Annotated in this window: 198 protein-coding genes, 9 tRNA genes, 3 rRNA genes and 1 pseudogene (2 of these 211 cut by a window edge); 122 read left to right on the top strand and 89 right to left on the bottom strand. The window is 59.4% G+C overall.

Going from position 1 to position 230,686, the window contains the following annotated elements; all coding sequences use genetic code 11:
- Positions 1-1,337, top strand: the end of a protein-coding gene (locus KCG45_RS03230) for an amidohydrolase family protein (RefSeq protein WP_218315667.1). Its footprint begins 1,900 nt before the window's first position; only the last 1,337 of its 3,237 coding nucleotides appear in the window; its start codon lies off the left edge, out of view; it ends in the stop codon at positions 1,335-1,337.
- 1 nt (position 1,338) lies between these two features.
- Here the strand turns inward: KCG45_RS03230 and KCG45_RS03225 are convergent, their stop codons facing one another.
- Both KCG45_RS03225 and nhaA read right to left on the bottom strand, forming a co-directional pair.
- Entirely contained in the window at positions 1,339-2,205 is an 867-nt protein-coding gene (locus KCG45_RS03225) for an alpha/beta fold hydrolase (protein ID WP_218315666.1), read from the bottom strand.
- A gap of 3 nt (positions 2,206-2,208) precedes the next feature.
- Positions 2,209-3,417: a Na+/H+ antiporter NhaA gene (nhaA, locus tag KCG45_RS03220; RefSeq protein WP_218315665.1), complete on the bottom strand. Its 1,209-nt coding sequence runs from the start codon at positions 3,415-3,417 to the stop codon at positions 2,209-2,211.
- A 228-nt stretch (positions 3,418-3,645) separates the two neighbouring features.
- On the opposite strand from nhaA, the gene KCG45_RS03215 reads away from it, so the two are divergent.
- Positions 3,646-4,167 (top strand): flavin reductase family protein, encoded by a 522-nt coding sequence (locus KCG45_RS03215; RefSeq protein WP_218315664.1) that lies wholly within the window; start codon positions 3,646-3,648, stop codon positions 4,165-4,167.
- A gap of 7 nt (positions 4,168-4,174) precedes the next feature.
- On the opposite strand, the gene KCG45_RS03210 is transcribed toward KCG45_RS03215, so the two are convergent.
- From KCG45_RS03210 to KCG45_RS03200, 3 genes are read right to left on the bottom strand one after another with little or no spacing between them, the layout of a single operon-like run.
- Positions 4,175-4,819 carry a TetR/AcrR family transcriptional regulator gene (locus KCG45_RS03210; RefSeq protein ID WP_218315663.1) on the bottom strand — a complete coding sequence of 215 codons (645 nt, stop codon included), beginning with the start codon at positions 4,817-4,819 and terminating at the stop codon, positions 4,175-4,177.
- Between the two features lie 46 nt (positions 4,820-4,865).
- On the bottom strand, positions 4,866-5,918 hold the full coding sequence (locus tag KCG45_RS03205) for a VOC family protein (RefSeq protein WP_218315662.1): 1,053 nt from the start codon (positions 5,916-5,918) through the stop codon (positions 4,866-4,868).
- Complete coding sequence (locus tag KCG45_RS03200; protein WP_218315661.1) at positions 5,915-7,765, bottom strand: outer membrane protein assembly factor BamB family protein; 1,851 nt, start codon at positions 7,763-7,765, stop codon at positions 5,915-5,917. Before KCG45_RS03200 ends, KCG45_RS03205 begins: the two co-directional genes overlap by 4 nt.
- Positions 7,766-7,817: 52 nt before the next feature.
- On the opposite strand from KCG45_RS03200, the gene KCG45_RS03195 reads away from it, so the two are divergent.
- A complete protein-coding gene (locus KCG45_RS03195) occupies positions 7,818-8,876 on the top strand; it encodes an alpha/beta fold hydrolase (protein WP_218315660.1) in 1,059 nt (352 codons plus the stop codon).
- Here the strand turns inward: KCG45_RS03195 and KCG45_RS03190 are convergent.
- Positions 8,873-10,270 (bottom strand): DHA2 family efflux MFS transporter permease subunit, encoded by a 1,398-nt coding sequence (locus tag KCG45_RS03190; protein WP_218316393.1) that lies wholly within the window; start codon positions 10,268-10,270, stop codon positions 8,873-8,875. The two genes, KCG45_RS03195 and KCG45_RS03190, sit on opposite strands and share 4 nt — an antisense overlap.
- Before the next feature lie 207 nt (positions 10,271-10,477).
- On the opposite strand from KCG45_RS03190, the gene KCG45_RS03185 reads away from it, so the two are divergent.
- From KCG45_RS03185 to KCG45_RS03170, 4 genes are all read left to right on the top strand, one after another.
- Positions 10,478-11,683, top strand: coding sequence for an efflux RND transporter periplasmic adaptor subunit (locus tag KCG45_RS03185; RefSeq protein WP_218315659.1), 1,206 nt, complete (start codon positions 10,478-10,480; stop codon positions 11,681-11,683).
- Positions 11,680-14,985: an efflux RND transporter permease subunit gene (locus KCG45_RS03180; RefSeq protein WP_218315658.1), complete on the top strand. Its 3,306-nt coding sequence runs from the start codon at positions 11,680-11,682 to the stop codon at positions 14,983-14,985. Before KCG45_RS03185 ends, KCG45_RS03180 begins: the two co-directional genes overlap by 4 nt.
- Complete coding sequence (locus KCG45_RS03175; protein ID WP_218315657.1) at positions 14,982-16,475, top strand: efflux transporter outer membrane subunit; 1,494 nt, start codon at positions 14,982-14,984, stop codon at positions 16,473-16,475. Before KCG45_RS03180 ends, KCG45_RS03175 begins: the two co-directional genes overlap by 4 nt.
- A 444-nt stretch (positions 16,476-16,919) precedes the next feature.
- Positions 16,920-17,054 (top strand): VirB3 family type IV secretion system protein, encoded by a 135-nt coding sequence (locus KCG45_RS03170; protein WP_255547926.1) that lies wholly within the window; start codon positions 16,920-16,922, stop codon positions 17,052-17,054.
- Positions 17,055-17,069: 15 nt separating this feature from the next.
- Here the strand turns inward: KCG45_RS03170 and rtcR are convergent, their stop codons facing one another.
- Positions 17,070-18,677, bottom strand: coding sequence for an RNA repair transcriptional activator RtcR (gene rtcR, locus KCG45_RS03165; protein WP_218315656.1), 1,608 nt, complete (start codon positions 18,675-18,677; stop codon positions 17,070-17,072).
- 268 nt (positions 18,678-18,945) lie between these two features.
- Between rtcR and KCG45_RS03160 the strand changes: the two genes are divergently transcribed.
- From KCG45_RS03160 to KCG45_RS03125, 8 genes are all read left to right on the top strand, one after another.
- Positions 18,946-20,517, top strand: coding sequence for a vWA domain-containing protein (locus KCG45_RS03160; protein ID WP_218315655.1), 1,572 nt, complete (start codon positions 18,946-18,948; stop codon positions 20,515-20,517).
- Positions 20,518-20,894: 377 nt separating this feature from the next.
- A tRNA-OTHER gene (locus KCG45_RS03155) sits at positions 20,895-21,043 on the top strand.
- Positions 21,044-21,325: 282 nt separating this feature from the next.
- Positions 21,326-22,552: an RtcB family protein gene (locus KCG45_RS03150; RefSeq protein ID WP_218315654.1), complete on the top strand. Its 1,227-nt coding sequence runs from the start codon at positions 21,326-21,328 to the stop codon at positions 22,550-22,552.
- Positions 22,553-22,582: 30 nt separating this feature from the next.
- Positions 22,583-23,005 (top strand): hypothetical protein, encoded by a 423-nt coding sequence (locus KCG45_RS03145; RefSeq protein ID WP_218315653.1) that lies wholly within the window; start codon positions 22,583-22,585, stop codon positions 23,003-23,005.
- Positions 23,002-23,787, top strand: a complete 786-nt coding sequence (locus KCG45_RS03140; RefSeq protein ID WP_218315652.1) for a nucleotidyltransferase domain-containing protein — start codon at positions 23,002-23,004, stop codon at positions 23,785-23,787. Before KCG45_RS03145 ends, KCG45_RS03140 begins: the two co-directional genes overlap by 4 nt.
- Positions 23,784-24,800 carry an RNA 3'-terminal phosphate cyclase gene (gene rtcA, locus KCG45_RS03135; RefSeq protein WP_218315651.1) on the top strand — a complete coding sequence of 339 codons (1,017 nt, stop codon included), beginning with the start codon at positions 23,784-23,786 and terminating at the stop codon, positions 24,798-24,800. Before KCG45_RS03140 ends, rtcA begins: the two co-directional genes overlap by 4 nt.
- Positions 24,800-25,129 carry a P-loop NTPase family protein gene (locus tag KCG45_RS03130; RefSeq protein ID WP_218315650.1) on the top strand — a complete coding sequence of 110 codons (330 nt, stop codon included), beginning with the start codon at positions 24,800-24,802 and terminating at the stop codon, positions 25,127-25,129. Before rtcA ends, KCG45_RS03130 begins: the two co-directional genes overlap by 1 nt.
- 8 nt (positions 25,130-25,137) lie before the next feature.
- Entirely contained in the window at positions 25,138-25,509 is a 372-nt protein-coding gene (locus KCG45_RS03125; protein ID WP_218315649.1) for a TrbC/VirB2 family protein, read from the top strand.
- Positions 25,510-25,739: 230 nt separating this feature from the next.
- Here KCG45_RS03125 and KCG45_RS03120 read toward each other — a convergent pair.
- From KCG45_RS03120 to KCG45_RS03090, 7 genes and pseudogenes are all read right to left on the bottom strand, one after another.
- Positions 25,740-25,910: pseudogene (locus KCG45_RS03120) on the bottom strand (IS6 family transposase); the annotation flags it as partial.
- Between the two features lie 788 nt (positions 25,911-26,698).
- A complete protein-coding gene (locus KCG45_RS03115; RefSeq protein WP_255547924.1) occupies positions 26,699-27,190 on the bottom strand; it encodes an RHS repeat-associated core domain-containing protein in 492 nt (163 codons plus the stop codon).
- Positions 27,191-27,775: 585 nt separating this feature from the next.
- On the bottom strand, positions 27,776-28,135 hold the full coding sequence (locus KCG45_RS03110) for a hypothetical protein (RefSeq protein ID WP_218315648.1): 360 nt from the start codon (positions 28,133-28,135) through the stop codon (positions 27,776-27,778).
- On the bottom strand, positions 28,132-29,013 hold the full coding sequence (locus tag KCG45_RS03105) for an RHS repeat-associated core domain-containing protein (RefSeq protein WP_255547923.1): 882 nt from the start codon (positions 29,011-29,013) through the stop codon (positions 28,132-28,134). Before KCG45_RS03105 ends, KCG45_RS03110 begins: the two co-directional genes overlap by 4 nt.
- Before the next feature lie 463 nt (positions 29,014-29,476).
- Positions 29,477-29,878, bottom strand: coding sequence for a hypothetical protein (locus KCG45_RS03100; protein WP_218315647.1), 402 nt, complete (start codon positions 29,876-29,878; stop codon positions 29,477-29,479).
- A 233-nt stretch (positions 29,879-30,111) separates the two neighbouring features.
- The gene (locus KCG45_RS03095; protein WP_369410720.1) at positions 30,112-30,810 is read right to left on the bottom strand and encodes an RHS repeat-associated core domain-containing protein; all 699 of its coding nucleotides are present in this window, start codon (positions 30,808-30,810) and stop codon (positions 30,112-30,114) included.
- Positions 30,811-31,180: 370 nt separating this feature from the next.
- Positions 31,181-34,261, bottom strand: coding sequence for an autotransporter outer membrane beta-barrel domain-containing protein (locus KCG45_RS03090; protein WP_218315646.1), 3,081 nt, complete (start codon positions 34,259-34,261; stop codon positions 31,181-31,183).
- 316 nt (positions 34,262-34,577) lie between these two features.
- Between KCG45_RS03090 and KCG45_RS03085 the strand changes: the two genes are divergently transcribed.
- The 16 genes from KCG45_RS03085 to KCG45_RS03010 all read left to right on the top strand — a co-directional run bounded on the left by KCG45_RS03085 (position 34,578) and on the right by KCG45_RS03010 (position 49,454).
- Positions 34,578-35,636: a sensor histidine kinase gene (locus KCG45_RS03085; RefSeq protein ID WP_218315645.1), complete on the top strand. Its 1,059-nt coding sequence runs from the start codon at positions 34,578-34,580 to the stop codon at positions 35,634-35,636.
- Positions 35,629-36,390 carry a LytR/AlgR family response regulator transcription factor gene (locus KCG45_RS03080; protein WP_218315644.1) on the top strand — a complete coding sequence of 254 codons (762 nt, stop codon included), beginning with the start codon at positions 35,629-35,631 and terminating at the stop codon, positions 36,388-36,390. The genes KCG45_RS03085 and KCG45_RS03080 overlap by 8 nt, the downstream gene beginning before the upstream one ends.
- 1,521 nt (positions 36,391-37,911) lie before the next feature.
- Positions 37,912-41,868, top strand: coding sequence for an RHS repeat-associated core domain-containing protein (locus KCG45_RS03075; RefSeq protein WP_218315643.1), 3,957 nt, complete (start codon positions 37,912-37,914; stop codon positions 41,866-41,868).
- A 9-nt stretch (positions 41,869-41,877) separates the two neighbouring features.
- Positions 41,878-42,423, top strand: coding sequence for a hypothetical protein (locus KCG45_RS03070; RefSeq protein WP_218315642.1), 546 nt, complete (start codon positions 41,878-41,880; stop codon positions 42,421-42,423).
- A gap of 142 nt (positions 42,424-42,565) precedes the next feature.
- Positions 42,566-43,090, top strand: coding sequence for an RHS repeat-associated core domain-containing protein (locus KCG45_RS15420; protein WP_369410719.1), 525 nt, complete (start codon positions 42,566-42,568; stop codon positions 43,088-43,090).
- A 24-nt stretch (positions 43,091-43,114) separates the two neighbouring features.
- The gene (locus KCG45_RS15585; RefSeq protein ID WP_369410718.1) at positions 43,115-43,399 is read left to right on the top strand and encodes a polymorphic toxin type 8 domain-containing protein; all 285 of its coding nucleotides are present in this window, start codon (positions 43,115-43,117) and stop codon (positions 43,397-43,399) included.
- A 74-nt stretch (positions 43,400-43,473) separates the two neighbouring features.
- Positions 43,474-43,863: a DUF2750 domain-containing protein gene (locus tag KCG45_RS15580; RefSeq protein ID WP_218315640.1), complete on the top strand. Its 390-nt coding sequence runs from the start codon at positions 43,474-43,476 to the stop codon at positions 43,861-43,863.
- A gap of 134 nt (positions 43,864-43,997) precedes the next feature.
- A complete protein-coding gene (locus tag KCG45_RS03050) occupies positions 43,998-44,138 on the top strand; it encodes a hypothetical protein (RefSeq protein WP_218315639.1) in 141 nt (46 codons plus the stop codon).
- Positions 44,139-44,672: 534 nt separating this feature from the next.
- Positions 44,673-45,242, top strand: coding sequence for a hypothetical protein (locus KCG45_RS03045; RefSeq protein ID WP_218315638.1), 570 nt, complete (start codon positions 44,673-44,675; stop codon positions 45,240-45,242).
- A gap of 111 nt (positions 45,243-45,353) precedes the next feature.
- A complete protein-coding gene (locus KCG45_RS03040; protein ID WP_369410717.1) occupies positions 45,354-46,319 on the top strand; it encodes an RHS repeat-associated core domain-containing protein in 966 nt (321 codons plus the stop codon).
- A 2-nt stretch (positions 46,320-46,321) separates the two neighbouring features.
- On the top strand, positions 46,322-46,750 hold the full coding sequence (locus KCG45_RS03035) for a hypothetical protein (RefSeq protein ID WP_218315637.1): 429 nt from the start codon (positions 46,322-46,324) through the stop codon (positions 46,748-46,750).
- Positions 46,744-46,950 (top strand): hypothetical protein, encoded by a 207-nt coding sequence (locus tag KCG45_RS03030; protein WP_218315636.1) that lies wholly within the window; start codon positions 46,744-46,746, stop codon positions 46,948-46,950. The genes KCG45_RS03035 and KCG45_RS03030 overlap by 7 nt, the downstream gene beginning before the upstream one ends.
- On the top strand, positions 46,947-47,387 hold the full coding sequence (locus tag KCG45_RS03025) for an Imm39 family immunity protein (protein ID WP_218315635.1): 441 nt from the start codon (positions 46,947-46,949) through the stop codon (positions 47,385-47,387). Before KCG45_RS03030 ends, KCG45_RS03025 begins: the two co-directional genes overlap by 4 nt.
- Positions 47,388-47,393: 6 nt before the next feature.
- Positions 47,394-47,654 carry a hypothetical protein gene (locus tag KCG45_RS03020; protein ID WP_218315634.1) on the top strand — a complete coding sequence of 87 codons (261 nt, stop codon included), beginning with the start codon at positions 47,394-47,396 and terminating at the stop codon, positions 47,652-47,654.
- A complete protein-coding gene (locus tag KCG45_RS03015) occupies positions 47,645-48,658 on the top strand; it encodes a hypothetical protein (RefSeq protein WP_218315633.1) in 1,014 nt (337 codons plus the stop codon). The genes KCG45_RS03020 and KCG45_RS03015 overlap by 10 nt, the downstream gene beginning before the upstream one ends.
- Before the next feature lie 469 nt (positions 48,659-49,127).
- A complete protein-coding gene (locus KCG45_RS03010) occupies positions 49,128-49,454 on the top strand; it encodes a TrbC/VirB2 family protein (RefSeq protein ID WP_218315632.1) in 327 nt (108 codons plus the stop codon).
- 336 nt (positions 49,455-49,790) lie between these two features.
- On the opposite strand, the gene KCG45_RS03005 is transcribed toward KCG45_RS03010, so the two are convergent.
- Both KCG45_RS03005 and KCG45_RS03000 read right to left on the bottom strand, forming a co-directional pair.
- Positions 49,791-49,877: transfer RNA gene (locus KCG45_RS03005), tRNA-Leu, on the bottom strand.
- A 147-nt stretch (positions 49,878-50,024) separates the two neighbouring features.
- Positions 50,025-50,984, bottom strand: coding sequence for an MJ0042-type zinc finger domain-containing protein (locus KCG45_RS03000; protein ID WP_439648898.1), 960 nt, complete (start codon positions 50,982-50,984; stop codon positions 50,025-50,027).
- A 217-nt stretch (positions 50,985-51,201) separates the two neighbouring features.
- Here KCG45_RS03000 and ftsE point away from each other — a divergent pair, with 217 nt between their 5' ends.
- From ftsE to KCG45_RS02980, 4 genes are read left to right on the top strand one after another with little or no spacing between them, the layout of a single operon-like run.
- A complete protein-coding gene (ftsE, locus tag KCG45_RS02995; protein WP_218315630.1) occupies positions 51,202-51,954 on the top strand; it encodes a cell division ATP-binding protein FtsE in 753 nt (250 codons plus the stop codon).
- Positions 51,951-52,907, top strand: a complete 957-nt coding sequence (locus KCG45_RS02990; RefSeq protein ID WP_369410716.1) for a cell division protein FtsX — start codon at positions 51,951-51,953, stop codon at positions 52,905-52,907. Before ftsE ends, KCG45_RS02990 begins: the two co-directional genes overlap by 4 nt.
- A gap of 12 nt (positions 52,908-52,919) precedes the next feature.
- Positions 52,920-53,450: a YdcF family protein gene (locus KCG45_RS02985; protein ID WP_218316384.1), complete on the top strand. Its 531-nt coding sequence runs from the start codon at positions 52,920-52,922 to the stop codon at positions 53,448-53,450.
- Positions 53,447-54,136, top strand: a complete 690-nt coding sequence (locus tag KCG45_RS02980; protein WP_218315629.1) for a lysophospholipid acyltransferase family protein — start codon at positions 53,447-53,449, stop codon at positions 54,134-54,136. The genes KCG45_RS02985 and KCG45_RS02980 overlap by 4 nt, the downstream gene beginning before the upstream one ends.
- Before the next feature lie 12 nt (positions 54,137-54,148).
- Here the strand turns inward: KCG45_RS02980 and KCG45_RS02975 are convergent, their stop codons facing one another.
- Both KCG45_RS02975 and hisC read right to left on the bottom strand, forming a co-directional pair.
- Positions 54,149-55,054, bottom strand: coding sequence for a prephenate/arogenate dehydrogenase family protein (locus tag KCG45_RS02975; RefSeq protein WP_218315628.1), 906 nt, complete (start codon positions 55,052-55,054; stop codon positions 54,149-54,151).
- Positions 55,051-56,154 (bottom strand): histidinol-phosphate transaminase, encoded by a 1,104-nt coding sequence (hisC, locus tag KCG45_RS02970; protein WP_218315627.1) that lies wholly within the window; start codon positions 56,152-56,154, stop codon positions 55,051-55,053. Before hisC ends, KCG45_RS02975 begins: the two co-directional genes overlap by 4 nt.
- 83 nt (positions 56,155-56,237) lie before the next feature.
- On the opposite strand from hisC, the gene metX reads away from it, so the two are divergent.
- Together metX and metW are read left to right on the top strand one after the other, a co-directional pair.
- On the top strand, positions 56,238-57,350 hold the full coding sequence (gene metX / locus KCG45_RS02965; protein ID WP_218315626.1) for a homoserine O-acetyltransferase MetX: 1,113 nt from the start codon (positions 56,238-56,240) through the stop codon (positions 57,348-57,350).
- Positions 57,347-57,934 carry a methionine biosynthesis protein MetW gene (metW, locus tag KCG45_RS02960; protein WP_218315625.1) on the top strand — a complete coding sequence of 196 codons (588 nt, stop codon included), beginning with the start codon at positions 57,347-57,349 and terminating at the stop codon, positions 57,932-57,934. The genes metX and metW overlap by 4 nt, the downstream gene beginning before the upstream one ends.
- Before the next feature lie 3 nt (positions 57,935-57,937).
- Here metW and KCG45_RS02955 read toward each other — a convergent pair whose 3' ends face one another.
- Positions 57,938-58,327: a VOC family protein gene (locus KCG45_RS02955; RefSeq protein ID WP_218315624.1), complete on the bottom strand. Its 390-nt coding sequence runs from the start codon at positions 58,325-58,327 to the stop codon at positions 57,938-57,940.
- A gap of 113 nt (positions 58,328-58,440) precedes the next feature.
- Here KCG45_RS02955 and KCG45_RS02950 point away from each other — a divergent pair, with 113 nt between their 5' ends.
- The 4 genes from KCG45_RS02950 (at position 58,441) to KCG45_RS02935 (ending at position 62,447) form a co-directional block, all read left to right on the top strand.
- Positions 58,441-58,851, top strand: coding sequence for a hypothetical protein (locus tag KCG45_RS02950; RefSeq protein WP_218315623.1), 411 nt, complete (start codon positions 58,441-58,443; stop codon positions 58,849-58,851).
- A 67-nt stretch (positions 58,852-58,918) separates the two neighbouring features.
- Positions 58,919-59,590 (top strand): glutathione S-transferase family protein, encoded by a 672-nt coding sequence (locus tag KCG45_RS02945; RefSeq protein ID WP_218315622.1) that lies wholly within the window; start codon positions 58,919-58,921, stop codon positions 59,588-59,590.
- A gap of 51 nt (positions 59,591-59,641) precedes the next feature.
- The gene (msrB, locus tag KCG45_RS02940; RefSeq protein WP_218315621.1) at positions 59,642-60,046 is read left to right on the top strand and encodes a peptide-methionine (R)-S-oxide reductase MsrB; all 405 of its coding nucleotides are present in this window, start codon (positions 59,642-59,644) and stop codon (positions 60,044-60,046) included.
- A gap of 115 nt (positions 60,047-60,161) precedes the next feature.
- Entirely contained in the window at positions 60,162-62,447 is a 2,286-nt protein-coding gene (locus tag KCG45_RS02935; RefSeq protein WP_218315620.1) for a transglycosylase domain-containing protein, read from the top strand.
- A gap of 88 nt (positions 62,448-62,535) precedes the next feature.
- On the opposite strand, the gene KCG45_RS02930 is transcribed toward KCG45_RS02935, so the two are convergent.
- From KCG45_RS02930 to hflK, 3 genes are all read right to left on the bottom strand, one after another.
- The gene (locus tag KCG45_RS02930) at positions 62,536-64,077 is read right to left on the bottom strand and encodes a Do family serine endopeptidase (protein WP_369410715.1); all 1,542 of its coding nucleotides are present in this window, start codon (positions 64,075-64,077) and stop codon (positions 62,536-62,538) included.
- A 205-nt stretch (positions 64,078-64,282) separates the two neighbouring features.
- Positions 64,283-65,119, bottom strand: a complete 837-nt coding sequence (hflC, locus tag KCG45_RS02925) for a protease modulator HflC (RefSeq protein WP_218315619.1) — start codon at positions 65,117-65,119, stop codon at positions 64,283-64,285.
- Positions 65,120-65,121: 2 nt separating this feature from the next.
- On the bottom strand, positions 65,122-66,255 hold the full coding sequence (hflK, locus tag KCG45_RS02920; RefSeq protein WP_218315618.1) for a protease modulator HflK: 1,134 nt from the start codon (positions 66,253-66,255) through the stop codon (positions 65,122-65,124).
- Between the two features lie 132 nt (positions 66,256-66,387).
- On the opposite strand from hflK, the gene KCG45_RS02915 reads away from it, so the two are divergent.
- The 4 genes from KCG45_RS02915 (at position 66,388) to KCG45_RS02900 (ending at position 72,241) form a co-directional block, all read left to right on the top strand.
- The gene (locus tag KCG45_RS02915) at positions 66,388-67,377 is read left to right on the top strand and encodes an Mrp/NBP35 family ATP-binding protein (protein ID WP_218315617.1); all 990 of its coding nucleotides are present in this window, start codon (positions 66,388-66,390) and stop codon (positions 67,375-67,377) included.
- Positions 67,378-67,380: 3 nt separating this feature from the next.
- Positions 67,381-69,654, top strand: coding sequence for a molybdopterin cofactor-binding domain-containing protein (locus KCG45_RS02910; protein WP_218315616.1), 2,274 nt, complete (start codon positions 67,381-67,383; stop codon positions 69,652-69,654).
- Positions 69,655-69,733: 79 nt separating this feature from the next.
- Complete coding sequence (gene hemH, locus KCG45_RS02905; RefSeq protein ID WP_218315615.1) at positions 69,734-70,768, top strand: ferrochelatase; 1,035 nt, start codon at positions 69,734-69,736, stop codon at positions 70,766-70,768.
- Positions 70,769-70,846: 78 nt separating this feature from the next.
- A complete protein-coding gene (locus KCG45_RS02900) occupies positions 70,847-72,241 on the top strand; it encodes a cytochrome P450 (protein ID WP_218315614.1) in 1,395 nt (464 codons plus the stop codon).
- Here KCG45_RS02900 and KCG45_RS02895 read toward each other — a convergent pair.
- Complete coding sequence (locus tag KCG45_RS02895) at positions 72,238-72,408, bottom strand: DUF1674 domain-containing protein (protein WP_218315613.1); 171 nt, start codon at positions 72,406-72,408, stop codon at positions 72,238-72,240. The two genes, KCG45_RS02900 and KCG45_RS02895, sit on opposite strands and share 4 nt — an antisense overlap.
- Before the next feature lie 59 nt (positions 72,409-72,467).
- Between KCG45_RS02895 and KCG45_RS02890 the strand changes: the two genes are divergently transcribed.
- Positions 72,468-73,715, top strand: coding sequence for an RsmB/NOP family class I SAM-dependent RNA methyltransferase (locus KCG45_RS02890; RefSeq protein ID WP_218315612.1), 1,248 nt, complete (start codon positions 72,468-72,470; stop codon positions 73,713-73,715).
- A gap of 27 nt (positions 73,716-73,742) precedes the next feature.
- Here KCG45_RS02890 and msrA read toward each other — a convergent pair whose 3' ends face one another.
- Entirely contained in the window at positions 73,743-74,288 is a 546-nt protein-coding gene (msrA, locus tag KCG45_RS02885; protein WP_218315611.1) for a peptide-methionine (S)-S-oxide reductase MsrA, read from the bottom strand.
- Positions 74,289-74,425: 137 nt separating this feature from the next.
- Between msrA and KCG45_RS02880 the strand changes: the two genes are divergently transcribed.
- The 5 genes from KCG45_RS02880 (at position 74,426) to KCG45_RS02860 (ending at position 77,677) form a co-directional block, all read left to right on the top strand.
- Entirely contained in the window at positions 74,426-75,286 is an 861-nt protein-coding gene (locus KCG45_RS02880) for a class I SAM-dependent methyltransferase (RefSeq protein WP_218315610.1), read from the top strand.
- 124 nt (positions 75,287-75,410) lie between these two features.
- A complete protein-coding gene (locus KCG45_RS02875) occupies positions 75,411-76,187 on the top strand; it encodes an SIMPL domain-containing protein (RefSeq protein ID WP_218315609.1) in 777 nt (258 codons plus the stop codon).
- Positions 76,188-76,197: 10 nt separating this feature from the next.
- Positions 76,198-77,073 (top strand): N-carbamoylputrescine amidase, encoded by an 876-nt coding sequence (gene aguB, locus KCG45_RS02870; RefSeq protein WP_218315608.1) that lies wholly within the window; start codon positions 76,198-76,200, stop codon positions 77,071-77,073.
- Positions 77,070-77,558, top strand: coding sequence for a 2-amino-4-hydroxy-6-hydroxymethyldihydropteridine diphosphokinase (gene folK / locus KCG45_RS02865; RefSeq protein WP_218315607.1), 489 nt, complete (start codon positions 77,070-77,072; stop codon positions 77,556-77,558). Before aguB ends, folK begins: the two co-directional genes overlap by 4 nt.
- A gap of 43 nt (positions 77,559-77,601) precedes the next feature.
- Positions 77,602-77,677: transfer RNA gene (locus KCG45_RS02860), tRNA-Lys, on the top strand.
- 56 nt (positions 77,678-77,733) lie between these two features.
- On the opposite strand, the gene KCG45_RS02855 is transcribed toward KCG45_RS02860, so the two are convergent.
- The gene (locus tag KCG45_RS02855; protein ID WP_218315606.1) at positions 77,734-78,459 is read right to left on the bottom strand and encodes a queuosine precursor transporter; all 726 of its coding nucleotides are present in this window, start codon (positions 78,457-78,459) and stop codon (positions 77,734-77,736) included.
- 209 nt (positions 78,460-78,668) lie between these two features.
- Here KCG45_RS02855 and KCG45_RS02850 point away from each other — a divergent pair, with 209 nt between their 5' ends.
- The 3 genes from KCG45_RS02850 to KCG45_RS02840 all read left to right on the top strand — a co-directional run bounded on the left by KCG45_RS02850 (position 78,669) and on the right by KCG45_RS02840 (position 84,760).
- Complete coding sequence (locus tag KCG45_RS02850; RefSeq protein ID WP_369410714.1) at positions 78,669-79,991, top strand: NupC/NupG family nucleoside CNT transporter; 1,323 nt, start codon at positions 78,669-78,671, stop codon at positions 79,989-79,991.
- A 58-nt stretch (positions 79,992-80,049) separates the two neighbouring features.
- Positions 80,050-81,015 (top strand): isopenicillin N synthase family dioxygenase, encoded by a 966-nt coding sequence (locus tag KCG45_RS02845; protein WP_218315605.1) that lies wholly within the window; start codon positions 80,050-80,052, stop codon positions 81,013-81,015.
- Positions 81,016-81,298: 283 nt separating this feature from the next.
- On the top strand, positions 81,299-84,760 hold the full coding sequence (locus tag KCG45_RS02840) for a TonB-dependent receptor (protein ID WP_218315604.1): 3,462 nt from the start codon (positions 81,299-81,301) through the stop codon (positions 84,758-84,760).
- 107 nt (positions 84,761-84,867) lie between these two features.
- Here KCG45_RS02840 and KCG45_RS02835 read toward each other — a convergent pair whose 3' ends face one another.
- Complete coding sequence (locus tag KCG45_RS02835) at positions 84,868-87,843, bottom strand: ATP-binding protein (protein ID WP_218315603.1); 2,976 nt, start codon at positions 87,841-87,843, stop codon at positions 84,868-84,870.
- Positions 87,844-87,933: 90 nt separating this feature from the next.
- Between KCG45_RS02835 and KCG45_RS02830 the strand changes: the two genes are divergently transcribed.
- The 3 genes from KCG45_RS02830 to KCG45_RS02820 all read left to right on the top strand — a co-directional run bounded on the left by KCG45_RS02830 (position 87,934) and on the right by KCG45_RS02820 (position 90,656).
- A complete protein-coding gene (locus KCG45_RS02830; RefSeq protein ID WP_218315602.1) occupies positions 87,934-88,662 on the top strand; it encodes an energy transducer TonB in 729 nt (242 codons plus the stop codon).
- A gap of 114 nt (positions 88,663-88,776) precedes the next feature.
- A complete protein-coding gene (locus tag KCG45_RS02825) occupies positions 88,777-89,829 on the top strand; it encodes a mannose-1-phosphate guanylyltransferase (protein WP_218315601.1) in 1,053 nt (350 codons plus the stop codon).
- Complete coding sequence (locus tag KCG45_RS02820; protein ID WP_218315600.1) at positions 89,826-90,656, top strand: class I mannose-6-phosphate isomerase; 831 nt, start codon at positions 89,826-89,828, stop codon at positions 90,654-90,656. Before KCG45_RS02825 ends, KCG45_RS02820 begins: the two co-directional genes overlap by 4 nt.
- Here KCG45_RS02820 and KCG45_RS02815 read toward each other — a convergent pair.
- From KCG45_RS02815 to KCG45_RS02795, 5 genes are all read right to left on the bottom strand, one after another.
- Positions 90,634-93,234, bottom strand: a complete 2,601-nt coding sequence (locus KCG45_RS02815; protein ID WP_218315599.1) for an HWE histidine kinase domain-containing protein — start codon at positions 93,232-93,234, stop codon at positions 90,634-90,636. The genes KCG45_RS02820 and KCG45_RS02815 overlap by 23 nt on opposite strands.
- Complete coding sequence (locus KCG45_RS02810; protein ID WP_218315598.1) at positions 93,231-93,878, bottom strand: biliverdin-producing heme oxygenase; 648 nt, start codon at positions 93,876-93,878, stop codon at positions 93,231-93,233. The genes KCG45_RS02815 and KCG45_RS02810 overlap by 4 nt, the downstream gene beginning before the upstream one ends.
- 135 nt (positions 93,879-94,013) lie before the next feature.
- Positions 94,014-94,310 (bottom strand): polyhydroxyalkanoic acid system family protein, encoded by a 297-nt coding sequence (locus KCG45_RS02805; RefSeq protein ID WP_218315597.1) that lies wholly within the window; start codon positions 94,308-94,310, stop codon positions 94,014-94,016.
- 10 nt (positions 94,311-94,320) lie between these two features.
- The gene (locus tag KCG45_RS02800) at positions 94,321-95,079 is read right to left on the bottom strand and encodes a hypothetical protein (protein WP_218315596.1); all 759 of its coding nucleotides are present in this window, start codon (positions 95,077-95,079) and stop codon (positions 94,321-94,323) included.
- Entirely contained in the window at positions 95,079-96,311 is a 1,233-nt protein-coding gene (locus tag KCG45_RS02795; RefSeq protein WP_439648897.1) for a toxic anion resistance protein, read from the bottom strand. Before KCG45_RS02795 ends, KCG45_RS02800 begins: the two co-directional genes overlap by 1 nt.
- A 220-nt stretch (positions 96,312-96,531) precedes the next feature.
- Between KCG45_RS02795 and KCG45_RS02790 the strand changes: the two genes are divergently transcribed.
- Positions 96,532-98,088 (top strand): DUF389 domain-containing protein, encoded by a 1,557-nt coding sequence (locus tag KCG45_RS02790; protein WP_369410713.1) that lies wholly within the window; start codon positions 96,532-96,534, stop codon positions 98,086-98,088.
- Between the two features lie 27 nt (positions 98,089-98,115).
- Here KCG45_RS02790 and KCG45_RS02785 read toward each other — a convergent pair whose 3' ends face one another.
- Positions 98,116-99,849: a fatty acyl-AMP ligase gene (locus KCG45_RS02785; protein WP_218315595.1), complete on the bottom strand. Its 1,734-nt coding sequence runs from the start codon at positions 99,847-99,849 to the stop codon at positions 98,116-98,118.
- 142 nt (positions 99,850-99,991) lie between these two features.
- Between KCG45_RS02785 and KCG45_RS02780 the strand changes: the two genes are divergently transcribed.
- Genes KCG45_RS02780 through KCG45_RS02765 form a run of 4 tightly spaced genes read left to right on the top strand, consistent with a single transcriptional unit; the run spans position 99,992 to position 102,161 of the window.
- Positions 99,992-100,666: a regulatory protein RecX gene (locus KCG45_RS02780; protein ID WP_218315594.1), complete on the top strand. Its 675-nt coding sequence runs from the start codon at positions 99,992-99,994 to the stop codon at positions 100,664-100,666.
- Complete coding sequence (locus tag KCG45_RS02775) at positions 100,635-101,183, top strand: DUF192 domain-containing protein (protein ID WP_255547921.1); 549 nt, start codon at positions 100,635-100,637, stop codon at positions 101,181-101,183. Before KCG45_RS02780 ends, KCG45_RS02775 begins: the two co-directional genes overlap by 32 nt.
- A 44-nt stretch (positions 101,184-101,227) precedes the next feature.
- Positions 101,228-101,650, top strand: a complete 423-nt coding sequence (locus tag KCG45_RS02770) for an NADH:ubiquinone oxidoreductase subunit NDUFA12 (RefSeq protein WP_218315593.1) — start codon at positions 101,228-101,230, stop codon at positions 101,648-101,650.
- Positions 101,616-102,161, top strand: coding sequence for a DUF2155 domain-containing protein (locus KCG45_RS02765; RefSeq protein WP_255547920.1), 546 nt, complete (start codon positions 101,616-101,618; stop codon positions 102,159-102,161). Before KCG45_RS02770 ends, KCG45_RS02765 begins: the two co-directional genes overlap by 35 nt.
- Here the strand turns inward: KCG45_RS02765 and aat are convergent.
- A complete protein-coding gene (aat, locus tag KCG45_RS02760) occupies positions 102,110-102,823 on the bottom strand; it encodes a leucyl/phenylalanyl-tRNA--protein transferase (protein ID WP_218315592.1) in 714 nt (237 codons plus the stop codon). The genes KCG45_RS02765 and aat overlap by 52 nt on opposite strands.
- Positions 102,824-102,952: 129 nt before the next feature.
- On the opposite strand from aat, the gene KCG45_RS02755 reads away from it, so the two are divergent.
- Positions 102,953-103,028: transfer RNA gene (locus tag KCG45_RS02755), tRNA-Trp, on the top strand.
- 154 nt (positions 103,029-103,182) lie between these two features.
- Positions 103,183-103,332, top strand: coding sequence for a hypothetical protein (locus KCG45_RS02750; protein WP_218315591.1), 150 nt, complete (start codon positions 103,183-103,185; stop codon positions 103,330-103,332).
- Positions 103,333-103,439: 107 nt separating this feature from the next.
- Here the strand turns inward: KCG45_RS02750 and KCG45_RS02745 are convergent, their stop codons facing one another.
- The gene (locus tag KCG45_RS02745; protein ID WP_218315590.1) at positions 103,440-104,957 is read right to left on the bottom strand and encodes an alanine/glycine:cation symporter family protein; all 1,518 of its coding nucleotides are present in this window, start codon (positions 104,955-104,957) and stop codon (positions 103,440-103,442) included.
- A gap of 330 nt (positions 104,958-105,287) precedes the next feature.
- Here KCG45_RS02745 and secE point away from each other — a divergent pair, with 330 nt between their 5' ends.
- From secE to KCG45_RS02725, 4 genes are all read left to right on the top strand, one after another.
- Positions 105,288-105,497: a preprotein translocase subunit SecE gene (gene secE / locus KCG45_RS02740; RefSeq protein ID WP_218315589.1), complete on the top strand. Its 210-nt coding sequence runs from the start codon at positions 105,288-105,290 to the stop codon at positions 105,495-105,497.
- A gap of 41 nt (positions 105,498-105,538) precedes the next feature.
- The gene (gene nusG, locus KCG45_RS02735; protein ID WP_190788256.1) at positions 105,539-106,075 is read left to right on the top strand and encodes a transcription termination/antitermination protein NusG; all 537 of its coding nucleotides are present in this window, start codon (positions 105,539-105,541) and stop codon (positions 106,073-106,075) included.
- 301 nt (positions 106,076-106,376) lie between these two features.
- Positions 106,377-107,297, top strand: a complete 921-nt coding sequence (locus KCG45_RS02730) for a hypothetical protein (RefSeq protein WP_218315588.1) — start codon at positions 106,377-106,379, stop codon at positions 107,295-107,297.
- A gap of 10 nt (positions 107,298-107,307) precedes the next feature.
- Positions 107,308-108,348, top strand: coding sequence for a GSCFA domain-containing protein (locus KCG45_RS02725; protein WP_218315587.1), 1,041 nt, complete (start codon positions 107,308-107,310; stop codon positions 108,346-108,348).
- A 192-nt stretch (positions 108,349-108,540) separates the two neighbouring features.
- Here the strand turns inward: KCG45_RS02725 and KCG45_RS02720 are convergent, their stop codons facing one another.
- Positions 108,541-109,668 carry a serine hydrolase domain-containing protein gene (locus KCG45_RS02720; protein ID WP_218315586.1) on the bottom strand — a complete coding sequence of 376 codons (1,128 nt, stop codon included), beginning with the start codon at positions 109,666-109,668 and terminating at the stop codon, positions 108,541-108,543.
- Positions 109,669-110,133: 465 nt separating this feature from the next.
- On the opposite strand from KCG45_RS02720, the gene rplK reads away from it, so the two are divergent.
- From rplK to KCG45_RS02700, 4 genes are all read left to right on the top strand, one after another.
- Positions 110,134-110,562 carry a 50S ribosomal protein L11 gene (rplK, locus tag KCG45_RS02715; protein WP_218315585.1) on the top strand — a complete coding sequence of 143 codons (429 nt, stop codon included), beginning with the start codon at positions 110,134-110,136 and terminating at the stop codon, positions 110,560-110,562.
- A 4-nt stretch (positions 110,563-110,566) separates the two neighbouring features.
- Positions 110,567-111,259: a 50S ribosomal protein L1 gene (gene rplA / locus KCG45_RS02710; protein ID WP_218315584.1), complete on the top strand. Its 693-nt coding sequence runs from the start codon at positions 110,567-110,569 to the stop codon at positions 111,257-111,259.
- A gap of 164 nt (positions 111,260-111,423) precedes the next feature.
- On the top strand, positions 111,424-111,633 hold the full coding sequence (locus tag KCG45_RS02705) for a hypothetical protein (RefSeq protein ID WP_218315583.1): 210 nt from the start codon (positions 111,424-111,426) through the stop codon (positions 111,631-111,633).
- A 130-nt stretch (positions 111,634-111,763) separates the two neighbouring features.
- Positions 111,764-112,078 carry a hypothetical protein gene (locus KCG45_RS02700; protein ID WP_218315582.1) on the top strand — a complete coding sequence of 105 codons (315 nt, stop codon included), beginning with the start codon at positions 111,764-111,766 and terminating at the stop codon, positions 112,076-112,078.
- Between the two features lie 21 nt (positions 112,079-112,099).
- On the opposite strand, the gene KCG45_RS02695 is transcribed toward KCG45_RS02700, so the two are convergent.
- Positions 112,100-112,861 (bottom strand): competence/damage-inducible protein A, encoded by a 762-nt coding sequence (locus KCG45_RS02695; protein WP_218315581.1) that lies wholly within the window; start codon positions 112,859-112,861, stop codon positions 112,100-112,102.
- A 53-nt stretch (positions 112,862-112,914) separates the two neighbouring features.
- Positions 112,915-114,423 carry a flavin-containing monooxygenase gene (locus KCG45_RS02690; protein WP_218315580.1) on the bottom strand — a complete coding sequence of 503 codons (1,509 nt, stop codon included), beginning with the start codon at positions 114,421-114,423 and terminating at the stop codon, positions 112,915-112,917.
- Positions 114,424-114,537: 114 nt separating this feature from the next.
- On the opposite strand from KCG45_RS02690, the gene KCG45_RS02685 reads away from it, so the two are divergent.
- Entirely contained in the window at positions 114,538-116,568 is a 2,031-nt protein-coding gene (locus KCG45_RS02685; protein WP_218315579.1) for a TonB-dependent receptor plug domain-containing protein, read from the top strand.
- A 208-nt stretch (positions 116,569-116,776) separates the two neighbouring features.
- Entirely contained in the window at positions 116,777-119,359 is a 2,583-nt protein-coding gene (locus KCG45_RS02680; protein WP_255547918.1) for a TonB-dependent receptor, read from the top strand.
- 82 nt (positions 119,360-119,441) lie between these two features.
- On the opposite strand, the gene KCG45_RS02675 is transcribed toward KCG45_RS02680, so the two are convergent.
- Positions 119,442-120,605: an acyl-CoA dehydrogenase family protein gene (locus KCG45_RS02675; protein ID WP_218315578.1), complete on the bottom strand. Its 1,164-nt coding sequence runs from the start codon at positions 120,603-120,605 to the stop codon at positions 119,442-119,444.
- Positions 120,605-121,378: a crotonase/enoyl-CoA hydratase family protein gene (locus tag KCG45_RS02670; RefSeq protein ID WP_255547917.1), complete on the bottom strand. Its 774-nt coding sequence runs from the start codon at positions 121,376-121,378 to the stop codon at positions 120,605-120,607. The genes KCG45_RS02675 and KCG45_RS02670 overlap by 1 nt, the downstream gene beginning before the upstream one ends.
- Positions 121,379-121,517: 139 nt before the next feature.
- On the opposite strand from KCG45_RS02670, the gene KCG45_RS02665 reads away from it, so the two are divergent.
- Positions 121,518-122,786: an acetyl-CoA C-acetyltransferase gene (locus KCG45_RS02665; protein ID WP_218315577.1), complete on the top strand. Its 1,269-nt coding sequence runs from the start codon at positions 121,518-121,520 to the stop codon at positions 122,784-122,786.
- Positions 122,779-124,311 (top strand): acetyl-CoA acetyltransferase, encoded by a 1,533-nt coding sequence (locus tag KCG45_RS02660; protein WP_255547916.1) that lies wholly within the window; start codon positions 122,779-122,781, stop codon positions 124,309-124,311. The genes KCG45_RS02665 and KCG45_RS02660 overlap by 8 nt, the downstream gene beginning before the upstream one ends.
- On the opposite strand, the gene KCG45_RS02655 is transcribed toward KCG45_RS02660, so the two are convergent.
- Positions 124,308-124,952 (bottom strand): carboxymuconolactone decarboxylase family protein, encoded by a 645-nt coding sequence (locus tag KCG45_RS02655; RefSeq protein WP_218315576.1) that lies wholly within the window; start codon positions 124,950-124,952, stop codon positions 124,308-124,310. The two genes, KCG45_RS02660 and KCG45_RS02655, sit on opposite strands and share 4 nt — an antisense overlap.
- Positions 124,953-124,956: 4 nt before the next feature.
- On the bottom strand, positions 124,957-125,490 hold the full coding sequence (locus KCG45_RS02650; protein WP_218315575.1) for a VOC family protein: 534 nt from the start codon (positions 125,488-125,490) through the stop codon (positions 124,957-124,959).
- A 139-nt stretch (positions 125,491-125,629) separates the two neighbouring features.
- On the opposite strand from KCG45_RS02650, the gene hppD reads away from it, so the two are divergent.
- Positions 125,630-126,748: a 4-hydroxyphenylpyruvate dioxygenase gene (hppD, locus tag KCG45_RS02645; RefSeq protein WP_218315574.1), complete on the top strand. Its 1,119-nt coding sequence runs from the start codon at positions 125,630-125,632 to the stop codon at positions 126,746-126,748.
- Positions 126,745-127,302: a VOC family protein gene (locus tag KCG45_RS02640; protein ID WP_218315573.1), complete on the top strand. Its 558-nt coding sequence runs from the start codon at positions 126,745-126,747 to the stop codon at positions 127,300-127,302. Before hppD ends, KCG45_RS02640 begins: the two co-directional genes overlap by 4 nt.
- An 82-nt stretch (positions 127,303-127,384) precedes the next feature.
- Here the strand turns inward: KCG45_RS02640 and KCG45_RS02635 are convergent.
- Positions 127,385-127,476: transfer RNA gene (locus KCG45_RS02635), tRNA-Ser, on the bottom strand.
- A 275-nt stretch (positions 127,477-127,751) separates the two neighbouring features.
- Here KCG45_RS02635 and KCG45_RS02630 point away from each other — a divergent pair.
- On the top strand, positions 127,752-128,651 hold the full coding sequence (locus KCG45_RS02630; RefSeq protein WP_218315572.1) for a DUF1134 domain-containing protein: 900 nt from the start codon (positions 127,752-127,754) through the stop codon (positions 128,649-128,651).
- 105 nt (positions 128,652-128,756) lie between these two features.
- Positions 128,757-129,932 carry an amino acid aminotransferase gene (locus KCG45_RS02625; protein ID WP_218315571.1) on the top strand — a complete coding sequence of 392 codons (1,176 nt, stop codon included), beginning with the start codon at positions 128,757-128,759 and terminating at the stop codon, positions 129,930-129,932.
- Between the two features lie 70 nt (positions 129,933-130,002).
- On the opposite strand, the gene KCG45_RS02620 is transcribed toward KCG45_RS02625, so the two are convergent.
- The 6 genes from KCG45_RS02620 to KCG45_RS02595 are packed head-to-tail and all read right to left on the bottom strand — an operon-like array spanning position 130,003 to position 134,000.
- Positions 130,003-130,626 (bottom strand): riboflavin synthase, encoded by a 624-nt coding sequence (locus tag KCG45_RS02620; protein WP_218315570.1) that lies wholly within the window; start codon positions 130,624-130,626, stop codon positions 130,003-130,005.
- 16 nt (positions 130,627-130,642) lie between these two features.
- Complete coding sequence (gene ribD, locus KCG45_RS02615) at positions 130,643-131,587, bottom strand: bifunctional diaminohydroxyphosphoribosylaminopyrimidine deaminase/5-amino-6-(5-phosphoribosylamino)uracil reductase RibD (RefSeq protein ID WP_218315569.1); 945 nt, start codon at positions 131,585-131,587, stop codon at positions 130,643-130,645.
- 29 nt (positions 131,588-131,616) lie between these two features.
- The gene (locus tag KCG45_RS02610) at positions 131,617-132,114 is read right to left on the bottom strand and encodes a hypothetical protein (protein ID WP_218315568.1); all 498 of its coding nucleotides are present in this window, start codon (positions 132,112-132,114) and stop codon (positions 131,617-131,619) included.
- Between the two features lie 46 nt (positions 132,115-132,160).
- On the bottom strand, positions 132,161-132,925 hold the full coding sequence (locus KCG45_RS02605) for a M48 family metallopeptidase (RefSeq protein WP_255547915.1): 765 nt from the start codon (positions 132,923-132,925) through the stop codon (positions 132,161-132,163).
- Complete coding sequence (locus KCG45_RS02600; protein WP_218315567.1) at positions 132,907-133,386, bottom strand: YcgN family cysteine cluster protein; 480 nt, start codon at positions 133,384-133,386, stop codon at positions 132,907-132,909. The genes KCG45_RS02605 and KCG45_RS02600 overlap by 19 nt, the downstream gene beginning before the upstream one ends.
- Positions 133,374-134,000: an SCO family protein gene (locus KCG45_RS02595; RefSeq protein ID WP_218315566.1), complete on the bottom strand. Its 627-nt coding sequence runs from the start codon at positions 133,998-134,000 to the stop codon at positions 133,374-133,376. The genes KCG45_RS02600 and KCG45_RS02595 overlap by 13 nt, the downstream gene beginning before the upstream one ends.
- Positions 134,001-134,090: 90 nt before the next feature.
- Between KCG45_RS02595 and KCG45_RS02590 the strand changes: the two genes are divergently transcribed.
- From KCG45_RS02590 to ssb, 3 genes are all read left to right on the top strand, one after another.
- Entirely contained in the window at positions 134,091-134,744 is a 654-nt protein-coding gene (locus KCG45_RS02590; protein ID WP_255547914.1) for an ankyrin repeat domain-containing protein, read from the top strand.
- A 1-nt stretch (position 134,745) separates the two neighbouring features.
- The gene (locus KCG45_RS02585; protein WP_218315564.1) at positions 134,746-135,432 is read left to right on the top strand and encodes a COQ9 family protein; all 687 of its coding nucleotides are present in this window, start codon (positions 134,746-134,748) and stop codon (positions 135,430-135,432) included.
- 125 nt (positions 135,433-135,557) lie between these two features.
- A complete protein-coding gene (gene ssb, locus KCG45_RS02580) occupies positions 135,558-136,079 on the top strand; it encodes a single-stranded DNA-binding protein (RefSeq protein ID WP_218315563.1) in 522 nt (173 codons plus the stop codon).
- A 77-nt stretch (positions 136,080-136,156) separates the two neighbouring features.
- On the opposite strand, the gene KCG45_RS02575 is transcribed toward ssb, so the two are convergent.
- The gene (locus KCG45_RS02575) at positions 136,157-136,675 is read right to left on the bottom strand and encodes a YceD family protein (RefSeq protein ID WP_218316368.1); all 519 of its coding nucleotides are present in this window, start codon (positions 136,673-136,675) and stop codon (positions 136,157-136,159) included.
- Positions 136,675-137,202, bottom strand: a complete 528-nt coding sequence (locus KCG45_RS02570; protein WP_218315562.1) for a ubiquinol-cytochrome C chaperone family protein — start codon at positions 137,200-137,202, stop codon at positions 136,675-136,677. The genes KCG45_RS02575 and KCG45_RS02570 overlap by 1 nt, the downstream gene beginning before the upstream one ends.
- Positions 137,203-137,479: 277 nt before the next feature.
- On the opposite strand from KCG45_RS02570, the gene KCG45_RS02565 reads away from it, so the two are divergent.
- From KCG45_RS02565 to KCG45_RS02545, 5 genes are all read left to right on the top strand, one after another.
- The gene (locus KCG45_RS02565; RefSeq protein ID WP_439648896.1) at positions 137,480-137,974 is read left to right on the top strand and encodes an outer membrane protein assembly factor BamE; all 495 of its coding nucleotides are present in this window, start codon (positions 137,480-137,482) and stop codon (positions 137,972-137,974) included.
- 47 nt (positions 137,975-138,021) lie between these two features.
- The gene (hslV, locus tag KCG45_RS02560; protein WP_218315561.1) at positions 138,022-138,582 is read left to right on the top strand and encodes an ATP-dependent protease subunit HslV; all 561 of its coding nucleotides are present in this window, start codon (positions 138,022-138,024) and stop codon (positions 138,580-138,582) included.
- Between the two features lie 28 nt (positions 138,583-138,610).
- On the top strand, positions 138,611-139,912 hold the full coding sequence (hslU, locus tag KCG45_RS02555; protein ID WP_218315560.1) for an ATP-dependent protease ATPase subunit HslU: 1,302 nt from the start codon (positions 138,611-138,613) through the stop codon (positions 139,910-139,912).
- Entirely contained in the window at positions 139,912-140,304 is a 393-nt protein-coding gene (locus KCG45_RS02550) for an ACT domain-containing protein (protein ID WP_218315559.1), read from the top strand. The genes hslU and KCG45_RS02550 overlap by 1 nt, the downstream gene beginning before the upstream one ends.
- Before the next feature lie 113 nt (positions 140,305-140,417).
- Positions 140,418-143,282 (top strand): M16 family metallopeptidase, encoded by a 2,865-nt coding sequence (locus KCG45_RS02545; RefSeq protein WP_255547913.1) that lies wholly within the window; start codon positions 140,418-140,420, stop codon positions 143,280-143,282.
- 27 nt (positions 143,283-143,309) lie between these two features.
- Here KCG45_RS02545 and KCG45_RS02540 read toward each other — a convergent pair whose 3' ends face one another.
- On the bottom strand, positions 143,310-145,145 hold the full coding sequence (locus tag KCG45_RS02540) for an ABCB family ABC transporter ATP-binding protein/permease (protein ID WP_218315557.1): 1,836 nt from the start codon (positions 145,143-145,145) through the stop codon (positions 143,310-143,312).
- Positions 145,146-145,241: 96 nt separating this feature from the next.
- Positions 145,242-146,234 (bottom strand): aspartyl protease family protein, encoded by a 993-nt coding sequence (locus KCG45_RS02535; protein WP_218315556.1) that lies wholly within the window; start codon positions 146,232-146,234, stop codon positions 145,242-145,244.
- Positions 146,235-146,942: 708 nt separating this feature from the next.
- On the opposite strand from KCG45_RS02535, the gene KCG45_RS02530 reads away from it, so the two are divergent.
- The 7 genes from KCG45_RS02530 to KCG45_RS02500 all read left to right on the top strand — a co-directional run bounded on the left by KCG45_RS02530 (position 146,943) and on the right by KCG45_RS02500 (position 153,828).
- Positions 146,943-148,428, top strand: a 16S ribosomal RNA gene (locus tag KCG45_RS02530).
- A 190-nt stretch (positions 148,429-148,618) separates the two neighbouring features.
- Positions 148,619-148,695, top strand: a tRNA-Ile gene (locus KCG45_RS02525).
- A gap of 18 nt (positions 148,696-148,713) precedes the next feature.
- A tRNA-Ala gene (locus KCG45_RS02520) sits at positions 148,714-148,789 on the top strand.
- Between the two features lie 270 nt (positions 148,790-149,059).
- Positions 149,060-151,850: ribosomal RNA gene (locus tag KCG45_RS02515) — 23S ribosomal RNA — on the top strand.
- A 137-nt stretch (positions 151,851-151,987) separates the two neighbouring features.
- Positions 151,988-152,102: ribosomal RNA gene (rrf, locus tag KCG45_RS02510) — 5S ribosomal RNA — on the top strand.
- Together the 16S, 23S and 5S rRNA genes with 3 tRNA genes alongside form the textbook arrangement of a ribosomal RNA operon.
- Positions 152,103-152,299: 197 nt before the next feature.
- Positions 152,300-152,376: transfer RNA gene (locus KCG45_RS02505), tRNA-Met, on the top strand.
- A gap of 675 nt (positions 152,377-153,051) precedes the next feature.
- The gene (locus tag KCG45_RS02500) at positions 153,052-153,828 is read left to right on the top strand and encodes a DUF2279 domain-containing protein (RefSeq protein WP_218315555.1); all 777 of its coding nucleotides are present in this window, start codon (positions 153,052-153,054) and stop codon (positions 153,826-153,828) included.
- Between the two features lie 17 nt (positions 153,829-153,845).
- Here KCG45_RS02500 and KCG45_RS02495 read toward each other — a convergent pair whose 3' ends face one another.
- The 10 genes from KCG45_RS02495 to KCG45_RS02450 all read right to left on the bottom strand — a co-directional run bounded on the left by KCG45_RS02495 (position 153,846) and on the right by KCG45_RS02450 (position 167,271).
- The gene (locus tag KCG45_RS02495) at positions 153,846-155,240 is read right to left on the bottom strand and encodes a hypothetical protein (protein WP_218315554.1); all 1,395 of its coding nucleotides are present in this window, start codon (positions 155,238-155,240) and stop codon (positions 153,846-153,848) included.
- Positions 155,241-155,412: 172 nt separating this feature from the next.
- Positions 155,413-157,371: a methyl-accepting chemotaxis protein gene (locus tag KCG45_RS15575; RefSeq protein ID WP_369410712.1), complete on the bottom strand. Its 1,959-nt coding sequence runs from the start codon at positions 157,369-157,371 to the stop codon at positions 155,413-155,415.
- Positions 157,371-158,825: a methyl-accepting chemotaxis protein gene (locus KCG45_RS02485; RefSeq protein ID WP_255547912.1), complete on the bottom strand. Its 1,455-nt coding sequence runs from the start codon at positions 158,823-158,825 to the stop codon at positions 157,371-157,373. Before KCG45_RS02485 ends, KCG45_RS15575 begins: the two co-directional genes overlap by 1 nt.
- A complete protein-coding gene (locus tag KCG45_RS02480) occupies positions 158,822-160,339 on the bottom strand; it encodes a putative bifunctional diguanylate cyclase/phosphodiesterase (RefSeq protein ID WP_369410711.1) in 1,518 nt (505 codons plus the stop codon). Before KCG45_RS02480 ends, KCG45_RS02485 begins: the two co-directional genes overlap by 4 nt.
- Before the next feature lie 168 nt (positions 160,340-160,507).
- A complete protein-coding gene (locus tag KCG45_RS02475) occupies positions 160,508-161,371 on the bottom strand; it encodes a CheR family methyltransferase (RefSeq protein ID WP_218315553.1) in 864 nt (287 codons plus the stop codon).
- A 19-nt stretch (positions 161,372-161,390) separates the two neighbouring features.
- A complete protein-coding gene (gene cheB / locus KCG45_RS02470; protein ID WP_218315552.1) occupies positions 161,391-162,428 on the bottom strand; it encodes a chemotaxis-specific protein-glutamate methyltransferase CheB in 1,038 nt (345 codons plus the stop codon).
- Positions 162,429-162,526: 98 nt separating this feature from the next.
- Positions 162,527-162,892, bottom strand: coding sequence for a response regulator (locus tag KCG45_RS02465; protein ID WP_218315551.1), 366 nt, complete (start codon positions 162,890-162,892; stop codon positions 162,527-162,529).
- Positions 162,893-162,946: 54 nt separating this feature from the next.
- Entirely contained in the window at positions 162,947-163,402 is a 456-nt protein-coding gene (locus KCG45_RS02460; protein ID WP_218315550.1) for a chemotaxis protein CheW, read from the bottom strand.
- Complete coding sequence (locus tag KCG45_RS02455; RefSeq protein ID WP_218315549.1) at positions 163,399-165,834, bottom strand: chemotaxis protein CheA; 2,436 nt, start codon at positions 165,832-165,834, stop codon at positions 163,399-163,401. The genes KCG45_RS02460 and KCG45_RS02455 overlap by 4 nt, the downstream gene beginning before the upstream one ends.
- Positions 165,835-165,894: 60 nt before the next feature.
- Positions 165,895-167,271, bottom strand: a complete 1,377-nt coding sequence (locus KCG45_RS02450) for an MATE family efflux transporter (protein ID WP_218315548.1) — start codon at positions 167,269-167,271, stop codon at positions 165,895-165,897.
- 111 nt (positions 167,272-167,382) lie between these two features.
- Here KCG45_RS02450 and KCG45_RS02445 point away from each other — a divergent pair, with 111 nt between their 5' ends.
- Both KCG45_RS02445 and KCG45_RS02440 read left to right on the top strand, forming a co-directional pair.
- Positions 167,383-168,147, top strand: coding sequence for a class II aldolase/adducin family protein (locus tag KCG45_RS02445; protein WP_218315547.1), 765 nt, complete (start codon positions 167,383-167,385; stop codon positions 168,145-168,147).
- Positions 168,148-168,236: 89 nt separating this feature from the next.
- Complete coding sequence (locus KCG45_RS02440; RefSeq protein WP_218315546.1) at positions 168,237-168,794, top strand: (2Fe-2S)-binding protein; 558 nt, start codon at positions 168,237-168,239, stop codon at positions 168,792-168,794.
- 4 nt (positions 168,795-168,798) lie between these two features.
- Here the strand turns inward: KCG45_RS02440 and KCG45_RS02435 are convergent, their stop codons facing one another.
- Positions 168,799-170,940 (bottom strand): TonB-dependent receptor, encoded by a 2,142-nt coding sequence (locus tag KCG45_RS02435; RefSeq protein ID WP_218315545.1) that lies wholly within the window; start codon positions 170,938-170,940, stop codon positions 168,799-168,801.
- A gap of 154 nt (positions 170,941-171,094) precedes the next feature.
- Between KCG45_RS02435 and arsC the strand changes: the two genes are divergently transcribed.
- Positions 171,095-171,439 carry an arsenate reductase (glutaredoxin) gene (arsC, locus tag KCG45_RS02430; RefSeq protein ID WP_218315544.1) on the top strand — a complete coding sequence of 115 codons (345 nt, stop codon included), beginning with the start codon at positions 171,095-171,097 and terminating at the stop codon, positions 171,437-171,439.
- Here the strand turns inward: arsC and KCG45_RS02425 are convergent.
- Positions 171,436-172,755, bottom strand: a complete 1,320-nt coding sequence (locus KCG45_RS02425) for an MFS transporter (RefSeq protein ID WP_255547910.1) — start codon at positions 172,753-172,755, stop codon at positions 171,436-171,438. The genes arsC and KCG45_RS02425 overlap by 4 nt on opposite strands.
- A 171-nt stretch (positions 172,756-172,926) precedes the next feature.
- Here KCG45_RS02425 and KCG45_RS02420 point away from each other — a divergent pair, with 171 nt between their 5' ends.
- Positions 172,927-173,562 (top strand): class I SAM-dependent methyltransferase, encoded by a 636-nt coding sequence (locus tag KCG45_RS02420; protein WP_218315542.1) that lies wholly within the window; start codon positions 172,927-172,929, stop codon positions 173,560-173,562.
- Positions 173,563-173,568: 6 nt separating this feature from the next.
- On the opposite strand, the gene KCG45_RS02415 is transcribed toward KCG45_RS02420, so the two are convergent.
- A complete protein-coding gene (locus KCG45_RS02415; protein WP_218315541.1) occupies positions 173,569-174,399 on the bottom strand; it encodes a hypothetical protein in 831 nt (276 codons plus the stop codon).
- Positions 174,400-174,466: 67 nt separating this feature from the next.
- Here KCG45_RS02415 and lipB point away from each other — a divergent pair, with 67 nt between their 5' ends.
- Both lipB and KCG45_RS02405 read left to right on the top strand, forming a co-directional pair.
- Complete coding sequence (gene lipB / locus KCG45_RS02410) at positions 174,467-175,159, top strand: lipoyl(octanoyl) transferase LipB (protein WP_218315540.1); 693 nt, start codon at positions 174,467-174,469, stop codon at positions 175,157-175,159.
- Positions 175,156-175,500, top strand: coding sequence for a hypothetical protein (locus KCG45_RS02405; RefSeq protein ID WP_218315539.1), 345 nt, complete (start codon positions 175,156-175,158; stop codon positions 175,498-175,500). Before lipB ends, KCG45_RS02405 begins: the two co-directional genes overlap by 4 nt.
- A gap of 2 nt (positions 175,501-175,502) precedes the next feature.
- Here the strand turns inward: KCG45_RS02405 and KCG45_RS02400 are convergent, their stop codons facing one another.
- The gene (locus tag KCG45_RS02400; RefSeq protein WP_218315538.1) at positions 175,503-176,615 is read right to left on the bottom strand and encodes an alkene reductase; all 1,113 of its coding nucleotides are present in this window, start codon (positions 176,613-176,615) and stop codon (positions 175,503-175,505) included.
- 66 nt (positions 176,616-176,681) lie between these two features.
- Between KCG45_RS02400 and KCG45_RS02395 the strand changes: the two genes are divergently transcribed.
- Positions 176,682-177,599, top strand: coding sequence for a DMT family transporter (locus KCG45_RS02395; protein ID WP_218315537.1), 918 nt, complete (start codon positions 176,682-176,684; stop codon positions 177,597-177,599).
- Here KCG45_RS02395 and KCG45_RS02390 read toward each other — a convergent pair.
- From KCG45_RS02390 to KCG45_RS02380, 3 genes are all read right to left on the bottom strand, one after another.
- On the bottom strand, positions 177,596-178,921 hold the full coding sequence (locus KCG45_RS02390) for a DUF2254 domain-containing protein (protein WP_218315536.1): 1,326 nt from the start codon (positions 178,919-178,921) through the stop codon (positions 177,596-177,598). The two genes, KCG45_RS02395 and KCG45_RS02390, sit on opposite strands and share 4 nt — an antisense overlap.
- A gap of 40 nt (positions 178,922-178,961) precedes the next feature.
- The gene (gene nadA, locus KCG45_RS02385) at positions 178,962-179,990 is read right to left on the bottom strand and encodes a quinolinate synthase NadA (RefSeq protein ID WP_218315535.1); all 1,029 of its coding nucleotides are present in this window, start codon (positions 179,988-179,990) and stop codon (positions 178,962-178,964) included.
- A 71-nt stretch (positions 179,991-180,061) separates the two neighbouring features.
- Positions 180,062-180,946, bottom strand: coding sequence for an MBL fold metallo-hydrolase (locus tag KCG45_RS02380; RefSeq protein WP_218315534.1), 885 nt, complete (start codon positions 180,944-180,946; stop codon positions 180,062-180,064).
- Positions 180,947-181,044: 98 nt separating this feature from the next.
- Here KCG45_RS02380 and glpK point away from each other — a divergent pair, with 98 nt between their 5' ends.
- A complete protein-coding gene (glpK, locus tag KCG45_RS02375; protein ID WP_218315533.1) occupies positions 181,045-182,514 on the top strand; it encodes a glycerol kinase GlpK in 1,470 nt (489 codons plus the stop codon).
- 24 nt (positions 182,515-182,538) lie between these two features.
- Here the strand turns inward: glpK and KCG45_RS02370 are convergent, their stop codons facing one another.
- On the bottom strand, positions 182,539-183,027 hold the full coding sequence (locus KCG45_RS02370) for a DUF1465 family protein (RefSeq protein ID WP_218315532.1): 489 nt from the start codon (positions 183,025-183,027) through the stop codon (positions 182,539-182,541).
- Between the two features lie 160 nt (positions 183,028-183,187).
- Positions 183,188-183,385 carry a YdcH family protein gene (locus KCG45_RS02365; protein WP_218315531.1) on the bottom strand — a complete coding sequence of 66 codons (198 nt, stop codon included), beginning with the start codon at positions 183,383-183,385 and terminating at the stop codon, positions 183,188-183,190.
- A 191-nt stretch (positions 183,386-183,576) separates the two neighbouring features.
- Here KCG45_RS02365 and KCG45_RS02360 point away from each other — a divergent pair, with 191 nt between their 5' ends.
- The 5 genes from KCG45_RS02360 to tilS all read left to right on the top strand — a co-directional run bounded on the left by KCG45_RS02360 (position 183,577) and on the right by tilS (position 189,396).
- Positions 183,577-183,732: a YdcH family protein gene (locus tag KCG45_RS02360; RefSeq protein ID WP_218315530.1), complete on the top strand. Its 156-nt coding sequence runs from the start codon at positions 183,577-183,579 to the stop codon at positions 183,730-183,732.
- Positions 183,733-183,907: 175 nt separating this feature from the next.
- Complete coding sequence (gene ptsP, locus KCG45_RS02355) at positions 183,908-186,178, top strand: phosphoenolpyruvate--protein phosphotransferase (protein ID WP_218315529.1); 2,271 nt, start codon at positions 183,908-183,910, stop codon at positions 186,176-186,178.
- 133 nt (positions 186,179-186,311) lie between these two features.
- Positions 186,312-187,172: a helix-turn-helix domain-containing protein gene (locus KCG45_RS02350; RefSeq protein ID WP_218315528.1), complete on the top strand. Its 861-nt coding sequence runs from the start codon at positions 186,312-186,314 to the stop codon at positions 187,170-187,172.
- A gap of 211 nt (positions 187,173-187,383) precedes the next feature.
- Complete coding sequence (locus tag KCG45_RS02345) at positions 187,384-188,373, top strand: tetratricopeptide repeat protein (RefSeq protein WP_255547909.1); 990 nt, start codon at positions 187,384-187,386, stop codon at positions 188,371-188,373.
- Positions 188,374-188,397: 24 nt separating this feature from the next.
- Positions 188,398-189,396, top strand: coding sequence for a tRNA lysidine(34) synthetase TilS (gene tilS, locus KCG45_RS02340; RefSeq protein WP_369410749.1), 999 nt, complete (start codon positions 188,398-188,400; stop codon positions 189,394-189,396).
- A 32-nt stretch (positions 189,397-189,428) separates the two neighbouring features.
- Here tilS and KCG45_RS02335 read toward each other — a convergent pair whose 3' ends face one another.
- The 6 genes from KCG45_RS02335 to rimO form a co-directional block, all read right to left on the bottom strand.
- On the bottom strand, positions 189,429-192,218 hold the full coding sequence (locus KCG45_RS02335; protein ID WP_218315527.1) for a phosphoenolpyruvate carboxylase: 2,790 nt from the start codon (positions 192,216-192,218) through the stop codon (positions 189,429-189,431).
- Positions 192,215-193,210, bottom strand: a complete 996-nt coding sequence (locus KCG45_RS02330) for a glucokinase (protein WP_439648895.1) — start codon at positions 193,208-193,210, stop codon at positions 192,215-192,217. The genes KCG45_RS02335 and KCG45_RS02330 overlap by 4 nt, the downstream gene beginning before the upstream one ends.
- Before the next feature lie 4 nt (positions 193,211-193,214).
- Positions 193,215-195,023, bottom strand: coding sequence for a phosphogluconate dehydratase (gene edd / locus KCG45_RS02325; RefSeq protein WP_218315525.1), 1,809 nt, complete (start codon positions 195,021-195,023; stop codon positions 193,215-193,217).
- Positions 195,016-196,479 (bottom strand): glucose-6-phosphate dehydrogenase, encoded by a 1,464-nt coding sequence (gene zwf / locus KCG45_RS02320; protein ID WP_218315524.1) that lies wholly within the window; start codon positions 196,477-196,479, stop codon positions 195,016-195,018. Before zwf ends, edd begins: the two co-directional genes overlap by 8 nt.
- Before the next feature lie 112 nt (positions 196,480-196,591).
- A complete protein-coding gene (locus KCG45_RS02315) occupies positions 196,592-197,398 on the bottom strand; it encodes a transglutaminase-like domain-containing protein (protein ID WP_218315523.1) in 807 nt (268 codons plus the stop codon).
- 76 nt (positions 197,399-197,474) lie between these two features.
- Positions 197,475-198,851, bottom strand: coding sequence for a 30S ribosomal protein S12 methylthiotransferase RimO (gene rimO / locus KCG45_RS02310; protein ID WP_218315522.1), 1,377 nt, complete (start codon positions 198,849-198,851; stop codon positions 197,475-197,477).
- A gap of 67 nt (positions 198,852-198,918) precedes the next feature.
- Between rimO and KCG45_RS02305 the strand changes: the two genes are divergently transcribed.
- On the top strand, positions 198,919-199,317 hold the full coding sequence (locus KCG45_RS02305) for a DUF1761 domain-containing protein (RefSeq protein ID WP_218315521.1): 399 nt from the start codon (positions 198,919-198,921) through the stop codon (positions 199,315-199,317).
- Positions 199,318-199,344: 27 nt separating this feature from the next.
- On the opposite strand, the gene KCG45_RS02300 is transcribed toward KCG45_RS02305, so the two are convergent.
- The 4 genes from KCG45_RS02300 to KCG45_RS02285 all read right to left on the bottom strand — a co-directional run bounded on the left by KCG45_RS02300 (position 199,345) and on the right by KCG45_RS02285 (position 204,972).
- Entirely contained in the window at positions 199,345-200,436 is a 1,092-nt protein-coding gene (locus KCG45_RS02300; protein WP_218315520.1) for a potassium channel family protein, read from the bottom strand.
- 20 nt (positions 200,437-200,456) lie between these two features.
- A complete protein-coding gene (gene surE / locus KCG45_RS02295; RefSeq protein ID WP_218315519.1) occupies positions 200,457-201,218 on the bottom strand; it encodes a 5'/3'-nucleotidase SurE in 762 nt (253 codons plus the stop codon).
- Positions 201,218-202,498, bottom strand: coding sequence for a serine--tRNA ligase (gene serS / locus KCG45_RS02290; RefSeq protein ID WP_218315518.1), 1,281 nt, complete (start codon positions 202,496-202,498; stop codon positions 201,218-201,220). Before serS ends, surE begins: the two co-directional genes overlap by 1 nt.
- Before the next feature lie 104 nt (positions 202,499-202,602).
- Positions 202,603-204,972, bottom strand: coding sequence for a TonB-dependent receptor (locus KCG45_RS02285; protein ID WP_218315517.1), 2,370 nt, complete (start codon positions 204,970-204,972; stop codon positions 202,603-202,605).
- Positions 204,973-205,092: 120 nt separating this feature from the next.
- Between KCG45_RS02285 and KCG45_RS02280 the strand changes: the two genes are divergently transcribed.
- Positions 205,093-205,743, top strand: coding sequence for a TetR/AcrR family transcriptional regulator (locus KCG45_RS02280; RefSeq protein WP_218315516.1), 651 nt, complete (start codon positions 205,093-205,095; stop codon positions 205,741-205,743).
- A 901-nt stretch (positions 205,744-206,644) separates the two neighbouring features.
- Here KCG45_RS02280 and KCG45_RS15650 read toward each other — a convergent pair.
- Positions 206,645-206,839 (bottom strand): hypothetical protein, encoded by a 195-nt coding sequence (locus KCG45_RS15650; protein ID WP_439648894.1) that lies wholly within the window; start codon positions 206,837-206,839, stop codon positions 206,645-206,647.
- Positions 206,840-207,443: 604 nt separating this feature from the next.
- On the opposite strand from KCG45_RS15650, the gene KCG45_RS02270 reads away from it, so the two are divergent.
- The 6 genes from KCG45_RS02270 to KCG45_RS02245 all read left to right on the top strand — a co-directional run bounded on the left by KCG45_RS02270 (position 207,444) and on the right by KCG45_RS02245 (position 219,156).
- Positions 207,444-208,826, top strand: coding sequence for a DUF11 domain-containing protein (locus tag KCG45_RS02270; protein ID WP_218315515.1), 1,383 nt, complete (start codon positions 207,444-207,446; stop codon positions 208,824-208,826).
- 1 nt (position 208,827) lies between these two features.
- The gene (locus KCG45_RS02265) at positions 208,828-210,624 is read left to right on the top strand and encodes a beta strand repeat-containing protein (RefSeq protein ID WP_218315514.1); all 1,797 of its coding nucleotides are present in this window, start codon (positions 208,828-208,830) and stop codon (positions 210,622-210,624) included.
- Positions 210,625-210,696: 72 nt separating this feature from the next.
- The gene (locus KCG45_RS02260) at positions 210,697-212,883 is read left to right on the top strand and encodes a DUF11 domain-containing protein (RefSeq protein WP_218315513.1); all 2,187 of its coding nucleotides are present in this window, start codon (positions 210,697-210,699) and stop codon (positions 212,881-212,883) included.
- Positions 212,884-212,888: 5 nt separating this feature from the next.
- Positions 212,889-216,446: a hypothetical protein gene (locus KCG45_RS02255; protein WP_218315512.1), complete on the top strand. Its 3,558-nt coding sequence runs from the start codon at positions 212,889-212,891 to the stop codon at positions 216,444-216,446.
- Positions 216,447-217,126: 680 nt separating this feature from the next.
- Positions 217,127-217,888 carry an AAC(3) family N-acetyltransferase gene (locus KCG45_RS02250; RefSeq protein ID WP_218315511.1) on the top strand — a complete coding sequence of 254 codons (762 nt, stop codon included), beginning with the start codon at positions 217,127-217,129 and terminating at the stop codon, positions 217,886-217,888.
- Complete coding sequence (locus tag KCG45_RS02245; RefSeq protein WP_218315510.1) at positions 217,879-219,156, top strand: DUF4910 domain-containing protein; 1,278 nt, start codon at positions 217,879-217,881, stop codon at positions 219,154-219,156. The genes KCG45_RS02250 and KCG45_RS02245 overlap by 10 nt, the downstream gene beginning before the upstream one ends.
- 178 nt (positions 219,157-219,334) lie before the next feature.
- Here the strand turns inward: KCG45_RS02245 and KCG45_RS02240 are convergent.
- Together KCG45_RS02240 and sppA are read right to left on the bottom strand one after the other, a co-directional pair.
- Positions 219,335-219,409 (bottom strand) — tRNA-Val (locus KCG45_RS02240).
- Positions 219,410-219,492: 83 nt separating this feature from the next.
- Complete coding sequence (gene sppA / locus KCG45_RS02235) at positions 219,493-221,379, bottom strand: signal peptide peptidase SppA (RefSeq protein WP_218315509.1); 1,887 nt, start codon at positions 221,377-221,379, stop codon at positions 219,493-219,495.
- A 143-nt stretch (positions 221,380-221,522) separates the two neighbouring features.
- Between sppA and KCG45_RS02230 the strand changes: the two genes are divergently transcribed.
- Positions 221,523-222,539 (top strand): aspartate carbamoyltransferase catalytic subunit, encoded by a 1,017-nt coding sequence (locus tag KCG45_RS02230; RefSeq protein WP_218315508.1) that lies wholly within the window; start codon positions 221,523-221,525, stop codon positions 222,537-222,539.
- Positions 222,536-223,765 carry a dihydroorotase gene (locus KCG45_RS02225; RefSeq protein ID WP_218315507.1) on the top strand — a complete coding sequence of 410 codons (1,230 nt, stop codon included), beginning with the start codon at positions 222,536-222,538 and terminating at the stop codon, positions 223,763-223,765. Before KCG45_RS02230 ends, KCG45_RS02225 begins: the two co-directional genes overlap by 4 nt.
- A gap of 65 nt (positions 223,766-223,830) precedes the next feature.
- Here the strand turns inward: KCG45_RS02225 and KCG45_RS02220 are convergent, their stop codons facing one another.
- The 3 genes from KCG45_RS02220 to KCG45_RS02210 are packed head-to-tail and all read right to left on the bottom strand — an operon-like array spanning position 223,831 to position 226,559.
- Complete coding sequence (locus KCG45_RS02220; protein ID WP_218315506.1) at positions 223,831-225,177, bottom strand: SPOR domain-containing protein; 1,347 nt, start codon at positions 225,175-225,177, stop codon at positions 223,831-223,833.
- Between the two features lie 47 nt (positions 225,178-225,224).
- Positions 225,225-225,821, bottom strand: coding sequence for a type II toxin-antitoxin system HicB family antitoxin (locus tag KCG45_RS02215; RefSeq protein ID WP_218315505.1), 597 nt, complete (start codon positions 225,819-225,821; stop codon positions 225,225-225,227).
- Positions 225,822-225,836: 15 nt separating this feature from the next.
- Positions 225,837-226,559 (bottom strand): AAA family ATPase, encoded by a 723-nt coding sequence (locus tag KCG45_RS02210; RefSeq protein WP_218315504.1) that lies wholly within the window; start codon positions 226,557-226,559, stop codon positions 225,837-225,839.
- Between the two features lie 303 nt (positions 226,560-226,862).
- Here KCG45_RS02210 and KCG45_RS02205 point away from each other — a divergent pair, with 303 nt between their 5' ends.
- The 4 genes from KCG45_RS02205 to KCG45_RS02195 all read left to right on the top strand — a co-directional run bounded on the left by KCG45_RS02205 (position 226,863) and on the right by KCG45_RS02195 (position 229,825).
- On the top strand, positions 226,863-228,173 hold the full coding sequence (locus KCG45_RS02205; RefSeq protein WP_255547908.1) for a DUF418 domain-containing protein: 1,311 nt from the start codon (positions 226,863-226,865) through the stop codon (positions 228,171-228,173).
- A 90-nt stretch (positions 228,174-228,263) separates the two neighbouring features.
- Positions 228,264-228,455 (top strand): (2Fe-2S)-binding protein, encoded by a 192-nt coding sequence (locus KCG45_RS15665; protein ID WP_255547907.1) that lies wholly within the window; start codon positions 228,264-228,266, stop codon positions 228,453-228,455.
- Positions 228,456-228,616: 161 nt separating this feature from the next.
- Positions 228,617-229,120, top strand: coding sequence for a bacterioferritin (gene bfr, locus KCG45_RS02200; RefSeq protein ID WP_218315503.1), 504 nt, complete (start codon positions 228,617-228,619; stop codon positions 229,118-229,120).
- A gap of 240 nt (positions 229,121-229,360) precedes the next feature.
- Positions 229,361-229,825, top strand: a complete 465-nt coding sequence (locus KCG45_RS02195) for a hypothetical protein (protein WP_218315502.1) — start codon at positions 229,361-229,363, stop codon at positions 229,823-229,825.
- A 66-nt stretch (positions 229,826-229,891) separates the two neighbouring features.
- Here the strand turns inward: KCG45_RS02195 and KCG45_RS02190 are convergent, their stop codons facing one another.
- Together KCG45_RS02190 and der are read right to left on the bottom strand one after the other, a co-directional pair.
- Positions 229,892-230,368 carry a DUF2721 domain-containing protein gene (locus KCG45_RS02190; protein WP_218315501.1) on the bottom strand — a complete coding sequence of 159 codons (477 nt, stop codon included), beginning with the start codon at positions 230,366-230,368 and terminating at the stop codon, positions 229,892-229,894.
- On the bottom strand, positions 230,365-230,686 hold the final stretch of the coding sequence (der, locus tag KCG45_RS02185; protein WP_218315500.1) for a ribosome biogenesis GTPase Der. It continues 1,103 nt past the right edge of the window; 322 of the gene's 1,425 nt are visible here — the last part of the coding sequence; the start codon falls outside the window, past its right edge — the gene reads right to left on this strand; the stop codon is at positions 230,365-230,367. The genes KCG45_RS02190 and der overlap by 4 nt, the downstream gene beginning before the upstream one ends.

Here is a 230,686-nt window from a genome sequence, read left to right as displayed (position 1 = left end):
AAGGCAACGGAAATGACGGCGCTGCTTATTCGCCGCCTGGATCCGGCATCCAGATGGCGATCACAGTCGCCGCAGACAAGCCAAGCAGCACTGTGGCCATCACCGGAGCGCGTCTGCTGACGATGGCTGCTGGTCTTGATGCCCAAGACCCCGGTGTCATCGAAAACGGTTTCATCGTGATACAGGGCGACCGGATCACCGCGATCGGATCCGCAAGCGAAGTGACCGTCCCGGACGGAGCGATTACGGTCGATGCGAGCGGCAAGACCATCATGCCCGGCCTCGTCGATGCCCACGCGCACGGGCCGCAGGGTACCGGCGATCTCATCCCGCAGCAGAACTGGCGGCTGGTCCAGGACCTGGCGCTGGGAGTGACGACGATCCACGATCCGTCGAACAGCGCGAGCCACATCTTCGCCTCTGCCGAACGGCAGCAAGCGGGCAAGCTGCTTGCCCCGCGCATTTTCTCGACGGGCGAGATTATCTACGGTGCCAAGGCACCAAGCATCTATGCGCGGGTCGACACCTACGACGATGCCCTTGCACATGTCCGCCGGATCAAGGCGCAGGGCGGCATCTCGGTCAAGAACTACAACCAGCCTCGGCGCGAACAGCGCCAGATGGTCGCCCGCGCAGCAGCCGAGGAGAACATGCTCGTCGTGGCTGAGGGTGGATCGTTGTTCGGGATGGACATGAACCTCGTGGCGGATGGCAATTCGACCATCGAACACAATGTACCCGGAGAAGTGTTTTACGAAGACGTGCTGCAATTCTTCGGCCAGTCGAACTCGAACTACACGCCGACCCTCACCGTGACCTTTGGGGGGCTGGCTGGTGATCCGTACTGGCGGCAGGAAACCGACGTGTTCGATCATCCGCTGCTGGTTCACACCAGTCCGAAGCACCTGCTCGCTTCCAGCGCGCGCCGGACGAAGGCACCGGACTGGGCCTTCGTCGATGACGATGCCGCGCGCGAGGCGCACAAGCTCGCGCAGCGCGGCGTTAAGGTGTCCATCGGTGCGCATGGCCAGCAGGCCGGGATCGCCGCGCATTGGGAAATGTGGAGCTTCGCACGCGGCGGCATGACCGCTATCGAGGCCCTGAAGGCAGGGACAATCGCGCCCGCGCAATCACTTGGTATGGACAAGGATATCGGCAGCCTCGAAGTCGGCAAGCTCGCCGATCTGCTCGTCCTGTCTGAAGATCCGAGCCAGGACATCCGCAATTCCGACACGATCGAACAGGTGATGCTGGGCGGGCGTCTGTATGATGCCGCAACAATGAACGAGGTAGCCACGGGCGATGCCCAGAGGCGTGCCTATTGGTGGGAAGATTGAGCTATTCGCTAATCGCCCGTTCGATGATTGCAGCCGCATCGGCGGGGTCTTCAAACGGGTGAAAATGGGTGCGGTCTGGCCGGTAAAGGTCGGTGCCTTTCGGCATGGTGGAGGCAAGCTCAGGCCAGGTCGGCGACGATTTGAAGTCTTGCAAATCGGTCTGTTTCGCGCGCACGATCAGGGTGGGGATGTCCACCTGCCTCGCGGCCTCGTGAATGCCGGTATTGCTGCGGCTTGAGGCGTAGACGCTCGCTTCCATTTCCGGCAGGCACGCAAGCTCGCATTTGGCTCCGTCCGACGTCGGGAGAAGACCATAGCGGCAGTAATCCTCGAACACCCTCGGCTCGAACAGATCATAGGGATCGCGCGAACCAAATCGCTCGATCATGGACTCTACGCTGTCGAAGTCTCGCTTTCGGCGGATCGCCGGATGCGGCGCGTCTGATGTGAAAAGCGGGGCACCCGCGGCATAGAATTCGGGCGCGAGGATGACCGGATCAAACAGGACCAGGCGGCTGAACGCGTCTGGCATATCGGCGGCGCATTGGAGCAGGGTATGGGCGCCCATCGAATGCCCGATGCCGATCGCGCGGCGAATGCGGAGTTGCTTCAGGAACGCTCCGACATCGCGCGACATGGTTTGCCAGTGATCGATGGGGTCGCCGGTCGAACGGCCATGCCCGCGCAGGTCGAGGGAGAGAACTCGCCGGTCCGGAAAATGCTCGATTATCGCGTCCCAGACCCGCGCGTGAAACCCGGTCGCGTGGGCGAAGACGAGCGCGGGTTCCTGATTACCTGGCTTTGCACGCCATTCGAAATAGGCGAGCTTGATCCCGTTGACCTCGATGGTTCGCGCAGCCGGCTTCATCGATCAGGTGACGGGTACCGGCTCGCCTGCCGGTTCTTCGGCAGGGGCATCGGGCAGCGCGACCTTGAGCAGGAAGAAACCGGACACCGCTGCGACCAGCGATCCAGCCAGCACTCCCAGCTTCACCGCGTCGATCTGAGCCGGATCGGCAAAGGCCAGGTTGCCGATAAACAGGCTCATGGTGAAACCGATGGCGGCTAGTAGTGACAGGCCGTGAATTTGCCTCCAGTTCACTTTTTCCGGAAGGGTTGCGATGCCCATCTTCACACCGACATAGGCAAACCCGAAGATGCCGATCTGCTTGCCAATGAGCAGGCCGAGCGCAATGCCCAGCGGCAGCGGTTCAAGCAGGTCCGATGGCGACAGGCCGATCAGCGTTACGCCGGCATTCGCGAACCCGAAAATTGGGATGATGAGGAATGCGACCCAGCTGTGCAGGCCGTGCTCCATTTTCTCCAGCAGCCGCTCTCCATTGCGGGCGACCATCGGGACCGTCATCGCGGCGGCGACACCGGCCAGCGTTGCGTGGACCCCGGATTTGAGCACGAATACCCACATCAGTACGGTGAGCAGCGTATACGGAATGCGCGAGCCGAATTTCAGTCGCCCGATAATTGCCAGTGCCGCGAGCGTGATGCCCGCGCCGATGAGCATATCGATCTTGAGCTCGCCAGAATAAAAGAGCGCGATGATGGTGATCGCGCCGATATCGTCGATCACCGCGACAGCCAGCAGCAAAGCTTTGAGTGCGACGGGAACGCGCGGACCGAGCAGCGACAGGATCCCCAGTGCAAAGGCGATATCGGTCGCGGCGGGGATAGCCCAGCCATCGATTGTCTCGGGCGAGTTCCAGTTGAATGCGACGAAGATCAGCGCCGGGATTGCCATGCCTCCAATCGCGGCGACCAGTGGCAACGAAGCCTTGTTCCAGCTGGAAAGCTGGCCTTCCAGCACTTCGCGTTTCACCTCGAGCCCGATGAGGAAGAAGAAGATCGCCATCAGACCGTCATTGATCCACAGGAGCAGCGGCTTGTCGATTTCGAAGCTGCCGTAAGACAGGTTCAGCTTTGTCTCGAGCGTGCCGAAATATGCGCTTGCGGCAGGCGAATTGGCGATCACCAGCGCAAGCAGCGCAGCGACGATGAGGACTATGCCTCCGGCGCTCTCCTGCTTGAGGAAGTCTTTCAGCGCAGCGCCCACCCGATCAATCATGGTTCCCGGTCCTCTAGGAAAGATGCAATTGTCCTTGGGTCTGCAACGTGCGACAGCGCCATTGGTGCCCGCAAATCGGGCCCATTGACACGATTTTCGCGGTCTAATTCTCCACGGCAAGTGGAAATGCGCCCGCACTGCAATTTTGACTGGCAAACGTACTGCTGTAGGGGAACGCGCGGTGCCAGACGCCGTTTGCACAAGATGTTCCGACGCGGAGATCCATTTTTGTCCGAAATCCTACCCGCAGACCCGGTCGGCGAGACCGAGTTCCGCAAGCTCATGGGCTTGTTTGCGACAGGCGTTTGCGTGGTGTCGTTTGGGGAAAACGACGGGAGCGAGCACCCGCCGATTTCCGGGATGACGATCAATTCACTTGTATCGGTATCGCTTGAACCGATGCTAGTGAGTTGGAGCCTGCAAAATGCGTCCAGTCAGTTTGCCGATTATGCAGGCGCCGAGGAATTCGCGTTCAGCATACTCTGTGAAGGCCAGCAGGTCATTGCCCGCCGCTACGCCGCGCGGGGCGATTCAGCGCTCAATCATGGCGATTTCGAATGGACTGGGCGTGGAATCCCTGTCCTGCGCGGCGCGTTGGCGACGATCGAATGTCGCCGCTGGAAGACATATCCTGCGGGAGATCACACTATCGTTCTAGGCGAAGTGCAGGCCATGAACGCAAGCTTTGCGGATCGCCATGCGCGGGCGCTCGGCTTTTTCAACGGGCGGTTTTGCAGCATCGGTAATTGAGTGCGCATCAGTCTGCGCGGAGCGACTGCCGGTTTAGGACATAATCGTCCTTCAGCGCCATGATCGCGCCGACGATCATCGTCACCGTGATATCCTCGACCTGCTGCCATGTCATCGAATGGCGGCTCTTGTCGCGCAGCAGGTACATGCCTGCCGATGCGGGAAGGCCGAAACTGATATCGATGGCGGCCTGCGCGATATCGGGCGGAAGGCCGAAGTGCTTGCCGATGATGTCCGCGAGATAATCGACCGCGGCATCGCGCCCATATTCGGTCGGGTCGTGTACCGCACTGACACTGGGTTCCGCCTGCAAACGGTCGATGATCAGACCGCGCTCATCGATATATTTGATGTAGGCGTGCGTGATCCCGCGAACGAGCCCTTCGAACGTATCGGCACCTTGGGCGGCCTTGCTCTGCTCACGCCGGAGCATCCGCAGTTCTCGCTCGAGCAGCTCGCTGAGTAGCTCGTTGAGATTGGGGAAGTAATTGTACACCAGCGATTTGCTGACTCCTGCGGCCTGCCCGATCGATTCCATGGAGATCGCCGCGACGCCGTCGCGGCCGACCACTTCGGCGGCGTGATCGAGGATCAGCTTGCGGCGCTCTGCAGGATCGAGCCTGGTGCGGGGTTTGCGGGGCCTGGATGCCATCATCGAAGCATTAGCAAAGGTTGGCGCAGAATCTAGGGCCGCTGTGTCACAGTGGGGGAAGCGGATAGGATGACGGATCGTGCCAGCGTTTGTCATGGATCGAGCGATCCCGGCCAGCGCCGACATTTTGCTGGAATGCGAGCAGGTTGCCCTCGGGGTCGCGTGCAAACTGCATTTGCCATCCGCCAAGCGTGAAAGTGGGCCCGGCGAGTTCGATGCCTTCGGGTTCGAGACGGGCGAGGGTTCCGGCAAGGTCCGTCACCTCGAATGACAGGCTGTTGTATCCGATCCGCTCCAGTGTCCAGTCGGTGCGCGTGACTGGTGTCGCAGGCTTCTTGTAATTCCAGAATTCGAGCTCGAAATTCCAGGTTGCAAACCAGCTTGCGGTGACCACGGTGCCGTCGATGTCGACCACGTCATCGATGGTTTCCATGCGGGTTTCCTCGATTTCGCGGTGTGGGCCGTAACCGAGCACCTTGGTATAGAAATCGACCATCGCGGCCTTGTTGCCGGGGACATTGGCGATGTGGGTCAGCCACGCGTCGTCCTGCCTGCGTGGACGTTCGAGCTGTTCCATTTCGATCATCGTCCCGTCGGGATCGAAACCGTAAGCGTAGGTGACGCCGTAACCGCCCAGATCGACCGCGTCGTCCCCGCGCGAGAGGATATCGAGACCGGCCTCGCGAAACCGCCGGTAGCCGGAATTGTCCGCATGCGTTTGCCAGCAGATATGCGTGTAGCCCGGCCCTATGACGGCACGCCTTTCAGGCTCTGCATCGACCCCCGGTTCAATGTCCGTGAGGACCAGGAACACGGTGGGCGTTTCGATCAGGGCCATCTCGATCTGACCCTCGCGCTTGGCAAGGATTTCGGCCGGCAAAGCCGAGGCGTCCACCATCTTGCGTTCGACCACTTCGAAATCGACTGCTGCGCTGTAAAACGCGATGGTGTCGTCAATGTCGGAGACGGTTATGCCGACATGATGGACGCCGAGTATCGCATCGGGATTGGCGGGTTCGGTCGCAGATTGCGCCAGCTGGGTGGTAGAACAACCCGCCAGCGCGAGGCCGATCATCGCCATGCCGGTCAAACGCTTCATCTGGCTTCTCCCGCAGGGCGATAGGCCAGCAGCACGTTGCCGCCGATCTCGCCGAATTTGTCGTATCCCGAGTTCACGAAGACCATTCCGCCCGCGACGACTACGCCCGCCCCGTCGATCGAGCCGCCTTTCGCCTCGGCGCCGTTGACGGTCTCGAAACTGCGATTGGTCTCATCCATCCACAACACGCGGCCATCGCGCGCCGAATAGGCAAGTATGCGTCCGTTGTGGGCCCCTGCAAAAATGACACCGGGGATAGCAGTCAGCGGGGCGGATAATGCAGTCTGGCAGGCATAGCCCGGCTCCTCGCAGGTCGGCTTTTCAATCCGGGACCATAGTTTCTGCCCGGTTGCGGCATCGAAAGCGTGAATGCCGGGCTGCGGCGGACCAACGGTGAAGCGATTTCCGGGAGTGTCGGCGATCGGCACCCAGAGCGTCTCGCCGTCGCTGGCCATGCCCCAGTGGATGCCGCCGTTGAAGCCGCCCATTCCGGCCCGCGACCGCCACAGGATGCGGCCTCCATCATCGGGATCCATCCCGAAGACTTCGCCCGATTTCTGGCCTGCGAGGATGATGTCTTCGCCTGATGGCAGCTCGACCAGAATAGGCGCGGCACCGAAATCGAAATCGGGGCCGTCCTCTTCCGGACAGTTTGCCTTGGGATCGCGCCCGCACGAAGCGTTCCAGGCATCCCCCGCGACGGTCTGAGAAACCCAGCGGAGCCGCCCGGTTGCGAGCGACAGCGCGACAATGGCGTCGCTGTTGCCATTGGCAGGAGAGGTGTAGTTCTCGCCGGTGCCGACATAGAGCAAGCCGCGCTTCGCATCGACGGTCGGCGTCGACCAGACCGGCGCGCCGCTCGGCGCAAGAATGTCGACCCCGACGCTGGTTTCCCCGACCTTCTTCGGTTCATCGACCGAATACCACCGCCATTTCGGCTCGCCGGTTCCGGCATCGAGCGCGGTGATCCCGCCCCGGAACGTGCAGCAGATGTATTGATCGTCATAGGCGGAGACGACTTCGAGCGACGACATGGGCACGAACAGCGTGCCGTCATGCATCGCAATACTGCCGGTCATGGTTCCGTCGGGATGGTCCTTGACCGATTTGGACCAGCGCTGGCGACCGGTTTGCGGATCGACGGCATGGACCACTGCATCGACATCGCCGAAATAGAGCGTTTCCGGGTGGCCATCGCTGCCGGTCGCGATCAGCGGGGCGTTGCGCACCTCCGCGCCGGCATCATAGCTCCACCAGATGCACCCGGTCTGGGGGTCGAGAGCATAGACGTGCCCGGACTGGCTGCCGGTGAACAGCGCCTCGCGCGTGACCGCGGGCTGGGACCGGGCTCGCTGCGCGCCGGGAAATCCGAACGCCCATGCAAGCTCAAGCTGCGGTATGTCTTTTGCGACGAGGCCTGCCGCATCGTTGTCCTGGAACCGGGTGTTGGCGAGATCGCCTCCCCACCTGTTCCACAGAGGTGGGCCAGAAAATTGCAGCGCCCCTTTGCAGCGCGCGCCGGTTGCCTCGCGCGCCGCTTCGCCTTTGCCAAGATATTCAGACAGAACGACCCGGTCGATGGCCGAGAGGGCCGCAGATTGGGCCTGCATGATCCCGGTATTCATCGAAGCGAGAATTTGCGCCTGGCTGCGCTGCTCCAGCGCGGCGCGGGTCGGCGCGCCATTGATGGCCCGGTCATGGCAGGATGCGCAATTATTAGCGTAAAGGCGCTCCGCCAAGGCGGCCTTCCCGCTCTCGGGGAGTTCGATTATGGCCTCTTCCGCGGGGGATGAACAGGCGGCGAGCGCCACAGCCACGGGGCCGAGTATCGCAAAGCCGCTTTTCATTTCTCATCCCATCCGTTATTGACTAATCATACAATAGAAGGGTTGGCTGTCAATGCGAATGCTCGGACTGATACTGATGGGAAGCGCGCTTGCGTCGTGCTCATACTCCCCTGCGAAAGACTTGAACGCGGCCTCGGCCCCGAGCGTTACGGAGGCCATCCCGACAGACCCCGCAGCGGAATACGCAAACGCACTTGCCGAATCCGGCGCTCCCTATCGGCAAGGTTTCAGCGGCGAGGGCGAAGACCGCATTCACTACGTCGAGGCAGGCGCAGGCCCGGCAGTGATATTCATCCACGGCTTTCCCAGTTTCTGGTATGTCTGGCGCGACCAGATGGAAGCGTTCCGGCATTGCCGCCGCGTCATCGCCATCGACGCGCCCGGTGCAGGGCTTTCCGCCAAACCCGAGCCCAATCAGGCATACCGTGTAGAGGCACTCGCAAAGCGCCTTGATGCCCTCATCGCCGAGCTTGCACCGGGTGAAAAAGTGACGCTGGTCGGACACGATTGGGGCGGCGCACTGGCGTGGAGTTATGCGCAGTGGCAATCTGAGAAGCTGGACCGGCTGGCCGTGTTTAGCGCCCCGCCATACAACGTCCTGCTCGACCTGCTCGCCACCGATCCGCAGCAGCGCGAGGTTTCAAGCTATATGCCGACATTGCTGGCTATAGACCGCGAAACCGCATCTACGGATGCCTTTGCCCGGTCTTTCTATGATCTCGCGTATAAACGAATGGTGGACACGCAGGTGCTCGACGAGCGCGAGGGCGCGATCTTTCGTGATGGTCTCGCCAGGGACGGAGCCCTCTATGCCGGTATTCAGTGGTACAAGGCCAACATTCCCGCGTTCGAGCAGCTGAACCCAGCCGCTTCGTACTGGCCCGGCCCGGGCACAACGACAAAAATTCCGGTCTTGCTGGTCAGGGGAAAGCAGGATCGCACTTTCGTAAAACGAATGGCAGAGCTGGCGGCGGCCGATACACCTGACCTCACGATTGCGGAATTCGAGGACGTAGGTCACTGGACGCAGTTCCAGAATCCCGAAGCGGCCAACGCAGCGCTCGGCGGTTTCATCCTCGGCGACGGCGAAGAGTGCGCGCCGGCGCGCTAGCTCTCGGTACTCTCCACGCGGATCATTACAAAGGAGGCGGCTGCGCTGGCGGCAGCCAGCACCGCTCCGACCCATGAGGCGCTTTCAAATCCGGAAATCAGATCGGCATCCGCTCCGTTCTCGCCGATGAGTACGAATCCCAGAAGCGCTGTCGCGATGAGGCCCGCAATCCGGGAAATAGCATTGTTCACGCCCGATGCGACGCCGACATAGCGGTTTTCGACTGCGTTCATCACCGCCGTAGTCAGCGGCGCGACGCACAGGGCCATGCCGATCGCGATCGCGATCAGCCCGGGCAGGATGTCGGTCCAGTAATCAAGATCGGCATTGGCCGAAAAAGCGAACAGCGCAAATCCAAAAGCAACCAGAAGCGGACCGATGGTGAGCGTCGTGCGTATTCCGATCCGGGTCGCGAGCCCGCCCATTGTGCGGGACAAGATACCCATGATCAGAGGAAATGGCAGCAGCGCAGCGCCAGCCGCCGTGGCCGAATATCCGAGGCTTTCAATCAGCATGTAAGGCAGCAGCACCATCAACCCGCCTAGCGCGGCGTACAGCATCAGGGTCAGGATGGAGATGCCGGAGAAGCTGGCCGAGCCGAAAATTCCGAGCGGCATCATCGCTCCGCGTCCTTTGCGAATCTCAACGGCGAGGAATGCTGTTCCGAGCGCGAGACCGGCGATGGTCGATGACACTACACCGAGATCTGCCCAGCCTCTTTCCGGCAGGCTGATCAGAGCGAACACCAGCGCGCCCAATGCAGATGTCGCCAATATCGCTCCGGTCAGGTCTAGCGGGACGCGATCCTCTTCGCTTTCCCGCGACTCGCAAATGCTGCGCTGGCCCACCATCCACGCCGCAGCCGCTGGAGGTATGACGATGGCGAAGGCCCAACGCCAATCCAGATTGTCGATCACGAACCCTCCGATCACCGGGGCGGCGGCACCCGCGATTGCGCCCGCTGCCGCCCATGTTCCCACCGCTTTTCCGCGTTTTTCGCCGCTGAATCCGTCGGCGATGATGGCAAGGCTGTTGGGCGCAAGGAGGGCAGCGCCGATGCCTTGCGCGAACCGCAATCCCAGGAGGGTTTCGAGGTTGGGAGCGAGAGCGCAGGCGACAGTTGCGACCGTGAAGATAGCGAGGCCCAGCATGAATAGCCGCTTGCGCCCATAGTGATCGCCCAGAGATCCGCCGACCAGGACCAGAGCCGATAGCGGCAGGAGATAGGCGTTTACGATCCACTGCACCCCGGCTGCATCAGTCCCGAAATCAGCCTGCATCGATGGCAGTGCGACATTGATGATCGAACCGACAACGAAGGCGAGAGACGAGCCGAGAACAGTCGCGACAAGAGTGCCGGCTTCCGAAACGCATCGACCGTCACTTTCCGAGATCGAAGCCGCTTCGTCGCATGGAGTTGGTAATGCAGTGGCGATCGGTTGAGCCTTCCTACTGCGAGATCAGGTACGCGGTGCAAGCACCGAAAATTGCGAAAGTGCGAGTGAGCTTGAAATGGGCGTTCGCAAGAATTCGGTAGAAATGCCGAAAGTTGTTCTGTTATGGATTCAAACTGTTGTGTCAGGGAATCGGGGTCAGTTTCAATGCCGAAGTTTTTTGTGAAGAGAAAAACCGGCCTGGCAGCCGCGATTTCGGCGACCCTTTTGTTGGTCGGATGCTCGGGAAGCGGTGAGGATCCCGCGCCCCCGCCTCCAGAAGTAACCGTGTCGACCCCTGAGATCCGCTCAATCAACGATTGGGACGAATATACCGGCCAGTTCGATGCAGTCGAAGGCGTGGAAGTGCGCGCCCGTGTCAGCGGGTATTTGCGTCAGGCCCATTTCCGCGAAGGCACGCTGGTTCGCAGGGGCCAGTTGCTGTTTACCATCGATCCTCGCCCTTTCGAAGCTGAAGTCGCACGCGCGCAGGCCGATCTGCAGGCGACGCTTACACGCAGGGACCTGGCAATCGCTGATCTTGGCCGTGCTGAATTTCTTCTCAAAGAGGAAGCCATCAGCAAGGAGGAGTACGATTCGCGGGTTCAGGCGCGCCAGGAAAGTCGCGCCTCGGTCGCGGCGGCGGAGGCCACCTTGCGGCAGGCCCAGCTCGATCTCGAATTCACCCGGGTTACGTCGCCTATTTCCGGTCGTGTCGGCTCCCGCGAAGTGACACGCGGCAATCTCGTTTCGGGCAGCGGCGCTCAGGCGACGCTTTTGACAACAGTATTCTCGCTCGACCCCATCGAGTTCATTTTCACCGCAGACGAAGCGGCCTACCTGAAGTATCGCCGGCAGGCACGCGAAGGCACGAGGCCATCGTCCCGGGATATTGCAAACCCGGTTATGCTGCGCCTGCAGGATGAAACGGAGTTCGTGCACAGCGGCGAGATGAGCTTCGTCGACAACGCAATCGACACGCAGACCGGCACGGTCGAAGGCCGCGCGATCTTTTCCAACCCGGATGGAATTTTCATTCCGGGAATGTTCGGCCGCCTGCGATTGCTCGGCTCCGGCGAATACGATGCGGTGTTGGTGCCTGATACGGCAATCCTGTCGGACCAGTCCGATAAGATCGTGCTGATCGTCGACGACGAAAACCTTGTTCAGCAGCGGGTCGTGGAGCTCGGCCCGGTCCTAGATGACGGAATGCGCGTCATTCGGTCTGGGCTTGCCAAGGATGACCGGTTGGTGACCGGCGGATTGATGCGGGCACGGCCCGGGAATCCCGTCACGATCGCTGGGGAGGAACCCCCGCCTGAAGAAACAGCAAAAAGGAGCGCGGACACCGCTGAACTGGCAGCGGCACGATGAAGTTTCCGCACTTTTTCATCGAGCGCCCGATCTTCGCGGCTGTCGTTTCGATCCTTATCGTCCTCTTTGGCGCTGTCAGCTATTTCAGCCTGCCGGTGGCACAATACCCCGAGATCGCTCCGCCGACGATTACAGTCACCGCTACCTATCCGGGCGCGGGTGCGGACGTCGTGGCAGACACTGTAGCGACACCAATCGAGCAGGAGCTCAACGGTGTCGAGAACATGCTGTATCTGTCCAGCCAGGCAACAGATGATGGACGTCTCACGATAACAATCACCTTTGCTTTGGGCACCGATCTGGATGGGGCTCAGGTTCTTGTGCAGAACCGCGTGGCGATCGCAGAGCCGCGATTGCCCGAGCCGGTCAGAAGGCTGGGCGTAATCACTCAGAAAAGCTCGCCCGACCTCCTTACGGTAGTCCATCTGTTCTCGCCTGACGAAAGCCGTGACCAGCTCTATATCTCGAATTACGCACTGCTGCAGATCCGCGACACGCTGGCCCGGCTCGACGGCGTGGGATCGATCACGATCTTTGGCGCGCGCGAATACTCCATGCGCATCTGGCTGGACCCGGAGCGTATGGCCGCGCTCAGAATTACACCTCAGGATGTCGTTGGCGCTCTGCGGGCCCAGAACGTTCAGGTCGCCTCGGGCACGTTGGGACAGCCGCCGCTGGAGGGTACGTCCGCTCGCCAGATCGCGGTGCGGACGCTTGGCAGGCTGGAAAGCCCTGACCAGTTCGAAGACGTTGTCGTACGAACAGCTCAGGACGGACGCCAGGTCCGGGTGAGCGATATAGGCCGCGTGGAACTGGGCGCTCAGGATTACTCCACCAATGCGTATCTCGACGATAGCCCTGCGGTGGCCATCGCGATCTTCCAGCGCCCAGGCTCCAACGCTCTGGATACTGCCGCCGGCATCGAGGAAACGATCGAGCAGCTGAGCGAGCAATTTCCGCCCGGGCTCGAATACGACATCATCTACAATCCGACCGAGTTCATCGCGGAGGGCGTGAACGAAGTTTATGTCACGATTATCGAGGCTGTCATCCTCGTGTCGATCGTGGTGTTCATCTTCCTCCAGAGCTGGCGTGCGGCGGTCATTCCGATACTCGCGATTCCGGTATCGCTGATCGGGACTTTCTCGGTGATGGCGGGGCTCGGCTTTTCCATCAACAACCTCACGCTTTTCGGGATGGTGCTGGCGATCGGCATCGTGGTCGATGACGCGATCGTGGTGGTCGAGAACGTCGAGCGCGAGCTGAGGGCTGGCAAGTCGCCGAAGGAGGCCGCCCATGCGACAATGGACGAGGTTGGCGGCGCGCTGATTGCCATCGCTCTCGTGCTGTCTGCCGTCTTCATTCCGACCGCTTTTATCAGCGGCATCCAGGGACAATTCTATCAGCAGTTCGCGCTGACCATCGCGACCGCGACGATTTTCTCTGCGTTCAATTCCCTCACGCTGTCGCCGGCTCTTGCTGCAATCCTGCTCAGGCACGAGGAGGAGGACGCCGATGAACTCGCGCGCGAGGCCGAAATGGCGAGCGCTAAGGATGTAGACAATGCAGGCAGCGGAGCGAAGGGGCGCCTCGCGTCTATCGGATTGAGATTCAAGGCGCTGCTGCAAAGGTTTTTCGACTGGTTCAACCGGAACTTCGACCGCCTCAGCGAACGCTTCGGCGTTGTAACGGGGAAACTGACCAAGAGGATCGGTATCGTAATGGTGGTCTATGCGCTGCTGATCGGCGCGACCGTCTGGCGCTTCAACGATACCCCCACCGGTTTCATACCGGAACAGGACCAGGGATATCTTATCGTTGCGATCCAATTGCCGCCGGGCTCTTCGCTCGATCGTACCGATGCCGTGTTGCAAGAGGCAACGGATGTCATCCTGTCGACGCCGGGTTTCGCCAATACGGCTGGCTTTGCCGGGTTTAACGGTGCCACTTTCACAAACTCTCCCAATGCAGGCGCGATCTTCTCTGTAATGGAGCCATTCGCCGACAGGCCGCCGGCGCCGGAAATGCTTGCGACGCTCAACCAGCGATTGGCGGCGATCGACGAGGCGTTCATCATTGTGATCGCACCGCCGCCTGTTCGCGGAATCGGCAATGCGGGTGGTTTCCGCATGATGGTGCAGGATCGCGGAGGGCGCGGAGCAGATGCGCTCGTTGGCGCGACGCAGGACATGATCGCGGCCGCCAACGCCGACCCGCGGCTCGCGAACGTTTTCACCGTTTACGAAACCGGGACGCCGCAGCTTTATCTCGATATCGACCGGGTCAAGGCACAGCAATTGGGCGTTCCCGTGTCCGATCTTTTCGGGACGCTCGAAGTGTATCTCGGGTCGTCATTCGTCAACGATTTCAACCTGCTCGGGCGCACATACCGCGTGACGGCGCAGGCCGATGCACCGTACCGGATGGACGAAAGCGACATCTCCCGATTGTACACGCGGAATGCGTCGACCGGAGAGATGGTACCCATCGGCAGCGTCGTGAATTTCCGGGATATCACGGGACCTTCGCGCCAGCCGCGCTACAACCTCTTCGCGGCGGCGGAAATCGACGGAAGTCCCGCGCCAGGATACAGTTCGGGTGAAGCTTTGGCTGCGATGGAAGAGATTGCAGCAGAGACGTTGCCGGACGGGTTCGATTTCGAATGGACCGGGCTCGCATTTCAGGAAACGAATGCCGGTTCGACAGCCAGCCTGGTCTTCGTGTTCGCGGTGATCGTGATTTTCCTGTTGCTCGCCGCGCAATACGAGAGCTGGCTGCTGCCCCTATCGATCATCCTGATTGTTCCGATGTGTCTGCTATCGGCGATAATCGGCGTGAACTTGCGCGGTATCGACAACAACATCCTCACTCAGATCGGTCTGGTGGTGCTCATCGGACTTGCCTCGAAAAACGCAATCCTGATCGTCGAATTCGCGCGCCAGCGGGAGGATGCGGGGATGGACCGATACCAAGCGACCGTCGAGGCAGCGCGCCTGAGGCTCCGTCCGATCCTGATGACGAGCTTCGCGTTCATTCTGGGGGTCGTACCCCTGGTCATTGCAAGCGGCGCCGGTTTTGAAATGCGCCAATCGCTAGGCACGGCAGTGTTTGCGGGAATGATCGGGGTCACCATCTTCGGGCTGTTCTTTACGCCAGCCTTCTACATCCTCACTCGGAACATGAGCGACTGGTTTGCAGCACGCCGGGACGACAAGGCCGAGCTCGAAGCCGATCCTCGGAGCGAGGACGACGACGCCGGTGTCGATGGTGGCGATGAAGAACCGCAGGGAGAGCCGGCATGAACTGGCGTATCCTGGCCGTCGCCGCATTGAGCGCAGCATCTTCGGCCTGCATCTCGCTGCGCGATTACGATGGGCCTCCCGCCGATCCTATCGACGATGGGACGACTTTCGTCCGCGCCGATGCGGATCGTTACGCTGCCGAAGAGCCGGTGATCGAATGGTGGCGGGAACTGGGCGAGGAGGATCTGAACGCGCTGATCGCCGAAACATTCGCCAATAATTTCAACCGGGCCGAAGCCGAGGCGAATTTGCGTGCTTCGCGCGCAGTCCTCAGGCTCCAAAGGCGCAATTTCCTCCCGAACGGAAATTTTTCCGCGTCGGCCCAGCGGCAGGGTACTTCGGAAAATGCAGTGGCGTTTCCAGGGTTCGTGAGCATCCCCGATATCGATCTCTATGATGTGGGTTTCGACGCGGCTTGGGAGATCGACCTATTCGGCCGGCTGGCCGGACAACGCGATGCAGCTGCGGCCGACCTGCAGGCCGATATCGCTACTCGCGATGACCTCCTCGTATCGCTCGCCGCGGAAACGGCATCGACCTATGTCACCTTGCGCGGCGCGCAGGAACAGCTGGCTGTCGCGGAACGAAATGCGGAAAACCAGCGCGCCACCTATGACCTTACAGAGGTGCTGCGCGAAGGCGGAAGGGGTACGCGGCTCGACACGGAGCGAGCGCGGGCGCAGCTCGACCTGACACTGGCCACAATCCCCCCGCTGCGCGCACTGATAGACCAGAGCGTATTCCGCCTCTCCGTGCTGACCGGGAGGCCACCCGCCGCGCTGCTTGCCCAACTGACTGAGAACGAGGACCTGCCCTCAATGCCCACGCTGGTCGCGGTAGGTGACGCGTCCGAGCTGCTGCGCCGTCGTCCGGATATCCGCCGTGCGGAGCGTGAACTTGCATCGGCAAGCGAGCTTGTGGGCGTTGCCGCTGCGGACTTCTTCCCTACGGTCAGCATTGGCGGATCGGTAGACCTTCAGGCGCAGTCGATCGGCGATTTGCCGGAGTCGAGTTCGCTGGCATTCGCAGTCGGCCCCCAGCTCATCTGGAACATCCTGGACTTCGGCAGGATCCGCGCACGGGTCGATCAGGCTGACGAACTATCGGTGGCCGCCGCCGCACGCTATCAGCAGACGGTTTTGCTCGCGCTCGAAGAGACAGAGACCGCGCTGTCCGCCTACAACAATGAACTCGAACGCGAGGTGTTGCTGCGCGACTCTGCGGAAGCATCGCAGGAAGCGGCGCGCCTGGCGCGGCTGCGATATCAGAACGGGGTGGACGATTTCCTGCAGGTGCTCGATTCCGAGCGTGTGGCGCTGGAAAATGAAACGCTGCACGTCGTGAGCCGGACACAGACCTTCATTTCGCTCATCGCCATCTACAAGTCGCTGGGCGGTGGCTGGCAAACCGCCGGTCCGATGGATGAGAGCGCGACACCAGCCGGAATGCGCACGACGAGCGAGAGCGAGGCCGACCAGCCGGACGAGTGACCGCCGGAACAGTTTAAATGGAACAGAGCAGGCTCGAGAACATCGGCGATCGTTCATGTCATGTGGGAAAGACGGATGGCGTCCGCTGGCTGCTGCAAGACTCCGTGAAAGGTAGCGAACACTCTGCAAAAGCTCATCAAGTGCGCTTGAACGGAGGTTATCGAACCAGTCCCTGTAACGCGCAAAACCTATGCGGTGAAACCGTGGGTGGTCGCAAGGAGATAGCCGAACGAATTTAGAGACGTGCGAGCGCGCGAGGTGTGTCCGAAAAGATTGCAACCCTGATCACAGTCTCGATCTAATCGCTTGTAGATCCGTCAAAAAGGATACCGCTGGCAGTTAGCCCGGCCCGAGAGGTTTTCTCAAGCGGTCACTGACCGGAAAAAACCTCGTCTCAAGACGCTAAGGCGTAGGGTTCGTGTTTGAGGAGATTCGTCGAGACACTTGTTCGTTGCTCTCACGCGGCCGCAGATGTTTGCGGGTGTCACTTACCCGTTCTTCGTGATCAACGTGATCATCGCCGTCGAGCTGTTCCTGATCGTCCGCCTCTGGTGGGTGCTCCTGGTCGCGGTAGGGTAGCCGCAGTCTCGACAGCTATCTCCGAGCTTCTCGATCAACTTCCTTGATTAACGACCATTCCAATTCAAATCTCGCCAGATATTTCCGCAGGCGATCGGAATCATTGGTCGATGTGCGCTGTTCGCGTGAGGCGGCAAAGAGGGTGCGTCCTGCGTCAGAAAGGCTGGCTGAGCGTCGACACACCTGAACCACATATTCCAGTTGGACCCGGTCGAACGGGTCAATCGCTGTCATTCGATCCTGTCCGAGTAGGCCGGTCAGGCTGTCGTTCTCTACCGTGCCTCCTGACCAGAGCCGTGCAAGTCGGCCCGTTTCGAAATCCACAGCCTCGCGGTCGATCCTGCCGGTCGGGCAAAGTGTCGCCATGCGGGTTACGCTGGCGGCGAGGTCGCGGAAATTACCCTGCCACCGCGCAGACGGGCTCTCGGAGAAAGCGAGATAGCGGTCCCGCGCTTCTTTATTGAATGTGACGCGCGTGCCCTCGCGTTCTGCGAAACGCTCGAGTTCGTAATCGAGGTTAGGTTCGATGTCTTCGCGCCGCTCGGCCAGGCCGGGAAGAGTAAAAGTCCATAGGTTAAGTCGTGCGAACAGGTCTTCGCGGAAATTGCCAGCGGCGACTTCATCCATAAGAGTGCGGTTGGTTCCGGCGATCAGCTGGAACTCGCTCTTTGCCTCGGTGTCCGCGCCAACCGGAAGGAAGCGCCCCTCCTCGATCGCGCGCAGGATCATGGCCTGCTCGTCCAGCCCTAGCTCTCCAATCTCGTCCAGGAACAGGAGGCCCTTGTCGGCACTCTTGAGCAAGCCGGGCCGGTCCTGCACCGCACCGGTAAAGGCACCTTTCTTGTGGCCGAACAGCGCGGACATGGCGCTGTCCCCTTTGAGCGTTGCGCAGTTGACCTCCACGAAAGGTCCGTTGACCTGGTGACGCAGCCTTTTGAGTTCGTAGACCTTGCGCGCGAGCTGGCTCTTGCCTGCGCCGGTCGGGCCCATGAGCAAAATCGGCGCGCGGCTGCGAACCGCGACCTGTTCGATCTCCTCGATCATGCGGTTGAAGGTCGCGTTGCGGGTTTCGATCCCGCTCTTGAGGAAACTGGTGCTTTCCGCGCTGGCCTCGGCGAAGCGGCTAGCGATGGAATCGTAGCGGGAAAGGTCGAGATCGATCGAGGTCCAGGTGCCGATAGGCTGCGGCGCTCCCTTTTGGGGCTGTGTCTGCAAGAGCCTGCCGGGAAGATAGCGCGCCTCCGTCAACAGGAAGAGGCAGATCTGCGCCACATGCGTGCCGGTGGTGATGTGGATCAGGTAATCCTGCGCGTCCGGATCGAACGAGAAGTCGCGCGCGAAATCGAGCAGTTTTCCATAAACCTCCTCGAAGTCCCATGCGTCTTCGAAATCCATGACGTGGGGGACGACCTCGGTCTCGGGTGAGACGTCGCGGATATCCTGCATCACGAATTCTGCGAGGCGGCGATGATAGCTGCCGTGGATCAACACAAACCGATCCACCCGCAGGTCCTCCTGCATGCAGATGCTGACCGTGGGCCGCCACTTGTTCCAGCGTGACGGACCAAACTTTGCGGCATCGAGCGTTGAGCCGAGAAAACCAATGACAGTGGTGGGCTTCATGCTCTTGATGATAAATTTTTATCACAAGCGATACAAGAGAATAGATTTCTCGCAACTTCACGATGTGTTGTTGAGAAGATCGAGTCTAACGAATTGTATATATTTCAGCGCACTATGCGAAATTTGCAGCAAGCGGCTGAAAACTGGCACGCCTCATGCTTTATCCAAACCGTCGGGTAAGTCGAACACCCGGCGAGACGCGGGAAATGGGTGGCCGGAATGGGCCGGCCGCCCAAAGCCCGATAAAGTTTCATGATGGAGTTGGACTATGGCCAACAAGACGCTTTTTTCCTCGGCGCTTGCGAAGTTCCTGCCGCGCACTGACACGGTCAACCAGGCAGGCGGCAACGCCTATGCCTATGGCCCCAAAGCCCTGCTCGCGCAGCTTGCCGCAACCGGCACGTTGTCGGACGGCTTCTACGCAGACGCGCAGGACCAGCTTGCCAAAGCGCTCGAAGCTGCCTGGGCAGTGGACGCTGAATGGGTTGCCAAGTGTGCGATCTATGCTCGCCAGTCGGGCGCGATGAAGGATATGCCGGCATTGCTAACTGCAGTGCTGTCGATGTCCGATCCGGACCTGATGATCCCGGTATTCAAGCGCGTGATCGATAACGGCCGCATGCTGCGCAACTTTGTGCAGATCATGCGGTCGGGCCAGACCGGGCGGACCTCGCTCGGTTCGCGGCCGAAGCGGCTGGTGCGTGAATGGCTGGAAAATGCCTCGACCCGCCAGCTGATGCAGGCGGCGACGGGCAATGATCCGAGCCTGGCCGATATCGTCAAGATGGTTCACCCGGCTCCGGCTTCGGCCGAACGGCGTGCCTTCTACGGCTGGCTGATCGGCAAGCCCTACGATGTAGCGGCGCTGCCGAAGGAGATCGCCGATTTCGAAGCATGGAAGGCGGACAGTTCGCGGCCCCTGCCCGATGCGCCCTTTGAATGGCTGACCGCCTTCGAGCTGACCGCAAAGCAGTGGGCTGTGCTGGCAGAGCGCATCGGGTGGCAGGCGTTGCGGATGAACCTCAACACGCTGGCGCGTAAGGGAGTGTTCCAGATCGACGGAGTGACCGAGATGGTTGCTGCGCGGCTGGCCGATCCCGATGCCATCGCCCGCGTGAAGCCGATGCCCTACCAGTTGATGACGGCGCTGACTCAAGTCGGTGACGGTGTCCCGCTGGCGGTGCAGGCTGCGCTTGAGAAGGCTCTGGACCTGTCGCTTGCGAAGGTCCCGGTGCTGGAAGGCAATGTCGTGGTGTGTCCGGACGTGTCGGGCTCGATGAGCTCGACTGCGACCGGATATCGCAGGGGTGCGACTTCGGTCGTGCGCTGCATCGATATCGCCGCGCTAGTATCGGCCGTGATGCTGCGGAGCAATCCGCAGACCCGCGTGCTGCCGTTCGAAGTGGACGTGGTGAAGCTCAAGCTCGATCCCAAGGCCCGCGTGGCGGTGAATGCCGCCAAGCTGGCAGGGGTCGGCGGTGGCGGAACGAATGTCTCGGCCCCGCTTGCTTTGCTGAACCGCGAGAAGGCGATGGTCGATTGCGTAATCATCGTCTCGGATAACGAGTCCTGGTTCGATGCGCCGCGGCCCCGAGGAGTTTGGGGGTCCTATGGCGATGCTTCGGCGACGATGAAGGAGTGGAACAAGCTGAAGGCCCGCAACCCGGGTGCGAAGCTGATCTGCATCGACATCCAGCCTTACGGTTCGACGCAGGCGCAGACGCGCAAGGACATCATGAATGTCGGTGGTTTCACCGACCCGGTGTTCGACGCAATGGCACGCTTCGCCAATGGCGATGCGAAGGATTGGGTCGAGATCGTCAACGAAGTGGAGGTTTGAAATATCAAAGGTCGCGGCGAATGCCGGGAAGGACTACATCCTGTCACGATGGTGGTCTCTGAAAAGGGGCGCCAGTCTTTCCCAAGCCTCGTCGCCGCGACCTTTGAATAGATTGATTTTGGAAAGGGCCGGGGCAAATGCAGGTGGGATTACATCTCCCACATGATAGGTCCGAAGAGTGAAGCGCCCCACGGGAGCAACTCTGCGGGGAGATGTGGGTTCGAATCCCACCGCTGGAACGTAGCTTAAGTGCCGATTGTCTCACCAACATTCGTTGCCCCAGCCTTTTCCAAATTCACGGCGAATGCCGGAAGGACTACATCGACTTGTAATCGCCTTGTCGCGGGTTCGAATCCCGCCAGGTCCACCAATTATGGGCCTGTAGCTCAGCGGTAGAGCAGGAACGTCTTTCCAAAACTTCGTCGCCGTGAACCTGAATACAAATCGCTGGCGGATGCCGGTGGGACTACATGGTTAGAGCGCCTGCCAAAACAGGAGGTCGGCGGTCCGAGTCCGCCCCCGGGCAACCGGAGTAGCTCAGTAAAACGTCTCATCAATCACTCGCCGCCAGCACCCTGCGCTCAAGCAGCAAAGCGGTAGCGCAAGAATATACATCAGCGCTGGCGAATGCCGGTTGGGACTACATTGGGAACCAGGCGGTTCGAACCCGCCCCCGCATGGCAACATGCGGAGAAGTCTCGCCAAAACTTGTCGCCAGCACCTTGTGCTCAAGCAGCGAAGCGATAGCACAGAGAAAAACGTGCTCAAGCAGCGAAGCGGTAGCACGCTATACTATGAGGAGGTCGCGATGACCCAGACGACGTATGAATATCAGGACGTGGAAGGCGGGTCGCCGATCAAAATGTGGACCCGCGGCGTTCCCGTTGACGACAAGGCGCGTGAGCAGCTGACCAAGGCGGCGAAGATGCCGTTCATCTTCAAGCATGTTGCGGCCATGCCCGACGTGCATGTGGGGATCGGCGCGACCGTCGGCTCAGTAATACCGACCAAAGGCGCGGTAATCCCGGCTGCGGTCGGCGTTGACATTGGCTGCGGCATGATGGCCGCGCGTACCTCGCTCGTCGCGAGCGACCTGCCTGACAACCTTGGCGGTATTCGCTCCGCGATCGAGGCGGCGGTTCCGCATGGCCGATCCAGTGGCCGCGGCGGGCGCGATAAGGGTTCGTGGGGCGATCCGCCTCCGGCCGTGGTCGATGCCTGGGCGAAGCTCGCCGAACGCTTCGGACGGATCGTCGCCAAATACCCGCGGCTCAAGAACACGAACAACCTCGTGCATCTAGGGACGCTGGGAACCGGCAACCACTTCATCGAGCTGTGCCTCGATACCGAGCAGCGAGTGTGGGTCATGCTCCACTCGGGCTCGCGCGGGGTGGGCAACGCGATCGGCACGTTCTTCATCGAGCTGGCCAAGCAAGACATGCGCAAGTGGCATATCAACCTGCCTGACCAGGACCTCGCCTATTTCCCCGAAGGGACCGACCATTTCGACGATTACGTCGAAGCGGTCGAATGGGCGCAGGACTTTGCGGCGCTTAACCGGCGCGTGATGATGACGCACGTCCTCGACGCGCTGCGTAGCCAGATCGCCAAGCCGTTCGATGCCGAATGCGAAGCGGTGAACTGCCATCACAACTATGTGACGCGCGAGAACCACTTCGGCGAAAACGTGCTCGTTACCCGGAAGGGTGCGGTGCGGGCGGCGAAGGGCACGATGGGCATCATCCCCGGATCGATGGGGGCGAAGAGCTTTATCGTGCGCGGGCTCGGCAATGCCGAGAGCTTTGACAGCTGCTCGCACGGCGCGGGGCGCGTGATGTCCCGGACCCAGGCGAAAAAGCTGGTGACGCTCGACGAGCATATCGCCGATACCGCCGGTGTCGAATGCCGGAAGGACGAGGGCGTGATCGACGAAACGCCCAAGGCCTACAAGCCGATCGAAGCCGTGATGGCCGCGCAGGCGGATCTGGTTGAGATCGTCCATACCTTGAAACAGGTGGTGTGCGTGAAGGGGTAGCGCCCTTCACGCAGCCAGTAGGAGGTTCGCATGAAGGGCAAATTCCATTGTCGCGGTTGTGGCCGTGCGCTGACCGGTGAAGTTAGTGTTCAATCGCTGAAAGATCCGGGCATTCAGACTCCCGATCTCATCGATCAGCGGCCTGTGTGCGCTGGGGGAAGTGGCTTCAAATCTTACGAACCTCTCCAGCGTTCGCATGATCCGAGCAACCCGGCTGCTTTGGAGTTTGTGCCGCAGTATTGGCTCAACCCAGCAGATTTCGAAGCGACTGGGAAAGTTACCAGCAAGCGAGGCCGCACAAATGGTTGTTGCGGAATGGCCGGCTGCGACGGTCCCAATATCGAATGCCGCGAGTGCGGAGCCGAAATTGGAACCAAGCAGTCCGATTGTTGGACGCCGCTCATATTTGTACCGCACCCAAATAATACCGAATTCCGAAAGACTGATACATGACCAACATCCCATCTGAAGTGCGCGCCGATATCGAAGCTCGTCTCGCCCGTGTGGCGAGCGAGGATGGCGTGCGCCTGCTGATGGCAGTGGAATCCGGTTCCCGCGGATGGGGTTTTCCTTCGCCTGACAGCGATTACGACGTGCGCTTTCTTTATATACGGCCTCGACGTGACTATCTCGCGCTCAAGCCGGTCCGCGATGTGGTCGAACGGCCCATTGTCGATGAGATCGATCTGAACGGCTGGGATCTTCGCAAGGCGCTTGGCCTCATGCTCAAGCACAACGCGGTGGTGTCGGAGTGGATCGAAAGCCCGATCCGATACATTGCCGATGATCCGGTGGTGGAGCAGCTTGCAGCCTTTGCAAACCGCCACTTTAACCCTCGTGGGTACGCGTTGCATTACGCGAGCCTTGGCAAGGGTACAGTGGGACGCTGGCTTGGCCCGGACGGCGAGATCGCCGTGAAGCGCTATTTCTATGCGCTGCGACCGGCGCTGTCTGTTCGTGCGCTGCGCCTCGATCCGTCGAGGCGCCCGCCGATGAGCATGGTGCCGCTGATGCAGGCGGCTGACTTGGATCGGGTTCTGGTGGATCAGGTCGATGAACTGATCGTCCGAAAGGCGATAACCAGGGAAGCGGGAAACACCATCGGGCTGCCCGATATCGAGCGACTGGTAGTAAGTGAGCTCGAACGCGCTGGCGAAGTGCCAGAGCGCAAGGAGAACACGAACTTTGCGGAAGAGGCGGAAGCGCTCTTCATTGAATTGGTAGAGAAAGAATGATCACAATTGACGGCTCTGAAGGCGAAGGCGGTGGGCAGGTCTTGCGGTATTCCGCAGCCCTGTCGCTGCTGACCGGCGAGCCATTCACCATCCAGAACATCCGCGGGGGCAGGGTCAAGCCCGGCCTGATGCGCCAGCATGTTACCGCGCTGGAAGCGGCCTGCGCCATCGGCGGAGCGGAATGCTCCGGGCTGACTCTTGGTGCCAGCGAGCTAATCTTTCGGCCCGGCAGCGTTACGCCCGGCGAATACCATTTCGCGGTCGGCACCGCCGGGTCGACCGGGCTGGTGCTCCAGACCGTAATGGTGCCGCTGATGCTGGCCGATGCGCCGTCACGGCTTGTGGTCGAGGGAGGGACGCATGCGATGGCCGCGCCGCCGTTCGAGTTCCTGCAAAAGACGCTGCTGCCGGTCTTGGAGCGGATGGGACCAAAGATTTCCATCACTCTTGAGCGTCACGGCTTCTACCCGCGCGGCGGCGGGCGCATTGTCGTGGACATCGATCCAGCGCCGCTGCGCCCGATCGAATGCGTGACGCGCGGCGCGTTCAAGGCTGGCAAGGTAGAAGCACTAGTTGCCGGAATTCCGTTCGACATCGCTGACCGCGAACTGAAGGCGGCGCGCAAGGTGCTGGCCGAATGGCCCGACGAAGCCTTCGCGCCCGTGCAACTCCCGGCTGAGAATGGCCCGGGGAATGCCCTGCTCATGGAAGCCGAATTCGAACATGTCACCGAAGTCATGTCTGGCTTCGGCAAGCTTGGCATACCTGCGGAGCGCCTGGCAAAGACAGCGGCCAAGCGTATGGCGGGCTATCTGGCGTCGCAGGCCTTTGCCGGACCTTACCTCCAAGACCAGTTGCTGCTGCCGTTCGCAATGGCGGGCCGTGGAGCGTTCACCACGGTCAAGCTCAGTGAGCACACCCGCACTGCCGTGAATTTGATCAAACGATTTTCAGGGAGGGGTTTTCGCTTCTCGGAAACCGCCGACGGAGCACATTTGACAGAGGTTTGCTGATGGCGCGAGTTGGGCCGATAACGCGCCATAATGGCAGGCTTGGACAGTGGACGTTGAGCGGGCTCACATTTTGGCTAGAGCTGCGCGGGGTCGAGGCGTTCACGTTTCTAAGGGCGGTCAACACCGGGCATCCCGGTTCTATGACGACCATCCATGCCGACACACCGCAGCGCGCAATCGAGCAGCTCGCGCTGCTGGTTCTGCAGGCGGGTTCGAAGCTCGGACGCGACGATGTGCGGCATTACGTGCGTGAGAGCGTCGACGTGTTCGTGCAACTCGAGCGGCGGAATGGCCGCAGGCAAGTTTCGCAGATATTGGTCGCGCAGTGAGCTTGGTAATGGCAATCATGGTCCAGCCCAGCCTGATCGACCCCTACCAGGGCTCGTCGCTCGGCAAATCGGTCGCGTGGATGCACGCCACGCTTTTCGGAGATATCGCGATCGGCCTTTGCGTGCTTGCCGTCGCCTTTCTCGGCTTGATGCTGCTGACGGGCCGAGTGCCGATCCGGCACGGAATGCGCGTTGTTATCGGGTGCTTTGTCCTGCTTGGAGCGCCGACCATTGCTGCGGGGTTGATGGGAGCAAAGCCCGCGGCTGAAGCCGCGCGTCAGCCTTCGCCTATTGCCGATACGACGAGCGCCTCGCCACGCGGTAATCTGAAGCCGGCTCAGTACGACCCATATGCAGGGGCTTCGCTTAGGCGCGATTAGAGGAGTGCTGACATGCAACCTTGAGATCGCACCGCCGCGATCGCAGCTTGTTCCGACCGATGCTAAGGGTCAAAGTGGCGCAGTCGGCGAGCTGGAGATTTTCAAGAATCGCAACGGCTTGGAACGGGACTGAGCTACTACTTGCACAAAAAAGGATACGCCTGGTTTTTGGCAGAATACCACCATCTTCTAGTAGCTACCGCTGCGAACATTGGCCCAAACCGGTGCTACCAGAACCGCACCGTCTCGTGGCAGATGTCGATCCCGCGCTCGAACAGCAAATCCTCGACATGCCGCAAGCTCAGCGGAAACCGGACGTACATCATCACCACAAGACGAATAACCTCCGGTGATGAGTTGAAGTGCTTGAACGGGCTGGCTGGTTTGCGGCGTCGGGGCATGCGTGCGCCGTACCCTCACGTAACCTCTCGTCAACCAGGGACTGTTAGTCTGACAAGGCCAACACAGGCATCAATTAACTCCAAGCCCCCCGCTTCACCTCCGGAACCAAGAACTTGGAGAGTGGGCTGTAAGGGAATGCGGACAGAATCTCTCCCCGATTGGATAGCCGGAAAACAATCCAATTATCAATGGAATGTTCGACTTCAAAGAATGCATATATGTAGCCGTCGCTACCCGTGCGCACACTTTCGAATTCTATTGAGTTTCCCGATTCAGAATAATTTAGGGCAGGAAAGCAGTGCTCGATTTTTGATATTGATTCAGAAATTGCAAGCGACCATTTAGCCTCGATAACTAGTTCAGGCCCTTCACTTTCAGCATTATCGAACCTTTTTGGGAAATTCGCACATCGCTCATTTTGAGCGCATGAGATGAGGATCGCACATCCGGGAAAGAACAGTAGGGTAAGTGCGAAAATTCGGAGATTCACTCGTTTTTTCAAAGCCATGAGCTTATTTCCATTTCGGGATCACGTTCAATCAACACTTAAGTCGAGTTGCAGCGTTTGGGCAACTTCCACCACTTTTCACTCCTTTCGTGATGGCTCTCGGGGGTAATTTCCTTCCGGCATATTCGGTCCGCTGCGGCAATCCATTAGCGTCGCGAAATTGATTTTCTACCCGAGAAGCCTCGATCTCCCGGTTTCGTATACCCGTTTGAGTATCAAACTCGTCGTCAAGGTGGCCTTGACCAATGTCCAATGCGTGACCAAGAACTTCGTGCGCAATCAGGCTTGCAAGTGTATTTCGAGTTCCATCGCTCGCTTTGTCGTGGTCATAATCGTCAACACGCGAACTTTTTCGATCCTGTTCGAATTCCAGCACGTGCAAATTTTAGATTCCACCAGTGCATTGTGACGGTGGTTGAGCTCTTTGGTTTTCGATTCTGCTTTTTTCAATGCAGCTAATGACATAGCTCTTTGGACCTCGGAGCCTTTTACTACAATTTCCCCCGTCGGATCGACCCCATTTATCGGATCGTTTCCGACATAGGCGTAGAGGTTGAACTGGTCTTCGTATCCGATGGGGTCGGTTTGGAGGAACCTGCCGAGGGTGGGCGAGTAGAACCGGGCCTTGTAGTAATACATGCCAACGCCGGGCAGCCACATCTGCCCGGTATACTGGAACCGGCCGCCATTGCTTATGCTGGGAATGCCGTATTCGTCCGACTTCCCTAAAAGCAGAATTCTATATCTTGAAGTATTGTGCGTAATATTCAATAGTATTCATTGGATTTCTATTTGCCTTTTCTATCCTCAGGTCGATAATCCAAAGCATTCTAGATTCATCACAGAAGTGATTGGCCGTACCTTCAATGCTAAACACCGCAACTGCGTCAACCACCCTCACACGCACCGACCGGTTGCAACCCGTTGCAACGACCCACGGTTCTACCGTGTAGGGTGTGCTTCTAAAGGGACTGGCTCGCTGACCGCGATCCGGGCCGGTCGGGCCGCTGAGATATGGGCTGGTTTTCCGCCGCAAACAGGCCGCTGAAGAGCGGAACTGACACCAGCACACCGCCTCGATCACATCTCGCAACCGGCGATCCTTCGGGTCAAAGTGTGCCAGTCAAAGCGTAAGAGATTTATCAGCGATCACAACAACTTGAAGCGCGACTGACCCACTCTGTGCCGCTAAATTACCACTGACCCACTACTGGCACAGAAAAGGACGTTGCCGTTTTCCGCATACACCTCAATAACTTACCCACCAGCTTCGCTGCGTACGGTGTGCGCCCTAAGGCTTCCCTACTGCGAAAGGTGATCCGGTAATTGGGCCGGAACGTTCAATGAGATAGCAAATCAAGCAGGCCGAGGTAAAGAATAGCGACGAGCCAGTGAACCGATCTTGCGCCATTCCTCTTGATACTTCGGATTACCGAACTCCCAGAAATCGTCAGTGCCTAAACCCGAATTAACCGCAAAAATCTGATCAATCGACGTGATTGTCTCAAACTCGTGTTTGCTAAGCGTATCGGCACAATCCCGATTGGTCTTGATAATGGTGATAAGCCGTTGCAACTCCTCAGCCAAATCGTCCTTATTCTGAGCAGGGAACCCCCATGAGTCTAAGGCAATTTTCTGATCGCACTCTTCCATGGCCAAGATTGACATAAGTCTAGCGACTTGAGCACGCAAATCTGCTCGCTGAACCTCATTCATTGTCCAACCAATCTAACAGTTTGGCCTGCCCTATTGATTACCACCCAATACCCCTTTCCGCCAAATTCCGGGTGATGGTTTGACGTTGGATTATATCGAATTTGTGCACCAGTAATCCGGCCTCCGGGTAGAACTTCCATTATTTTGAGACCTTGTCCAGCATTTGATCCGCGGGATAAAGTCGTAATCTGCCAGTTTTCCGGATTGCGAATCTGCGACAGATAATTCGGTCCTCTCCCAGCAAGATGCGAGGGATCCTGAATGGTTCGTTCGATCATCTCGGTTTGCTGCCCCGGTGTGGGTGGAGGCACTAAGTCGCTCCCTTTACCCGCCGGTTCCGACCAGAGTAGCGAACCAGCTGCGCCACCGAGCCGACCAGCTAATCGGGCAAGCCATTTCAAAATGCCCTTGCTTACGTCGTCTTCATCAAGCGGCGGGCCACCGTTGTGTCCTTGTCCAGGTGATCCTTGCGAACCGCTGCTACCATCGGGTGCGGCCTTGGCCGTATTTTGATCCTGACTCCCACTATCCTTACGTCCGTTAGGATAAGAACTCTTACAGAATGGATTTGGACCTCCAATGCCTTTGAAGAACTTTGTCCCACATTTGCCAGTCGGATCGACCCCATTTATCGGATCGTTTCCGACATAGGCGTAGAGGTTGAACTGGTCTTCGTATCCGATGGGGTCGGTTTGGAGGAACCTGCCGAGGGTGGGCGAGTAGAACCGGGCCTTGTAGTAATACATGCCAACGCCGGGCAGCCACATCTGCCCGGTATACTGGAACCGGCCGCCATTGCTTATGCTGGGAATGCCGTATTCGTCCGACTTCCCTAAAAGCAGAATTCTATATCTTGAAGTATTGTGCGTAATATTCAATAGTATTCATTGGATTTCTATTTGCTTTTTCTATCCTCAGGTCGATAATCCAAAGCATTCTAGATTCATCACAGAAATGATTGGCCGTACCTTCAATGCTAAACACCGCAACTGCGTCAACCACCCTCACACGCACCGACCGGTTGCAACCCATTGCAACGCCAACCCTCTGACATCGCACCACAACCGCGCTCTGGTGCGACGTTGCAACCCGTTGCAACTTTTTCGAGCACCCCCTCCGCGCCCGCAAGTCTCTAAAATCGCTCGGCTATCTCGTTGCAACGACCCACGGTTCTACCGTGTAGGGTGTGCTTCTGAGAGGGACTGGACCGCTGATCTCGATCCGGGACCGGTCGGGCCGCTAAGAGGTGGGATGGTTTTCCGCCTGGAACACGCCGCTGAAGGCGGAACCTGGCAGCAGCATATGTGGGCTGTTTTTACTCATCGTATCCAAATCATTGGACTAGGGGGCGATACTCGGAATGACCTCCGACCTGATGAAGTTTATGCGCGATTCCAACATCTCTGCATTCGCAGCGCTTGGCTGCGCTTCAACAGGATATACTTGCGAAAAATCTCCATTGGAACGAACGCATTCGACCCATGCTTCCATCAAATCACAATAGACTGCCAGAGCTCGAGAGGCAGTTTTAGCTTGGTCTTTTACAAAATATGCGTCGGGAAGATCGCCAGAAACAACCCATAGTTCTCTGTCGACCTCATTTGAAACTGCACTTATTTCTACCGACAAAAGCGCAACAACGCCGGGCAGACAAAAGTCAACGCGATATCTATCTAAACTATCAACCCATTCAAATGACTTCAAATAATCCAGACCTTCATGTACTATTTTCTCATTATCCATTTGCCGACCTCATAATAATCCATCTTATACCTGAGATGCATATTTGTGCTATAAATTTTTCATTTCTAATGAATAATTATAAAAACATAGTGCAGTGGAGAAAGTGGTGAATCTAATTGTCTTTACCCTCTAAATCTTCCCACTCGCTACTAATGAAGCTACAGGCGCTATCACTAATGAGGCAAGCGATGCTCAAACCCATAGGCAGGGCAATTGCAGACTGCATGTTGCCTCTACCTGCCGACCGAGCCCCCCCACCTTCTGAAGTCTCCACGTCTTCTGTGATGATTTGTATGATCCTTTCGAGTTTTGGGTTCGACATTCTTGGCATCATCAGAACCGCCATCGGCCAACGGTTTTTTGTGATGCACATCTTGATTGAAGCCTGTGTCGGGATCTTTTGGCCACTTTTTGCCGTGCAACTTTTCCCATTGTTTCCGTAAGGATCTAGACGACTTTCTTTTGGGTTTGTCATCTTCTGTAAGAAAGACGGTCCCATTCCCAACATTGCCTGAGGTGTGGCTTTGACTTTGTGCTGCTCGTGCAGCAGCAAACTGCATTCCCTGAGCCGCACCCTGAACTCCCGTCGTAAACCCTCCGGTACTGGCGCAAGTCCCATCATCGTTTGTGATGCGCGAGCCGGTGCACATACCGGTGAAGTCAACGAGATTCACCGGATCATTTCCGATATAGGCGTAGAGGTTGAACTGGTCTTCGTATCCGATGGGGTCGGTTTGGAGGAACCTGCCGAGGGTGGGCGAGTAGAACCGCGCCTTGTAGTAATAAAGGCCGACCTCGGGGATCCACATCTGCCCGGTATACTGGAACCGCCCGGCATTGGTCTCACCGTTAATGCCGTACTCATCGTAGGTGTTCAGCGCGATCTTGGCCGCGTCGTCAATTGCAGCAAATCGCCGAAGAAACAGATTCACGACACCTGCTTGACAACACGCCGTTCTCGCGAAGAACGCTTGTTGAAACAGTCGGAGGATTTGAAGGGGTCAAAGACGACCTTGGGCCAGGAGGCGAGCCCCGGTTGCTGCCGTATGAATGGGAGATTCTCTTCGACTTGACGGCGGGGATGGACGTTACCGACATTGAAACGCTGGCGGTTGGTCGAGCCACCGGCTTTCGTATTTTGCGCGAAATTTGCGATCCGCACCGTGTTGGCTGCGCCCCTGAGAACGTGAGAGCGCTCCCGGAGGCTGCCGGGAGCGCTTTCATCGTTTGCTCAGGAAGGCGCGATTCCGGTTTGAATGCGCCGTCGCCGAGCGAGGGGGGTAATTGCAGAACCGCTGCCTGTCAGAACCTCCAGCTCACGGTCATGCGGCCTTGATGCTGGGTCAGCTCACCGCGGTCCATGTCGGTCGATAGGTTCACGCCAGCTCTAAGGTCGTCGGACACCTTCAATTCGGCCCCGGCGGTCACGGCCACCCAGTCCGACTGGAGCTGACGGGCAATCGAAAAGGGCAGGCTCTCTGCGCCGATGAAGTTGGCAGTGACTGCATCCTCGCGGTCGCCCAGTTCACGGGCATAGGCGAGCGAGCCAAAGGCCGAAAGTTTGCCCGTCCGGCCGACATCGATATCTAGCGTGCCCGTTAAACCGAGCTTTGCTCCGACCGAGGTGAAGCTGCGATCATGCACGTCGAGCGCGGCTCCGCCGCCGAGAATTTGGCTATAACCGGCGAGGTTCGAACGGGCATAGTCGAGCGAGGCGACCGGGCCGATCGTCAGCCCCTTGGTCGGTTCGATCGCCAAGCCGAGACGGACACCGGCAAGAGCCTGGTTGCCGTCAGCGCGGCCCGCTGCCGACCGTAGCTGATTGTCGCGAAGCCCTGCCGCGCTGTCTTGCAGTCCGAAAGTCTGGTCTGCGAAGCCAACATACATGTCCGCAAAGCCCTTGCCGAAGCTGGCTGCGGCATAGACCGCTGCCGATGTGCTCTCGTTTCTGCTCTGCTGACTGCCGCCAAGCCTCCCCGGAGCGCTGTCGTGCATATTGCTCACCGCGAGGCCCACGCTCACCGTATCGCTGATCATCAGGTCGGCACCGATTGTCACCTCGCCCATCTGGCTGAAGGCGGCTTCTTCTAGCGCGTGCTGGCCGGTCGCGCGTTCGGATGCGGGTCTCAGGAACGAGCCAGTGACCGAGCCGAATACGCCTAGCTTGCCCGCTTCATCGGCCGGATCGCCGACCTGGACAAAGGAAGAAGTGCCTGGGTTTGAGAAGCCCGCTGGCGGATTGCCGAACGCGCGCAGGGTAAGCGTGCGCTCCGCGATCTGCCCGGTAAAGCGTCTCGCGAAGTTGTTCGACCTGTCTACTTGCAGGAAGCCGCTGGTCGGGGTCAGACCGATCAGGGTCGCGCCGAAATTGTCGAACCCAGCGCCGTCGACCATGCCGAACAGGCCTGCGAAATTGGCGTAGTCGCCGCCGAAGCGCAAGGCATCCAGCGTCTCGCCGATCGAGGCGAATATGCTGTCCGCCCCAACCAGCTCTGCGATCGAACGAGCCTTCACTTCCAAGGCAACGCTGGTCTCGTCGATGACCTGATCGAAATAGAGCACTGGCGAGTTGGATCGGGTTACCACCTCGCTGAATGCACCGGTCACTAGGCCCGCTTCGACCACAGTGAACTGGTCTCCATAGGAAAGGCGTCCGCGCGCGGTCGGGAAAACGAACAGTGTGCCGTCAAGATTCGCCGTGCCCGCCACGGAGAGCAAATCAGATGACAGCCTTCCCCTGCGCTTGCGGATATCGATCGCCAGGAGACCCTCGGACGATTGGGTAAAGTCCCCGCCGATGGAAAGCTGTCCAACCTTGTTGCGTCCGCCCGGAACGATTTTCCCTGCGGAAATTACGTCACCGCTGAATGCGCCGGAGCCGTTGAGCACTGAGCCGGACTCGAAATTGGCCATGCCGGTGACGTCGATGTTCAGCCGATTGTTCAAGAACAGCGCATTGCCGCCGGTGACGAGCAAAGTCTCGAATGTGCCGAAATCGCCCGACAGACGCTGCCTTGCGCCACCAGTGAGCGTAAGGCTCTCAAAGTCGGTCTGGCCTGCACCATTGAACGCACCCCTGCCGGAAAGTATCAGCGTGTCGTTGCCTTCGCCGCCATCGATCACGCCTTTCACCCTGCCGGTGCCAAGCATCAGCGTGAAGCTGTCGTCACCGCCTGCCAGCATAACATCGCCGATGATGGTGCCAGCATTGCTGACCTGTTCGATCAGGTCGCTGCCCTCGATCGCGAGTGTCGCTCCTTTGATGAGGCCGTGCTTTTCGTTGGAAATGGTGACGGGCAGTGCCGCATCGCCGGCTCCGAAAGCTGCATTCGTCACGGCGGCGAATTCGGCACTGGTGAAGATCGCGGGTCCGCTGCGGGCAATGATCGCACCGCTGTTGATAACGTCCACACCGCCATTTGCGACGAAGATCGCCGCGGAGGGAACGGTCGTCGGCGTGGTTCCGCTGCCGGCGGCTGCCAGCCCGACGAGTTCTTCGATATTGGCATCGAAGGTGGTGCCGGAAGTGATGATCTTGCCCGTGTTGGTAATCGTGTGATTGCTCTGAACCGCAAAAACGCCGGGCGCGCCGTCTCCGGTTGACGCGACAGTTCCGCTATTTGTCAGGCTCGCGCCCGGTGTTGCGAGGACCACTCCGGGCCCGACATTGCCAAAACTCTGGATCAGCCCGGCATTGTTGAACCGGATATCGCTCTGGAACGGGTTCACCAGAGTAGACAGAGCTGGTGCAAAATCCCCTTCGGCGAGAACCTGACCGGTCGATTGAACGTCGACCGAAATATTCGTGCCGAGGCCAACCAGTATTCCCGACGCCTCTATACCCTGGGTTTGTACTCGCCCGGCGACATTGATGGTCTGCCCGCTTCCGAAGGCTGTAACACCGACGCTTTGAAAGCCCGATGTGAATACGACACCCGTCTCTGCGATGTTGACGGTGTTGTCGTCAGCGAAAAATACCGAGATCGCTCCGCCGAAATCCCCGTTGGAAATCACATCTCCGGCGATATCGATCGTGTTGTCGGCTGCGAACAAGGACACGATGCCAAAACTGGCAAAGGTGGGGGCAGCGACCTGCGCCCCATTGGCAACCGAAATGCTGCTCGATCCCGCTTCGAGAATAAGGCCGACTTCGAAATTGGGGTCGAGGGAGTATATGTTGGGACTGGCCAAAACGAGCGTGCCCGCATCCACCACTATATCGGTATCGGGTTCGGTGCTGCCGATGCCGTTAATGGTTCCATCGGGGGAGATAGGTGCGGGAGCATCAGGCGCCTCGCCAAGTACTGCCTGCGCCTGCGCCGCTGGAGTGTAAAATGCCAGGCTGGCGGTGAGCGCAGTCGAGAAAAGAATAGTTTTGTCCATCGTGTTCCCCCTTCTTGTATTGCACGATCCACTGGCCGCTGAGGCCACTGGAGTAAATGGACTTGCAAGAAAGAGCGGATCGCATGGCCGCGCCAGCATCGACGCGACCAAGCCGCATAGCCACGCGATGAAAGCTGTAAGAGGCCGTTTGTGCGACGACGAAATCGCACTGCAGCGCGACGAATGAGGCGTCATCGTAAGTTGAAGCGTCAGGCGCCGTGCGACGAAACCCTGAAAATCTGCGACCTAGACATTGGAAAAACAGGAATGTGTAGGGCAATACGGCCCCGGTGATAGAACATCCGAGCATTACTCGATGATCGAGAGAACTCTTTACAAGCCTCTGCTGATGGTGAGCCTTGCCGTGTGGTTCGGCTTTCTTGCCATCTATGTCGGCATTTCAATGATCGAGGGATCGCTGCCGCAGGACCTCCCGCAGCGCCTGGTAACCTACTCGTTTTCGGCGGCGCTCTGTTTCCTGGCGGGGGTCCTTTGCTTTACCGTGCTGGGAAATGCACCGCGCTTTCGCTGGGTATGGGTTTCGCTGATCGCCCTGGTGACTTTGTTGATCCATGCCGCTTTCGGCGTCGCGTTCTTTCTCTGGTTCCCACCATTCGCCTATCTCGAGAACGCCGAATTTCTCCCGCTCTTCCGAGGGGGCATCATATATGACAGCCCGATCGTAAGCTCAGTGTTCATGAGCTTCATCGCCATCCATTTCGGGCGTGAACTCGCCGAACAGCAGCGTCTGACGATGGAGCGCGAGGCGGCGGCGCGCGAAGCTCAACTTGCGACCCTGCGGCATCAGTTGAGCCCGCACTTCCTCTTCAATACGCTCAATTCGATTTCCGCGCTGATCTCGGAAGGTAATAAGGCGAATGCAGAGCGCACCATTCTGATGCTCAGCGATTTTCTGCGCTTTTCTTTGGAGAGCGAAGCGGGTGAGCTGGTGCCGCTGGAGGAAGAGCTGGCATCGATGCGGGCCTATCTCGCAATCGAGCACGTCCGATACGAGGACCGTCTGCAAGTCAGTGAAGAGATCGACGATGCTGCAAAATCGGCGGCTGTTCCGCCGTTTCTGTTGCAGCCCATTGTCGAAAACATCGTCAAGCATGCCGTTTCGAAGCAAAGCCGTCCCGTCAATGTGATGGTCAAGTGCAGTCTGGAAAGCGGCGAGCTCAGCGTAGTCGTGGAAGATAACGGACCTGGGCTGAGCGGTTTGACCGCTTCCACTACCGGAACCGGCCTGCGCAATCTGCGCCAACGACTGCGGCTGCTCTACGGCAGGCATGCGAAATTTGCCGTATCCGAGCGAGCGCCTCACGGCGTCCGGGTCGAAATCGCTCTGAAGACGAGGCCCGCCAAACATGCTTAGAGTTGCTATCGTCGATGATGAAAGACTTGCGCGCAGCCGTCTTGCAGGGGCGATCGGGACGATCCCGGAAGCTGAAGTGGTTTGTGAAGCCGCCAACGGCACCGAAGCTATCGCCAATATCGAGCGCGAAAACCCGTCAGTTGTCCTGCTCGATATCGAAATGCCCCATGGCGACGGCTTCCACGTGGCGGCAAAAATCCTGGAACTGCCCGAGCTGCCAGAGATCATATTTGTGACCGCATTCAGCAATTATGCGGCGCGCGCATTCGAGCACGGGGTGACCGATTACCTTCTCAAGCCGTTCTCCCGTCAAAGGCTCGTTCACGCCCTCGATCGGGCTCGTGAGCACATTCGGCTCAAGTCGCTCGACGAACGATCTACACGGCTGCAACAGCTCGTCGACAGGCTTCGGATCGAGCATGATCAGGCCGCTCCGGCGAAGGCGTTGTGGTTTCGCTCCGGAGCCGATCAAATCAGGGTTTTTCCCGATGAAATCCGGTTCGCTCGTGCTGACCGCGACTATGTTGAGATCGTCACGGATCGCCAGACCTTGCATCTCAGACACACGATTTCGGCGCTGGCTCGTGAACTGGGCGACGAGAAATTCGCCCGTATCCACCGCTCGCACATCGTAAAACGATCGGCTGTCAGGAAACTCATCTCGCTCGGGCATGGAAAATACGAGATCCAATTGGAAACCGGTGAAACGGTGCCGGTCGGTGCGGCGTTCAGGAAATCGCTTGATCGGGGATGACAGATCGGCGGGAATGCCGATGGAAGAAGAGTGACAAGCGCCGAGGTGAACCCAGGGTCAGCTCGTTGAAGTTTCTAGGAGTGTCATCATATCAGATGCTCGGATACCTTGGCATTTGAAGTAACAAGAAGCGGTCGCGAATCGCGCTGGTCTCGCGACTAGACTGAGCTGCATTTCGAGCCATCATCAATTGGCAGATTCAGAAAGATATTTTCGGCCCCTTCATATTTTCTGTAGGCGTATATCAATAATTGGCAGAACTCTGCCGCAAGCTAAAGTCACGCTGGTTTCTGACCCGAATAAATATTTGACGAAGAATCGTATCCTTGGTGAGTTCGGTTGCGAATTCGGGGAAAAGGGATGGGTTTTATGAAGCCTAGTGTCGTGCGAGCCGGGATATTCTGCGGACTAGTCCTTTCGAGCGCATCACCTTCGAGCGCCACTCCATTCGCATCGTACCTACCGATGGCCGCGTCGATCGTGGCTGTCTCGAGTCAGGCCTCATCTTCATGCTTGCTCATGACGTATGACGCGAACGGCAATCGTTTAACCCGCTCAAGCCAGACAATTCCGGTGTCCGCGTCCCAATGGGGCTCCACCGTCTTTGGTTGCAGCCACTGGAACTGACCGAGACGACCGGCTGCTTGTTTCAATGGTACCTGTCTCACACTTGGAGGATTCCCTCGTATGATCGCCGCATCGGCCATCTTCCGAAACTGCCGAGTATTGTGGTTCGCGACTTTGGCGCTGCTGTGCGGGTCTGTCCTGAGTGCTTCTGCGAAAGCGCAATCGGAGCCAGACGATGATGCCGTCCCTACGGCGTGGGTATCACCTGCTGGTCCGAGCGGATATTTCGGTAGCGCTGATGAGGCTTGTGAAGCACACCACGAGCACTGGATGAGCAACTTCCCCTCATCGCGCCACGTAGGCGCGCGCATGATTGATGACGATTGGCGCCGCATGGATTGCGTGTGGACGCAGTTTCAATGGATGTGCCCTGATCCCGGAGATCCTAGCGGGATAAGTTCCTGTGGAACGATCTGGCCTGCCTACGTCGAACTAAGGTGTCCGGAAGATTACACTGCAGTCAATCCGGAACTGTGCCGCCTCAATCCTGCTCGAGAGCAAAGTTGTGATGATGCGTGCGGGGATGGTGGGAAACCGAACCCGAAGACCGACAACCCAATCATTCTCTCAACTGGTTCGAAGTACTTGGAAGCGGTCGATTATGCCTCTGCCGATGGTCAGTTCCGCATAGGCCGCAAATATCGGAGCGCAAGAGGCGGTGCTCCCATAATAATTGGAGTTCTGCCAAGGTCCGGTATCCGCGGTGGATTAAGAGGGCCTTGGAGGTTTGAGTTTGTTCGGGAAATCCAACTAGGGATATTCGACGGAACACCAAGCGCTCCAAACGCCACGGCGGCGATCCTGTTACCTGATGGAACCATCTATGGATTTGCGCTCCAGACTGATGGCACGTGGGCGGAGGTGCATAGCTCCTACTCTGGCTCGTCAGGAAAGTTGCGGCTGGAACACATCGGAACTCTGCCAGACGATCTCGGCACGATGCGGGATATGCCGACCGTGTGGCGATTGACTGACGAACACGACACGGTGTGGACTTTGGAAACACGAGGCGGGCCAAACGGCGGACCGTTTGTGTTCGGCTTCCCCGTGCTCATGAAACAGCGTTCGGGATATTCGCAGACATTCGCATACGCGGACGACGGCACCCTCGCTTCGCTCGCGGATAGCTTTGGGCGTGTGGCAACGTTCGAATGGGGCGAGAACATTTTGACCTTCCGCGATCCTGTCCCTGCTGGGCTCAAGGCAATTCCGACTGCGGTCGAGCGCATTGGACTGCCGGACGGAACTTCGCTGGAATACGATTACGAAAACTTACCGCTACCAGGTCCGACGGCTTATAGTGGTTCAAGATGGGTGCGCGTCGGAAAAGGTGGACGTTCGCCAATCGGCGGAGCGACTTATCCTCCTGTCGTCAGATTCATGCCCAAGAACAAACGTCTTAAAGAGGTTAGACGGCTTGCTGCCAATGGCGACGTTCTCGATTCCGTGCGATATCTGTATGAGAATGACGTTTTTCGATATCACGTTACAGGCATAATCGACCATCGTGACCAGCGTGTCGCCACCTACCGTTATGATACCGGGGGCCGCGTCCTCTCGAGCGAACTGGGCGAAGGTGCCGAGCGGACCGAAGTCGCCTATTCGAATGACGGCTCCACACGCGTCCGGAATGTTACCAACGCGCTTGGCAAGGCGACTGAGTATCGGTTTGCCAAAAGGTCGTCAGGCAGCAACGAATATCAATTGGCCTCGATCGACGGGCGGGCGACAGCCGCCACTCAAGCGAGCTTGACGACGTTGGATTTCAACAGCGGAACGTTTCTCAAGAATACAACCGATGCGGAAGGCCGTGTTGTCACGACAAACCGCGACAGCCGCGGTCGGCCGCTCACGGTGATCGAAGGCGTGGGCACCATGGAGGAACGCGAAACCACGATCGCGTGGCACCCTACTTTCAACCTGCCTGCTACGGTCACTTCCCAAGGTTTGACGGAAAGCTACTCTTACGATGCACAGGGGCGGCTTGAGACACTGGTGTTGACCGACACCACCAGCCATTCGCTTCCATATTCGACCAATGGATCATCGCGCGCCTATGCATTCAGCTGGGATGCAAACGGGCGCATGCTTTCCGAAAACGGTCCGCTACCCGACAGCGGCCCGAACGATGATCTGACGAGTTACACATACGATACGGCTGGCAATATGCTGACCATGACCAACGCGCTTGGACATGTCACGAGCTATGCCGGGCATGATGCCAATGGCCGTCCTGCGATCATGACCGATCCAAATGGTGTGGTTACCCAGTTCGCGTATGATCTGCTCGGGCGTGTGCGCATCGTCACGGTAAAGCATCCCAGCAACCCTGCGCTCGATGCGGCAACTTCGATGGACTATGATGCCGCCGGCAATCTCACCGCGCTCACCATGCCGGGCGTGGCTGCGCTGACCATGGAATATGACACGGCCAACCGGCTGACCGCGATGATTGGCGCCGGAGGCGAACGGATCGAATACGCCTATGATGCGATGGGCAATGTTGAGCGTGAGACCGTGAAGCGCATCGATGGCTCGACCGCGCGCCTGATACGGCGGCAGTTCGACGAACTCGGCCGATTGATGAGCGAAAGCCTTGGCGTGCGCTCGCCCGCGAGGCTCGGCTATGACCGGGTGAGCAACCTTACGAGCCTAACCGATGCTAACGGTTTTACGACCGCCTCCTCCTTCGACGCGCTCGACCGGGTGGTTTCGACCGTTGCTCCCGATGGAGGGGCGCTTGGCTCGACCTACGATGAGCAGGACAATACGCTCACGTTCAGCGACCCGATCTCCGTCACGACGCAATTCACCTATAACGGATTTGGCGAAGTCATTCAGGAGGTGTCGCCCGACCGCGGCACCAACACGTACGAATATGACGACGCTGGTCGGATGACCCGATCCACGGACGGGCGCGGCCAGGTGATCGAATACACGCATGATGCTCTCGGGCGGATTACGCGGAAGCAGCCGCTGGGTCGCCCCGCATCGGAGGTGATCGAATATCACTACGACGCCGGCGGGCTCACCGGGTCTCACGAGATTGGAAGACTTACCAGGGTCGTGGACGGCTCTGGCACGACGCTGCTCGGATACGACCATCGCGGCAACCTCACGGCGAAGCAGCAGAGCATCGGCTCAAGTACGACCGCACAGCTAACCTACCAATATGATGTCGCGGACCGTATCATGCAGATCACCTATCCTTCGGGACGGTTGGTGCGGTACGGATACGATGCGCATGGGCGGGTCGGTTCGGTCGAGACGAAGGCGTCGGCGAGTGCTCCGGCGTGGACGACAATCGCCAACGGGCATACTTACGAGGCATTCGGTCCCGTCAAGACGATGGCTTTAGGCAATGGCCTCGCTGTCGCGAACGATTGGGGCAGCGATGGCTGGCTGGCCGCGCGCCGGCTGTATAACGTTCAAGGCGCAAACGATCTTTCCCACCTCGTCTATCGCCGCGATGCCGTGGGCCGGATCGGCACGATCGCCGACCTCGTCAACCCGCAAGGATCGCAGATTTACGGCTACGACGAGGTGGGCCGCCTGACCATGGCGGTCGCAAGCGGCTCGGCCAGCGGAGGGTCTGAGACCTACAGCTACTCGCCTGGAACCAATCAGCTCGCGAGCTTCACCGATGATAGCGGCACGCGCACTGTCGCCTACGACGGACGCGGAAACACCGTGAGCGAGAGCCGCCCGGACGGGATAGCGGTTGCCGCAGGCTATGATGGATACGGCCGCCTCGAAAGCTACGACCGCTCCAATATCGGGGCGCAGAGCTACACCTATAATGGGCTTGGCGACCGGGTGCGGGTGGATAAGCCGACGGGCACGCGGCACTTCGTCTACGACGGGTGGGGCCGGGTGATAGCGGAATATGGTTCGTCGGTGAGCGATGTGAAGGCCGAGTTCATCTGGGCGCTCCCGCCTGCTGCGAATGACAATTCCCCCTTCGGCGGCGGGGATCATATTGCGGGCTATGCTCCGCTGGCGCTGGTGGCGGAGAATTCATCGAGCCAGCTCGAGCTGTACTGGGTGCATGGCAACCATCTGGGCGTGCCGACCGTCACCAGCAATGCACAGGGTCAGGTGGTCACTCCCGGCAACGACTTCCTGCGCCCCGGCTTCCCGGGCCAGTCGCAGGTACTGTCGGACCTCTACTACAACCGCGCGCGGGACTACGACCCGCTGACGGGGCGCTACATCCAGGCGGACCCGATCGGGCTGGGGGGAGGAGCTAACCCTTACCTCTATGCCAACGGCGATCCGGTCAATTTGATTGATCCTGCCGGAGAGGCTTGGTTCATCATCATACCAGCGGTCCTCGGAGGCGCAAATCTCGCCTATCAGCTCTATTGGAACGGCGGACAATTTGAGTGCGTCGACTGGTGGGAAGTGGGCGATTTCGCACTCATGGGAACCGGCTTGGGAGGGCTGGTTCGTGGCCTAGCCAAACGCGGAGGTCGGCAGGCCTTACGCAACCTTTGGCAGGATCAAAGTGGAGCTATTCCCGGTCCGCGCAACCCCTTCGGACGTCGTGGTAAACCGTCGACAAGAGACCATATCGACAGGGTCGCTGATGCACTGGAGAACCGTGGCTGGGAAATCAAAAATGGTGCTCGCGGATTTCCGGAAGAATACATCAGAGGGCCTGGAGGAGGCCGAAGAGGTTCGTCTTATGCAGACACTACTGCGACAAAAAACGGACGAATACTGAGGATTAATACGGTCGATACGCTTTCCGACGGCGTAACACCGACCGCGCGGGAGTTACGAAATGCGTCTAGAATTAGAGGGCAGAGGCCCCGTGATCACCTTCTCATTATTCCAAAGCCGAAATAGGTGATTGCCATGGCAAACAGATCGAAGTCCATCGCGGTTTTCGCGACAAATTCTGATTGGTTGAAGGTTTTTGAGGATGTGCAGCATAAAATGCCAACAAAAGTCGTTTTGGCAGGACGTCAAGATGGCCCATTGCAGATTTTCGAGGATCTCGAAGAAATTCAAGGTTTTGGCTCGGCAAAGTCGGGAGCTGAGGTAACTGAAAGTTCTTATCTCTGGCTCAAAAAGAAACAAAGGCCGAAAACTCGCCTTGTTGAACAGAGAAAAGGAGATGCTGTCGAGATAATAGACCAATTATCCGTGCCAAACTCAGTCACTGTTTGCTTTGGAGGTATATTTAGTGAAAGAACACTGATTTCTGGAAGTGTCGGAACCGCCTCCGCAGCCATGGAGGCTCTTGATCTATATGCGCTCATAAAGAAAAAAATTCGCGCAAACTTCGCGATAGTCAACTCTAACTATGTGGGGCCGACTGCGAGCAAACTTCTCAATGATGGCTGGCGGTTGACCGCTGATGATCGCGCACCTCAAGAATATGATCTTAAGCCTCAGTGAAGCTCGCTCAGGTTCCTCGTCGCACCAATATCGGGGCGCAGAGCTACACCTATAACGGGCTTGGCGACCGTGTGCGGGTGAATAAGCCGACGGGCACGCCGCACTTCGTCTACGACGCGTCTCTGGTATTGGTTGGGGCCGGGTGATTGCGGAATATGGTTCCTCGGCGAGCGATGTGAAGGCCGAGTTCATCTGGGCGCTCCCGCCTGCTGCGAACGACAATTCCCCCTTCGGCGGCGGGGATCATATTGCGGGCTACGCTCCGCTGGCGATGGTGGCGGAGAATGCATCAAGCCAGCTCGAGCTCTACTGGGTCCACGGCAACCATCTGGGCGTGCCGACCGTCACCAGCAATGCACAGGGACAGGTGGTCACTCCCGGCAACGCCTTCCTGCGCCCCGGCTTCCCGGGCCAGAGCCAGGTGCTGAGCGACCTCTACTACAACCGCGCGCGGGATTACGACCCGGTGACGGGCCGGTACATCCAGGCGGACCCGATTGGGCTGGGGGGAGGGGCTAACCCTTACCTCTATGCGAACGGCGATCCGGTAAATTTGATCGATCCAGCCGGCGAAGCGTGGGTTGTGATAGTGCCAGTTGTCGTGGGTGGCGCAAACTTGGCTTACCAACTCTACTCGAACGAAGGCCAACTTGAGTGCGTTGACTGATGGGAGGTAGCCGACTGGACTCTCATGGGAACCGGTTATGGTGGCTTGGCGCGTGGGCTGACTACACGCGGCGGGCGGCAGATCGTTCGCAGTCTTTGGAGAGATGAGCGTGGTGTGGTTCCAATTGGACGCAACGGGAAGCAACCTCGTCTGCGAGAGCTAGTGAATGATCCGAAGCTCTCTTCTAGGATCAGAGGAGAGTTAAGGCGGGACCTAAACGAGATTGCTCGCGGTCAACGAGAAAGAATGAGAGTTCCCGAAGGCATGGATCTCGCACATAGGCGTGGCTTCGAAGCGAGACGGGGGTAAGGATATGAGTACAGCGATCTTCAAGATGTGCAATTGCACAAGATTCAGCACCGAATTGAACGTAAGAGGCGTAAATGAGTTGGAATCTCAACAAGCGTGAGCAGGAAGCTCTACTCGCTGCAGCCGGATCTGAAAGATATGAGTATTTCGTAAAGAAGACGTGCGATGGGGAGAAATTATTCTCGCTTTGGGGGAATGGCTGGGTCCTCGCAACAGACGCAGTTGGGCATCAGTTAGTTCCAGTCTGGCCGCATTCAGCGTTTGCTGAGAAATGCGCAGTTGAGGCTTGGGATTGCTGCACCGCGCAAGAGATTTCGATCTCAGACTGGCTCCACAGCTGGACTCCTGAATTAGTGGTAAAGGGTCGTGGTGTAGCCGTTTTCCCAAAGACCGGTGACGTAGGTGTCTCGGTAGACCCTCAACGTCTCGCGGAAGATCTCAGGGCTGAGTTGGCAAAATACTAATGCGAACCAACCTGCTCAATTACCTTAGGCGGCATCAAGGGCCAGACGTAAATCGTGCGAACTACAGAATACCCTCTGGAAAGTTTGGGTTGAGGCATAATACTTCGCGCCAATTGTCGAAAAGCATTGGACATTTGGAGGACGAACTTTTCTGGCGCGGAAACACCGTGAGCGAGAGCCGCCCGGACGGGATAGCGGTTGCCGCAGGCTATGATGGATACGGGCGGCTCGAAAGCTACGACCGCACCAATATCGGGGCGCAGAGCTATACCTAATAACGGGCTTGGCGACCGGGTGCGGGTGGATAAGCCGACGGGCGCGCGGCACTTCGTCTACGACGCGTCTTCGGTTTTGGCTGGGGTCCGGGTGATTGCCGAGCACCGCGCATCGGCGAGCGACATTCTGATTGCAGGCGCTATGGGCGGCGGTTTTGGAGGCTTTATTGGCCGAAAAGGAGTGATCAACGCGCTGAAACCTCTCTCGAACAAGACTAAGGGAAGGATCGGCGAGGGACTGTCCTATTTGAAACATCGCGCCTTAGGCCGGCGTCCAATGGGAGATCACAAGAAGCGCATTAGGGGGTACACGGCACGCTCAGATTGGAGGTTCGAGATTGGCGGGCGCACTCGCTATATCGAATCAAAGTTTGGAACGAGTGATCTGACAAAGGCGCAGCGGCGCGCGAGAGATGGCTTGGGAGACGATTATTTAGTCGAGCGTCGGACTTACGACTGGTTTGGCAACTTGGGCTCGCGGATTGGTGGCGCCATAGGTATTGCCGATTGCAGAGGGAGGCATAGAGATTGTGCATGCCAATGATCTGGCTTTCCAAACTCCTCATTCCCGAGGGCCGGTCTGAACGTCTCTACAGAGATTTGAGAGACACAGTGAAGGCCGAGATAATTCCGGCTCTAGAACAAGCAGGATTCGCTCAGGGCGAAAATCCGATGTGTCCCAAACCATCAGCCAGGACAAAGGTCTACAATCCGCACGGGCTCTTTCGTCGAGGCCGAGCAGGGCATGATGATTTGATAGAGATCGTTTACGATGATTGGAGCTATCCAGAATTCTATCTTATTCTCGGAGTTGCTCCATACGAGGGCGTGATCGTCTGGGGCAAGCCGTTTCCCTACGAGCGAATGGGCACCTCCGAGAGCCCCGAACTCTTCTCGCTCTCGTCGTCAGTACGCTCCTTTCGTCCGTTTCTTTTGCTTTGGCCCTTCCAAGATGAGCGCAACATTCCGAGAGTGGTCGACCACGCAGTCAAATTGCTGCCTCAAGTATTTGATTGGTTTGACAACGGCGTCGTGGGCCCAAATCTGTTTGGAGGTAGGAACGATGACTCAGTGGACAGGGCGCTAGATGATACCAAGAGCTAATCATCATCGGCCGTCGTTCGACATAAGTCTGAGTGACCGTGTGCGGGTGAATAAGCCGACGGGCACGCCGCACTTCGTCTACGACGCGTCTCTGGTATTGGTTGGGGCCGGGTGATTGCGGAATATGGTTCCTCGGCGAGCGATGTGAAGGCCGAGTTCATCTGGGCGCTCCCGCCTGCTGCGAACGACAATTCCCCCTTCGGCGGCGGGGATCATATTGCGGGCTACGCTCCGCTGGCGATGGTGGCGGAGAATGCATCAAGCCAGCTCGAGCTGTACTGGGTGCACGGCAATCATCTCGGCGTGCCGACCGTCACGACCAACGCGCAGGGACAGGTGGTCACTCCCGGCAACGCCTTCCTGCGCCCCGGCTTCCCGGGCCAGAGCCAGGTGCTGAGCGACCTCTACTACAACCGCGCGCGGGATTACGACCCGGTGACGGGCCGGTACATCCAGGCGGACCCGATTGGGCTGGGGGGAGGGGCTAACCCTTACCTCTATGCGAACGGCGATCCGGTAAATTTGATCGATCCGCTTGGCTTGTTCGATCTCCGCGGTGCAGCTGGTTATGTGCCTGTCCTGGGCTCCGGTCTTGATGCATATGAAGCTTACAATTGTGGAAACTACGGTTGGGCGGCATTTCACGCCGGATTGGCTTTAGTCGACGCGACTGGAGGCGGAGCGCTGGTTAAGGGGGCTCTTGTTGGTGGTTTTAAGTTGAGCCAGCGCGCGGCGGTCAAGGCCGCTTACAAGAATGTGCCGAACTGGGATGCCATGAGGAAGCGACTTCAGAGACGTGGAGTGATACCAGTCAATTCCCGCCCCCTAAATCGTAATTCCCACACGGTGGACCACGTGATATTCAAGCAAGAAGGCAACTGGCCAAGCTGGCTTTTGAACCATCCGGCAAACCTGCAACCCGGAGTTCCTCTTGGTGAAAACTCCAGGCGTCGCAATATGAGTCGGCTACAGCAAGCGCGCTACTACCCTCGCTGGATGAAGGCTGGTACAGCCGGGATTGTCAGTTACGCTGTCGGCTCGACTTCCAGCGGTGGTACTAAATGTGATTGCCGCTAAGCATGTTTGATGAACCGTTCATCACTGCTCTTGGAGATCAGCTAGTTCCTGATGATAACAGGACGTTTTTTTTAGTCGCAAAAGTCTCACGAGAAGGCGAGCTTCTTGTCAACGTGAATGAAAATGGAACTGCAGATCTGCGTTGGGTGATCGATAGAAACGGTCAGTTTTTCGAAATGAACTCTTTGGGCATTTTGCCCAAGACTATACCGCAAAGATTAGGCATCACCCGTCAGAAAGAGCGCTTCAGAATTGGCGCTCCGCGAGCGATCAAAGTGAGAGAGCTGAAGTCGCTTTTTGCGAATACAAGAGACCGCTTCGCGGAGGCCCCTTTCGCCGCTCAGGCCAAGCGTTTTCTCCGCGACTTTCCTGAGGAGCGCGTAATTGATGCGGATGTCATGAATGTCTTGCTTGGCGAGGAAGAATGGTGACCCCAGACTTTAAACGCAAAACCATATTGTCACAGTGGCATTGGGACGCACCCGCTATCGAGACCCATTACGGACGGGGCCGCCTTGCGACCTACGACCGGACCAATATCGGGGCGCAGAGCTACACCTATAACGGGCTTGGCGACTGGGTGCGGATTCATGGCGACGATAAGCTTCCGAGCAACAAGAAAGACAGATGACGCCTCCCGCCAAGCCCCCACATGATCGTAAACTCGGATTGGTTAGCTCCTCGGGCGTTACGGCCTCGGGCGCTCCAATTCGTCACCCTATTGGTAGCTTTGAGGCGCTAGGGGTAATCCGAGGCGAGATCGAAGAAGTAATGATAAAATCTGGTTTTCTTGACTGTGCTCCTTTTTCATGGGTGACCCTCGCGATTCTTTTTGAGAACCAAGAAGGTCGAGGGACAGAGTTCTATCGTGTAAATCGTAAATACGGTGATTTGCCATTGACTGTTAAACTAAATATTGAAAGATTTAGTGGTCTGGATGGCGAGGACGTGAAGGCAGCACTTCGATCAATTGTGATAAAAGCGCTGATCGAAGCGGGGGAGAAATTTCAGCGACCTACAGACGCGCTTAAGCGGCTCCAGGAGTTACCACAGACAGGCAAGGCTTGAAAGCACATGAGTATCGGGGCGCAGAGCTACACCTATAATGGGCTTGGCGACCGGGTGCGGGTGGATAAGCCGACGGGCACCCGGCCCTTCGTTTACGATGCGTCTCTGGTGTTGGCTGGGGGCCGGGTGATAGCGGAATATGGTTCGTCGGCACGCGACGTGAAGGCGGAGTTCATCCGGGCGCTGCCGCCTGCCCGCCAGAGTTCAACCAGCACAAATCTCAACCGTTCATACTTTGAGGGAAGGACGTTTCAGCAATGCGCTTAATTTCAGGATCGCTTTTGGTCGCTTCGTCGCTGCTCGCTGTGAGCCAGGCACAGGCTCAGCAGTGCGTCGTCCCGCACACCCTCGTGAACGGGCAGGTTGCCGACGCGACCGAGGTGATGGACAATTTCAACGCTGTGGCCGCATGCGTCGAAAATACAACCACTCATGAAGGCACGCCCAATGCCGGCGAGATCGCCGTCTTCGATAGCGCAACCGGCATCACTGGCGGAAATTTGACCGGAGATGTGACGACATCCGGATCGACCGCCACTACGCTAACGGATACGGGGGTCGTTCCGGGCAGCTACGCCAGCCCCAACATCATCGTCGACAGCAAGGGGCGCATCACATCGGCGACCAATAGCAGCGGCGGGGGTGGCGGCGGAGGCGGCTCGTTTTATGAGGCCCCTCCGAGAGACATTCCTTCACTTGCGAATTTCACCTGGCTCAATCAGGGCAGCAGCGTGGCGGCCGATACCGGCAACGGCCTGGTGATGACGGCCGATGTTGACGGTGAGATCCACGGTCTGATGCAAGCTGCGCCGACGTCGTCGACCTACGATGTCTTTATGCGAGTAGATCAGACTGCTGGATACACTAACATCTCGACATCCTATTATTCCTATCCGCTCATTCTTCTCAGGAATTCTCAATCCGGTAGACTGCTGAATGTCTATCTGGGGCATTACCGATCCTCCAGAGACCGCACATGGGTTACCGGAATACGGCGTTGGGCCACCCCGACCTCTTATTCGGCGGAAGGCGTCCCAGCAAGGTACCTCGCGGGCAACACGCGATGGGTCAGAGTTAATGTCAGCGGCGATACAGTGACCCTTTTCGTGAGTCCAAACGGATACCACTGGATCGAGATTGGGGCCGAGAGCATATCGGCTTTCTTAACCGCCTCCGGCGGAAGTCTTGATGAAATCGGGTTTGGTCTGATGGCTGGCTCCGCGTCTTTCTCTACCGCTGTCTTCCAGCAGTTCGGAACCAATCCGCCCTGATATTCAGCGTCGAGATCATGTCATCCACTTGCTGGGAGAACACCATTTTTCAGTGCTACAAGGCATTGCCATAAGCGAGAGGGAGTTTGCTGATGCGAGTATTCGTTTTCCCGGTCTTGATATTCAGCTCCTTGCCCGTGATGAGCTCAGCGTCGCCACAGCAATGCATGCTTCCTCACACGCTGACCAACTTAAGCGCCGAAGCATGTAGCACTACAAGCTGGACGAAGATTGGATGCTGTTTTACCGCAGTCGGGGCTAACCCGCCTTTGCCCACAGCAGGATACGCATCGTGCTGTCGGCAAAGCGCACCGACGGCACGAACAACATAGTGGCCCTCGATGAAGTAAGAGCATTCATTCGCGGTTTCTAGGGACAGTGATGGTGAGCCTCGAAAACACAATGACTGGCAAGCCCACGCTATCTTTTCCGCATCCGTATGGGCCGTTCATCGGCCACAAAGTGCCAAATGACATCTCTTGAATCCGCACTGGGCTGGATTGTTGGGGTAGTCACCGGTCCGTTGGTGACAGCTTTCCTGACGCTTGGAATTGCGTTCGCGGCATTTCGGATGTTGAATGGAGAAATCTCGTTCAAGCGCGCAGGCTTGGTGGTCGCCGGCAGTTTCCTGCTCATTGCCTCAGGTGAGATTGCTCAGTCATTCATGGAGTTTGTTCCGCGAGGAGAGGCGGCCTTGCCAGCGCCAGCGCAAGCAATTGAGCATAGCCCCTTGCCTGAGCGCAATGTTGAAACCAATCAGAACAGCAATCCCTTTGATCCGTATTCGGGCACTTAGCATCGGAACGCGATCAATCCGGTGATCATCCAACCGGGTCGGCACAAATCCAGGTCAATCAAATGTCATAGATAACAAGTCGCGGCATACTGCACGCAGCGCTGTGGTCGCGTTCCATGAGCGATCGGGCATAACCATCGGCTTGAGTGTCATAGGCTAGGTTCTTCGCCTTGACCTATGTGAGTACGCCAAACCTCATGTGCTGCTCTTCTACCCACCCCGGTATGTAATAAAATGGTTCCATTTGATGGTCTGGTATACGTCAATGCGCCGATCCAAAGGCCCAGAATTACTGAGGCCCTCGTGGTAATATCTTCAGCTCTGGGAAAAGAGTAATGGTGCGGTCGAGAAGACTCGAACTTCCACGGGCGTTAGCCCACAACGACCTCAACGTTGCGCGTCTACCAGTTCCGCCACGACCGCACTCAGGTATTCAGGGCCGCGAAGAATACGCTGCCCCTGGTAGGAGCGCGCCCGTAGCAAGGGGTGTCGCGGGGCGCAAGAGCTTTGCTGCGTGGTTACGCAGAACTTGCCCGAATTTACCTGAACTGGCTGGCGCTTGCCGAGCGTTTAGTTGGGCGCCCAGCCGATCTCTACGACCTTTGCCGCCGCTGGAACGTCCGAGATCGCTTCCGTGACGTTCAGGCTCTCGCCAGGCGTGAGCTCCCGTTTGGCTGGGACGATCGGCCAGGTGCCGACTTGCCGGTCGCGCTCGTCGCTGAACACGACCAATAACGACGGGACCGAGACGGTGTCGCGGCCTGCATTTGTGATCGTGCCCCGTACGCGAAAGATCTCGGTCCCTGTCTCGAGCTCTTCGGTCCGTTGCTGGTCCGCCGGAAATTCGAGTGTCAGATCGGGTTTTCCGATGCCGAAGGTCGGCTGGTTGACGGGAAGCCAACTGGGCAGACCGTAATAATTCACCGCGAAAACCGTTCCCGTGGCGAGCAGGGCGAATATAGCCGCAGCGATCGTCCACATTTTGAGCGGGTTGCGACGCGCGCTGAATGGCGGCGCATAATCGAATTGCGAGGAGTCATCATCGTAATCGTGATCGTCGAACGCTTCTTCGACCGGGTCGTCGTGAGTGTACTCTTCCTCGTAAGATTCGGCCTCGGACGCAGCTTCGGCCTCTTCGTAGTGATCTTGTGCGCTCTCTTCGCGTTTGAGAGCGCTTGCCGCGATGCCGCCTGCAACCGGGTCGGCAGGATGCACGCCCTGCGCGGCGCGATCGTCGGTCCGCCAGAAACTGATCGATGGTGCAGGTTCGGTGCCATCGGTCGCGGCCGGTGTCTCGGGCTCAGGCTCCGGTGGCTCTTGCTCGTGAACGGGCGGCGGGGGTGGAGCTGGGGGCGGCGCAGCAGGTGCAGGGTCTTCCGATGCGCTGCGTTCGGGCCTTATGCTCGATCGATCCTCGGCTTCGGCAGGGCGATCAGGCAGATCGATCGGCTCGCCATCCTGAAACCAGCTGTGCTTGCACTTGGCGCAGCGAACCGTGCGACCCTCGATACCGATAGCGGTATCCGGCACGACGTACCGCGTTGAGCAGGCAGGGCAGGATATAATCATCGCCCGCTTGGCATTAATGATGGGCCGTAACTCTACAAGGGTCCGGACGCGCTCAGCCCGCAATTGAGCGCCTTTTTCCACATTGATGCATCAAAATTGCGCTTTCAGGTGCGCAAACCCACATGTTAGTTGCCATGAACCGCTTCCACCTGCCGAACGCCACTGTTAAGCCCGCGCGATGAGCGACAGCCCGAACGAGATCGTGAAATTCGACAATGTCGGGCTGCGCTATGGCACCGATCCGGAGGTGCTCAGCGACTTGAGCTTCACTCTCCATCCGGGCAGTTTCTATTTCCTGACGGGTGCCAGCGGGGCTGGCAAGACGAGCCTGCTCAAGCTGCTTTACCTGATGCAGCGACCATCGCGCGGGGCCATTCGAATGTTCGGCCGGGACATGATTACCTTGCCGCGCGAGCGACTGCCCGATTTCCGGCGTCGGCTGGGCGTCGTGTTCCAGGATTTCCGGCTGGTGCAGCATCTCTCCGCATTCGACAATGTCGCGCTCCCGCTGAGGCTTTCGGGCGCAACTGAGGGCAAGGTGATGAAGGCCGTGTCGGATATGCTCGAATGGGTCGGCCTGACGCACCGTGCGCAGGCCGTGCCGGCGACCATGTCCGGAGGAGAGCAGCAAAGGGTGGCCATCGCGCGCGCTGTTATCGCGCGCCCGCGCATGCTGATCGCCGACGAGCCGACCGGCAATGTGGATCCGGACATGGCGCTCAAGCTGCTGCGTTTGTTCGAGGCGCTGAACAACCGGGTGGGAACGACAGTCGTGGTCGCCACGCACGATGTCCACCTGCTGAAGAAAGTGCCGGAATCGCTCATCATGCGGCTGCAGAAGGGCCGGCTGTCCGACCCTACCGGCGCATTGCGGTTTCCCCCGCGGACAGAACCGGGCAGGGTGCATCAACCCCGGAAGAGCGCCCCGTGAGCCTCCCCCCGCTTCCCGAGCAGTCGAAATCCCAGATCGCGAAGCCACCAGCCCGCGATGGCGAAACCAGCATTTCGGGCGCGCTTGCTGCAAAGCTGCTACCCCAGACGCGTTTCGGCGGCCCGATCCCGTGGGTCATCGCGATCCTGATCGCGCTCGTCGTGGTCTCCGCAGCAGGGGGTCTGTCGCTGCGAAACCTTGCCGATAGCGCGCGCGCCGACCTGTCCGATGCGGTCACGATCCAGATCACGGAGGCAGATGCTGCGCGCCGAGCGCGCCTCACCCGCGCTGCGGCCGATGTGATGACAGAGCAGCCGCTGGTCACATCCGTACGAGTGGTACCCGAAGAAGAATTGATCGCGCTCATCGAGCCGTGGCTGGGGTCAGCGGCGCAAAGTGACGAAGTGCCGATCCCGGCCCTGATCGATGTCGAGTTGAGCCGCAGTGTCACGGGGGCCGATATTGCCGAGCTCGAGAGCGCGCTGGAAGCGGTCGTTCCCGAAGCGCGGATCGATGCGCAGTCCGACTGGCTTCGCCCGGTCTACGATGCGCTTTCCGCCCTGCAATATCTTGCTCTGGCGCTCATCGCGCTCGTCGCCCTCGCCACGGCCGCGGCGGTTTGGCTTGCCGCGCGCAGTGCTTTTTCAAATCACGAGGACACCGTCGAGATACTTCACTTGCTCGGCGCGACGGATGCGCAGGTGACGCGCATCTTTCAGCGATCCGTCCTGAGGGATGCCGCTTTTGGGGCGACAATCGGCCTCTTCGTAGGCGTCGGCGCCGTTTGGCTGCTGAGCCAGCAGTTCTCGGCCCTGAACAGCGGGATGATCGGCGGAGGTGCACTCGGATGGCAAGACTGGGTTGTAATCGCCCTGGTCCCGGTCGCCGGCGTCCTGCTCGCGCTTGTGACCGGACGGATCACAATTAAGCTTGCTCTCAGGTCGATGTTATAAGACTGGACCATGGTGTTTCGAAGAGCGATTTCTGCGGTTGTCTTGGTGTGGGCGCTGGGCTTCGTCTGGTTTGCTTTCGCGCTGCCCGAGCCTGCGGACGGGATTGCGACCGATGCTGTGGTCGTTCCGACCGGCGGGGAGGGCCGCATCGCCCAAGGTCTTGCCGTTCTCAATGACGGGCTGGCCGAACGCATGCTGGTAAGCGGGGTCGACCGTGAGGTGACGCCGGGCGAATTCGCGGCCGAGTTCGAAGTCGATGAAAGGCAGCTGGAGTGCTGCATCACCCTTGGATTTTCGGCCGTCGATACGCGCAGCAATGCAGCGGAAACGGCGCAATGGGTCGAGGATAACGGAGTGCGCACGCTTAGGCTCGTCACGACCGACTGGCACATGCGCCGCGCCGCGGGCGAATTGTCGCGCGCATTGCCGTCCAGCGTCGAAGTCGTCCGCGATGCCGTGCCCTCGGAGCCAAGCTTCGCCAGTCTTTTCCTTGAATATCATAAGCTGCTCGCAAGCTGGGTGGCCGGGCTTATCGGGTTTTGAAAACTCTTCTCGCAATCCTGCGCAGCCTGCTGTTCTACCCGCTGTTCTACGGGTTCTCTGCGATCCTGGTCGTGGCGTCCGTCCTTGCGATCCCATTTGGACGCGAGCGGCTGAAAGGCGTCGTGGCGCTTTGGGGCGTGTGGCATCGATGGTGCGTTTGCAGTCTGCTTGGCATCACGATCAGGCAAGAGGGCGAGATCCCCGACGAGCCGGTGTTGATCGCGGTCAAGCATGAAAGCTTTTTCGAAGCGATCGACATGCCGCGCCTGTTCAGCTTCCCCACTGTGTTCGCCAAGCGCGAGCTCTTCATGATCCCCGGTTGGGGGTATTCCGCGAAGGTTTATGGCCTCGTGCCCGTAGCACGCGATGGCGGGGCGCGTTCCCTCCGGCAAATGATTGCCAATGCACGCCAGCGCGTCAGCGAAGGGCGTCCGCTGGTGATTTTTCCCGAAGGTACACGCGTGCCTCACGGCGAGAAACCGCCGCTCCAATCGGGCTTTGCGGGGATTTACAAATTGCTTGGTCTGCCGGTCGTGCCGATCGCCGTGAACAGTGGGCCGCTCTATCACCGCTTCGACAAGCGGCCGGGCACAATCACCTACCGCGTCGGCGAAACCATACCTTCGGGGCTGTCACGCGGCGAAATCGAAGAGCGCGTGCATACGGCAATCAACGCACTGAATTAGCGCTCTTTCGCCTCAGCTATGGTCCTCGCGCCCGAAATCTGGGCGGTCGTCATCCTGCCCCTCTTCGATTACCTGCCGGCGGATTGCGCGGGTCCGGCTGAAAAGGTCGTGCAGTGTATCACCATCGCCAGAGCGGATGGCGCGTTGCAGCGCCGTCAGGTCTTCGCTGAACCGCCCGAGCATTTCCAGCACGGCGGATTTGTTTGACAGGAAGACATCGCGCCACATCACCGGATCGGATGCGGCGATGCGGGTGAAGTCGCGGAAGCCGCCGGCAGAATACTTGATGACCTCGCTGCGCGTTACCTCTTCCAGATCGCTGGCTGTCCCGACGATCGTGAAAGCAATGAGGTGCGGGATGTGGCTCGTCACGGCCAGTACGAGGTCGTGATGCTCGGCATCCATGATTTCGACATTCGCGCCGAGTTTTGTCCAGAACGCGCTGACTGCCTCGACCGCATGGGGATCGGCGTCAGCGCCCGGCGTGAGGATACACCAACGGTTGGTGAAGAGGCTGGAAAACCCTGCTTCCGGCCCACTCTGCTCGGTGCCCGCAACCGGGTGGGCAGGGATGATTGTACGCCCGGGAAGAGCGGCGGCCAATGCATTGCCGACGCTCTGCTTCGACGAACCGACATCGCTTACGATCGCACCGCCTGGAAGAGCATCGGCGAAGGATCGGGCGGCCTCCTCCATCGCGCCGACCGGTACGCAGAGAATGACCAAATCGGCCGCGCGCACAGCTTCATCGGCGGTCTCGCACACATTGGCCACAAGGCCGCGCGCCTTCGCCGCATCGCGGACGCCTGCGTCGGAATCGTATCCTGCCGTGCTTATGCCAGCAGCATGTTCCCGAATGGCGAGACCAATCGAACCGCCGAGCAGACCGAGTCCGATAATGGCGACTTTGCGGATCACGCAGGTTCTCCGCACAGCTCGCGAAGAACCGCAATCACGCGGTCCATGTCGTCGCTTTTCCCGATGGTGATCCTGAGCGCGTGGTTGAGACCGGGTTCGGGCAGGTGCCTTACAGCGTAACCTGCGTCTGCAATGGCTTGCAGGGCGGTTTCGGCAGACACCTCACCCTTGAATTCGACGAGCAGGAAATTCGCCTCGCTCGGCACCGATGAAAGCCCGTGATTGCCGAGCGCAGCGACCGCGTCTTTTAGGCGCGATCTTTCCGCGCGGTTGTGCGCGCGGCTGCGCTCGACGAAAGCTTGGTCACCCAGTGCGGCCAGCGCCGCTTTCTGGCCGCTTGCAGTCACGTTGAAAGGCCCGCGAATGCGGTTCAGTGTTTCGATTAGACGGGGCGCGCCGGTCGCCCAGCCAACACGCTCTGCAGCGAGGCCGTAAATCTTCGAGAACGTGCGCGTCACGAGAACATTCTCGTTGGCGGCAGCGAGCTCGAAACCGACCTGTTGCATCGCCGGGTCCAGATACTCGCAATACGCCTCGTCGATCACCAGCAATACATCTGTCGGTAGACCCGCGTGCAGACGCCGAACCGCCTCGGGCGCAATCCAGGTGCCGGTCGGGTTGTTGGGGTTGGCCAGGAACACCACCCTTGTCCGATCCGTGACCGCACCGAGAAGCGCATCGACATCGGCTGCGAATTCCCGGTCGGTGGCTTCTACGGGCGTCGCCCCGCAGCGCCTGGCCGCGATATCGTAGACCGAGAACGAATGGCGGCTGAACAGCACCTCGTCACCCTGACCGGCGAACCCCTGCGCGGCGAGGTTCAGCAGTTCGTCCGATCCCGTGCCGCAGACGATCCGGTCCGCATCTAGACTGTAGAGCTCGGCGATCCTTTCGCGCAGCGCAGCCGAGGCAGGGTCGGGATAGGTTGCCGCTTCGGTCCGAGCTCTCGCGAGCGCCTCAAGCGCAGCCGGGCTGGTCCCGAGCGGGTTCTCGTTCGCCGATAGCTTGACCAGCGCGCGGCCGTCGCTCGCGGTGGACTTGCCCGGCACGTAGGCGTGTATTCCGAGGATCCAGGGTTTGGGCGTGGGAAGTGTCGACATGAGGGCCGCGGCGATAACCGCTTCACCCGGATTAGAACAGTGTAATTGACACAGACCGACCTCTCGCCCAATTCGCACGGCCAATGAATAGCGGTGCTGCCTCGAACATATACGCAATCCCGGACGACCTGCCACTCGACAGCGGGCAGGTCCTTTCGGGGGCGCAGATCGCTTACGAAACCTACGGCGACCTTGCGGCGGACAGGTCGAACGCCATTCTCATTTGCCACGCGCTGACGGGCGATCAATACGTCGCGAGCGAGCATCCGATAACGGGCAAGTCCGGTTGGTGGGAACGCATGGTTGGACCGGGTAAGCCGATCGACACGAACCGCCATCACGTGATTTGCGCCAACGTGATCGGCAGCTGCATGGGCTCGACCGGTCCGGCAAGCGAGGCTGCCGATGGCACGGCTTACGCGATGCGGTTTCCGGTCATTACCATCCGCGACATGGTGCGCGGATTGGTCGCATTGCTCGATGGACTGGGCATTGAAAAACTGCACGCGGTTGTCGGCGGTTCGATGGGCGGGATGCAGGCGTTGAGCCTGGCTGCCAATTGGCCGAGCCGCGCCAAGCGGGTGCTCGTCATCGCATCGACTGCAAGACATTCAGCGCAGAATATCGCGTTCCACGAGGTCGGGCGGCAGGCGATCATGGCCGATCCCGCGTGGGCCGATGGTGATTATTATTCGACCCGGGCATCGCCCGACAACGGTCTTGCCGTCGCGCGCATGGCGGCGCACATCACGTATCTGTCCGAGGAAGGACTGACCGAGAAATTCGGTCGGCGGCTGCAGGACCGGCCCGACGGGACGAGGGGTGCAAAGAGCTTCGGCTTCGATGCCGATTTCCAGGTCGAGAGTTACCTGAGATATCAGGGCAGCGGCTTCACGCAGCGCTTCGATGCCAATTCCTATCTCTATATCACCCGGGCGATGGATTATTTCGATCTGGCAGAGGAGCATGGCGGGAAGCTCGCGAACGCCTTCCACGGAACGAGCGCGCGGTTCTGTCTCGTCAGTTTCGATACGGACTGGCTCTATCCGACAGCAGAAAGCCGCCACATCGTCCATGCACTCAATGCCGCCGGGGCAAAGGTCAGCTTCGTCGAGCTGAGCGCGCCCAACGGACATGATAGCTTCCTGCTTGAACACGAGCAGCTTGACCGCGTTGTTCAGGGCTTCATTGAATGAGCCTGCGCCCAGACCTTGCTGCCATCGCGGCGCATGTCACGCCCGGTACGCGGGTGCTTGATATCGGCTGCGGCGACGGCGCGCTAATGGCGGAGCTCGAACGCGTGAGCGATGTCGATGCGCGCGGCATGGAACTCGATGCAGCGCTGGTGGAACGCTGCGTCGCTCGCGGGCTTTCGGTGGTACAGGGCGATGCGAACACCGACCTTGCGAACTATCCGGACAAGGCGTTCGATTACGCGATCCTCAGCCAGACCCTGCAGACTGCAACGCGGCCCGACCTGATCCTCGATGAGCTGCTCCGTGTGGGCGAGAAGGCGTTCGTCAGCTTTCCGAACTTTGCGCATTGGCGCACCCGCGCCGCGCTGATGTTCGGCGGCCGGATGCCGGTGACGCGGGCACTCCCGGTGAGCTGGTTCGAAACGACCAACATCCACCACGTCACGATCGACGATTTTCGCGAACTGGCCCGCGCGAAGGGGGCCCGTATCGAATGCGCTTGGTATTTCGCGCATGAAAACGAAATCGGCGCGCTAGCTGCAAACTTGCGCGCCGAATTCGCCGTTTTTCAATTGTCGCGCTAGAACCTAGCCGCGGTTGATGCCGCACACCTTGTGGCCGTCGGGGTCGAGGAAGTAGCACAGATTCATCGTACCCATCGTGCTCTCACGCGGACCGGGAGGATCTTCCACGCTCGTCCCGCCATTGGCGATAGCCACGTCGTGAAGCTTCGTGACCTGCTCAAGACTGTCGCACTGGAAACCGATGGTAAAACCATTTGCGCAGTTCGCCTCTTCGCCATTGATCGGCTCGCTGATCGAAAAGGTGTGGCCGCCGTGCATGTAGAACAGCCGGGTGTGCCCGGTATCGTTCACATGCACCATCGGTTCGCCTGCGCCGAGTACACCGAGAACGGCGTTATAGAAAGCTTTGGAGCGTTCGATGTTGTTGCTGCCGATCATCACGTGGCTAATCATGGGCGGGTTTCTCCTCGTTTGAATGAAGCGCCTGCGTAAGCGAGGTGTACCTTTGCGGCAAGGGCGGTGATCGGTAGTGGGCCGTTCACTTTCGCTGTGATAGGACCTGCACCATGCTCACTCACGTTCTTGGCGCAGCGCTCCTCGCCGTCAGCATTCAACATTCATCGCCCGCAGCTTCGGCGGCCGCGCCCAGGCTTTCCCAGGACAGCCCCAGCCTTTCCCAGGGCAGCCCCAGCCTTTCCCAGGACAGCAAGGCGCTGCTGAGATGCTCCGCCGCATTCGCGGTTGTTTCGCACGGTCAATCGATCGGCAACGAAGCCGCGCTCAAATGGCCCAAGCTCGATGCGCGAGGGCGCGAATTCTTCGTCCGCTCGCTGGCTCAGCTGATGGATGAAACCGGGCTAGACCGCGATGGCATCTCGCAATTGGTCAGCGCCGAAGCCCAGCAATTGTGGGACGATGGCGAGATCAAGGCGGTCATGCCGGCCTGCCTTGTCATGCTGGAAGCATCGGGCGTCTGAAAACTTCTCCCGCCCCACTGCACGGCGATGGATTTCCGCTGCGTTTTCATGCATTGGGTTAACCGTAATGTGGAAGCTCTACCAATTCCCCCTTTGCCCATTCAGCCGCAAGATCAGATTGCTGATGGGCGAGAAGAACATTGCCTATGAATTGGTGCGCGAGGATCCGTGGACGGCTTCGGATTTTTTCTTCAACCTCAATCCCGCAGGCCGCACGCCAGTTCTCGTGAACGATGACAAAGGAGTGGTCATCGCAGACAGCCGCGCGATCGGTGAATATCTCGAAGAGACCGTTGACCGCGCGCCAATGATCAACGGCACTGCGACAGGTCGCGCCGAAATCCGGCGGCTGACCGCATTGTTCGACGAGAATTTCTACACCGACGTCACCGCGCCGCTGTTGTCCGAGCGCATGAAAAAGCGGATCGTCCTGCGCCAGCCGCCCGATAGCCGCGCATTGCGCGAGGCGATGAAGATGGCGCACGGTCATCTCGACTACATGGACTGGCTCATTGACAACCGCCCATGGCTCGCCGGGTCGACGATGAGCATGGCAGACCTTGCCGCAGCCGCGCAGATCAGCGTTGCCGACTATCTTGGCGGGATCGATTGGACCGGACACGAGCAAACGCGGGGCTGGTACGCGGTTTTCAAGAGCCGCCCGAGCTTCCGCCCGCTGCTGACCGAGCGCATGGACGTCATCAAGCCGCCGGCGCATTATGCGCTGGTCGATGGCTAGGGTTGGAACCACCAATCCGCCGCACCATTTAAGGGTGCGATGGAGAACGATATGAGTGATGATCCAAAAGCCCTGACCGATGCCGAATGGCGCGAAAAGCTGACGCCCGAGCAGTATCGTGTCCTGCGAGAAGCCGGGACGGAGCGCGCATTCACCGGCGAGTACGACAAGCATTACGAAGAAGGCGAATACACCTGCGCCGGATGTGGCACCGTCCTTTTCGAAAGTAATGCCAAATACAACAGCGGATGCGGCTGGCCTGCCTTCACGAAACCTGCCGAGGACGAAACGGTCGAGGAGAAACGCGACGTTTCGTTCGGGATGATCCGCACGGAGGTTCTCTGCGCCAAATGTGGCGGGCACCTCGGCCATGTGTTCCCCGACGGCCCGCCCGCCGAGGGCGGCATGCGCTATTGCATTAACTCTGCTGCGCTCAATTTCGACAAGGATGATTGAAGCCGGACTGTCCTGAAACCGGGGTTTAACTGGGCGGACGGTGTTCACGGGCGGTTACAACTTGCCTAAGCAAAGCGGGCAAGGCGGTTTTCATTGCATGGACAGATAATTCAGCATGTCGAAACGGGGTGACCGATTGCAGAACAAGGGCAAGCGCGGCTCCCGCCGTGCGGCAGCCGAGCGCGCGTCGTCGGGATCGCCTGCAAAAAAGCGCAAAAGCAGCCGCAAGGCTGGTGAGCAATCCTGGTTCTGGCGCTGGACGAAGCGGGCCGTCTTGTGGGGAGGCGCCGCTGCTGTTCTCGGCGCGATCTTCCTCGCGTTCGCTGTGGGTTTTGCGGCGCGCTCCATTCCCAGCTTTTATCAGCTGAAATCGACGCAGAACGCGCAAACGATCCTCGTCAGGGCACGCGACGGGAGCGAAATCGTCGAACTCGGCCCGAGCTTTGGCGAGTGGCTCGACTTCGACGAAATTCCGTCGAACATGAAAAACGCGATGATCGCGGTTGAGGACAAGCGATATTATTCGCATTTCGGGATCGATCCATACCGGCTTACCGGAGCGATCGTCGAAGGTTTTACAGGCGATGACCGGATCGGCGGCACCTCCACCATCAGTCAGCAGCTCGCGCGCAATATCTTCTTGAATTCGAACCGCACGTTCGACCGCAAGGCGCGCGAGGCCGTGCTTGCCATGGCGCTGGAATGGAAGTTCTCGAAGGAGCAGATCCTCGAACTCTACCTCAACAAGGTGTATTTCGGCGGCGGAGCGTACGGTGTCGACAGCGCGAGCCGCACATTCTTCAGCCACCCGGCGACCGACCTGAGCGTGGCCGAGGCCTCGATCATCGCAGGCCTGGTCAAGGCCCCGAGCCGATATTCGCCCACTGCCAACGTCGATGCTGCCGTCGCGCGCGCGCGAACGGTCCTGCGGCTGATGCAGGAACAGGGATACATCACCGCGCGCCAAGCGTCGGTCAATGTCGATACGGTGGAGCTGAAACAGCAATCCGGCCAGAACTCCGTGCGCTACTTCACCGACTGGGCGCTGCCGCAGCTCGACATCCTGCTTCCCGAAACCTTTGCACCAATCGAGGTGTGGACCACCCTGGATGTGGGGATGCAGCGGGCAGCAACGGCCTCGATCGAATCCAATACCCCGGATGGCGCCCAAGGGGCGATGGTAAGCATGGATCGGGACGGCGCGATCCTGGCTCTCGTGGGCGGTACCGATTACGTCGAGACGAACTTCAACCGGGCGACCGCTGCAATGCGGCAGCCGGGATCATCGTGGAAGCTGTTCGTCTATCTCGCTGCGCTGGAGGCCGGCTACACCCCGGATGACCGGGTGGTCGATACGCCGGTGACGATCGACGGCTGGAGCCCGCGCAATTCCAATGGGCGCAATGTCGGTGAGACCAACCTGCGTTCGGCCTTTGCCTATTCGATTAACACTATTGCCGCCCAGCTGGGCAACGAAGTCGGTTTCGGCACCGTCGCGTCGATGGCTCGCCGATTTGGCGTGAGTTCGCCGGTATCCACCTTCCCGTCGATGGTGCTGGGGTCGTCGGAGGTTCGCCTGATCGAAATGACCCGCGCATTCGCGACTGTTTCCGCGAGGGGAGAAGGCATCGAACCCTATGGCATAACCAAGGTGGCGACCGCTGACGGAGAGTTGATTTACGAACGTGAAAAGCCGCGCACGAACATCATCGTCGCCGACTATGTCGTGGCGGGCATCACAGACCTCCTGCAATCGGCGGTCCAGACCGGCACGGGACGAGCAGCGCAAATCGGAAGGCCCGTGGCGGGCAAGACCGGTACGACCAGTTCGAACAAGGATGGCTGGTTTGTCGGCTTTTCTTCTGGAATTACCACCGGCGTCTGGATGGGCCGGGACGATGCGCAGCCCGTTTCAGGGCTGCAAGGTGGGCGGGCTCCGGCGCGCGCGTTCGCTGCCTATATGCGATATGCGGTAAAAGACCGGGCAGTCGAGCAGTTCGACACCGATTTGAACCTGCCTGAATGGCGGTTGGAGCCGGATGATGAATATTTGTTTGGCGATCCCGACGACTATTACTTCATCGACGAGGACGGCAATCTTATCGAGCCGGGCCAGCGCGACCCGTCGAACAATCCGTTCGGCGTCGATGGCGAACTGCGCGACCCTCGGTTGGACCAGGGTGAAATCGAGACTCCCACGATCGATCCGCCGCCAGCGGTGAGCGAGGATTTCCTTGAGCGTGCCACCGGCGGCGCACTGCCCGGAGGCGATGCGGAACCCGCGCAGCCGGATCGCGAACGCTCCCCATCGCCGCAGCAGCGATCATCGGCCACCGTTTCGGAAGGGGTGCGGATCATCAGACCGCGTCGAGCCGCCGAAGAACGCGCATCGTCCGACTGAGTGCAAACGATAAGGGGCACCGCAACATCGCATCGCAGCGCCCCTTATCCGGTTAAAACAGATCGCTCCCGCTCAGCGGGCGATTATATTATCGCAGACGAATAGGCAGGAAGCGTGGCGGCTGGCCGCGGCGCTGGACCCGCAGTAGTACCGCATCGCGTCCTTCGCTCTCCGCAGAGGCGATAGCAGCGCGCAGGTCATCGACTGTCGCAACGCCGTTATATTGCGCGGACAAGATGATGTCGCCGCGGCGAAGCCCCTTGCGTCCGGCATCCGAATTCTGATCGACCTGGCCGATCACCAGCCCGACAGTGTCCTCTTCCACGCCCAGGGAGCGCGCGATCTGCGGCGTAATGGCTAGCACCTGCAACCCAAGCTTCTCGGCAATTTCGGTATCCATATCCTCAGGTGCCATTGGCTCCTCGGATTCGGGATCGAAGGTCTGCTGGCGCTCCTGGATTTCCTGTTCGGTGGGCCGGCGACCCAAAGTCGCGTTGACCGTCAATTCGCGGCCATCGCGCAGGACGGAAATCGGGATGCTGGCACCCGGTTCCAGATTGGCGACGAGGAAAGAAACCGTCTGTTGCGAAGTGACTTCATTGCCGTCGATGGCGGTCACAATATCGCCCGGGCGGAGGCCCGCGAGATCGGCGGCGCTATCATCCTGGACGTTCTGGATGATCTCGCCGCGATTGCGCGGAAGGCCGAGCGAGTCGGCAAAGTCATCGCTGATCGGCTCGAGACCGACACCCAGGAACCCGCGCTCGATCTCCAGCCCTTCCTTGAGCTGGTCGACGATTGGAGCCGCGATTTCCGCAGGGATGGCAAAGCCGATGCCGACGCTGCCGCCCGATGGCGAGAAGATCGCATTGTTGATGCCGATTACATTGCCCTGCATGTCGAACAGCGGGCCGCCCGAATTGCCGCGATTGATGCTCGCATCGGTCTGGATGTAACGGTCATACGCGCCGCCCTGTCCGGTATTGCGATAAACCGCAGAGACGATGCCGCTGGTGACCGTGCCGCCGAGGCCGAATGGGTTGCCGATTGCGACCACCCATTCGCCAACACGCGTTTGCGCGGAATCGCCGAAGCGAACGAACGGAAAGGTTCGGTCGGCATTGATCTTCAGCACCGCCAGATCGGATGCGGCATCGGCGCCGACGAGCTCGGCTTCGTATTCCGTACCGTCGGGGAAGGTGACGGTGATCTCTTCCAGTGTCGCGCGATTGTTCGGTGCCACGACGTGGTTGTTGGTCACGACGAATCCGTCAGCGGAAATGATAAAGCCGCTGCCCAGCGACTGGGCTTCACGGGTCTGGGGCTGCTGTTGCTGCTGTGCCTGTCCCCGGCGTCGATTAAACAATTCGGCAAAGGGCGTCCCGGCAAAGGGATTGCGGGTCACTTCGACCCGCTGGCGGGTGGCGATGTTCACGACCGCTGGCTGAAGCTGCGCCGTCAGGTCGGCGAAGCTGGCAGGCGCACCGGCTTGCGGCACGACATTTCTCATCACGCTGGAATCGTTTTGTGCCACCTGCGCGCCAGCGGGTTGTCCGGTCATCAGCGAAACCGCTGCGCCTCCAACCAGAAGAGCGCTCGTCAATCCATAAACATACCGCACGTTGTTCACGTCCTCTTTTTCCTCTTTTCAGGACCGGTAACGAGCGAACTTTCCCGCGTGTCCCGGCCTCAGGCCTGTCTAGTCTTACGTGTCCACAATGCGCCTGGACGCACTTAACCGCGATTGAACACGGCTGTAGCCGGTAGTCCCATGTCAACGGTTCGTCGGACGCCGCAATAAAGTTACGTCGAGCGCGCGATCCGCCGCACCGAAATTAGCGCTGCCCCCTGAACTGACGCAGATATTCGTTTTCCGGAGAAAGGATAATCGAGCTCTCGCCGCGTCCTTCGCCTCTGGCAAAGCTCTGTTCGTAGCTCTGCATGGCGCGGTAAAAATCGTAGAAATTCCCGTCCTTGCCGAAAGCCTCAGCGTATATCCGGGCGGCTTCGGCGTCGGCTTCGGCGCGGATGATCCGCGCGTCGCGCGTGCCCTGCGCCCGGATCGTACGGGCTTCGCGCTCGCGGTCCGATTCCATTCGCTGGAATGCCGATTCAAGCGGGCGTCCTTCGGGAAGGTCGGTACGCTTGATCTGCACATCGATCACTTCGGCACCGTATTGGCGGGCCTCGCGGTCGAGGTTTTCGCGGACATTGGCCAGCGCGCTTCCGCGCTCTGCCGTCAGCATTGCGGCGAAAGTCCGGCGCCCGAGCTCCTGGCGCAGCGCTGAGTTGAGGATCGGCTCGAGCGCGACGCGGACACCTTCTGTCGTGCCGGCGCGTTCCACCATGCGGATCGGATCGACGATGCGGAACCGCGCATAGGCGTTGACGAGCAGGCGCTGCTGATCGTTCGAAAGGACTTCTTCATCGGTCATCTCGAGATCGAGCACGCGCTTTTCGATCGTGCGAACAGATTCGATGATGGGTACGCGGAAATACAATCCCGCTTCGCTCTGTCCGCTCGGCGTATTGACCGTGCGCACAGGCTCACCGGTGCGCACCACAACGATCTGCTCTTCTTCGTTCACGACATAGGCGCTCATCAAGAAGCCTATGACTGCGAGCGCGACGAGAATGACCGCCCAGCGATAATTGGTCCAGAGAGCTTCCATGATTATTGCCCCTGCTGAGTTTGGTTTGGCTGCGCGGTGATTTGCGCTGGCTGCGCGCGGCGGCGCAGTTCAGGCAGCGGCAGATACGGTGTCACGCCTTCGGCCTCGACTATGGTCTTGTCGGTCTGCGCCAGAACGCGCTCCATCGTCTCGTAATAGAGACGCTGACGGGTTACCCCCGGCGCGAGGCGGTACTGTTCGTAAACTTTGTCGAACGCTTCGGCTTCACCCTCTGCGCCTGCGATTGTCTGCTGCGCATAGCCGCGCGCCTGGTTGCGCGCCGCATCGGCATTCTGCTCTGCCACCGACACGTCGCGGAAAGCATCGACCACTTCGCTTGGCGGGTCGGCCTTGGCGATTTCGACACCGACCACCTGGATGCCGGCGCGATACGCATCGAGCGTGGCTTGCATGCGCTCGCGTACCGACTGCTGAATCTCTGCGCGTCCGGCACCGGTGAAGGTCTCATCGAGCGTTTTTTCGGCCACGGATGCGCGCATGGCAGCCTCCGCCACTTCGCTGACGGTTTCGATCGGTTCGGCAAGCTGGAATTTGAAGTCCGCCAGATCGTTGATGCGCCAACGCACGATATAGCTCAGATCGACGAGATTCTGGTCGCCGGTGAGGATGAGCTTGGCACGCTCTCCCGAGGTCGGGATATTCACTGCACGGACACCCTCGACGTCTTCGATGTCGACGGTTTCGATCGGATATGGCCATGTGAAATTAAGGCCCGAATCCAGTGTGCGGCTGTAATTGCCAAGCGTTTTTACAACGCCTTTTTCCTTCGGCTCGATCAGATGGGTGCTCGAAAGAAAGAGGCCGATCAGCACGATTCCGACGATGATGACGGGGACGAGGCTGCGACCGCCTGGTCCTTCAGGAAGGCGAAAGCTGGGTCCGCCAGTGCCGCCACCGCGGCGCGGTCCTTCGGGGCCGCGATTCTTGAAAATGTCCTCGATGCTTGCAGAGCGGCGTTTCCCGCTCCCCGAGCCACCGCCCGGAAGCCACGGATTGCGCGGCCCGTCTGAGCCGCCTTCGCCGCCGGGTTTGTCCCCACTGGGACCGTCGCTGCCCCCGCCTCCCTGGTTTGCGCCGCCCGTGTCACTCCCCCACGGGTTTTTCTTTCCAGCCATGGCAAGACCTTGTGCGGCTGTGCCAAAGCGTGCTCTGAAACGATCAAAAATCTGCATACAACCCTTATAGGTATGCAATCTGGCGAAAAACAGGGGTTCGCTCAGCGATTTTGATGTTAGAGGCTCCGCGTCATGAATGAGGGCGAAAATCCAGCAGCGATAGAAGCGCGATTGCGAGCCGCGATGCCTGAGCAAATCGAGCGCCGTGTGCAATCGGTGCGGTTGGCAAACGGGCGCGCCATCATCGTTGCGGATGCGGGTGATCTACGGCCTCAAGAACGCGAAGTTCTCGAAGTGGCTTACAAGCAGGCGCTGGCCGATCTGGAGGGCGTGGAGGAAGTCCGCGTCGCCCTTACGGCAGATCGCAAGCGCATCCGGATCATCGCCATCGGATCTGGCAAAGGCGGCGTCGGCAAATCTACTTTGACAAGCAACATTGCGGTCGCCCTGGCAAAGTCCGGGCACAAGGTCGGCGTGATCGACGGCGATATCTATGGCCCCTCGCAGCCCAAATTGCTCGCGACGGAAAACCGGAAGCCCGAAGCGCAAGGTGACAAGCTGATCCCGCTCGAAAGCCCGCACGGGGTCAAGGTGCTGTCGATGGGACATCTGGTCGCACCGGGCAAAGCGCTCGCATGGCGCGGCCCGATGGCAGGGAAGGCTCTCGGGCAGCTGGTAGACGCCGATTGGGGCGACACTGACTTGCTGCTGATCGATTTGCCGCCGGGGACTGGTGACGTACAGATATCCATGATGGCCGACAGCAAGCCCGATGGCGCGGTGCTGGTTTCCACTCCGCAGGATCTTGCACTGATCGATGCGGCGCGGGCCGGTCAATTGTTCGAGCAGGGCGAGGTTCCGATTATTGGCCTTGTCGAAAACATGGCCGGTTACGAATGCCCGCATTGCGGGGAGGTCAGCGATCCGTTCGGGCACGGCGGTGTCGAAAAGTTCGCAAAAGCGCTCGAAATCCCGTTCCTGGGCCGTGTGCCGCTGACGCTCGATATCCGCCAGAGCGGGGATGCAGGAAAACCGCCCGCAGCATCTGACGGCGAAAGCGCGGAGCCTTTCAATGCGATTGCCAAACGATTGGCCGCCTGGCTGCGCGGCGAGGAATTTTAGGCGGTGCAGGTTTCGCGGCGGGGCATCCTTGCAGGGTCGGCTGTCGGCGGCGGCCTGCTGGTCGCATGGTACCTGCTCCCGCGCACCTATCCCGATCCGCTCGAACCGGCGAGTGGAGAGCATGTTTACGGCGCGTGGCTCAAGATCGCGGAAGACGGCGTCGTCACCGTCGCAGTTCCGCAGCTGGAAATGGGGCAAGGCATCACGACCTTGTTACCGCAGATTGTCGCACAGGAGCTCGGCGCCGACTGGCGGCAGATCGCTGTCGAGCCCGCACCGATCTCGGCGGCCTATGCCAACATCCCCCTTGCTAAGCAGTGGATGCCTTTATGGGATCCACTCGCGGGAGGCATAAGCGAGACGACCGACACCATCATCGCCGAACGGTTTGCCCACGAAACGCGTTTCAATGCCACCGCTGGCGGGACTTCTATCGAGGCATTCGAAGGTCTGTGCCGCGAAGCTGCCGCAGCAGCGCGCGCGATGCTGGCGCAAGAAGCAGCGGACAGATGGGACGTATCGTGGGAAGAGTGCCAGGTTTCCGGCGGCATCGTCTCGCAAGGCGAAAACCGTGCGACCTTCGGCGAACTGGCTGCCGCTGCTGCGGAAAGGGATGTGCCCGATCCCGCGCCTCTTCGCCCCGAATTGCCACGTTCGGAAGACACACCGGAAATCGCAGACGCGCCGCCTTTCTACCCTAGGATCGATCTGCCCTCCAAAGTCGATGGCAGCTATCAGTTCGCCAGCGACGTGCGGCTGCCCGGAATGGTCTTTGCCGCCATTCGCCATGGCCCCAATGATGGTGCGGAGCTGACAGGCTTCGATGAGGAAGCCGCAGGACGGATCGCCGGTGTCGTAGGTGCCGTGAAATCGCGAAGCTGGATCGCGGCTGCCGCCAATACATGGTGGACCGCCGAAAAGGCGATCATCGCCATGAAACCGCAATTCCGCGCCGCATTTCCGGTCGACAGTGCGGAGATCGCCGGCCGGCTTGACACGACGGTCGATGGCGGCGCTTCGTTTCGGATCGCCGAGACCGGTTCCGGCGAAGAGGCCATGACCCGCGTCGACATGGCCCGGCGCTACGATGTCGATCCCGCCCCTGCTGCTCCACTTGAAACAGCGAGCGCGGCTGCGCGGTATAGTGATGGACGTCTCGAGCTGTGGATCGCCAGCCAGGCCCCGGAGCAGGCGCGCAAGGCGGCCGCGAAGGCGGTTGGCCTACGCGCCGAGGACGTGGCACTTTATCCCATGCCCGCCGGCGGAAGCTTCGACGCCCGGCTGGAGCACGACCACGCCATCGAAATCGCTGTCATTGCAAAGGAGTTGGGCCGTCCGGTCCAGCTGACATGGCCGCGCCGAGACGAGATGATCCGGGGCAGACCGCGGACGCCCGCCTACACGCTGATCGGCGCGCAGCTGTCGCAATCGGGCACAGCTTCTGTCGATGCGCTGCGGATCCGGATCGCCTGCCCGCCTGCCGCCCATGAATTCGGCGAGCGCTTCTTCAGAAACAGGACTTCGTCGGCGGCGATCCGTGAGAGCGAAGGAAAGAAAGATCCGCTCGCATGCGAAGGAGCAATCCCGGTCTATCGTTTGCCGAGTGTGGTCGTGGATCACATTCCTGTCGAAATCGGACTGCCGGTTGGCCGGGTCCGGGGCAATTCGCACAGCTACACGGCTTTTGCGATCGAGAGCTTCGTCGACGAGATCGTGCAGGAAAACGGCCGCGAACCGTTGTCATACAGGATGACGATGCTGGGCGACGATGTGCGGCTGGCGGCCTGTCTGCAACGTGCGGCTCAGATGGCTGAATGGGATGGTGGGCGCGATCAAAGCGGACAGGGTATTGCGTGCTACCGGATCGGAGACGCCGAAACAGGCGGGCGGATCGCGTGCGTTGCCACGGCGCGGCAGGGCGAAGGCGGGGTCCGTGTCACGCGGCTGAGCGCCGCGGTCGATATCGGCCGCATCGTCAATCGAGACATCGCGCGGCAGCAAATCGAAGGCGGGCTGATCTTCGGCATCGGCATTGCGCTTGGCAACACTATCAAATTCCGCGCAGGGCTGCCGGAAAGTTACGAATACGCCGATCTTCGGCTGCCCACGCTTGAAGATTGTCCGGAAATCGAGACCGACTTCATGCCCAGCACCGCCGCGCCCACAGATCCCGGCGAACTCGGCACGGTCATCGCCCCTCCGGCGATTGCAAATGCTCTGTTTTCTGCGACAGGCTTGAGACTGCGCCGCCTGCCCCTACTTTCGGGTGGCATATAATCCGGATCGGAGGCTGCCGCCCCAGGTTCGACGATACCGAGCGAAGGATATAGATCGCCCACCGGGCGTTACCAACACCATGACCTGGCAAAAGCAGCGCCTCCCCAATGACCACCCGTCTGTGAAAAGCGGGTCGATCGGCGTGCTGCTGGTCAATCTGGGGACGCCGGACGGCCCCGACCCGGTTTCGGTCAAGCGCTATCTGAAACAATTCCTGTCCGATCCGCGCGTGATCGAGATCCCGAAACTCGCATGGCAACCGATACTGCGGGGCATCATTCTCAACACGCGTCCGCAAAGGAGCGCGCAGGCCTATGCCAAGATATGGACCGATCGCGGATCCCCGCTCGCCGATATCACTGCGCGTCAGGCCGAAGCGATCGCCGAAGATCTCGGTGAGAATGTGGTGGTCGATTACGCGATGCGATACGGTTCGCCCTCGATCGAGCAGCGGCTTGGCGAACTCACCGAAAAGGGCTGCGATCGCATCCTGATCGCGCCGATGTACCCGCAATACTGCGCGGCGACGACCGCCACGGTATTCGACGAAGTCGCGCGCGTGCTCGGCCAGATGCGATGGCAGCCAGCGCTGCGCTTCGTCCCGCCTTACCACGACGATCCGGCTTATCTTGATGCCTTGTCCGATGATCTGACGCGGCAGGTGGGCGCACTGACATTCCGGCCTGAGGTCATGTTGATCTCCTTCCACGGGATGCCGCAGCGCACGCTCGAGCAGGGCGATCCGTATCATTGCCACTGCCACAAGACCGCGCGGCTGCTGCGCGAACGGTTGATGATGCGTCCCGAATTCGAAGGTCTGCGTTTCGAAACGACGTTCCAGTCCCGCTTCGGCCCGGCACAGTGGCTCGAGCCGGCGACCGACACCACTCTGATTGCCGAGGGCGAAAAAGGCACGCAGCGGCTGGTCGTGGCCGCGCCCGGTTTTGCCGCCGATTGCGTGGAGACACTGGAAGAGCTTGCGCTCGAGGGCCGCGACGAATTCCTTGAGGCGGGAGGGCGCGAATATGCTGTTCTCGACTGTCTCAATGTCAGTGCGAGCGGCGTCAAAATGATCGACAGCCTGATCCGGCGGGAGCTTTCCGGCTGGATTTGAGCATTCCCGCTGGATTTGCGCGGCTGGCTTATTTACATTGAAGTTAGTTGTTAATCCGAACCTGATACGGACCCCGCCATGGCCACTTTAGCGCAGCACAATCCATCCATGCCCAAACACTGGTCCGAAGGTGTACCTTCCGACGATGAGCTCGCGCACATTCCGGGCGAGGGTGGTTGGCCGATTGTCGGCAACACGTTCAAACAGCTTGCCGACCCCCACGGCTTTACGGAGCGGATGGTCGAAACTTACGGCAAGGTCTACAAAACGCACGCATTTGGCGGCTGGAACATCGCCCTGATCGGTGCCGAAGCCAACGAACTGGTTCTGTTCAACCGGGACAAGATCTTTTCGAGCGAGCAGGGTTGGGGGCCGGTCCTCGACCAGCTTTTCCCGCGCGGGCTCATGCTGATGGATTTCGATCACCACCGGATCGATCGCCGCGCTCTTTCGATCGCTTTCAAGCCTGAACCCATGCGCCATTATTCCGGCGCGCTCAATCGCGGCATCGCGAAAGACGTGGCGAATTGGCAAGGGTCGATGGAATTCTACCCGGCGATCAAGAAGCTGACGCTCGACCTCGCGGCAGACAGCTTCATCGGCATCCCGTGGGGACCGGAAGCGGACAAGATCAATGTTGCGTTTGTCGACATGGTGCAGGCCTCGGTCGCGCCGATACGCAAACCGTTACCCTTTACCAAGATGAAGCGCGGTGTCGATGGCCGCAAATATCTGGTCGATTACTTCACCGAAGAAACGCACAAGCGCCGCGAGCAGGGCGGCGGGCAGGACATGTTCAGCCAGTTCGCCACGGCCACGCGCGAAGACGGGTCATTGCTGCCAGTCGATGAAGTGGTCGATCACATGAACTTCCTGATGATGGCCGCGCACGACACCATTACCTCAAGCGCGACATCGCTGATTTACCACCTCGCCAAGAATCCGCAGTGGCAGGAAAAGGTGCGGGAAGAGATCATCGCGGTGACGGGCGGCCCCGATGGGTCGGGCAATCCGCGCGCACTCGATTACGACGACCTGGGCAAGCTCGAACTGACCGAAATGGCGTTCAAGGAAGCGCTGCGGATGGTCCCGCCGGTGCCATCGATGCCGCGGCGCGCGCTCAAGAGCTTCGAATATGAGGGGTATCACATCCCCGCCGGCGCACATGTCGGGATCAACATTTACTGGACGCATCATTCGGAAGAATACTGGGACAATCCCTATGCTTTCGACCCGATGCGCTTCACGCCTGACAAGGTGAAGGAGCGCCACAAATATGCATGGGTGCCCTTCGGCGGCGGCGCGCATATGTGCCTGGGCCTGCACTTCGCCTATATGCAGGTGAAGGTGCTGCTAGCGCAATTGCTGCAGCGCTATCGGATCGAAGTGCCCGAAGGCTACGATCCCGACTGGCAGGAATGGCCGATCCCGCAGCCCAAGGATGGGTTGCACGTGACTTTCAAACCGCTCTAAAAATCCCAGGCGATGCCGTCCTTTTCCCAATCACCGTAACGGGTGGGAGAAATCTCGCGCGGCTCGTCCTTCAAAGGATCGACGGCCTTCGGCTTGGGCGGAGGCTCATTGGTCCAGTGCGAAGGCTTTTCGAAATTCTTCGCGGCAAGTGATTTCTGTTTTGTCATGACGGGCTATCAACGCACGTACTGGCGCTTGGTTTCAATGCTGGTATGGGCATGCTCATATGGCCACAGCTCCAGGATTTCCCGCACGCCGCGCTGCGCTGCAACTGCTCGACGCGGTCATGCGCCGGGGAGAGACGCTCGAACAGACCGAAAAAGCCGCGATGAATGGCGTCGATGGCCCCGCCGACAGGGCGCTTGCCCGCGCGATCGCGGGCGAGACACTGCGGTGGCTGACCGATCTCGATACACTGATCGATAGCGCCACCAAGAAACGCCTGCCCGATGACGCGAAACCGCGCATGGTGCTGCGGATGATGCTGTCGCAGGCTTTGCGGCTCGATACGCCTCCGCACGCTATCATCGCGACCTGCCTGCCGCTGTTGAGCGGCGGCCCGCGCCGGCTGGCACACGGGGTGTTTTCGGCGCTGATGAAGCGCGAGGTCTCTCTGCCCGAGGTGCCCACCCTCACCGATGCGGTGCTCGCGCGGTGGGGCGAGCGCGCAATGGATATCGCGCCGGGTCTCATCGACCCGCCCGAGGTGGATCTGGCACTCAAGGGTGCAGGCGAGACGGCGGTTCGCGCCACGGATATGGGCGGAGTCAGCCTGATGCCCGGTCACATTCGCCTGCCGCGCGGCACCCCGATCGAGCAGATGCCGGGCTATGATGAAGGTGCGTGGTGGGTGCAGGATCTGGCCGCTCAGCTTCCTGCGCGCCTGCTGGGTCCAGGTGAGGGCAAGCGTGCGCTCGATCTGTGCGCTGCGCCTGGTGGCAAGACCTTGGCGTTGGCAGCGGCAGGCTGGACCGTCACCGCGCTCGACATCAGCGGCAAGCGGCTGGAGATGCTGCGCGACAATCTCAAGCGGACCCAGCTAGAAGCCGAAGTGGTGAAAGCCAACGCTTTGACCTACCACCCTGCCAAGCAATTCGATGCGATCCTTCTGGATGCGCCATGCACCGCGACGGGCACATGCCGCCGCCATCCCGATGTGCTTCACCGCGTCGGCCCGCGCCAGATCGGCGAGATGACCGAAATCCAGCAATCGCTGATCCATCAGGCGGTTGAATGGCTGCCGAGCGGCGCGCAGTTTGTTTACGCGGTCTGTTCGTTGGAAAGCGAAGAGGGTGAAGCCCAGGCGGAATGGGTCAATGCGACGTTCGACCTGGAGCCCGTGCCTGTGACAGCGGAAGAGCTGCCGGCAGGCATCGCGCCAACTTCCGAGGGCTGGGTCCGCACCCACCCCGGCATGCTACCGGACGCGGGTGGGCTCGATGGGTTCTTTATAGCGCGCTGGCGCAAGCTCTAGCGCGGACTCTGGCGCAAGCCTTGGCGCCTACGCCTTCGCGTATTTCTGAAAGCTCTTGCGCAGCTTCATGATCTTGGGCGGGATCACAGCCAGGCAGTAGGGGTTCCGCTGCCCTTCGCCTTCCCAATATTCCTGATGGTAATCTTCTGCGGGATACCACTCCTGCGACTGCGCGCCGCCATCGAGTCCCTCGATGGTCGTCACGGCCATTTTCCCGTTCTCGGCGTTCCAGCGTCCGATCGCGGCTTCGGCCTCTTTTGCCTGTTCGTCGGAGAGTGGGAAAATTGCCGAACGGTACTGCGTTCCAATATCGCCGCCCTGACGGTTAAGCTGGGTCGGATCGTGCGTGCCGAGAAACACGTCGTAGATTTCGGGCAGCGAAATCGTGTCGGGATCAAATGTCACCCGGATCGCCTCTGCGTGGCCAGTCTTTCCGGTGCAAACTTGCTTGTAGGTCGGGTTTGCGGTCTCGCCGCCGATATAGCCGCTTTCGACTTCACTCACGCCCACGACATCGCGGAAAACCGCTTCGGTGCACCAGAAGCACCCGCCCGCTACAATCGCCTGTTCCATTGGTATCGATCTCCTTTATTCGACGAAGGACATAGGTGGGCGGACCAGCATTGCCAGTGCTGGCGGCACGGACCTTGTCATAAAGCGCTCACCGCGTAAGGACGTTTTACAGAGTTTTGAAGAAGAGAGGACTTCGCATGAAACCGATTTATCTTGCTCCGCTCGCCGCTTTTGCAGCGGCTGCGACCTTTTCCATGGGTTCACCGCTCATCGCTCAGGACGACGCGGCTGCCGCTCCGACACTGGACGCAGTGCTTGCCCACGAACGGCGCGACGATGACCGGGCACGCGATCAATATCGCAATCCGGCAGAGACACTCGCCTTTTTCCAGGTGGAGCCGACGATGACGGTTGCCGAATATGGTCCGGGCGGCGGCTGGTATACGCGCGTGCTTGCGCCATACGTGATGGGCTCTGGCCAATACATCGCCTTCAACCAGGACAGCGACGGACGCACCTACAACACGCGCGCGCAGGAAGCCCGGTCGAAAGGCTGGACCGAGAGCTTCAAGTCCTCGCTCGCCGAAGGCATGGGCGTCGAGGCCGATGAGATCATGGCGTTCGAAACGGACGAAATGCCTGAAGACGTCGCTGGCACTGTCGACCGCGTGTTGATCTTCCGTTCGATGCACGGGCTCAACATCGGGAATACCGCCGATACCGTGCTGAAAGCAGCGCGCATGATGCTGAAGGATGACGGAATGGTCGGCGTGGTTCAGCACCGCGCACCTGATGGCGCCAGCTATGACGATTACGGCGCACGCCAGCGCGGTTACATGCGCAAGCAGGACGTCATCAACATCTTCGAGGCAAACGGTTTCGAACTCGCTGCAGAGAGCGAGATCAACGCAAACCCGAACGATCCGGCAGATTGGGAACGCGGCGTGTGGACCTTGCCTCCGGTGCTTGGCACGGGCGAAGAGGATCCGCGTCGCAGCGAATATCTCGCGATCGGAGAGAGCGACCGGATGACGCTGCTGTTCAGAAAAGCGAACTAATTTTTTCTTAAATATGAATGTGATGCGGGGTGAGTGATACAGTGTATCATTCACCCCGCATTCATTGTGTGGCGAAAATAAGGCGGCTTGGGCGCGCGATCCTGCGCGCATTCGGAGGACCGCCATGAAAGCCCAATTGACCATCCTGACTGTTTCCTCGCTCGCTCTCGCTGCCTGTAGCGGCGGAGCCGACGCCGCGCGCGGCGTCGATCGCAACGAAACTCTCCTTTCAGTCAGCGCTACCGGCGACGCCGACATGCGCCCCGATGAGGCCCGCTTTCAGGCTGGGGTCCAGAACTGGAACCGCGACGCCCAGGCCGCCTCCAGCGATACCGCCGAGGATATCGCCGAGATCGTTGCGGCCTTGCAAGAGCTCGGCATTTCCGACGATGACATCCAGACCAGCACAGTGCGCGTGCAGCGCATCGACTGGGGCGATCGGCGGGGACAGTTCCAGGCCTTTAATACCGTAAATGTTCGTGTCCGAGATATCGAGCAAGCGGGGCCGGCGGTGACCGCCGCCACCAGCGTCGGTGCGAATATCGTTTCCGGCCCGGACCTTCGTCTCTCCGATCCCGAGGGCGCGGCCAACACCGCTTATGCGGCGGCCTATCAGAACGCGCTGAAACGCGCCGAGGCCTATGCCCAAGCGGCCGGAATGGAAGTGAGCCGTGTGCTTTACATCCGCGATGCCGGCGGATCGCAGGGCGGACGCTATTTCGCCGGTGCTGAGGCGACCGCGATCGATGCGGCAGTACGCATGACGCCGCCTCCGCCTCCGGTTGCGCCGCCAGCGATCTCCATCAGACCTGAATCCGCAGAGCAGGCTGCAAACATCATGCCGGGCCAGACGACCAGTTCTGTCACTGTGCAAGTGGACTTCGCGCTGCGGGAGAAGTAACGCCCGGTGAATGAGCACGATCACCGTCGCCGCGCTGCAATTGCCGCTCGCCCGCGAAGACGAAGCCGATAACATCGCCGCTGTCGCGGCACTGGTCGAAGACGCGGCTGCGCGCGGTGCGAAGCTGATCCTGCCGCCCGAATTATTCTCAGGCCCGTATTTCTGCCGCGAGGAAGACGAAGCGCTGTTTGCGCTTGCGCGCCCTGTCGCCGAACATCCCAGCGTCATCGCGATGCAGAAGCTTGCGCGTCGGCTGGATGTCACCATACCGACCAGTTTTTTCGAGCGTGACGGTCATCACTATTACAACACGCTCGCCATGATCGGTCCCGATGGCGAGATCATGGGCACTTATCGCAAGAGCCACATTCCCGATGGTCCCGGTTACGAGGAAAAGTTCTATTTCCGCCCCGGCAATGACGGGTTCAAAGTGTGGAACGTGCATGGCGACGAAGGCGCGAAAATACCCGTCGGCGTGGGGATATGCTGGGACCAATGGTATCCCGAATGCGCCCGGGTCATGGCGCTCAAGGGGGCGGAGGTGCTGCTGTACCCGACAGCGATCGGCTCCGAGCCATACGACGCCGATCTCGATACCAGCCGAATGTGGAGGCGTGCGATGATCGGGCATGCGGTGTCAAACTGCATGCCGGTGGTGGCCAGCAACCGCATCGGCGCCGAAGGATCGGCGGGCGAGCAGCGGTTTTACGGTCACTCTTTCATCTGTGACGAGTGGGGTGACATGGCCGAGGAGTTCGGCGCAGCCGAAGCCGGTGTTCTCGTGACCACGCTCGACCTTGCCCGGGCGGCAAAGCATCGCGCGGGCATGGGCTTTTTCCGCGACCGTCGCCCGCAGCTTTACGGCCGGATCGCAGAAGACATTTGAGCAGCGCGTACCTCATCGCTGTGGGGTCGAATCGGCGGCACCATCTGTACGGGCGTCCGCGCCACGTGGTTCGCGCCGCGCTCGAAGAATTGGCCGCGCTCGGCACAGTCAGCGCTCGCTCGCCGATCATCGCCAGCGCGCCCATGGGTGCAGCGCAGCGCCGGTTCGCGAACGCGGCCGCGGTGATGGATAGCGAATACGATCCACCGGCATTGCTTGCAGCGCTTAAACGGATGGAGCGGCAGTTCGGACGGCGACCCGGACGCCGCTGGGGCGACCGCGTTCTCGATCTCGACATCGTCCTCTGGGATGGAGGGTACTGGAAAGGCAGCGCCCTGTCGGTGCCGCATCCGGATTTCCGTGACCGTGCGTTCGTGCTTGGCCCGGCATGCGCAATCGCGCCGGGCTGGCGCGATCCGATTTCCAATTTGTCGCTCTCCCACCTCAATGCACGCTTGACCAGTCCGCGCGCGCTCCTTAGGTGAGCGCTCCGTTCGGCACGCTTTACGCATCGCCGAATGCCCGTGGGGGCCCTTAGCTCAGTCGGTAGAGCAACTGACTTTTAATCAGTAGGTCGCTGGTTCGAACCCAGCAGGGCTCACCACCTTTTTCAAAGCTTGGTTGAGTATCCTGACGCGCGTTCTCGCGCCTGCTGCGCGGTCAGCTTCGTCGTGCCGAGACAACTGCGCCGCGTTGGTCCAACCACTCCGCCAGTTTCACTCCGCCGGTAATCAGGAACGGGACCAGCAACAGGCTGAGCGTAACCTTGGCCAGCACCTGACCGATCAGCAGGTTCGTGATGTCGAACTCGCCGTAGAAAGCCAGCGTCACGAAAATGATCGAATCGATCGCCTGGCTCAGTGCAGAGGCGATCGCGCCGCGGATCATCAATCCGACGGTCGTGGCCTCGCCCGATCCGCGCAGGCGTGAGAAAATCCAGACATTGAGCAGCAACGATGTGATGTAGGCCGCCGGGCCTGCCATCAGAATGCGCGGCGTTTGGCCGAGCACGGTTTCGAACGCGGACAGATCAGCTGCGCGGAACTCCAGCATTTCGGAGGATGCTGGCAAAGACAGCACGAGATAGATCAGCGCCGCCGACAGTGCGAGCGGGATGAACCCGATCCAGATCAGCCGATTGGCGAGTTTCTGACCATACAATTGCGCGATCGTGCTGGTGATGACGACGAGGAGCAGGAACGGGAATATCCCTGCCTCCACCGCGAGCTGCGATGGCCATAATTGCACCTGCTTGAACGCGACGACCCCGGCGAGGACGGTCATTCCGCCATACAGTATGATATACACAAACAGGCCCATGGGCGCGGCGAGCGCGCGCTCGGCATTCGGTCCCGTGTCGGATCTATCGCTTTGGATGTCGCTCATTCGCGAGGGCGTAAGGCGATCGCGGCGAAAAAGGAAGCCAGCAGGCGAGCGCTTTCACCCGCTTGGATCGCTTACCGCAAATCACGTGTTTAGGGACAGTGCGGGTTTCCCAGTTGCGCTCGCAGCGTCAAAATGCCACGCCCAAGCGGTCGCACCGGATTCACGGTGCATGGGATCGAATCAGAAATATATCCGGGGGCCAGCCAGCCGTGAGCGATAGTATCACGTCCAACCTGTTCAGCTTGATTGGGATCATCGCCATACTCGGCGTCGCCTTCCTGCTCTCCTCAGGCAAGAGCCGCATAAAGCTGCGCGTTGTGGGCGCGGCCTTCGCCCTTCAGGCGTTCATGGCCTTGCTCGTCCTGCGTACCGATTTCGGTGTCGCAACGATTCAGTTCCTCTCGGACGGCGTGATCGCGCTGCTCGATTTCTCGAAAGTCGGTATTACCAGCGTGTTCGGGCCGATGGAGAGCAATCCGTTTGCGAACACATTCGTGATCGCAGCGCTGCCCGTGATCGTGTTTTTCGCGGCAATCGTCTCGATCCTTTATCATCTCGGCATCATGCAGCGGCTCGTCCGGTGGGTCGGCGGCGTTATCGGTTGGATCACCGGGATCAGCAAGGTCGAAGCGCTTGGCAGCGCAGCCAACATATTCGTGGGCCAATCGGAAAGCCCGCTTGTCGTGCGCCCTTACCTCGCGGCGCTTCCGCCTGCGCGGCTCTTCACGCTCATGACGGTTGGCATGGCCGGTGTCGCGGGCACCATCCTCGCCGCTTATGCGAGCTTTATCGGGTCAGAGGCGGTGCCATTCCTGCTCGCGGCGGCGTTCATGTCGGCACCGGGCGGCATCCTGATGGCCAAGATCATCATGCCGGACGATGCTGAAGAAGCGCGCGAGCATGACGCCGCGATGGAGAATGTCACCGTTTCGGAAACCTTCGAAGAAGGCGAGCGTCCCGCCAACATTATCGAGGCGGCGGCGCAGGGCACCCAAACGGGCGTGAAGCTCGCGGTAGCGGTCGGCGCGATGGTGATGGTCTTTGTCGCGCTGGTGGCGTTGGCCAATGGAATGCTCGGCGGAGTGGGGGCCGGTCTTGTATCGCTCGCCGCTGGCGCAGGAGTGCCATTTGGCGAGGGAACCGCCGTCTGGCTCAGCACAATCAGTTTTCAGAAGCTGCTCGGTTATCTGTTCGCCCCCGTCATGTTCCTGATTGGCATTTCGGACTGGGATCAGGCGCAGATTGCCGGCGGGCTGTTCGGCACGAAGATCGTGCTCAACGAATTCGTCGCATTCATCGATCTCGGCGCGATGACGGGCGGTGAGCTGACCGATCGCAGCCGGGCCATCGTCACCTTTGCACTGTGCGGGTTTGCCAACTTCTCTTCTATCGCGATCCAGATGGCGGTGACGGGCGGGCTCGCTCCCAATCAGCGGCCTGTGATCGCGCGCCTGGGTCTGAAAGCACTTGCGGCGGGCAGTCTCGCCAATCTGATGAGTGCGGCTTTGGCGAGCATCTTCCTGCCACTTTGACAATCGCGATCGATCATCCTCTTGGCAGCATCGCGCTGCCGGGTGTAAAGCCGCGCGCATGACTGATGTGACCAACCAGAAGACGACCCGCTCCACTGCGGGTATCGCCAGTGTTTCGCTGGCACAGCCGCCCGAAGATATCGCAGACGAGCTGGGCCGCAGCTTTGCCGAATACGGCTTTGCCATTGTGCGCGATCACGGCATCCCACGCGATCTCATTTCCCGGGCCGAAGCGAAGTCGAAAGAGTTCTTCGCTTTGCCCGACGACGTGAAGCGCGGCTACAAGATCGAAGGCGGCGGCGGCGCGCGCGGGTACACCCCGTTCGGCACGGAAAAGGCGAAAGACGCCGAAATTTTCGATCTCAAGGAATTCTGGCATGTTGGCCGCTCGCTCGGCGAGGGGCACGAGCTGGCGCAATACATGGCGCCAAACGTTTGGCCCAAGGAAGTCGACAGCTTCAAGGACACGTTCACCGAGCTCTTCGGTGCATTCGATGAGGCGGGCCTTCGCGTGCTCGAGGCGATCGCGCTTCACCTGGGGCTGGCGCGGACCTTCTTCGCGCCGACTGTCGAGGATGGTAATTCGGTCATGCGTTTGCTGCATTACCCACCGCTTGGTCCCGAAGCGCCCGAAGGCGCGATCCGCGCGGCTGCGCATGGCGATATCAACACCATCACATTGCTCTTGGGCGCAGAAGAGGCCGGACTGGAACTGCTGAGCAAGTCGGGCGAATGGCTTTCGGTCGAAGTGCCGGAGGGCGCGCTGGTGATCAATGTCGGCGACATGCTCGAACGTCTGACCAATGGCGCTCTGCGATCAACAACGCACCGGGTGGTCAATCCGAGCGGAGAGGCTGCCCGGCGGTCGCGGTATTCCATGCCGTTCTTCCTGCATTTTCGTCCGGACTATCTCATCGAACCGCTAGCGGCCTGTGTCGATGAGAATGCAGATCAGCCGCCGCCCGAGCCGATCACGTCGCATGATTTCCTTCTCCAGCGTCTGCGCGAGATCAATCTGGCCTGAGCTGACCGGATTCGGCTGACCCGATCGACCGTCGCAAGAGCGATTCAGGCGAATTGGCAGCGGCCGCAAAATACAATATTTTCGTGGCCTGACTGCAACACCTATGGGCGAATCCGCTGGATTCCGTGCGTTACGACTGCGCCCGCTCAGGTGTTTCGCGAAATCGGATTGCGCGTGCCGAACCGTTTCATCGAATTGTCACAAAACCGTCGCTTTTGTGCAGCGCAACGCGCCTAGTCAGAGCGCCGTTCAACGTCATTCCACTATGGCCAGGGGCTAATTCATGAAACTCAAATATCTTTTGGCAGCGAGCGTCGTCAGTCTCACTGCCGCCACCACCATTGCAGCGCCGGCAGCTGCACAGCAGATTACATCTGGTATCGAAGGTCAGGTGACCGACGCATCCGGCGCGGCACTGCCCGGCGCGGTTGTTACCATCACCGACGAGCGCACCAATGCGACCCGCACGACCACCACAGGTAACGACGGAAACTTCCGCGTTGTCAGCCTGCAGCCGGGCGGGCCCTACACGGTGACTATCACGGCCTCGGGCTTCGAAGGTCAGACCGTTGAGGACGTCTTCACGACGATTTCCGGCAACACCGGTTTCGACTTCGCGCTTACCGCGACCGCAGCTGGCGGCACCGATAACACGATCATCGTCACCGGCGCCCGCGCACAGGTCACGCAGCTGGCTGTCGGCCCAGGCACGGCATTCGGCACCGAAACGCTCGAAGCGTTCCCGTCGATCACCCGCGACATTCGCGACATCATCCGCATCGACCCGCGTGTCAGCCTCGAAGGCAGCAACGACGTCGACCGTATTTCCTGCCTCGGCGGTAACGACCGTTCGAACACCTTCACCGTTGACGGTATCGTCCAGGCCGACGTTTTCGGCCTTAACGGCACGCCGTTTGCAGCGCGTAACGCCCTTCCGCTGCCGTTCGACGTTGTCGACCAGGTTTCGGTCGAATTCGCTCCGTTCGATGTCGAGTATTCGGAATTCACCGGCTGTCTCGTAAACGTCGTGACGAAAGCTGGCGGTAACGAGTTCAGCGGCTCGGCCTTCATCACCTATTTCGACGAAGGCCTGTTCGCCGACAGCATTGATGGCGACCCCCTCAATGCCGGTTCGGAAACGCGCTGGGGCGCGACACTTTCCGGCCCGATCATCAAGGACCGTCTGTTCTTCTCGTTCGGTTATGAAGAAACCGATCTCGGCGATGGCAACGACTTCGGCCCTGCGGGCAGCGGCTTCACCAACGAATCCGAATCCGTAACCATCGGTCAGTTCAACGAGTTCGCCCGCATCGCGAACGATGTTTACGGCCAGGATATTGGCGGTTTCCCGACCCAGCTGGCTGAAAGCTCGGTGCGTTATTTCGGCCGTCTCGACGCACAGATCACCGATCGTCATCGTCTGGAAGGTACCTACCAACGCCTCGAAGAAACGAACATCGAATCCGATTTCAACGGCGCGCTGACCGGCTTCAATTCGTTCGAAGACGAAGGCACGAACTCGGATTACTATTCGGTCCGTCTGTATTCCGACTGGAGCGACACGATTTCGACCGAACTGCGCCTCAGCCGTTCCGAGGTGTCCGACATTCAGGGCCCTGTTGGATTTGGTGAAGCACAATCCGACGATCCGACCGTACGTCTCGTCGTCGGTGTTACGCCTGTCGCTGGTCTGACCGACGAAAACGGTGCGCTCAGCACCGGACCAGGCATCTTCCGTTCGGCGAACCAGCTCGACACGCGGACCGATCAGGCCCGTTTCCAGCTGAACTACGACGCCGGCAATGGCCACTTCCTGAAGTTCGGCGCCGAGGTCAATGATCTGGAAGTCTTCAACCTGTTCGCCATCAACGCGACCGGTACGCTGTATTTCCGCAACCTCGAAGACTTCGAAAATGGTCTGGTCGCGAGCGGCGATTTCTCGAGCGTCTTCGGCGATATCGCCGACGACCTGATCGACGGCGACGATGGCGATTTCCTCGGCGGCGGTACGATCCGTTCGACGCCGTCAGGTGACATCAACGAAGCCGCAGCATTGTTCAGCCGCCAGATCTATTCGGTCTATGTGCAGGACGAATGGCAGGCTACCGATCAGCTTTCGATCAACACCGGCATCCGCGTACAGCTGTATGATGGCGACGCACCGACTGCCAACGGCGCTTTCCTGGACCGTTTCGGTTTCAGCAACGCGACGTCATTCGGCGGGTTTGACACCGTGCTTCTGCCGCGGTTCTCGGCCAGCTACGAATTCGACAATGAAGGGTTCTTCTACAACAGCCGTCTGACCGGCGGCGTAGGCATCTTCTCCGGCGGTGACCCGGTCGTTTATTTCTCGAACGCGTTTTCGAACAACGGCTTCTCCAGCGCAGACGGTGATACCTTCAGCGACTCCTGCGATGGTTTCGTGAACCCGGATGGTTCGTTCAACGTTCTGCAGGGCGGTGCCTTTACCGGCTTCCCGCAGTGCGCGATCACCGACGCTTCGGCTTCGGCGGCTGGCGGCTTCGCCGACACGCAGTCGACCGATCCGGACTTTGACGTACCGACTGTCGTCCGCGCGAACCTCGGTTTCCAGACCGATTTCGGCGCAGAGACCGGCTTCTTCAGCAACTGGCGCCTGAACCTCGATTACATCTACTCGCGGTTCAACGACACGCTGAACTTCGTCGATCTCGTGCAGACTCCGGACATTCGCACGAATGGCGGTTTCACGGTCGACGGTCGTCCGATCCTGGCTGCGATCGACACCACGTTCCCGGGCTGTAACGCTGTGCTGCAAGGCACTGGCGGCACCCCGCCGGTTTACACAGGTGTCACGCCTGAGTGCTTCGAGAACGTGAACACCGGTGGCTCGGCCCGCGTGGATGACTTCATCCAGCTGACCAATGGCCGCAGCTCGGAAAGCCACAGCATCTCGGCGATCCTTTCGAAGAACTTCAACCGCGGCATCATCACAGACGGTGGTTCGGTTCGCTTGAACTTCGGTTATGCGTTCACCGATTCCGACAACGCTCGGAACAACCAGTCGTCGACGGCCACTTCGTCCTTCGACGTGACGGCTGCGTTCGACCGGCAGGATCCGGCAGTTTCGACTGCGACGACGGAAACACGGCACAACTTCACCGCAACGTTCAACTTCCAGGAAGAATTCTTCGATGGCTACGATACCAGCCTCGGCATCTTCTTCCGTGCTCGTGAAGGACGTCCGTACAGTCTGACTTTCGATGGCGGCGGTGTCTTTGCAGACAGCTCGTCGGGCAACGACAACGCGCTGCTGTACGTCCCGACCGGCGTGAACGATCCAAACGTTTCCCCGCTCTCGGATCCGGCTGCCGTTGCTGCCGTGGTCGATTATGTCTCGAACGAAACGAATTGCGGCTTCACGCCTGGCGCTTCGATCGAGCGGAACACCTGCCGCAACGATTGGCACGTCGATGTCGACCTCCGCATCAGCCAGGAGCTTCCGTTCCTCGGAAGCCTGACCGGTCTTGTCCAGGATCGCATCGAGGTGTTTGCCGATTTCGCGAACTTCCTGAACCTGATCGACAGCAGCGCAAACATCCTGCGTTCGCGTGGTGGGTTCAATGGTCTGGTCGACGTAGCCGATGGCGATGTGGATGATCAGGGCCGTTACATCATCGAAGGGTTCAACCCCGATGATGATAACGACATCGCGATCAACGCATCGGCATGGCGCATCCAGATCGGCGCACGTTACGAATTCTAGTTCGTCACAGCCGATTGTCGGAATAGCAGCGGCGGGGCCTTCGGGTCCCGCCGTTTGCGTGTGAGCGCGAGATGTCTTGGTCGGCGGGCTGGTCCTATCGCACCTGTTCAGGCGATGTGAGCGGGAGGGGGATGCGCCGCCTTTTCATCGGCTAGGGTCAGCAGCTCGGCGGCCAATGCTTCTTGCACATCGCCCGCCAGCTCCAGCCTCAGGGCACGTTCGAAAGCCGCAGCCTGATCGCCCAGCTCCGCTTCTCCAAACATCGCAGCCGTGCCCGCCAGCTTGTGAACAATGCGCGCTAGCCCGATCCGCTCTTCGCTCTTCAGGGAGCCGTTGGCCAGCGAACCTCCGACAGCGGCTTGCCTCACCGCGTCGACCGCTTCGCTGCGCCGCAGCTGCCATCTTTCAATGAGTTCCGGCGATTGAACCTGTATCGGACCGGTTTTTGGCGCACCTCTACTTTGCACTTCCGGCTTTGCATTCTGCGGCGTCGTGAGGTCATCGGCCGGTCGACGGGTATCGGGCTCAATCGTTGTCTTCTCGACAATCCGGGTCGGCAGCCAGCGCTGCAAAATCCTCGCCAGATCGGCAAACACCAATGGCTTGGCAAGATGCCCCTGCATACCGGCATCGCGTGCGGCCGAAATGTCCTCTGGGAACGCGTTGGCGGTCAGCGCAATGATCGGGAGCGTTTCCGCGCGGATACCTTCGGCTCGTATCGCTCTGGTCGCGGCGTAGCCATCGCAGCCGGGCATCTGGATATCCATCAGCACGAGATCGAATGGAGTGCCGCGCATCACGCTGTCGATGACCATGGAAATCGCTTCGTTTCCGTCATGGGCAGTTATGACGTTCTGGCCGCATCGCTCCAGCATTTCGGTCGCGAGGATACGATTGATGTCGTGATCTTCGGCAAGGAGGATGCGGCCGTTGTCAGGCAGTTCCTCCAGCGAAAGCTCGGCTGATGCCAAGGGATCGACTTTCGCCGGAGCGGTGGGGGCGGCCGGTAGCGTGAGCGTGAAACACGAGCCCTTGCCCGCGGAGCTTTCAACCTCGATGAACCCGCCGAGCAATTCGGCAAGCTGCCGGCTGATGGTCAGGCCAAGCCCGGTCCCGCCGAACCGCCGCGAAGTATCGCTTTCCGCCTGCGTGAAGGGGCGGAAGATCGTTTCCAGTCGCGATGGGCTTATACCGATGCCCGAATCCCTCACGCTGACGCTGAACTGATCCTGGTCGACCGTGTAGCTCACATGAATCGTGCCGCTTTCCGTGAACTTTACCGCGTTACCGATCAGGTTGAGCACGATCTGGCGCACGCGGAGCCCGTCGGTCATGAACCATTGGGACGGCGCGCCCTGATTGGCTTCGTTCGCGGCGTCTTCATTCGGATTGGAGGCACGCTCGAATACGAGGTCGAGGCCCTTCTTTTCGGCGTTCGGGCGGTGGAGCAAGGCGCACTCCGCCAGGGTTTCGTGCAAATTTACCGGCGTATGCTCGATCGCGATCTGGCCAGCTTCGATTTTGGACAAGTCGAGAATGTCGTTGAGCAAAAGCATCATCGATCGTGCCGATTGGACCACCATTTCCGTCTGGCGGCGCTGGTCGCTGTCAAGTTCGCTTTGCAGGAGCAATTCCGAAAAGCCGAGTACCCCGTTCATCGGCGTACGAATTTCGTGGCTCATATTGGCCAGAAACTCGGATTTCGCTCTTGCCGCATTTTCCGCGTGGCGCCGGGCGCGGGTGAGCAGCAATTCCAGTTCGACCCGTTCGGTAACGTCGCGCGCCGATACGACGATCCCTTCGCGCTGACCGGTCTCAGAATTGTACGCGACAGCGCAATCTGCTTCGATGAAGACCGGGGTGCCCTCTTCGCTGTCCAGATAACGGCGATAGGTGAAGCGCTCTTTGTCCGATGAACCCGAAACAAGCCGTTCCTGGGCGGCCGTGATCAGTTCCTGTGCATCGGTGTGCATCCGGTCGGTCGGGCGCTGTCCGATCAGAACTTCGGGTTCTTCATCGAGCACCTCGCGCACCGAAGGCGAGGCGTAGGTGCAAACTCCATTCAGATCGTACCGCATCACCGCATCGGTGATGTTGTCGGCGAGCAGTGCAAGGCGCCGTTTGCCGAGATCAAGCTCCTCGACAATACGGTCGCGCCCGGCGAGTATCGCTGCGATCGGCAGTCCGGTGAGGAAGTTTGCCGCGACGAACGCCTGCACCAAATACAGCTGAGTGGCCGGAGAGCTCGATGCCTTGTCTATTGGTCCGTATCCCCCCCAGGTCATGGCGCTCGTCACTGTTGCGACCGAAATCACGTGAAGAGCTGTGCCGAGGCTCCCCATCCGGAAGGCATGCAAAAGCGTGATGGGAGGGATGAGGAAGAGCAGCGGATAAATATCCTGGCGAAACACGAGATAGGCGCAGACCATCCCGCCGATCAGCAGGACAGCTTTTTCCGTTGCCTCGATCGAGCCCGGTTGTTCACCGGACCGCATGGCATCGAAAATCAGCAGCATGGCGGGTACGATCAGCACCATGCCCATGCTGTCGGTAATCAGCCACGCGCTTGCCCCGGCCCAGATTGCCTGAGGATCCGGCCCCATTGCCAACGAAGCGATACATGCTGATGTGAACGGCCCGACGACCCCTCCGGCCCAGACGAAACTCGTCAGATGCGGCAAATGGGTCATGTCGGGCCGGTGCCCGCATGCACGGCGCGTCAAACCAGTGACCAGCGCGATATCGACGATATTGGCCACCGAGAACACGGTCGACATACCGAAGGTTGTGCCCGCGACACTGTTGGCGCAAAGGCTTGCGATGAAAACGCAGATATAGAAGGGAACCTCGTTCGCCAGCCGTGCCCGCATCATGAATGCAACGGCGGCGGCATTGGGGAGCCAGACACTGGCGAGTGTGGAATCGAATTTGGAGAGAGAGAGGCTGAGTGTTGCCAGGAGGAAAAACCCCAAAGCGCCGATCAGAGATGCTGTCACGCTGGCGCTGTCGATCGCGCCTGCGGAAAAGCCAGCCGCCCCGCTGACATTTTCGCGGGCCCTTGCTCGCTTGATCATCCACTCCATCGCAAATCGCTCCAGACTTGGTATAGCCAAGCGCGCGAAACCCGGGCGCTCTTGCCGGGGTGATGAACCAGAAAGACCGCCAGCCTCTTGATGGAGACCCACGTAAAAACCCGGTATTCGAGCCCGCTGCGCCGACCGCGCTGGTGGCTTGTCGTGCTCATCATCCTGCTGCACGTGGCCGCGCTCTACGGCCTTGCCCGCGCGCTCGCGCCGGAATTCACGTCTTCGGTCGAGGACACGGTGGTTTCGGCTTTCACCGTCACAATCACCGCGCCGCCCGACCCTCCTCCGCCTGAGAATGAGCCCGAACCGGACGAGGGCGCGCAGGGCGCTCCGGGGAAGGAAGCGGTCCCGCAGCCAGTCACAGCTCCTGAAACGCCAATCGAGCAGCAGCCAGTACCGCTGCCGCAGGCTTCCTCCACCGGAACAGCCACGCGGTCCGGTGCCCGCTCAGAGGGTGATGGAACCGGCGCGGCTGGCAGCGGCACTGGCACCGGAAGCGGCAATCGCGGCGGCGGACGAGGCGGTGTCGCGGTAAGCAAGCCGGTGCATATCTCGGGCGGTATCGACAATGCCCGCGACTATCCGGTGCCGGAGGGCGGGCGTGCCGCACGGCGCGGGACGGAGGTCATCGTACGGGTTGTCGTTGGTGTCGATGGCCGCGCCCGGCAATGCTCCGTATACCGGGCCAGTCCCGATCCCGAAGCCGATCGCATCACCTGTCAATTGGTTGAAGACAGGCTGCGGTTCAAGCCTGCTCAGGATGTGAGCGGGAATCCCGTTCCGGCACCGTTTTACTGGCGTCAGAGGTGGTTCTGACAGGGCGATTGCGCAGCGGGCACCTTAGTGAAATCAGGGTGGTAACGACCGATCCGGCTGATATACCCTGCGCCAGCAGTCCTCCGGCAGGCAATGAGGTTGAAAAGCTAATCCATGTCCAACCCGATCCATCCGGTCATTCTGTGCGGAGGCAGTGGTACGCGGTTGTGGCCGGTCAGCCGGAAAGACAAGCCAAAGCCTTTTCTTCCCCTCATTGGCGAACAGACCCTGTTCGAAGAGGCGATCGGCCGCGTCGCTGGCGATGATCGTTTCGCCGCGCCGATCGTGGTTGCCGGCGAGCAGCATATCGATCTTATCGAGGCGCAGATTGCCACACCGTCAACAGCGGGGCGAGGGCATCGGCTGATCGTTGAACCATGCGCGCGCAACACTGCGCCGGCTATCGCGCTCGCCGCCGCGATACTGCCAGCTGACGACATCATGCTTGTCTGTCCCAGCGATCATCATATTTCCGACGAGGCTGCATTCCGCGCGGCTGCTCTGGCGGCTGCGGATCTTGCGGCGGACGACTGGTTGGTATCGTTCGGCATTGCGCCAACACATCCCGAAACCGGTTATGGCTATCTGCATCGCGGTGACCCCCTTCCAGGAGGTTACCGGATCGCGCGCTTTGTCGAGAAACCGGATATCGAACGCGCCCGCTCATATCTCGACAGCGGCGAATACAGCTGGAACGGCGGCATATTCGCGTTTCGCGCAGGCTTTCTACTCGAAGAATTACGCGCCTATCGCCCTGAAATGGCAGATCTGGTTGCGCAGGCGGTGTCGCAGGGCTCGGACGAAGGCAGCCGGTTCTATCCCTCCGCAGCCCCGTTCGGCGCGATTGAGGGTGACTCCATCGATTATGCCGTCATGGAAAACACGGCGCGCGCTGCCATGGTGCCCGCCGATATGGGGTGGTCCGATATCGGAAACTGGGCGGCGCTGCACGATGCGATGCCGGACGAGCAGGACGAAGGCAACATCACGCGCGGCACAGTCGATCTCGACAATTGCACGAAAGTCATGGCTTTGACCGATGGGCCGCGGATTTCTGCTGTCGGGCTGGATGATGTTTGCATTGTCGTGTCGGGCGATGAGGTTCTTGTCACGACACGGGAAGGCGCACAGCGGGTCGGGAAGCTTCCTGGAGCGATGGACCAATGAGCGAAGTCCCGGCTTCTGCTAGAGCGCGTCTGCTAACCACCCGGTCGGTCGAAAAAGTCTGGGGCAGGGATATCTTGCCCGCACCGTTTCAGACTGAAGCGGACACGCGGATCGGCGAGATCTGGTTCGAGCCGCCGCCGGAGCTCCCGCAATTGCTCGTGAAATACCTGTTCACGAGTGAAAAGCTTTCGGTTCAGGTTCATCCATCCGATGCCGAGGCACTTGCCGGGGAAGATGGCAAGGAGGAATGCTGGCTGGTTCTCGACGCCGAACCGGGGGCGAGCCTTGCCATCGGTTTCAAGGACGAGCTGCCGCCCGATACGGTGCGGCAGGCGGCGCTGGATGGCTCGGTCGAAGACCTGCTCGCTTGGCACGAGGCGAGGGCAGGCGACATCTTCTACCTGCCCGCGGGCACCGTGCACGCGATCGGGCCGGGATTGTCGCTGGTTGAGGTGCAGCAGAACAGCGACACGACCTTCCGGCTGTACGATTACGGGAGACCGCGTGAGCTGCACCTCGACCGCGCGATGGCGGTGGCCGATTGCCGCCCGTATTCGGCCGAGCATCGCGGGACAGTCGAAGTGCGTGAACCCGCGCTTATCGATGGCCGCCACTTCCGCCTAGATCGGATCGAAGGCTCGCCAGACCCGTCCTATCATGAGCTCTACGCGGAAGGACTGCTTGCACTACCCTTGTCGGGTACGGTGCGCGCGCTGGATGGATCGGCTGTCGCAGGCGTAGGCGAGTGCCTCTATGCGCCAGATATTGCTTCGCTCGATTTCAGCGCAGAGGAAGTGACCTTGCTCACCCGTCCTGTGCTGTCTTGACGGAAGCGGTGTCGGCGCGTCCGGCCTTCAAGGCTTTCTCCAGATCGTCCCTGTCATAAGGCTTGCGCAGCAGCGCATCTGCCCCGAGTTCCTCGACCTCGTTCGCCATCTCGGCATAGCCGGTGGCGAGCACGAAGCGTACGCCGCGCTCTTTGAGCTCGCGCGCTACAGGTTCGCTGGACTCGGTCCCCAGGTTGAAGTCGATAATCGCGAAATCGGGTTCTTTTGCCGCGATTGCGGTCAGCGCGCCCGCGACGTTGCCTTCGACGCGGACGGACTTCACCCCCAGCCGCTTCAGATTTTCTTCGGTATCCAGAGCGATAATCATGCTGTCTTCCACGATCAGGACGTGTTCCGGCAGCGATACTTCATCCACCGTATCGACTTCGGTTTCGGGACCGGTGTCATTAGCTGCAAGTTGCTCGGCGTTCTCCAAAGGCGTCACGATATTGGAATCGACGAAACGCGCAGGGATGGTGAAGTCTGCTTCGAGGCCCGAAAGCTTGAAACGCAAAATGGCATCGCCTTTCAATTCGTGAGGTATCGATCGTTCTATGATCGTCGATCCGAAGCCCCGGCGCGTCGGCGGCTTGACCGGCGGGCCGCCGCGTTCCTGCCACTTGATCTCAAGATCGCCGAAACCGTTGCGTTTGAGCTTGACGGTAAGCTGGCCTGAGCTGTCGCAAAGGCAACCGTATTTGGCGGAATTGGTGACCAGTTCGTGCACGACCAGCGCGAGCACGGTGTACGCCTCGGGCCGGATCAGCACATCGTCGCCGATCAGCGTGAATCGCCCTCTCTTTTCGCTCAGATAGGCACCCAGTTCGGTATCGAACAGTGCGGAGAGCGGGGCAGGCGCCCAGTTCTCTCGCGTGATGTTGTCATGTGCCGACGCCAGAGCGGAAATGCGCCCGCCGATGATTGCGGCGAAGTTGGAGACGCTCATCGCCTCGTCCTGCGATTGCGATACCAGGCCGCGGATCAGGTTCAGAATGTTGCGAACACGGTGGTTCAGCTCTGCAATCAGGAGCTCTTGCTGCTCCTGCGCGCGTGCGCGTTCCTGCGCTGTTTCGTCGGTCATCCGCAGGATGACTTCGAGTAGAGTCACCCGCAGCGATTCAGCGATCTGGATTTCGTCGTCGGACCATTCTTCGCTTCTGCCCTCGACGCTTTCTTCCCAAGCGGCAAAACTGCCGCGCGGATGAAGCCGCTGTCCCGGCTCTGCCGTGGTCTTTGTAGGATCGCCGGCCCATGTCACGACCTGTGTGAGCGGTTTGCGCCACAGCACGAGGTAATCGCGCGGGCTGCGCGAAACGGGAAGCACCAGCGCTCCTGCGGCGATGTCGCCAAATTCGGCGGCATCGCCGATCTGCGCCTTGAGTTCGGATGTAGCGATGATCTGGCTGGTGGGTGCGCTGCTCAGAATGGGCGCCAGCGCCATGAATTGTTCGTGATTGGGAGCGGCGCCCCTCGCCCTGTAATGATCGCCCGTCAGAACCGATGCCCCGTCATGCGGGATGACTTGCTGCAACACATCATCAAGCATTGGCAAGCTGTTTGCCAGGCTGTCTCCATCGGCGAAACGCAACATCAGCTGGTCGTGGAGCTTGCGTCCGCGCGCGTTCTGTTCGTCAGTGCGGGCAATCAGTATCCGGTCCAGCATCAGGGAAAACATCTGACTGAACATTTCGGCCACTGTGCGCAGCGAATACGCTGGCAATTTGGGTTCGGTGTGGTGGCACGAGAACATTCCCCACAGCCGGCCCTGGCGCACGATCGCGATCGTCAGCGACGCCTGCACGCCCATATTGCGCATGTATTGCACGTGCATTGCCGAATGCGAGCGCAGTACGCTCATCGAAAGATCGAGCGGCTCGCCATACATCGAAGTGGCGGGCTCGATCGGGACCGGCTCCGCGTCCATATCGGCGATGACGCGAAAACGGTTGCGACGGAACAGCTCGCGCGCCTGTTGCGGAATATCAGCCCGTGGGTAACGAAGACCGCGAAACGGTTCGAGATCGTCGCGGCGATCTTCGGCAATGACTTCGCCGCTTTCGTCACGGTGAAACTTGTAGACCATGACGCGGTCGTATCCGAGCATCTGCCGGACCAAGGTGGCGCCAGTATCGAAAAGCGTCTTCAAATCGCGGATCGGCTCAAGCTGCGTCAGGACAGGGCCGATCAAAGCGAGGTGATCCGCGTATTCGGCTTCGGCATGCGGCTCGAATTCGATGATCAAATGGTTGCCGCTCGCATGCAGCGCGCAATCGAACAGCTGCCCGCCGCGCACCAAACGCAGACCGAAGACCCGTTCGACCGTGTCCTCACCCGATTGCCGCGCCAGCGCGGCTTTGAGCGTGTCCATCGCATTTGGCGTGAAGTGGTCCGACAGCCGCGCGCCGACCTGCGGCAAGGCGTCAAGGTCGAGCATGGATGCGCAATTGACGGATCGCTGGGCGATGACCCAGTCCGAATTGACAGCGATCAGCGCACCAAAATCCTGGACGGCTGCGATATGATGGATGGCCTCGCGGTCGCATTCAGTGAACTGCGATCTGGGCTGGCTATAATTCATGGTACGCTCATGGGGCAGGATCGTTCATGGGTGCGCAGATCGGAAGCCCGAACACCGGTTTCCCGGGCGTGGGCAGTAAAATGGTTGAAGGCGGTAAAGGCGCCCTGTGTCGCCGTCTCGACATCAGCGTCCGAGGCGGGCTCCCGCATTTGCCGTTTCAGGCGGCTCCAGAAGGAGAGCATGTGCGGGTCGCCCAGGAAGCTGGAGGGCCATTGCGACTGTCCGGCGTGGTCCAGCTCTTTCAGGATCGAGCGATTACCGAGCGCGGATCCGGCCACCACCCATGCGACACCCATAATTCCCGCGCGGTCGGCGGGGGGTGCGGAAAAGCTGGCTGACACGCGTGCCGGGATTTTTGGAACCGGTGCGTCGAGCGCCATCAGGTCTCGGGCGATCAGCGGGCATTGCGGCGGGGGCTTCAGATCGTCGGGAGCCTCTTCGGAAAGCCAGCCTTCGATGGGCGCGCGGGCAGCATATTGAAGGCTGAGGAACTGCCGGTATTCCGCTTCGCTTGACCAACCGCTGACCTCGCGCATCGTGCGGTCGAGCTGATCGTGAGCAGCCGCCGTCGCCCCGCGCAGGCAGGAACGCAGATCATTCGTGTTGGCAGCTTTGCTGATCGAAAAACCCTTCCTCCACCGCAAATCCGTTCTGTCATAGGGATTTGTCGGCTCATAATGTCAATCGTTGATGACAGATATCGCGAAGTATTGCAATGCGTACGGCGATGCCCAACTGCGCTAAGCAATTGGTTTGTAGAGGTTTTGCTGGAAACCGTTTTATTCGAGCAGCTTAGTGCCCTGGGTTCGCACGGCATGTTCGAGCGTGCCGCGCAAGAAACCCAGCATTGCGGGCAAGTTCATCTCGATCACGACCTCGTCGTCATAAACCTCAACCGCGCCCTCGATCCGCTGGCCGACGGCGGTGACGACCAGATCCATTTGATCGTCATCGGGCCAGGATGTCTTGATCGTCGCCATGCCCGGCGGGAAATAGCCTGCAATCTCGTGGCTTCGCTCGCGCATGCGTTTGCGAACTTCCTCTTTGCCGAGGTCATGGGGAAGGTTCACGCGCATCCGGCGGCGCTCAATTCGATTTTCCGGACATATCTTCGATCAATTCATCGCCGCCATAACGGTATTCCAGATAGCGGTCCTTGATCGCGAGATCATCGAGCGCACCTTCGGCCAGACGGCGCGTAACCCGGTCGACCTCGCCGGAAAGCTTGGTGAGGCTGTCGGTCAGGCGCTGGTCGGCAGTCTTGCCCGCGTGGTCCTGATTGCGAAGATGTTCGGGAACCTTGCGATAATTGTCGATCGTCTCCGGGATGTATTCACCCACCAGCTCGCGCACTTCTCGCGATGCAGGATGGTTTGCATCGACCGTTTGGAGCTGGAGCCCGAGCGCATCGAGCTGCACACCGAGATCGTCGACGATCTTGGCCGCAGGTGGGGGCAACATGGGCCGCTGCGCTTCGAGCCACAGTTCGGTTCGCGCGACCATCTGCTGGGGATCGCCTTTGGCCAGCTCCGCGCGTTTGGGTGTTTTGACCTTCGGATAATTGCTGAAAACATAAGCCGCCGCCATCACGGCGAGGGCGGTCATCATGACACCGGTAAATCCGATCCCGTTCAGAACGATCCCGGCAAGCGATGCCGATACGAAGATGGTGACCATCGCGCCCAGAAAATACTTCAGGCGCTTGATCCAGTTCTTGCGTTTAGCCGCCGCCGATCCTGCCCCGATACTGTCGCCCGGTCGGTGTGTACCGCCTTCGCGTTGCACCACGAGCGAATGCTTCGCGGCGCGCATGATCTGGTCGGATTCTCTCGTCGTGTCGTTCATCAGCTATCGAGCGCCAGCAATGACGGTTCGGAGGCGACTTTCGCCTGAGCCTGGGCCTGCCCTTCGGCGCGGGCGATGTAGCCTTTCGACTTTTCGACCTCGTCGGTCAGGACATTTACCGTCTGCTTCATACTGTCGAGCGCGCGGACCTTGAATTCGTCGACCTCGTCCATCGTGTCGTAGATGTTCTGGAAGGCGCGTTGCAGCGTCTCGAGCGGGATCGTCGAGGATGCGGCCTGCTCGTGGATCTGTGCGGTCTGTTCACGCAGCAGCGTGCTGGTCGAATCGATGATGTCGGTTGTCGTCTGGTTTAGCGAGGTGATTTGTTGAAGGACCAATTTCTGATTGGTCATGGCCTGCGCCACCGTCACCGCCGTACGCAGCGCGCCCACCGTGGTGGTGCTGGCGCGGTCGACGCCCTTGACCAGTTCGACATTGTTTTTCTTGACTAGGTCGAGCGCGAGATAGCCCTGCACGCTCACTGCCATTTGCGTCAGCAGGTCCTGGGTGCGCTGGCGCACATAGAACAGCGCGCTTTCCCGGAGTGCCTTGGCCTTTTCGGGATCGCTCGAATCGAGTTCGAGAGCCTTCGCCTCGAGCCGCTCATCCAATTTCTTGGCGATATGGATCATCTGTTCCAGCTCGCCCATCGCCTCCCACAGTTTCGCCCGCTCCGTATCGATCGCGGCGTTGTCGAGGTGCAGTTCTTTCTTGCCGCCTTCGAGCCGTTCGAGAATCGCCTGGATGTGGCCCTGTGCCGAGGTGTAGCTGTCGAAATAGTTTTTCAGCTTGCTGCCGAACGGGATTATGCCGAACAGCTTGCGCGGGCTGAGCAGCTTGTTCTTGCGGCCGGGGTCGAGATCCTCGACCGTCCGGCGCAATTCTGCAAGGTCGCTGCCGACACTGCTATCCGCATCCATCGCGCGCACCGGGCGATCGAGGAAGCGGTTCGAATGCGCGGCGGCAGCGCGGATCTGTTCCTGACCCATCCGCGTGATCTGGTCGACCTTTTCACCGAAAGCAGGCGAATTGGCGTCAACCGAAACGAGATCGGTAACGAAAGCGTCGACCTTTGTATCGAGCTTCGATTTCTGCTCGGAAGATACGGGGACAAGTCCCGCAGCCTTTTCCGGAGCGATTTCTGGCACGGGATCAGGCGGCGTCAGCTCGAAATCGGTGGCCGTTTTCGTAGGCGCCTTTGTCTTGGTCTCCGGTGTCATTTCGGTGCTCATGCCTGTCGTTTGCTCCCTCATGCACGCGTTCAACACAGTTTCGCGCGGCCCTGATATTTCTACTGTATTAGTGATCTAAAACACGGCTTTCAAGATTTCCGCTACGCTAGCGCGTTTGTCGTCATCGATCCAACGATTTGCGTTTCTGCTATTCTTCGCCTGTAAAGGCTCGTAAACCCGCGCAAATGTTGAAGTCCAAAGGATGGGATAAAGTCCGATTGTGAGCGAAACCAGTACACCTTCAGCTTCGACTTCCAGCGAAGAACGAGAAACTACAGAGGTCAAACCGCAGGCTTCCACATTCGGCAGTGTCGTTTTCAGTTGGCGACGATGGTGGCTGCGCGATGTCGTCGGCACGGTCAATCAGGCCGAGGTCATCGAAAAACGGCGAGAGGATTGCCTGCTTTCGGAGCGTTACCTGTTCATGACCGCAATGAGCGCCGGTATCGCGGTGCTCGGCCTGCTGCTTTCCTCTCCTGCTGTCGTCATCGGCGCAATGCTGCTCTCGCCGCTGATGGGGCCGATCATGGGGTTGGGCTTCGCACTGGCGATCGGCGATTACCAATGGTTGAAACAATCCGCCCGAAGCCTCGCTTGGGGCAGTGCGATGGGCATAGGACTGACCGCGGCACTGGTTTACATGTCGCCGATACAGACCATCACACAAGAGATCGCGGCGCGCACTCAGCCGAACCTGTTCGATCTGTTCGTGGCGTTGTTCTCCGCGCTCGCCGGTGCCTATGCGATGATCCGCGGACGCGAAGGCACTATCGTTGGTGTGGCGATCGCAACTGCCTTGATGCCGCCGCTCGCGGTGGTCGGCTTTGGCCTCGCGACATGGAACTGGACCGTCTTTTCGGGCGCCTTGTTGCTTTACATAACCAACCTCATCACCATTGCACTCACTGCCTGGGGCATGGCGCGGCTTTACGGGTTCAAAACGACGCTGAGCGCTCGCAACACTATTTTCCAGAACGTCGCCGTGGCCAGCGTCTTCATCGGCCTGGCTATCCCGCTCGCATTTTCGCTCCAGCAGATCGCTTGGCAAACGAACGCGCAGCGGATTGTGAGGGCCGAGATTCAGGAGAAATTCGACAACCGCTCGTTGATCGATGCGCTGGATATCGAATTCGGGACCGAGCCGCTTACCGTGAACGCCACGATGCTCACCCCAACCCTGCTCGCCGAGGCGGAAGGGGAGATCGAGCGCGCTCTGTCAAGCAGGCTTGACCGCCCGGTCGAGTTGTCATTGATTCAGTACCAGGTCGGTACAAGCGCGAGCGCCGCCGAACAGGCACAGCTTTCAGCGGCGCGTGCGAGCGAAGAGGCGGCAGCGTCCGCCCGTGCCGAGGATCTTGCCCAACGTCTGGCGCTGGTCGCGGGCGTGCCTGAAAGTGATGTCCTGATCGACCGCAGCAGGCGGCGGGCGCTGGTTCGTGCCGAGCGGCTCGAAGATGCGAATCTCGCGGTTTACCGGGCGCTCGAAGAACGCATCGCCTCGACCGAACCGGAATGGACGATAGAACTGCTGCCACCTGCGGGAGCCCTTCCAGCGGAGATACCGTTCGATGAAAATGGCCCAACCCTCGAAGGAACGCGTGCTCTCGGTATCATCGAATGGGCTGCGAACCGCATCGAACTGCCTATCGTTCTGACAGGCGACGCAGACAGTGCCACGGCGGCAGCAGAGATTCTTTCGAGCCGCGGGGTCGATGTGGATGTGCGCCCGACGTCTGGCCCTTTGCAGGCACGATGGGGACAGCTTAGGACCGAATGAATCTGGCGGCTGATTAGCTCGCGCAGCTCATGCCGCCAGATCGAGCGGGACGATTTCGCCCGAAAGATACAGCTTCTTGGCCTTTGCCCGGCTGAGTTTACCCGAAGACGTGCGGGGCAGCGTGCGCGGCGGGACCAGTTCGACCACGCAGCTCATCCCCGTGACCGATCGCACCTTGTCCGATATCTGCTCGCGCAGTTTCGCGCGCTCGACCGGATCGGCAACGCGGCAATGAACAAGCACTGCGGGCGCTTCCTCGCCGCCTTCGGTCTCGACTGAGAACGCAGCAATGTCGCCGTGGTTGAAGCCGGGCAATTGCTCGACCGCCCATTCGATATCCTGAGGCCAGTGGTTTTTGCCGTTGATGATGATCATGTCCTTGGCACGACCGACGATGAACAGGTAATCATTGGCGAGATAACCCATGTCCCCTGTGTCGAGCCAGCCATCGACGAGGCAATCTTCGGTCGCTTCCTCGTTGCGGAAATAGGAATGCATGACGCTGGGGCCGCGGCACCAGACCTTGCCGATCTGGTGGTCGCCGCGCGCATTGCCGTCTTCGCCGCAGATCAGCACTTCCATATCGGGCAATGCCTTGCCGCAATTGACGATGGCGCGGTAGCGGGCTGGACGCGAGATGTCGCGGGGCGTGCCGGACAGGCGCTCTTCCTCGACCAGTTCGACGCGAATGCCTTCGCCCGGAGGCATGACGGTGACAGCGAGCACCGCTTCGGCCAGACCATAGGACGGCGTGAAGGCGCTCGCCTTGAACCCGGCCTCGCTGAAGGCATTGACGAAGCTTTGCATGACGTCGGGGCGGATCATGTCCGCGCCATTGCCAGCGATCCGCCAGCGCGACAGGTCGAAACGCTCGGCGACATTGGACTGGCTCGAAATGCGCCGCGCACAGATATCGTAACCGAATGTCGGCGAATAGGAGACGGTGTGGCCGGGATTCCGACTGATCATGTCGAGCCAGGCAAGGGGCCGCCGCGCGAACGCGTCAGGCTTCAGCAGATCGACCGAAAACTGGTTGGCGATCAGCGATAGGAAGCACCCGACCAGTCCCATGTCATGGTACCATGGCAGCCAGCTTACACAGCGATCGTCATCGCCGAGATTCATCGAGACGGCGTGACCGTAAAGATTGTGCAGCAACGCCTTGTGCGTCACCGCGACGCCGGTGGGGAAACGGGTCGATCCGCTGGAATATTGCAGATAGCAGATGTCGTCCGAGTTCAGCTTCGGCAGGTCGCATTCCGGTGCCTCGCGCTTCGCGAAATCCTGCCAGCTTTCACCGGGGCAATTCTGCCGAGTAGCGGCGGCGCTGGCCATCTCGCCGATTTCTTCAGGATAGATCAGGATCGCCGGATCAGAGCTGTCGAGCTGCACCGCAAGTTGATCGATGTAGCTGTCCTTGCCGCCGAACGAGGTCGGCAGCGGCAACGGCACGGGCCAGGCACCCGCGTAAATGCACGCGCAAAACAGGCTGGCAAATTCAGGAGCGGTCTCGGCAATCAGGGCGACACGGTCCTGAGGCTTGATCCCGAATGCAATCAGGCGGCGCGCCATCACCAGTGCGTCTTCGCGCATTTCGGAGTAAGGATAGACCCGCGAGAGTTGTCCACGCATATCGTGGAAATTCAGGCCCTTTTTGCTCCGCGCGGCGTAATCGATGGCTTCGCCAAACGTATCGAACTGAGCGCGAATGCGCGGCAAATCGCAATCATTTGGTGTCGGCGTCAAAGCGTCGTCCCTCATTTTTCTTAGCGATACCCGTTATTTGCAGCGCGGTTGTCCGCGCTCTATTATGTCCCTTTGCTCTCATGGCTACCATGCCTAGAGCGATCCACTCTTTTCCATTTGATAACGAGTGTGGCACGAATAAGGCGAAAAAGTTACAATGGGTACGAATTCGTCACCAGATAGTCGCGATTACGGTAGGCCGAGTGCAGATGGCAATTCTGCTCGTCGGCGCAAGAAATCGCGCCCTCTCGACGAATCGCTGCTGCGCGACCTCGCGCTATCCTACGCCGCCCGCTTTGCGACGACCGGGTCGAAGCTCGAAGCATACCTTGCCCGCAAAATTCGCGAACGCGGCGTCGCCGAAGATGACGATGGACGCAGCTGCGACCTCGATGTCCCGGCTCTCGTCTCGCGCCTGATCGAACTGGGCTACGTCGATGACGATGCCTATGCACGGATGAAGACGCGCGATTTGACGTCGCGCGGTTACGGCGCCAGGCGTGTCGAACAGGCTTTGTGGGCCGCGGGCGTCGAAGACACGGTGCGCGAGGACAACGCTCCGGGGGAATACCGATGCCGCGAAGCCGCGATCATGCTCGCGACGAAGCGCCGCTTCGGCCCCTTCGGCCGTTCAGCGGAGGACGAAGACGCCCCTCAGGACAGAGATGAACACCGCAAGGCACGCGAAAAACAGGTTGCCGCCATGCTGCGAGCGGGCCACCAATATGAACATGTGCGGTTCATCCTCGATGCAGCGAATTCAGGCGATATCGAAGACTGGCTGATGGAGGCCCGGGACGATGACGATAATGAAAAACACGATCGTATTTGATTTCATTCGGCCTGCATTCGGCGCGGTCGCGCTGCTGGCTGCCGCGTGTGCGCCCGTTGGCGCCGCCGACGAGACCCCGGCTGCCCCGCCCGCAGCGGCTGAAATCGACCGTCATCCGGTATCCGGTCTGGAAGTGATCGACCTGGTGGTGGTGAGCGGCCAGACGCGTCATCCTTTCAGAGTCGAAGTGGCCGCGACGCCTCAGGAGCAAAATCGCGGTCTGATGTTCCGCACGGAAATGGGCGAGAACGAAGGGATGTTCTTCCCCAGTTACACGCCGCAGGCCCGCAGTTTCTGGATGAAGAACACGCCGATGTCGCTGGACATCATCTTCATCGGCACCGATGGCCGGATTACCAATATCGCTGCGAACACGGTGCCGTACTCCACCGAATCAGTGCCTTCGACCGGGCTGACTTCAGGCGTGCTCGAACTGATTGCAGGGCGCGCAGCAGAGCTGGGTATCGAACCTGGCGACGAGGTTATGTATACCCTTCCCGATGGCCAAGCGGAGTGATGTTCCGCTTGGCGCAGCGCGGCAATTGAGCTAACTGCGCGCCCATGGGAATCTTCGGAAAAATCTTCACCTGGTGGGACGGCGCCACGCTTGGCACACACTGGTGGGCGAAGCGCGTTGGCGGCGAGCATGTCGGCACCGATGGGCTCGGCAACAAATACTATCGCAAGAAAGCCAAAGACACCGGAAAGTCGACCGGCTCCTACACCCAGAACGAGAAGCGCTGGGTCATTTACAATGGCGCGAACGATGCGAGCCGCGTGCCGTCCGAATGGCATGGCTGGCTGCATGGCGCATTCGATGATATTCCGGAAAGCAATCTGCCGCCTGCCAAAATATGGGAAGTCGATTACACGCCCAATGCCACCGGCACTGCACAGGCCTACCGCCCGCAGGGCGCACTGGAACGCGGCGGAAAACGCGCCCGTGCCGATGGCGATTACGAGGCATGGTCGCCCGAAGGCTGACAGGCTGACCATGCGCGCCTCCTACCCGTTTCTCCCGTTTTGCATCGCGCTGGCACTCGCCGGCTGCGGGGGTGAAGCAGAGGAACCGGATACGGTTGTCGTTCCGATCGAGCAGGAAGAGGCGGCGCAGCCGGATACACCGGACGACGTCGACGCGGCCTTGTCGAGCAATACCGGCGCAACTCCCATGGCCGAGCGCGTCGCGACCATCGGCCTGCTAAACAAGCGCAACAACGTGACCCAGGATTTCGAGATGCGCCCCGGCGAAACGGTCGAGGAAGGTCCGGTCATACTCACGCTTGCCGCCTGCGAACGGACCGCACCGTGGGAAATGCCAAAAGAAACCGGCGCGTTCGTCCAGGTGGATATTCAGAACCGCCGGGACACCGATCATACGCGCGTCTTTTCAGGCTGGCTGTTCAAGGAATCGCCCAGCCTCAACGTGGTCGAGCACCCGATCTACGATGTCTGGGTCAAAGATTGCGCGATGAGCTTTCCCGGAGACGAGTGACCCTCCCGCGCGGTTTCGACGAGATCGCGATAGGCTTGGGCCAGCGTCTTGTCCGTTTTGCCGCATGCCTCTGAGACGAGCGACAGGTAATCCTGCTGCGGGATCTCGACTGCGCCCATGAAGGCGAGATGATCGGTCATGAATTGGCAGTCGAGCAGCGTGAAACCCGCGTTTTGCATCAACGCGACGAGCCAGCAGAGCGCGACCTTGCTGGCGTCACTCGCGCGGCTGAACATGCTCTCCCCGCAAAACACCGAATCGAAGGCAACTCCGTAAAGCCCGCCAGCGAGCACCGGCTCGCCATTGTCTTCGGGCAGCCAGCACTCCACCGAATGCGCATGGCCAGATTCGTGCAGCTGTTCGTAGCTCGCGATGATGCGGTTGCTGATCCAGCTTTCCGGGTGGCCCGGCCGCGGCTTTGAACAGGCGCGGATGACGTTGCTGAAATCCCGGTTGATGGTGACCGAATAACGGTCGCTGCGCAGAACCTTGCGCAGGCTGCGCGAGATATGCAGGTTTTCCAGCGGGATGATCGCGCGGTCGCGCGGTTCGACCCAGAATATTTCGGTGTCCTCACGCGTGTCGGCCATCGGGAATATGCCGCTGCGATAGGCGAGCAACAAGGTATCTACCGGAATCAGGGGGCTGAACGGAGAGTGCATCGTGCTCTCAAAGATAGCACGCACAGCGCATCAGGCCAGTGGCTTGAAGGCTCGATGCGGCAAAGCGAGCGGCGCGCGCATGAGATGTTGCCTATCCGAAAACGCATCGCTAAAGCGCGGCTTTCGTGCAGGGGCGTAGCTCAGTTGGTAGAGCGTCGGTCTCCAAAACCGAAGGTCCAGAGTTCGAGTCTCTGTGCCCCTGCCATTTTTCCCAGGCATTCCCCGGTATTCTTACAGGCGCGGCGCACGGTTCGCCGCGTGCCTGCTGCATCCTGTCATCCGCACTACGGGAACCAACCTATTCGATCGCGGTTGAATAGAGCGATATGACATGATGATTAGCCAAGGAGATCAATGAGATGACGAGCGCTCCGATCCGCTCCAGCAAGCCAGACGCATGGACCAACCCGCGCCCGCACACCGACGCTTCGCTCCGCCAGATCAAATATGGCCGGATCCAGCCGATGGAAGAGCCCGGCCTGCTGGAACGCTGGTTCGGTCCCCGGTAATCCCGGGCACCAGTCTCAAAGGTTAAAGGGCGCTGCGGAGAGATCCGCAGCGCCCTTTGTCTTTTAAGGCCTGGAACGGTCGACAGCGCGACGAAGCGCGCCGCCCGTCAATATTCCTCCGGTTCCTCCGGCGTATCGGCTGTGTAGGTCTTGCCGGCTTTTTTGTTGCCCTTGGCAATCGCGAACACGACTCCGGAAAGCAGCGCCAGCGCGAGCAAGTTCGGCAAGGCCATTGCAGCGTTGGAAATATCGCCAAGACGCCAGACAAGTTCCGATGGCTGCGCAGCGGCAAGCCAGATCACCACGCACCAGACGACGCGCCAGATGATATGGAGTGTCTTTTCGCCGCCCCGGCTCGATCCCGGAATGCGGTCGTAGATGAAAGTGATCGCACGCTCACCGTAATACGACCACGTCAACAGGGTGGTGAACACGAACAGGATGAGCGCGATGCTGGCGATCAGCGTTCCGATCGGGATGCCCGCCAGCTCGATCGGGAATGCCGCTGCAAACGCGCCGCTCGTCATTTCGAAACCGACCCGGTCCGATTGCCAGGCATGCAGCACCGCTTCGCCGCCTGCGGTGAAATCACCGCGAACGGTCAGAATCACCAGCGCCGTCATGGTGCAGATGACGATCGTATCGATGAACGTGCCCAGCATTGCCATGCGGCCCTGCTGTTCGGGATCGTTGGTCTGCGCCACGGCGTGGGCGATGGCGGTGGAGCCCTGGCCTGCTTCGTTCGAGAACAATCCGCGTGCCACACCAGCGCGAATCGCGATGATGATGGCTGCGCCGGCAAAACCGCCCGTCGCCGCCTGCGGGTTGAACGCGCCGTAGAAGATCAGGCCGAATGTCTCTGGCAGGTCGGAAAAATTCAGGATCAGCGCGATTGTTGCCATGATCACATACGCACCCGCCATGAACGGGATGACCTTTTCAGCCACGCTCCCGATCGATTTGATCCCGCCGATGATGACGACGAATACGAGTACAGCGACGATGGCTCCGCCGATCGCTTCCTCTATGCCGAACAGCTCGTTAAGCCCGTCCGCAACCGCATTCGCCTGAATCGAATTGCCCGTGACCAGTGCGGAGAACAGCGTGCCGATGCAGAAGACGATGGCCAGCCATGTCCACTTCGGTCCGAGACCCATCATGATATACGTCATCGGACCGCCGCGCAGCACACCGTCGCTGGTGCGCTCACGGTATCGGATGGCGAGCGAACCCTCGGCAAAAGCAAGCGCCATGCCGAACAGCGCGGTCACCCACATCCAGAAGATCGCTCCGGGTCCGCCCAGCGCAATCGCGGTCGCGACGCCCGCAAGATTACCCGTTCCGACCTGTCCGGAAAGCGCAGTGGAAAGCGCGGCGAACGGGGAAATCTCACCGTCGCCCGAACCCTTGCGGCTGGCAAACAGCCCCTTGAATGCGCTGCCCAGTTTGATGAGCGGATAGAATTTCAGCCCGACCATGATCCACAGGCCGATGCCCAGCAGGATGATCGTCATTGGCGGGAAGGGGAGCACCTCGGCCCCGTTCCAAGTGCCGCCCCAGATGAAATCCGAAACATTGGTGATCGGCGCGATCCAAGCTTCCGCGCCGGTCGGTGTTGCAGCCATTATGGCTTCCCCTCGAACATTGATATGCGTCCCCGAACGGGTGATCCCGAATTGAAGCGTCGCACGCTAGAGCCGCACTTCCGGCTTGACTAGCCCCCGGTTCGCATTTGCCCGCCACTGGTGCGTTTTCGCCATGCCGTCACGCTTGCTTTTGCGCGGGGCGGGGCGTAAGGGACGAACCGTCTTCCGACATTGTCAGTTTGAAAAGTCCCTCCGGCGATCTTGTCCCGGACGGCGGCGACACTTACCTGACAGACTTGGCATCCGGCCCTTGCGGCTTATACGTCACCGCCGGAAGCACCGCAGTTTTAGAAGGACGAGGCTGATCCAATGGCCGAAGAGAAAAAGCGCAAGACATCCCTGCCCGAATTCGTGAACCAGGTTCGCACCGAAACGGGCAAGGTCGTATGGCCCACTCGCGAAGAGACGGTGCGCACCGCGATCTTCGTTTTCATCTTCATGGTGATCCTGTCGCTGTTCTTCTTCGGGATCGACAGCCTGTTTAACGCAATCGTCAATTTCCTGCTCACGCTCGTCTAGGACGACGCGGACAAGGCAGGCCCTTTTCTCAAGGATAATCCATGGCTCGCTGGTACATCATTCACGCCTATTCCGGCTTCGAAAACAAGGTCAAGGAAGCGATCTTGTCCGAAGCGGAGCGTCTTGGCCTGGCCGAAGGCGTCGAGGAGGTCGAAGTTCCGACCGAGACCATCACCGAGGTCAAGCGCGGCAAGAAAGTCCAGGTCGAGCGCAAGTTCATGCCCGGCTACGTCCTTGCCAAGCTGAACATGACGGATGACGTCTATCACCTCGTCAAGAACACGCCGAAAGTCACCGGTTTTCTGGGTTCCGGCAACAAGCCGCAGCCGATCAGCGAAAAAGAAGCCGCGCGCTATTTCGGCGGTGTCGAAGAAGCCAAATCCGCTCCCAAGCAGCAGGTCAATGTCGATTACGAAATCGGCGACCAGGTCAAGGTGCTCGACGGTCCGTTCGCCAGCTTCAACGGCGTGGTCGAAGAACTCGATTTCGACAAGGCGAAGGTCAAGGTCAGCGTTTCCATCTTTGGCCGCGCTACGCCGGTGGAGCTCGACTTCGAACAGGTTGAGCTGGTCAAGTAGCGAGCGCGGGTTAGCGCCCGCAGATATCTACTTCCTTGAGCCTGACCTTGGGAACTTACCCGCTCATTGGTAGGCCCAATTCTTGTGTAATGCCCATGAACCTCGCCGTAATTCCTTGCGCGAATAAGGCTACCGATATGATTGGCGATATTGGCGCACAAGAATAAAATCAGTTTCGATTCGACGAGGCGCGTTTCACCTGCCATTTGAGCGAAATGCGGTCGGACCTGGGTGAAGCTGACAATCTCTTTCTCGAAGCCCTGTCGTGTGAAGCTCCATATCTCGAAATGAAAGACTTGAAATGAGCTCAAATTCGGCTCGACTTAGAGAGATCAATGGCCCGTTGAAAGCCGGCCAGTATGTATTTAGCGACGACGGTGTAAGCATACCTTTCCGCTACAAGGCTGGCCGGATGAAGGCGTTGGTGATCATTTTTCACGGTGCTTTGAATAGGGAAAAGCGCGACCACCCGTTCTTCCAACCATTCTTGCCAATCGACGTAAATCAGATCTCGATATCCGATCCGACCCTTGCGGCAGATCCTGAACTTGGAGCGGCTTGGTACATTGGGGGAGAAAACTGGAACCTGCCCGACAAATTGAGCGGACTTATAGCACAGGTGGCTCGATCATTAGGGGCACCAAGACGAGTTTATGTCGGAGCATCCGTAGGCGGTTATGCGGCGCTGTTTTACTCTTCCCGTGATGAAGGCAGCGTCGCGGTCGCAGCCAATCCCCAAACGCATCTTCTGAACTATCAGAATGCACAATTTCAGCGTCTGAGACAAGTTTGCTGGCCGTCATGCGATACGGTCGAGAAGTTCGAGCAAAAAGCGCCGATTTCTGTAAGTGCGATTTATGCGAAGCCTGTCACGAATCGCGTTATCTATCTTCAAAGCGCGGGAGACTATGGGCACATAAAAACTCAGTTCTTACACTTCACCTCGAAACTGAATCCGAGCAATGTCTCCAATCTGATTCTGGACGTTGGTTTCTGGAACATCCTCGGGCATTCCGGCTCGGTCCCACCCTCTGCGTGGGTACCTTGGGTCCGGGCTGTTCTTACCTCGAAGACCATCAATGCAGACGATCTACTAGTGGCGCGCCATGCGCTGCGCGAAGCGCGGGTCGATTCCGCACGACCTGTTGATAGGTCTCTCTCTTTCGATGCACAGGATTTAGAGCGCGCCGCACTGATACGCGGTCATCTTCTGCAAATGTGAGATTCTCGCCATGAGTAACAATCCCTACAAATCCAAACCCGCGAAAGCGTTTTGGCGACCGGCCGTGGCAGAAAGACATTTCGCCGACATGGAAGAACTGTGGCAACCGCTGCAGTTGAAAAAGGAGCATAAGGTTGCGACTGCCGGAAGCTGCTTCGCTCAGCACATCGGCAACAATTTGGCCCGGCGTGGCGCGAACTTCATCGATATGGAACCCGCACCGCCACTGTTCGATACTGAGTCTGAAGCTCGCCGCTGGGGCTTCGGCGTTTTCTCGTGCCGCTACGGCAATATTTACACGACTAGACAACTAATCCAGTTGTTTGACGAAGCGTTCGGCGAGCGAATTCCTGCAGAACGAGTCTGGGAAAAGCAGGGCCGATACTTTGATGCTCTTCGTCCCGGTATCGAGCCGGTGGGGCAAGACACTGCCGAGGCGGTGCTGATGTTGCGTGAAAGGCACCTCGCCAAAGTGCGAGAGATGTTCGCGACGTTGGATTTGTTCGTTTTCACATTGGGGCTGACCGAAGGTTGGGAACTCGTCGAAGACGGCACGATGTTCCCGATGGCACCGGGAACAATCGCAGGCACGTTTGAGGTTGAAAAATACTGCTTCCACAACCTTCGGCATGCTGAGATCGCGAAAGACCTACGGGGAGTGTGGGAGCGGCTAAAGGCGATCAATCCGGATGCCCGTATGTTGCTGACGGTCTCCCCCGTCCCGCTGACGGCTACCGCTACCGATAACCACGTGCTGCCCGCTACGTTTTATTCGAAATCGGTCCTGCGCGGTGTGGCCGGGGAGATGGCCGATGACTACGAAGATGTGACCTATTTTCCATCCTATGAAATCATCTCAACCCATCCGTACGGAGGCATGTTCTTCAATCCCGACAAGCGCACTGTAAACCAGTTCGGGGTGAATCACGTGATGAGTCATTTCTTTTCCGGCCCACTTGCTGAGGAATTTCAACTAAGGATTACATCCGTTAAGGAGAGCGAGCCTGACTTGGTGTGCGATGAGGAAGAACTAGAGCAAGCTTTGGATTGATTGCGGCCACAAGAGATCGTCCTGATTCGTTGCTTCTATCCACGTCTTATCCGATGAAAGCCATGCGTCGCTTCGACTTGGAACAGGTTGAGCTGGTCAAGTAGGACGGAACCCGGGAGGGAGATACCGGTCACTGATCGGTGTTCGCTCGCGGGCGCTGCCGCCGCGCAGGGCGAGTAAGATTTCCCGCCCTTAGTCGCTTGCGAAGAGTTCGAGAAACTTCAGGGCAAGTGGAGAGTTTTCGATTTCGGCCACCTGCAGACGGTTTTCCCAGTTCAGCCCGTCCGTATTGCCAAGAGCAACCAGCGTCAGGCCATCATCGGGAACCTTGAGCAGAAGACCTGCATAGGCATCCGGCCACCAGCCGCCATGCCACACGAGCTGCTTGCCATTCCATCGCTGGGCCCACCAACCATAGGCATAGCTGGCTTCGCTGCCGTCCGCTTCACGCGGTGGGGTCCACATCTTAGTGCGCAGTTCAGGGTCGAGAATTCGGCCTTCGTCAAGCGCGATTGAATACTCGGCGAGCGCGCGTGCGCTCGCGATGATCCCGCTCGAACCGTTCATCTCGGGGTTGGGCAGTGCGGACGGATCGAGATTGTCATCCTGCTCAGGAGCATGGCGGAAAGGTGGTGCGAGCAGCCGCAACGCATCGCCGCCGTTCGGATCGCGCCAGCCTGCGGCAATGTTGGCCAAATCGGCTTTGTCCAGGACGTGGCGGCGAACCCAGATATCGAAGGGTTCGCCGGTCTGCTCCTCTACCCAATTGGAGAGGCGACCATAGACAATCGGATTGTACAGGAAATTGCTGCCCGGCTCACCAAGAACGCGCATTTGCAGCACGTTGCGCAGGCTGAGCGTGGCTGAACAATCGAGACTGGGCGGCGTGTATCCGTCGTCGAGCTGTACACCCCCGCCCATGGGAAAGCCGCTGGTGGAGAGCCACTGACACCGACCGTCCCAATCACTCAAATCGGTGAATGGGGCATCCAGATCTATGGTCCCATCGGCATCCATGCCGAGCAAGGTCGCTGCAGTGAAAGTCTTGGTAATCGAAGCGACGAGATAGCTGGTATCCGCGGTCGTTCGCTCTTCCGCATCGTGATCCTGCCAGCCGATCCCTTCGGCTGCGATGATCTCCCCGTCCTTGACGATGGCATAGGACATGCTGAGCACCGAATTTTCCACCCGGTGCTCGCGGGCAAACGCGTCAAAATCGGCCAGCTTTTGCTCGACAGACTGGTCCTGCGGCGGTTCTGCGTGGGCGAGTTCGAGGGGAACGGCAATCATGCCAAGGAGCAACAGTGAGATCGAGCGCATCAAGAGTAACCTTTTTGAAGCAGGGTCTTCGGCTTCTGTAGATCACCACGTTGGCTTCGCACCCCGAATCTGAAATCCAGCGCTAGCTGTATGAGCCTCCGCCCAGTTTTCCTACTTTGGCCCTATCTGCCAAAAGCGGCGAATGATGATCGACGTTTGCAAAACGCGCGCCTGTTGGAGAAGTGTCACCCATGTCCTGGACTGTGCAACCCGCAGAGTTCTGCCGTTCAAGCGCGATTTTGCAGGGTGACATGTTGGGAAATGTGTCACCCATATTCTTCAGCCGGGAATTGGCTGAGCGCCGTGCATTCACGGTTGCATCGCGGGCGCAAATCGCTATGTGCACTGCTCTCGTCAAAATCGACGTGAAACCGCGCGGGAGGCAGGCCGTCAGGCCCGCCGCTGGACCGCTTAACATGACCTCGGATCAATCGAACCGGGGAACAGTGCGAAAGGAGGCCCTTCGTGGCCAAGAAAATCGAAGGCTATATCAAGCTTCAGGTGCCCGCGGGCACCGCAAACCCCTCGCCGCCAATCGGCCCGGCGCTGGGTCAGCGCGGCGTCAACATCATGGAATTCTGCAAGGCGTTCAATGCCGCGACGCAGGATCTCGAGAAGAACGCGCCGATCCCTACCACGATCACCGTCTATGCGGACCGTTCGTTCACCTTCACCACCAAGACCCCGCCAGCGTCCTACCTTCTGAAGAAGGCCGCGAAGATCAAATCGGGTTCCGGTGAGCCGAACAAGAACAAGGTCGGCAAGATCAGCCAGGCCCAGCTCAAGGAAATCGCCGAGACCAAGATGAAGGATCTCAACGCGAACGACATCGACCAGGCCATGAAAATCATCGAAGGCTCCGCGCGTTCGATGGGTCTCGAAGTGGAGGGCTGAGAAAATGGCTAAGCAAACGAAGAAGCAAAAAGCCGTTGCCGAACTGGACAACGAAAAGCTCTACACGGTCGACGAAGCAATCGCGACCCTGCGGACGCACAAGGCGAAGTTCGACGAGACCGTCGAGATCGCGATGAACCTTGGTGTCGATCCGCGCCACGCCGACCAGATGGTCCGCGGCATGGTCTCGCTGCCTTCGGGCACGGGCAAGGACGTGAAGGTCGCCGTGTTCGCCAAGGGCGACAACGCGGAGAAAGCCGCTGCAGCCGGAGCCGACAAGGTCGGCGCCGAAGACCTGATGGAAGACATGCAGAACGGCAATCTCGATTACGACCGCGTGATCGCTACACCTGACATGATGGGCGTCGTCGGCCGTCTCGGTAAGGTTCTCGGCCCAAAAGGCCTGATGCCGAACCCGAAGCTCGGCACCGTCACGCCGAACGTCGAGCAGGCCGTCAAGGATGCCAAGGGCGGTCAGGTCGAATTCCGCGTCGAGAAGATGGGCATCATCCACTCGGGCATCGGCAAGCTGTCGTTCTCCGATGATGCGCTGAAGGAAAACTTCGAAGCGATAACCCAGGCCATCGTCAAGGCGAAGCCTTCGGGTGCCAAGGGCAAATACGTGAAGAAGGTTTCGCTCACCACAACGATGGGACCGGGCCTCAAGATCGATACCGCTGGTATCGAAGGCGCGTAAGCCGCTTCATATAAGTCGGTCCCTGCGGGGAACGGCCAGCAAAGAGGTCGGGAGCGGTGCTCCCGGCCTCTTTTGCGTTAAACCGAAGCCTTTTTTGGCCAAGAATTTCAAACCTTTGGGAACGATGACGCCCGGGCGCGTTAATCACTCGAAGGAGTTTTGAAATGAAACGCTTGAGTTGGATCAGCGCGGTTTTGGGCGCGATCATTCTTGGCAGCAGCGTATTCGTAGAAACGCAGATCGTTCCGCTGGTCGGAGCCATCCTGCTTTCGAGCGGACTGCTTTACGCCACGCTGCAAAACGCGCAGGCAGGCTCCGCAAGTCTGCTGAAGCCAGAGCGAGTGGCGCATCGGCGGAAGAAAATACAATCGTGAGAGCCCTTTAAATCGTCCGACCGTAACGTATCTGGATCGACGAACGTACATCTGGACATGGTCGCCATTGGGGGCGGCGAGCAATCGAGGATTGGTCTCCTCGAATGCATATTCAAGCTAGGATCGATTAATGCCCGAATCTCCGGATTTGAAAACTGACAGCCTCATGAAATGGCCTGCCATCCTGGCGGTGCTTGTAATCATGGTGATGATCGGCAGCTATGACCTGATGATCGCCGGATTTGTGGGTGCCGCGATCGCGGCAGTCGCTGTAATCGCGCTGTGGATACGAATCCGTCTTGCGACGGCTCCGGGTGAACCTGAATCTGAGCGAGCAGTCATGGGAGACCGGTTCCTGCGCAGCGCGCACAACCGCCAGCGTGCGCGCGTAAGGGAAACTGCCTCGAGTCGTAACCGTCCAAGGGGCCGGAGCGACGAACTCTAGCGCGCGTCTCGGGCGCCGAGCCTAAATACCCCCGGGCGTAAAATCCCAGCCATTTTCGCTGAGCCCTTCGCACAGCGTGTCGAAGCAGCTTTGCAAGGCCTCACGATCCGTCGAGCGGATAACGAAGTTGGATCCGACCTTGCCATCGCGAAAGAAAGGGTAGGAGCCGATCTGGCAGTTTTCATGCGCCTGCTCAACCTCGCGCAGAAGACCGGCCACTTCGCTCTCCGGGATGAAGCCGCCTACCGTTTCGGAGATCAGCGGTGCTCCGCCTTCAAGCTTTCCGGTCAAGGCATCAAGCATCCCTGCGGTGATGTGCGGGACGCCGGCCATCAGGAAGAGGTTGCCGCGCTGAATACCTGGCGCGCCCGACATGCGATTGGGGATCAGCTCTGCGCCTTCGGGTACGCGGGCCATGCGGAGGCGGCCTTCATTTACGCCGCCCTTATCAGCGTAATATCGTTCGAGCAGCGCGCGTGCTTCGGGGTGGATGATGACAGAGACGCCGAGCGCCTTCGCCACAGCATCGACGGTGATGTCGTCATGCGTTGGGCCGATACCGCCGGTGGTAAACAGGTAGTCGTTTGCTGCGCGCAAGGCGTTCACCGCCTCGACAATGCGGTCCTCTTCATCAGCGACCACGCGGACCTCGGCGAGGCGAATGCCCTGGACCTGAAGCCAGCTGGCAACCTGCGCGATATTCTTGTCATGGGTGCGACCGGACAGGATTTCGTCACCGATGATGACGAGCCCGGCAGTCCAGATTTTATCGGAAGTGGTCATGGCGCGCGGTCTAATCGAAGCGGGTCAAGTTTGCCACTGCGAACCGCCGAGAGCTATTCCGCCGCTTCGAGCTGCTCATCCGCGCTAAGAGCATTGGCCCCGGCCCGGCGAAATGTCAGCAGGCCATCATCGACCGGGTCTTTCGCCATACGCTTGCGGTCGACAACATACTCCTGATTGAGCCGCCAGGGATAGCTGACCGAGTTTTTCGGCTGGAGATGCTTGCCGCGCTGGATGTAGCCGGACGAGAAATCGAAGATGTCGTCCTCGTCGATCTTCGCCTCGTCTTCGGGCGTGAGAACAGGGACTGCGATGTCGGCCTGGACCGATCGCATGTGGTTCAGCACACGGCACACATAGTCTGAATTGATGTCCGCGCGCAGAGTCCAGCTGGCGTTGAGATATCCGAACACCACCGCAAGGTTCGGAAGGTTCGAGAACATGCTCCCCTTGTAATAGAAACGCTCGTTCAATTGGACAGGCTCACCATTGAGGCTGAGGTTTATCTTTCCGGCGATGGCCATCTTGAGCCCGGTGGCGGTGACGATGATGTCAGCTTCGAGCAATTCGCCCGACTTCAACCGGATCCCATCCTTTTCGAAGGCCTGGATATGGCCGGTGACGATTTCCGCCGTCCCGGACTTGACCGCCTCGAACATATCGCCGTCCGGCACGAGGCAGAGCCGCTCCTCCCACGGATTGTATGGTGGCGTAAACGCGTCCTTGTCGTAATTCGGTCCGAGAACTTTCTCGATGCCCTTGTACAGGCTCTTCTTCACTTTCTCCGGTTTGTTGCGCGCAAGCTTGAAGGTGAAATCCTGCATCCAGATATTCTTGAACCGGGTGATCCGGTAGGCGAGTTCTTCGGGAAGGATCTTACGCAGGGTATTGGCGAACTTGTCCTTTGCCGCGCGCGACGCCATCCATGTCGGGGTACGCTGAAGCATGGTCACATGCGCTGCGTCTTCCGCCATTGAAGGCACGATCGTGACTGCCGTCGCACCCGAGCCGATCACGACCACTTTTTTACCGCTGTAATCCAGGTCTTCGGGCCAGAATTGCGGATGCAGGACCTGCCCTTCGAATGCACCCAGTTTGAAACCCGGATCATAAGGCTCGTCGTAATCGTAATAGCCTGAACCGAGATAGAGGAAGTTGGCCGTCAGTTGGGCCGTGCTGCCATCGCCGAGTTCCATCACGACATGCCAGCGAGCCTCGTCCTCCCGGAAATCCGCGGAAACAACTTTATGGCCGAAACGAATATGCTCGCGAATGCAGCGTTCATCGGCGATGCGGTTGAGATAGTCGAGGATCGCCGGAGCATCCGCAATGCTCTTTTCATGTTTCCAAGGCTCGAAATCGAAGCCGAGAGTATGCATGTCGCTGTCCGAGCGGATGCCAGGATACCGGAACAAATCCCACGTGCCGCCAATGTTTTCCCGGCGCTCCACGATTGCATAAGAGTGCCCGGGTGCCTTCATTTCCATGTGTGCCGCCATGCCGATGCCGGAAATTCCGGCACCCACGATCAAGACATCGAAATCGGGCGTTGTGGCTAACATAATATGGCTCTCTTCGCTTATCGAGATCGATGTAAACACACACACTCCGGAAAAGCGAGTCATGATGGCAATTTGCAACTGACTTTGCGGGGCAGCTCGGTTAGGCGGACTCGCATGACAACCGCCTATCGCCTTGCCGTTTCGCTGCTCGCCCTTTCCATTTCGTCGCCCCTGTCCGCGCAAACCGATGAGCCCGCCGAAGGTGGCGAAGCCGAGGGCGAAATCGTTGTTTCGGGAGACGGGCTCGAGCCGCCGCCTTCGGTCGGCGCCTATTCCATAACGGAAATCGATCGCGACCAGATTGTGACCAGCGCTTCGGGCCGGATTGAAGACGTGCTGGAAAATGTCGCGGGCTTTCAGCAATTCCGCCGCTCTGACAGCCGCTCGTCCAATCCGAGTGCACAAGGTGTGACGCTGCGTGCCTTGGGCGGAAATGCGACCAGCCGGGCACTCGTCCTGCTTGACGGTGTCCCGATCGCTGATCCGTTCTTCGGATTTATACCGTTATCATCGATCGCGCCCGAAAGCCTTGGGAATATACGCGTCACTCGCGGCGGAGGCGCAGGGCCTTTCGGCGCTGGCGCGCTCACTGGAACGATCGAACTTGAAAGCGCGGATGCCCGCACTTTGGGACCATTCTCCGGCAGCGTTCTTGCCAACAACCGTGAAGAAACCGAAGCGAGCGGTGCTGTGGCAAGCAAGCTCGGCAGCGGTTTCGGCGTGATCAGCGGACGCTGGGACAGAGGGCAGGGTTTCTTCACCACGCCCGTCGAACAGCGCGTACCGGCCACGGCTCGGGCGCGGTTCGACAGCTGGCAAGTGGGCGTGCGAGGTGTGGCTCCCTTGACCAAGGACATTGAGCTGCAAGCGCGCGGCAGCGTCTTCGAGGATGACCGCACGCTGCGTTTCGATGGGGCCAATTCCGCTACCGAAGGTCAGGATGCGAGCCTGCGTGTCGTCGGCCGCGGCGATTGGGAATTCGATGCGCTCGGCTACGTACAGGCGCGCAATTTTTCGAATGTGGTCATCAGCTCGAGCCGGTTCGTCAGAGTGCTCGACCAACGCAACACTCCCTCGACGGGGATTGGCGGCAAGATAGAAATTCGCCCGCCGATCGACGAAGCGCATACCGTGCGGCTTGGCAGCGATTACCGCCGGTCGAACGGGGAATTGCAGGAGGAAGCGTTCAGCGCCTTCACGGGCAATCTGCGCGAGCGGCGCCGGGCGGGCGGCACCAACAGCAATCTCGGCTTTTTCGTCGAGGACGATTGGCAGATAGGTCCCTTGCTGCTGACCGGTGGTTTGCGTGCCGACTACACGCGCATCGAAGACGGGTTTTTCAGAGCGGTCGATGCAACCGGAGTGGTGGTTGACGAAACTATCGCTCCGGACCGCGACGACTGGACGCTGAGCTGGCGGGCAGGGGCAGTGTTCTACGCCACGCGAGATCTGGATCTGCGCGCCGCAGCCTACACGGGTTTACGCCTGCCGACACTTAACGAATTGTACCGCCCCTTCGTGGTGTTTCCCGTCGTGACTGAGGCCAATGCAGCGCTGGAGAATGAACGTCTTGAGGGCTTCGAAATCGGGCTGACATGGCAACCGATCAGCCCGGTTGTGCTTTCGCTGACGGCTTTCGACAATCGGGTGGAAGATGCGATCGCCAATGTGACGCTCGCGCCGAACCTCCGGCAAAGGCAGAACCTGCCTGCTATCGATGCCCAGGGTGTCGAGGCGGGATTGGCGGTCAAAATCGGTGATGTCAGCTTTGATGCTTCGCTCGCTTACACCGATGCCACAATCGACGGGGATGGCGCATCACTCGCCCTCGACGGAAATCGTCCGCCACAGACGCCTCAATTCACGGCATCGACGACTTTGGCTTGGGAGCCTTCGGAAGGGTGGCGTATTGCCGGAACATTGCGCCACATCAGCGCGCAATTCGAAGACGATCTGGAAACCGACCTGTTGAAGCCTGCAACGACAGTCGATCTCTTCGCAGAGGCGCCGCTGATCGATCGGCTCAGCCTCGTCATCAGGGGCGAGAACCTGTTTGATGAGGAGATAGTGACTCGCAATTCCGGCGGCGCGATCGATCTCGGGGTGCCGCTTACGGTCTGGCTCGGGCTTCGTTTCGGTTATTGAGGTCGCTCAAAAGCTGGCTTGCACCAGTGCAACAAAATTGCGTCAAACAGCTTACATTCGACGTCATGGTGCGTTGCAACACGACATGTGGCATTTTTACTACGGTTTGCGAAGAAGTGTCGCGGTCCCTTGGCACCGCCAATCGCGCTGATAGTCTCTCCTTCGACCAATAGGCCAAAAGGCCATGGGAAATGTGGAGAGGACATTTATGAAACGGAAGCTCGCAGCTTACGCTGCCGGCCTGATGGCCTGTAGTTCATTTACGGTACCGGCGCTCGCGCAGGAGGTTTCGGCAGATGACGAGGGCGATACAACCCTCTCGCCCGATCCCGATGACAGTGTGATCATCGTGACCGCGACCCGCCGCGCGCAGGATGTTCAGGACATTCCGATCGCCGTGACGGCTGTGTCGCCGCAGCAGCTCGAAAACCAGGGTGTCGACAATATCCAGGAAGTCACCTCGGTCGCGCCGAGTTTTACCAGCAGTCAGGCTCAGATCGCCTCCGGCTCCGTCGTGTTGCGTATTCGCGGTGTCGGCACGACGTCGAACAATATCGGGTTTGAAAGCGCGGTTGGCATCTTCATTGACGGCGCGTACCAATCGCGTCCCGGCGTTGCCTTGACCGAATTTGTCGATATCGAACGGGTCGAGGTGCTGCGTGGCCCGCAGGGGACCCTGTTTGGGCGCAACACTTCGGCAGGCGCGCTCAATATCACTACGAACCGCCCGGACGTGAGCGATTTCGAGGGATTCGTGAATGCGTCTTACGGGAACTTTGACGAGATCAGCGTGCAGGGCGCGGTCAACGTCCCGATCGTTCAGGATACTCTCGCATTCCGCCTGACCGGCGCATATCGGGAGCGCGACGGCTTCATCACCTTGGTCGATGGCGATGGCACTCCGTTCGATGATTCCAATGATGTCGATCAATATCTCGTACGCGCACAGCTCGGCTGGGATACCGAAAGCGGTCTGCGCGGGCGCCTGATCGCCGATTATGCCAAGAGTGAATCAAGCTGCTGCAGCCCGATCGAGCTGTATCAATCGCCGCTGGTTCCGGCAGGCGTATTCGCAGCCGTGGGACTTGGTCCGACTGGCGGCAATGGCCAACCGCTGGTGTCGAACAATCCGTTCGGTCAGGCTGAGTTCCGCGAGGCACTCGACAACCGGGTCGCATCGGCGAATTTCGCGCCGATCGCGGACGTTGACAATTATGGTATTACGACGGAAATCGAGTTCCCGGTTTCGGATAGTGCGGACCTGATCTTCATCGGATCGTACCGCAAGTTCGAATCGATGGAGACTTACGACTCCGACTTCACCGCGCTCGATGTGTTCGACGTCGATCTGCTCGATCTCGATCTCGAGACCTTTACGGCAGAACTTCGCCTGCAGGGCGAGGCTCTGGACGGGCGGCTGAATTACATCATCGGCGGCTATTTCTCGGATGAGACGATCGATCAGTCGGTCACATTCGCTTTGGGCGAGGATTACGGTGAGCAGGTCGGTGCACTTTTGTTCCCGGCGACGATGGGCGCGCTCGGCGCAAATCCGCTTACGGTGTTCACCGGTATTGATCCGGCAGGCACCAATGTCACCAACCGGTTCCAGCAGGAAGCCCAAAGCTATTCGATCTTCACGAATAACACCTTTGAGCTGGTCGAGGGTCTCGAGCTGACGCTCGGCGCCCGGTATTCCTGGGAAGACAAAGAAGGCAGTTTCGATCAGACCGAAGCCAACAACCAGATCTGCCCAGCAACAGTCGGCGCCATCGGAGCCGGCGCGGTGCCGGATGCCTTGGTTCCTGCATTCATCGGTCTCGGCTGCTTCGGCTTCTCGGCTCCTGCCGATCTTCCCGAAGCTGCGGTTCTGCCGCTGGTGCGGACCTTCGAAGACACCTTCAACGATGAGGAACTGATCTACACCGCGCGGCTCGGTTATGCCTTTGCTGCACCGGTGAACATCTACGCGAGCTTCACCCACGGGTACAAATCGGGCGGTATCAACCTCGATACCACGGCCGCTGTCGGTGGGGCCGATCCGACCTTTGATTCCGAGGAGGTTGACGCCTATGAAATCGGTATCAAGAGCCGCTTCCTTGATAATGCCGTCACTCTGAACATCGCCGCATTCCACCAGGAGTTCGATAACTTTCAGGTTCTGGAATTCACCGGAACGGCGTTCCAGACGTTCAACGTTCCGGCAGCCGAAACGACAGGCTTGGAAATCGAGAGTGTCATTCGCCCGAACAGCGAGCTGACATTCAATGCTGCGGCCACAATCCTTGATGCGCGGTATCCGGAAGATTGCGCCGGCGATCTCACCGATGTCGTCACGGTCGTGTCACTGTGCGGAAACGACCTGACGAACGCGGCCAATGTCATCGCGATCTTTGGCGGGCTTTGGGAAAAGCCAATCAACGATAGCACCGAGTTCTTCCTGTCCGGGCAAATCCGGCTTGAAGGCGATCAGCGCACTTCCACCCAGGCGATCGTGCCGCCCAGCGCAGCCGCTGTCGCAGCTGCTGGCAGCGTGCAGGCCGCTGTCGATGCGGCTCCGCTGATCATCGGCGATATACAAACCGGTCAGGAATTCGTGAACCTGCGCGCAGGTCTGCGGTTCGCCGACGGGGCGTATTCGATCGAAGGGTTCGTCAACAACCTGACCGATAACGTGGTGCGCGGGGTGACTTTCAACACGACACTCCGCGGCAGCGGCGCGGCCAACTCGCGGTCGGCATTTTCGCTGCAACCTCGCACCTACGGCGTGGCCGTTCGCGCGAAGTTCTAGGGCGAAATACCACGGACCAAAGAAAAGGGCGGCTCGGGTGACCGGGCCGCCCTTTTGTAAGTGCGAGATAAGTGCCGCTGGTTTACATCGACCGCGCGATCAGCATCTTCATGACTTCGTTTGACCCGCCATAAATGCGGGCGATGCGGGTGTCGCGGTACATCCGGGCGATCGGATAGTCGTTGATGTAACCAGCCCCGCCATGCAGCTGGAGGCATTTATCGACGACCTCGCTCTGCAATTCGGTGACCCAGTATTTGGCCATCGAGGCAGTCGCCACGTCGAGCTCACCCTTGAGCAGCTTCGCAATACAATCGTTGACGAACACGCGCGCTGCCGTGCCTTTGGCCTTGAGATCGGCGAGCACGAACTGCGTGTTCTGGAAATCCCAGATGGTCTGACCGAACGCCTTGCGCTCTTTCACATATTCGATCGTCGTATCGAGCGCTTTTTCAATGCCGGTGGCCGCGCCCATTGCGATCACGAGGCGTTCCTGCGGAAGCTCTCCCATCAGCTGATAAAAGCCCTTGCCCTCGACTCCGCCGAGGACGTTGTCGCCCGGAATGAAGACATCGTCGAAGAACAGCTCGGACGTATCAGCCGCGTCGAGCCCGATCTTGTCGAGCTTCTTGCCGCGCTGGAATCCCTCGGCGCCTTCTGTTTCGAGCAGCATCAAGGAGATGCCCTTGGCCCGTTCCTTTGGGTCGGTTTTTGCGACGACGACGATGAAGTCGGCGGTCTGGCCATTCGAAATATAGGTCTTCGATCCGTTGAGGCGGTAGCCATTGCCGTCCTTGAGAGCAGTCGTGGTGATGCTCTGCAGGTCGGAACCGACGCCCGGCTCGGTCATGGCTATCGCGCTGACGAGTTCACCGGTGACGAGCTTGGGAAGATATTTCTTCTTCTGTTCCTCGGTGCCGTGGCGGACTAGGTAAGGCAGGATGATCGTGTTATGCAGGCTCGCCGCAAAGCCTTCGACGCCGTGCTTGGCCTGCTGGTCGATCACCACCATGTCATGACGGAAATCGCCGCCATGGCCGCCATATTCTTCGGGAACCGACACGCCGAGTAAGCCGGCCTGTCCGGCCTCGTTCCAGAATTCCCGTTCCACCTGTCCGTCTTCACGCCATTTCAGGATACGCTTTTCCGGCGCGTGCTGCTGATAGAACTTGCCAACCGCATCGGCGAAGATCGAGATTTCCTCGTCTTCCATGAATTCAGGCTGGGGTACATCGATTACGGGCATTACTTTCCCTTCCAATTCGGTGCGCGTTTCTCGGCGAAGGCGGCAGCGCCTTCGCGGGCATCTTCAGATACGAAGACAGGCGCGATAAGTTGCGCCTGCTTGTTGTAACGTTCGTCCATGTCCCAGCCGCGCGATTCCTTCATCACCTGCTTGGATACCCGTACGGCGAGCGGCCCGTTTGCAGCGATTTTGGCGGCGAGCGCTTTTGCACCGTCCAAAGCTGATCCATCGGTGAGCTGATTGATCAGGCCGATTTCGTAGGCGCGCTCGGCACCGATGAAATCACCAGTCAGCGCAAGTTCCATAGCAATGCGTTCAGGGATCTGGTCAGGCAGCATCATGACCCCGCCTGCCGCTGCGACAAGGCCGCGCTTCGCTTCGGGAATGCCGAACTTCGCGCCGGAATGAGCGACTACGAGATCGCAGGCGATCATCAGTTCCAGCCCGCCCGCAAGCGCATAGCCCTCGACCGCTGCGATCAGAGGTTTTGCCGGCGGTGCCTGAACCACGCCGCCAAAGCCGCGCCCTTCGACGCTGGGGCTTTCTCCGCGCAGGAACCCTTTGAGATCCATGCCCGAACAGAAGGTGCCGCCCGCACCGGTAAGGACGCCGACGCGCAGGTCATCCTCGCTATCGAGGCGGTCCATGGCTGCTGCGATGCCTTCGGCGGCCGCCTTCGTCATGGCGTTCTTGGCCTCGGGCCGGTTTATGGTGACGATCAGTACGCCGTCCTCGACTTCGGTAAGGACTTCTTGATTGGCGGTGTCGGACAAGGTGCTCTCCCTAATTTTTGGCCCTAGCTAATTTGCCATTTCGAATTGAAACTCATTTCTTGTGCGAGTGGTGCAGGGGCCTTACGGATACGTCAACCGCATTTTCGCTAGATCGACTTAAGTCAAAGGAAGACAGACCATGGCCGAAGCTTACATCATCGATGCAGTCCGCACCCCTCGCGGTATCGGTAAACAGGGTAAGGGTGCGCTGGCCGCAGAGCACCCGCAGCACCTCGCTGCGACGGTGCTGAAAGCCATCGCAGAGCGCAACAAGCTCGATACATCGACGGTGGACGATGTGATCTGGTCGGTCTCGACGCAGGACGGAATGCAGGCGGGCGATCTCGGCCGGATGGCTGCGCTCGATGCGGGTTACGATGTGACCTCTTCCGGCACTACGCTCGACCGGTTTTGCGGAGGCGGCATCACCTCGGTCAACTTGGCCGCCGCGCAGATCATGAGCGGCATGGAAGACTGCATCGTTGCTGGCGGGACTGAGATGATGAGCCTGACGGCGGCGATGTCGAAAGAGAAGATGCAGGCCGGTCTGAAACCGCCGATGATGGGCAGTTACAACGAGCGGCTTCAGGCAGTGCATCCACAATCGCATCAGGGAATTTGCGGCGATGCGATCGCCACGATGGAGGGTTTCACCCGCGAGGAACTGGACGAGGTTGGCTATCGTTCGCAGCAACGCGCAGCAGAAGCTCTGGGCGAAGGACGCTTCGACAAATCGGTGATCCCTGTGACTGATGGTGAAGGCAACGTCCTGCTCGACAAGGACGAATATCCGCGCCCGCAAACGACGAAGGAAGGGCTTGCCCAGCTGGAGCCCGCTTTCACGAAGATCGCAGACGTTCCTCTCGATGCGAACGGCACGACGTTCCGAGGGTTGATTAATCAGAAATATCCCGACCTCGATATCCAGCACTTCCACCATGCGGGTAATTCGTCGGGTGTCGTTGACGGTGCAGCGGCGGTGCTGGTTTGCAGCAAGGAATACGCTCAAAAACATGGCCTGAAGCCGCGCGCGCGGATCGTTCAGACCGCGAATATGGGCGACGATCCGACATTGATGCTCAACGCTCCTGTACCCGCTGCCAAGAAAGTGCTCGAAAAGGCCGGGATGACGCTCGACGACATCGACCTGTTCGAGATCAACGAAGCCTTCGCCGTGGTCGCTGCAAAGTTCGTGCGCGACCTCGAACTCGATTGGGACAAGGTCAATGTGAATGGCGGCTCGATCGCGCTCGGGCACCCGATCGGCGCAACCGGTTCGATCCTGATCGGTACGATCATTGACGAACTGGAGCGACGCGACCTCAAGACCGGTCTTGTGACGATGTGCGCAGCGGGCGGTATGGCCCCTGCGATCATCGTTGAGCGAGTGGACGACTTCGTTGACTGAGATCGCAGACAACACTCCCGTCATCATCGGGGTTGGGCAGTATTCAGAGCGGGTTGACCAACCTGGCTACGAAGCACTGTCCTACATGGACCTCGCCGGGCGCGCGCTCGCCGCTGCGATTGCGGATAGCGGTGCCGGCGAGCCGGTGGCTCCGGCCATCGATACCCTTGCTGCGATCCGCGCGTTCGAAATGTCGCGGCCCGATCGGAAGCCGCCTTTCGGTGCTGCAAACAATGTCCCACGGGCTATAGCCAAGAGGGTCGGAGCAAATCCAAAGCGCGCAATCCTGACGACAACTGGCGGGCAGACGAATCAGCAGTTCGTCGGAGAATTTGCGAGTGCGATTGCGACCGGAAAAAGCGAATGCGCCGTCATCGTCGGATCGGAAGCGATCTCCACTGTTCTGGCGCTATCGGCGAAGGGTGAAAGACCCGACTGGTCCGAAGAGGTTGAAGGCGATTTCGAGGATCAGGGATTTGGCGTCGATGGGATGATGGAACACGCCCTGTTCGCCCACGGCGCAACGGGTGCAATCCCGCTCTATGCGCTCGCCGAGAATGCTCGCCGCGCCAAACTGGGCAAGAACCTTAACGAATACCGCCGCGACATTGGTGAGCTCTTCGCTCCCTTTACGAAAGTCGCTGCCGCAAATCCTCACGCCGCCGCACCCGTCGAGCGAAGCGCGGATGAACTGGCCGAGGTTACCGATCGAAACCGTATCGTCGCCGAGCCATACACCCGGATGACGGTGGCGCGCGATCAGGTGAATCAGGCTGCAGCGATCATCTTGGCGAGCGCCGGAACTGCGCGAAAGCTCGGCATTTCAAAGGACAAGTGGGTGCACATCCATGCCGTGTCCGCGGCAACCGAGCTGATGCTCTCCAATCGCCCCGATCTCTCCGCCAATCCGGCCTCCATCGCTAGTGTAGAGGCCGCTTTGGTGCGCGCGGGCAAAGGAATGGACGAGATCGGCCACATCGATTTCTACTCCTGTTTCGCGATTCCGGTCTTCAACCAGATGGATCATTTCGGATTATCCGTAGACGATCCGCGTGGCCTCACGCTCACAGGCGGGCTTCCCTTCTTCGGAGGGGCCGGCAACAATTACTCCGCGCATGCAATCTGCGAGGCGGTGCAGGCAGCGCGCAGAGATCGCGGTGCCTTCGCACTGGTCGGTGCAAACGGCGGCTGGATGAGCAAATATGCGACTGGCATCTATTCGACCGAGCCAGCGGACTGGTCGAATAACGATCGGTTCGAAAAGCTATCAATGGCGGATGATGCGGTTCCTCTCGGCACCGGGCCCTTCGAGAATGCCATCGTTGAAACATACACGATCAACAATGCGAAGACGGGCAATGTCGCGGTCTGGCTGGGCCGGAACGAAGCGGGCGAGCGCGTGTGCGGCAATGCCGATCTCTCGCACGATACAACGCGAAAGCTTTTCGAAGGCGGTGATCCGTTCGGCGCGAAACTGGCCGTCCATCAGGACAGCAAGGGCCGCAACATCGGGCGCGTTTTCTAACGGTCCTTGCGATCGCCACCAAGGAAATCGAGCGCGTCGAAGCCCTCGGGCGCGGGCACCTCGGTGATCGGATCGTCGCGGTCGTCGAATTCGGTTCGAAGCGCGCGGCTCATCACGGCATGCATCTGGTACATGCAGGTGGTGTAGGTCAGCTCGAGAATTTCTTCATCCGAGAATTCGGCTTTTAGCCGAGCGAAAAGAGCATCGGGCACGCGGCCGGCATGGCTCACGAGCCGGTCGGCATAAGCCAGAACGAGTCGCTCGCGCGTGTCGTAACATTCCGCCGTTTGCCAGACCGAGATGGCTTCGATCTTCTCTTCCGGATAGGCGAGGCCGCGCAGGCTCTTGCAGTGTTGGGAGAAAACGAACTGGCTTCCCGTGGCCCACCCTGCCCATGTCTGACCGAGCTCGCGCAGAACAGGATCGAGCTTGCGCGCGGGATCACGGTAATAAGCAAAGCCCTGCGCAGCGTGCTTCAGGGTGTCTGGAGAATTGGCAAACACGGTCCACCAATCACCGGACGTTCCTGTCGCGGTGCCCGGCTCGGCAACCGGATCGCGCTCGCCGAACAGCATCGCATAGAGCGGTAATGCCGTCTTCGTGTCTGCTTCACTCTTGGGGACCTGTCTGAGGCGCGGCATAGGCTCAAGCGTCCTCTTTCGTCGCCGCAGTGGCGGGCTCGTGGGCGATGTCATCCGGTCCAAATGAACGGGTCGTGGCCGCGAATTCGAGCATGATGCCGTTCGGGTCGGTAAAATAAACCGAGCGCACAAACACTCCTTCGTGCATTTTCTTGGAATAACCCGATGGACTATCATCGTGGTTGAACACCGCATGGGTGTGCTCAACGCCGGCCTCCTGCAGGCGGTCCAGCGCAGCCTCCAATTCGGCCTCCGCCATGTCGAATGCGAGATGGTTCATCGATCCCACAGCTGTCTTCGCATCGAACGGGAATTTATTGACCGATGCGATCCCAGGGGCTGCAGGCGGCGCATCGTGCCACCAGAAGAAGGCGACGCTGTTCCCGTTGCCGCAATCGAAGAAAAAGTGCTGTCCGCCGTCCGGCAATTCGACCGTCTTGAAGAGCGGCATCCTCAGCACCTCGGTGTAGAATTGCACTGTCTCCTGCATGTCCCGGCACACCAGGGCCACGTGGTTGATACCCGTCGTCTTGATCATGGTCGTTCTCCCGCGCCGAACCTGCCTTGATCTCGCCTCACATGCAATCGTCACTGTTCAATGGGCCTTTGACAAATCCACCCGAAGCGCGTATTTAGTTACAAACGTAACTAAATTGACATATTTAGAGGCTTATCTCATGACCCAGCATCCTGGCGACCTGTTCGAAAATCCCGCAGGGCTCGACGGTTTCGAATTCGTGGAATTCTGCGCGCCTGAGAAGGGCCAGCTCGAACCTGTTTTCGAAGCGATGGGATTTACTCTCGTTGCCAAGCACCGGTCTAAAGATGTGCATCTGTGGCGTCAGGGCGGCATCAACCTTATCGCCAATTACGAGCCTCGCAGCGCGGCCTGGTTCTTTGCCCGCGAACATGGAGCGAGCGCATGCGGCATGGCTTTTCGCGTGCGTGACGCGGCGAAGGCTTATGATTATCTGATTGAACAGGGTGCAGAGCCGGTTGCGAACGAACCCGGTCCGATGGAACTTCGCATTCCTGCGATCCGCGGTATCGGCGGTGCGATCCTCTATCTCGTCGATCGCTATGCTGGTGCCGAAGACAAGAGCCTCACAATCTACGACATCGATTTCGATTACCTGCCGGGTGTCGATCCTTATCCCGAAGGCGCGGGATTTCACACCATCGATCACCTGACACACAACGTCTATACGGGCCGGATGAAATACTGGGCGGATTATTACGAGACGCTCTTCAACTTCCGCGAAATCCGTTTCTTCGACATCAAGGGCGAATATACCGGACTCACCTCCAAGGCGCTGACCGCGCCCGACGGAAAGATCCGCATCCCGCTCAACGAAGAGGGCGAAGGCGGCAAGGGCCAGATCGAGGAATTCCTGCGCGAATTCAACGGCGAGGGTATTCAACACATCGCGCTCATCTGCGACGATCTTGTTGCGTGCTGGGACCGCCTCAAGGAGTTCGGCGTGCCATTCATGACTGCCCCGCCTGAAACCTATTACGAAATGCTCGACGAGCGCCTTCCGGGACATGGAGAGGACGCCGAGGCGCTCAAGATGCGCGGGATCCTGCTTGACGGAACGACGGAAGGCGGCCAGCCGCGCCTGCTGCTGCAGATTTTCGCCGAAGCCCAGGTTGGTCCGGTCTTTTTCGAGTTCATCCAGCGCAAGGGCGATGACGGTTTCGGCGAGGGCAATTTCAAGGCGCTGTTCGAAAGCATCGAGCGCGACCAGATCGCGCGCGGCGTGCTGGATACGAAGACTTCGGAGCCAGCCGAATGAGCGCGGTGAAGCCATCGGGCATCCACCACGCCGCCTATCGCTGCAAGGACGCGAAGGAAACGGTTGAATGGTATGGCCGCGTGCTCGGCATGGAATACACGACCGCCTTCGCCGAAGATCACGTTCCGTCGACCGGCGAATACGATCCCTACATGCACGTCTTCCTCGATGCGGGAAACGGCAATATCCTCGCTTTTTTCGAACTGCCGAAGCAGCCTGACATGGGGCGCGACGAAAACACTCCTCAATGGGTGCAGCATCTCGCTTTCCGCGTGGGCAGCGAGGAAGAATTGCTGGCCGCGAAGAAGCACATCGAGGGCGAGGGGATCGACGTTCTGGGACCGACCCATCACGGCATCTTCAGGTCGATCTATTTCTTCGATCCCAGCGGTCACCGGGTGGAACTCGCGGCCGATATTGGCACCGATGAACAATACGCCGAACTTGAGCGCGTCGCGCCGTTGATGCTGGATGAGTGGTCGAAGACGAAAAAGGCCCCGCGCCACGCCGATTGGCTGCATGAGATAGCCCGGCAAGAACGCGAAGAAAGCTGAATTGGCGAGCTCAGCGTGCCGCCGTCATGAAAACACGGCCCGTCCAGTTGGCGGGCAGAACGCTCTGACGAGCGATGGGAAATGGCGGAGACGGAGGGATTCGAACCCTCGATACCCGTTAAAGAGTATGGTTCCTTAGCAGGGAACTGGTTTCAGCCACTCACCCACGTCTCCGCACGTCGCTACCCTGGCTATTTGGCTGCGAGGAGCGCGCTATAATGGGCGATATCGGCAGCGGCAAGGTCGGATCCGACATTTTCTGATCTTCCTACGATTCCGGTTCCGTTCAGCCGTGACCTGTAAACCCTTCGAATGACGAAAAGATTCGCTTCACCGCGTTTTCGATTCGGTTCGCCGCGGGAAGACTTGTCCGGCGATACGGGAGCGACTCTGCTTCCCAATGGAGGAGCGCGGGCGCGCAAACGCCCGAGCTGTAAGGAACAATTGCCATGATCAAACGCACCGCAGCACAAGTGACATACGGATTCACCCGCAATTTTGCCGCCGCGATGGGCGCTCTCGCACTCGCGGTCTCGCCGGTTTCCGCACAAGAGATGGAAACGTTCGATCCTGACGAGGCTTATGCTTCCGCAAGTAGCGAAAGCGATGCGCTTGCAACCGATACCGGTGCGATCGACGCCGATCTGGAGCAGCCGCGATTGCGATCCGGGCAGCCGACCGTCGCTCCGCCGCTGGATCGTCCGCAGCCGGCCACGGCGGACAATTCTGATATTGCTGAAGCTCAACCGGCCACCTCGACTGCGTTCGAGGGTGAATTCGCCGATTACGGTGAAGCGGCTGCTGAGACCACTGATACCGTTGACGTCGAGGTCGCCACGGAGACCGTAGCCGCTGCCGACAGCTCCAACACCTACGCCGAAGATGACCTAATAGGCGCGGCAGAAGGTGTATTTGGCAAAGGCGCCAAAGGCCTTGCCGGTTTGATCGAGGACCTGCTGCGCAAGCAGGGCGAACCGAACGGTTATATCGTAGGCCGCGAAGCGGGCGGCGCGTTCGTCGTCGGGGCCCGCTATGGTTCAGGAACCTTGTTTCACAAGGTCGAAGGCGAGCAGAAGGTTTACTGGACCGGCCCGTCGGTCGGCTTTGATGCAGGTGCAAATGCCGCCAACACCTTCGTGCTTGTCTACAACCTGTTCGATACCGAAGAGCTGTTCGAACGCTATCCCGCAGGCGAAGGCCAAGCCTATCTCGTTGGCGGAATGCATGCGAGCTACATGCGCAAGGGCGACGTTGTCCTGATCCCGATCCGGGTCGGCGCGGGCGTGCGCCTCGGTATCAATGCGGGCTACATGAAATTCTCGAAGAAGCAGCGCTGGTTGCCCTTCTGAGGTCGTAGAAACGCCGACTATCGACCTGCGCAAAGCAGGCGAATTCGGCAAAGGATGCAAAAGGCGGTTGCGGCGTTCCGCTTCGCACGGCATTCGGCGTGCATCATGCTGCACCGACTCGAAGAACAATCGCCCGACGCGTTGCTCGCGCTCATCAAATTGCACGCCGCCGATGACAGGCCGGACAAGGTCGACCTTGGCGTTGGTGTCTACCGAACCGGACAGGGCGCCACGCCTGTATTCGGCGCGATCAAGGCAGCTGAGCAGGCGCTTGTCGATGAACAGGAATCAAAGAGTTACCTCGGTCCCGAAGGCGATGTGGGTTTCGTCAATGCGTTGATGCCGTACATTTTCGGTGAGGATGCGACGATGGGCGGGCGCATCGCCGGGATGCAGACGCCCGGCGGGACGGGCGCGGTCCGCCTTGCGCTGGCGCTGGCGCAGAAGGCTGGTCTGGAAAAGCTCCACATGGGCGTTCCCAGCTGGCCGAACCATGCGCAGATTATCAATGACATCGCGCTCGAGATGGTACCATTCGATCACGCCAATCCCGATGGCACCGCGAATGTCGAGGCGGCACTTGCGGCTATCGATAATGCCGGACCCAATGAAGCCATACTGCTTCACGGTTGCTGCCATAACCCGACCGGAATCGATTATTCTGCGGACGAGTGGGAAGCGATCGGAGATGCGATTGCGGCGAGCGGGATATTCCCGATCATCGACACGGCCTATCACGGCCTCGGCAACGGACTCGACGAAGACGTCGCAGGATTGCGCAGTGTGCTCGCCAAGGTTCCGGAGGCTTTCATCGCCTATAGCTGCGACAAGAATTTCGGCATGTACCGCGACCGCGTGGGCGCGTTCTATATCCTCGCCGATGGCGGGGAGACATTGAACAAGGCGTTCTCGAATGCCAACGCACTGGCGCGCGCCAGTTGGTCCATGCCGCCCGATCATGGCGCGGCAGCGGTTCGGCTGATCCTTCGCGACGGCACGCTGACGCAGATGTGGATGGACGAGCTCGATCAGATGCGTGAACGCATGCGTCAGGTCCGTGCGGTTCTCGCCGATGCGGGAATGGCGGGCAGCGTCGATCTGACGCCGCTTGGCACACAAAACGGGCTGTTTTCGGTCCTGCCGGTGAGCAAGGAGCAGGTCGCCCGGCTCCGAGAGGAGCACGCGATTTACATGGCGGGATCGGGTCGGATCAATGTGGCCGGACTGACCATGAACAATATCGACAAGTTCATCGAAGCGGTTGCCGATGTGACCGCCTAGAGGGCCGATCGCTCTCGATATGGACTTTCGGTAGGTCGGTCCAAAGAGCGAACGTGCTCTGCGCGCAATCCTATCCGGCCGACGCCAGGCCTTGCATACGTTTGAGGTACCGCGCCAGAACGTCGATCTCGAGATTGACCTGATCGCCCTCTGTCAGGCGTCCCAGCGTCGTCACTTCCGCGGTGTGCGGGATGATGTTGAGCGCGAAATCGCAGGTGCGGTCCGACTGGTCGCGGACATCGTTCACCGTCAGCGAAACGCCATCGACGGTGATCGAGCCTTTTTCGGCGATGAACGGGGCCATGTTGGGAAGCGCCCGGATGACGACGCGCCAGCTGTCGCCCTCTTGCTTCATCATGACGACTTCGCCGACAGCATCCACATGGCCGGTCACGATATGACCGCCGAGCTCGTCACCGAGGCGAAGCGACGGCTCGATATTCAGGGTGCGACCCTCTTCCCACATGCCGAACACCGTCCGGGAAACAGTTTCGCCCGATACGTCGACGTCGAACCACGCATCCCCGGCGCTGCCGCCGCGATCGACGACGGTCAGACACACACCCGAACACGCGATGGAGGCACCGATGTCGATTTGCGCCGGGTCGAGCGGGGCGGCGATGCGGGCCCGCACGTCACCGCGCTTCTCGATGCTTGTGATGGTGCCGACAGCGGTGACGATTCCGGTGAACATGGGGTACGCGCTCCTCTTAGCGGGTTCGCAGATAGGCGGTGAATTCATCGCTGCCAAGCTGGCGGCGTTCGGTCAGGGTCCAGCGTCCGTGCGTTTCCGCGAGACCGCCAAGGTCGAGACCGCCCAGGCCGCGTAGCCCGTCACCGATCAGGATCGGGGCTCGGTATATATGCAATTCATCGACGAGGTCTTCGCGCAGAAAACTCGCGGCGGTCTCTGCGCCGCCCTCGGTGTAGAGGTATTGCACGCCTTCGAGATCCGCGATCTGACCGGGGCGATTGATGATGGAGACCCCTTCCGGCGCGACTCCGCGGGTAAGCAGCAGACGCTTCGGACTGCGCTGTTCGAGACCGGGTAGGCGCACGTCGAGCCGCGGGCGATCCGTCCGCCATGTGGCTCCGCCGACCAGTATAGCGTCATTGCGTGCGCGCTGGGCGTGGACATGGGCACGGGCGGCATCACCGGTGATCCATTGGCTCGTCCCATCGGCAAGCGCGATGCATCCGTCAAGGGACATGGCCAATTTTAGGGTGACGTGGGGGCGTCCCGACGTTTTGATCGAAAGATATCCGGAGAGGCTTGCAGCGGAGGCTGGATCATCGAGCAGCAGGGTTTCGATTCCGGCGCGCTTCAGGCGGGCAATTCCCTTGCCAGAGGTGCGCGGATCGGGGTCCCTCTGCCCGATAACCACGCGCGCGGGACGCGCGTCTGCGATAACATCCGCGCAGGCCGGTCCGCGCCGGGATTCGTGCGCGCACGGTTCGAGCGTGACGTATAGGGTCGCTCCGCGGGGACTGCCTTCCAACGCATTGAACAGCGCCGCCTCGGCATGGGGACGACCTCCCGCTTGGGTCCAGCCGCGCGCGAGCATGTGTTCGTCGCGTACGAGTAGTGCACCAACGCCCGGATTGGGGCTGCTGATCGGACGCGCCCTCGCGGCGAGCCGGGCTGCGGCTGCCATCCAGTCTCCATGGCCGGGCCGATGGACGCTTATGGGGCTGGTTCCTCGGTCGGCGCGTCGGCGCCGGCGGCTTCCGTTTCGTCGCCAGTGTTGTCAGGAGATCGGCCGAGCCGCTCAGCCCGTGCTTCTGCCTCCGCGGCCTCTTCAGCGGCACGGCGGGCGTCGGCTTCGGCAGCGATCTGCTCGACATCCATCCCAGCGGCCGCGCCCAGCGCCTTGTAAAGATCACGCTTGCGCTGTGCGAGGCGTTCAGCCTGCTCCTCGCGCAGTTTCTTCACTTCCTGATTTTCCAGATTGGTCGCCACGATCTCATCATCGGTGCGTGTGGGGTCGAAGGTCGTGATGTAGGTAATGCTGGGGCGGTCGGGGTCTTTGTAAACCGTTTCCGAACCGAGCCAGTAAAAGATCACGGCGAATGGGGCCGTCGAAGCCAGGAGGATAGGGAACCGCATCGGATTGGGCTTGCGGAATTCGTGCCAGAAATCGACGATTCCCGACGTGGGATTGAAACGCGACAGAATAGCCATGAGTGTAATATAGGGCGCAATCCGGTCCAGCGCCAGACGTCAGGTTTCAGCCAAAGCTCGCATAGAGTGTCCGGCCTTTCTCCTTGAGCCAGCGATCGGCACGCGAGATGTCTTCTTCGTAAATCATGTCCAGCAGAGCGTAAAACTCCGGGCTGTGATCGAAGTGGACGAGATGTGCGACCTCGTGCGCGACGACGGATCGGCGGACGAAATCAGGTGCCTGAACGAGCCGCCAGTTTATCCGGATGCGGGATTTCTCACTGCAACTGCCCCAACGCCTTTGCGCGCGCGTGATCGCGACAGGTACCGGCGTGAGGCCAGCACGTGTGCAGTAGTGCTCTGCGTCGTTTTCGAACAGACCCAGTGCCCGGCGTTCTAGCCAGCGCTGTACGCGGGGCTCGATGCTGTCTGTCGGCCCGCCCACGCGCAGCTTGCCGTCAATAAGCGCCGGGCGGCGCGGCGCGGCTTCGTCCCAGACGAGTACCGCCTCTTCACCGCCGATCATAAGACTGCTGCCGTCGCGGATCGCGAAGCGCTTCGGCACTTTGGCGCGCTGCTGCGCCAGCCAATCGGTTCGCGAATGCGCAAAGTCGAGTGCATCGGCCGTCCGCCCCCAACGTGGCATGGTGATGCGAACCTCGCTGCCATCCGGTGCCAGTCTGAGAGTTAGGCGCTTCGCTGTCGGGTGACGGCGCAAAGCAATCGGGACTGCCTCGCCGCCCAATTCGATATGCGGCTGCTCGTCTTCATGCCGTATGTGAGGCGGCGTCTCAGTGCGTTTCAGCCAATCGATCACGCCAGGTCGTCCCAATCGGCACTGCCTGGCGTATACGCTGCGCGCCAATCGACGATATGGTGCTCCAGGGGACCAGCATCGGCCTCGCTTACGACCCGGCCAGCGACCGATACGCCCGCCCTGTGGACAGCATCGCGGTCGCCGCTGATGAGATAGTGCCAGCCGGGCAACGGACGACCCGCTGCCCGCACGCGGTACGCGCAGGTTTCAGGCAGCCATGGCACGTCTTCGACAATGGCCAGCGTCAGCCGCAGACAGTCGGGAACGAAAGCCTTGCGGTTGCGGTAATCCGAACATTTGGCAGTCCCGGTATCGAGCAACCTGCACGCGACGTTCGTGTCGATGATCTCGGCAGTGTCAGCGTCCTCGATCTTGTGCAGACAGCAGCGACCACACCCATCGCACAGCGCTTCCCATTCCGCCCGCGTCAATTCCGCGAGAGGGCGCTCCCAGAACTGCTCCCTTAACTCACCCATTTGTCGATTTCAGCTGCTACGGCGTCTGCCCCCTGATCGGTCGGGAGTGTCGCCAGCGGCTCGCCCGAGGGACCGAACAGGTAGGTGATATTCGAATGGTTCATCAGGTACTGACCACCGCCCAGATCCTCGCCGCGCTCGTAATAAACACGAAAGGCGCCCGCTGCCGCCTTGACCTGTTCTGGCGTCCCGGTGAGACCCATCAGATCCTTCGAAAAAGCGTTAGTGAATTCGCCCACCACCTGAGGTGTGTCGCGCTCGGGATCGATGGTGATGAAGATCGGCTGGATCTTGGCGATTTTTCCGGGCTCGCTTTCGCCCAGCTTTTTGAGCCCCCGCGACATTTGGCCGACATCGATCGGACAGACGTCGGGACAATAGGCGTAGCCGAAATAGACGATCCGGTATTGTCCGTCGAAATCGGCCCAGCGCACCGTTTCACCCGAGGAATCGATCAATTCGAACTCGCCGCCGATGGTCGCCCCGGCTAGCGGCGGCTCCTCCGGCGGCGCTGCAGTTTCGGCTCCACTGCATGCAGCAAGGCTCAGGGCCGCGGCGACGGCGATGGCGGTCGGGAAAACACGTGGGCGAGAGGGCTTGGCTAGGTGGTTCATGCTCTGCTAACTGGAAGAGGGACAAAGGGGACGTTGGACGGGGCTCCCAACACAATCGTGTGACACGTAATGGACAAGGATCAAAGCGCGTTGGATTATGTTTTGCGCAAATTAGGACGCGGCGGGGCAATTGCCAGTGCGGTTTTGGCAAGCTTGCTTGCAGCGGTTGCGATCGGTGTCTCACCGGCGGCGGCTCAGCTGTTTTCGCCGGGCTATGAGTTTCTCCAAGCGGTGGAGGACCGTGATGGCGATGCGGTTACCGCGATGCTTAACGAACCCGGCGCTGGCAAGACGCTTGTAAACACACGCGACATCACCAGCGGCGATACGGGGCTGCATATTGTGACGCGGCGGCGCGATGCGCTGTGGGTGCGTTTCCTGATCCAGCGCGGCGCAAATCCCAACGTCCGCAACAATCAGGGCGTGATGCCGTTGCAAATTGCTACCAGGCTTGGCTTCGATTCCGGAATCGAGGAATTGCTTAAGGGCGGCGCGCAAATCAACGTCGCCGACAGTCAGGGCGAGACGCCGCTGATTTCGGCAGTTCACCAGCGTAACATCCAGCTCGTCCGGCGCTTCCTGAAAGAAGGGGCCAACCCCGACCGCAACGACAATTCGGGACGTTCGGCCCGCGACTATGTCGAACTGATGAGCCAGAACACCTTGCTGAAGCTGGAATTCGAGAAAGCCGACGAAGAACGCGGCGATAAGGGAACAACCGAGCAGTACGGGCCTTCTTTCTGATATGAACGATGCGGATCCCGATTTTGCCGACATGACTTTGGATGAGCTGCGCATCGCGCTTGCTCCCGAGATCGCCGCTTCCGCTATCTTCGACGGTTGGAATGAGACAGCGTTGCTGGCGGCCGCTGACATGGCCGGGGCTGATCCCGATATTGCGAAGCTTGCCTTCCCGGACAAACCCTTGGGCGGACGTGCGATGGACATGATCGAGGCGTGGATTGCCAGCGTCGATCAAAAGATGGAGGCCGCTTGGCCGCAGGATCGTCTGGCCGAACTGAAGATCCGCGAGCGCATTCGCACGCTCATCGCATTCCGCTTGGAAGCGGTCACCGATGTCGATGAGGCGGTGCGGCGGGCAATGTCCATCATGGCGATGCCGCAGCACGCACCGCGCTCCCTACAGCTTGGCTGGCGCTCTGCCGACCTGATGTGGCGGCTCGCCGGAGACACCGCGACCGATTACAATCACTACACGAAACGCACTATCCTGGCCGGGATATACAGCGCGACCCTAGCTGTGTTCGTGAATGACGACAGCGAGGGTAAAGCCAAGACCTATGAATTTCTCGACCGCCGCATCGATGGGGTGATGAAGTTCGAAAAAGCGAAGGCCAAGCTCACGAAGCGAAATGTTGAACTGCCTAGCCTGACCCGCTTTCTTGGGCGGCTACGCTACCCGAGCAGGTAGAAACCTCCATTTGAGAGGTGGAAAACGGTGCGCGCCTGTCGCGCTCCCCGCCATGCTGCCCTATTACTCCTCAGAGAATCGCGCAGGACGATCTGCGCCACGGTGATGATGAAGAGGATATTTCGATGGCGGGTTCGCTTAACAAGGTCATGCTGATTGGCAATCTCGGGGCGGACCCCGAAATTCGCAGCTTCCAGAACGGCGGCAAGGTCGCAAATTTGCGGATCGCCACGAGTGAAACATGGAAGGATCGAAACACCGGAGAGCGTCAGGAACGCACCGAGTGGCACACGGTCGCGATCTTTTCCGAAGGTCTTGTCAACGTCGTCGAGCGGTTTCTGAAGAAGGGTTCGAAAGTCTTCATCGAAGGCAAGCTTCAGACGCGCAAGTGGCAGGACCAGAATGGCCAGGATCGCTACTCAACCGAAGTTGTGCTGCGCGGTTTCGATGGCACGCTGACCATGCTCGACGGCGCCGGCGGCGCTGGCGCTGGTGGTGGAGGCGGCTATAGCGGCGGCAATCAGGGCGGCGGAGCCCAAGGCAGCGGCGGTGGCGGCTGGAATCAGGGTGGAGGCGGCTCCGGCGGCAGCTCAAGCGGCGGCCAGGGCGGCAGATACGACGACCTCGACGACGACATTCCGTTCTGATCGAACGCTGCTTTTACCAGTTTAAGAATCCGGCCTCGCAAGGTGACTTGCGGGGCCTTTATTGTGCCGCTTCGAAATCAGGTTTTCTTCAGCGCGGCCAAAGCATCTGCGAGGGGACCATCTTGCTGGCCTTCTTCGACGACACCCGCTTCCTTACGCGCAGCATCGGCGTTCGGGCCTTCCGCGTAAGGATCGATGGCAAGGCCGAGTGTCTGCGCGACCGCTTCGCCTAGATCGAACATGTCGCCTTCATACTCGATCTCGTCGCAATCGTCGGCTTCGATCTCGATCTCCCCGCCCTCCTCATATTCCGAGCTGCCTTCGGGGATGAAGCGGAGATCGAGCGGATCCGAAATCTTGACGCGAAAATCTTCGAGTGAAACGGCGCAGGTCTGCATGATTTCCGCCGTAACCTGGCCAGTGGCGCGTACGGCCTTCCCTTTGTCCTCCAGCTGGATTTCGGCGTGGAGCCGTTCCACCGAAGCGAGGCCGAACCGCTCGGCTAGCGCTTTGCGCTCGTCTTCGTTCGCCGTAATCATTACCGGATCGGCGGGAAGGGGGCGTGACTTGACGAAGTAAGTCAGTTCCGACGCCATCACCAGATACCGCTCGCTTTCAGTATCTCCTCATCGCTGTACCGGCCAAGCCGCTCTGACAACGCCAGGAGCTTGCCCGCAACACAGCGCGCCGCTGCTTCGTCGTCTGCGCCATCGGCGAACGTCACGTTACGGCCGATGGCCGCTTCAAGCTTTTCGCGGTCGTTGTCGGTCAGGGCGCTGCGATACGCGCCAAGCCTGCCGCCGAGCACACTCATCAACTTTCCAACATGCTTGCCGACGACCACGTCGTTGATGCCGAGTTCACGCAGCTGCCCATCCATGTCCTCGACGAAAAGCTCGGCCAGCAGGGCACTTTCGGCGCGCATATCGGAAGCTTCGACACGGACCATGACAGTGCAGAGGATGGCCGTAATGAGATCGAAGCGCCCGGCAACGGTATCGGCGACGTGGCAATCGCTATAGAAAGATGGCTCCCGCGCCAGCTCGACAACGCGGTGCCACAGGGGACGCACACCTTCGCGCGGGTCTGGTGCGGTGCCAAGCATGCGGGAGAAGAAGGACATTGAGGGCAGTTTCTTTCGATCTAGGTGCGCTTGAACCTTAAGCACACCGATTTGTTCATACAGTCTCGGCAACCCGGAGCGCGGGCGGACGTTCCGAACATCGGATGAGAGCACCATGTGCGTCGACGCATTCAGGCGCAATTCAACCGCTTCATCCCAATCCAGCGCGCCGGTGGACATTGCAAGGCCGCTGGCTTCGCCTTAAGGGCCTTTCAAGCCGATATAGGAAGCCGCCACGAAGCGGCAATGACAGAGCAGACAGGAATTGATCGAGACGATGGCTCAACGAATTCGAGTTTTTGATTGGATGCATGGTCGCAGCGGCAGGGCCGCGTTGATTGCAGGCGCTGCCTTGGCGCTCGGTGCGTGTTCTTCGATCCGCGAATCGCGCGGGTATGTCATCGATCCGATTTTGGTCCAGACGATCCAGCCCGGCATCGACAACCAGCGCTCTGTCGAAGGGACATTGGGACGTCCGACTTTCACCAGCCAATATGGCGAACCGACATGGTATTACGTTTCGAGCGTGACGGGCCGCAAACCGTTCGTGCGCCCGCGTATCCAGACTCACTCGGTTCTCGCGGTGCAATTCGACGAATCTGGCAATGTCGCAAATGTCGACAATAGCGGGATCGATGATGTCGTATTTCTCCAGCCCGATGGCGACAAGACGCCAACCCTGGGCCGTGAGCGTGGCTTCTTGGAAGATCTGTTCGGCAATATCGGCCAGGTGGGCGGGGTCGGTGCTGGCGGCGGAGGTCCGGGCGGTTGAGCAGCAACCTGCTTGATCCTGTTGTTTGAGCGCCCATATCTCGGCGCATGAACAACGATCAGGCGAGCCACGGCCTTATCCAGTGGCACGGTACTACCATCGTCGGCGTGAAGCGTGGAGGCAAAACCGTAATCGCAGGCGACGGGCAGGTTTCCATGGGAAACACCGTGATGAAACCCAATGCGCGCAAAGTGCGCCGTATTGGAGAAGGCGAAAAGGTCGTCGCCGGTTTTGCTGGGGCAACTGCCGATGCCTTCACCCTTTTCGAGCGGCTCGAAACGAAGCTGGAGCAGTATTCCGGCCAACTTATGCGCGCAGCAGTCGAGCTCGCCAAGGATTGGCGGACCGACAAGTACCTCCGCAATCTCGAGGCGCTGATGATCGTAGCCGACGCTGAAAGTCTGCTCGTGCTGACCGGAAACGGCGATGTGCTCGAACCGGAAGGCGGAATTGCTGCAATCGGATCGGGCGGAAACTACGCGCTCGCTGCTGCTCGTGCAGTCGCGCAGTACGAAGACGACGCAGAACAGATTGCGCGAAAGGCGATGGGTGTCGCGGCTGAGATATGCGTCTTCACCAACGGTAACGTCACGCTCGAAACCGTCTAAGCCGGCTTTTCCAGGATTTCAGTATTTCATGATCGACAACCTCACTCCAAAGGCGATTGTCGCCGCACTCGACGAACACATCATCGGGCAGAAAGATGCCAAGCGCGCGGTGGCCGTGGCGCTCCGCAATCGCTGGCGTCGCCAACGGCTCGGCGCGGATTTGCGTGATGAGGTCACGCCGAAAAACATCCTGATGATCGGTCCGACCGGCTGCGGTAAGACCGAAATCAGCCGCCGCCTTGCCAAGCTGGCCGAAGCTCCCTTCGTCAAGATCGAGGCGACCAAGTTCACCGAGGTCGGCTATGTCGGCCGAGACGTCGAACAGATCGCCCGCGATCTGGTCGAAGAGGCGATCCGGCTGGAAAAAGATCGTCGGCGCGAGGCTGTACGCGAAGCGGCGAGCGAGGCTGCGATGGAACGGCTGCTTGATGCGCTGGTCGGCCAGAATGCAAGCGAAGCCACGCGCGAAAGCTTTCGTCAGCGGATTACCGACAATTCAATGAACGAAACCGAAGTCGAGATCGAAGTCACCGAGGCGCCTTCCATGCCGTTCGATATGGGCGGTGCGGGCGGCAACATGGGCATGATCGACCTCAGCGACATGCTCGGCAAGGCGATGGGCAAGGCCCCGACCAAACGGCGTAAGCTGCGCGTGCCCGAGGCGTGGGACAAGCTGGTCGATGAGGAAGCCGAAAAACGGATGGATCAGGACGACGTTGCGCGCGTCGCGCTCGCAAACGCAGAGACGAACGGCATCGTGTTTCTCGACGAAATCGACAAGATTGCGGTCAGCGATGTGCGTGGCGGCTCGGTCAGCCGGGAGGGTGTCCAGCGGGATCTGCTGCCACTCATCGAAGGCACGACTGTAAGTACCAAGTATGGCCCGATGAAAACGGATCATGTGCTGTTTATCGCGAGCGGTGCATTCCATGTCGCGAAGCCCTCCGATATGCTGCCGGAGCTTCAGGGGCGGCTGCCGATCCGGGTCGAGCTGCGCGCGCTGACTGAAGAAGATTTCGTTCGCATCCTTTCGGAAACACGCGCCAATCTGGTTGAGCAATATCGTGCGCTGATCGGGACGGAGAAGGTCGAACTGGTCTTCACCGAAGATGCTGTTCAAGAAGTCGCCAAGATCGCCGCCACGGTGAACGAAAGCGTTGAGAATATCGGCGCCCGGCGTCTGCAGACAGTGATGGAAAAGCTGATCGAGGATATCAGTTTCGAAGCGGAAGAGCACATGGGCGAGACGATCACGATCGACGCCGCATATGTGCGAGACCGTCTCGCTACATTGGCCGGCAACACCGATCTTTCGAAATATATCCTCTGATGACCCGGTCCGTCAGCGATCTTCAGGATATGCTGGCGGAATTGGAGCCGGATTTATTCGATGACCACAGTTGGCAGTTTGTGATCAGCCGCGACGGGGCGGCTCCTCCAGGGACATTCGCAGCGATCAAGGAAGCCGAAGGATTAACGGTAATCCTTCCGTCCGATCGGGCGGGGGAGAGTGGTCCTCGGTTCGCGCGGATTACGTTGCAGGTCAGATCGGATCTCGAGGCCACGGGCCTGACCGCTTCTGTGGCGAGTGCGCTCGCGGACTCCGGAATCGCCTGCAATGTCGTTGCAGCGTTTCACCACGACTATCTGTTCGTCCCTTGGCAGAGACGCGGTGAGGCGATCGCAATTCTCCAGAGACTCTGCGAAGCCGCGCGTCGATGAATTTCGGCGTTTGGCAGGTCACGCTGCCATAAATCCTTGAGCAAATTGCGCCTGGCCGCTTTAAGGTCGAGGCAGAACTTTAACGGGGACTCTACATCGTGATCAGGAAATCCATGCTGGTCGGCGCTGCCGCCGCCGCTTTCGTTGCGACTGCACCTGTCTTGGGTCACGGTAAAGAGGGCCATCCAACAGACGCAGACGCGCAGCTTTCTGTTCCTGCGATCAAATACTCAATGTGGACGCTGGCCAACGGCCTGCGCGTGGTCGCTATTCCTGACGAGAGCACCAGCACGGTCACCACGTCGCTCTGGTACGACATCGGATCGAAGCTCGACCCCGAGGGGCGCAGCGGCTTCGCGCATCTCTTCGAACACATCCTGAGCCGCAAGACCGAGAACATGCCCTACAACATGATCTATGGCCTGACCGCCGATATTGGCGGCACGCGAAACGCATCCAACTGGATCGATCGCACCAATTATTACGAGCAGGTGCCGGCGGCGTATCTCGAAACGATGCTGTGGACGCACCGTGAACGCATGGCGAAAGTCGTGGTGGACGAGGAAGTCTTCGAAACCGAGCGCGGTGTCGTCAAAGAGGAATTGCGCCAACGTGTGCTTGCCCCGCCGTATGGCCGGTTGCAGCGCTTTGTCCTGGCCGAAAACGCTTACGATGTGATGCCTCATCGCCGGCCCGGAATCGGATCGATCGAAGACCTCGATAGCGCGACGCTCGACGATGCGCGGGCCTTTTACGAGGCGTATTACGGACCCGATACCGCAACCCTGATCGTCGCAGGCAACTTCGAGATTCAACGCCTGCGCGACTTGGTCAGCGAGTATTTTGGCGACATCCCGCCCCGCGCGAACCCGGTCGAGATTACGATCAAGACGCGCGAGCCGGAAGCTACCGGTCCACGTGCCGTGAGCGCGACTGCTCCGAACGTACCGCTTCCAGTAGTCGGCGCAGTCTGGAAAGCACCGCCTATCACCGATCCCGATGCGGCGGCGCTCGAGGTACTCGAAGCGATCCTTTCACGCGGTGACAACAGCAGGCTCGACAACGCATTGGTGCGAAGCGGTCAGGCGGTGCAGGTCGCGGCCAGTGTCTTGCTGTTTCGGGAGGCCGGGCAGATTTCCGCCTATGCCGTCGTCGCGGGGCAGGACGCCTTGGCACCTGCCGGTGCGACGCTTGATGCCGAGATTGAGCGCCTGCGCGCACAACCAGTGACCCCTGCCGAACTTGCGGAGGCCAAGAGCGAAATCGTTGCGGCCACGCTTCGCCGCCGTGAAACCGCACGTGGGCGCGCGTTCGAACTGGGCGAGGCGCTCGCGTCTTCGGGCGATCCGGACTTTGCCGACCGCCGCCTTGCCCAGATTACTCATGTCACCGCCGAAGATGTTATGCGCGTGGCCGCCAAATATCTCGATCCGCAGAAACGTGTCAGCATCACCTATACCGAAGGCGAGGACGATCCTGCGCGCTACGCCAATCCGGTTCCCTTGCCGGAATTCAGGACACTCCCAGATGCGACCGGTGAAATCCGTCAGGTGAAATCCGAAGGGGAACGCATGATGCCCCCCGGGCCGAGAGCAACACCTGACATTGCAGCGCCCGAAATTGTGGAAGGCACTTTGTCGAACGGGATTCGCGTCGTTGCGGTTCAGACCGGTGATGTGCCCATCGCAACCATCTCCATGCTCGTACCGGGAGGAAGCAAGACCGATCCACGCGCCAAGGCCGGGATCGCTCAGCTCGCCGCTGCGCTCGCGGAAAAGGGGGTGGCTGATATGGATGCCCAAGCGATTGCGGCCAAGTTTGAAAGCCTGGGCGCGACCTTCGGGGGAACAGCCAGCAGCGATGGAACGACATTCAACCTGACAGCACCGGTTTCGAATATGGATGAGGCCGCAGCGCTTGCGGCAGCAATCGTGCGCGGCGCGACATATCCGCAAGACGAGTTCGCACGGGAACGTGATCGGGCTGCAAACGGCCTTCAGGTGTCGATGAAAGAGCCGGGCAGCCTCTCTCGCTATATCGCGAGGGTCGCGATGTACGGCGCTGCGCCTTACGGAACCCTGCCCGATGGGACGGCCGAATCGCTTTCTGCCATCACGCGTGAGGACCTGCTCGCCCACCGTGAGGCCTATTTCCATCCTGAAACCATGCAGATCGTCGCCAGCGGCGGAATTTCGCCGGAGGCGGCCATCGCCCTTGCCGAAGACATGTTTGGAGATTGGACCGTCTCCTCGGCAGTCGGAGAAATTCCGAAGGAAGCCGCAGGCGAAACCCAACCGGTTCGCACGATAGTCGTCGACATGCCCGATGCGGGGCAGGCTTCGGTGGTCGCGGCCGTGCGCGCGCCATCGCGAAATGATGCCGATTACTATCCGCTGGAACTTGCCAATAGTATTTTGGGCGGGGGATCGAGCGGGCGCCTGTTCGAAGAGATCCGGACCAAACGCTCGCTGAGCTACGGTGCCTATTCGAGCTTGGCCGATCGCGCGGACGATTCGATCCTCGCAGCGAGTGCGCAGACGAAGAACGAAACGGCAGATGAAGTCGTGCAAATCCTGCTGCACGAATTCGACCGGCTTGGAAGCGAGCCTCTTGCCGACGATCTGCTGGCGAAGCGGCGGCTTTACTTAGCGGGGCGCTATGCCCGCGCCCTGGAAACCAGCGGCGGCTTCAACACGATTGTGGCAGGATTGCTCCAACAGGGGCTGGAGCCCGTTGAGGCAGTAAAGCTCGCAGAGCGGCTCGACGAGGTTGGTTCCGACGCGGCGAGCGCAGCGGCGCAGTCCTATATTGATCCTGGCAGGGCAACCGTTGTGATTGTGGGTGACGCATCGCACTTTGTCGAGGACCTTCAGGAACTGCGCGGCAATGTCGAAGTGATTCCGGCCCACGAACTGAACCTTGCCTCTGCCGATTTGCGCAGGACGGTGGGTAGCGCAGAGGCTGACGGCGCGGATTGACGTCACCCTCAGCGTGGGGCGAGAAAATCACTCCGCCGCTTCGGGTTCCGCATCATTGCTGCGCTCGGCAGCCTGTTGAGCCCACATCTCGGTGTAGAGCCCGCCTTTGGCCAGCAACTGCTCATGCGTGCCGCTTTCGGCAAGCTCTCCGCCATCCAGCACAATGATCCGGTCCGCATCGGCCACGGTAGAAAGCCGGTGCGCGATGGCGATCGTCGTTCTTCCCTGCTCAAGGCGCTTCAAGGTTCCGAGGATTTCCTGCTCGGTGCGCGTATCGAGGGCGCTGGTCGCCTCGTCGAGCAACAGGATCGGCGGGTTTTTCACGAGCGTCCTTGCAATGGCGACGCGCTGCTTCTCTCCGCCGGACAGTTTAAGTCCGCGCTCGCCCACCATCGTGTCGAAACCATCGGGCAGGCGCTTGATCAATGGCATCAGTGCCGCGTCGCTGGCGGCCTGCGCCACCACTTCATCGTCGGCACCTTCGGCGCCGTAGGCGATGTTGTAGGCGAGGGTGTCGTTGAACAGCACGCTGTCCTGCGGGACGATGCCGATCGCCGCGCGCACGCTTTCCTGCCGGACCTTCGCTATGTCCTGCCCGTCGATGAGAATGCGCCCGCCTTGCGGATCGTAGAATCGAAACAGCAGTCGCCCGATTGTGCTTTTGCCGGCACCGGAAGGACCGACGATCGCGAGCGAGGAGCCGGCGGGCACCTCGAAGCTCAAGCGCTTCAGGATCGTCCGGCCGTCTTCGTACTGGAATGTCACATTATCGAAGGCGACATGCGGCTCCTTGACGAGAAGCGCCGGTGCGGCGGGCACATCCTTCACCTCGACGTCGGTATCCATCAGGTGGAACATCTCGCCCATATCGACAAGGCCTTGGCGGATCGTGCGGTAGACCCAGCCTAGGAGGTCAAGCGGTCGGAAAAGCTGCATTAGATAGGTGTTCACGAACACCAGATCGCCCACGGTCAGATCGCCGCGGCTCCAGCCCCAGACGGTATACGCCATGGCGCCCGCCATCAGCGAGTTGGTGATGAGCGATTGGGTGATGTTGAGCAGGCCAAGCGAGTTTTCTGATTTGATCGCGGCTTCTGCATATGCCTTCGCAGCACCAGAATACCGTTCTTCCTCGCGCTTCTCCGCGCCGAAATACTTCACCGTCTCGAAATTCAGGAGCGAATCAACCGCGCGGTGCAGCGCCTGACCATCGAGATCGTTCATTTCGCGGCGCAGCTTGGTGCGCCATTCGGTGATCCAGCGGGTAACAGCGATATAAACAACAACGGTAAGGGCGGTGGCCGCGACCAATTCCCATCCGAAATTGAGATAAAAAATGACGCCGACCGCAATCAGCTCGATGGCGGTTGGGGCGATGTTGAAGAGCAGGAAATAGAGCATGGAATCGATGCTCTTGGTTCCACGTTCGATGATCTTGGTCACTTGACCCGTGCGCCGGGTCAGATGGAAACGGAGGCTAAGGCGGTGGAGCCGGTGAAAGACATCTTGTGCCAGACTCAGCGTGGCGACCTGCCCGACCCGCTCGAACGCGACATTGCGAAGATTGTCGAACAAAACCGAAGTGAATCGTCCCAGGCCATATGCCGCGACCAACGCGAGCGCCACCGAAGCTCCGTCGCCAACCGGACCGGCCATCGCGTCGGCTGCGCCCTTGTAAGCGAACGGCAGTGCGAGCGTGACGCCCTTTGCCGCCAGCACGAATACCATAGCTGCGATGATCCTGCGGCGCAGCGGCCAATTACCCTTCGGCCAGAGATACGGGATGAACCGCTTAAGCGTTGCCCAGCCTTCGGCGTCGGGCGGGCTCGTCGGCCTATCGGAGGTTGCGGTATCGGGCGGCATTGCGCTCGCCCATGTGGGCGCGCGTCAGGTGTTAAGCAAGGCAGGCGCGAATGAGGCCGGGATAAACAACGGCCTCAGTCGCAGTGGTCCACAGCCTTAGCGCCGCATCGGACTATAGTAGTTCGACTGATTCACGCGGCGCATGGCGCGGGCGACATCACGCGGGACGTCGAACAATATACGCTGATTGGTGAAATCGATCGCAACCCGGTCGAACATCTTGAGGTGCTGCATGCCTAGCGAGAGCACGGGCTTGTCTTTCAGGCCCAGCGCTTCGAACGCAGGCGCGTCGGCAAAGGCAAGCGGCACATTCTGGAGCGAGAGGCCGTGAATATCGAGCGTGCGCACGAAGGACAGGTCGCCGACCATCTCCACGCCATTGACGTCCATCGTCAGGACTTCCTGCGAACGCTTGGTCCGAATCTTCTCCCGAAGGGCATTGTTCGCGAGGCTCGCCTGCGCTCCAGTATCGATAATCACTGTTGCGCGGACACCTTCGACAAGCGCGTCGGTTATGAGCAATTGCCCAAGTTTCTGCCGTGCGTTGACGATAATCTCGAACCCGGCGCGCGAATGTTTCTTGGTGATGTCCTCCAGCGAAATCGTGTCTTTGCGGAAATCGATGAGCACGCGGAAATCCTGGAGCGAGTCGAGCCCGATGATCCCGTCCGCACCAAGATAGGCACGGTTCAGCACCGGCGCCGAGATGTTATGAATGGTATGCGTGCCGACGACGAGATTGTTCACTTCGACGACGTCAACGGGACGAATGCTAGCCATCCCGACGAGCTGCGCTCGCCCAACATGCGTGAGGTCGAGGCTCTTGTTTATGTGGTGCGTGACGGCCGTCGCTTGGCTGCCCGTGTCGATCATGAAGTTATAAGGACCGGAGCCCTCGATCGTTACCGGGATGGTCATCCGCCGGTTTCGTTCTTCTTCCAGTTCGAGCGTTTCGGTTGCCGGATTGCTGAAGTCGGGCGCAATCGATTGCTGTTGCAGCGCCTCGATCGGAGGCTCGACGGAGTTGGCAAGTCCTGCCGACCCAATCAGCGACAGCGGCAATACGGCGAAGAGCCAAGGTTTCGGCATGTAGTGTATTCCTCTCCCAAGTTCGGAGGAAGCTATCAGACCTGTTGTCCGGGACCAAATGCGTTCGTCGAGAAGCTACCGCAGCAACCGCGCCGGCACGGCTCATCTCCTCTCATTCTAGCGGCCTTATCGGATTCGCAGTGCCTGAATCGGAATCGCCGCCTGAATCGGCATGCTAAGCGGATCTCAATGGTAAATGCGCCTTGAAAGGGTAGCGAGAGTTCCTACTTTCATCACGTGCCTGCGGACGGGAAACCGCGGAATTCTGAGAAAAATACGCCAACTTGAAATAAAATTGCAAAAAGGCGTTGACCGAATCTCCGACCCCGCCTAGATGGGCTCCACCGACGCGGCGATGACGGTTCCAACCGGCTCGCAGCACTCGGTCGCCAACATAATCGGATAGCCGGTCCCCCGGTGTAAATCGGGGAAACACTAGCTGTCCGCTAATTTATGTTGGTTGGCTCTTTGACATTGTTAGTTTTTGATGAAGGGACATGTGGGCGACGGCGCCCGGTCTGGGGACCTCAAGGCTCCAGTAACCGGTTAAATGAAGCCGATTGCCACATCCTTGCTGAGCACCACGCTCGGCTTTGATGATGCATGTTCATTCGTATCCATTACGTTTGACAGCAGGTTATCGGCTCCTTGAAGCTCATGCCAAGCGGGTTAGCGGGGTTTTCCCCGTGTCTGTTTAGTATGTGACACAAACTTGAGAGTTTGATCCTGGCTCAGAACGAACGCTGGCGGCATGCCTAACACATGCAAGTCGAACGAACCCTTCGGGGTTAGTGGCGCACGGGTGCGTAACGCGTGGGAACCTGCCTTTAGGTTCGGAATAACTCAGAGAAATTTGAGCTAATACCGGATAATGTCTTCGGACCAAAGATTTATCGCCTTTAGATGGGCCCGCGTTAGATTAGATAGTTGGTGGGGTAACGGCCTACCAAGTCGACGATCTATAGCTGGTCTGAGAGGATGATCAGCCACACTGGGACTGAGACACGGCCCAGACTCCTACGGGAGGCAGCAGTGGGGAATATTGGACAATGGGGGAAACCCTGATCCAGCAATGCCGCGTGAGTGATGAAGGCCTTAGGGTTGTAAAGCTCTTTTACTAGGGATGATAATGACAGTACCTAGAGAATAAGCTCCGGCTAACTCCGTGCCAGCAGCCGCGGTAATACGGAGGGAGCTAGCGTTGTTCGGAATTACTGGGCGTAAAGCGCGCGTAGGCGGTTATCCAAGTCAGGGGTGAAATCCCGGAGCTCAACTCCGGAACTGCCCTTGAAACTAGGTAACTAGAATACTGGAGAGGTGAGTGGAATTCCGAGTGTAGAGGTGAAATTCGTAGATATTCGGAAGAACACCAGTGGCGAAGGCGACTCACTGGACAGTTATTGACGCTGAGGTGCGAAAGCGTGGGGAGCAAACAGGATTAGATACCCTGGTAGTCCACGCCGTAAACGATGATAACTAGCTGTCCGGGCTCATAGAGCTTGGGTGGCGCAGCTAACGCATTAAGTTATCCGCCTGGGGAGTACGGTCGCAAGATTAAAACTCAAAGGAATTGACGGGGGCCTGCACAAGCGGTGGAGCATGTGGTTTAATTCGAAGCAACGCGCAGAACCTTACCAGCCTTTGACATCCTAGGACGGTTTCTGGAGACAGATTCCTTCCCTTCGGGGACCTAGTGACAGGTGCTGCATGGCTGTCGTCAGCTCGTGTCGTGAGATGTTGGGTTAAGTCCCGCAACGAGCGCAACCCTCATCCTTAGTTGCCATCATTTAGTTGGGCACTTTAAGGAAACTGCCGGTGATAAGCCGGAGGAAGGTGGGGATGACGTCAAGTCCTCATGGCCCTTACAGGCTGGGCTACACACGTGCTACAATGGCATCTACAGTGGGCAGCTATCACGCAAGTGTGAGCTAATCTCCAAAAGATGTCTCAGTTCGGATTGTTCTCTGCAACTCGAGAGCATGAAGGCGGAATCGCTAGTAATCGCGGATCAGCATGCCGCGGTGAATACGTTCCCAGGCCTTGTACACACCGCCCGTCACACCATGGGAGTTGGTTTCACCCGAAGATAGTGCGCTAACCTTTTAGGAGGCAGCTAGCCACGGTGGGATCAGCGACTGGGGTGAAGTCGTAACAAGGTAGCCGTAGGGGAACCTGCGGCTGGATCACCTCCTTTCTAAGGATTTCCACGAAAGCGCCGATGCTAGCCATCGGAAGTGCTTCGCGGATTTTCAAAGAACATTGCCGTCGTCCTCATGTCCTTTCATCACTGGAGATTGCCCACGGGCAGCTGTAAAGCTGTGCGTGGTGCAAATGCCTGAGCCGGCTCACGCCCCTCGCGGTCACAAGTCCGCTCGAGGCGGTGTAGGTCCGTAGCTCAGTTGGTTAGAGCGCACCCCTGATAAGGGTGAGGTCGGTGGTTCAAATCCACTCGGACCTACCAGTTATTGTCTGGTCTTTAGGGGCCTTAGCTCAGCTGGGAGAGCACCTGCTTTGCAAGCAGGGGGTCATCGGTTCGATCCCGATAGGCTCCACCAGACAAACAATACTCCAGGATGAAAAGAAAGCAGATCCCGCTTCGGCGGGTCAGGCGGAATTGCCGCCGACATTTGACATTGTGAATGGGTTTTTAAATCGATGCCGTGGCGGTATCGTCGCAAAGGTGCAGACCTTCGGGCCTGCGATCTATGGCGGCGCATACCATCACAAAATCAATCAAATTGATTATCTGGCTGAGATAATTTCTCCTCACCATCGTGAAGACGAACAGGACTTTATGCAGACCTGTCGTTGATGGTGTGGATTCTCAAGCGTGAGGTAAGAGCATTTGGTGGATGCCTTGGCATGTACAGGCGAAGAAGGACGTGGCACGCTGCGATAAGCGTCGGGGAGATGTGAGCAATCTTTGATCCGGCGATTTCCGAATGGGGAAACCCACCTTCACCATTTCTTTCATTCTCTCTTCGGAGAGGTTGAGAGAGGTGGATAAGGTATCACCTTAGTGAATATATAGCTTTGGTGAAGCAAACCCGGGGAACTGAAACATCTCAGTACCCGGAGGAAAAGACATCAACCGAGATTCCCGTAGTAGTGGCGAGCGAACCGGGACCAGGCCAGTGCCTTTTCTATTATTAGCAGAACACTCTGGAAAGTGTGGCCATAGCGGGTGACAGCCCCGTATGCGAAAAGATTAGAAAAGGACTTGAGTAGGGCGGGACACGTGAAATCCTGTCTGAACATGGGGGGACCACCCTCCAAGCCTAAATACTCGTACATGACCGATAGCGAACACAGTACCGTGAGGGAAAGGTGAAAAGCACCCCGATTAGGGGAGTGAAACAGTACCTGAAACCGGATGCTTACAAGCAGTTGGAGCCCCATAGGGGGTGACAGCGTACCTCTTGCATAATGGGTCAGTGACTTAATCTAGCATGCGAGCTTAAGCCGTTAGGTGTAGGCGAAGCGAAAGCGAGTCTGAATAGGGCGACTGAGTATGTTGGATTAGACCCGAACCCCGGCGATCTAGGCATGACCAGGTTGAAGGTGCAGTAACATGCACTGGAGGACCGAACCGTTTAATGTTGAAAAATTATCGGATGAGTTGTGTTTAGGGGTGAAAGGCCAATCAAGCCGGGAAATAGCTGGTTCTCCGCGAAATCTATTGAGGTAGAGCGTCAGATGTATGCCGATGGGGGTAGAGCACTGGATGGGCTAGGGCTGCGCGAGCGGTACCAAACCTAACCAAACTCCGAATACCATCGAGTCTTGTCTGGCAGACAGACGGCGGGTGCTAAGGTCCGTCGTCAAAAGGGAAACAGCCCTAACCTACAGCTAAGGTCCCCAAGTCATTACTAAGTGGGAAAGCATGTGGGAATCCCAAAACAACCAGGAGGTTGGCTTAGAAGCAGCCATCCTTTAAAGAAAGCGTAACAGCTCACTGGTCTAAATAAGGGTTCCTGCGGCGAAGATGTAACGGGGCTAAAGTAATGCACCGAAGCTTAGGGTTCATAGTTTACTATGAGCGGTAGCGGAGCGTTCCGTAAGTGGTTGAAGCCGAAGGGTAACCGACGGTGGACATATCGGAAGTGCGAATGCTGACATGAGTAGCGATAAAGAGGGTGAGATACCCTCTCGCCGAAAGACCAAGGGTTCCTGCTCAACGCTAATCGGAGCAGGGTAAGCCGGCCCCTAAGACGAGCCCGAAGGGGGTAGTCGATGGGAACCACGTTAATATTCGTGGGCCTGAAGATGTGTGACGGATGGCGGAAGTAGTGTGTCCTAATTGGATTGGGCATGCTGCCAAGTCGTTCCAGGAAATAGCCTCTTCATATAGACCGTACCCGAAACCGACACAGGTGGTCAGGTAGAGTATACCAAGGCGCTTGAGAGAAGTATCCTGAAGGAACTCGGCAAATTGCCTCCGTACCTTCGGAAGAAGGAGGCCCCGTTAGAAGGCAACTTTTAGCGGGGGGCACAGGCCAGGGGGTAGCGACTGTTTATCAAAAACACAGGACTCTGCTAAGTCGGCTTCAAGACGACGTATAGGGTCTGACGCCTGCCCGGTGCTGGAAGGTTAAGAGGAGGAGTGCAAGCTCCGAATTGAAGCCCCAGTAAACGGCGGCCGTAACTATAACGGTCCTAAGGTAGCGAAATTCCTTGTCGGGTAAGTTCCGACCTGCACGAATGGCGTAACGACTTCCCCACTGTCTCCAGGATATGCTCAGCGAAATTGAATTCTCCGTGAAGATGCGGAGTACCCGCGGTTAGACGGAAAGACCCCGTGCACCTTTACTGCAGCTTTAGAGTGGCATTAGGAAAGAACTGTGTAGAATAGGTGGGAGGCTTTGAAACTTGGGCGCCAGTCCGAGTGGAGCCAACCTGTGAAATACCACCCTGTTGTTTTCTGATGTCTAACCTAGATCCGTTATCCGGATCAGGGACCCTCTATGGCGGGTAGTTTGACTGGGGCGGTCGCCTCCTAAAGAGTAACGGAGGCGCGCGATGGTAGGCTCAGGCCGGTTGGAAACCGGCTGCGAGAGTGCAATGGCATAAGCCTGCCTGACTGCGAGACTGACGAGTCGAGCAGAGACGAAAGTCGGTCATAGTGATCCGGTGGTCCCTCGTGGAAGGGCCATCGCTCAACGGATAAAAGGTACGCCGGGGATAACAGGCTGATGATTCCCAAGAGCTCATATCGACGGAATCGTTTGGCACCTCGATGTCGGCTCATCACATCCTGGGGCTGGAGCAGGTCCCAAGGGTTTGGCTGTTCGCCAATTAAAGTGGTACGTGAGCTGGGTTCAGAACGTCGCGAGACAGTTTGGTCCCTATCTGCCGTGGGCGTCGATACTTGAAAGGAGTTGCCCCTAGTACGAGAGGACCGGGGTGAACATACCTCTGGTGTACCAGTCATGCCGCCAGGCGTGCCGCTGGGTAGCTATGTATGGACGGGATAACCGCTGAAAGCATCTAAGCGGGAAGCCTCCCTTAAGATTAGGTATCTTCGAACCGTCATAGACCATGACGTTGATAGGCTGGGTGTGGAAGCGCAGTAATGCGTGAAGCTAACCAGTCCTAATAGTTCATATCGCGCTTGAGAGTTCGCACTATCAACGACAGGCCTGAATGGGTCTGGCGTTGGAGAAATTCTCCAGCCAGATACGCCCAAGTAAAATTTGCACCCTGATTGAAGGTTGCACATCGATTTAAACCCGCATTTCCGACAAGCTTCATTGCTTGGTGGCTATAGCGTCTGTGACCCACCCGATCCCATCTCGAACTCGGCCGTGAAACCAGACTGCGCCGATGGTACTATGTCTCAAGGCATGGAAGAGTAGGTCGTCGCCAGGCATTGCAGCTTGTCGGGAGAGCGGGATAACCCATTCATAAGTCAAAGGGCTGACCTTACAGGTTGGCCCTTTTGGCGTCTCTGCCGTCGATGCAGGGATGCCGCGCCGAGCGGATCGTTGATCCGCAAGCGCACCCGGTTCTCCGAAGCCAAGCGACCTTCAGGTCCGCTGAGCTGGGTTTGCCGGACACAACGGTGCCGCGGGATGGAGCAGTCCGGTAGCTCGTCAGGCTCATAACCTGAAGGTCGTTGGTTCAAATCCAACTCCCGCAACCACCGAAGACATCGGATAAAGATCAAAAGGCCCCGCTGGCAAACAGCGGGGCCTTTTTGTTGCCTTTCCTCCGAATGGCTTCGAAATCTTCAAGTTGGCTCCGAAGGCAACTTGCGAAGTAGTTTCAAGGCAACAGTCCGGTTCCGATCGCGAAGCTGTCCGGCTCTCGGTTTGCTTATGGATATGGCTGCCGTTACTGCTTCGTTAACTCGCTGAACTACAGGCAATATTGTTCGGCGGGACTTGTGGGAGGCTCTTCGGGATTGGTTCAGCTTCAATCCAATAACCGACACCGGAGGGAGAGGGTTGTCCAATGTGTTGCAAGAAGTTTATGAAAGTGCCGAGCCGTGATGTGTAAGACGGCGCGTGTTGTAACATACTTGTTTGCGGGACTTCTCGCGCTTTCCGCGGTGCCTGCGGCGTCGCAATCGAACCCTGTCTCAATCGATACTTCCACCCGGAATAGCGTGCTTATCGAAGTGCCGCCGATCAGCATTGCCCAACTTGACGCAGCCCTAGCGCCGGATCCGAGCCTGTCAGGAATAGCGGATGTCCCACTCGTGGCAGATATCCGCCCGATCGGATCTCTTACATTCGCGAACAGCGCATCGGTAGTCGGTCCAGTTACACTCTACGGTCCTGAAAACACAGAGATAGCAGAACCGGATGCGAAGCCCATGAGACCGTATGCTTCGTTCGGTGAGGACGTTGCGACCATCAAATGGGAACTGGCCGCAGTTGCAGCCTATTACGCAGCGATCAATGTACCGAAGCTGTTCGATGACCCTCAATGGCCCAGCTTCCAGAGCGAAGGCTGGTTCGGGGTGAATACGAATAATGTCGGTGTCGACAAGCTTGCTCACACCTACTCGACCTATGTTGTCAGCGAAATTCTTTACGCGCGGCTCAAGCACAAGACGGGCGGTGCGCCGGGTATCCAGTACACTGCGGCGGCTCTCGCGTCGGGGATCATGGCGGGGACCGAACTGTTCGACGCAATCGAACCGACCAGTGGATGGTCATGGGAAGACTTCGCCATGAACACGGCGGGCGCGGGGCTATCGATCCTGCGCAACAGCGTGCCAGGTCTTGATCAGAAGCTCGATTTTCGCCTGATGATCAGGCCGAATGACGACATCTACACGACCAGCGGCAAAGAGCATTTTCAGCAGCAGCGCTATTTCTTCGCGCTCAAACTGGCAGGTTTCGAAGCTTTTAAGCGCAGCCCGTTTCGCTTCGTTGAGCTTCACGCTGGCTATCATGGAGATGACTTCCTGCTGGAAGACCGCGCGGCGGGAATTCGGCCGAAGCGGCATATTTTCGTCGGCCTCGGCCTGAATTTGCGCGAGTTGTTTTTCCGCGATGCAAAAAGGCCCGTCGGGCGTGCCGTGGGAGAAGTGCTAGATTATTTCCAGCTTCCTTACACTGCGGCTCACGTTCACATCACCGAGTGACCGTTGCTCTGGGAGCGCTATGCAAACCCACTAGGTTCGCACTCTTGAACAGAAGCCTCTGCACCTTCGTCGAGATCGCGCAGATTTAACGCCTTGCGCAGGGCCGCGATTGCAGCCTGCGCAGCCGGGCTGTCCGCCTCGTGCCAATAATCGAGATGTTGAAAACGCATTCCCTGGTTGGGCAATTCGACATCGAGGATGCCTGGTCCGAAATGCGGCGCGCACGGTCCCGCGATCGGATCACCAGCGAACAGGTACCGGGTTGGAAAATAGATGTTGGTCCAGACGGTCGGCGCGAACGGCGCCGCGTGATGCGGAACTCTATGCGGCGCGGCGCGCGGATAGGTGAACTGTTTCACATCCTTTGCCCAATACTCGAAAGCAGGTGGGGTGCTTGGGAATTCCCTGCGTTCCTTGCGGCGGGCAAAACTTTCTTCGCTATCGGCCAACAGTACGTTTGCCCTGCCGAGAGGTGATCCCAGTGTGACGAGATCGCTGACGAGCCATAACGGATCTTCTTGCGCGGCCAATTCGCGCCGATACTCTCGCTGGCGGTCGCGGTAAGATCTGCGCTTTTCGCAGAGCCCTTCGGCAGGTGTGATCGCGGCAAGCGTGTCGTCCCGCTTATTGGGCGAATAAAGCGCAGCTCCCGCACTCTCCACACTATCAAGCGTCTGCATCAGTGTGTCCGAACCGCTGTGCTGCTGCTTCAGTCTCGCACTGTCGAGCCCCGACCACATATGCGTGAGTATGTCGTAAGCCACTAGCGATCCGAGGCTGTGCCCGACCATGACAATCCGGTCATATCGCCCGGTCGCCTGCAATCGCTCGACCAAGGCAATGCCTTCTGCTCGGATGCGTTGGCGCGCCTCGACATTGCGAGGTTCAGCCCGGAGATATCGAGCTGCATCGCCGGCCACATTGACGATCTTGCTGAGCAGCAGTGCCGCGAGGGCGGGGAAAACCAGACCAGCGATGGGCGTGACCCAACCGAGATCCGGGGCAAGCACCAGCCATGCGATATATGCGGCGATCGCGGCGGCGACTGCGGCCCAGCCCGCGATCCAGTAATGCCGATATTCCGGCGGAAGGGTGCTTTTCGGCCTCCAGAACAGAGAAATCAGCCACCGCGAGATGTCCCCCGCGCTGTTGCCAAGCATCATATGCGCCCAGTAATATTCGTAGAAATCGAAGCTCCGCCCGGTGTGCCTGTCGCCGCGTGTCGTGACTCGGCGCAGTTCGTGGTTGTTCTCCGTGCCGCCGGGCTTGGAATAAACCTCGCGTTGATACGGATCGACCATCTCGGGATCGTTCGACCAAGCGGCGTCTATGAAGCCCCACAGCGTGTCCATCGGGCGCTGCTCGCCGACACCGTGGATGATGATCACAGCAGTTTTCTTACGCGCAGACATGGCGATGCCTCCAGCCCATAGCGATCCATGCACAAGTGTGCAGGTGGAGGGCGAGCGTGGCAAGGCAACCGGTTAACGCGAGAGCACGCAGCGCGCGCGGGATTGGAGGTTTATTAAGGCCAGGGTGGCGAGCGAGTTTTCGAAAACGCCTGCCACAACTGGGCGAACGCGATCAGCCCTCGCGCACTTGCTTGAGGAACGCCTCGACCTGCTCATTCAATGTGGTGGCCTGCTTGTCGAGATCATTGGCGCTGCTCAGAACCTGACTTGCAGCGGCTCCGGTGGAAAGCGATAGTTCGCGGACATCGTCGACATGAGCCGCCACTTTCTCCGTGCCTCGGGCCGCCAGGTCGATGCTCCGCGCGAGGTCTTGCCCCGCAACCGATTGCTGATCCACTGCACTCGCGATCGAGACGGCCGTGGTTTCGAGTTCCTTGACCTGGGTTGCGATCGAACGCAGCGCTGAAACGCTAGCGCCGGTCGTGTCCTGCATCGCCCTGATCTGGTCTGCGACCTGCTCGGTTGCGCGGCTCGTCTGCATGGCAAGTTCTTTGACTTCGCTCGCGACGACAGCAAAACCGCGTCCAGCCTCACCGCCGCGGGCTGCCTCGATAGATGCATTGAGCGCCAGGAGGTTGGTGCGCTGCGCGATCGTCTGGATCAACTCAACGATCTGTCCGACCTGTTCCGCAGAATCCGACAAGGCGGAAATCGTACTATCCGCTTCTTCGGTTGCGTCGGTCGCAAGGCGTGCCAGTTCGCTGGAGGACGCCGCCTGCCGGCTGATTTCCCCAATGGACAGGGCGAATTCATCGCTCGCCGCCGCAGCAGCAGTGGCACCGGAATTTGCCTCGACCATGTCGTTGGACAGGTCGCTCGTGCGTTGACTTGCCTGCTCGGCTGTTCCTGCCATCCGCGTGGCGGTGCTTTGCAATTCACGCGAAGCCGTGCCGACACTGTTGACCACGTCGCCGACCGTTCGCTCGAATTGCATCGCAACGTCCGTCAGCAGGCTGGCCTTGCGGCCCTCGGCCTCTTCACGTTCGCGTTCGCGCTCTTGCTGAATCCGAATTTCTTCGTCGGCGCGTTCCGCACGTTCGCGAGCCCATTTTTCCAACTGGCGGCTTGCGCGTTTAAACATTGTGAGCGAGCGGCTCATGTCGCCAAGCTCGTCCTTGCGGTCCAGACCATCGATTTGGAAATCGCGGTCACCCTTGGACAGGCGAACCATGCCGTGCGTGATTTCCATAATCTTGCTGGAAAAGCCGAGCGAGAGATAGCTCATTCCTGCCAGAAGGACAGATACCCCGATCATCGTCAGGACCACAACGATTGTGATCATCGTGAAGAAGTAGTCGATGCCATTCTGTTCGATCTCCGCCGCTTGAAGGCTCAGATCGATGGCGAACTGGTCCGCTAGTGCGAACAGGGCATCGCCTTGGTCGGACAATTGATAAGCCAGGGCTACGGACGTTTCGCTCCGGCCTTCGCGGTCGAGGCTGTCCAACAGGCTTTCAAACGTCGCATTGTACTCATCGAAACTAGCTCGGTTTTCGTCCAGCCGGTCGTTCAGTTGCGGAACGTGCTTGTTAACGACACTCGCCAATTCGGCGAGCTGCTCGCGCGCGGCCGCGAAGCTCCGGGCCTGGCGGTCCCGAGCCTGCGCTTCCTCGCCGAAGATCATGCGGACCGTATTGTAGCGGAGTTCGCCGGTAGATCCTCGCAGCTCGGTGGCGGCGACTACGCCGTCCTGGACTTCAGCAGAAGTTTGATAGCGCAGATACACCTCGCTCAGGCCAAGCGTCATCACGAGCCCGATCGCGAACAGGACACCGAAAAACGTACCGAAGATCGCATTGATCTTGCCCTTGGTCCGGAGGTCGCGGAACCAACGGAATCGCTCGAGGAAGCTGCTCTGCAGAGCGCTCGCGGACGAGTTCTCGATCTCGTTTTCGAGATCGATATGAAGCGAACTTGCAAAGTCCGGCACGGCTAGCTCCTCGCGCTCGTCTTGCAGGCTGATCATATTCATGCGGGAGAATTTTCGGTCTGGTGCATCACGGGAAAAGTCCTGAACGAAAATCCTTTCCATTTCCTTGCCGGAAAAGCGTTCGTCGAGGGATTGCGCCACTATCCAGCGCGAATTTTACCGAGGAATCCGTTTACCTGACTGCGCAGGGTAGACGCCTGCTGTTCAAGTTCGGTGGCACTCGAAAGGACCTGGCTCGCAGCCGAGCCAGTCGAAAGCGACAATTCGTGCACATCGTCGAGGTGTCCGGTGACCTGCTCGGTTCCGCGAGCGGCCAGGTCAATGCTGCGGGCAAGGTCCTGTCCAGCGACGGATTGCTGGTCGACTGCGCTTGCAATGGAAACAGCCGTGCTTTCGAGCTGTTGCACCTGGTCTGCGATGGAGCGCAGCGCGGTCACGCTCGCTCCCGTAGTGTTTTGCATAGAGGCGATTTGCTCCGCCACGCGCTCGGTCGCCCGGCTTGTCTGCATGGCGAGTTCTTTGACTTCGCTGGCGACGACCGCGAATCCGCGCCCGGCTTCTCCGCCACGGGCCGCCTCAATCGAAGCGTTGAGCGCCAGCAAGTTGGTGCGCTGTGCAATCGTCTGGATCAACTCGACCACTTGGCCGATTTGCTGCGCCGAATCCGACAAGGCTGAGATCGTGAGATCGGCTTCATTGGCGGACAGGGTGGCAGTGCGTGCCAGTTCGGCGGACGACGCGGCCTGCCTGCTGATCTCGCCGATTGACATGGCGAACTCATCGCTGGCAGCCGCTGCCGCAGTCGCGCCGGTATTGGCATTCGACATGGCAGTGGAGACGTCCTTGGTGCGCCGGCTCGCTTCGTCGGCTGCGGTAGCCATCGATTGCGACGTCGATTGCAGCTGGGTTGATGCCGCGGCCACGCTGCTCGCGACATCGCCGATCATGTGCTCGAATTGATCTGCGAGGTCACGCAGCATTCTTTCGCGCTCGTTTCTCGCCTCTTCCGCCTGAAGCTGAAGCCGCGTCTGCTCTTCGAGCTCGGCGCTGGCTCGCTCGGCACGCTCACGATTGAGTTCGGCCAGTTCGATGCTCGACAGCCGGAGTTTCTCGATCTCGACTGCCATCGCGCCATATTCGTCGATCCGGTCGCGGTGTGGCACCACGATATTGTGCTGCCCGGCAGCAATTCTCTGGACGCAATCGACAATCTGCTGCGACGTGCGGACGATATCGGTCCTGATCGCGGCGAGAAGGGCCATCATCATGCTCAGGCCGATCGCAACAGCGACTAACATGAAAAAGCGCAGATCGTCCGCTTGGGCTGCGGCGGCCTCGATTGTTTCGGGCTGTGCCGCCTGCAAATCGGCCGAAATCTTGCCGAGACCCAAGAAGGCGAGGGCCGCTGTCATAATGATCAGCGCCAACGGCATTCCGATCGTTAGGAATACCTTTTGCGGAGTGCTGCGGCGGCGGTACCAGCCGGTGACCGGGCCAACGCTCTCTTCGTAGCGATACGCTTCATCCGAAGCAGGACGTTCTGGCCTCGCTTCTGTGTCCGCCAATTCTGCAAACACCTGTGTCTCCGAACTCATGCCGCCTGCTCCCCTCTATCGCCATCTGCGAGCGATCTAACCTGCGCCTCCTGCGCCGCGATCAGCTTGTCGATCTCTTCTGCAGGCATCGCCTTGTAGAACAGCCACCCCTGAATCTGGTCGCATCCTGCGGTACGCACGAGATCGGCCTGCTCATCGGTTTCAACGCCCTCCGCGGTGACGTCCATTCCAAGCGCGCGGGCGACGGTAATGCTCGATAGCATCATCGCGCGGCTGCCATCATCCTGGCCCGCCTGTACGACGAGGCTGCGATCCAGCTTGAGCTTCTCGAACCGGAATTGCCGGAGGAAGCCTATCGAAGCGTATCCGGTCCCGAAATCATCGAGCGATATGCGCACCCCAAAGCTGCGGATTACATTGAGACTACGTTCGGCGACGATCGGGTCGAGCACGAGGCAAGTCTCTGTCACTTCTAGTTCAAGTTGTTCGGCCGGAAATCCAGTCTCTTCGAGGATCTCGCCGAGTTTGATCGGGAATTCGGGATTGCGGAGTTGAGCAGCAGAGATGTTGACCGACAGAGTAATTCTGCCCCAACGCATCGCGTCGCACATTGCCCGGCGCAGCACCCACAAACCGATGGGATTGATGATGCCGGATTGCTCCGCCACCGGGATGAAGATGTTCGGGCCGAGGGGCGTTCCTCCGATGCGATTCCAACGCAGCAATGCTTCGACGGCGACAATCTGCCCCTCTTTTGCATCGACCAGCGGCTGATAAGCGATGGCGAACTCGTCATTGGAAATGGCGCTGCGCAGATCGTCTTCGAGTTCCCGTACGGCCTCCCGGCGCTGGTCGAATGTCTCGTTAAACCAGGTGCAGCGCATCTTGCCGCCCCGCTTCGACATATACATGGCTACATCGCTCCGGCGCAACATCTCCGATGATGAAAGACGGGCAGCCGCGGTGCTCCGTGCAAGACCGATGCTGGCGCCGACTACGATTTCACGTTTGTCGACTTCGATAGAAGTTGCGAGGTGCTCCAAGAGTGATCGGCACAGCCCTTCCAGCAGAGTGCCGGCGGCGTCGCCAGCCATCACGGCGGCAAACTCATCACCGCCCAACCGGTAACAGCTGGCTTCACCGGCGCAGATTTCTTTGAGCAGCTCTGCACATTTCTGGATCAGTTGGTCGCCTACAGCGTGCCCGTAATGATCGTTGACCTGCTTGAACGCATCGAGATCGATCAGAGCAATCGCGATCTCGTCATGGTTTGCGGATAGCGCCTCGATATCGTTGTGAAGCGCTCTGCGATTGGGGAGATCGGTAAGGCTGTCTTTCGTGATTACCCGTTCCAGCTCTCGCACATTGGCAAGGCCACTCCGGCTCAGGAAAAGAACAGCCGCCGCATAGATCGACGTTCCGGCGATCAGAAGGGTTGCTGGCCCCATAAGCTCAAGCTGGTTGCTCGCAAACACGATCAAAGCGATCAGTGCGAACACGCCGGACAGAATGACGAGGGGGGCAAGAACCAATCCCGTCGGAGACAGGCTCACATTTTTAGCCTTTGCTTGCAACGACAATCCCCATCTTTTGCGAACCCGGATGCCGACGCTGTTTCGCACCGACGCTTATTCAGCGAATTCCTAAAGACGAATGGCTAATCTTTCGTAAAAGCGATGCCTAACAAGCTGGGAAAGCCTCGTTTTGCGTGCTTTTTTGGCTTAGCTGGCCGCCAGCAAGGGGGTTTCATTCTGGCTACGTGTTGCTTCGTAGATGGAGGCCCGTTTGGGGGAAGGCATGAACGCCCGGGTTTGCCCCACAACGGTTTCGCCAGCGCCCAGCATGAGGAAGCCGTCTTCGGCCAGCGCGCCGTGCAACCGCTGGAATGCACGCTCCCGGTTCGCCTGATCGAAATAGAGCAGGACATTTCGACAGAGGATGAGATCGAATTTCTGGCGTGACGGCGGATCGCCAAGCACATTGTGCTGCTGGAATCGTGACATCGCGCGCGTTTCTTCGACGACCTGCCAGCCTTGGCTCGTTTCATCGAAATGCTTGAGCATCTGAGCAACGCCGAGCCCGCGCTGAACCTCGAACTGGCTGTAGACGCCGTTTCGCGCGGCGTTGATCGCGCGGTGCGAAACATCGGTCCCAAGAACATCGATGGTCCAGTCCTTCCAACGATCAGGCATATCGGCAAACATCATTGCGATCGAGTGCACTTCCTGTCCGGTTGAACAGCCAGCGCACCAGATGGAGATGCGTTTCGAACTCGCACGCCGCTCGGCGATCGTCGGGATGATGTCATCGGCAAGCTGATCGAATGTCGGCTTGTCGCGATAGAAGTAGGTTTCGTTGTTAAGAAGAGCTTCGACGATTTGCTGCGACAGTTCCGGCTTTCCCGGGGTCCGCATGGGGAGATCGAGCAGGCACACAAGCTGGTCGATATTGCTGATGCCGTGTTCGCGAAAGACACCCGACAGTGCGGTTGCGACCCTCCATCGACGGCTTTCAGACAGGTGCTGGCCCGTACGCGCCTCGAGCAGGTCGTCGATGATCTGGTATGAAGCCTGACTCGCGTCCATTGCAGTTTCCGAACGCATCCTATTTCGAAGCTGCTGCGAGAGCTTCTTCCACGATCGCCGCAGCCAGTTCATCCGGCGACGCGACGAGGCTCGTCAGTCCTTCTTTGGCGACGGCTCCGGGCATGCCCCAAACGGCGCTCGTCTCTGCGTTCTGCGCAAAGATCGTTCCTCCGTTGCTGACCAATGCACGGGCTCCATCGAGGCCATCCCGCCCCATGCCGGAAAGGATTATTGCAAGGACATGGCCATCATAGGCCGAGGACAGGCTGGCAAGCATGGGATCGACCGATGGCATGCAGCCGCTGGCGGCCGGTTCGCTCGATGCCTTGCAGATGAAGCGATCACCGACACGGCGCACGGTAAGGTGGCTATGCCCGGTCGCAATCGTCACCTCACCCGGATGTATTTCCACGCCATCGTCTGCGATGATGGTCCGGCGTGCGCTCGCCATTTCGATCTGCCGGGCGAATACCGGAATAAAGGATTGAGGCAGGTGCTGGGTGACGAGAATCGGCAAATCGAGGCTCGGCGGCAGGTTCCGCAGCATGATATTGAGTGCATGGATCCCGCCTGTCGATGCGCCGACAGCGATCACTTTGGGGCGCTTTTTCCCGCGCAGAACGCGCTCGCCTGCGGCGACTTTATTCGTTCGCTCGCTGACTGTCTGGTCATCCGGTGAAGTATGCCCCAAGGCACGGATCTTCGCGAGAAGCTGGCTTCGGTAATCTTCGTTGAAGCCGCCCGGCCGCGGTTTCAGCATCGTGTCGGCAGCGCCCATTGAAAGCGCGGTCATCGTGTGTTCGGCACCGTCTTCGGTCAGCGATGAGACCACCAGGACCTGCGCATTTTCGGCGATCTGTAGAATAGCGGGCAGGGCGTCCAATCCGCCCATTCCCGGCATTTCCAGATCAAGCAGGATGACATCGACACCGGTCGTTCTCAGCTGGGCGATGGCGCGTTCGGCGCTGCTTGCTGTTGCAACAACCGCCAGCCCCTTGTCGCTTTCCACCATGCGCTTGAAGATCGTGCGAACAGTCAGGGAATCGTCAACGATCATTACCCGCGCAGCGCTACTGTCGCGGTATCCGAAGGCCGTTAAGTCAGAAGCGCGCGCAGCGCGGGTCAGGGTGCCTTTGTGAGGAGAAGATGGCGCGTTCACGCGAATCCGACCAACTGCAATTTGATTTGCAGCGTCTCGTGATCGAAGGGCTTCATGACGTATTCGTCCGCGCCTGCCTGGATGGCTTCGCGAATATGAGCCACGTCGTTCTCGGTCGTGCAAAACACAACCTTTGGCTTGTCGCCACCCGGACGCTGACGCAATTGCGTGATGAACTCGATCCCTGTCATCACCGGCATGTTCCAGTCCAGCAGGACCACGTCGGGCATGTTGGCCTCGCAAGCGTCAAGTCCGGTCTGGCCATTGTCGGCTTCGTCGACGGCAAAGCCGAGCGTCTCGAGAATATGCCTCGAAACCTTCCGGATAACTCGCGAATCATCGACGATCAGGCACGTCTTCATGAACAACCCCTATTCTTATCGCCCGATCGGTACGGGAAAGCGGTAACTATTGGATTAAGCTGCTGCATTCAGGCTGCCCGTCAGCCGCTCGTCCGGACCGGCGATGAGAGCGTGAAGGTCAATCAGCAGGGCAGGGCCCGATGCGGTCTCGATCATGCCTTTGGCAACTCGCGACCATTCGGGTCCGAAGCCCCCGCTCACCTGGCCCGGTTCGCCGGTGGTTGTCGTGATGTCCTCGATTGCGTCGATCAGGAGAGCATAAAAATGTCCGCCAATTGATATGACCGCAGCACGGTTGTCCGTCTCCCAATCCGTTTGTTCGAAACCGAGGGTGAGCCGGCAATCGATCACGGTCAGAGCCTGGCTGCGCATGGCGGTGATCCCAGCAATGAATTCGGGCGTCTGCGGTACGGGCGTGATTGTAGAAAGCTCTATGACCGACTTCACGTCATGGGCGGGCAGGGCGCAGCGGCGGCCCGCGATCTGGGTCATCACCATAAGCTCGTTCATCGGATCAGCCCTCCTGCGCTTCGTGCTTCTTTCAAGGCGCTCATCAGTGCTTCGCGGTCGTAGCGATAGATGCTTCCATCGCCGTCTCCCGCGTCGAGCTCGCTTCGCAGGCGGATGACAGAACCATCCCCTTTTTCGGAGGCCGCGCTACTTTCCTCGACGAAGACGACGCGGACGGCATTCTCACTGTCGCCGTGATCTTCATCGCCGTCTACTATCTCGTATCCCGCCGACACCACGAGCGGCGCCAGGATGGTTCGCGACCAGTCATCGGATGGGATGCGGCAGAGCGGCCGGGCCAAGGGTTCCGGCGGCTCGCCGTGACGCGTGAACAGCTCGTGCCCATCCATCAGCGCAACCGTTGACCCTTCTATCAGCGCGATAGCTTCGATCAGCGGATCGTCACGCTCGGGCTTGAGCATGCCCGGGAGTTCGACCGCATCGTCGATCTCGCGAACGGCATGGAGCAATTCGCACTCGCCATCGCTCAGACGGAGAAGGCGGACTTTTTCAGTCGGAATCTGTCCTTCCGGAAGACCGACAACCGGCAAAATCATGCCATCAATGACGGCCCGCGGTCTTGCTCCGGAAAGGTCGATGGCGGAGGCTGGCGCGGTTTCGATCCGCTTGACCAGTTCAAGACGGACGGCGCACCTGCGATTGCTGAAATCGGTGAACAGCATGGCACGGCTGACCTGGTGCCTGTCGGCTGCGATAACGTCGTCGCCGATTTCGCGCACTCGCGTGCGGGCGTCTGAGACCAGCCCATACCTGCTCGCGATGTTGGTCACATCGAGGAGCAGGATCGGCTGACCATTGTCCAGCAGCGAAGAGCCTGCATAAATCTCGCTTTTCATCACGGCGGGGGCCAGTGGCTTTACCACGAGATCGCCGTGCGAATGAATTCGCTCTACAGCCAGGGCGAACAGGTCGCCGCTCGCCAGGCGGAGCAGCACCATGGTGTGCTGGTCCTCTTCGATCTCGCTGTGATCCAGTGCAAGAACTTCGGATAGCATCAGGCACGGCACGCGGTCGCCGCGGAAGGTGACGAGGGCCGTTTCGCCGACGCGGGTGAAATCCAGCGCCTTGGCCGAGGCATGGATGATCTCTTCGATATAGCTTTGCGGAATGGCAAAGCGCTGATCACCGACTTCGACGGTGAGACCTGCAATGATGCTGAGCGTAAGCGGAATCTGCAGAGTGAACAGCGTACCAATGCCCGGCTGGCTCGAAACCTTGATGCTCCCGCCGACCTTTTCGAGATTGTCGCGGACGACGTCGAGGCCGACGCCGCGCCCGGAGACGTTGCTGACAGTGTCTGCTGTGGAGAAACCCGGCTCGAAAATGAGCTGGAGAACTTTTTCGCGGCTCATTTCAGCGCGCTGGCTGGCGGTAATGAGACCGGTCTCGACCGCTTTTGTCGCGATCCTTGCCTCATCAAGGCCGCGTCCATCATCGCTCACGACGATCGAAATCGTATTGCCTGATTGCCGCGCAGCGATGGAGAGCAAACCAATTTCACGTTTGCCATCTTTCAGCCGGGCTGAGGGCGTCTCGATCCCGTGATCGATCGCGTTTCGAATGATATGGGTAAGCGGGTCGCGAACCATCTCGACCATTTCGCGGTCCAGTTCGACATCGCCGCCTTCGAGGTCGATCATCACTTGCTTGCCGAGTTCGGCGGACAGGTCGCGGACCAATCGAGGAAGGGCCGAAAACAGCGTTTCGATTCGTTGCATGCGCATCCGGGTGATCGCATCGCGAACATCCGAAAGGATCGTGGTCAATCGTTCGAACGGGCCATCGATGGTCGGCTGATTGCCTGCCTGACGGAGCCTGTGACCAAGATCGTTACGGGCGAGTACCATGTCGGACACGCCGCTCATTACTCGGTCGAGCAGGTCAACGGGCAGACGAATGCTCCGTTGGACCGCAGGGCTCGTATCTGCCTTCTTGGGCGCGTCGCCTTCGGCCGCGATATCGTCGGAACCGGGCGAAACTGGCTCTACGGCGCTCCCTTGGCCAGCGTCCTTTAATTCCTCGAAACTCAGGTCTTCGGTATCCTTGTCATTGCCCAGCGCAGCGATCAACGCCTCATCGCCGCCTTCGGGGAAGTCCTCGCCTGCCTCGATCGCATCGACCATCGCGGAAATCCGGTCGACGATTGCGAGCACGGCCGTGACGAGCGCAGAATCGGGTTTGCGCCGTCCAGCGCGGCAATCGGCAAGTGCGTCCTCGGCCGCGTGGCTCAGCCCTGCAAGTCGCGGGAAATCGAAGAAGCCGCAATTGCCTTTGACCGTGTGGACAAAGCGGAAGATCGTATCGAGGCGCGCGCTATCAGCCGGGTCTGCTTCCCACGCGACGATCTCGCCCTCGCTGGCTTCCAGCATTTCACGTGTTTCGGCGACGAAATCCGCCAGCAGGTCATCCATGGCCCAAGCGTTCCTGTTGCTAATCAGGCACCGCTATGCAGGAGGATGGTTAACGAAGGGCTACTGCTGCCGTCCGGTCGCACGGACTTTCAAGACGTAGTACATCAATCCGGCGCCAGTGACCGCGCCGAAAAGGTTGGCGGCCAGTTCTGCGGTGTAAATCGCTTCACTTCCCCAGTCGCCCTGAAGCAGTAGGGCCACCGGCAACATCACGAGGAACACTCGCCCGACCGATTGAAGCAGCGCGTATTTCGCTTGGTCGATTGCGTTGAGGATGCCGTTCGCCACGATCAAAAGGCCGAACCCGGCATATCCCCATGCGGCGATTTCAAGGTACAATGCAAACTCTTCGATCACCGCGTCATCCTCGGTAAAAAGCTGCGCAAACCATTCGCCTGCCGCAAACAGGATCACTGCGGTCGATAGGCCCCAGATGATGCAAAAGCCCGCGGCATAGAGCGCCGCCTGCCTGGCGCGGTCATATTCGCGCGCGCCCCAGTTCTGTCCTACGATCGATCCGATCGCGCCCGACAGTGCGAGAAGCGGCACCGTGGCGAAACTCTGCAATCGTCCGGCCGCGCCAAAGCCTGCGACCGCCTCCTGACCGGCGCTCGCGATGAGCGCGGTGAGGATCGACAGACCGATCGGATTGATCGCGTTTGAGAAAGCTGCAGGGCCTGCCACTTTCACAATAGCTAGCGCCGGATCGACGAGGCTGCTCTTGCGCAGAAGTGACAAATCGAGCGGCAATTCCGCCCGTGTCATCAGGTACATGGCCATGGCCGCACCGAATGCCCACCCGATGAGGGTTGCGTAGGCCGCGCCGACGATTCCGAAGCCGCCAAAGCCGGCGACGCCGGTAATGAGCAGCGGGTCGAGGATCCAGTTGGCCGCAGCATAGGTGATCGACACGTAACTTGTCTTGCGCGCCTCGCCCTGTCCGCGCAGCACTCCGTTAAAGCCCATGATCGCTAGTATGAGCGGAAATCCGAACGCGAATGGCTGCATGTATGTGCGGATAAGCGGCAGCAGATTGGCCGGCGCGTTCATGAGAATGAAGAGAGGATCGAGCAGCAGGAACAGCGCCAGGCCCATGATGAGCCCGCACCCGACCGCGAACACCACGCCAAAATTGGCGCGCCGCGCAGCCTTTTCGTTGTTACCTTCGCCAAGCGCGCGCGAAACGACCGAATTGATCCCGACCATCACCCCTACGCCGAGCGATGTCAGCGCCACGGATATGGGAAAGATGAAGGAAATTGCCGCCAGAGCGTCGCTGCCGAGCTTGCCGATAAAATAGGCATCGACCAGCCCGATCGACATGATCGCGGCGACGCCGATGATCGCTGGCAGCGTCTGGCCGACAAGATGCCCGGGAATGCCGCCGCGCACCAGTTTGGCCGATGAATTGTCGGGTGCGGTCGCCGCGTCGCTCATTGTTGCTCGCCTTGCCGGAGGGCGGCTCTGCCGTAAAGCGAATCCTTGTGCGTCCACCCCTCGCCGTGCGATAATGCCTCAAACGCGAATTGAGGAAAGGACAGCCGCACCATGGCAACACAGCTCAAACCGAATATCGAATGCAGCAAGGAAGAATGGCAGGCGCGGCTCGACCTGGCGGCATGTTATCGGATTTTCGATCACCTCGGCTGGTCAGAATCGATCTATAATCACATTTCGCTGAAAGTCCCTGATGAGGAGGACACGTTTCTCATCAACCCGTTCGGGCTGCTCTATGACGAAGTGACGGCATCCAACCTCGTGAAGATCGATGTTGAAGGCAACAATGTCGGCGGATCGCCTTACATGGTGAACAAGGCTGGCTTCACCCAGCACGCCTATTTCCATAAGAAACTGGGCGAGCGGGCAAATGCGATCTGCCACGTCCATACGACGGAAACCATGGCGGTATGCAGCCACGAAGATGGCCTGCTGCCGACCAATTTCTACGCCTGTAATTTCCAGAACCAGATCGGGTATCACGATTTCGAAGGTGTGACAGTGCGCGCTGAGGAAGGCGAGCGGCTGGTCGCAAACCTTGGCGATCATACGATCCTGATGTTGCGCAATCACGGTCCTGTCGTGATGGACAAGGGCATCCAGGGAATGTTCGTGAAGATGTGGGCGCTCCAGCGCGCATGTGAAATTCAGGTTGCAACCCTGAGCATGGGCAAGCCAAATCTCGTACCGCAAGAGGTTGTGGACGTGCATCAGCGCGACATCTCAGTGATGAGCAGCCAGGGCGGTGCGGGCGTCTTCGACTTCGAAGCGTGGAAACGCCGCGTGGACAAGATCGACGACAGCTGGCGTCAGTAACCGCCCCTGTGCAATTGCAGATTCCGGCTCGGCATTGTCGGTGCCAGAGGCGCGATCACGCTGAGAATTAAGCGAATTAGGGGCGTTTTGTGCCGCGCATGACAGTCAACGATCGGCCGGTCGAATTCGACCTCGATCCCGAAATGCCGCTGCTTTACGCGCTGCGCGAGGCTGCAAACCTTACCGGCACGAAAAGCTGCGGCGGCGGCGACTGCGTCGGCGCCTGCATGGTGCTCGTCGATGGAACTGCGCTGCGATCCTGCCGCATCACCATTGCCGAGGCCGAAGGGCGCTTCATCACGACAATTGAGGGATTGTCGCGCGATCGTTCTCATCCGGTGCAGCAGGCCATGGTTGCGGAACAGACGATCCAGTGCGGCTATTGCACGCCGGGTATCGTGATCGCAGCGGCGGCGCTGCTGGACCGGAACGCATCGCCCAGCAGAGCCGACATCGATGCCGCAATCACCAACATGTGCCGCTGCGGCGTCTATCCGCGGCTGGTCGAGGCGATCCAGCGGGCCGGGCGAGTCATGCGGCGCGGTGAAAGCATCAGCGCTGCCCCTGCACCGGGCATCAGCGCTGCCGATGCAGCCGAGAATGTGCCCGCGCTGAGGCGGGCACGGGATGCGGAAGACGGCTCCTGAGCGGTTAGAACCGCCCAGTCACCGTGAAGCGCGCGTTGAGCGGCGCGCCCACCGTGATGTTGTCGGCGATATGGGCGTTGGGGAAGTAGTCCTCGTCGAACAGGTTCTCGATATTCACCTGTAGTCGCAGCCGGTCCGACACATCGTAATACGCCGCCGCATCGAAACGGATGTAGTCCGGCAGCGTAACGGTGTTTGCATTGTCGGCGAAGCTATCGTCCTGGAATGTGAAACCGCCGCCAAGGCCAAAGCGCTCGGTCACCTGATAGGTGCTCCAAAGGCTGAGCATGTGCTCTGGCAGTTCACGGACCCGGTTGCCTTCCACGCCGAAAGCATCGACCTGGTTGCCGTCGAGATAGCTGTACCCGGCAGTGAAGAACCAGCGATCGGTGATGTTCCCCTGAAGCTGCAATTCGACACCTTCGATTTCACTATCGATGATGTCGAGCGTTCCCGGATCATCATCTGCCACCTGCGGAGAGCTTTGCTCGATGCGGAAGATTGCTGCGGTGAAGCTGAGCGCGTCGCGGAAATCCCATTTCAGACCGAGTTCGAGGTTTTCGAAAGTATCGGGATCGAGCGCATCGTCCGGCGGATTGATATCGGCGAACTGTTCGCCCGATCGTGGCAGGAAGCTTTCCGAATAACTGCCATAAATCGAGATGTTTTCCTGAGGTTTCAGGATCAGTCCGACGCGCGGCGAGATTTCTTCGTCGACCCGTGTCGCGACATCGCGCACTCCGGTATCGATAAAAGTCTCGATATTGTCGACCGTGATATCGAAGCTGTCGAAGCGCGCGCCTAAGACCACGTTGAGCCACTCGGTCAGTTCGATCTCGTCCTGAATGTAGAGCGAGAACACTGTTACATCGGCCTCCGTATCGTCGTTCAATTGTGAGAAATCGTTGACCGTGGCTTCGCCCGACGAATTGATGCCCACGCCGCCGCGGATGCTGAGCGGCCGGGAAGGCGTGAAGAACTCGACATCGTCCTGGGTCTGGTCGAAAAAGGAGTTGAAACGATCGTTGTTGTTCACCGTGTCGATGAATTCGCCGCCCAATAGGATCGTATGGCCGATGGTTCCGGTCTGGAATTCCCCGATCAGGTTACCGGTGACGATGAAGTTTTCGCGCTGCGTCGTGTCGATATAACCATCAAGCGCGACTTCATTCGCAGCCTCGTCAAAACCTACAGGGAAGAGGTTGGAGTAGACCTTGTCGTAATCGCCGTAGGATGCCGTGACGTTGCCTTTGAAGTTGTCTGAAAAGGCGTGCTGGATCGTTCCGCGGAAAACGTGCGCTTCAAGCGTGGTGAAATTGTCGATCGGGTCACCAAAGGTGATGCGGTCGAACTGCTCCGCCGGAAGGCCGGCCTCTGTCGCTGGAATGCCGCGGTCGATGAAGCGCTCGTGATCGATGAATTCGTAAGACAGGTCAATGATGGTCGCGGGGCCCAGCTCGGCGCGGAAAGTCGGATTGAGACCGATGCGTTCGCCGTCGAAGAAGTCGCGGTGATTATTCAATTCCTCGTAGGCGGCATTGATGCGAAGAGCGGAAGTGTCGCTGGTGGCGAAATTGAGGTCGACCTGGCCGGTAAAGGCGCCGAACGTATCGACCGAACCGAGATAACCGACGAATTGTTCACCGATCACGCCTTTCTTGGTCACGCGGTTCAGAACACCCCCGGTGCCGCCGCGCCCGAACAAAAGCGCGTTGGGACCACGAAGGATCTCAACCTGTTCCAGATTGTAGAGACTACGATAATACTGAACGTCATCGCGCACGCCATCGACGAAGAAGTCAGCCGTGGAGCGCACACCGCGGAACACGACTGCGTCTCGGTGGCCTTCGCCTTGGGAATTGGTGACACCGGGCGTGTAGAGGACAATATCGGCGATACTGTCGAAGCCCTGTTGGATGATCTGTTCCTGCGTCACGATCGAAACCGATTGTGGAACGTCGATCACCGGTGTCGGGGTCTTCACCGAGTTGATCTGATCGCTGTAAAGAACATCGCCGCGCACTTCGATTTCGCGGTCGCCGTAATCGACGGAATCCTCAGCACTCTCGACCGTTTCCGCCATTGCCGGAAATGAGAGGGCAGCGCAGCCAAGCAGCAAGGCAGCGCGGTTGAGGCGATGAATCATTTGGCTATTTCCTTCCGTCCGTTGGAAATGCCGCTATTGCAACTTACTCGCAACTGCAAGGTGAAATTGAGAAAAGATCGCAAAACGCGTTCCATGTGGCAAACTCGCCGCGCCTGGGTTAGCGAACGCATGCTATCGCGAGGGAGATTAGAGCATGAAAGCGACCATCTGGCACAATCCGAAATGCGGCACATCGCGCAAGACACTGGCGATCCTCAAAGAGGCTGAGGGCGTCAATCTGACGGTGGTCGAGTATCTCAAGACTCCTCCGACTCGCGACAAGCTGAAGCAGCTTTATGCGGATGCAGGCATCACTCCTGCCGAAGGATTACGGCTCCGCGGTACTGACGCCGAGGAACGCGGTTTGCCCGATGCGGACGCGGACAGCGTGCTCGATGCCATGGTGGCCGACCCGATCCTCATCAATCGTCCGCTTGTCGAGACCGAAAAGGGTGTCGCCATCTGCCGCCCGCAGGACGAGGTTTACAAACTGCTCTAGGCGCTGTCGCGCGTCAGCTTGCTGTCGAGTTGCAGTGTCTTTGCCCCCACCACGGCTACAATCAAGCACAACGCGATGATCAGACCGAACCCCAGCCAGTCGCTGACATTATAAAGCCAGACTCCTAGCGCCGGCGCGTAGATAAAGCTCGCCCCTGCCACGGACGCGACAATTCCCGAAGCCTGCCCTTGCTCGGCGCGCGATACGGCGAGGGAGGTTCCGGCGGTGGTGCCTGGCCGAAACAGTCCGAACCCGAGCGAGACGATCGCATACCCGAGCGCAATCGTGTGAAGGTCGCCTGCCGCGCCCAGTAGCGCCACACCGAACGCGGCGACCAGAATTCCTGAAAGCGTCGCCGCGCGCGGCCCCAGATCGAAGCGCGGGATCAGGCCCCATTGCGCGAGCAGCGTGGCGATCGCTCCGCTCATCAGGACGATGCCGACCGGTCCAGCGCCTTCCGCCGGGCTATCGCGCAGGCCAAGGCGGTCGAGAACGAGGAAGCCCGATATTCCGAGCACCATCGCCTGCGCATGCCCTCCGATCAGGCCAGAGATCACCCAGGGCCGCAAACGCGGCTCGAACCAGCGCAGGCGCTTTGCTGGCGCGCCCGGATTGGCCGGACGACCGACCGCAACGTCGTTTTCGTCCTCGTCATCGTGATAATGATCTTGCGGCGCACCGCCCGAACCATTTGCATAGGGCGCGTCGTAGGCGCGTCCGCGTGCCGGGAATTGCGGCTCGTCATTGGGAAGCCGCAGGCGTAGCAGAATTAGCGCGGCGAGGCCGAATGCTGCAAAGCAGATGAATGGTCCGGTCAGGCCAAGGCCGAGGAACGGCAGGACCATGAGCGGTGCCAAGGCTGGGCCGATCACGGTTCCCAGACCAAAGCTCGAGGCGATCAGTGAGAGCGCTTGCGTTCGCTCTGCACGCGGCGTGCGCGCAGCGACATAGGCCTGGACAGCGGGTGGTGCCGCGCTGCCGAAACCACCATAAAGGCTGCGCGCCGCAGCAAAGGCGATCAACGCCCAGAATGCGGTCATCCAGCCCGATAGTCCCGCCCAGAGCACCAGCCCGCACAGCGCCATCGATACGATGAACCCGGTCAGCCCCAGCGCCATCATGGCCTTGCGCCCGCGCCGGTCGGATCGGTCCGCCCAGATCGGGGCGCAGACAACCCAGAGCAGCGCCGACCAGCTATAGGCGAGGCTGATCCAGACATCGTCGACTTTCAGCGCGGTACCGATCGAAGGCATTACCGATTGCATCGCCGTGTTCCCGGCGGCCGTGACCAGCATGACCGTGAATAGCAGCGCCATGCGCCCGCGCGATATCGATCGCGGCGCGGTCGTGCTCGTAGAGGGATCGACGTCGGCCATCAGGCGGACGGGCTAAGCCAGCGGCTGGGGACTTGCAAACGGATATGCAGTCTGCGAACCGAAGACATTGAATCCAATCGATGATCCGGTGAGACCGGGCGGCAGAGGAATATGACCGGCAACAACGTAGCACTCGGAAAACGTGGTGGTTTTCGCGCCCGATGGCGCGATTACGCGGCGCAGTGCTCTGTGTTCTTCCGCGGATTTCTGGAGCATCCGCGCATGGTCGGATCGATCATTCCATCGTCCCGCTTTACCGTCCGGCAGATGTTGGCACCGGTCGATTGGGGAAAATGCGAGGTTTTTGTCGAATATGGTCCCGGAATCGGCACGTTCTGCCGCCCGGTGCTCGATAAATTGCGCGGTGACGGAGCGCTTGTCGTGATCGACACCAACCCGATTTATATCGATTACCTGACGCGCTCGATCCGCGACAAACGCTTTCACGCGGTGCTCGGGTCGGCTGAAAACGTGGAGAAGATTCTGGCTGACCTTGGTCTGCCGCAGGCCGATTACGTCCTTTCCGGACTGCCGTTTTCAACTCTACCCTCTGGCGTCGCGCCCGCTATCGCAAAAGCAACGCATGATGTTCTGAAACCCGGCGGGGGTTTTCTCGTCTACCAGTTCACCTCCGCAGTGAAAGACGAATCCGCGCCCTATTTCGAGCGGATCGATTCAGGGTTCGAATGGCTCAACATCTTGCCGTGCAAACTATACTGGGCATGGAAAGCCGCGATGCGCGATTGATCGCGGCTATTCGAACGTAGACTTCAGCTCCGCCTCGCTTGGTCCGGCGAGTTGCCCGTGCATTGCCACGGCAAGGCCGGACACCAGCATGCCGATTCCCATGCCGAGCAGTCCGTTGGTAAAGCCGAGGATCAGCATCGCGACCGTGCTGTCTCCGGCGAGGGCGGCGATCAAACCAAAGATTGACGTCAGCAGCACCGCGACGACCATGTAAGCGCCAAACAGCACGCCCCAGAACAGCATGATCGCCCATTTCTTCGGCCCGGTGAGGCGGAAACTGCGTGACACGGCCTTGATGGGATTGAGCGTTTGCTCGAGCACCAACACCGGCAGGCTCATCGACATCCGTGCGAGCAAGAAGATTACCATCGCCAAGACCACCAGGACGGCCAGAAAAGCGAGCGATGCCAGGCCGGAAAGCGACGCGATAATGCCGACCGGCACCGAGATCACGATCGCAGCAAGAACGTAGGCAAGCAGGAAAATCGCCAAGACACCAAACGTGCTCGGCACTACTCTAAGGCCCGATTTCAAAGCTTCACCTACTGTGGGGCGCGAATGTCCCATCAGAGCGATCATCGCACCGTAGCCCGCGAACTGAAAAATCATCGCGACGATGCCGATGCCCAGAAGCGGGCCAAGCTTGTCCTGAAGTTGAGCAGAAATGACCTCCGGATCTGCGGCGGGGTCCATGAAGACCTGAAGATCGGGAATCAGCAGATAGGCGGCCAGAGTCGGGAGCAGGAGGAATATGCCCGCTATCACCACCAATAGCTGAAAATTGTCGCGCACCAGCTCGATCGCTCGCGACCACACCTTGTTCATGTCAAAATTCATCGATCCCCCGAGCGCGTCTGGCGTCTTGTCCCTTGATCTGAACCATCAATGCCCCCACCAACAGGGGATGGCAAGCATCGCTCCACAACCGGCAGGCCCCGGTCCGATAGAATGGCGGTGCGAAAGCGCCCATGTTCCCTATCGTGCTGCGCTCGATCAGATGGAAGCACGCAATTCGGCTGTCGCAGATCACAGTGCAAGTGAGCTTGTCTGGCTGCTCGAACACCCTCCTGTTTACACCGCCGGGACCAGCGCCGATGCGAGCGAGCTGGTCGATCCGCGCTTCGAGGTCGTCGAAGCCGGGCGGGGCGGGCGGTACACCTACCACGGACCGGGCCAGCGGGTCGGGTATCTGGTGCTGGACCTGAACAAGCGGGGCAAAGACGTCCGCTGCTTTGTCCACGCCATCGAGGGATGGGTCATCGAAACGCTCGCCGATTTCGGTGTGCCTAGCTGGCGCGCAGCAGGACGTGTCGGCATTTGGACGGAAGACATCGACGGGCGCGAGGCAAAGATCGGGGCAATCGGGGTGCGCGTACGCCGATGGATCACAATGCATGGCTTTTCAGTGAACCTCGATCCCGATCTTTCCCACTTTGGCGGTATCGTTCCGTGCGGGATCGAGGAGTTCGGCGTCACCAGTCTCGCGCGGTTGGGAAAGCAGGTTTCATCTGCTGAATGGGACGAAGCATTGATAGCCCGTGCAGAGGCTTTTCTTGACGCGCTCGATAAACCTGCGCGAAAGGCGTGCCGGACATGATGACCAGACCGATTATCGCCCTTGCGGCATTCTCCCTTCTCGCTGCGTGCGGATCGGACGAACCTGTCAATGACAGCGCCGCTGTCGATCAGGAAGGACAACTCCGGGGAGATGTGCTCGGCGGCTCGATCAGCGATGACATGCTGCCGCTCGACCAGCTTACATCGCAGTCTCCGCCGCTTGAAACGGCAGCTGACAGCGACACGGCGACATCAAGCGATGCCGGTGGCGATTCCACTGACGACTCCGAGCAGGAGCTGAACGCCTTCCCCTCCGGCGGTGACGATCCTGCTCCGCCCGCACCGCCGGAGCCGCCAGCGGTGCAGGACGAAGGGGAATAGGATCAGACGGCGTTAGCGGCCTGCTCTTCTTCTAGTGTGGGGTAGTCGATATAGCCCTGCGGAATCGGGAAGTACCAGCTTTTGGGCACATCCTTGTTCGGATTGAAATCCGCGCCGACAGCGATCCGCTTTTCGAGATCGGGGTTCGAGATATAGGGCCGGCCGAAGGTCACTGCCTCGCAGCGCCCGCTTGATACGTCGTCGGCCGCTTCCTGAGCGGTATAGTCCGAATTCAGGATCAGCGGCCCGCTGTAATTTGCCCGGATAACCGGGTCCTGCTTGGGAACATCGGTGCTGCCGAATGTACCGTCGGGCCCCGGTTGCCGCAGCTCCACGAATGCAAGGCCAAGCTCTTCGCAGACTTTTGCGGCAGCCGCGAACGTGGCCGGCGGGTTGCTGTCATCGGTCCCTTGCGAATCGCCATTGGGTGAAAGCCGGATGCCGACGCGGTCAGCTCCCCAGACGTCGATCAGGGCTTCAAGCACCTCGCGCATGATGCGTGTGCGATTCTCGGGCGAGCCGCCATATTCATCGGTGCGCAGATTGGTTTTGTCGCGCAGGAACTGGTCGATCAGGTAACCATTCGCGCCGTGGAGCTGCACTCCGTCGAAACCTGCCTTTTTCGCGTTTTCTGCGGCGCGGCGATAATCGCCAATGGTTCGGTCGATGTCTTCCTTCGTCATGGCCCGCGCCTCGGCATAAGGCTGCTTGCCTTGCGGAGTATGCGCTTCTCCCGGCGCTGTGGTGGCGCTGGCGGAAACGGGCGGGTTGCCGTCCAGGAACACCGGATGCACGATGCGGCCCATATGCCACAGCTGCATAACGATCAGGCCGCCTTCGTCATGGACTGCCTTGGTGATCGGCTTCCACGCTTCGGTTTGCTCATCGCTCCAGATGCCGGGCGCCGACGGCCAGCCGAGCCCTTCGCGGCTGATACCGGTCGCCTCGGTCAGGATCATACCGGCGCCTGAACGCTGGCGGTAATAGGTTTCCATCATCTCGTTCGGAACGAACATAGGATCGGCAGCGCGCCCACGCGTGAGCGGCGCCATGAAAATACGGTTCTTTGCCTCAAGTGCACCCATCGTGAGCGGCTGGAACAGAACGTCGTGCATAGCGGTGTATCCTCCTGCTGATTTGCTTGGCTATCCACTTGGAGATCGGTGCGCTAGGGCGCAACCATGGAAAAAGAGGGGGTCCGCGAAGCAAAACTTTACGATCCGCGCGGTGCATTTCTGCTCGCTGCATTGCTCGCGGGAAATGTCGCGCTGGCTCTGGGGCCATGGCTGGTACGACTGGCCGATACCGGACCTGTTTCTGCTGCATTCTGGCGGCTGTTCCTTGCCCTGCCGTTCCTGATCGTCTTCGCAAGGATGGCGTCGCAGCCACTGGGAGGGATGCCGCGAAAGACGCTGTTCTGGGTAGCGATCGGTGCGACCGCTTTCGCGATGGACCTTGCCAGCTGGCATGTCGGGATCGGCCTGACACGGCTGGGTAATGCGACTCTGTTCGGCAACGCGGGATCGATCATCCTCCTGTTCTGGGGCTTTGTTATCGCTCGGATACTGCCCAAGGGTCTGGAATGGCTCGCGATCCTATTCGCGCTGGGGGGGGCAGGCATCCTGCTTGGCCGGAGCCTTGAGATCGGCACGGAGACATTCGTCGGCGATCTGTTCTGTTTGACTGCGGGTGTGCTCTACGCCGTTTACCTGCTCACTCTGCAAGGCGAACGAGCACGGTTCGGATCATGGAGCTTGCTCGTCTGGGTGAGCGTGTTTGCATGTCCGGTGCTGCTCACTCTGGCGCTGGCTCTGGGTGAGCCAGTATGGCCGACGAACTGGACGCCCATTCTCGTCCTGTTCATCACCAGCCAGCTCATCGGGCAGGGATTGCTCGTATTCTCACTCGGTCACTTTCCACCACTCATCATCGGTCTGGCGCTGCTTACGCAACCTGCGGTCGCAGCAATCATCGGCTTCGGTGTCTTCGGTGAGGTACTCACGCCGCTCGATATCGCCGGGATGATCCTTTTGGGAGGTGCACTGGTGGTGGCAAGGGCCCGCCAGCCCAGACGGCCGGTTGGATCGGACGAAGGCTAGTTTTCGCGCGAAAAGCGCTGCTCGAATGTTTTGTACCTTTCGTTAACCCGTTCAAGGTCGGGCCCCGCCAACGCGACTCGGGCCTGCTCGATCAGCAAGTTTGCCTCATTTTTCAGCAACGCTCTGCGTCCATGGTGAGAAATGGGAAGCGCGGCGTCGGCAAGCACATCCAGCATCACCAAAGAGGCATTCGAGCTTGCAGCGACTGCGCTTCGGATCGAGCCGAATCCGCGTCCGACATAGTGATCGAAACTGTCGGAAAGGGGGATGACGGGGCAGTCCTCCGCATCCTCGCCGCACACATCCTTGCGTAAGTCGCGCCGTCCGATGTCGGAGATCGCCGCGCCAAGCCAATGCAGCGCGGTTATCGCGGTGAAGGGATCGTTGATGCCTGGAGACAACGCGCGCATTCCAATCTCGACCAGCTCGTCGATGAGGAATTGCGGATCCTGTTCCGGAGTGCGGACAGGGCCGAGAGTGATGTCTTCGCGAACGGCTTGCTCGATTTCTTCCGGGTCTGCGCCTTTCACGTCCATCAGCGGAAGGCCGCGATGGACGAAATCGCCGGTGCGCACGCGCAAGGAAAATGTGCTGCCGCATTCACGCGCCTTCTTCTCGAGATCTTCGAAATCTATCAGCTGGACATACCCGGTGGCCCATGCCGTAACAGTGTCTCCGCCTTCGCCCTCGCGCGCGTCGGCGAAAGAGTCTTCGACGGGATAGGTTTCGCGGATTGCATCGAGCAGGCGGCGACCAATGGTCTCAAGAACCTTGTTGATGCGGATGGAGGAGGGAACATGATGTAGAAAAAACACCAGCACGCCGACGCATGCGGCCATCAGAAGGTAGGCGACTAGCAAGGACAATTGCGGCGCGAAGCCCGGCAGCATATCTGCTCCCGCTTGCCCTGCCGATGCTGGCGATTCTCCCTCGGCCCTGACGGAGCGCAGCACGATGAGCGTGTATACGAACGTGCCGATGAAGGTCGCCAGGCTGACCTGATTGCCCTTGTCCTCCAGGAAATTGGTGAGCAGCCGCGGGCCATAATTGCCGCTGGCATATGTCACTGCCACGAGCGTGATCGAAAACACTGTCGATGCGACGCCAATCATCGCGCCGGCCATTACGGTGAGAATATCCGAAGCGCCGCTGGGGCGGACAGGGACGAGCCAGTCGGTTTCGTTCAGGAATTCGGCAAAGCCGTTGCGATCGAGATAGATCATCGCGAAGCCGAGCAGCGCCGCCAAAATCGCGAAGGTGGCCGGATAGAACCAGTAATTGGCGTTGAGGCGCGCCCAGAAAAAGCGGATTTCGGCAGTCATGCGCGATTAAACGCACGAAATGCCGAAACGGGTGCGTCGCTCAGTCCCCGCTGGGAATGTCGTGCTCCGGAATATCCTCTATCTCGACTTCGCCTATATCGCCTTTGCCGACGCTGCTGCTTGCCATTTCGAGCATGCGATCGAGGCTTTCCTTCGCCTTCAATCGCAGGTTCTCCTCGATCTCGATACGCGGCTCCAGGTCACGCAGCGCGACATAGAGCTTTTCCATCGTATTCAGCGCCATGTATGGGCAGATGTTGCACGAACAATTTCCATCCGCGCCCGGTGCACCGATGAAAGTCTTTTCCGGCAGCGCCTTTTCCATCTGATGGATGATGTGCGGCTCCGTCGCGACAATCAGCGTGTCGCCTTCGAATTCCTGGGCGAATTTCAGGATCCCGCTGGTCGATCCGACGTAATCGGCATGATCGACAATGGTCGGCGGGCATTCCGGATGCGCGGCGATCGGCGCATCGGGGTGCTGCTCCTTCAGCTTCAGCAATTCGGTTTCGCTGAAGGCTTCGTGGACGATGCAGACGCCTGGCCACAGCAGCATTTCGCGATCGAACTTGCGGCTTAGATATCCGCCGAGATGGCGGTCCGGACCGAAGATGATCTTCTGATCTTCCGGGATTTGCTGGAGGATGGTTTCCGCACTGGAGCTGGTGACGATCACGTCCGAGAGCGCTTTCACCTCTGTCGAACAATTGATGTAAGTCAGCGCGATGTGATCGGGATGCGCCTCCCGAAAAGCCTTGAACTTTTCGGGTGGGCAGCTGTCTTCGAGGCTGCAACCGGCATCCATATCAGGAAGCACGACGATCTTTTCGGGCGAAAGGATCTTGGCCGTGTCGGCCATGAATTTCACGCCGCAGAATGCGATAACATCGGCATCGGTTTCTGCCGCCATCTGGCTGAGCTGGAGCGAGTCGCCGACATAATCGGCGATGTCTTGGATATCGGGCGTCTGGTAATAATGCGCGAGGATCACCGCATTGCGTTCTTTGCGCAACCGGTCGATTTCGGCGAGCAGGTCTTCGCCGGAAGGAACTTTGGTCTCGATGCTCATGGGCAACCCTCACTGATCACGTTTCGAACCATCTAGGGATGGCTTGGCGGAATTTCGAGTGAAATCGGTACCTAGCGCGCGCGCCAGATTTCCACGCCCGCCTCGTGCGAGCGGCCAGCAAGGCCTCGCTTTTCAAGGTCGATGAGATGGGCAGTCACGCTCATTTCGGCAGCGGGGATAAGACGCTCATCCAGCCCCTTGTACATCTGCGGGATAAAGGCGGAGACAGCGCGCGCTTGCTCGCCCATGAGCCGCAGGATCTGGTTTTCGCGCTGCCGGCGGTGGCCGATCATGCCGCGAACAAGCTGCCTTGGCTTCGTAATCGCGGCGCCATGGGCGGAATGGTACACAATGTCCTCGCGCGTCTGCAGTTTTTCGAGGCTCGCCATATAATCGCCCATATCACCATCAGGCGGAATGACAACGCTGGTCGACCAGCCCATGACGTGGTCACCAGTGAACAATGCGCCGCTTTCTTCGAGCGCGAAACACAGATGGTTCGAGGTGTGGCCGGGCGTCGCAACGGCGGTTAGCGTCCAGCCGGTTCCGCGCATCTGCTCGCCATCCTCGAGCACGCGGTCGGGCGCGTAGGTCGTGTCGAAAGCCTCGTCAGCGCGCGGCAGATCCGTTTTGAGCACCAGCGGCGCGCAGCCGACGATTGGCGCCCCTGCCATTTCAGACAGCGGCGCGGCTGCAGGCGAATGATCGCGGTGCGTATGTGTGCACATGATCGCCAAAAGCTTCGCATCTCCGACGGCGGCCATGATTGCATCGATGTGGGCGGGATCGTTCGGGCCGGGATCGATCACCGCAACATCAGGACCCGCGCCAACCACATAGGTCTGCGTCCCGGTGTAAGTGTAGGGAGAGGGGTTCGGCGCCAGCACTCGCTTTACCAGCGGCTCGAGCTGCTCGGCCACGCCTGTGGGCCACGGTTTCGGAGGTATGCCTGCCATGTTTTTTCATATGGGGCGCAGCAGCGCGCCTGTCGAGGCCGGGGCCTTGCGGTCACCGCGCGACCGGTTAGAAATGCGCCGAAGACGAAGGGGATCTCATGGCCGACTACATCCTTGTACTGGACGAAGGCACGACATCGACGCGGGCCATGCTGTTCGCAATCGACGGCGTTCTGGTGGCTTCGGCGCAACAGGAACTGACGCAGCACTATCCGCAAAGCGGGTGGGTTGAGCATGACGCATCAGAGATCTGGAACAAGACATTGCAATGCGCGCTCGACGTGATCCCGAAGGCGGGCGGCGCGGCAGCGATCGCCGCCATTGGCATTACGAACCAGCGGGAAACCGTAATCGCGTGGGACAAATCTAGTGGGGAGCCGCTGACAAGGGCGATTGTCTGGCAGGACCGCCGAACCGAACCGTTCTGCATGGAATTGCGGGACGGCGGTCATGAAAAGTCGGTGCAAAGCCGGACGGGCTTGCTGCTCGATCCGTATTTCTCAGGCACGAAAATGCGCTGGATGCTCGACAATGTGCCGGAAGTGCGCGCTGCGTCGGATAAGGGTAGCCTCGCGTTCGGGACGGTCGAAAGCTGGCTGACGTTCAAGCTCACGGGCGGCTTGCACGTGACGGATGCCAGCAATGCAAGCCGCACCTTGCTGCTCGAGCTTGCGGGTAAGCAATTCGACGAGGGGCTGTGCGATCTGTTCGGAGTGCCTCGCGCCGCGCTGGCCGAGGTGAGCGACATGTCGGGGCCGCTGGCAGAAACCGATCCTGCGCTGTTCGGCCGGGCAATCCCGATTGCGGGGATGGCGGGAGATCAGCAATCCGCGACTATCGGGCAGGCGTGCCTGTTGCCCGGTGAGACCAAGGCGACTTATGGCACCGGCGCTTTCGTGCTGACAAACCAGGGGACGTCGATCCCGCATTCGGACAATCGACTGCTCGGCACGGTCCTGTTTCAGATCGACGGGAAGCGGACCTATGCGATCGAAGGATCGGTGTTCGTCGCGGGGAGCCTTGTCCAGTGGTTGCGCGATTCGCTGGGTATTGTCGAAGTCGCGAGCCAGACCGAAGAGCTCGCACGGTCGATTCCGGATTCTGGCGGAGTGACGATAGTCCCTGCACTGGCCGGGCTTGGCGCGCCGCATTGGCGCGCGGAAGCCCGCGGTGTCATATCGGGGTTGAGCTTTGCGAGCGGAAAACCGCAATTGGCGCGCGCTGCGCTGGAGGCGATGGCGCACCAGACGAGCGACCTCGCCAAGGCCTTTGCCGCCGACGGTACGGCTTGGGAAACACTCAGGATCGATGGCGGAATGGCTGCGAACACCTGGATGGCGCAGGATCTCGCGAATGTGCTTAACATCACCGTTGAGCGACCGGATTTCATCGAGACGACGGCGTTGGGCGCCGCCATGCTGGCCGCCGCCGGGGCGGACCTCTACTCCGGGCTTCAAGAGGCCGCAGACGCCATGCGTGGGAAGCTGACCCGGTTCGAGCCGGATATGGATGAGGAGGTAAGGGCCGCTCGGCTGGCCAATTGGGAAAAGGCGCTAGCTACGGCCTGATCGGCACGCAAGGTTGGTCCAAACTTAGTGTTGCGCTGGTCCGGACTGGCGCATTTCTAACCGCGAAAATTCTTCCCCGATCCGGTGCTGGAACACGCGCACTGGCGATCCCATGTCAAAGCCCTGGCGCCAAGCTCTATCCAGCCGGGCGATGCGTCCGTGCAGAGCCTCTGTTTCAGCGATCAGAGCGCGGGTTTCCGGCTCGAGCATGTCGAGCTGGGCCGGGTCGGCCGGACGATCGGGTGGCAGCGCACCGTGATTACGCACTTGATTGTCGGTCAATTCGCCCGAGAAAAACGCCCGCTGGTTCAGCAGCCACGCGAGCAAGTGCATCATGCGCGTAGTAGTCTTCAGCCCTTCGGTCGAAAGGGCGAGCCGAACGCTTGCGTCTTCATCCAACGCCGGTTCCCTTGTTCCCAGCGCGAAAACTGCGCGAACCTCGTCGGCAAGGACGAGCGCTTCGCTGTAGAGCGCCTCGATAATCGGGCGGGAAAGATTGCTGGTGCGGGCCATGTATGGATCGCTCGCTACGCTCGGATTGCGCGTACGACCATGGGTGTATGGTTACTATCCGCGCGCAATTTTAATCCGTCCCTTGGCGGGACAGAATTGCTTCTGCATTCATGAGGCAAGTCGCCCTGTGCGCGCGGTATTCCCACCGAAGTGGGTCAAATCACGCGATAATATCCGGAAGCAGCGTATCCTCAATGATCGAAATCTGGTCTTTCAGCCGCAGCTTTCTTTTCTTGAGACGGGCAATCTGAAGCTGATCGGAAGAACCCGCCTCGGTCAGCGCGGCGATGGCTGCATCGAGATCGCGGTGCTCCGATTTGAGCAGTTCCAGCGTCTTGCCCAGCTCTTGCTCATTCATTCGCCCAATTTCCCTATTCTCGCGGCTGTTCCGCCAACGGCCTGCCGCGCATTTATGCGCAGACACCGTTTCACCCAAATGAAGAGCTTTGCAAGTTAACCCAACTGTGGTTTCATCGATATCAGCGGCCCGGCCGCCTTGTGCCGAGTCGTTCCCCCGGGGGCATTCCCCCGATCTAAAGGAGAACCTGTATGGCATCGTCACACGTCAACGCACTCCAATCCAAACATGCCGGGCTCGAAGCCAAGCTTCGCGAAGAAATGTCCCGGCCCGTGCCTGATGCTGCGACGATCCAACAGCTTAAGAAACACAAATTGCGATTAAAGGAAGAAATGCGCCGATCTTGACCGGCGCGATCGTGATTCCTTCCTGACCCAAGTCAAATTCCGGAGCACTAAACGGGTGTGTTCGCATGCCCCGTTTCCGGAATGCGCGGGCAGTCCGGTCGCAATCGGCGGAGCTCGGCGGGCCGCACTGCTTGGCTTTGCTTTTGCGCGCCGGACTGCCTAAGCCGAGATCACGATGACCGCCGCCGCTTCCGCCCGCCAGATTCTCACGAACCTTCACGAGGTCATGGCCTCGCGCATGCATGCACAGGGTAAGCTTGACCGGGTGGTCGACATCGTCGGCGAAAGCCTGACGAGCGAGGTGTGCTCGATCTATCTGCTGCGTGAGGGAAGTCTTGAATTGTTCGCCACGCGCGGGCTCAATAAGAGCGCTGTGCACGTGACCCGGATGGCCATTGGCGAGGGTCTGACCGGTGTGATCGCTGACAATGTCGAAACGCTGAATCTTGCCGAAGCGAAAGCCCATCCGGATTTCCAATACCGGCCGGAAACCGGCGAGGAAAAATTTCATTCCTTTGCCGGTGTCCCAATTGTCTACCGCGAACGGGCCGTCGGCGTGCTGTGCGTCCAGCATGTCGAACCGCGCCGCTACGAAGAGGTCGAGATCGAGGCGCTGCAAACCACGGCGATGGTCCTCTCAGAACTGATCGCCAATGCCGAACTGGTCGATGAAGAGGAGGCGCGGGGCCTTATCGAAGGCAGGACGGGCCAGCAGACCGTTTCCGGCCTGACACTGGTGACGGGGCTCGCGGTCGGTCATGCGGTTTACCACCAGCCGCGCGTACAGATCACACAGGTTGTGGCGGAAGATACCGAGGCGGAACGTCAGCGGGTCTACCGCGCATTCGACAAGATGCGCGAACAGATCGACAACCTGACCGGGCAGGCGGAATTCGGTGTGGGCGGAGAACACGAAGAGGTCCTCCAGACTTACAAGATGTTCGCTTATGACGAAGGCTGGTCGCGCCGCATCAACGAAGCGATCGACAGCGGCCTGACTGCTGAGGCCGCGATCGAGCGCGTTCAGCAGCATACCCGCATGCGGATGCGCGAAATCGACGATCCGCTGCTGGCTGACCGGATGCACGATCTGGAGGATCTGGCGAACCGGCTCCTGCGGATTGTGTCGGGCCAGCTTGGAACCGCCGCATCACAGGGTCTGCGCCGCGACACGATCCTGATCGCGCGAAATCTCGGTCCCGCCGAATTGCTCGAATATGATCGCAGACGGCTGAAGGGTGTCATCCTCGAAGAAGGATCGCTGACGGCACATGTCGTCATCGTTGCGCGGGCCATGGGGGTGCCGGTACTGGGCCGCGCGAACGGTATCCGCGGCATCATCCGTGACGGCGACGAGGTCTTGCTCGACGCAAGCGCTGCTACCGCGACCATTCGGCCCTCCGCCACGGTTGCCGAGGCTTTCGAGGCGCGTTTTGCTAAATCGCGCGAGAAGCAGGCTGCATATGCAGAACTGCGCGATGTGGAGCCCTTCACTCGCTGCGGTACGCGCATTCAAGTGATGATGAATGCTGGCCTCCGCGACGACATAAGCGCGCTGGCCATGACCGGTGCCGACGGTGTCGGCCTGTTCCGTACCGAGTTTCAATTTCTGGTGTCGGCCACCTTGCCTCAACGTGAGCGACAGACGCGGCTTTACCGGGATGTCCTGGATGCAGCAGGAGACAAGCCGGTAATATTCCGCACGGTCGATATCGGCGGAGACAAGTCGGTGCCTTATCTTGCATCGGACATTGCCGACAAAGACGAGAATCCTGCGATGGGCTGGCGCGCATTGCGGCTTGCGCTCACCCGCGAAGGATTGATGAAGGCGCAGGCACGCGCGCTGCTGGAGGCGAGCGGGGGACGTTCGCTTTATGTGATGTTCCCCATGGTCTCAGAACCGTGGGAATTCGATGCAGCCAAAAAGGTTTTCGACGAGCAGCTGGCATTCCTGCGGTCCAAGAAAAAGCAGCTGCCCGAGGCGATTCATTATGGCGCCATGCTCGAAGTGCCCGCGCTCGCGGAGGTTCTTGACCTGCTGTTGCCCAAGCTTAGTTTTCTGTCGGTCGGAACCAACGACCTAACGCAGTTCCTGTTCGCCGCCGACCGCGCCAATCCGAAGCTTGCGGAGCGGTACGATTGGCTAAGCATTCCGATCCTTCGGTTTTTGCGGCGTGTCATGCAATCCTCGGTAGGAAGCGGCGTCGATATGGCCGTATGCGGAGAGATGGGCGGTCGACGTCTCGAAGCCCTTGCGCTGCTCGGAATCGGTTTCCGCCGTTTGTCGATCACACCGGCGGCTGTTGGCCCGATCAAGGAACTGGTGCGCAAGGTAGACCTCGCGGAATTGAGCGAAGCGGTTACGGGCTGGTTGCTGGACCCGTCAGTCAATCTGCGCGAAGAACTTTCCGCCTGGGCAGCGGCCCGCGACATCGAAACCGATTGATGGCCGACGCCTAGAGACAGTGCGCCTCGTGTGCGGGGCAGCAAGCTTTTCGAATCATTGACAGTACAGACCGAAAAATATGGTGTGCTGGCCAGCAAATAAGTCTAAAACCCGCGCGAAAGCGGGCAAGATCATGACAGACGAACACGAAAGCAGCGAAGACGGTCCGATCGCCGATCCCGAAGCGGGTCCGGCAACTGCCGGCGGCTATCTGCGCGCTGCGCGTGAGAAGAAGGGGTTCGAACTCGATCATATTTCGGCCGAAACCCGCATCCCCTTGCGCCATCTGAAAGCGATCGAGGATGGCGCCTTCGATGAGCTGCCATCGCGCGCCTACGCCATCGGGTTCGCAAGGACATACGCGCGCGCAGTCGGTCTCGACGACCGCGACATCACTGATCTGGTACGCGAGGAACTGGCCGAAGGCCACGCGCGCCAGTCCGCGCTTGCCGGAGGCATGGAGCCCGGCGACCCGGCCAAATTGCCTTCGGCTGGTCTCGCGTGGTTCGGCGCCGTCGCGGCGATCATCCTGGCTGTGGGCGTGTTCTCTTTCTATCGCACCTATTTTGCAGCTGGCAGTGGTCCGGCTCCGCTGGTTGCTGAAACACAGGATGTCGATGACTCAGAGCAGCTTGCAGCAAATGAGAATGGCGGCGCAGAAGGCGGCGATGCGAATGCAGCGGTTATCGACCCGGAGGGCAAGGTGGTCTTCACCGCCCTGGAAGACGGCATCTGGGTACGCTTCTATGAAGATGAGGGTGAACGGTTCTTCGAGGCACAAATGGCGAGCGGTGACACTTTCGAGGTGCCTGCAGATTCCGAAGCGCCGCTGATCAATACGGGTCGGCCCGATGCCTTTTCGATCACGATCGACGGGAAAGAGGTGCCCAAGCTTTCCGAAGAGCCAATAACGCTGGGCGACACCCCGATTTCCGCCTCCGCGCTGCTCGCCCGCTCCGAAAGCGACGCTGCGTCCGCGCCGCAACTGAACTGACCGGCGCAACGGGTCAGCATTCTTTCCCACTGTTTTGGTGCCTGCCCCGCTCGACTTGGAAGAGTGGAGGCGTCACAGATTCGGCTGACATTCATGCTCGGTCCGGCAAAGATGCCGCTTCGGGAAAGAGCCACCGATAAGGGCAATCGGCAGCGTTCAGACCCATCTCGATAACGATCGCGCAACCATCAGAGAGGGAGCCGCACAGCTCATGAAGATCGCTCTTAAACCGAACATTACCGGCACTGTATTGCGAGTAGGAACGGCTTTCGCGATTGCCGCGACAATCGTGACGTCTCCGGTGCCCGCCATGGCGCAGGACAATGTTTCTGAATCGCGGCTGCGCAAGATCGAAGCGGAGATCCGCGCGCTTCAGCGGAATGTGTTTCCGGGCGGGGATGGGCGGTATTTCGAACCGCAGATTTCTTCCGAGCAGGGGGCCGGCAACCAGTCCTCTCCGAACGCTCCTTCGACCACTGCCGTGACGGACATTCTCGCGCGGCTCGATGCGATGGAAAGTCAATTGCAGCGCCTGACAGCGTTGAGCGAGGAAAACACGAACTCCATCACGCAGATGGAAAGCCGCCTCGCATTGCTCGAAGCGTCGCCGGCTGCTGGCGCAAGCATTGCGGAAACAGTCGATACCGAAGAGTTGCCATCGACGGAAACCAACCTCAGCGCGATGACAGGCGGTTCGTCTTCGTTGGCCAATACGGTGGGTACGCAGACTAGCGCGGAGCCCGAAGAGGTCGGACCAAGCGATGAACGGCTTGCGGCCGTGCAGCAAATCGCAAAACCTCAAACCGACGATGCGGCCGATGACGAGTATTCCTATGGATTCCGCCTGTGGAATGCCGGATTTTACCCGGAAGCCCGCCAGCAGCTATCGAGCTTTGTCGATCAGTACCCGGATCACTGGCGTGTCACGTACGGGCGCAACCTGCTTGGTCGGGCATTTCTGGATGACGGAATGGCAGAAGAGGCCGCGCGCTGGTTCCTGCGCAATTATCAGGCAGACCGCACCGCACCACGCGCGCCGGACAGCCTACTTTACCTTGCTCAGGCGATGATCGCGATGGAAGATACACGCCGTGCCTGCATTGCGCTCGCCGAATTTGGGGACACATATCCGGCTGTTGCCAGCGGGCGCTTGCTCGATCAGTACGAGGCCAATCGCCGCAGGATCACCTGCGAAGGCTGATAATCCAAGTGGTAGGGGGCGCTCATTGATACGGATCTCGACCCGAAGCTGACAGCGCGGTTCCGCGCCAATCTCGAACGTTACGGTTTTGCCGATGCACGGCTGGGAGTAGCGGTTTCCGGCGGCCCGGATAGCCTCGCCCTGCTGCTTCTGGCGTACAGTGTTCGTGGAAACGAGAATGTGGCTGCTGCGACTGTCGATCACGGACTCCGCCCGGAAAGCGCGCACGAAGCAGAATTTGTCGCCGATCTCTGCGCGGAACTGGGTGTCGAGCATCAAACGTTGAAGGTCGAGGTTTCCGACGGGAACCTGCAGTCGAATGCCCGCTCTGCGCGCTACATGGCGCTTGGCCAATGGCATGACGCGGCTCGGGTCGGTGCCGTCATGACTGCGCACCACGCGGATGACCAGGCCGAAACCCTGCTCATGCGCCTGAATCGGGGCAGCGGCGTACCTGGTTTGGCAGGCATCCGTTCCACAACCGAGATTCCGGGTTGGGGCGGCACATTGTTCCGCCCGTTGCTCAGGTGGAGCAAGGCGGAGTTGGAAAGCGTCGTGGCGCAGGCGGGCATCGACCCTGTGTGCGATCCCTCGAATACAGACGAACAATTCGACCGCGCGCGCGTGCGGCGTTTCCTTGCAGAACAGGATTGGATCGACAGTCAGGCGCTGGCCACCAGTGCCACGCATCTCGAAGATGCCTGGCGCGCAATCGAATGGTTTGCTGCGGAGGACTGGGAGACGCACGTCGTGCCCGATTCCGATGAGCAAGGGCGGGCGTTCCGGTATTTCGCCAACGTTCCCCGCGCGATTGCAATCGAAACGATCTGCCGCATCATTGCGGAGCTGGGCGGCACGGCATCGCGCAGTGACGCAGGTGCGGCATTCGACCGACTATGGAACGGTGCAAACGCATCCTTGGCCGGAGTCCTCGCGGTAGCAGGAACCGAGAAGATCGAGCCGACCGGCGTAACCATGAGAGTCTGGCGTTTCAGCCCTGAACCGCCGCGCAAGACCACTTAAACTTCATCGCCGCAGTTCGATCGATATCTGACTTATCCGTGCGCACCGAATTGGTTGGCGATGCTGACCGACAGACGTAGCATCAACGCATAAGCGCGTTCGATCGGATCGATGAAATCGCGTCCGATTTGGGCATAACCTTCGCTGGAAGCGTCGGGATAATCGGCGGGCTCATCCATGGCGAAATCGCCCGGCTCGGGGAAGTGCGTGGGGAAGGCGCGGCGCATCTGGGCAAGTGCATCGTCGATCCTGAGCGAGAAAACCATTTCGAGCACGTCTTCGCGGCTGACGTCGTTCGCGCGGCTGAACACCGGGACTGACACTGCTTTCAGGAAAATGTGCTGCATCAGAGCAAGCCGGACGGACTGAGCGGCCCCGATCATGCGGCGTGTATTCTCGCGTTCGCTGTCCCGGCTTTCTGCCGGAAGCAAGTCCAGCAGGCGGTGAAACTTGAGCGCATCGACGCGGAGCCGTGAAGCAAGCCTGCGGTAGACGCCAGTGCGATCATCCTTGGTCAGGAACTCGGCCAGGGTTTCGCACGCCGCCGAAAGATGCGGTTCGGTGCCCCGGTATGGCCGGCTCGCCCAGTAAGCTGAATTGAACAATTCGCCGTGTGCTGCGACCGTCTTGATACTCGCGAGCTCATTCGAGGCGCGGGCGAGTCCCATCAATTGTCGTCCTCGCGGGCTGGACTCGATCAAACTCGCGATCTCCTCGTAATTGCCATCGGCCGCGCTGCCGATGCCAGAAATGACGTTCACCGGATAGCCGAGCTGCTGGAGGATCGAATTGTGCGGGATTGCACGGATCTGCCGCAGATTCATGTCGCGATCGGCGGAAATATCTGATTGGCGTCGCGATACCCGACTACCGGTCGAATTGAGCAGCCCGAGACCGAAAGCCGTTACTGCGCGTGAATAGGTTGCGCTGCGCAGGTGCCGCCGCTGATCCGCGCGAATGGCGCGGTAAAAATCGAGGCTCAGGTCCGTTCGGTCGTAAAACGGATCGTCCGCCGCTTTCGGATCGTGGCGCGGCGCGCAGGCAATGCGCGAAAGCGTGGCGAGCGCCAGTTCGGGCCCGGCGAAAAACAAGTATCCGTCGCCGCCCTGAAAGCTGACCTCGGGTTCGAGTGTGATTTCCGCCTTAGCGAAGCGATCGCGTGCCCAGGCGCTCATGGGCCAGGTCAGACGTTCCTCGAAGCCGCCGGGGTGAGCGCCTCTGCCCATGCTTTCGCCGTGCGTGTTGAAAATGAGCGCGGCTACATCGGTCAGGGAATGGTTGGCCATGGCCTGCGCAAAGCGTCCCTGAAGCCTCTCGATGGCCAGGCTTGCCGGGATTTGACCGACGAACCGTCCGGCATCGGAAAAACCGGTCTGGATGCAAGCGCGCCCACGCTGGCGCACATAATCGCGGTACTGGTCTTCTGCGCATAGCGCCTCCAGAAAGCGGCCACCGTGTTCGAGCGCGCTTTCGGTTTCGAAAAGCGGAGACACATCGACCATGCCATCGATCCCGAATGCTCGCGCGAAATATAGCGCTGCCAGGATGGTGGAGGGCTGTTCGCATTCCGCGATGAGCATGCGGATCGGCGTATCCGCGTCGATATGTTCGAGAATCTGCGCCATAGCCAGGAATTGGCGGATCGCCGTGGAGCTTTCGATCGCGAGACTGGCGAAATTGGTCCGCATCGGCTCGATCTGCGCAAGCAGGGTGCGCAGGGTCGCCATTGCGCCTTTGCTAGCTAGGTCCAGGTTCGGCTGGTCCGTCAGCCGGCTGCGGATGGCGTTATGCAGCTGCTTCGCATTTACGCGGAAATGGACATGACCCATGCCGAGCCCGTCCGCGCGCATGCATGCGGTGAGCGTCTTCAGCGCGATTGCATGCTCCGTTTCGTCACTTGCGCGAGCTTCCCGTTCGAGCTGGTCGATAATAGTGCGGAGCGAGATCAGTTTGTCGGGATGGTCGTATGTCAGGCGATTCGCGGCCTGCGAAAGAGCGTTTGCCTCGGAAAGGTCTCCGGCGAAATCTTCGGCACTGCGCGCGGCGTGATCGGAGCCAGCGCGAAGGGTTTCCACCGCGTCGTGGCCGGGGTTGATCCGCGCGAGGTCATCCGCGAAACGGCGTAGGCGCTCCGCTTTTTCCGAAAGGCGAAACCGGATCGAGGTGTACCATTTAATATCCGTTCGCCCGTCCATGTCGTACCCGACCCAGCTCGCGAAACGGAACGGTAACGGATTGAGGTCGAGCCATTTCTCCGGCCATGTCTGGGACGCATGTGTCAGCGTATCGTGAACGATCTGCGCGCGCGCGTCCTGCGCATTGGCCAGCGCCTTGCTCACTTCGCCGTGTTCATAATCGAGTGTGATATCTGGCCTCTGCGAATGCGGCGTGCAGACGGCGCGGGTCACGGGCGCATCAGTGCTCGCCGCTGCGGCCACGGCAGCCGTCTGCACGGGTGTCATCAGGAATGTCGGATGGGCGGTAAAGACGGCATGGAGGCGCGGCCTTTCCCACTGCTTGCGAAAATCCTCGAAGTCTTTTGGCGCCGATAAGGATTTTGCCAGAGCATCGCGATTGGCCTGCGGCGTTACCGGCGCGACCAGACGCTGGAGCCGCTTCGCGCGGGCCTCGAGACCGGAACATTCAAGCTCCTCCACCAGCGCCTCGAGCGCATCGAGGTTAATCGCTTCAGCTTCCAGTGCGCGCGACAGATCGAGCCCCAGCTGGAATACCGGATTGAATAGCGGAGTCTCCCGCGTCCTCGCGTGAAGTTCCTGAAGGCGCGCGCTGAGATCGGCGGTGGATTTGAGCGGGAGGGTCATGCGCGATTTTCTCCGAGATGTTTCTGGGCGAAGGCAGCCGCCGCGCCGAGCAGGCCAGGTTGCGGATGGATAATCAGCTTAACCGGCAGGGATGCCATCAATCCTGAAAACCGGCCTTTTGCAGCGAAGCGTGATGCAAAGCCCGATCCAGCAAGAGTCTCGCGAATACGATAGCCGAGGCCGCCCGCAATCACTACGCCCTTCGCACCCTGAACCAGCGCGATGTCGCCGGCGACCGACCCCAAGGCGAGGCAGAACCGGTCGACTGCAGCTGAGGCCAAGCTGTCCTTACCGCTCGTTCCAGCCGTCCAGATTTCGACGTCGCTCTGTTCCTTGACCGCGCGGCCTTCCATCGCGGCCAGCGCGGCGTAGATATCCGCGATGGCCGGGCCCGATACGACGCGTTCGTTCGACACGCGTGTATGCCGTTTCCTGAGCCGAGCGAGAATCGCGTCCTCGATCGCATCTACCGGTGCGAAATCGCCGTGCCCGCCTTCGGTCGCCTGAACGCGGTAGGTGCCATCGGAGTGGCGATGAAAATAAGCCACACCGAGACCGGTTCCGGGGCCGAGGACACTGATCGCACCGCATTGGGGCAGAGCGGTGTCCGGCCCTGCAAGATGGAGGAACTCGCCAGCAGGTGCTCTGGCGGTTGCGTGGGCGACGGCTTCGAAATCGTTGACGATCACCGAGTGGGGACAGGCAAGCTTGTTCTCGATCATCGGCGGACGGATGATCCATGGATTGTTGGTGAACCTGATGATGTCGGCATCTATCGGCCCAGCAACGGCCATCGCCACTCCATTGGGCAGACTTCCGCCCATGCGCTCTCTGTAATGCTCCCAGGCGGTTTCGAAGCTTGCATGGTCTTCGGTCTGCAAGGTTACCGTTTCGTCAAGCGTGATCGCGCCGCCCGGCTCTATCGATGCGATTGCAAAGCGGGCATGCGTACCGCCAATGTCGATTGCCACAATGTTCCGGCTACCGCTCACCTGCTTACAGACCCGCGCTCGCAAGCATGGCCGATGCGCCCTTTTCAGCGCTGTCGGCATGGGTTTGGAGCATCCGGTACATCTCGCGCCCGACCCCCCATTCGCTTTGCGGGTCGGGAGCGGGGGTGCGGCCCGACAGGTCGGCTTGGCAGCAAAGTTCGCCGGTTTCGGCGCAGACCTTCACCACGTCGCCATCCTCAAGCAATGCAAGCGGTCCGCCTCCCAAGGCTTCGGGCGTGCAGTGAATTGCGCTCGGCACCTTGCCGCTTGCACCCGACATGCGCCCATCGGTGACCAGCGCGACTTTGTGTCCGCGATCTTGCAAGACTGCGAGCGATGGCGTGAGCGAATGCAGTTCGGGCATTCCATTCGCGCGAGGGCCTTGGAATCGGACGACGACGACGACATCCCGGTCGAGCTCTCCGGCCTTGAACGCCGAGACAACATCCTTTTGGTTTTCGAAGACCCGGCAGGGCGCCTGCACTGTCCAGCGCTCCTTCGCAACCGCAGACGATTTGAAGCATGCGCGACCCAGATTGCCCGTAACGAGCCGCATTCCGCCATCGGGCTGAAACGGATCGTTAGCAGAGCGCAGCATACTGTCGTCGCGCGTTTCGGTTACGGGCGACCAATCAAGCTCCCGCGCATCGTTGAGGATGGGCTCAGCAGCGTATGCTTCCATGCCACCATCCCAGACGGTGAGGAGATCGCCATGCGCCAATCCCTCGTCCAACAGCGTTCGCGTGACATAGGACATGCCGCCCGCTGCGTGGAAATGGTTAACGTCTCCCGATCCATTAGGATAGACGCGGGCAAGCAGCGGGACGACGCTGGAAAGCTCGGCCATGTCGTTCCAGTCGATGATTATGCCAGCGGCGCGGGCCATTGCCGGTATATGAATCGCGTGGTTGGTCGATCCGCCGGTGGCGAGCAGGCCGATAACGGCGTTCACGATCGCTTTTTCATCGACGACCTGCGCGAGGGTTCGTTCGCTTGTGCCAGCCAATTCGGCGAGACGATGGACGGCAGCGCGATCTAGAGCCTGTCGCAGTTGTGTGCCCGGCTGGACGAACGCGCTGCCGGGGACATGCAGCCCCATCATCTCCATCATCATCTGATTGGAATTCGCCGTGCCGTAAAATGTGCAGGTGCCTGGCGAATGATAGGAACCAAGCTCGCTTTCGAGCAATTCATCCCGCCCGATCTCGCCAGCCGCATACTTCTGGCGGGTTTCCTGTTTCTGTTTATTCGAAATCCCGCTCGGCATCGGGCCGGAGGGCACGAAAATGGCCGGCAGGTGCCCGAACCGAAGCGCGCCGATCAGCAGGCCCGGCACGATCTTGTCGCAAATGCCGAGGCAAGCGATCCCATCGTACATCTGATGCGACAAGGCGACCCCGGTGGAGAGTGCGATGATATCGCGGCTGAAGAGCGAAAGCTCCATTCCGTCCTCGCCCTGTGTCACTCCGTCGCACATGGCAGGGGCGCCGCCCGCGACCTGCGCCGTTGCGCCGACTTCACGGGCGAAGATCTTCATACGATCGGGGTAACGACCATAGGGCTGATGCGCCGACAGCATGTCATTATAGGCGGTGACGATCCCGATATTCGGCCCGCGCCCTGCTTTCATCGCATCCTGGTCTTCAAGCGCGCCTGCAAATGCATGGGCCAAGTTCGAGCAGGCGACATCCTTGTGCTCGGGCCTGCGATCAGCCTCGCGCCGCATCAGCTCGAGATAGGATGAGCGTGGGCCGCGCGAATTTTCCATGATCCGCTCGGTCACCCGGTGGACGCAGTCGTTAAGCCTATTCATGCCAGCTCACTCCATCGCGTTCGGCAAGGGCTATTGCCGCGCTCGGACCCCAGCTGCCCGATCCGTAAGTCTTGGGCTTGATGTCTGCCGCTTCCCAGACCTCGCGAATGGCATCGACCCAGTGCCACTGCGCTTCGACCTCGTCGCGCCGTACAAACAGGGTTTGATCGGCGTTGATCAGATCGAGCAGCAGGCGCTCGTATGCGATGCGGCGGTGCTGTCCGACGAACGCATCGGGCATGGTGATTTCCAGCGGAACTTCGCGCAGTCGCACACCGTCGACCCCCAGACCCGGTACCTTCGCCATCAATGACAGCGTAATGTTTTCCTCGGGCTGAATGCCGATTACCAGGCTGTTGGGCTGCATTGTTGCGCCCATCTCTTCGAAGATCGAGTGCGGCACGCAGCGGAACCGCACAACGATTTCGGTCACGCGCTCAGGTAACCGTTTGCCGGTGCGAAGGTAAAAGGGAACCCCTTTCCAGCGCCAGTTGTCGACATGCGCTTTGATCGCGGCAAATGTTTCCGTGTCGCTGTCCTTGCCCAGCTCGTCGTCATAGCCCGGCACAGCCTGACCATCGATTGCGCCAGCGCGGTACTGTCCGGTCACAGTTTCGCTTGCATCGACCCGGCGCAGCGCGCGCAGCACTTTGACCTTCTCATCGCGAACGGCTGTCGCATCGAAGCTGGTCGGCGGCTCCATCGCGACCAGAGCGAGCAGTTGCAACATGTGGTTCTGGACCATGTCACGCAGGGCGCCTGCGTCGTCATAAAAGGCGACGCGACCTTCCAGTCCGACCGTTTCGGCGACGGTGATCTGCACGTGCTCGATATAATTGGAATTCCAGATTGGTTCGAACAGGATATTGGCAAAACGCAGCGCCAAAAGATTCTGCACCGTCTCCTTACCGAGATAGTGATCGATCCGGAAAATGCGATCCTCGGTAAACGCGTCGGCGACCGCATCGTTGATCGCGCAGCTCGATTCCAGATCGGTGCCGAGCGGTTTTTCCAGCCCTATGCGGACGTGGTCTCCGGTCAGCCCGGCATGCTTCAACCCTGCGATTGTCGACCCAAACAGGCTCGGCGCCGTCGACAGAAAGATGGCGAGGCCCCCATCCTCGTTTGCATTGTCCGAGGGGCCGACCTTGTTCGCCAGAGCCTCGTACCCATCAAGGGTGGTGGCATCGAGCGCCTGATAGGAGAGCCGGTTCAGAAACGTCGCCATGCCGCCTCTCCGCTCTGCGGGCAGAAAGGTTTCCAGCGCTTCACGGGCCATATCGCGGAACTCGATGTCGCTTATTTCGCTACGCGCAGTCCCGATGATCCGAAGATTTTCGGCCAGCAATCCATCGGCATCGAGCGCGCAAAGACTGGGAAGCAGCATTCGCCGAGCCAGATCGCCAGTCGCACCGAACAAAAGCAGCCGATCTGCCGAAATCGCTGGTGGGGCCATTACGATTGGTTCCTTAGTTCGCCATGAAGGCCGACTTCTGTCTTCGCGCCCGTATTAGCGCGATCACGGCACCGGGACTATAGCCCTGCTCGCAGATTCGACGAGGCTGCCTTCAGTTCGCGTCGGAATCGCTGACTGTGACGCTTGAATTAAGAAAGCGATTGGGGCCGAACGTCGTCAGGAAACTGACGTCGGCGGCATCGCGGCCGACACCTATCTTCGCGGTTTTCGACGGGTCAGCCATGCCAGTGGCATCGACAATCTGCCATGCGCCGCCATCCGCACGGCCGGGATCTGCCAGGAAGACTTCGGCGACAGCGTGAAAATCGGGCGGGGAAACGCCAGGCGCATAGCAAGCCACATAACGGGCCGGAATGGTCGAAGCCCGCGCGAGGGTAATGAGGACGTGAGAATAATCCCGGCAGATACCCTCGCGCGCGATCATGCTGTCGATGGCGGTGGTCGAGGGATTGCTTGCGCCGGGTGAGTAGGTGAAATGCTGATCGAGCCAGGCGGAAATGGCAGCAATACGCTCCCCTCCGCTGGTACCGCCAAATTCCGAGGATACGAAATTCTGGAAGCGGTCGGCATGGCAGTACCGGGAGTCGAGCAGGTATTGTACCGCTTCGCCGGGCAAATCATGCGGGTCGAGCGCGGACAGTGATGTCATATCCGAGGTGATGCGCTGGGGTTCTACAACGGCCTCATAGCTTACTTCGAAATGCCCTTTTGATCTGATCCAGATGCGCTCGCCGATATCGTCCTGAGCCGCGACGCGCGCTACGTGCTCTGCCTCGCCCAGCCCGGTCTTTGCCGACACGATGCGCTGTTCCGGCAGCGCCGCCGCTTCGAATTGCAAAAGGGCGTCGGTGAGTTGCTCCGTCTCGAAAGCGAAGCTGGTGTTGATCTGAATGGCCATTACTTAGCCAAGGGTCCGCAGCCGAACTCGTTCCCGATTGCTGGTGAGGTTATGCAATAAAGCGCGGAGTGTCTGCCTATCGAGCAATCGCGCCGAACAAATCGTGAGCGTCCGCGTCCTCAATCACAGCATCGACAATATCGCCCGGCAAAAGCGTGTCTGGTGCGTTGCGCAGATAAACCGCGCCGTCGATTTCGGGCGCATCGGCTTCGCTGCGACCGGTCGCGCCGATGTCGCCGTCTTCATCCGGCTCGCCAACTTCGTCGATGATGACCGGGATCGTGCGCCCGATTTTGGCGGTGAGCTTGGCTGCGCTGATTCGCTCGGTCACCTCCATGAGGCGGGCGTAGCGTTCCTCTTTCACCTCTTCCGGCACCGGATCGGGCAAGTCGTTTGCCGCCGCGCCCTCGACGGGTTCGAACCGGAATGCGCCCACACGGTCGAGCTGAGCTTCTTCGAGCCAGTCCACGAGATATTTGAAATCATCCTCCGTTTCGCCGGGAAAGCCGACCACGAAGGACGAGCGCACGGCGATGTCCGGACAGATATCCCGCCAGCCTTTGAGTCGGTCGAGGACCTTGGCCTCGTTGGCTGGCCGCTTCATCAGCTTCAAAACTCGGGGTGAAGCGTGCTGGAATGGAATGTCGAGATATGGGGTGAGCAACCCCTCCGCCATCAGGGGGATGACCCTATCGACATGCGGATAGGGATACACGTAGTGCAGCCGGACCCAAGGCGCGCGATCGTCTGCGGTACGCAATTTGCCAAGCTCGCGTGCGAGATCCGTCATGTGCGCGCGAACGGGTGAGCCCTTCCAGTCGCGCTCTTCGTGCCGGGTATCGACCCCGTATGCAGAGGTGTCCTGGCTGATCACCAGCAGTTCTTTCGTTCCTGCGGCGACCAGTTTTTCCGCCTCGCGCAGCACCGCATCGATCCGGCGGCTCGCGAGTTTGCCGCGAAGCTGCGGAATGATGCAGAATGCGCAGGAGTGGTTACAGCCCTCGGAAATCTTCAGATAGCTGTAATGACGCGGTGTCAGCTTGATGTCGGGCTGAGGGATCAGGTCGACAAACGGCCCCTGGCTCGGCGGGGCGTGTTCATGAACGGCCTCGACCACCTGCTCGTATTGATGTGCGCCGGTGACTGCGAGCACTTGCGGGTGCGCCGCGCGTATCGCATCCGCCTCCTCACCCATACACCCGGTGACGATCACGCGCCCGTTTTCCGAGATCGCCTCGCCAATCGCGGCAAGGCTCTCTTCCTTTGCGCTATCGAGGAAACCGCACGTATTGACGAGCACCACGTCTGCGCCCGCATAATCGGGCGACATCGCGTAACCATCGGCGCGCAGGCGCGTAAGGATGCGCTCGGAATCGACCAGCGCCTTGGGGCAGCCGAGAGAAACCATGCCGACGCGTTTCTGATCGGGTAGGGTGGTGCTGTTGGAATTCATGATGCGCGGCCCTCTACACCGCAAAGGCGATTTGCGCTAGCTACGTTGCGGGAGAGGGAGAACTCACATGAACGATTTTGCTTTATGGCCGGTACTGGCAGGCGCCGCGGCCTTTTTCGTCGTCGGCGCACTCTGGTACGGTGTGATCTTCGGCAAGGCCTGGCAGAAAGCCGCCGGAATCACGGACGAGCAGGTCCAGTCGGGAAACATGCTCGTCATCTTCGGCCTGACGTTCCTGTTCGAAATGCTCATAGCTATGGTGCTATGGCATTTGCTTGCCCGGACCAATCCGGCTCCGCATGTGATCATGATGATGTCAGTGGGTTTTGCCATCGGGGTAATGATCCCGGCCATCGGGATCAATTACCTCTACCTTCGGAAGACTTTCACCCATTTCATGATCGACGCAGGACATTTCCTGGTAGGGATGGCAGCGATGGGCGGAGTGTTCGTTCTCTTCCGTTGAACCGAAAGCCCGAGATCGGGTGTCGGTCTAGTGCCCGTCGCCTTTGGACGTTCCATTCTCGGTCGCGACGATTTCAACAATCACGTCCCCGGGCTGGAGGCTCTGGCATTCCTCTTCCCAATAACCGATGGCGCGGCCGTTGCGATAAATGCGCAGGCCCCGTCCGCCGCTGCTCAGGTCGGTGATCGAGCAGCCGCATTCCTCTTCTTTGACCACACGCTCGACCAGTTGCACGCGGCCTGTAACCGAGGCGAGATCGGAGAGATATTCGGCGATATGCGCGCCCTTGGCTGAACCGGCGAGGAGCAATCCGGTAAAGCGGACCGGATTGATGACATTATTTGCGCCCGCTTGCCGCGCGAGCAATTCATTGTCGTCCGCGCGCACCACCACGCTGATGGGCACCTTTGGTGCGAGGTGTCGCACCGTCAGCACGATGAGGATCGAGGTGTCGTCCCGCCCGGCTGAGACGAGCACAGTCTGCGCTTCCTGAATGCGGACCGCTTTCAGCGTTTCGTCGCGTGTCGCATCGGCTGCCATCACATTGACGCCCAGCTTTTCTGCCGATGTCAGCCGTTCTTCGCTGGGATCGACGACAACGATATTGCGGGCATCGGTGCCGCGTTCGATCAGTTCCTCGACGCTTTGCGATCCCGAAATGCCGTAGCCCAGGACGACAACATGCCCGGACAGTTTTTCCTGGATACGGGCCATTCGCCATTCCTCCCAGCTGCGCTTGATAATGAAATTGTAGGCCGTGCCCACGAAAATGAAAAAGACTGCGAAGCGGATCGGTGTCACGATGACCGCTTCGATCATGCGCGCGCTGTCCGTGACCGGCGCGATGTCGCCGAACCCGGTCGTCGTGATCGAGATCATCGTGAAATACACGATATCGAGAAAGCTGACCTCACCATCGACACTGTCGACCAGCCCGCCGCGATCGAACCAGTGGATCATCACCACGATGAAGATCAGGAACAGCGCCAGTCCGATCCGGATGCCGAGATCGCCCCACACGGGTATCTTCACCGCACGCCGGAGCGGCTTGAATTTGCTCGCTGCGACCACCTTGTCCGGCTTCGCTGAAAAGATGCGGTCGGTTTCGCGCTTTGCCATTGTGTCCCCTGCCGCGCCGCCTAGTCGTGGAACCGTTTGGCCATCGCTTCGAGCGATGCATGATGCGTGAGGTCGAGCTGCAGCGGCGTCACCGCGATATAGCCGTCATCGATTGCTTCGAGGTCGGTGCCGTGATCCAGCGTGTGTTCGATCGCATGGAGGCCAAACCAGAAATAGCGGTGACCGCGCGGGTCTTTCCCCTCGACGATCGAGCCGCGCGAGTAATCGTGAAAGCCTTGCCGGACGATGCGAATACCCTGGACATCATCCGGCACGCGCGGCGGGAAATTAATGTTGACGAGCGTGCGGTCGTCGAATGGCGTATCGAGCAGCGGTTTGAGCACCTTCGGCCCCCATGCGCGCGCTGCCGCGAACAGATCGCCGCCTGCGCTTTCCCGCGTATAAACTTGGCTGAGCGCAATCGCCCGTATCCCGGCAAGTGCGCCCTCGATAGCGGCCGAAACTGTGCCAGAATAGGTGATGTCATCGCCCAGATTCGCCCCGCGATTGACGCCGGACAGGATCAGGTCGGGCGGGCCGTCCATCACCTCGCGCAGTGCCATCATCACGCTGTCGGTCGGGGTGCCTGTCACGGCGAAGCGCCGCTCGGCAAATTGCTGGAGCCGGACCGGATGGTTGAGAGTGAGCGAATGCCCAGCGCCCGATTGCTCTTCAGATGGAGCGCAGACCCAGACATCGTCGGAGAATTGGCGTGCGATCTCTTCCAGCACCTCGAAACCCGGTGCGTGGTATCCATCGTCATTGGTCAGAAGAATGCGCATCAACCCGCAGGCTCCAGCTTAGTAACGCCGCCCATATAGGGATGCAGCGCGTCGGGTACGATGACACTGCCATCGGCCTGCTGGTAATTCTCGATAATCGCAACCAGCGTGCGGCCTACGGCGAGTCCCGATCCGTTGAGCAGATGGAAATACTCGCTCTTCTTAGATCCCTCGGGTCGGTAACGAGCATTCATACGGCGCGGCTGATAGGTTCCGCCATCGGAGCACGAGCTGATTTCGCGGTACGCCTGCTGGCCCGGAAGCCACACTTCGAGATCGTAGGTCTTCATCATGGTTGCGCCCATGTCGCCTGCGCACAGCGCCATCACGCGGTGGTGCAGGCCCAGAGACTGGAGGAGCTTCTCGGCGATGCCGGTGATGCGCTCGTGCTCTGCTGATGCATACTGGGGCAGCGCGGCGACGATCATCTCGACCTTTTCGAACTGGTGCTGGCGGATGAAACCGCGAGTGTCGCGCCCCGCAGCGCCTGCTTCGGAACGAAAACAGGGCGTAAGCGCGGTCAACCGCATCGGAAAGTCGCTTTCGGCGAACAATTGTTCACGGAACGAGTTTCCAAGCACCATCTCCGAGGTCGATATCAGCAGACGATTGTCGGTGGTGCGAAACAGGTCTTCGGCAAATTTCGGCAGTTGCCCGGTGCCGTAGCCTGCTGCCTCATTGATCAGCAGCGGCGGGTTGCACTCGATAAAGCCATATTCTCGGGTATTCGTGTCGATCATGAACTGGCCAAGAGCGCGGTGGAGGCGAGCCATGTCTCCGCGCAAGAAGGTAAAGCGCGCACCAGAAATCTTCGCGCCTGTTTCGAAATCCATGCCAAGGGGCGGCGCTATATCTGCGTGCTCCTGCGGGGCGAAGTCGAACTGTGGCTTTTCACCCCATTCGCGCAGGAAGACATTGTCGTCCTCGCTGTCGCCGTCAGGAACTGACGGGTCGAGCAGGTTTGGTAGCGCTAGCAGGACGTCGTTCAATTGCTCCGCCAATTCGCGCTCACGCTCTTCGAGTGCGGGCATCAACAGCTTGATTTCGGCCACCTCGGTCTTGAGCGCTTCGGCGGTCTCGGTGTCGCCCTTGCCCATCGCTGCGCCAATCGTTTTTGAGGCATCGTTGCGGCGGCTTTGCGCCTCTTGCAGATTGGTAGCAACGGCTCGGCGTTCTTCGTCGAGAGCGAGGATTGCCTGAGCGACAGGCTCAACACCGCGGCGCGCGAGCGCTGCATCGAATGCGTCAGGATCGTCCCGGATCAAGCGGATATCATGCATGGGGAGCGCCTATGCCCGCTTCGCATGACATTTGAAAGTGCGCAGAAGAGGTTGGGGCCGGAGAGCACGTTTTCGCGGCGCTCCCCGGTCCCCTGGAGAGAGGGTCAGAAGTTGACTTCGGCCGTAACGTAGAACCTGCGCGGGTCGCCGTAGAAACCCGTCAAAGTGCCTTCGAGGCCGAGTGTTGGAACGAACGGTGTGCCGGGAGGCGTGCCGCCCGCGACGAAGTTGTATCCGGCAACGATGTACTCTTTGTCGAACAGGTTCTTGCCGTGCGCACCGATCGAGAACCGTCCGCTATCGGCGGTGTAGACGATGCTCGCATCGACCAACACAAAACCATCTTGGTCGAGGAAGGGGTTCGGCACTTCGAACTGGCTGGCATCCGAACGGAGCGAAGCATTGCCGAGGAAATCGATGATTCCGTCGGCTGCAGGAATGCCTAGCACGAAGCCCATGTGACCGGTGATATCGGGGGTGTTCTGGAACACCCTCTCGTCGGCAACGTCGTTGCCGAAAGCGTCGATGAAGGTGTTGAATTCGGCGTCGAGAATACCGAGCGACCAGTTGACGTTCAGCCTGCTTCCCTCGCCCGCGAAATCCCGCCCGACCAGAGCGTTGCCTTCAAATTCGATCCCGTTGACGTCCGCGCTGGCCGCGTTCGAAGTGATCCCGATAAAGCTGTCGTTCACGCCGTCGCCATTGGTGTCGAGCCCGACGGAGCCGGGGATCTGCACGTCGTCATACTGGCCAAGGAAGCCCGCAATTGCGATGTTGAGGCGGTTATCCAGCAACGAGGCCTTCCAGCCCAGTTCATAGCTGTCCACAGTTTCGGGCTCGAAGCGCAAGAATTCGAACTGATCATCGAAATCGATATCGCCATCGCCATCGAGATCCGGTGCCGCAGTCGTCTGGCCGCGCGGGTCGAAGCCGCCGCCTTTGAAACCCTGACTGAAAGTGAAGTAAAAGTTGTGATCCGGCGTTGGCTGATAGCTGATCGATGCGCGCGGGTTGAAATCTTCGAACGTCTCACTGCCTTCGAAATCGCTGGTCACCGCAATCGGGATCGCCGCACTGTTCGGATCGAACAAATCGGAGAACCCGCCGATGAAGGTGGTCCGCAGGACGCGGCTGGTCCGCTCGTCATTCGTATAGCGACCGCCTAGCGAGACGCTCAGCGTATCGGTAACGTCGAAAGTGAAATCACCGAACACCGACCATGTCTGCGTGCCCACATCGCCCAGGGTTTGCGCGTTCAATCCCGGAAGGCCGATGAAGTCGCCGGTCGTGAAAAGCGCGACGTCGAAGGCGGTGAAGGCGTCGGCGTCGAGATAGTAAAAACCAAGAACGCCCGAGAGCCGGTCGCCTTCGTAAAGAAGCTGCAATTCCTGGCTGAACTGATCGTTTTCGTAGATGGCCGGGACGTCGAGGTCGGCGGCAGGCAGACTGTCGAAGTCGATCGGCGTGGTCGATTTGTCTTCGCGGTAGCCGGTGATCGATTTCAGCGTGATCGTTTCGGTCAATTCGATCGCGATATTCAGCGCGCCGCCATAGGCCTCGACCTCCTGTTCCACAATGTCCAGACCAGCCCGCGTGTCGAAAACGTCGTCGAGAACCGGGGCGCCCGAGAGCAGTCCGGGTATCAAGCGTGTGCCCTGCCGCGCTTCGCTCTCGTCGATAATGTAATCGCCAGATAGCCGAACGAACACAGGGCCGTTGTCGAATTCGAGGGTCCCGCGTGCGGCCCACACGTCCTTGTTGTAGTTTTCCGTGCCGAGATTGAGGTTGTCGCCAAACCCGCCACGTGAAAGCCGCGCGCCGCTCGCGCCAATCTTCAATGTGTCGGTGAGCGGGGTCGAGCCGGTGATGATAAGATCGGCCTGGTCGAACGACCCATAGGTGCCTCTGATCGAAAGGCTGGGATCGTCGGGCAGCTCAGCCGTCACGTACTTGATTGCGCCGCCGATCGTGTTGCGGCCGTAGAGCGTGCCTTGTGGCCCGCGAAGCACCTCGATGCGCTCCACGTCATACACGTCAAGTACGGCTGCTTGCGGGCGGTTGAGATAGACGTCGTCGACATACAAACCGACGCCCGCCTCGAATCCGGCGACTGGATCCTGCTGGCCTACCCCGCGGATGAAAGCCGTCAGCGTTGTGTTCGTGCCGCGGCTGACCTCGAGTGTAATATTTGGCACCTGCTGTGCGATCTGGGTCAGTTCGAGCACGCCCTGCTGTTCCAGCGCCTCTCCGGTGATTGCCGTTATCGAAAGCGGAACATCGGCCAAACGCTCTTCGCGCCGCCTTGCGGTCACGATCATGCCCTGGCCCTGTGTTTCCATCATGGGCGGCGCGGCGTCTTCGTCGCCGGGAGCGCCCGACGGCTCGCTCTCTTGCGCTGCGGCAGGCGCCGCGAGCATCGCTAAGCTTGCGCAGCCTGAGAACAGTGCAGCGCGTGTGACGAACATCATATTCATAGGTTGGCCCTCTCCCAAAAACCCTTGTGCGCTCTAAGTATTGAAAGTTGAACCAACTTTCAAGTTTAGTCTTGTGCAAGACCGCTTGCGCCCTTAGTGCCAGCGTGGGAGGAGTAGCGAATGACGGATCGAGGGGGCAGCCCGACCAAAGTCGCAGACGGGGCGTCAACGGATGCAAAGATCCCGCGCACAGAGCGCGGACGGCGTACGCTGCGCAAATTGCTTGATGCCTCGGCCGTGGAATTCGGTGAGAAGGGTTTTCACGAAGCGTCCGTCAGTTCGATCACCCGCCGCGCCGGCGTCGCGCTGGGCAGTTTCTACACTTACTTCGATAGCAAGGACGCGCTGTTCCGCGCACTCGTTGCGGACATGAGCGAGAACGTTAAATCGAGTGCACGATCGGCGCTTGTGCCGAATATGAGCGCGCTGGAGATCGAGCAGGCGGCTCTTGCTGCATTCCTCGATTTCGCGCGCGAGCATAAGGAAATATATCGCATTATCGACGAAGCCGAATTCGTCGACCCGGAAAGCTACCGCGCACATTACGAAACGATCGCCGATCGTATTCGGGCTCGACTTGAAGCGGGATCCGCTGCTGGTGAATTTCGAACAGGGCTTGGCGAGCTAGAGGCGTGGGCGGTGATGGGAATGAACGTATTTGTCGGGCTACGCTACGCTGTGTGGAGCGACAATGAGGATGTGCGGACCTCTGTCGAAATCGCGGGCGCGGTAAACGCATTACTCGCAAACGGTATCGCCAAGGGCGACTGAGCGATCGCCAATTTTCCGAGCCGAAGCAATGGTGGGCGCGGTATGAGCTGAGGTTGTGACCAGACCTTTGTGAAGTGCGAAGCCTGTTGCAAGCTGAGACTGCTTAAGACGACAAACTGTGGCAGAGCATTGTGTCATCTCTTTGTTTGGTTTCGGTTTTTACAAGCATGAATTCAACACCGTGTTGGTTGGTTAGATTGGCTGCATTGAGGGCTGTTGCCGAGCTTGCAGCGTTGGATGCTACGATTGATCGACAGCGGGATTGGCAGCTGTCTCGCATCAGAACTTCTGACACGAGCTGCGGCGGAGGTTTGCCGAGTCCGGCTTCGTCTTGGTGGGGCATTTGGGCGGCGAACTTGCGATTTTACAAGCTGCCGTATTCGAGTGTCTGCCTCTTGATCCTTCCTCGTCGTTTTATGATGGCAGGTGCCATTTGGAGTAGGAATCGGCGAGTGTCACATTTCCGAGGTAATTGTGGTGGCGCCGCTGATTGCGGCGCTCGACGAAGGCCTCGATCTGATGCCCATGGTCACCCGTGCATAACGTAGTTGTCCAACCGGATTCGGTTCTTGAGTGCCCTGCGTCAGCGCTCGATCTTGCCCTGGGACTGCGGATGGAATGGTGCATCGCGCACATGAAATATTCTGTTGGACTTAATGTAGTCGGTCAGCTCGCCAGCAATCTAGCTGGCGCCATTGGCACCGAGCAGGCGCGGCCTGTGCAGCGCGCTGACGTGGTCAAAGCCCGAGCCGGCAATTATAAGCTGAGCGTCGCGGAGAGGTTTCGGCCCACTTGGTAATACCTAGCTTGCAGGCGATGATGTTGCGTGAGAAGTCGCCGAGCACGATCGAGAGGTAGACCCGGCTTCACCGCGAGATATCGAAGTGGATGAAGTAGTCTGTCACATCTCGTCCGGGCGGAAGGTCTTGGTTAGGAACATTTCTGCCGCGATTATCAAAGTGGAGGCGGAGCTGGTGATCGGATTATTGGCCTCGAGCAGGCGGTAGATGGTGGATTCCAAGACGAAGTCGCACGTCGCCCCAGTGAAGCGTATCCCCAGCTTCCTAGGCTCCAGCCCACTATGTTCCGGTGCCATCTCGACGATCCGGTGGACATCAAGCAACTCTTATGCGGAATACCTCATTCGTCGTCTTCGCCCATTCTCGTGATGCTTGTTTGAGCAGACGGTTCTCAGCATTAGGTTCAGCCACGCATTCCTTGAGATCGTGCGTCTCTAAGCGCAGATCCTTCATCTCGTCGGCGATAGACTTATTACCGCGCAGGCCCTCCAGCACGATCCGTAATCCGTCTTGGCCAAGGAGCGCCGATGGGTCTTGCAGTATTTGAGGAGTTCAGCATGAATTTGGTTCATTCGTTACAACGTCGAGGCCCAAATCCTCCGTAAATCGCAACCTAACATCTTTACCATCGGTGCCGAACGGGCAGCCGAGATGGAGCAGATCACATCTATTCGCTGGCGTAAGACAATCCGAGGCGCCTCGAGATTTTGGCTTGCGACCAGCAACAAGAACCTAAGCATTCATTAGCCCCATCCTAGGGCAACTCCCTAACCGATTTGTTAACCATTTCCGTTCATTACCCCCTCGGAGTTTCACCGAGGGGGGCGGTGCTTACCCAATTCTGCTGCGCCCACCTCACGAAATGATCTTGATGAACAAAGATTATTCGAAGGCTTGGAAATGCAGTGCGAGTTCGCCGGATACGGCGGTTCAGAAATAGGCGATAAGACCGCGGGTGTTCGCATGGCGAACACGATCCGCTGCGCCTTCGTGCGCGTATTGCTCGGGTTCGCCCTTCTTGCTGCTTCTTCCTCGGCATGGGCGCAAGCCAATATCCACAATGGCGGCGTGCCGCTCAACACCGATCAAAATAGCAGCAACACCGCATCCGGGACGTTGCAAGACCGTGCCAGCGACAGCGCCGCGGGAACGACGCCGTACAACGGAGCGCAGTTCGATTTCGGTTATTCGGTTAACGGTGGCGGTAGGTGGAACGGGGGGGTCGAATACCGGGTCCAGAACGGGATCCAGATCCTCTACCTGCAAGCAACGAATGTCCCGGTTAACCAGAATCGTTTTGCATTTTACACAATCGATTTCACGCGCGGTGTCGAAAACCTGACGTTCCGCATCGGCGGCTTGGATTTTCAGGACACAAACCGCATCCAGTTTTTCTACCAGGGCACGGCCCTGAACGTCTCGACTGCATATTTCACAGGCTCGAGCGTCAACGGCAGCAACGTCATCTCGGCGCAGCTGCTTTCGCCAACGACCTTGGAAGTCGCCAGCCGCAACAATAACGGCGCGAGCCAGGATCTTACTCTAAATTATGGCGAGGTCACCGTTCCGGCCGGCGTGTTGGTCGATGAAGTGCGAGTGCTTGCCGGGAAGAACTCCGGGATCTCCGGCAACAACACCATTTCGTTCTGGAACTTCAATTGGTCGCCCATTCCGATCGACGCTCAGGACGATTCCGAAGATGGAGTAAACGGAGTTGATGGTCAGACCAATGTGCTCAATGTCCTTGGCAATGACACGCTGGATGATCCGAACACGGCCGGTAGCGACGCGGCTACGACGGCGAATGTCACGATTTCACAAGACGCAACCACGAATGCCAATGTCACTCTAGACGAGAGCAGTGGAGAAATAAGCGTGGCTGCTGCGACACCAGCGGGCACCTACACCGTCGATTACACGATCTGCCAGATCAACAGCGTTCCCGCGAATTGCGACAGCGCGGTCGCCACAATTACGGTTTCTCCGCAGGTGGACCTCGCGATCGTCAAGTCGAACGGCGTGGATGAAGTCTTCTCCGGTTCGACCACCACCTACACTTTGACCGTGACGAACAACGGGCCGGACGAAGCTGTTGGGCCGCTAGTAACCGACGCACCGGGTGCAGGGATTTCCTGCGATCCGGGCGCTGTAGTCACAATTACAGGCGACGGCGCTCCTGCCGGCTCATTCGCTTTTTCAGATCTTTCCGGGACCGGCATCACGCTGGGCACCCTCGATAATGGCCAGTCGGCCACTCTTTCTTACTCTTGCCAGGTGAATTGACATGACTTTCTGCAAACAGGGGAATTCGAACATGAAGGTGACAGGAAGCTTCGGACTTCGCCTTCCAATGGGCCGGATGTTCGCGAGTGCGTTGCCTTTGGTGGCGCTTGCAATGCCCGGCACGGCTTTCGCTCAATCAGTGTCGAATACGGCGACTGTAGCGGCCCCTTCGGGAACTACCGATACGAATACAGCCAACAATTCGGCTTCTGACACCGACACATTGCTGGCGAACATCACCCCAAATGACGATAGCGCGAGCACCACTGCGGGTGGGCCGGGCATCACGGACATAATCAGCGTCCTTGGTAACGACGATTTCAACGGCTCGGTACCTTCGGCAAGCGATGTCGACATCACTGTCGCAAGCGGTTCCTCCGTGCCTAGTCAACTGACCTTCGACACCAATGACGGGACTGTCGACGTCGTCGCCGGCACTCCGGCTGGTACATATTCATTCGACTACACAATTTGCGAGGCGGGCCGCACGGACAATTGCGATGATGCGACTGTCACAGTGACTGTTACTGCGCCGGCGATCAGTGCTGACAATGAGACGCTTGGTCCAATCGCAGGGGCTGCTGGGCAGGCCAATATCGAGAATGCTCTCGACGGCGATTTTATCAATAGCGTGGCAGCTTCTGTCGGAGCGAGCGGCAATGTCACCCTTTCGGTGGTAACTGCAGCAACCCCGGTCAACACAGGTGACCCCGTTCCGACCCTCGACATTACGACCGGTCAAGTATCGGTCCCGGCAGGCACGCCTGCGGACGATTACCAAATTACCTACCAGATCTGTGATGTGGTCAATTCCGGCAATTGCGCGACTGCTACAATCGATGTGGAAGTCGTCGCTGCGACCATTGCTGCGACCAGTGACAGCGTGGGCGGCATCAATGGTACTGCGGGAGCAGACGATGTACTGAACGTTCTTCCGAACGACAGGGTAGGCTCCAACACGGCCAATGTCGGCAATGTCGATATTACCGTCGTCACCGCCGCAACCCCGGTCAATCCGGGCGATCCGGTTCCGACTCTGGACATCACAGATGGCAATATCTCTGTCCCTGCGGGCACGCCTGCTGGAACCTACGACATCGTCTACCAGATCTGCGAAGAACTGAACCCGACCAACTGCTCCCGAGCAACCGCGCAGGTCACGGTCGTCGCGCCATTAATTGATGCCGTGAATGATGGTCCTGCTGCCGTTTCCGACGGAGTAGCAGGGGCGGACGACGTCATCGATGTGTTGGGGAATGACGAGCTCAACGGCGGTCAAGCAACCCTCGCCAATGTCGACATCACGGTTGTGACTCCGGCAAGCGGGATCGGCGGCAGCAGCATCGTTCCGGTACTCAGCACCGTCGATGGCACGATCGATGTGCCGGCCAACACTCCCGCGGGCACATATACAATCACCTATCAGATCGAGGATGCGCTCAACTCGGGCAATACCGATACGGCAACCGCAACTGTCGTGGTCTCGCCATCGGTCGACCTGTCGATTGCCAAGACCAACAATGACAACGATGGTGTCATGTCTGGCGACACGCTCACGTACGTCTTGACCGTTTCGAATGCCGGTCCGGATGCCGCCGTCGGTGCAATCGTCAGCGATAGCCCTGGAGCCGGCCTCACGTGCCCCGCTACCGGCACGCTTACATTTGGCGGGACGGCTTCGGCCGGTGCGCCTAGCGGCAGCCCCACTGTCGGCAGCTTGACGGGCGCAGGCGTTGCGCTTGGCACCATCAATGCCGGCGAGAATGTCACCGTCACCTACTCCTGTTCGGTCGACTGAGGCTCAGGACGCGGCTGAGGCGCAACGGTTTTGCCTATGTATCTCTCTCGGAGCCAACTGGGGCTGCCCGGCATGCCGCTAGCGCGCATGCTGACCAGCATCCTCCCGTTCGTCGCGGTTGCGACGGCGGGAGTGCTGCTTGCGCGTGATGTGACAAATACAGCGACTGTTACCTTGCCGGGTTCTGCGGTCGACCGCGACACGTCCAACAACTCCGCAACGCTCGTGACCGATGTATTGGCTGCAATTGCCGCTACCGACGACAGTGCCAGTGATATCAACGGCTCTACCGGCGCGGCAGACGTGTTGAATGTCTTCGACAACGACACTTTGGACGAGGCCGCTGCGTCTCCTGCCAATGCTGGTTTGTCGATCCCACCGGGGGCGACGCTGCCCGCTGGCATTACCTTCGACCTCGCGACGGGTGCGGTTGGCGTATCCGCTGGCACGCCCGAAGGACAGTACAGCTTCGATTACCAGATCTGCGAAACAGCAGCGCCGGACAATTGCGAGATCGCGAGTGTAACGCTCGATGTCGTGCGGACGCTTGGTGAGCTGGCCGGGACCGTTTTCCTCGACCTCGATGGTGACCGCGACTTGAGCGCGCAAGAACCAGTCTTGAGCGGATGGACGGTAGAGGTCCTCAGCGGAGAGACGCTGGTTGAAAGTGCAACGACCGGGGCCGACGGGAGCTACACTTTCCCTGGCCTACCGGGGGGCGCCGAATACGCCATCCGTTTCCGCGACCCCGAAACGGGCGTAGTGTTTGAGGAGATCACCGGCATTCGGCTGGAGGATGGGCAAACTCTCCCCGATCAGAACCTGCCGATCGATCCGTCGGGCATAATCTACGACGCTGTCACGCGTGCGCCAGTCGCTGGAGCGACGGCGACGCTCGTAGACGCCAACGGCACCGCGCTGCCCGAAGACTGCTACATCGATGAATCGCAGAGCGATCAGGTAACCGGGTCGTCGGGCGCCTACCGGTTCGATATCGTCCCTGGGGCAGACGCCGCATGTCCGGTTAGCGAAACGTCATATACGATACTGATCACCCCTCCAGCGGGCTCCAGCTTCAGCTCGACAATTCTGCCTCCGCAGGGCAATTCGCTCGACCCTACCGGGCGAGGCTCTCCTCTACGAGTCAGTACGACACCGACTGCTCCGACCGGCGGGGACCCTGTGTATTTCATCGCCTTCGAACTGGAGGCGGGCGATCCGGACATCATCAACAACCACATCCCGATCGACCCGTTTCTGTCGCGTAATGAACTGATCGTAACGAAAACCTCAACCCGCCGTTCGGCCAGCACAGGCGATTTGGTCCCGTATACCATCACAGTCCGCAACGATGAGGCTTTCCGGCGAGCCGACGTCGATGTCGTCGATGTCTTGCCGTCCGGTTTGGCCTATGTCGACGGCACGGCGCGGGTAAATGGCACGCCGGTCGAACCATCACCCGGTAACGCCAATCGCGAGCTGGTATGGGAAGATCAGATCATTCCGGCCAGTGGTAGTGTGACGTACGATCTGGTCCTGGTCGTAGGCTCCGGGATCACCGAGGGCCGCGCGATCAATACGGCCGTAGCCGAAGATGGCGCTACAGGTAGCTCGATTTCCAATCGCGGAACCGCCGTTGTCTCGATTGTGCCCAGCACCCTCTTTGATTGTTCTGAACTCATTGGTCAGGTCTTCGAAGACAGCGATCGAGATGGGTATCAGGACGAAGGCGAGCCCGGCATCCCGGCCGTGCGTCTCGCCACGGTCAATGGCGAGCTGATCACTACGGACGAATTCGGCCGCTACCACATTGCGTGTGCCGCCGTTCCCGATGCGCGCATCGGGTCGAACTTCGTGCTGCGCCTCGACGAGGAAACACTCCCTCAAGGTTGGGCAGCCACTACAGATAACCCCCGCTCCATCCGGCTTACGCGCGGTAAGATGGGCGAGCTCAACTTTGGTGCGGTGCAAGTCGAAACCAAGAGCTTTGTGCTCGATGCAAGCTCATTTGCCGAGGACGGTTCGATCTCTCCTGAGTTCAGAGCTCGCCTCCTCGAAGAAGCGAATTCGCAGGATCGCAAGCCGATCATACGGGCGACTTATCGGATTGCTCCGTCCGATAGCGAAAACGAAGTGGCCGAGAGACTGTCCGCTATTCGTGACGCGCTGAGAGCTGCTTTCGGTGACCGCCGAAATGGTCACGATGCTCTCATTAGCGTCGACGCGATCCGCGCGGTCGATGGCGAGGGAGAGGAGTGATGCTGATGCGTTTCCCCCTTTTCTCAACGCCATTCCTTCGTTCGGTACGCGCCCCGATGCTGGCTGGCTGTTCGATTGCATCAGTGCTTGTCGCAATCTCGCCAGCAAATGCTGTATCTGGGGGCACCAAGGAGAGCGATGTCGCAGCGCTCGCAAGTCCCGTCGAGGGAGAAGAGAACCCGATAAACTCGACGAGTCGGAATACAGCTGAACCAGGGGTTGATACCGACCCGCACAAGATTGAAGTTCGAGTAGAAGAACGGCGCGCAAATCCAGTGCTCGCTGTACGGTTGGAAGCTGAACATCGCGCAATTCTGCGCGGAGAGCGCGCTGAGTTCGCAACATACAGCAATTACCGCGCACTGGTGGCTCATCGTGAAGTGCGGCTCTTCGAAGCCGGTGCAAGCACCAATTCGATCCCTTATGCCATTCTACCCACGGACAAGCTCGGTAAAGCCACCTGGCAACCGGATGACAGCGCCCCTGCCGACATGTTCTTCGTTTACCGGGTCTATGATGAGGCCGGCCGGTTCGATGAGACGGCACCGCAGGAATTGAGCCTGCTGCAGGAAAGGCCTGAGCAGGATGACCCTGTCGAGCGGCCACTCTTCGGGAGCAGAGACGAGGCGGCTACGCGGACGATAGTGGGCCGACGCGTCTCGACCGTCACCGTGACCGGCCAAGCGAACCAGAAGTCACAGGTCGTGCGGGTTGGAGACCAAAGCGTACCGATCGACGATCAAGGGCGATTTGTCAGCGAACAAATTCTGCCTCAGTCAACCGACGATATCCTGATTACAGTCAGCGAGAATGGATCGGTCCGATATGCGGCGCTGCGTGACATAGAACGCGGCCGCGAAAGCTGGTTTATCGTCGGCCAAGGTGAATTGACGCTCGGTTCGAACTGGTCCGACGGGCCAGCTGAAGAAGTGAGCGGCAGTACGCTGACGGATGGAGAATATGCCATCGGGAGAGCGGCTTTCTACGCAAAAGGACCACTCGGTCGTGATTGGAAGATAACCGCTTCAGTCGATACACGCGAGGCGTTGGTGCAGGATCTGCTGTCGAATCTTGATCGCAAGGATCCGCGCCAATTGCTGCGCCGGCTCAATTCCGAGCAGTTTTATCCGACCTATGGCGATGATTCCACGCTGGTCGAAGATGCGCCTACGCAAGGTCGCTTCTACATGCGCATCGAGAACGGGCTGAGCCAGGGCGTGATCGGAAACTTCGTCGCGCAGGCGACCGGAACCGATCTGGTGCAACTGGATCGCGGATTGTTCGGCGCATTAATTGACCTCAATTCGGCTGAAACAACAAGCTTCGGTGAAAGGAAGGCCGAACTGCTCGCCTTTGCTTCCGATCCCGGTACTGTTCCCGCTCGCGAGGAGTTTCGTGGGACGGGTGGATCGCTCTATTTCTTGCAGCGGCAGGATATCACGATCGGGTCGGAACGCGTGCGCGTTGAGGTACGCGACCGCGAGACCGGGATCACCCTGGAGAGTTATGACCTTAATCCGCGTCAGGATTACGACTTCGACCCTTTCAACGGAAGACTAACGTTGCTCCGTCCGCTTTCGTCGAACGCCCGCCGCAGCGACACAGTGCGTGAAGGCAGCAGTTCGGGCGATATCCCAGTGCTTGTAGTGCGTTACGAATACACGCCCGGTATCGGCAGCTTTGATGGCTATACCCTGGGTGGTCGCGGAACCGCGTGGCTCGGTGAAAACGTCCGATTGGGCGCAATCGCACAGAGAGACACCGTGGAAGAAGCGGATCAAACCCTTCTTGGTGCCGACCTTCTGATGCGCCTGACGGCCGGTACTTACATCAAGACAGAATTGGCTCAGAGCGACGGACCAGGTTTTGCTCAGGCCAATTCTGTCGATGGCGGGCTTTCTTTTGCCAACATCGCGAACCCGGGTTCGGGCCAGACCTCAGAAGCTTTTCGCGCCGAGTTAGGGGTCGATTTTGCTGAGCTTGCGAAAGTTCAGGGTGATCGCGGCAGCGTTTCAGCGTTCTTTGAACACCGTGATCGCGGGTTTTCGGCAGCCGGCAGCCTCGCGCCCACCGAAACACGTCGATGGAAATTGGCAGCCTCGGTTCCTGTGGCAGATAGCGGAAGACTGAGTGTCGGCTACGACGAATTCAAGGCGGAAGACCGCGGGACGAGCCGCACCGGCGAGCTGGATGTTTCCAATCGCTTTGCTGTAGCCGGCGGGGGCCTGACGACCAGTATCGGGGTTCGCTATGACGATCTCGCGCCCGGCATATTGTTTAATTCGGCGCAGGATGGCGAGCGGACGGACACCGCGCTGGAGGTGGAATTCCAGCCCGCTGGCAGCAATCTGGTGGTCCACGCTTTCGGTCAGGCAACGCTTGATCGCGATGCCAGCCGCGGCCGAAATAACCGCGCGGGCATTGGCGGTAGCATCGAAGTGTCTGATCGCACCTCGGTCAGAGGCGAGATGTCAGGCGGCGACGGAGGTTTGGGCGCAGATTTGCAAGTGAACCAGCGCCTGGGCGATGGATCAGAAGCGTATGTGGGATACACGTTACTGGCCGACCGGACAGACACCGGGGTAGAGCCACAAAACCTGTTTACCACGCAGCAAGGCGGCGCGCTGGTTGTTGGCGGCCGGCAGCGTTTTTCGGACAGCTTGTCGGTATTTGGCGAAAACCGCACTAGCGTAGGCGGAGTGGCAACTAGCCTGTCGCGAAGCTTCGGCCTGCAATTCGCTCCGAATGAGCGAATGAATGTCACGGCGTCCTTTGAAAACGGCGAAATCGATGACCCGCAAACAGGTCTCTTCGAACGTGTGGCAGCTTCTCTCGCCTTCGGATACACCGCCAAGGACTTCCGCGCTGGCTCAGCCGTGGAGGTTCGCCGCGAAGAAGGCGAGGGCGGGGGGGCGTTCAGCGATCAGACCGTCTGGCTGCTGCGCAACAATCTGAGCTATACAATCGATCCCGATTGGAGAGCGCTTGCACAGCTTAACCTTGCTCGGGCAGATACCGATGGCACATCGATAAGGGCGGCGGAATTCACCGAAGCCATTGCCGGTTTAGCCTGGCGACCGGTTGACAACGAGCGCATCAACGGCCTCTTCAGGTTTCAGTTTTTCGAGGACCTTGGGCCGGTTGGCCAGATTACCGGATCCAGCGAGATCGAGAGCCCGAGACAGGTCAGCACAATTTTCAGCGCTGATGTGAATTTCGATTTAACGCAGAAGCTGACACTCGGCACGCGATATGGCTATCGGGATGGCCGCGTATCACTCGGTCGCAATTCGGACGTGTTCGTCAGTTCGGAAGCACACCTCGCCGTCGCACGACTCGATTACAATGTCCTGAAGGCATGGGACGTTCTCGTAGAAGGTCGGGCTCTTTGGGTGCCGCTCGCAGACGATCAACGCCTGGGCGGTCTGGGTGCGATTTATCGCCACGTAGGTGATCAAGTGAAAGTTGGCGTCGGATATTCCTGGTCAGATTTTTCGGACGACCTCACAGATCAAAGCTATTCCAGCCATGGGCCTTTCATGAATATCGCTGGCCGATTTTAGGCAGCCGAGACGTTATGTGGCGAAGCCCGCTCGTTATTGATCGTCGATACCGGCGGTTTTTGAGGCAGCCCGTATGATCTCAGGAAATCCCTTGCTGACGTCAGTTGGGCTCTTTCGATTTGGAGCACCATCGAAATGCTAAAGAGCGGCGATATCTATTTGGCTGGATGCTGATTTGGCGATCGCTCACACTCTATAAGCGGCGAGCAGTTACGGTGAGGCTCAGCCGAAATTGCAAGCCCAAAGAAGTCAGAAGGTCGGGTGCTGCCGCTGACGATTGGGAATCGTGAGACGGTCGGCAGCTTGGATCTTTTGCCTGATAATCCCCTAAGTCCCTTTCAAGAGGCCAAACTAAGCTGGCCGCGTTATTTGGGCCCTGGCGGTGGCCGCGATCGCCTTGGGAGTCGCGCCTGTTTTTTATGGGCTATACAGACCGGAAAAAGCGTAATCCTCGCGTCCATATGAGGAGGATGGATTTCAGGTCTCTCTCTGCGGTGCGCCGCCAAACGATCCGGCGAATGGCTTGCTGCCCACTGACTGGAGGAATGAGTTCCGCTCGCCGCGCTTGGAAACTGGACTTGCAACTTCATCTGGGCAAATCGGATGACCGACTGTTGTTTGGATAATGAAACTGTGGTCAATCTTGACTTTCCTGTCATCGTTCACGGGAGCATACAGAAATGACCACGCCGAAAAATCCTTTTGCAAAAGCTTCGATAAAGCCCGGCAGTACTCTTCTGTTGCACAGCTCAATCACGCGAACTCTACAGCAGAATCGCATGAAGCCTGAAGATGTTATTTCTGCAATATTGGAGAAGCTGGGTCGTGAAGGAACTTTACTTCTTCCTCTATTCAACTTTGACTTCAATGAGGGTGTGCCTTTTGATTATAGATCCACTCCAAGTCATATGGGGGCCCTGACTGAAATTGGCCGGAAATGGCCAGGGGCTGTGCGAACTGGACACCCGGTTTATTCCTTCGCCGTAATCGGCCGGAATGCGTCCGAATTTGAGGGAATGGACAACAAATCAGCTTATGGTCCTGACTCCCCCTTTGCCAAACTACGCGAACTCGAGGGAGAGATTGGCGTTATCGATCTTCCAGACCAACAATCGATGACCATCTACCATCATGTGGAGGAGATGCTGGAAGTCCCGTATCGATTCCACAAGGATTTCACAGGTACATATGTGGACCGCGAAGGGATGACCACAGAGCGGACGTACAGCATCTACGTCCGTGATCTGGACGCGGGCGTAAAAACGAGTGTGGACCGAATGGGTGAACGCTTGTGGGCGAAAGGTCTTTATCGGGGAGATCGACCGAAAGAAGACAGTGGACTTCGAATCATAAGCGCTAATGATCTGTTCGATGAAGTCGAAGCTGTCATTCGGGCCGGAGAAGCTGAGCAGTACCTATTTGAGTTAGACAAATGCGCGTAGGCGAATGGTGTTATGAACTCGCTAAGGAGCTTTGGCCGATTCCGAGGTCGCTTACCGGCCCAGGAGTTCGGCAAACGCTTGAAAGGCTGCGCCGCGAGCTTCCGCTTCTCAACATCAAATCCGTGCCGACTGGATACCAGGCTTTTGATTGGACCGTGCCCGATGAATGGTGTGCAAAGTCCGCCTTTATCGAAACCCCTGGAGGAAAACGCATTGCTGATTTCTCTGAAAACAACCTTCATCTCATGGGGTATTCGGAACCAGTAGACGCTACCCTCGATCTGGATGAGCTCCAGGAACACCTCTATTCGCTACCCGATGAGCCGGATGCCATACCCTATGTTACGTCATATTATCGTAGGCGTTGGGGTTTCTGTTTAACGGATAAAGCGCGAAAAGCGCTATCCAATGGCAAATACCGCGTCCACATCGACTCAACCTTGGAGCCGGGCCATCTAAACTACGCAGACATCATTATTCCTGGTGAGAGCGAGGACGAAATCTTCCTGTCAACATATATATGCCACCCCTCGATGGCGAATAATGAATTATCTGGGCCCGTTGTGACCGCCGCGATTGTCCGTTGGCTACAAAGCAAAAAACGCAAATATACGTACCGTATTGCTTTCGTGCCCGAAACTATCGGTTCACTCGTGTACCTCAGCAAGAATCTCCCACATTTGAAAGCCAGGGTGGTCGCGGGTTTCAATATCACCTGTATCGGCGATGACCGCGATTATTCATATCTCCCTTCCCGGAGAGAGAATTCAATTGCCGACAGAATTGCCGTTCATGTGCTGACCCATCAAGCCCCAGCATTCACACGTTATACGTGGCTGGATCGTGGCAGTGATGAACGCCAATACTGCGCCCCTGGCGTCGACCTACCCATGGCATCGATCATGCGTTCAAAGTATGGCGAATATCCTGAATATCACACGTCGAAAGACACGCTTGGAGGTGTGGTGACCGCATCTGGGCTCGAAGGTGGTTATTTGGCGTTAGAGCGGGCGATTACCGTTCTTGAAGAGGATTTTGTGCCAAGAGTTCGGGTTCTTGGTGAACCGCAATTAGGTAAGAGAGGTCTTTACCCGAATGTGTCCATTCGCGGATCGACGGATCACGTCCGTGTAATGATGAATATGATTTCATATTGCGATGGTGAGCGCTCGCTATTCGAGATTGCGGAGAAGATAGGACGCCCGTTCTGGGAGCTTCGACAAGCCATTGAACCGCTTGTTGCTGCGGACCTGATTAGTGTCACTTAGAGTCCGGTTTGGAGGTTATCGCAGCGTAGCTAGTCGCTACGATTTCCTCAATCCCTCAGACGAATAGCAAGTTCAACGTGCCAGCCTCTCATGGACCGTCGTTGCTTAAAACGGAATATGGCTCGGCAAGAGTTATTTGGCTTTTTGTTGGCCCTTTAGCGTAAGCATCTGGAAACAATGGTGGGCGCGGCAAGGATTGAACTTGCGACCCCACCCGTGTGAAGGGTGTGCTCTACCCCTGAGCTACGCGCCCGCTCGCTTGCCTTGAGGCAAGGGCAGGGGGCGCATTTACTTTGCCGTCTCTGCCGTCGCAAGAGTTGCCGATTGTGGCCGGCGCTACTTGGCGACCAGCGCCCGAAGCACATCAATGAGGCCCACTGCGCCTTTGCTGCGGGCGGGCGGAGCATCGGCCGGGCATTCAAGGCAATAGGCCTGAATACCGCGCGTGCCTGTTAGCCGCTCGGCATCGGCCAGCAGGCGCGAGAGCGTGATCTCCCTCTGATGCGCCGCTGTGGCAAACAGGTCCGCGCTGCGCACCTGCTGAGCCGGGGTTGATGAGCCTGCCAGAATTTGCCGAATGAGCGAATCGTAGTTTGTCGCCTGCGCGCCGAGGAACCGGGAGTGCCAGCCGCCCTCTTCCAGACCGGCCTCCTTGGCTGCCCATTTAACCGCGTCGTCAAGACCGCCGAATTGGTCGACCAGTCCAAGCTGACGGGCCGAGCCGCCGTCCCAGACACGCCCTTGAGCAAGGGTGTCGATCTGCGCCGGGGTCATGCCGCGCGCTTCGCTGACCCGCTCGAGGAAATCGGCGTAGGTATCGGTAATTGTGGCTTGCAGAATCGTGTCCACCTCGGGCGTCAGGCCCGCAATGAGGTCTGGCTGCCCCGACAGAGGTGTGGTCCGATAGCCATCGGAGCTGACGCCGATTTCCTGTGCTGCGTTTTCGAACGTTGGCAAGACTGCAAAGACGCCGATCGACCCGGTAATGGTTTCGGGTTGCGCAAAGATCCGGTCGCTCGAAGTGGCGACCCAATATCCGCCACTCGCTGCGACATTGGCAAACGAAACCGCGACCGGAATGTCCTTGGCCTTGTACCGCGCGATTGCCCGGCGAATCTCTTCCGAAGCCGTCACCGACCCACCGGGCGAATTCACCCGTACGACGAGAGCGGCGAGATCATCGTCGAGAGCATCGTTGAGCAAGTCGGCGATCCGCGTCCCGCCAGCGGTGCCCGGTCCGGCGTCACCGTCCACGATATTGCCGGCAATCGTCACGACGCCGATGGCCTTGCCACTGGTCGAACGCGAGGTATCGGCAAGGTATGGCAGGAAATCGCTCTTCGCGTAGCTGCCAGGGCTCTTGTCCCAATCGTCAGCACCCACGATCTCGGCCACGCGGTTACCGAATTCGACGGAGTCGCCAAGCTTGTCGACAAGTCCCGCGGCCAACGCAGCTTTTGCGAGGTCACCCTGACTGGCTTCGACCCAGGCGACCGGATCCTTGGTCACTTGGTCGAGATCTATGGCCGGGCGGGCCTTTTTTACGTTGGCCTGCCATTCTTCCCAAAGTGCGCCGTAGAGCGCGGAGATGTTTTCCCGCGCCTCATCCGACATGGAATTGCGTGAATAGGGTTCGACCGCGGCCTTGAATGTGCCGACGCGGTAGATGCGGGCGTTGACGTTCAAACGGTCGAGAAGGTCGGCGTAATACAGATTGTTGCCTCCGGGCCCCGCAATCAGCGCGCCTCCCAAGGGATCGGCCCAGACCTCGGACGCGTGGGCGGCGAGGTGCATGTGATCATCGCCATAGGCGAGTGCATAAGTGAAGACCGGCTTGTCCGCCTTACGGACGCGCTCCATCGCCTCGCCGACTTCCTGCAGGTGAACCTGCCCGCCTCCGATGAACGTGGTGAGGTCCATCACCACCGCTTTGATGCGGTCGTCGCTGGCGGCTGCATCGAGTGCACGAACAAGATCGCGCGCCTGAAACTCCATCGGAGGAGCTTCCCTGGCAAGCAGCGCGGCGAGGGGATCGACTGCGGAGCGCTCTTCCACGACATATCCCGAGATATCCATATAGAGAGCGCCATCGCGCACCTGACCCGGATTGGGCGCAGCGGAAAGCAGGCTGAACAGGGCAACGAAAAACAGCAGCATGAAGATCAGGACGAGACCATCCTTGACCCCAACCAGGAATTTCCAGATCTTGCCGACAAAACTCATATATCATGCGCCCTTAATGTCGCGGCACGCGGCCGCGATTGATTTCTCGTCTCATCTAGGGACGAAACCGGGTCATTTCCATTGTGAAGTGTGCAACCAATGGGTTGAGCAGGACATACCGCTCGACTAAGGGCATGGCTTTAATGACAGGTACGGAAACTTCCACGACGTCTGGCCGCTTTCCCGCGGGACGTCTCGCATTCCCGCATCGCGATCTGACCGGGATCGGCCAGCTGGAGCGACATGAGATTCTCTACCTGCTCGATCAGGCGGAGCAATGGATCGAGTTGAACCGGCAGAGCGCGAAGCATGTCGGTCTGCTGACCGGACTCACCATTATCAATGCCTTCTTCGAGAACTCCACCCGGACCCTGCTTAGCTTCGAAATCGCGGGCAAGCGGCTGGGGGCCGATGTCGTCAACATGCACGCCGCACAAAGTTCGGTGAAGAAGGGCGAGACGCTGATCGATACGGCGATAACGCTCAACGCCATGCGTGCCGATGCGATCGTTATCCGGCACGGGTCGAGCGGGGCAACACAATTGATTGCGGACAAGGTCGATTGCCCGGTCCTGAACGCTGGGGATGGTAGTCACGAACACCCGACGCAGGCGCTTCTCGATGCGCTCGCACTGCGGCATAAACTGCGCGAGCGCGGAGACAGCGCCGAGGATTTCACCGGGCTGACGGTCACGATTTGTGGAGATATCCTGCACAGCCGGGTCGCGCGCTCGAATATCCTGTGCCTGCAGGCTATGGGCGCTAGCGTGCGCGTCTGCGCTCCGCCCGCGCTCATGCCGACAGGTATCGATGCGCTCGGGGTGGAGCCGTTCTTCGATTTCGGCGATGCGCTTTCGGGGTCTGATGTGGTGATGATGCTGCGCCTTCAGTCTGAGCGCATGGCGGGACAATTCATCCCGTCGGAGCGCGAATATCACCACCTCTATGGTCTGACGAAAGCGCGGCTCGACCATGCAGCGGACGATGCAATCGTCATGCATCCCGGGCCGATGAACCGCGGTGTGGAAATTGACAGCGAAGTTGCCGACATGCTCGACCGGTCGATTATCACGCAGCAGGTCGAGATGGGCGTGGCGATCCGCATGGCTTGCCTCGACATCCTGACACGCGCCGCGCGCGGGGTGGAGGGCTGGACATGAAACAGACGCGCCCCTTGGCGATCGTGGGCGGAAGGCTGATGACACCCGGCGGGGTCGTGAGCGGCGCTATCCGGCTCAAAAATGGTCTGATTTCCTCGATCGGGACTGAAACATCGGCTCGGGACGGGGACGAAGTGATTGATGCCAAAGGCAAGTTGGTCGCCCCCGGGATCGTGGATCTGGGTGTTTTTGCGATCGATAAGCCCGCATTTCGCTTCGGCGGGATCACGCGCGCTGCGCTGATGCCCGATCAATCTCCGCCGCTCGATTACCCCAGCCGGATCAATTACATCGCCAAGAGCGGAAAACCCGATCTCTGGGTGCATCCGCTCGCCGCCGCCACGCGCGGTCTGGAGGGGCGGGAGCTTGCAGAGATTGCTCTCATGAAGGATGCGGGCGCGCGCGGTGTTTCGACGGGCCGCAGCTGGATAGCCGATAGCGGTGTGATGCTGCGTCTGCTGCAGTATGCAGCGATGCTCGATCTAGTGGTGGTCGCGCATTCCGAGGACGCCGCGCTTACTGGGGAGGCTGCCGCGACCGCTGGCGAAATTGCGACCCGGCTCGGCTTGCCCAGTGCGCCTGCCGAGGCGGAAGCGCTCGCGCTCGCGCGCGATATCGCGCTCGCCGAAATGTCAGGCGCGCGCCTTCATTTTCGGCAAGTGACGACGGCACGCGGTTTCGCGCTCATTCGCGATGCCAAAGCGCGGGGCGTCAAGGTAACCTGCGGTATAACGCCCGCGCATTTCATGCTTTCGGATCTCGCTTCGGTCGATTTCCGCACTTTCACGCGCCTGTCACCTCCGCTCCGCTCAGAGGCCGACCGGCAAGCGGCGCTTGCCGCCATCGGTGATGGCGTCGTGGACGTGATTTCGAGCGGCCACGATCCGCGCGGACCCGAAGGCAAACGGCTTCCTTTTGCCGACGCGCAGCCGGGTATGGCAGGGGCCGAAACACTGCTCGCGATGACGCTGGGGCTGGTGCGTGATGAAGTTATCGATACCGCGCGCGCGTTTGAGCTGCTTGCGACCAATCCGGCAAAGCTGCTGGGCGTCGAAGCGGGGGCTCTGGAGGCGGATCTTGAGGCCGATATCGCGATTATCGACCCCGACGCACCGTGGTTCGTCGATCGCAGCAGGATGAAAGCGACCGCCGATAACACGCCGTTCGACAGGCAAGGCGTTCAAGGACGGGTGAGCACACTGTTTAAGGGCGGCGTGCGGGTCTAGTCCTGCAAAGAAAAACCCCCGAAGCGTTCGCTCCGAGGGCTAATCTTTAGAACCGAAGACCGTATTTAGCGGGTGCGGGCGGCAATCCGTACGCCGCGATCCACGGCACCTGCTGGCGGGCTGGAAGCAGCATAGGCGAAGCATCCGCGGCCTGCCGATTTTACGGCCGAGCACATCTTGTTCGCGGTCGACTGGCCGAAACCGGCAGCCGCGACGCGGAAATATGTGGCTCCGTTCACCACAGCTTCGGTGATCACGACGTCGTGGTTCTTCAGCTGAGGGAATTTCGCGGTAAATTCGTCCCATTTGGTTTCAGCGACGGCGCGGCTGTTGAAGCTACCGAGCTGGATGAGATGCGTTGCGGCTTTGCCGGTCGCGACCGCCATGCGGCGCTGCGAAGGCGATTTTGCAATGCGGGTCGGTGCCGGTTTTGCAGCGGGTTTGGTGACAGCTTTGCTCGCCGTTCGAACAGGCAATTTCTGAACGACGGCCTGCGATATATAGCGCCGAGCCGGCTTCGCGGCAGGTGCCGCTGCAGGCGCAGGTGCCGCAGCGACTGCGGCGACCGTGGGCGCAGGCGCAGCCACTGGCTCTTCAGCGACGAAATCCGCTGCGACTTCCACGGGAGCCTGCGCGGTGGCTTCGGCCACCATCATGTCCTGGCTTGGGAAATTGGAAAGCGCGAGATAGGTCGGCTGACCGCCGTCGCTCGACGGGCTGACACCGAGCAGATTTGCGACGCGGATCTGGTGATCTTCTGGTTTCGCGTTTGCTGCCCAGCTGGACAGGCGTCCTTTAAGTTCATTGGCAGGCACGTCTTCTGCCGCCATCACGCTGGCTGCGCGCCAGTTTCCAGCCAACGCATATGTATAAGCGAGGTTCTGACGAACCTTGGCGGTATTGTGGCCACCGCGCAGGGTGTTGGTCAGGATATGGATGCCGCGCTGCGGATCACCGGCCAATGCGTAAGCCAGGCCGAGATCGGCAGGGTTAATCGCAGCTTCCCAATTGCGGAGCATGGCGACAGCATCACTGTGGTCACCCATGGCAGTCTTGGCGAGCGCGTAGCTCAGCACCGTGCGAGGGTCCTCATCGCCCAGTTCCAGAGCGTCGTTGAAGCTGGTTGCTGCGGAGGCAAACCGGCCGGATTCGAGATAAGCTGCACCGAGCATAGCGCGGAAACCCGGATTGCGGGGCTCGGAAAGGACTGCAGCCTCTGCGTGCGTGACAGCCTGATTGACCTGACCATTTTCAAGAGCGACCTGCGCCTTGGCAAAGGAGCTTCCTGCTGGGGCAGCGACCGAAGTCGTGCAACCCGTCAGGGCAACACTGGCCAAGGCCGTCGTCATGATCAGGCCAAGCTTTGGCGAGTTGATTACGCCCTTTTCGTTCTGACTATTGGTCACGGCCATTGTCCTAATCCCCTGTCCTGTATTGCTCATTTGACTGGCAGTTAGCTTCAATTGGGTTTCATGCGCTCGGCGAGCGCATCAAGTTCTGAGAATTGCTCGAGCATCGTGTCGAGCGCTTCCGTCACCAGCGCCTGTGCGCTGATGCCCTGCATCGTGGATGCAAGGCGCAGTTTGAGGTGTCGTTCCGCGTCGAGACGCAGGGTGAATGCTGCGCGCTTACCGCTTTTTACGGCGGCCTTGGCTTTCTTGCCGACCGATTTGCTCTTGGGCGCAGCTTTCGGCAGTTCACCGAAATGTTCGGCGCCGACGCTGTCCATCACGGCATTGGCGAGGATGCGATCGGACAGGTCCTTTTGCTGGCGGCGTACGATCGGGCTTTTGCCGATCGAGCCGTCCTCGTTCGCAGCTCTGGATGCAATCGATAAAATATCGGCGGTGTCGCTCGGCCCGGCAATGATCGAAGTGTCGGCATCATCCTGACCCATGTCATTCCAGCCGAGATCTTCAAGTTGCTCGTCGGCGAGGGCGGCCATGGCCGCCGGATCCTGAGGCATCGGTGCAAGCTGCGGACGCATTGCGGGTTTCGCGCCGCCTTTGCGTGCGAGCAGAGCCGGGTTGAGCGAGGCGAAGCTGGCTTCGGACATCACGCTGGGCGCTCCTTACTGGGCGACCCGGCGGCCGAAACCACCAGCTGCGCGTCCGGCGTTAACAGCCTGGGCCTGTCCTCCTCCTGGAGGGGCGGCAAAAACGGTTCTGCGGAAGTTCTTTTCAAGGCGGTCCGAGATGTATTTCCATAGCGCGGTTATTTCCGCTGCACTGCGACCCTCGGGCTCGACTTCCATAACCGTACGGCCATCGATCATCGATGCCGCAAAATCGGTGCGGTGGTGTAGTGTGATCGGGGCCACGGTACCGTGCTGCGACAGCGCGACGGCGGCTTCCGATGTAATCTTGGCTTTCGGTGTGGCCGCGTTCACGACGAACACCAGCGGCTTGCCAGCGCGTTCGCATAGATCGACTGTCGCGCCGACGGCGCGCAGATCGTGCGGGCTGGGCCGCGTCGGTACAACGATCAGCTCTGCAACGCCGATCACCGACTGAATGGCCATTGTAATGGCCGGTGGTGTATCAATCACAGCAAGCTTGAAGCCCTGCTGACGCAGTACGGCAAGATCGTTCGCAAGCCGTGATACTGTAGTCTGGGCGAAAGCGGGATATTCCGCTTCACGCTCGTTCCACCAATCGGCTAGCGACCCCTGCGGATCGATATCAATGAGTACAACTGGACCAGCGCCCGCGCGCTGAGCCTGTACGGCCAGATGTCCGGAAAGGGTCGTTTTCCCCGATCCGCCTTTCTGCGATGCCAAAGCAAGTACACGCAACGCCAGGTCCCCCTATTTAAGACCGCCAATTAAAACTGCTTCTGCCGCTCGATTGCGGCTGAGTGAGACTGGGATCGCAGACTACCCCTAATTTTGGGTTAACGTTGGCGGCACCGTGCTGACCTGCGGTGCAAGGCCGGCGGGGGACAGGCACGGAGAAGCGGCCAATTGTTCTGACGCATTACGGAGCGGCGATCGCCGCGGCTTGATCGTCTTGGCAAACTGCCGTGCAAGGCATTAACGCTCTTTTTCTCAAGCGAACTGCTGCTACGATCCGAAGACGGGATACATTGGGGATCGCATATGACTACAGCGCCGACGCCGGATCTGCCTAATGCGCAGCAGGCGGCAAAAACCGAGCGCACAGGTGAAGGCGCTGTCGCGCCAGTGACCGCAGGCGAGCGCATTCACAGTCTGGATTTCATCCGCGGGTTCGCCGTGATGGGCATCTTGGCGGCCAATATCGTGGCTTTCGGCCAGCCGTTTCAGGCTTACATGTATCCAGACGCGTTCCTGACGGAGCATGGCCCGTTATCCGATTGGTTGCTCGTAGCGCAGTTCGTCTTGATCGATTCCAAGATGCGCGGGCTTTTCACGCTGCTTTTCGGTGCGGGGCTGTACCTGTTCATGGAGAGGACGTGGGATCGGGGCGGTACGCGGTGGCGGCAGATGTGGCGCTTGTCGATCCTGCTGCTTTTTGGCCTGATCCATTACTTTCTCATCTGGGCCGGAGACATCCTGCTTTATTATGCGATCATCGGCTTTCTGGTCGTGCCGTGCCTGAAATGGAGCGCGAAGGCGCAGCTCTTTACCGGCCTCATCGGATTTGTGTTCGGCGCTCTGGTCTATTCGGCGATTCTGTCCTTTCCATACCTGATTGCCGAAACATCCTTGGGTCAGCAGCCTCAATTCAGCGAGGCTCGTGAAGGGATGTTATCTGCGCAGACATCCGCGCTCGCCGATGCGGAAGTCGAGACCGCGCTGATCCGATCGGGCGACTACCCCGGCGTACTCTCCCACCGCGCCAACGAACATGGCACCGACCCTATCGCAAATGTGCTGATTTTTGCTCTGGAAACGTTCCCGCTGATGCTGCTCGGCGTCGCACTTTACCGTCTGGGGTTCTTCAGCGGCGAGTTCGCCTCAAGCAAGATGCGCCAGTGGGGCTGGGCAGGATTGATCGTCGGCGGCATGTTGAACCTCGGCATCGGATTGTTCCTGAAGAGCACCGGCTTCGGCTATTACGCGATGCTTGCGGCTTTCGTCGGCTGGAGCTCGATTCCGCAGTTAATGATGGTGCTTGGGCTGGCGGCTTTGCTGGTCGAATATTCAGGTCAATGGACAGGCGCGCTGGCCGAGCGCGTGCGGGCCGCGGGAAGGGCCGCATTCACCAATTATCTCGGCACTTCGATCCTGATGCTGTTCGTATTCCAGGGCTGGGCACTCGGATTGTTCGGGGAGCTTGGCCGTCCGCAGCTTTATCTCGTGACGATACTTACCTGCGCGTTGATCTTGCTCTGGTCGAAGCCCTGGCTGGAGCGGTTCCGCTATGGCCCGCTCGAATGGCTGTGGCGCTGTCTCACTTACGGCAAGCTGTTCCGGATCAGGCGCTGATTTGGGCAATTGAACTTTTGCGCTTGCTATTGAGAATAATTCGCATATCTTGGCTCTGCAAACGCTTCGCAGGAGTGATTCTTTAGCCTTATGTATATCTGCATTTGCAACGCGATACGTGAAGCCGACCTTCGTACAGCGGCTTTGGGCCATGGCGGCGACGCCGAGGCGACTTATGCGGCGCTCGGCAAACGCCCCAATTGCGGCCAATGCCTTGGTAAAGCTGGCGAAATCATCAACCAGGAACGCGCTCTCGCTTCTTGCGAAAAAGTCGCAGTCTGAATTTCGGTCACGCTACTGCGAACGGATTGCAAACATCTGAAACTTAAAGACATTTTTGTCTAGACCCCTTGCTCAATGGCGGCTGAGCGCGCATATACGGTGTCACATAATCACCGTCTGGCCACACATCCATGTGGCTTTTTGCGAAGGGGAACACCGCCATGAAAGGCGATGCAAAGGTCATCGAGTATCTCAACAAGGCTCTCACCAACGAGCTGACCGCGATCAACCAGTACTGGCTGCATTACCGCGTCCTCGCCGATTGGGGCGTTACCAAGCTGGCCGAATACGAGCGGCACGAAAGCATCGAGGAAATGCAGCATGCCGACCGGCTTGCCGAACGTATCCTTTTTCTCGAAGCGCTTCCCAACTTTCAGGCGATTCACCAGTTGAAAGTCGGCGAGACGGTTGAGGAGATCCTCAAGGCTGACCTGGCGCTCGAAGAAGAGGCGATCCCGCTGCTGCGCGATGCGGCTGAACATGCCAAGAGCGTGCGGGATTACACCTCTGAGCAGATATTCGAAGACATTCTCGCCAACGAAGAAGAGCATGTCGACTTCCTGGAAACCCAGTTCGACATGATCGAACGCATGGGTCTGCAGAACTACGTGCAATTGCAAAGTCATCCGGCTGGGGAAGGCGAAACCAACGCTGGCGTGAAATAGGCGCGAACCCTGTCGACTAATTGTGAAAGGCGAGGCCTCGGCGGCCTCGCCTTTTCGCATTCTGTCGTATCTGTACAAGACGGTTAACTCTAAGTTTGACAGCATGCATTCATGGGCGCAGCAGTGCGTCCAGGGGGCGTGAAGCGGGGGTTATTCACACAACCGTCTTGCCGGTTTTTTTCGGGCAAGTACGTCTTCCAAGTCGATTGGGTCGCACCTTTCGAACTTTGGAGCTGTTTAATGAGCAAATTTGTTAAATCCATCGCCGGCGGTTTCGCCGCGGCGACACTAGCCATGTCTACACCGGCACTGGCCGATATCGAAGTCTATGAGGATTATCAGCCGTCTGACGAAGTCGTCGAAATGACGCTCGTGAAAGTCGACGAAGGTCAGTTCGAGACCTATCTCGAAGGTCTGAGGAGCACTTGGGCCGCCGCGAACCAGGTCCAGAAAGACCTCGGCTATATCAAGGATTTCGCGATCTATGGCGTTCCGTACGGCGAAAACGAATTCAACATGGTTCTCGTCGTTGTCTTTCCAGACACGGCATCTGTCGGCCCGAGCAAGGAACGCTATATGGCGTTCCTCGATGCCTACGGCAAAGCCAACATCGATCAGGGCAACACGACCGTGCTGGAGCTCTACAATAAGATCCGCAAGATCCAGGGCACCTACATGCTTCGCGAAGTCGAAATGCTGAAATAGGCGATCACGATCGAACAACGATAGCGAGGGCGGGGTTGAAAGGCTCCGCCCTTTTGCATTGCGGTTCTACTTTTTGGCGCGGTTCGGGCCGCCTGCCGCCAATTGTGTTTCGCGCAGGAACACAAACAATGCCGAAATCAGGAATGCAATGGTCAGGACCCACATGACAGCGATCACCGTACCAATGCGGACGCTGATATAGGTTGAGACAAACAGCAGCGCGATCACGACGCTGATGATCACTGCACCTGCGGAAGATAGCATGATCGCCTTACGAGCGAGCGCGCGCCGCTTGCACAGCCAATCTACCTCGGCCGAGTGCCTTGGCCCCCTGTCTTCCTCATCCTGAGCCTCGAGACGCTCGATCCGGCCCGCGACCCAGGTAAGCCGCGCCATCATGACGTTCATGACGCTGCCGATGCCGACAAGAAGAAACGCAGGCGCGAGGCTGGATTGCAGGGCTTGCTGCACAGCAGGGGTACTTGATGTGCGCTCCAGCAATTCGGTCGCGATGTCGGCGGCGGCGAGCAAATCCAACATCATCGCTCTCCGCTGTAATTGCCCCCACCGCCTTTGTTGGCGTTGTAGGGATTCTTGGGACTCTTGAGCGTTACCCGGATAGGCACGGAATCAAAGCCGAGCTTCGACCGGATTCCGTTTATGAGATAGCGCTCGTAACTTTTCGGAAGGTCGTCGAGCCGTGTGCCGAAGACAACGAAGCGCGGCGGGCGCGTGCTCGCTTGCGTGATGTAGCGCAGCTTGATCCGGCGGCCACCCGGTGCGGGCGGCGGATTGGCGTCGAGCGCATCGTCGAACCACCGATTGAGCGCGGCTGTAGGTACGCGTTTGGACCAGCTTTCG

Origin of the sequence: Erythrobacter ani, from assembly GCF_019204025.1 — a bacterium.
Lineage (GTDB): Bacteria > Pseudomonadota > Alphaproteobacteria > Sphingomonadales > Sphingomonadaceae > Erythrobacter > Erythrobacter ani.
This window is presented reverse-complemented; position numbering and strand designations above follow the sequence as displayed.

Coding starts and splice junctions, on each gene's coding strand:
- KCG45_RS02425 (WP_255547910.1), bottom strand. CDS start 172,755: ATGGCGCTGCTATTCACGGTCATGCTGGTCACGGCCGCCGGGAACACG.
- KCG45_RS02705 (WP_218315583.1), top strand. CDS start 111,424: ATGAAACGCTTGAGTTGGATCAGCGCGGTTTTGGGCGCGATCATTCTT.
- KCG45_RS02245 (WP_218315510.1), top strand. CDS start 217,879: ATGCGCGTAGGCGAATGGTGTTATGAACTCGCTAAGGAGCTTTGGCCG.
- KCG45_RS02495 (WP_218315554.1), bottom strand. CDS start 155,240: ATGTCTGCGCGTAAGAAAACTGCTGTGATCATCATCCACGGTGTCGGC.
- KCG45_RS02745 (WP_218315590.1), bottom strand. CDS start 104,957: ATGGCTGCAACACCGACCGGCGCGGAAGCTTGGATCGCGCCGATCACC.
- KCG45_RS02450 (WP_218315548.1), bottom strand. CDS start 167,271: ATGAGCGACGCGGCGACCGCACCCGACAATTCATCGGCCAAACTGGTG.
- KCG45_RS02775 (WP_255547921.1), top strand. CDS start 100,635: ATGACGATAATGAAAAACACGATCGTATTTGATTTCATTCGGCCTGCA.
- KCG45_RS03080 (WP_218315644.1), top strand. CDS start 35,629: ATGCTTAGAGTTGCTATCGTCGATGATGAAAGACTTGCGCGCAGCCGT.
- KCG45_RS02770 (WP_218315593.1), top strand. CDS start 101,228: ATGGGAATCTTCGGAAAAATCTTCACCTGGTGGGACGGCGCCACGCTT.
- KCG45_RS02455 (WP_218315549.1), bottom strand. CDS start 165,834: ATGGATGACCTGCTGGCGGATTTCGTCGCCGAAACACGTGAAATGCTG.
- KCG45_RS03085 (WP_218315645.1), top strand. CDS start 34,578: ATGATCGAGAGAACTCTTTACAAGCCTCTGCTGATGGTGAGCCTTGCC.
- KCG45_RS02830 (WP_218315602.1), top strand. CDS start 87,934: ATGGAGACCCACGTAAAAACCCGGTATTCGAGCCCGCTGCGCCGACCG.
- KCG45_RS03175 (WP_218315657.1), top strand. CDS start 14,982: ATGAACTGGCGTATCCTGGCCGTCGCCGCATTGAGCGCAGCATCTTCG.
- KCG45_RS02545 (WP_255547913.1), top strand. CDS start 140,418: ATGCTGGTCGGCGCTGCCGCCGCCGCTTTCGTTGCGACTGCACCTGTC.
- KCG45_RS02230 (WP_218315508.1), top strand. CDS start 221,523: ATGACAGGTACGGAAACTTCCACGACGTCTGGCCGCTTTCCCGCGGGA.
- KCG45_RS02835 (WP_218315603.1), bottom strand. CDS start 87,843: ATGGAGTGGATGATCAAGCGAGCAAGGGCCCGCGAAAATGTCAGCGGG.
- KCG45_RS02415 (WP_218315541.1), bottom strand. CDS start 174,399: ATGAATTTTGACATGAACAAGGTGTGGTCGCGAGCGATCGAGCTGGTG.
- KCG45_RS02895 (WP_218315613.1), bottom strand. CDS start 72,408: ATGACAAAACAGAAATCACTTGCCGCGAAGAATTTCGAAAAGCCTTCG.
- KCG45_RS02285 (WP_218315517.1), bottom strand. CDS start 204,972: ATGAATATGATGTTCGTCACACGCGCTGCACTGTTCTCAGGCTGCGCA.
- KCG45_RS03030 (WP_218315636.1), top strand. CDS start 46,744: ATGGTGACCCCAGACTTTAAACGCAAAACCATATTGTCACAGTGGCAT.
- KCG45_RS02350 (WP_218315528.1), top strand. CDS start 186,312: ATGACAGACGAACACGAAAGCAGCGAAGACGGTCCGATCGCCGATCCC.
- nusG (WP_190788256.1), top strand. CDS start 105,539: ATGGCTCGCTGGTACATCATTCACGCCTATTCCGGCTTCGAAAACAAG.
- KCG45_RS02305 (WP_218315521.1), top strand. CDS start 198,919: ATGAACGATTTTGCTTTATGGCCGGTACTGGCAGGCGCCGCGGCCTTT.
- KCG45_RS02890 (WP_218315612.1), top strand. CDS start 72,468: ATGGCCACAGCTCCAGGATTTCCCGCACGCCGCGCTGCGCTGCAACTG.
- KCG45_RS02435 (WP_218315545.1), bottom strand. CDS start 170,940: ATGATTCATCGCCTCAACCGCGCTGCCTTGCTGCTTGGCTGCGCTGCC.
- KCG45_RS02395 (WP_218315537.1), top strand. CDS start 176,682: ATGGAAAAAGAGGGGGTCCGCGAAGCAAAACTTTACGATCCGCGCGGT.
- nhaA (WP_218315665.1), bottom strand. CDS start 3,417: ATGATTGATCGGGTGGGCGCTGCGCTGAAAGACTTCCTCAAGCAGGAG.
- KCG45_RS03150 (WP_218315654.1), top strand. CDS start 21,326: ATGACCCAGACGACGTATGAATATCAGGACGTGGAAGGCGGGTCGCCG.
- KCG45_RS02610 (WP_218315568.1), bottom strand. CDS start 132,114: ATGGCTATTCTGTCGCGTTTCAATCCCACGTCGGGAATCGTCGATTTC.
- KCG45_RS02680 (WP_255547918.1), top strand. CDS start 116,777: ATGAAACGGAAGCTCGCAGCTTACGCTGCCGGCCTGATGGCCTGTAGT.
- KCG45_RS02575 (WP_218316368.1), bottom strand. CDS start 136,675: ATGGCGTCGGAACTGACTTACTTCGTCAAGTCACGCCCCCTTCCCGCC.
- surE (WP_218315519.1), bottom strand. CDS start 201,218: ATGCGCATTCTTCTGACCAATGACGATGGATACCACGCACCGGGTTTC.
- KCG45_RS03035 (WP_218315637.1), top strand. CDS start 46,322: ATGTTTGATGAACCGTTCATCACTGCTCTTGGAGATCAGCTAGTTCCT.
- bfr (WP_218315503.1), top strand. CDS start 228,617: ATGAAAGGCGATGCAAAGGTCATCGAGTATCTCAACAAGGCTCTCACC.
- KCG45_RS02445 (WP_218315547.1), top strand. CDS start 167,383: ATGGCAACACAGCTCAAACCGAATATCGAATGCAGCAAGGAAGAATGG.
- ptsP (WP_218315529.1), top strand. CDS start 183,908: ATGACCGCCGCCGCTTCCGCCCGCCAGATTCTCACGAACCTTCACGAG.
- KCG45_RS02875 (WP_218315609.1), top strand. CDS start 75,411: ATGAAAGCCCAATTGACCATCCTGACTGTTTCCTCGCTCGCTCTCGCT.
- KCG45_RS03185 (WP_218315659.1), top strand. CDS start 10,478: ATGCCGAAGTTTTTTGTGAAGAGAAAAACCGGCCTGGCAGCCGCGATT.
- KCG45_RS02390 (WP_218315536.1), bottom strand. CDS start 178,921: ATGACTGCCGAAATCCGCTTTTTCTGGGCGCGCCTCAACGCCAATTAC.
- KCG45_RS02765 (WP_255547920.1), top strand. CDS start 101,616: ATGGCGATTACGAGGCATGGTCGCCCGAAGGCTGACAGGCTGACCATG.
- KCG45_RS02360 (WP_218315530.1), top strand. CDS start 183,577: ATGGCATCGTCACACGTCAACGCACTCCAATCCAAACATGCCGGGCTC.
- KCG45_RS02420 (WP_218315542.1), top strand. CDS start 172,927: ATGACCGGCAACAACGTAGCACTCGGAAAACGTGGTGGTTTTCGCGCC.
- KCG45_RS02780 (WP_218315594.1), top strand. CDS start 99,992: ATGGGTACGAATTCGTCACCAGATAGTCGCGATTACGGTAGGCCGAGT.
- KCG45_RS02700 (WP_218315582.1), top strand. CDS start 111,764: ATGCCCGAATCTCCGGATTTGAAAACTGACAGCCTCATGAAATGGCCT.
- KCG45_RS02465 (WP_218315551.1), bottom strand. CDS start 162,892: ATGAAGACGTGCCTGATCGTCGATGATTCGCGAGTTATCCGGAAGGTT.
- KCG45_RS03010 (WP_218315632.1), top strand. CDS start 49,128: ATGACATCTCTTGAATCCGCACTGGGCTGGATTGTTGGGGTAGTCACC.
- KCG45_RS02600 (WP_218315567.1), bottom strand. CDS start 133,386: ATGGGTGAGTTAAGGGAGCAGTTCTGGGAGCGCCCTCTCGCGGAATTG.
- arsC (WP_218315544.1), top strand. CDS start 171,095: ATGAAAGCGACCATCTGGCACAATCCGAAATGCGGCACATCGCGCAAG.
- aguB (WP_218315608.1), top strand. CDS start 76,198: ATGAGCACGATCACCGTCGCCGCGCTGCAATTGCCGCTCGCCCGCGAA.
- KCG45_RS03210 (WP_218315663.1), bottom strand. CDS start 4,819: ATGGCATCCAGGCCCCGCAAACCCCGCACCAGGCTCGATCCTGCAGAG.
- KCG45_RS02655 (WP_218315576.1), bottom strand. CDS start 124,952: ATGCCGCGCCTCAGACAGGTCCCCAAGAGTGAAGCAGACACGAAGACG.
- KCG45_RS03140 (WP_218315652.1), top strand. CDS start 23,002: ATGACCAACATCCCATCTGAAGTGCGCGCCGATATCGAAGCTCGTCTC.
- KCG45_RS02365 (WP_218315531.1), bottom strand. CDS start 183,385: ATGAATGAGCAAGAGCTGGGCAAGACGCTGGAACTGCTCAAATCGGAG.
- KCG45_RS02460 (WP_218315550.1), bottom strand. CDS start 163,402: ATGAACGAGCTTATGGTGATGACCCAGATCGCGGGCCGCCGCTGCGCC.
- hslV (WP_218315561.1), top strand. CDS start 138,022: ATGAACAACGATCAGGCGAGCCACGGCCTTATCCAGTGGCACGGTACT.
- KCG45_RS02205 (WP_255547908.1), top strand. CDS start 226,863: ATGACTACAGCGCCGACGCCGGATCTGCCTAATGCGCAGCAGGCGGCA.
- KCG45_RS02250 (WP_218315511.1), top strand. CDS start 217,127: ATGACCACGCCGAAAAATCCTTTTGCAAAAGCTTCGATAAAGCCCGGC.
- lipB (WP_218315540.1), top strand. CDS start 174,467: ATGGCAAGCATCGCTCCACAACCGGCAGGCCCCGGTCCGATAGAATGG.
- KCG45_RS02845 (WP_218315605.1), top strand. CDS start 80,050: ATGACTGATGTGACCAACCAGAAGACGACCCGCTCCACTGCGGGTATC.
- KCG45_RS02270 (WP_218315515.1), top strand. CDS start 207,444: ATGCAGTGCGAGTTCGCCGGATACGGCGGTTCAGAAATAGGCGATAAG.
- KCG45_RS03145 (WP_218315653.1), top strand. CDS start 22,583: ATGAAGGGCAAATTCCATTGTCGCGGTTGTGGCCGTGCGCTGACCGGT.
- KCG45_RS02570 (WP_218315562.1), bottom strand. CDS start 137,202: ATGTCCTTCTTCTCCCGCATGCTTGGCACCGCACCAGACCCGCGCGAA.
- rimO (WP_218315522.1), bottom strand. CDS start 198,851: ATGAATTCCAACAGCACCACCCTACCCGATCAGAAACGCGTCGGCATG.
- KCG45_RS02265 (WP_218315514.1), top strand. CDS start 208,828: ATGACTTTCTGCAAACAGGGGAATTCGAACATGAAGGTGACAGGAAGC.
- KCG45_RS02935 (WP_218315620.1), top strand. CDS start 60,162: ATGTCGAAACGGGGTGACCGATTGCAGAACAAGGGCAAGCGCGGCTCC.
- hemH (WP_218315615.1), top strand. CDS start 69,734: ATGACCTGGCAAAAGCAGCGCCTCCCCAATGACCACCCGTCTGTGAAA.
- KCG45_RS03200 (WP_218315661.1), bottom strand. CDS start 7,765: ATGAAAAGCGGCTTTGCGATACTCGGCCCCGTGGCTGTGGCGCTCGCC.
- KCG45_RS02260 (WP_218315513.1), top strand. CDS start 210,697: ATGCCGCTAGCGCGCATGCTGACCAGCATCCTCCCGTTCGTCGCGGTT.
- KCG45_RS02815 (WP_218315599.1), bottom strand. CDS start 93,234: ATGAATTATAGCCAGCCCAGATCGCAGTTCACTGAATGCGACCGCGAG.
- KCG45_RS02585 (WP_218315564.1), top strand. CDS start 134,746: ATGAACGATGCGGATCCCGATTTTGCCGACATGACTTTGGATGAGCTG.
- KCG45_RS03205 (WP_218315662.1), bottom strand. CDS start 5,918: ATGAAGCGTTTGACCGGCATGGCGATGATCGGCCTCGCGCTGGCGGGT.
- KCG45_RS02800 (WP_218315596.1), bottom strand. CDS start 95,079: ATGAACGACACGACGAGAGAATCCGACCAGATCATGCGCGCCGCGAAG.
- ftsE (WP_218315630.1), top strand. CDS start 51,202: ATGAGCGACAGCCCGAACGAGATCGTGAAATTCGACAATGTCGGGCTG.
- KCG45_RS02475 (WP_218315553.1), bottom strand. CDS start 161,371: ATGGACGCGAGTCAGGCTTCATACCAGATCATCGACGACCTGCTCGAG.
- KCG45_RS02550 (WP_218315559.1), top strand. CDS start 139,912: ATGACCCGGTCCGTCAGCGATCTTCAGGATATGCTGGCGGAATTGGAG.
- KCG45_RS02630 (WP_218315572.1), top strand. CDS start 127,752: ATGATCAAACGCACCGCAGCACAAGTGACATACGGATTCACCCGCAAT.
- cheB (WP_218315552.1), bottom strand. CDS start 162,428: ATGATCGTTGACGATTCCCTGACTGTTCGCACGATCTTCAAGCGCATG.
- KCG45_RS03180 (WP_218315658.1), top strand. CDS start 11,680: ATGAAGTTTCCGCACTTTTTCATCGAGCGCCCGATCTTCGCGGCTGTC.
- KCG45_RS02195 (WP_218315502.1), top strand. CDS start 229,361: ATGAGCAAATTTGTTAAATCCATCGCCGGCGGTTTCGCCGCGGCGACA.
- KCG45_RS02565 (WP_439648896.1), top strand. CDS start 137,480: ATGGCTCAACGAATTCGAGTTTTTGATTGGATGCATGGTCGCAGCGGC.
- KCG45_RS02595 (WP_218315566.1), bottom strand. CDS start 134,000: ATGAACCACCTAGCCAAGCCCTCTCGCCCACGTGTTTTCCCGACCGCC.
- KCG45_RS02215 (WP_218315505.1), bottom strand. CDS start 225,821: ATGTCCGAAGCCAGCTTCGCCTCGCTCAACCCGGCTCTGCTCGCACGC.
- KCG45_RS02485 (WP_255547912.1), bottom strand. CDS start 158,825: ATGAGTTCGGAGACACAGGTGTTTGCAGAATTGGCGGACACAGAAGCG.
- sppA (WP_218315509.1), bottom strand. CDS start 221,379: ATGAGTTTTGTCGGCAAGATCTGGAAATTCCTGGTTGGGGTCAAGGAT.
- aat (WP_218315592.1), bottom strand. CDS start 102,823: ATGCACTCTCCGTTCAGCCCCCTGATTCCGGTAGATACCTTGTTGCTC.
- KCG45_RS02255 (WP_218315512.1), top strand. CDS start 212,889: ATGCGTTTCCCCCTTTTCTCAACGCCATTCCTTCGTTCGGTACGCGCC.
- KCG45_RS02840 (WP_218315604.1), top strand. CDS start 81,299: ATGAAACTCAAATATCTTTTGGCAGCGAGCGTCGTCAGTCTCACTGCC.
- KCG45_RS15585 (WP_369410718.1), top strand. CDS start 43,115: ATGGGAACCGGTTATGGTGGCTTGGCGCGTGGGCTGACTACACGCGGC.
- rtcA (WP_218315651.1), top strand. CDS start 23,784: ATGATCACAATTGACGGCTCTGAAGGCGAAGGCGGTGGGCAGGTCTTG.
- KCG45_RS02400 (WP_218315538.1), bottom strand. CDS start 176,615: ATGCACGACGTTCTGTTCCAGCCGCTCACGATGGGTGCACTTGAGGCA.
- KCG45_RS15650 (WP_439648894.1), bottom strand. CDS start 206,839: ATGGCACCGGAACATAGTGGGCTGGAGCCTAGGAAGCTGGGGATACGC.
- ribD (WP_218315569.1), bottom strand. CDS start 131,587: ATGGCAGCCGCAGCCCGGCTCGCCGCGAGGGCGCGTCCGATCAGCAGC.
- KCG45_RS02535 (WP_218315556.1), bottom strand. CDS start 146,234: ATGCCGAAACCTTGGCTCTTCGCCGTATTGCCGCTGTCGCTGATTGGG.
- KCG45_RS02685 (WP_218315579.1), top strand. CDS start 114,538: ATGACAACCGCCTATCGCCTTGCCGTTTCGCTGCTCGCCCTTTCCATT.
- KCG45_RS02225 (WP_218315507.1), top strand. CDS start 222,536: ATGAAACAGACGCGCCCCTTGGCGATCGTGGGCGGAAGGCTGATGACA.
- KCG45_RS02300 (WP_218315520.1), bottom strand. CDS start 200,436: ATGGCAAAGCGCGAAACCGACCGCATCTTTTCAGCGAAGCCGGACAAG.
- KCG45_RS15580 (WP_218315640.1), top strand. CDS start 43,474: ATGAGTTGGAATCTCAACAAGCGTGAGCAGGAAGCTCTACTCGCTGCA.
- KCG45_RS02690 (WP_218315580.1), bottom strand. CDS start 114,423: ATGTTAGCCACAACGCCCGATTTCGATGTCTTGATCGTGGGTGCCGGA.
- msrB (WP_218315621.1), top strand. CDS start 59,642: ATGAGTGATGATCCAAAAGCCCTGACCGATGCCGAATGGCGCGAAAAG.
- KCG45_RS02405 (WP_218315539.1), top strand. CDS start 175,156: ATGATGACCAGACCGATTATCGCCCTTGCGGCATTCTCCCTTCTCGCT.
- KCG45_RS03020 (WP_218315634.1), top strand. CDS start 47,394: ATGAGTATCGGGGCGCAGAGCTACACCTATAATGGGCTTGGCGACCGG.
- KCG45_RS03070 (WP_218315642.1), top strand. CDS start 41,878: ATGGCAAACAGATCGAAGTCCATCGCGGTTTTCGCGACAAATTCTGAT.
- KCG45_RS02880 (WP_218315610.1), top strand. CDS start 74,426: ATGAAACCGATTTATCTTGCTCCGCTCGCCGCTTTTGCAGCGGCTGCG.
- KCG45_RS03100 (WP_218315647.1), bottom strand. CDS start 29,878: ATGGATAATGAGAAAATAGTACATGAAGGTCTGGATTATTTGAAGTCA.
- edd (WP_218315525.1), bottom strand. CDS start 195,023: ATGAATAGGCTTAACGACTGCGTCCACCGGGTGACCGAGCGGATCATG.
- secE (WP_218315589.1), top strand. CDS start 105,288: ATGGCCGAAGAGAAAAAGCGCAAGACATCCCTGCCCGAATTCGTGAAC.
- KCG45_RS02380 (WP_218315534.1), bottom strand. CDS start 180,946: ATGGCAGGCATACCTCCGAAACCGTGGCCCACAGGCGTGGCCGAGCAG.
- KCG45_RS02900 (WP_218315614.1), top strand. CDS start 70,847: ATGGCCACTTTAGCGCAGCACAATCCATCCATGCCCAAACACTGGTCC.
- KCG45_RS03015 (WP_218315633.1), top strand. CDS start 47,645: ATGCGCTTAATTTCAGGATCGCTTTTGGTCGCTTCGTCGCTGCTCGCT.
- glpK (WP_218315533.1), top strand. CDS start 181,045: ATGGCCGACTACATCCTTGTACTGGACGAAGGCACGACATCGACGCGG.
- KCG45_RS03125 (WP_218315649.1), top strand. CDS start 25,138: ATGGCAATCATGGTCCAGCCCAGCCTGATCGACCCCTACCAGGGCTCG.
- KCG45_RS02640 (WP_218315573.1), top strand. CDS start 126,745: ATGAGCGCGGTGAAGCCATCGGGCATCCACCACGCCGCCTATCGCTGC.
- KCG45_RS02620 (WP_218315570.1), bottom strand. CDS start 130,626: ATGTTCACCGGAATCGTCACCGCTGTCGGCACCATCACAAGCATCGAG.
- zwf (WP_218315524.1), bottom strand. CDS start 196,479: ATGGCCCCACCAGCGATTTCGGCAGATCGGCTGCTTTTGTTCGGTGCG.
- KCG45_RS02795 (WP_439648897.1), bottom strand. CDS start 96,311: ATGAGCACCGAAATGACACCGGAGACCAAGACAAAGGCGCCTACGAAA.
- KCG45_RS02950 (WP_218315623.1), top strand. CDS start 58,441: ATGCTCACTCACGTTCTTGGCGCAGCGCTCCTCGCCGTCAGCATTCAA.
- serS (WP_218315518.1), bottom strand. CDS start 202,498: ATGCATGATATCCGCTTGATCCGGGACGATCCTGACGCATTCGATGCA.
- KCG45_RS02665 (WP_218315577.1), top strand. CDS start 121,518: ATGGCCGAAGCTTACATCATCGATGCAGTCCGCACCCCTCGCGGTATC.
- KCG45_RS02945 (WP_218315622.1), top strand. CDS start 58,919: ATGTGGAAGCTCTACCAATTCCCCCTTTGCCCATTCAGCCGCAAGATC.
- KCG45_RS03130 (WP_218315650.1), top strand. CDS start 24,800: ATGGCGCGAGTTGGGCCGATAACGCGCCATAATGGCAGGCTTGGACAG.
- KCG45_RS02675 (WP_218315578.1), bottom strand. CDS start 120,605: ATGCCCGTAATCGATGTACCCCAGCCTGAATTCATGGAAGACGAGGAA.
- KCG45_RS03160 (WP_218315655.1), top strand. CDS start 18,946: ATGGCCAACAAGACGCTTTTTTCCTCGGCGCTTGCGAAGTTCCTGCCG.
- KCG45_RS03025 (WP_218315635.1), top strand. CDS start 46,947: ATGACGCCTCCCGCCAAGCCCCCACATGATCGTAAACTCGGATTGGTT.
- KCG45_RS02280 (WP_218315516.1), top strand. CDS start 205,093: ATGACGGATCGAGGGGGCAGCCCGACCAAAGTCGCAGACGGGGCGTCA.
- hslU (WP_218315560.1), top strand. CDS start 138,611: ATGATCGACAACCTCACTCCAAAGGCGATTGTCGCCGCACTCGACGAA.
- KCG45_RS02220 (WP_218315506.1), bottom strand. CDS start 225,177: ATGGCCGTGACCAATAGTCAGAACGAAAAGGGCGTAATCAACTCGCCA.
- metW (WP_218315625.1), top strand. CDS start 57,347: ATGAGCCTGCGCCCAGACCTTGCTGCCATCGCGGCGCATGTCACGCCC.
- KCG45_RS02855 (WP_218315606.1), bottom strand. CDS start 78,459: ATGAGCGACATCCAAAGCGATAGATCCGACACGGGACCGAATGCCGAG.
- ssb (WP_218315563.1), top strand. CDS start 135,558: ATGGCGGGTTCGCTTAACAAGGTCATGCTGATTGGCAATCTCGGGGCG.
- KCG45_RS02785 (WP_218315595.1), bottom strand. CDS start 99,849: ATGAGGGACGACGCTTTGACGCCGACACCAAATGATTGCGATTTGCCG.
- rtcR (WP_218315656.1), bottom strand. CDS start 18,677: ATGAAGCCCACCACTGTCATTGGTTTTCTCGGCTCAACGCTCGATGCC.
- KCG45_RS03195 (WP_218315660.1), top strand. CDS start 7,818: ATGCGAATGCTCGGACTGATACTGATGGGAAGCGCGCTTGCGTCGTGC.
- hisC (WP_218315627.1), bottom strand. CDS start 56,154: ATGTCGACACTTCCCACGCCCAAACCCTGGATCCTCGGAATACACGCC.
- KCG45_RS02345 (WP_255547909.1), top strand. CDS start 187,384: ATGAAGATCGCTCTTAAACCGAACATTACCGGCACTGTATTGCGAGTA.
- KCG45_RS03090 (WP_218315646.1), bottom strand. CDS start 34,261: ATGGACAAAACTATTCTTTTCTCGACTGCGCTCACCGCCAGCCTGGCA.
- KCG45_RS02820 (WP_218315600.1), top strand. CDS start 89,826: ATGAGCGAAGTCCCGGCTTCTGCTAGAGCGCGTCTGCTAACCACCCGG.
- KCG45_RS02915 (WP_218315617.1), top strand. CDS start 66,388: ATGAATGAGGGCGAAAATCCAGCAGCGATAGAAGCGCGATTGCGAGCC.
- KCG45_RS03110 (WP_218315648.1), bottom strand. CDS start 28,135: ATGAATGAGGTTCAGCGAGCAGATTTGCGTGCTCAAGTCGCTAGACTT.
- KCG45_RS03045 (WP_218315638.1), top strand. CDS start 44,673: ATGCCAATGATCTGGCTTTCCAAACTCCTCATTCCCGAGGGCCGGTCT.
- KCG45_RS02720 (WP_218315586.1), bottom strand. CDS start 109,668: ATGCGCTCGATCTCACTGTTGCTCCTTGGCATGATTGCCGTTCCCCTC.
- nadA (WP_218315535.1), bottom strand. CDS start 179,990: ATGAGCATCGAGACCAAAGTTCCTTCCGGCGAAGACCTGCTCGCCGAA.
- KCG45_RS02500 (WP_218315555.1), top strand. CDS start 153,052: ATGAGACCGTATGCTTCGTTCGGTGAGGACGTTGCGACCATCAAATGG.
- KCG45_RS03225 (WP_218315666.1), bottom strand. CDS start 2,205: ATGAAGCCGGCTGCGCGAACCATCGAGGTCAACGGGATCAAGCTCGCC.
- KCG45_RS02335 (WP_218315527.1), bottom strand. CDS start 192,218: ATGACCCTCCCGCTCAAATCCACCGCCGATCTCAGCGCGCGCCTTCAG.
- KCG45_RS02750 (WP_218315591.1), top strand. CDS start 103,183: ATGACGAGCGCTCCGATCCGCTCCAGCAAGCCAGACGCATGGACCAAC.
- KCG45_RS02650 (WP_218315575.1), bottom strand. CDS start 125,490: ATGATCAAGACGACGGGTATCAACCACGTGGCCCTGGTGTGCCGGGAC.
- msrA (WP_218315611.1), bottom strand. CDS start 74,288: ATGGAACAGGCGATTGTAGCGGGCGGGTGCTTCTGGTGCACCGAAGCG.
- metX (WP_218315626.1), top strand. CDS start 56,238: ATGAATAGCGGTGCTGCCTCGAACATATACGCAATCCCGGACGACCTG.
- hppD (WP_218315574.1), top strand. CDS start 125,630: ATGACCCAGCATCCTGGCGACCTGTTCGAAAATCCCGCAGGGCTCGAC.
- KCG45_RS02825 (WP_218315601.1), top strand. CDS start 88,777: ATGTCCAACCCGATCCATCCGGTCATTCTGTGCGGAGGCAGTGGTACG.
- KCG45_RS02540 (WP_218315557.1), bottom strand. CDS start 145,145: ATGCCGCCCGATACCGCAACCTCCGATAGGCCGACGAGCCCGCCCGAC.
- hflK (WP_218315618.1), bottom strand. CDS start 66,255: ATGGCTGGAAAGAAAAACCCGTGGGGGAGTGACACGGGCGGCGCAAAC.
- KCG45_RS15665 (WP_255547907.1), top strand. CDS start 228,264: ATGTATATCTGCATTTGCAACGCGATACGTGAAGCCGACCTTCGTACA.
- rplA (WP_218315584.1), top strand. CDS start 110,567: ATGGCTAAGCAAACGAAGAAGCAAAAAGCCGTTGCCGAACTGGACAAC.
- hflC (WP_218315619.1), bottom strand. CDS start 65,119: ATGGAAGCTCTCTGGACCAATTATCGCTGGGCGGTCATTCTCGTCGCG.
- KCG45_RS02315 (WP_218315523.1), bottom strand. CDS start 197,398: ATGGCCATTCAGATCAACACCAGCTTCGCTTTCGAGACGGAGCAACTC.
- KCG45_RS02695 (WP_218315581.1), bottom strand. CDS start 112,861: ATGACCACTTCCGATAAAATCTGGACTGCCGGGCTCGTCATCATCGGT.
- KCG45_RS02725 (WP_218315587.1), top strand. CDS start 107,308: ATGAGTAACAATCCCTACAAATCCAAACCCGCGAAAGCGTTTTGGCGA.
- KCG45_RS02370 (WP_218315532.1), bottom strand. CDS start 183,027: ATGGCCCGCACCAGCAATCTTTCCCGCCCGATTATCGAGGCGCTCTAC.
- KCG45_RS02730 (WP_218315588.1), top strand. CDS start 106,377: ATGAGCTCAAATTCGGCTCGACTTAGAGAGATCAATGGCCCGTTGAAA.
- KCG45_RS02625 (WP_218315571.1), top strand. CDS start 128,757: ATGCTGCACCGACTCGAAGAACAATCGCCCGACGCGTTGCTCGCGCTC.
- KCG45_RS02955 (WP_218315624.1), bottom strand. CDS start 58,327: ATGATTAGCCACGTGATGATCGGCAGCAACAACATCGAACGCTCCAAA.
- KCG45_RS02190 (WP_218315501.1), bottom strand. CDS start 230,368: ATGATGTTGGATTTGCTCGCCGCCGCCGACATCGCGACCGAATTGCTG.
- KCG45_RS02805 (WP_218315597.1), bottom strand. CDS start 94,310: ATGCGCGTGAACCTTCCCCATGACCTCGGCAAAGAGGAAGTTCGCAAA.